Below are 230,686 nucleotides of genomic sequence, written 5' to 3' on the forward strand. Positions count from 1 at the left end.
GTGAGAACAAAAAGGGATTTTTTGTAGAGGCCACTATATCGGATGAGACGCTTAATTATGAACCCATTAGAGAACAGCATCATGAAAAAAATCAAACTGACATGAAAACTATTGACTTTAAGATTGGGACAGTGGATCAAGAGAACTTCCCTTTGAAAAAATGGAGAATGCTTACAAACAAAATCGTTAAAGACTCTAGCATGTTTTCATACGGAGAAAAACAAGGCGATATTAAATTAAGAAAGGTACTAGCAGATTACTTGTTTCAATCAAGAGGGGTTAATACTTCTGCTGAACAGATTATTATTGGCAGTAGCACACAACACTTGTTATTACTTTTGTCGCTGTTGCTAAAGCAAGACTATCATTATCTGGCAGTAGAAGACCCTGGCTATGATGTGGCAAGGGAACTATTTGCTCTTCAGTCATTTATCATTGATCCGATTCCGGTAAAAGAACAAGGCATCCAAGTCGATCGCCTTTTAAAGTCGCCTTCTAGACTTTTATATGTCACTCCTACTCACCACTTTCCATATGGAGTGACTATCCCCGTCAATGAAAGATTAAAGTTAATTCAATGGGCAAAAAGGGTGGAAGGATATATTATTGAGGATGATTACGATAGTGAATTTCGATACATCCATCAACCTGTACCGTCTCTTCAAAGTTTAGATTCTAATGATAGGGTGGTTTATTTAGGAACTTTTTCAAAAGCACTGCTACCTTCTATCCGTGTCAGTTATATGGTTTTACCTAGGAGGCTAGTAAGTGAATATAAAAAGATACTCCCTTTACTTGAGCAAACATCCTCATCTATTCATCAGCGAACACTGGCGACCTTTATGGATGAAGGATATTGGTACTCACACTTAAGGAAGATGAAAGCGTTGTATAAACGTAAAATGAATCTATTGAATAGGGAATTACTAAAACACTTTAAGAATTATGTTGAAATAAAAGGTGGTAGCTCCGGAATTTTCGTTATTATTGAAGTTAAAACAAAAATGAGTGAAAAAATGCTAATTGAAAGGGCATATGAATACGGAATTGCAGTTTATCCTTGCTCGAAATATTTCTCGAAATGTATACCACGATATCCACATATTCAACTTGGATTGGGTAATTTATGTGAAGAAAAGATAATAAAAGGAGTATCTCAACTAGCAAAAATTTGGTTGTAATCTTGATTTTTTCCCTAAAAAAGTTTTTTCGTTTTTCCTATTAGCGGTAGCACCACATCGCTATCAAGCTAAGAAAATACAACTACCCCCAGAACGAGATTTTGTGCTAATTCGTAATAAAAAAGCTCATTTTTTCGTTTTGGGGTGGATTTGTTTTCTTAAGTTGATGGGCATGGGGCGGTACGCCATTATGATGAAGTTGTTCATCCAACTGAACAGTTTGCTCTTTCCCCTGCGCATTGTGTGGGGATTTTTTCATAAAGAAAAGACACTCCAATGAGTGCCTTTTCTTTACTAGTAAGTAAATCAGCAAAAGCAGCTAGCTCCAACTATGATTAATAATATAAAGAGCACAACGACTAAGGCGAATCCACCACCAAAACTACTGCAACTACCTCCAAAGCCCATAACAGTTCCTCCTTTTAGATAAGAGGGGAGAACATTGGGTCATTCTTGTGTTTTAACGGGTTTACATTATTTTATGTTTTATAATGATGAATGAGCAGGTCCTTTAAGAAATAAAGAAAAGACACCATAAGGTGCCTTTCTCCGACTTGAACCACTTTAATTTTAATAATATGTATTGGACTCCCATCCAATTACCATTTTACCATATTTATCTACATTTACTTTTGAGAAATATGATTCAAATCAGTATTTCATTCAAAAAACACTTTTTCGAGTTCTTTTGACTATTCAACTTTTAAATCAATCTCTTTATCCAACATATCACCATTAAATTGTAAAACTAATCCTTTAGCATATTTCGGTACATCGAATACAATTTTTCCTGACGAACTTGAATCTGGATTAAGAGTATCAAATTTAAATGTAGCATTATTCACAGCTTTAAGTGCTAATTGAGCTTCAGTAGAACTGTAATATTCTCTTCCTAGATCATCAATTAATTTAAAGTTTTTGCTATTTAGTGTAATAGGCTCCTTTTGACGATTCATAACGTAGACTTCTAAAGCTTTAAATATGCCCTGTGCTTTTACATCTCCATTACCTATAACATTTAGTGTCGGCTTTTTTTAATTAATGTACAATAATAGTATGAATATTCATTCTATATAAGGTAAGGACAGAATTCTTTTCATATTTATGATGAAATAAAAGTGAAACTATAAATTCTGAAGGGGTGATTGGTATGAAAATTGCAATAATGGCTGATATTCATGGAAATAAAGATGCCTTACAAGCTGTACTAACAGATATTAATAACCGAGGGATTCAATCTATTTATAATTTGGGGGATAGCTTATATGGTCCTTTATTTCCACTGGAAACCTATGATCTTTTAATGAACCAAAATATTCAAAGTATTAAAGGGAATTGCGATCGAATTTTATTAGAGCCTAATACGTCTAATTTAACAGTTCAATATGTACAGAATTTATTAGAGGATGAGCATAAAACGTGGATTTCTAATTTGCCTAATTTCTTACAAACCGATGATTTCTATTTTTGTCATGGAACACCGACAAGTGATGAAATATATTTGTTAGAGGAAATGAACTCTAGTGGATCAGTACTTAAAAAGACAGAAGATATTATGAAATTAGTAAGCGGTATTCCACAAAGGCTTATTTTTTGTGCACATACACATATATCAAGAGTCATTTATCTTCCAAATGATAAAATAATTATTAATCCAGGAAGTGTTGGGCTACCCGCCTATGAAGATGAATTACCAATCTATCATAAAATGGAATCAGGTTCACCATTTGCTAATTATACAATTGTTACAAAACAAGAAAATGATTGGATGATAGAGCAATTACATATTCCTTATAATCAAGATGGAGCAATTAACAAAAGTGAAATAAACGGTCGCTTAGATTGGGCTAGAGCAGTGAAAACAGGAAGAATTTAAAAATAAGAGAACTTTAGCAGAAGATGTGACATGTCGACTTAAAACAAAGTTGTACTGTTTATAAAAAAGTCATGCCATTTTGAAGAAAGTTAAACCGTTTATAAAAAAGATGTACCAAAATTAACTACACTCTGTTATTTCACTAAAGGTGCAGGATAGTTGTGCGAAATGTTTCTAGCTTAAATGGAGAATGGTCACATTACTTTGGTAAAGGCTAGACCGTTTCATCTTGATAAAACGGAAGGATTATATCGAAGAGTCAAATGATAGGATAACGCCTTGAAAGGCTCTCTCTGCGTCGAATAGCACGACATTGAGTAAGAAGTTTCGTGTTATAAGCTCGGCAAATAGGCGTGAGAATTTACCGTAACAGTATCGGCTGACGAAAACCTTACCCGAGGGGGCGGTGTAAATTATGATGCTTGAGTTGAACAAATATGGTGAGAATGCAATGCACCTTACAATAAGAAATGGGGTTTCTGACGAACTTTCGAATGTACGGGTCTAGACCTGCAATACATAGAAATGTGTATCTCACCTTGTGTGAAGTTAGTAGTGGATGAGTAAAACTAGCTAATATGAAAATCTATGATACGTTACAGGCGTATGAAGATTAACAGGCTCACAGGAAGCACCTACGTTTGTTCTATAATAGATATAATTCAACGTTGTAAGCTGATAACGTGGAGGGCTTACTCCCTTTGAATCGTTGAGTTGGAAAGCATTTGTGAGATTAGCGAATGTATAACTTCTCTTTATATCAGTGAAAGTGGTGGCACAGTATCGATGAAATGTCCAATCCACATGAAGGGATAGCCACTAGACTAATGAAGGATTATTTGTTCATGCAAGGCAAATCTTTATCGATTAATAAGGTTTTTGTGAGACTAATAGAGGTTCACCTTTTGCGAAAGGCACCGACTTATTAATACGGAAGAATTGAGGCTCTGAAGATACACAGTATCAGAAGTGTCAATGAGCAAATAAATTTGGATTAGTTGGGGCGCCGTATGTGATGAAAGTTGCACGTACGGTGCTAACGGGGGGAAAGGGAGCGATAACTTCAAACTCTTACCTATTCGTATGAATAAAAAAATAATATTGAAAATTGGTTATAGGGAGGAGAAATATCCGAATGGTTATTTTATGAAATTAGATAGGCAACACAGATACACCTAATTTTTATTAAGCTGCTAATTTAAAATAGAGGTGATTGTCTTGGATATTGATGTAAAAATTGAACAATTATTTTTAATTGAAGAACATCTTAATGAGCTTTCAGAACTTTTAATAAAGGTCGTAGAAGATGGGGCTTCGATTGGATTTTTACCACCAATGGGAAAAGTAGATGCAGAGAAGTACTGGGAAACCGTTCTTAGCCCCGAAGTGATTTTATTTGTTGCTAAATCAAACAATCAAATTGTTGGAAGTGTACAGTTACAATTATCGACGAAGCAGAATGGAAGCCATAGAGCTGAAATCGCAAAATTAATGACACACCCCAATTATCGACGTAATGGTATTGGTCGTTTACTTATGCAAAGGGCTGAAGAAATAGCAAAACAGAAGGATAGGTCATTATTAGTTCTTGATACAAGAGAAGGAGACCCTTCCAATAAACTATATACTTCATTAGGTTATATTCAAGCTGGGCGGATTCCTAACTATGCGAAATCTGAGAATGGTGAATTAGCTGCTACCATCTTCTACTATAAAAATAACAATTAATCTTCTTAAAACAGAGTTCGTTCGTGATCGTCATTTCGCAAGTTTAGAAGAATTGATTTTAGAATTGAACGACTACGTAAACTGGTTTAACAATGTTAGAATCCAGGGCACACTAGGCTATTTGAGCCCTGTTCAGTACAGGCAGGAACACCTTTAAAAAATTGTCTAGTTTCGTGTTGACATACCAACCTAAATTCTGAGAATCCTTGAAAAATAAAGGAGCTTACATATTAGACATATCTAATATGTAAGCTCCTTTGATTTAGAGGTCATCATTCAAAAATGAATCCATTATTTAAAAGAGCCAATTTTGAAGGGAAGCACTGATTGTTTACTTTTTATTCACATGATAGTATAGTTCGAGAAGGTCTTCCACAGGAATGTTATTTATTTTCATACCCGTTATATCACTCTGCTGTATTTCCACGTTCCTAAGGTTACTATTATTTATTTTACTACCTTTAAGGTCACACCTTTCAAATGTGATTGGATTACCTTCATTTCCAAGACTTGTATCAACGAAACGAACCCCATCTAAAGTCACCAAAGCCATTTCACTATTAGAAAAATTTAGATCGGCAAACAATGTATTTCTAAAATTTATATTGTGGAACTTTGAATGACTAAGATTACAATTATTAATGTGGCTGCTCATCAAGTTACTATTGCTAAAAGAACTACCCTCTAAAGTTACTTGATAACACTCCGTTTTAGCCATACTACAGTTTTCATATTGAGTACCTGAAATGTCCTCATTTTCAACTGATTTTTCTATCCCTAATGGGATTTCTATTCTCTTTATATAACAATATTCATCTTCGGTTTTAAAGGTTGCTTGATATCCCATTTTTTCATAAAAGTAGTGATTGTTTAGCTGTCTACTAGATGTTTCAAGATCCCAGGCTCGCACATTCGGAAACTCTTTTTCTATCAAATCTATGACCTTTGAGCCTATGCCTTTACCTTGAGAGTCAGGGTCTACAAAAATACGGTCTATTCTTCCGAAAGATTTACCGGAAATCGTGACAATAATTCCACCCACAATTGTTTTGTTGTATATAACCTTGAAGTAATTTAACTCCTTAATCATATACTTAGTCATTTCAATTGAAGAGTACCCTGGTGGCTGAATATTATAGTCAATTATATTCTCTTGATTTGGAAGCCATTTTTTTGCTTCTTCATCAAAAGTTCTTTTCTTAATTTCTGTTAACTTTTCAGCATCCGTAATAGATGCTTTCTCGATCCTTATCGTTGACATTTAGACGTCCCCTTTAAACTTAGCGTTGGGTACCTTTAACCCTTATATTACCATATCTGAACTGGTTTAATTTTTCAACTGGGCTACTTCAATAGTTTAAGAAGCTATACTAAACTAGCCCCTAAGAGTGAGTTATATATGCTTATAAATATCTGCGTAAGCAGCCTTTAATTGCTTACGTAATTGCTTGTTCCCACCTTCCAACTTCTTGAGACGGCGTTGTAGCTGCATAATAAACGAACTAGACTAAATATGTAAGCTACTGTTTATATTTCTAACATCTATAAAAAGAGAGGATATTCGTCTCTATATTGAACGAACAATCCTCTCTTCATAATACTCTAATTAACGTACAATTTTCCCGAAATGATATAGTGACCCCTGCTAGAAGAATAATGGCTTTTATGTTGATTAATGTTTTCTTCTAAAATTTTAAATTTATTATGTCTATTTTTTTGAAATTACAGTAAACATCCCCGTCATGTTGGGTGAGTAATCTTTAAAATCATATTTTTCATAGAATGATTTTTTACCTTGTGATGCAAACAAACCAATAAACGCTTTATCTGGGGCATTCCGATTTAAGTATTCAACCCAAATATTCATTATTTCCTTTCCAATACCATTCTTTTGATAATCTGGATGAACCACTATATCTTGAATATAGAAATAGATAGCCCCATCGCCAACAATTCTCCCCATACCCACAATTTGATCATTATCATTGACTGTGATGCAGTGAATAGAATTTTGAAGTGATGTTTCCACCACTTCAAAATTCATATAATTAGTCCATCCCACAGAGTCACACAAATATTTGTATTCTTCCAATGTTGGAATGTTATTTTTAATCTCATATTTCTTCAAAATGTATCCTCCAAGACTTCAATTTCACCAAATAAAGTATATTCGACACAGTTTTATCTAATCCTCTTACTTACCAACTTAACCTGCCCCGTTAGGTTTTCCGCTTAACGTTGTAAATCCGCATAAACCTGACGCTACCCCATTCTGTAATTAAGAATTCTAGTTATAACATACACTTAGTGAAATCAGTGTATGTTTTTTGTGTAGTTCAACTATTCAGTTGAAATGTATATGAACTGTATATAATAATTATTAAGTTAAACTGTATAGTTGGACTTAATACTAGGAGGTGAATGAATGAAGCATAGATTACTGCCGTTATCCGAAACGATGCATTATATCTTATTAGCGTTACGAGAGCCGTTACATGGCTATGCAATTATGCAAAAAATAGAACGAATGAGTCAAGGGAATGTAATTTTAGCAGCTGGCACTCTTTATGGTGCAATCGAAAATTTGAGTAAACAAGGTTGGATCGAACCGGTAACAGGTGAAACAGGAAGACGTAAAATATACCAGATTACACATACTGGAGAAGAAATTTTAGGAATCGAAAAAAGAAGGTTGCAACATGTATTATCACTCTATGAAATGAGGTAGTTCGATGAAGAAATTTAAGTTATTTACAAATGTTTTAAACGAACAATTTTGGTTAAACGATATGCTTGCTCAAGGCTATACATGTACCAGTGTCAATCCGTTTGGGGTATATACATTTAAAAAAACAAATATCAAAAAAGTAATGCGCCTTGACTATCAAGATTATATGAGCAAGGAAAAATACGATGAATACGTTGCAATACATGAAGACTTTGGCTGGGAGCATGTTTATGGTAGTCGCTTCGGTAGCATGTACTATTGGCAAAAGGAAGAGGATGGGCGTGATGAAATGTTCTCTGATCAAACGTCTCGAGTCGCTTTTTACAAGCGATTATCGAACTATTCGTTTACGTGTGCGATGATGTCTTTTATGTACACAATTGTGTTATTTAACGGTCCGTCATTTATTCGTTTATTCAATCCTAAAGTGAGCTATTTAACAGAGGGATTATGGGAAAAGGAAGGGACAGCGTTTTGGAGTACTTTTTTATTTGAAACTCCATTTGCTATGCTTCGCTTTTTATCACCTTGGATTTTTATCATTGCATTCCTTTTCTTCTTGTATTCCTATTCACAATATAATAAGAAAAAGAAAGAATTAACTTAAGTTGAAACATATGAATGTTACATAAGGAAGCGTTTATGCAATATCCGGTTTCTGAAATGTTTTTTAACCCAGGCATCACCAAAAGTGTATTGTCCACTTTTAGTGATGCTTTTTCATCTGTACATTTAGAATAAGTTTAAAAACAATGTAACAAAAAAATGAATAAAATTAATATCTAATATATTTTATTTCGACTAGATAAAAAATATTTCATTTTTGTTACAAAAAATATTGATTATATTTAAATATCATAATATAGTTCTGTTTATGGAAATGAAGACTAAAATTATTCATTATTTGGAGGATATGGAAAATGAAGAAAGCTATTTTACCAGTTTTAATGTCTGCAATGCTTGTAGTTCCTGCGGTATCACATGCTGAAAAACAAGATAATGTGAAACAGACCACTGCAAAGGCAGAACAGACAATGCAAAAAAGTGGTTGGGTAAAAGAGGGAGATACATGGTATTTCTATGATCAAAAAGGTATGAAGAAAATAGGTTGGCTACAAGATGGAGGAAAATGGTATTATTTTGATGCAAGCGGAAAAATGCAAACGGGTCCTATTGAAGATGGAAATAATAGATTTTACTTATTAGAAGCAGACGGTGCACTGCATACTAATGAAGGATGGGTTCAATATGAAGGAGGTTGGTATTACGTTCTCCAAGGCGGAAATCTACACACAGGTCATCTTAAATATAATGGTAAGACATATTTTTTAAGTGGATATAGTAATGGGAGAATGCAAACAGGTTGGATAGGAGAATACCGCACTGCTAGCTATTATTTTGAAGATGGATCCATGGCAACTGGGTGGAATTTAATTAAGAATGAGTGGTACTACTTTAATAACGAGGGTATTAGCTATAATGGCTGGTTAAGCTATAACGGAAGCTGGTATTACTTTGTTGCTGGAAAGATGCAAACAGGCTGGGTACAAGATAAAGATAATTGGTACTATCTAAATGAAGATGGCACGATGAAAACTGGCTGGATACAAGATAAAGGGAATTGGTATTACTTAGATGAAGATGGACGGATGTCTTTAAAGTTAAAAACTATTAATGAAAAGACATATTACTTTGGTTATGAAGGGGTTATGTCTACAGGATGGATAAGTTTTGGTAAATCCGATGCTGATGCAGTATGGCGTTATTTCATAGAAGATGGTTCTATGGCTACGGATTGGAGAAAAATTGAAGGTAACTGGTATTACTTTGATAACTATGGATATATGGCTACTGGATGGAAGAATATCAATGGAAAATGGTATCAATTTGCCGATAATGGCGTTATGATATAACAAAAGGCCTTTTAAATTGAATATATGACACCAGATATCTATTTTAAGATATTTCTATAATGAGAAAAGACACCTGAGAGGGTGTCTTTTTAGGTGTTATCCCTTCTTATTAATCTAGAAGGAATAATGTTTTTAACAATAATGGGTAGTAAATCTTCTTAAGTTGATGGATGTGGCGAGACCCCTTTATAAATAAAATTTGGATATAAACGTTGAATTTTAAAATTAACCCCTTTGTTTTATATTTATTTTCCAGAGTGCCCCTCATTCCTTGAATCGTTTCAGTACCCCTTAAAGGCTTGCTTGCAATGCGAATATCTAGGGAAAGAAAAAAATATTAAAAGGGTTCGTTTTTTTGTGTGAGCGCTTACATATTGTGATACTATTAGATTGTGATAATGAATTATAATGATAGTTTATTATTACAATTTAATACAGGAAGTATAGGAGTAATGAAGGATGAAGAACGAAACATTATTACAGCAATACTATCCGTTCGTTACATTTCTATCGAAGGTAATGGGAAGAAATTGTGAAGTCGTATTGCACGATTTATCAAGGCCGGAAAGCTCTGTCATTGCTATTGAGAACGGGCATATAACTGGTCGTAAGATCGGGGACGCACCTACAAACTTAGTGTTAAAGGTACTTCAAGAAAAAACATATTTAACGCGTGATTTTATCGCTAATTACAAAGCAGTAAATAAGGATGGAAAGGTCTTTCGCTCCTCTAGCTTTTTCATTAAGAATGATAAGAAAGAGTTAGTGGGGATTCTATGTGTAAATGCTGATGTGGCGAAAATGTTAAAAACATCTGAGCCAACTATATACCGTTATTTACAGAAGATTAAAGATGAAAACAATTAATTTTTGTGAAAACTTATTCATCATTTCACATGATGGGTGGTTGAAAGATAGGGGGGCAATTTGTGAACAAGAATAGTATATTACGTGTGTTAGAGAAAGAATTAGTCGTTGCTTTAGGGTGTACAGAGCCAGTGTCGATTGCGTTAGCCGCAGCTACTGCAAGAGATTATATGAAGGGCGACATACAGTCAATTGAAGTACTTGCAAGTACAAATGTCATTAAAAATGCAATGGCGGTTGGTATACCAGGAATGAAGGCTACTGGAATTGACTTTGTTGCTGCTTTAGGGGTGTTAGCAGGAGATAGCAAAAAAGATTTAGAAGTGTTAGCCGGAATCTCAGAAGAAGATGAAGAACAAGCAATCTCTTTAGTAGAAGCGGGGAAAGTGTCTGTAGAATTAGCAGATACGTCTAAAAAGCTATACATTGAAGTGAAGTTTACGACAGACGAGGGATATGCAAGGGCTATTATTCAGGATAATCACACATTTATCGCATTAGTAGAAGCGAATGGGGAGCTTGTTTATAAGAATGGATGCGGAAATACACACTTTGCCACTTCTGAAGAAGAACGTGATGAACTAACGATTCCAGAAATATATGAATTTGTTACGACTGTAGATGTAAAGGAATTGGTACTTGTAAAAAAGAGTATTGAACTGAATCGTAATGTGGCATTAGATGGTTTGTCGAATGAATATGGCTTACAAGTTGGAAAAACATTAAAGGCAAATGTATTGAAAGGAATTTTATCAGATGATTTAACAACTCATGCGATGGCATTAGCAGCTGCTGGTTCAGATGCACGTATGGCCGGTTCGACAATGCCAGTAATGGCTAACTCAGGAAGTGGTAATCAAGGGATTGCCGTAACGATGCCTGTGGTAGCCGCAGGTGAGAAATTAAATGCTTCGGAAGAAGAGCTAATTCGTGCTGTTACGTTAAGTCATTTATTAGCGATTTACATTAAAAATCAGTTTGGACGTTTGTCTGCACTTTGTGGTGTAACAGTTGCTGGTGCAAGTGCATCGGCTGCTATTACGTATTTATTAGGTGGAGATATTGAAAAGATAAAGTATGCAATCCAAAATACACTTGGAAATGTGACAGGGATGATTTGTGACGGAGCAAAAGCAGGATGTGCGATGAAGGTAGCAACTTGTTCAAGTGCAGCTGTACAATCTGCACTGCTAGCCTCACAAGGAATGTGTATCTCTGCTACAGATGGATTTATCGAAGCAGATGTTGATAAAACAATTGAGAACTTTTGCCGATTAGGAAATGAAGGTTCATCGAATATGGATAAGATCATGCTAGAGATGATGATTAATAAAAGAAAATAGTAGTGATGTATCACTGTGGATGTTATTAATAATCAGTAGAGTCCATGTACATCCTACTGAATAAACCATAATCATACAGCAAATATTTCATTTGAAATTGTATTATCCGACCAATCCATCGGTGGAGTAGCAGCTGGTATGAGGGGCCACTACGAAAGAATTTTAAATTAATGCAATAAAAACCGTAGAAATTAATCATTTCTACGGTTTTATGTTTATCTACATGTAGCTTTGACATAAAGTTTGAGCAAACAGGATTCCTCTTTAGGGGTCACAATACCATGCCCATCAACTTAAGAATATTCAAGATCCTAAAAAGTAAAAACGTTATTCTTTCTAAGCAAGCTAGATTATTAGACAGGATACCGTTTTTTGTACTTATAGTTATTAAAATCTCTTAAGTTGATAGTGATAAGGTGACCCCTATTATATCTCGCGTATCAAATCGAATACACGTATTGATCTTTCTAAGTTAGAACTTGGACAAGAAGATTTTTATCCAAGTTTCACATATATGGATCGTATTCTATTAGAAGTACTAGATTCACATTCTATTTTATTAGAAGAAAAACAGATCTATTTGCAATTACAAGTTTCTGATACATTGCCTAAGCTCTGGATTATGCCTTGTAAGATAGCACGGGTTATCAGTAATTTGTTACATAATGCAATTCGATATTCTCCAGTGTCTGGAACGATTGAGTTAATTGTAGAGGAAAATAAGTAGAAGCATCACGTTCAATTCATTGTACGTGATGAAGGAGAAGGCATTGCTTATAGTGATCAACTGGGCATATTTGAACGCTTTTTTAGAACAGATTCATCAAGAAGCTCACAATCTGGGGGATCTGGACTTGGATTAGCCATTGCACAATCATTAATTGAAATGCACAAAGGCGAAATTGGTGTACGAGATCGTTCAGGCGCTAAACAGGGGAGTGAATTTTGGTTTACTCTTCCCGTTACATCAGCAAAGAAATAAGATGATTGCAAGACTTTTGTAACATTTATGAAAGCAAATTGAAAGGGATATATAATAAGATGAATAAAGCAAAGTTGATTTTATTTTAACTCAGAAGTAAAAAGTATAAGCAATGTACAGTATAATCTTATGTTTTATAGTTTCATTTACCTCAACAAGTGCAATTAAAACATAGGATTTAAAATTAATTGGCTCAGATGTGCTAGAAAAATAAGCTTGAGCAATCCCTTTCCCCCTTATTTTCGAAATCACTTTGAAAAATGACATGGAATTCATATTCCATGTCATTTTTAGTGTAATGAATAAAATTTTTGTTTTATATATTGTTATGTTATTTTGTTACCTCTTACCTATATAAATCCATTTTCATTTTTTTACATATAAGTTTTTGATATGCAGAAGAAGAGATGACTTGAACTCAAGTTCTTTCTTTGTTTTAACCCTCGCATGTGGCAGAAAAAGCTCTCAAACGCGCTCAGATGTCCTGATCCTCTTAAAAAAAGCGGGGTATTTATGCTGTTCTTCTCCATAAATACTTCTAATTTATTATATTTTCTCCCACTTATTAATGTTTAATATTTCTATTTATTACAGTTTACGTAATGTAACACAACCGTTGAAAGACTTTTGTAACCTTTATGAAAGGGAGATGAAAGATATTTAAAATAAAATGAATTTCCCGGCACCTATTTTAGATAAGTCGGTAATAAAAGGTATAAACAAAGAGTGAAGAACAACGTGATGAATGAAAAGACAAAAAGAAGTTATGATAATTTCTCGGTGCTTATTATTTTACAGTATTGTGTTTAAGAAATCTAAATCTTACTAAGGAAGGAAAACAAAAATGAAAAAAACATTTAAAATAAGTGGATTTGGAAAAAAGTGATTCCTGCCACAGCGGCATTAGGTATTCTTTTTTCTGTAGCTCCTGTTGCAGAGAACCAGGCAAGCGCAAAAATAAGTGCAGGGTTTATAGCTAAAGTGCTGGACGTGACTATTACTTCATTAGGAGCAGCGAAAGATATTTATGAGGCAGTTGGCGAAGAGGTGGGGGGGTGCTGACCTAACTAATTACGCGGGTCCATATGCAGAGAATGTATCTTACAGAGCTCCTAACTTTAAATCGGGGGAATTTAATATTTCTGTGCATCATACGAAAGATGATGGGAATTTTACTAAATCGATTAAAGTTCTCTATCCAAATGGGAAAAGTGAGATTCACAACTTAAGATCGGGGCAGCAACTTCAGATTACAGAAGCAGGCTGCAATCGTATATTACAGCTTAGAAGAAGGGGATTCCTATTCTGGTTGGAAGGAAATTGACGGAAAAAAATACCGCTTTAAAGATGGCATACACTATACTTTAGATGGTCATGAAACCATTGAAGGAAAAAGATATTATTTTAATAATGACGGACAAGCTATGATGACAGGGTTTGAAAAATCAAATGGTAAGATATACCATTGCGATGATAAAGGCGTAAAGCAGACAGGGTGGCAAGAAATAGATGGTAAATGGTATCGCTTCGATGATTCTGGAGCAGCCAAGATAGGATGGTTCAATGGTGATTATGAAACGCATCATGGTCAATATGGATATTTTAGGTATTATGCTAAAGAGGATGGATCAATTCACCAAAATACCACTGTTCAAATAGATGGTAAAACATGGACGTTTGATGACAAGGGACACAGACGTTAATAATACCAAAAAGTTTATTTTTTACTTATGAAAGAAATCTTACAAAACTGTCATCTTTATGTAAGGTTATTAGATAGTACAACTATTATTTCAATGTAATAATAAAGGTATAAGAAATACATACATAGAAAAAATATAATAGGCAGAGGTAATTATAAGATGATTTTAAAACTAGCATTTATACTTTTTGGAGTACTCTTAGTATTATGGGGTATATATAGTACTAAAAAATATGAAACATTTTTAGACAAAATCACTGGAATAGGACAATTTTTAGCCGGAATTGCATGTATAATTATAGGGATTTTAAACTTTATAATTAAATAATTTATAATAGACAAAAAAAGATCCTTAATTAGGATCTTTTTTAATACCATAAATGAAAGTGAACTTTCGAATATTAGTTTACATTTACATATCATTATAAACTCCGTGATATAGTGACCCCACTTAGAAACAAGTGATTTTAACAACGTTAGGAGTGTTTCATGCAGCACAATGTCATTTATGTTGTATCGCAAGAAGAAAAATTACATTAGAAAAGAGCCGGAATTCACCCTGTTAAGAGTAAACCAAATCTTTAATATTTAAAGGACGAAAAAAAGAAACATAGAAGTGAAAAACTTCTGTGTTTCTTTTTGATTCATATATTTATTGGAAAATACTTTGAACTTTCAGGCACAGATACTCCTTCTACCCTATTATAGAAGCTATTTTGAACGTAAGGGATTTGTAAGGAATAGATAAGGAAAAAGAGATTTTCATTGTGTATGATCAAAATATAAAGAAGCATGAAAGGCGGAACAGATATGACTTATATATGAAAAACAAACCAGTTAACAAGAGTGTTTCAAGGAAAAGAAGTAATTTCTGGGGTTAACATACATGTGAAGAAAGAGGGATTTACCGTTTGTTAGGACAGAATAGCGTTTGTAAAAATAATCATTATGAAGATGATTACGAATTCAATGTTGACCTTTTGTCATTGGTGGAGATGATAGCTGTGTGGTTAGTATGAAACAGCAAGCAACCACCTATACAATATGAATAGAGGAGAGGAATGCCTTATGAAAACACGTAGTCAAATTACATGTGCAAGTCTGGCCCTTTTAATAGCTGGAAGTTCCCTGTTATACACAACACCAACCTCAATTGTAAAAGCAGAGTCCACTCAAAATGTATCTAGTTCGTTACAAACAAGCACTCAACGAGATCGTAATTCCGTCAAACAAGCAATGCGGGATACATTGCAACTTGGATTCCCGGGGATACTTGCTAAAACTTCCGAGGGTGGAAAAACGTGGAGTTATGCCGCTGGGATAGCGGATCTGAGAACCAAGAAACCAATGAAAACAGATTTTCGCTTTCGCATTGGCAGCGTGACGAAGACGTTCATTGCAACAGTTCTACTTCAATTAGCTGAAGAGAACCGCTTGAATCTAGACGACTCCATCGAAAAATGGTTGCCTGGTGTCATTCAAGGAAACGGATATGATGGTAACCAGATTACTATCCGGCAGATATTGAATCATACAAGTGGTATCGCTGACTACATAAAGTCAAAAGACTTTGATATTATGGATACAAAAAAAACGTATACGGCTGAAGAATTCGTAAAGATGGGGATTTCTCTTCCCCCAGACTTTGTCCCAGGAAAGGGCTGGTCTTATTCAAACACAGGATACGTATTACTGGGTATCCTTATTGAAAAAGTAACTGGAAACAGCTATGCGGAAGAGGTTGAAAATCGGATTATTGAACCGCTTGAATTGTTGAATACATTCCTACCGGGCAATTCAAGCGTTATTCCAGGCACCAAGCATGCCCGTGGATATTTACAACCAGACGGAGCAAGTGAGCTAAAAGACGTTACTTATTCTAACCCAGGTAGCTCGGATGGAGATATGATTTCTACTGCTGACGACTTAAACAAATTCTTCTCTTACTTACTCCGTGGTAAATTACTGAAGGAACAGCAACTAAAACAAATGCTTACTACAGTTCCTACAGGAAGAGAAGGAATCGATGGATATGGCCTTGGAATCTATGAAATTAAGCTTCCAAACGGTGTCTCGATATGGGGACACACGGGTGGCGTTCCAGGGTTTTCTACTCTTGCTGGAGGTACAATTGGGGGCAAGCATACGTTGGCCGTCAATTTGAACAGCATGGGTAAAGCTAACAGTCCTGACCCTTTTAAAAATATTTTACTTGCTGAATTTAGCGAGTAGGCAAAAAGGAAAAACGGATAAATTTTGTCATAGTTTTTATAGTAAACATATATCTTTCTGGTTCAAAAACCCCCAACTTACTCTAAAAAATGATTTTTGGGTTTTTGGAATTCCAGCGGCAATCCGACGCTATTAAGCTAATAAAACAAAAAGCTCCCTAAAATGAAAAAATACGTCATCCTTTCCTATTGGAGTGCCCCCTGAGAAAGAGACAATAAAAAACACCTCTCTAAATCGTAAGTATCAGTTATGATTTTAATGGAGGTGTTTTTCGTATTATGGATACAATTTCGCTTTAGTTTGATTGGCATGGGGTACCGCCACATCGCTATCAAGCTAACAAAAAGAAATCTTCTTAAAGTGAAAAAAAATACGTGTTCACGAATAATAAAGTTGTTTGAAAAATAATAGAGTCATTTAAAACTGCAACTTCTATATTGAGTGGTGTTGAAGCCATGCATATGATAAAAAAGGGACAGATTGATTTACGGAATCAGTCTATCCAAAATCAAAAAGAGTTCATCCACCAAGTGTTTGGACTTATAGCATAAAATACGATTTCACTAGGAATATACTATTATCCGCGTTCTTCTTCATATATTTGCACCAGAACCCATAATAACGCCTCCATTTCATTCTATTTTTATGATAATTCACTGGTATTTGTTAGCACAAAATCCCCCAATAATCCCAAAAATAAATATTTTTCAAAAAATTTATAAATAAAAAAAACGACAAAAATTTCTAAAAAAGGGCTCTATACTAGGTTTTTTTAAAAATCTTAATATATAAATTATGATAATAAAAATACCCATAATTATTCCTGGTATTGTTTTATCAGGAAAAATTTTACTTAATTTTCTGAATGAATTTTATCCACAAATATAAATTTTTTATTAATCAGAAAATTCTATTTTTATGGTAGTATTGGTGGTGCAGCTCTGTTGCAAATATTTGAATTACACAATTATCTATATAAGGGGGGAATGTGAAATGGAAAAGGAATATATTCATGAAGAAATGTTAGAGCTTGAAGATCTTGAATTAGATGAAGAGGATTTACTAATTCGTGCAGGCAAGACATTAGGTTAAGTTTTAAAATAAGGAGGTTACATATGCAGTTTAACTGTATATGTAACTTTTTTTAAGGTAGGGTATACAGAATGAAAGAAAATAAGATTATTTTATTATATGAAAGATTTATTGAATTAGACTATGAAGAAGAGTTAGATAAAGTACCAAAATTAAAAAACAGAGGGGTACTTTTGAATTTTTGGAAAAAATGGTATGAAATTAGTGAAAAACAATTCGAATTTATAATTTGGAAGTCCATTAATACTGTAGATACTTTAGATGATCTAGTCAAAATAACTGGGACTTTAAGTTTGGCTTTAAGATTATTAAAAGTATTAAAAGAAAGAAATTTAGTTGAAATTATAGAAAATAAAATAAGGTTTTCACAAGAGTTAACAAGTAGTATTTTATATGAACCAACCCCTCTTCGTAATACAGGATATGAGAATAAAATAAACAAAAAAAAATATGCTCAATTTAAAGCTACTTGGGATAGTTCGTTGAGGAGAGCTGAAATAATAAATCAAGAGTTATCGTCTAATAAAAATATCTTTTTTTGTGGAGATGATGATTATACAAGTTTAGCCCTTAAACAATATAAAAACAGAGAAATAGATGTAGGAGATATTGACGAAGAAATGATTGAATATTTGAAACATACAAACAATGATATTGGGTTTTATAATTTTGATGTTAGAAATGAAGTTATGGAAGATTTAAGGAATAAGTATGATGCAATACATTGTGACCCTATAGATGATGGTAGAGGGTTAGATTTGTGGTTAAATAGAGCTAATGAATTATTAAAAGGTCAAAAGGGTGATTTAATTTTTTTAAATATAAGTGTTAAAAGATTAGGTAATAGGGTGGTTTATTTGCAGAATTTCTTGACATCTTTAGGTTTTTATTTAAAAGAAATTATTCACGATTTAAGTTCTTATAAAGTGGCTGAAGAGCCTTACATTGATGAAGAATTAATAAAAAAGGACTTAGATAGCATTGGTTTTTCTAAAGGTACATATCATAATTTGTATATTCAAACAGACATGTTAGTTTTTGTACGATTAATAGATAAACCAACCCTCTTTCCGCAAGAATATTATGAGATTAGAAGAAAAATATAAAATAACTGCGAGGTAAAATAATGTATGTTTTAGGAGTCAATGGGTGGGACTTTGATATTCATGATGCAAGTGCGTGTTTATTTTATAATGGTAAATTAATAGCTGCAGCTGAAGAAGAAAGATTTATTCGTCAAAAAAAGGCATTAGATAAAATTCCATATAATTCAATAGCTTATTGTTTAAAGGAAGCTGAAATTACTCCAAATGAAGTAGATCATATTGTTATGGGTTGGGATGTAGAGCAATTATATTTTGAGAAGTATTCAAAGAAGCTTAACAAAGAAGATTGTCTTGAAAAGGTTTTTCCGAAGGGAATTTTTAAGAGAGATAAAGATCCCCAAATTCATATGTGTTCTCATCATTTGGCACATGCTTCTGGTGCGTTTTTTAGTTCGGGATTCAATGAAGCTACCCTAATAGTTATTGATGGGAGTGGAGAAGAAGAGTCAATAACGATAGCAAAAGGAAAAGGTAATAAAATAGAAGTACTAGAAAAATACCCGCTGGAACATTCTTTAGGTATTTTTTATGAAGCATTAACTGTATTTTCAGGTTTAGGGAGGCATAATGAAGGGAAGTTAATGGGCCTATCTTCATATGGGGAAGAAATATTTGAATTTCCTGATATACTGGAAAACCCTTTGAAACCAAATAAAAATACAGTTAGTATGAATGGTAAATATTTTTTGGTATTAAAAGATTGGATAAAAGTTATTAATAGTATAACAAAGATTGCTCCTAATTATATTAAGTATGAATATAATCCAATAGATTCAATATTATTAATGGATTCATCGGTAATGGGATATAAAAATATTGCAGCCTCAGGTCAGGCAGCCTTGGAAAGAGCAATTGTTAAGCTTGTAAAAAAAGCTATTAATCTAACTGGAATAGATAATTTGTGTCTTTCGGGAGGAGTAGCATTAAATTGTATAGCGAATAGAATGATAGCTGATTTACCAGAAGTGGATAGTTTGTACATTCAACCAGGTGCTTCAGATAGTGGGGTAAGTATTGGAGCAGCTTCATGGTTTCTTGCCGAAAATGGTATAACGCCTAAGTTCACTGAAGATCATGTATATTCTGGTCCGGAATTTCCTGATTCTAGTATCTTAAATATATTAAAAAAATATAATCTATCATATATAGAATTAGGCTCTAACAAATATGATAAATGCTCCGAGTTATTAATTCAAAATAAGGTAATAGGAAGATTTTATGGAAAGATGGAATTCGGCCCTAGAGCTTTAGGAAATAGAAGCATAATAGCTAGCCCTCAGAGGAGGGATATGTTAAATAAAGTAAATACTATTAAGAAAAGAGAGCAATGGAGACCATTGGCTCCTAGCATCATAGATGAAAACGCTTCTGTAGTATTAGAAGAAAAAATAAATAACCCTTATATGCTGTTAAATTCTACTGTTAAAAAAGAGGTACATCATTTAGTTCCAGCAATTGTTCATGTTGATGGATCAACAAGGGCTCAAGTAGTTACGAGGGATATGAATTCTGATTATTATGAAACAATCCGCAACTTTTACCAGAAAACAGGAATTCCTGCAGTTATGAATACATCGTTTAATGTAGGAAAAGAACCAATTATTTGTAACCCAAGTGATGCTATTAGGTCATTTTATGGATCAGAGGTGGATGCCCTTTTATTAGGTTCATTTTTGATTATTAAATAAAGGAGGAGAGATTTTGAGAAATAGAAATTATTCTAATCTAAAAGATGGAATGATAGAGGGTTTGTTACTTAATAAAAAAAGTTATCCTAACTACCCAGAATATATACTATTAGATTTAATAAAAGAGGAAACAATTTTTAAACGAGGAGCTTGCTCAAAGTATATTCAGCATGAAGAGTTCAATACATGGCAGGAATATTTTTGTGGGGATTATTACGAAAAGCCTCAGGGGAAAAGAATTGCTTTTTTACAAGTTTGTACTTGGGCTAAACCATATGACTTTTCATATATTGGTAAAAAAATTAGACAAGTTACAAATAAATACCCTATGGTTCATCCAATTATTCTATCAAATGCGGGAGTTATACCATATGAATACCAAATGAACCCTACTTTTTGTGCATACGATTGGATGGAAGATATTGAGGATCCAGTAATTTACGAAGAATTGATGAAAGAATATAGGGATGTATTAATACAAAGAATTAGGAGATACCTAGAATCAAATTCATACGATGTAGTAGTACAATATGGTGTACCGGTAAAAAAATATTCAATGGCTCCTGCAATTAAAGATATTTGTAAGGAATTAGGAATTACTTTTCTTTTAACCCCAGATATAGAAACATATAGAAATAATAAAGATAAATTAGTCGAGTTAAAGGATTCAGGGGAATTTTATTGTTTAGATGAAGTTCTGAGTAGTATGGATAATTGTTTAAATAAGGTGAGTAGATATGTTGAATCTATCAATTGTAATACCAGCTTATAACGATATTAGATTAGAAAAGTGTTTAAAGAGTATTGATGAAAATGTAGAGGTTGTCGTTGTTTTAAATGGTGCAACCGAAGAAGTAAAAAAAATCGCCTATTCTAGCGATGCAGTAATTGGCGAATTACCTACACCTAATTTAGCAAAAGCATATAATTATGGAATTGAAATTTCTAGTAAAGATAATGTGTTAATTATGGATTCAGATTGTGTTTTTATGCCAGGTACCATCAATAAGTTATATAAATTATTAGATGCAGGATCTTTAGCTAAAGGAAGAGTGATGTTTTCATTTAACAGCAAAATTGGAAAAATCATTGCACGTGCAAGACATATACATACTTGCAAAAAAAATGCATATTCACCTCCATTGGCATTTAATAAAGGAATCTTAGCGAAGGTAAATGGATATTATTTTGATGAGAATTTATCTTGGACAGAGGATTATGATTTTGATATTAGAGTTAAATCTGCAAGTCTTAAGATTTTATATGATGATAATGCAAGAATTATTCATCCAGAGTTAAGCATTAAGCAAGATTTGAAAAGTTCATTTAATTATGGGATAGGTCATGCACGTGGGGTTTTACAACAAAAAAATGGTTATTATGAACCTAAAAATAAATTAAGGTCGATTATTAACTCATATAAGTATATCAAGAAAAAATACGGTTATTTAACTGCTTTCTATCTCATATTTTGGCAGATTGCCTTTTATAGGGGATATGAAAAAGAAATACATTAAGGAGGAAAACAATGCAGCAACAATACGATGAAATTTCCGAATTATACGACATTATCATCCCAGAACCTGATGGTATTTTTGATTTTTACAGTGGTTTGGTAAAACCAAATGATGAAGTTTTAGATTTGGGGTGCGGTACTGGTAGATTATCTTTTATTCTTGCTGAAAAAGGCGCTAATGTAACTAGTGTTGATATATCAGCAGGAATGATTGAAAAAGCTAGTAAGAAGCTAGATGAGATGCCAAATATTAAGGATAAAATAGAATTTAAGGTTTCTTCTGCTACAGATTTTAAGTCTGAAAGAAAATTTGATTTTATATTTATGTCTGGTGGTGTATTTGAATATTTACTTACATCGTCACAACAAAAATTAGCTCTTAGAAATATTAAATTACTATTAAAAGAAGGCGGGATTTTTGTTTTCGATATTATTACACCTCCAACTATTCTTCCTTATTCTAAGAGAGTGAGTGATGGAGGAAATAGTCCTATTAAAGGGGAGAATTTTAAAAATTATAAAGTTAAATCATGGGATGTCGTAAAAGCAGATCATTATAAGCAAATAATTGAAACCACTTGTTATTTTGAGGTTTATGACATAGCAGATAATTTCTTAAGTAAAAAAGAATTTAGATTTCTTGCAAAATATACTTTACCATCCGAAATGCAGTATCTCTTAGAAATAGAAGGATTCAATATAAAAAATTTTTATGGTGATTACAATAAAAATCCTTTTGGGAGGAATAGTGAATTTATGGTGTATGAATGTAGGAAGTAAGGGGAGAATTTTAATGATATACAGTGCGAATAGACGCTCTTAAAAAAGTATATTTTTCTAGTGGAAATAAAATGTATCCAGTTAGTATAGGGACTCCAGAGTAAATAATTTTTAATTAAAATAATAGGTAAATGATTTACCTGTTCAATAAAGGTGATGCTGAATGAAGGATATAGTAAAAAAACATTTAGTTATAGCGCCACACCATGACGATGAAGTCATTGGCTGTGGTGGAACAATTGCTCAAGCTATTAGTAAGGGTGAACATATAAAAGTAATAATAATTACAAAAGGAGATTTATCTGGAGGTGTAGGGGATTTAAATGAAATTGTTTCAAATAGAGAGAACGAGTGTATAAAAGCTTGTAATACATTAGGGATAGAAAAAGAAAATGTCAAATTTTTAAAGAAACCAGACAGATCACTTGTGTATTCTTTAGATTTTGTGGAAGAAATTATTCACGAAATCTCTCTATATAAGCCTAATTTTATTTATTTCCCCCATGATATGGAAAGTGATAGGGATCATCGAATAGTAAATGAAGTTGTATCAGAAGCAATATTCCTGTGTCAATCAGGGTTCTTAAAAGAGGATTGTGCTCCTTATATAAGGATGTGTTTACAGTATGAAGTATGGACTCCCATGAAAAACTATCAGGTTGTAAAAGATATTACCAGGTTTATTGAACTGAAAAAAGCATCAATTAAAAAATACGAATCACAACTTAAAACATTAAATTTGGTTGATGGAGTTTTGGGGTTAAATTCTTATAGAGGTATGCAGGCAGGAGTGCAATTTGCAGAAGTTTTTAGAGTGGTAAGTAAGTAGTAAGAAGGAGAGAGAAGATGGATATCATTGAAATTGAAAATGTATCAAAAACTTTTGAAAGAGTAAAAATTGAAGAAGGATTAATAAACTCTTTCAAGAGTTTATTTAAAAGAGAAAAGGTCAAGGTTACTGCTTTAAGTGATGTGTCATTCAAAATAAAAGAAGGTAAAATAATAGGGCTTATTGGCGCGAATGGTGCTGGTAAGTCTACCTTAATGAAAGCAATGGTTGGGTTAATTAAACCAACTTCCGGGAGAATTTTGGTAAATGGATTTAACCCCCATAATAAGAAGAAAGATTTTTTAAAGTCAATTGGCGTTGTTTTAGGCCAAAAAAATCAGTTATGGTGGGATCTTTCCCCTTACGAAACATTTTTATTACATAAAGAAATATATGAACTGTCTGATACAGAGTTTAGAAAGAATGTAGATGAATTAGCTGAAAATCTTGGGGTATCAGAAATTCTTAAATCGCCAGTAAGGAATCTATCGTTAGGAGAGAGAATGAAATGTGAGTTAATTGCTTCAATCTTACACTCACCTAAGATATTATTTTTAGATGAACCGACTATTGGATTGGATTTTCTTGCTCAAAAGAATATTAGAAATTTTCTCAAGAATTATTGCAAAGAAAGAAATACAACAGTTATAATAACTAGCCATTATTTCCCAGATATATATGAGTTATGTGAAGAATTAATAATATTGAAGAATGGAGAAGTTGTTTTTAATAACAATTTCAAAAAAATAAAAGAAGAAATTAAGAGTTATAAATATATATATCTTAGCTTTGAGAATGAAATAAATTCTCAAGATCTTAAGAAATATGGAGAAGTTAAAGAATCGGATAAATTTAGTGTAACAATAAAAATTCAAGATAAGCTAGTGAACGAGACCATATCTAGCATATTAAAAGAATTCAATGTTATTGACTACAATTTGACTGAAATGTCATCACAAGACCTCATTGAAGATATTTATTCAATGGAATCGACTGGAGTGAAAATAACAGTATGAAGAAGTATTTAAAACCAATGATGCTTTCATTTCAAGCGGTTTTTCAGTATCGCATGAATGTTGTATTATATATGATTTTTGGTTTAATACCGCTTGTGGCTTTAATACTATTGTGGCATTCTCTCTTTGAAACACAAAACAATATTCAAGGCTATACTCTTGAAATGATGATTACTTATGTAATAATTGCTAAGTTAATTGAACTTTTACTAATTCCTGAAATGCACTGGTCGATAAATGAGGAAATACAATCCGGTGAATTATCAAAATATCTTACAAAACCATTTTCATATTTTGGATATTGGTTTAGTCATAATTTAGGTAACAAAATTATTCAGGTACTGATGTCAGTGATACCGATAATACCGATAATATTCCTGAACAGGGATTATTTCCTTTTGCCTACTTTAAAATATACTTTCCTGTTCATTCTTTCAATAGTAGGAGCATTAATACTATATTATATGATTTATTATTTGATATCACTCTTCTCATTTTACTTTGTAGAGATATCATCCTTTTTCTTTACTGTAGATATAGTATTAGAATTATTATCTGGATCGCTTATTCCGCTTGAATTTTTACCAGCCCCGTTAAATACAATAACTCAGTTTTTACCTTTTTCATACTTGATTCACTTTCCGGTAAATGTATATTTAGGAAATTTAAGTGGCACTGAAATTGTAAATGGATTAATTTTACAAGTGATATGGTCTTTAGTTTTCTATGTCCTTATTAGAGTACTTTGGAAGAAGGGGTTAAATAAATATGAATCTGTTGGTGCATAAATATGATTAGATATTTAAAAATGTTAAAAGCAATTCTTAAAATTAATTTAAGTAATATTATGATGTATAGAGTCAACTTTTTTTTAAATATATTAGATAGCGTTGTTTGGTTCATTGTTACATTAATATTTTTTAATAGTATATTTGATAGTTTTGGTAATATTAATGGTTGGAATACAAATGATATTTATTTGCTAATTGGAACAAGTGAGTTGATAAAATCTTTGATGTTTACTCTTTTTATTAATAATCTACCGTATATACCGAGTTTAGTTAACCAAGGAAGTTTAGATCATATATTGTTTAAACCTATCAATAGTCAGTTTCTAGTTTCATTAAGAAAGCTTGATTTAGGGAATTTAGGGAACTGTTTACCAGCCGTACTGTTAATTAGTTATGCATTATTACAAAAGGGAGAGAGTGTTAGTATTGTAAATGGATTTTCTTTCTTGGGTCTATTGTTTTTAGGGATTTTACTCTCGTATTCTCTGTGGTTTATTTTAATGACTTTATCTATATGGTTAACCAAAGTTGAAGGTATGCATGAGTTATTTCTTGGTACTATGACATTACTTAGATACCCATCTTCCTTATATAAAGGAATAAGTCGATTTGTTTTTTTATTTGTTTTTCCTATTGTTATTGTTAGTAATATTCCAACTTATGCTTTAATTGGTCGATTAGAACTAAACGATGTATTCGTGTTAATGGGTTATTCTATTGGATTTTTTATTATTTCAATTTATTTTTGGAAGTTTGCCTTAAGATATTATAACAGTGCAAGTAGTTAAGGGGAGAATAAAATGTACTCTAATGATAAAGCAATAGTTGTTTTTAGTGGTGGGCAAGATAGCACAACATGTTTATTTTGGGCAATGCAACAGTTTGCGGAGGTGGAAGCTGTAACATTTAACTACAATCAACGTCATAAGTTAGAAATTGATTGTGCAGCGGAAATTGCGAACGAGCTTGGCATTAAACATACAGTGCTAGATATGAGCCTACTAAATCAGCTAGCTCCAAATGCGTTAACAAGAACAGATATGGAGATTACACACGAAGAATGTGAATTACCATCGACATTTGTAGATGGGCGAAATTTACTATTCTTATCATTTGCTGCTGTATTAGCAAAACAAGTTGGGGCACACCATATCGTAACAGGTGTATGTGAAACTGATTTTAGTGGTTATCCAGATTGCCGTGATGTATTTGTGAAATCGTTAAACGTTACATTAAATTTATCAATGGATTATCCGTTTGTCATTCATACACCACTTATGTGGATTGATAAAGCAGAGACATGGAAAATAGCAGATGAACTTGGAGCATTCGAGTTTGTTAGAGAAAAAACTTTAACATGTTATAACGGAATCATTGGTAATGGTTGCGGTGAATGTCCAGCGTGCCAACTTCGTAAAGCAGGTTTAGATACGTATCTACAAGAACGCGAAGGAGGGAATGAATAATGGAAAACTTTTTCGGATTTCGCATTGTAGAAAATTTGCAAAAAATGGACAAGGATATTCAGCGTGAGCAATTAAAATACCATAATAAAAGAGTAATGGTCAGCAAGGAATTTACATTTGATGCAGCACACCATTTACACTGTTATGAAGGGAAATGTAAAAATTTACATGGTCATACATACAAAGTTGTATTTGGTATTAGTGGATATGTAAATGACATTGGACTTGCAATTGACTTTGGAGATATAAAAGAAATTTGGAAAAACGAAATAGAGATTTATTTGGATCATCGCTATTTAAATGAAACATTACCAGTGATGAATACGACTGCGGAAAATATGGTCGTCTGGATTTATGAAAAGATGGCGGAAGCATTAACAAAAGGGAATCGAGCAGAAGAATATAAAGGAGCTCGTGTCGAATTCATACGGCTCTTTGAAACACCAACGAGTTATGCAGAAGTAAGACGGGAGTGGATACTCGATGAGTAAGATTCCTGTTTTGGAGATATTTGGTCCAACCATTCAAGGAGAAGGAATGGTTATCGGGCAAAAAACGATGTTCATTCGCACAGCAGGTTGTGATTATAGCTGTTCTTGGTGCGATTCAGCCTTTACATGGGATGGCTCAACAAAAGAACAAATTAGACAAATGGCGCCAGAAGAAATTTGGAATGAACTTGTTGGAATTGGTGGAGAAAATTTTTCTCACGTTACAATTTCAGGTGGGAATCCCGTTTTGCTGAAAAATATTCAGTTTCTTCTTACTGTATTAAAAGAGAATGGAATTCGTACAGCGATTGAGACGCAAGGGAGTAAGTGGCAAGAATGGTTACTTCAAATTGATGAAGTGACCATTTCGCCTAAACCACCAAGTTCGAAGATGAAAACAGATTTTACGATGCTAGATTCTGTTATTCATAAATTAGAAAGAAAAGATTTTAGTTTAAAAGTAGTCGTATTTGAAGATTATGATTTTGAATATGCAGTAAAGGTGCACAAGCGATATCCGCAAGTACCATTTTTCTTACAAGTTGGGAACGATGATACGAAAACGGTGGATGATGCAGCGCTTATTAAAAACTTATTACAGAAATATGAGCGGTTGATTGAAAAAGCTGTACAGTGTAAAGAAATGAATGATGCGAAAGTATTACCTCAACTTCATGCTTTAGTATGGGGAAATAAACGAGGCGTATAAATAAGAGCATTTTATGAATAAATTAATAAGGTGGAAATAATATATGAGCTTAAAAACAATCCAAAGTGTAGAAATAGATACTGACAAAATTGAAGTAGCAGTAAAAATGATTCTTGAAGCAATTGGAGAAGATATTAATAGGGAAGGTATTTTGGAAACCCCAAAGCGAGTAGCAAAAATGTATAAGGAAGTTTTTCAAGGTTTAGGTCAAAACCCTTCTGAACATTTGTTAAAAATATTTAATGAAAATCATGAAGAATTGGTATTAGTTAAAGATATTCCGTTCTATTCTATGTGTGAACATCATTTGGTACCTTTTTTTGGAAGGGCCCACATAGGTTATATTCCTAATAATGGAAAAGTAACTGGGTTAAGCAAATTAGCTAGAGCTTTAGAAACCATATGTAAAAGACCACAGTTGCAGGAAAGAATAACCAATGAATTAGCAAATGTTATTTTTGAAACTTTAGAGCCAAAAGGAGTAATTGTTGTAATTGAAGCTGAGCATATGTGTATGACAATGAGAGGTGTGAAAAAACCTGGTTCAATGACTATAACTTCGTCATATAAAGGAATATTTAAAGATAATAATACACTTCGAAGTGAAACTTTAAATTTGATAGAGGGATAGAATTACATCGTTATTATGCTAAAAAAGAAATTCTCTTGAAATGAAAAAAGACGTTATTCTTTCTTATCTAATTAAAGAGGAATATGATATCAAAGGGTTTTGGTGCAAATATATAACGGAAAATGAAAGGGAGGGTAAATTCCTAACGGAATCATCCTTTATCCAGCTAATCCAAATAATTGATTGATAAAGATATTCTGATTTTGAACAGACTGGTCCCGTAAAATAAGTTTCTGTTTTTTATCATATGTATCGCTTCAATACCAGAAATCGTGGATTTAGCTGTGTAAAAAGATTTAAATCCTAACATAGGTTGAATCATAGGGTTCTTGCTGTAGATCGAAAAGTAATTATGTATATATGGGGTACGGAAACGATTCTGGGGGTTCTGGTGCAAATACTTAGGAAAGATATAAAGAGGCGAAAAGTTTCCTAGTGGAATCTAGTCTTAAGCAGCAATTCCAAATAGTTGATGGATGAACTTCACTTGATTTTGGACAGACTTGTCCAGTAAAACAAGTTGCCCCATAGGTACCATCTTACTGTTTGCAAAATAATATTATGATGATAATGCTTCCACTTGAATAAATTTCGCTTTTCCATACTGATCACGCACCTTTTTAGAGTAATAGTATCAGTATGCCCAAGATTTAGAGATTACTTGCAATTATCTTGAAGTTTTCGCACCAGAACCCAAAATGATTGAAATCACAAAAAATGTTTATTTTAGAGTGCCTTCCTATGCTCATCAAACTAAGTTTATATAAACTTTGACTTCAAATAAAATTTTTAGATTTTTAAAGATCTATTGTAGGTTTTATAAGTTAAAAAACAAAAAGAACTTGTAGGAATCACTACAAGTTCTTTTTAAGGTAAGGTGACAAAAAGGGTAACACAAACTATCTTAACAGGCATATTAGAAAAACATAGGGATGTTTCTTGATAGGTTTATTATATAACAAATATTAACATTTAAAGATTTTAATTTTGAAAATTTTGTGAATTACGAAAACAAAATCGTTTATTACTCTTGTATCAACCAAAAAATCCCATTTGTTTATTTCGTGTAAAACACTTTAAATCAATGTCGATATCATAATAAATTAGTAAAAATATAGATATAGGTAAATAGAGAAGAATGAGGCATTCATTACTTAATGACCTATATTTATATTTGGGATTAATTAACTATAATAAAATGAAACTCATGTTATTATTACATATAATTCATGAACATATTGAGAGTGCTATGATTCTAGCTGTGTATTTTGAGAAGAAGTAAATTTGTATATTTTTCACAAGAAAGCATAAAAAAGACTTAGTCCTTGTGAGGAAAATAAGCCTTTTTACTATTTAGACTCACACAAATGATCTGTGCATCAATTTAGCTTTGATAAACAGATCATTTGTAAGATAATAATTCATTGTAAAGAAGTAAAGATTACATGAATGCTTTTAATAGAGTTGTTACTAACGGAATTACTCCACCTAAAAATGATAAAACTGCAATTGCGATTGCCATAATAATTCCTCCTCTTTAAATTTCTGAATATTAAGAATTATATAAATTCATTATATTACAGATTTAAGAATATGACAATATCTTTTTTTATTCTCTCTAAGATTTCGAAATACACCCATAACAACATTTTTTACGCCACATTTATTCATGACAATTAAGTTCACTTTTTTCGTTTTGGGGTGGATTTGTTTTCTTAAGTTGATGGATGTGGGGTGGTACCCCATATTGAGCAAAGGGAAATTATTGAGCGGAAGTATTTAAAGAGTGAAGTAATGAGCGATAAGGTGATAAAGGCTCAAATGATGTTAGCTAATGATTGGTATTATTATCAGAAAAAGAATGCGGTTATGGCAATTGCGATAGCATTACGGATTATTGAAAAAATGTATCAGTCATTTCAAAAACAAATGATGATATTAAGGTATGTGTCAAAGTTCTATAATGAAAATAAAAATGAAATCGAACGTTCAAGAGAATCTGTATTAAAATTTACAAAAAGAAATGTAGATTAAGTAAACTTACGGGAGTTTATTAGGCTGACAGGATGCGGATGTCATACAGGTTATCAGTAAATAACAATTTTTAATTTTGATGAGTATGTTGGCTTATCAAAAAGTGATAAAATAGTTACCGCAATGGTAAAATTTTATAATGATAAAAAAGAAAGGGGAATCTCTATGAAATTGCTACGTTCATTTCTCATTCTCACTCTTGTTGTATTGTTAAGCGCATGCAATACAGTAACAAAAGTCACAAAGGTTCAAAAAAATGGCGAAACGACTTTAAAAATTGGCTCCCTGCAAGGGTATCACGATGTGCAAACGATTAAAGCTGAAAAAGGAAATGTGGAAATTCCTTATGAGGCAGCCGTTGAAGAAGGTACGATTTTATTGCAAGTCACAAAAGACGATAAGGTCATTTATGAAGAAGAAGTCACTTCTCCAAAAGAAGGTTTGCTTTCTTTTGAAGCGCCAAAATCCGGATCATATGATTTAATTGTACGCGTGAAGGGTGAAGAAGAGAAAGCGAAAGGAATTCAAATACATACGAAGCTATGAAAAAACGGCAAGCGGAGTGTACCCGCTTGCCGTTTCGCTCGTTCCTTAGGATTTCAAAGTCTTCGTCATGCCTCACGTACGATAAAAGGGATAGAAACGCTTCATGCCATATACGTCAAAAAGACGAAGTCTTCAATCAGACTCCGTCTTTTTGACGTATAACGAATTACAGAATTTATTATCGGTTTCATAAAATTTGACCACAATCTTCCCATATCTCTATGTGTAAAAAAACTTTGCAACAGACCCAATAAAATTATCAAACTTTTTTATAAAGAAATGAATCGAGTACATTAAATAAGAGCATGTTTTGATCAATCTTTTTTCAAAACATGCTCTTTAGATTTGTCTTTATATCAAGGTTATTAGTAATAATTTAATCCAACTTTATTTTAAAGCTACAAGTATATCCAAGTTTAAGAGATTTTTTTGCACCAGATTTTTCTTATATTTTTTTAATAATCCTATTAAGTTTTTTGTAAAATTCACCTTTTGTTTTTACATGATTAAACTGATTCGGATTCATATTAGCTTTTTGAGAGAGTGCTACAATCTCTTCTTTTGTAATTGAATCTTTAGTATTTATAGATGCTATATTTGTATATTTTCCATCTTCTGTTTTTGGAATTTCTAAAATTCCTTTATTTACAAGATCCACTACAGCCTTATGCTCTGAAGAATGTGTATCTACACCGGTAATTTTCCAATTATGCATAACTTTTGGCGTGTATACACCATTCTTTACCTCTTTTAAATATGTAATAGCAAGGTTACGAATGGTTCCACCTGTTTCTCCGAATGCATTCTCTTGTTTAGATGACCAAATTTGTTCAAACTTACGTCCCTCTAAAGCTCCCCCTTTTGCCTGAAGAGCCTCCATTCTATATGCATTCATTCCCAGCGTCATAACATCGCTCATTTTGATTGGTTTATTTGTACGAATAGATCGTAAATTTGTAATTCTACTTCCATATGGTTTTGTTAAGTCAATTTCGTATTTTACGCCTCCAAAGAAATCGTTCGTACTGTATTTAGACGCACGGCGGGTTTTATCAAAGCTAACTGTTACATCTCCGGCACGAGATGAGTTAAAATACCCTGCCGCCCATTCCATGTAGTCTTTTAAATCTTTCCCAGTTATCTTATATACTGTAATTTCTCCCAAAGCATATTGGTAATTATATGCAATATCTTTCTTCTTAATAGGACCTACATCCAAACGGGCATAATCGTTATCAATTTGATGGGCTACTACATCTGCTTTGCTGTAATAGAGCATGACTTCATGAAAAAAATCTGATAAAGATGTCTCTTGAATTTGCACACTTGGAATACCCTTTATTTCATTTTCAGGAACAAGACTTCTACCCTTTAATTGAGCGACTACAACATTTGCATCTCCTCTCGCATACTCGTGAAAAGGTGTTAGTGTTGCTTCAAGTGTAGGATCAGATAATACCGTTGTTCCATCAGCATTTTTTACAGGTAAAGCGGTAGCTGTTTTATCTTTTAAAACCAGCCTCCCATCTTGCTTTGTAAAAGTAAGGTCAATACGTGAGATATGCGTTCCATATTTATCTGGTTCTGTAATAATAACACCATTTACAACTTCTTTTTTAACAAGTTTATGCATATGAGCTGCAAAAATAGCGCTTATTTCCGGACAAGCATTCGCAATATCTTGAACCCCAGTACCAGGGATTCCATTCTCATTTTCTAGTCCCATATGCATAAGCCCTACCATTACATCTACTTTACCTTCTAATTCTTTAATTACCTTTTTTGTCTCTTCTACTGGATTTTTCACTACTAAACCAGCCAAATGATCTGTCCCTTTTTCAAAATCACTAATCATTGGTGTATTCATGCCAATAATCCCAACTTTAATTCCACCTTTTTCAACAATCGTATATGCAGGAAGAAAACGCTCTCCATTCTCCTTATAAATATTTCCTGCTAACGTCTTTCCCTTATATTGCTCACTAACTTTTTTCAATGTATCTAATCCAAAGTTGAATTCATGATTTCCAAATGCCCAAGCATCATATCCCATTGCGTTCATCGCTACCATCATTGGAGATTGTGGCTTATCATTGAATAATTCTACTGAGTTTCCTTGAATTGTATCCCCGGCATCTAATAATATGGTATTTGGATTTTCTTGACGTACCTTCTTTATAACCGTATAAAGCTGCGTTAAACTTCCACTCATATTTGCACCATCAAGCGCATAATCCCAAGGCATAAATCTACCATGAATATCTGCAGTACCCAATAATGTAATATTAACATCAGATTCCTCAGCTTTAGAGATAGCTGGTTTGACTGTTACTGCTGTTCCAAGAAGTATAAGAATAACAAAATAACATACATAGTTCTTCCATTTCATTTTTGGCATAATAACAATATTTCTCCCCTTTTTGTATTGTCATAAAGTTGCTTGAACTTTAAAAATGTAACTTATTATTTGGAAAACTTCAACTATAAAAGATAATTTTGGAGGTTCTGGTGCAAAAAAATCTTTTAAACTTGGATATACTGATATTACTACTCTAGAAAAGGTGTGTGATCAGTATGGAAAAGGAAAATTTGTTCAAATGGAAGCATTATCAGCCGGAACTCATCTTATTAACAGTAAGGTGGTACCTACGGTACAATTTGAGCTTTCGTAACCTGGTGGAAATGATGGAGGAAAGAGGCTTATCAATTGCTCACACAACGATTATGCGCTGGGTTCATCAATATGGGCCTCAATTAGAAGAGAAAGTACGATATCACCTTAAATCAATAAATGACTCATGGAGAGTCGATGAAACCTATATTAAAGTAAAAGGACAATGGTGTTATTTATATCGTGCCATTGACAAAGAGGGGCAAACGCTTGATATTCAACTGCGTAAAAAGAGAGAGACACAAGCGGCATATGCTTTTATGAAAAGACTGGTTCGAACTTATGGAGAACCAACGGTTCTGACTACAGATAAGGCTCCTTCTTTAATTTACGCATTTAAAAAATTACAGAGGATAGACTTTTACAAAAATACCTTTCATCAAAATGAACCATTTTGTTTGAATTTTCGGAAAAAATATCGTAAAAATGTTGATGATGTGGTAAGATTATAGATGAAAAAGAGTATGAATTCACGTTGTAGCGTGAATTCATAAGAAAGAAGCCAATTTGTATAGGAATTGGCTTCTTTCTTAAGTTCGAATAAAAACAGAATTGTCTTTAAATCTTTATTAGGGGAAAGTTTTAAAGAAGAATTCAGCTTGGTTATAGTTTTACATAATTGTTAGATAAAGTAAATTGATATTTTTCGAGCTGAATATTCAGAACATTAATTCGAAGTATATCCATCTACAAATAAGTAATTGATGAGTTTTATAAAAGTCAGGAAAGAGAAAACTGATGCGTTGCAATTTCTTTCATTCATCCATTAATGGAATGAATGAAAGAGCCGAGATTATTTACATTGGATAAGACTTCAGACAACATATGGTTACACTCTTCTTGCACACATTCTCTCTTGAACCATTCCGTTGTCTTCCCCTACTATTTTAACTTCAACACTGCGTTAACCGGGTTATGATCACTGTTTTCAAACTTCAAATCATGCCCTTGTACGCTCACAATCTCCACATTTGGAGACACTAAAAATCCATCGATAATCGTAACAAAGTTCTCATCTTCGACATAGCTCTTTACATTATCACGAACTGTCCAAACAGTATCATCAACAGCCCACTGGAATCCACCATCAGTGAAATCTTCTGGCAGCTGTACTAACCACTCTGGCCATTCTTCTTTAAACTTTGGATCTTTTAACTGCACATCAGATAATAGCTGATTCCAGTCTCCGCCAAGCACGAGATAATCGCCATTTTTATAATGCTTATTCATATACTCTTTCAAAAACTCAACTTGTTGCTTTCGAATGTTTCCGCCCTTATCATATGCAGATAAATGAACATTCACCATTCGTAAATATTTCCCGTTATCAACTGGAACCTTCTGCTCAACAATCGCTCGATCTAATTCGAATAATTGACGAAGCCACATTTCTCTTCCAGGAAGCTGATATCTCGTCACTTCTTCTACTTTATATTTTGAGAACGAACCAAGTCCACTGTTCGTATATCCGTGCGGCTTCTTAATTGGCACCGGCACCCACTGCGCATTAAAGTTATAACCAAACGTAGACGCATGATCTTTCAGCCCATCTTGAAACGCCTTATACTGATTCACATCAAATGAACGAAGTGACTTCTCATCCATCTCTTGCACTAAAATAAAATCAGAATCTTCCTTTTGTAAGAAAGACAGCATATTGCTGATATTCTTTTCTGTTTGCTCTTTACTACTAGAGCGCGAACCCGTCCCTCCGTCTAAGAAGAAATCTTGATCCTTATCTAAACCGCCGTAGCCAATATTAAACGTTGTCGCCTTAAACTCTTCCCCAACCTTAAGAATGCGCTCGTTATTATTTGCCACTTTCAACTTCTCAACATCCTTATGCTTCACATCCGTAATTACCACATACGTAATAAACGCCGCGAAAGCACCAAATATTGAGCCTGTACCCCATAATAAACCTTTCAATACCTTCTTCAAGCTCATGACTCCCTTATTCTCTTTATATAGTTTGCATACGTGGTTATTTTAACATGTTCTAGACGTAAACATAAAGTAACTCTAAAATATACAATAAAAGTGGTTCTGTAGCAAAGTTTTCGAAATTCAAGTACACTTTGGAAAAAGATGACGTCACAATAAAAGGCATTGAAACCATTCATGCCCTATACAAACAAAGGCGAACTCTTCAAATAGGCTCCGCCTTTTCGGTGTATAACGAATTACAGGAATTATTAATGGTTGCATAACCATTTAACAATGCAATCCTAGATTCTCTATGTTTTGGATAACTTTGCAACAGAACCAATTACTTTATATTCGCTTAATTCCTGTTGTTTCTTTTTTATAAAAGAAGGAATTTTATCTTTTTTGTCTAATTATATCTAGGTTTGCAAAAAGGGATTCTACAACTTTGGAGGAATTATCATGGTAAAATATATTTCAATTCTTGGTTCAACTGGCTCAATTGGTACGTCTGCATTAGATGTAGTCACTTCACATCCGGAACATTTTAAAATTATTGGTTTAACAGCAAATCACAATATTGACCTTCTTGAAAAATAAATATATACATTTTACCCTCGAATTGTAAGCGTAAGTACAAAAGAATTAGCAGATGCTCTTCGGAAGCGAATTCCTACAGATACAAAAGTCACATATGGAACAGATGGATTAATTGAAGTTGCAACTCACCCTGATTCTACTCTTGAAGCTCATCATAGCATTGCAAAGCCAGATTTGGAAACAGTATTAGACGCCGATCATTGGGCTCGTGAATATGTAAACGAATTATTAATTAGAAAATGAAAAAAGAGCTAGAACAGAACGCGTCTTTTTTAGCTCTCCATTTTACGTGTTCTTTTGTTTTAATACATTTACGTTCACGGAATTGTAAAGAAATGTATCTAAGATATCGCATACAGAAGGATTTATAGTGAGTATTAGTTATGGTCACTGGGAAAGTTCTTTTTAATTAATATAAGCTATATATGGAATACAGAAACCTAAAAAATTGGAGGTAATTATGAAAACTTTCATATATATGGTGAGACACGGAGATTCACCGAAATCTGGAAAAGAAAGAGCGAGAGGATTAACGGAAAAAGGAAAATTAGAAGTTCAACGAATAACAGATGTATTACAAGGTGAGGGAATTGACGTTGTTATCTCAAGTCCATACAATCGTTCAATTCTAACTGTTCAGCAATTAGCGAAGCAAATAGGACAAGAAGTTTTAGTATTTGAAGACTTAAAAGAGAGAATTTTTATTGCTGAAGAGGAACGAATGTCGGATGAAGAATTATTCCCTTTGATAAAAAAGTCATTCTTAGACCCTGACTTTGCTTTAACGGGAGGAGAGTCTAATGCCGACTGTCAGAAACGTGCTATAAAAGTCTTAAAAGAATTATTAAACACCTATCGAGGGCAGAAAGTAGTATTAGGCACTCATGGAGCTGTTATGACTTTGATGATGGGGTATTATGACAGTAAGTATGATTTGAATTTTTTACTACATACATCAAAACCAGATATATACAGAATGGAATTCAATGGACAGGAATTGGTGGAGGTTAAAAGATTATGGGGAATTTCATAGATTGACTATATTCATCCATAGCGTCTCCCAATGACGTGTATTATAAACAATGGGGTTACTGCGGTAACTCTTTTTCTTATGGTACTAACGGGGGATTAAGTTCAACAATCTAAAAAATTCGGTTCCTTAGCGTACAAAATTCACGGTTTGTTCTTGCTATCCCGAGATGAAATGGGAGGGAATAGTTTTTGGGCAGGATACCTTTAAAGTTATTTTTTAAATCAATCCTATTTTTTTTCTTAAGCGGTATTGTTGTTTATTCTATATTTCAGATTATTTTTGTCTGGAGTGTTTCGACAGGATTAGGGAGGGATGATATAGTCGGATTTTCTGATAATAAGTATGTAATTGGTCGTCCACCTGTTAGCTATAACTTATATAAAAAAGATAGTGGGGAAACTATATTAGATAATGTTATTGGTTATAAAAAGGGAAAAACTAAAAGCTATGTTCGGAATGAAATTGAATTTGTAGTGATAAATGAGATAAAGGGTAGCTATGAACTGTATAAAATAGAAAAGGCTTCAGAAAAGGATATAGAACGGCTGAAAGAAATGAAGAAATTAGAATAAAAGAGACTATCTGAAAGGTAAAAATGCATACTTGTTATTGTTAAATCTAAAAAATGGTTTAGACTGATAACTGAGTTTTATTTCATGAAAAGAGTCATTATTAAAATAAAGTATTAGGGGTTCAGTCCCATGCCCATCAACTTAAGAATTCAGAATTACCCCAAAATGAAAAACTGAGCTTTTTTGTTACAGTTTAGTAGAAAATTTCGTTATGGGGGTACTATCAACCTAACAAGACAAAATACCCCCTAAAATGAAAAAGACGTTATTCTTTCTGAGAAATCATGGGAAAGGATAACGTCTTTTTATCAATATGACGGTATCCTATATGAAAATTAGGGTTCTGTTGCAAAGTTTTCTAAACTAAGCTACACTTTCGAAAAAGAAAACGAGGAGAATCACAGATGGGATATTTTAAAGGGAACCAATTCAAGAAGGATCTTATTTTAATAGCTGTTGGCTACTATTGTCGTTTTTCTTTAAGTTATCGCGATGTGTCTGAAATTCTCAAAGAACGTGGTATTTCTATTCATCCAACAACTATCATGCGCTGGGTTCATGAATATGGAAAGCTTATCTATCACATTTGGAAGAAGAAAAACAAAAACATATTGTTATCTTGGCGTTTGGATGAAACCTATGTCAAGGTGAAAGGGAAATGGTGTTATTTATATCGAGCAATTGATAAAAAGGGACAAACACTTGTTATTCAACTTCGTCAAAAACGGGACACACAAGCAGCATATGCTTTTATGAAAAGACTTGTTCGAACTTTTGGAGAACCAACTGTTCTGACGACAGATAAGGCCCCTTCTTTAGCTTTCGCATTCAAAAAATTAAAGGAGATAGGTCTTTACAAAAATACCTTTCATCGTACAATCAAGTATCTCAATAATATCATTGAGCAAGATCACCGACATGTGAAACGTCGATTCTCCCGTTCTTTAGGATTTCAAAGTCTTCAACCAAACTTCGTTTTTTCGACGTATAACGCATTACATGAATTATTAATAGTTTCATAAAACTGGCCCACAATATTCCCCATCTCTTTGTGTCTTCGGAAACTTTGCAACAGAACCCTTTCTCTTCTAATTGAGATCCATATTGATGAACCCAGCGCATAATCGTTGTGTGAGTAATGGATAAACCTCTTTCTTCCATCATTTCCACTAGGTTTCGAAAGCTCAAATTGTACTGTAGATACCACCTTACTGTTAATAAGATGAGTTCAGGCTGATAATGCTTCCATTTGAACAAATTTTCCTTTTCCATACTGGTTACGCACCTTTTCTAGAGTAGTAATATCAGTATGTCCAAGTTTAAGAGGTTTTTTGCACCAGAATCCGAAAAAGTTAAGATATTGACCAATTATAAAGAAAAAGACTCCTCAATTCGGAGCCTTTTTTAGCTGCTATAAAAGTATGGGTATACTATTTGAAAAGTAATAATTTAGGATTCATGCACATATAGGATAATTTTTTTCGAATTTATAGTAGTTCTAAAAATTATATAGCTTTAATGACAAATTGAGATTGAGGTATATATAATAATTGAGCTGTTAAGGAAGTTGTTGTGTTAGCAAAAGGCAATGATTCCTTATAAGGAAATTTATTATACACTATTTCATTAATCTCAAAAGTCTTATACAATTTTTTAAGGATTTTTTGAGAAATTTTATTTGTACAAGCAGCAATAAAATCAAAATCTCTTGTACTTATTTCTTGAATAGCATGTGAAATAAGAGTAGTGACTACCCCACTGCCCATCCAATCTGGATGACAAGCGCCCATATCTAGATAGACTAATCTTTCTTTATCTAAATTTGAAAACTCAATTGATTCCGTTTCTAAAGTATCTAAGAGTAGAAAAATGGGATCCATTTGTGGACACAGTTCACTCGCTTTATCTTTATCTATTAATGGTTGAGTTACTTTTCTTGTTAAAAGAACACCAACAATTTGAAAGTTTTCTATTGCTACAAATGACATAGATTGAGATACAGCTTGTTTTACCATTTCCTCGCACATTTTGTGAAAAGGAGCAAAAGGAATTTGTAAACTGCTTACAAGAGGTTCGTTATTCACAAAAGAATGTGCAATTAAATGTGCTGCATCTTTCACGTGGTGTGTATCTAGTAGCTCTATATTCATATATTTTTCCTCATTTCTTAATATAGATAGTGGTAAATTGAAATTAGATATTGATTAAAAGGGATTGGAAATTTTATTTAATGTAGTTAAGTTTAAATATTAAAGCGCTAACAAATAAGGTTATTAAACATATGAATAAATCTGTTTAGTAGCAATCGATACATGTTTATGAAGAAATGCTACAATCTCATCTAAACATTCAACATTTGTATATGGCGAGATAGAAAAGAATTTTAATGTAGAAATTGGTTTTCTGTCACAACTGTTTATTACATCTACTACACAAGAACGAGTTGTATCGCCAAAGAATATTTGATCACGATTTTTTCCTAGGTAATTAAATAGTTCTATATTTAACCGATTTGTATCCTCAATCTCTTCTTGTGTTGCGAGACCTGTACGCTCCTTTTCCCAATTTACCTGGCCATCTCCATTCATATAGAAACGAAATGTTGTAATTGGTCCATAAGTAAAATCATTTGTTATTGCTACTTGAGGAAGAGCCTTGCGCAATTTCTCCCTAAATAATAGATTTACACGAACATAATTTGCTAATAATTTTTGATATCCTTCAATTCCAAAGGCTAATAAATTTATATACATCGGAATAGAACTACCAGCTCGTGAACATTCTAAGGTATAGCCTGTATGATAACTGCCATATGATCTATTACCAAGATAAGGTGTGTCATTTTGTTCGATGTCCATAAGTTGTAAGTCAGTATGATTTTTCACGATTAAAATACTTGAAGTATAAGGTGTTTGTCCTAATTTATGAAAATCAAAACATACACTATCTGCAAGAGACATATATTGCATTTTCCCTTGAACGAGTTGTAAGGCATCTTTCACATTAGGTTCAAATGAGAGTGGATTTTCTTCAAAGTTATAATTATTAAAGAAACCATAGAATCCGCCCATTGCAGAATCTGCATGAATATAAATAGGTTTTAATTTATATTTTTTCTGTATTGATTCAGCACTATCTTTAATTTTTTCTATATCATCAATTGTAAATGTATCTGTTGACCCCATAGTAGCTAGAATATAAAGGGGGATACCTCCGTTTTCAATAACATTTATCATTTTATCCTCTAAATCTTCTATATCCATAGAATTTGTATAAGGGTCAGTTTTCACTTTAATTAGGTGATTTGTCCCAATGCCAGTTGCTTCAGCTGACTTTAATAAACTATAGTGTGCATTTTCAGAAGCAAAGCAATATACATTTTGTGGAACACCGTGTTCCTTTGCTAATGGAAATTGTTTAGCAATCGCTAAACGTAAGCTTGAAAATACACATCCTTGTCCACCCCATGTTGTATAACCACCGCTATTATGCGGATTATAACCGATCAGTTTTGAAAGCATGGATACAACTTTTACTTCTGCTTCAGCTGCCCCAGGGCCATATACATCCCAAACGCCATTACCATTTAAAAGCGCCATGGTCATTGTACCTAATAGTGATGGAATACTTGGTAGTGGTACAGCGTTAGACAAATAGTATTTATTGGGATAAGGATGACCATTCATAAATTGGTTTAGTTCTTCCATAACCTCAGACATAGCAATTCCAGCCAGTGGTATATGACTTTGGTGAATTAAGTTATTGTAATATCCGTCTGATTTTTCCTCACAGTTACCTAAAGATGCTCGATCTTCATTTTTTAATCGGCTAAGATTTTCAACTATTTTTTGCATAGATTCTAAAAAAAGCTTTTGTTTTTTTTCATTTCCATCAGCGCTCGGAAATAGATTCAAAATATCTTGCATGTGGTCACTTCTCCTTGTGAAAATATGGATTTTTATTTTACCTAGTTAAATATACGAGTGAAATGATTTGTGTTTATCCTTTAGAATGTGTATGAATCAGGAGCTGTTTAGAAAAAAATGTAATTCCATAGAAAATTATATGAATTCTGGAATTTAAAGTAAAGGAAAAATTTTTTGATTAATTTTAAAAAGTAATTGCGATATAATGAAGTTGCTAAAAATTTTTCTGAATTAATTATTTATTCTTCAGTATTACAAACTTTATTAAATTTAAATTGTGCCCTAGCAGATATTCAAATAACGTAATAGATATTTGAATATAATGAAAAACGCCTTATAATGTAGTTTAAGGTTCTGTTGCAAAGTTTCCGAAGACATAAAGAGATGGGGAATATTGTGGGCCAGTTTTATGAAACTATTAATAATGGTTCTGGTACAAAAAGATAATGAAGAGTAAAAAGAATGATTCATTCCTAACGGAATGACTGCTTATGCGGTAAGGCCAAAGAGAATATTAATCAGTTGTATCTGCTTTTGGACAGACTTTTCCCCATGGAAAGTGTGTCCTTTTCTAATATTTATGAATATTTTCAGTGTACACAATGACAGTATTTTTTGCACCAGAACCCCTGAAGGCATACAACTAAGGCAAGTTAGATATCTCAATAATATAGTGGAACAAGATCATCGTTTTATTAAGAAACGTGTTCGTTCTATGTTAGGGTTCAAGTCTTTTGGCGCAGCTACATCCATTCTTGCAGGAGTGAAAGCTATGCATATGATTAAAAAAGAACAGATTGATTTACGGGAGCAGTCTGTCCAAAACCAGAAAGAATTCATCCATCGATTGTTTGGGCTTACAGCATAAAATAGAATTCCGCTAGAAATATATGAGCTATATTATCTTTTATTTTATCTTTGCACCAGAACCAAATTAAATATACGTGTATATTTGGGCCTCTATCTAATTAACATTTCGTTATATTTATATTAATTATTACAAAACAAAAGAACACTCAACATGAGTGTTCTTTTGTTTTGTTCTCGCGTATTGAGATGACTGTTTCAAAATCTCGTTTGGGGACTTGATTTTGACAAATTGTTACTGCACTTATAGGTTAACATTATAAAAATAGATTGTAAATTAAGAATATTCATACGGAATTTTGTTAATGTTCAGTATAGATATTTATCACTATGGCTACAGGAAATATAATTTTGCTATGTTGAAAGTGGTCATCTAACTAAAGGATACGTTCTTGGTACCTGTACTTTGTGCGGGAATCTTTCATAAAGAAAAAACACCTTTACCAGTACATTTCTTCGACTTTATAGTTGCTTTAATATTTATGGGTGTTGCAACAACCGTAAAAGAACAAAAGAACAAAAGAAAATAAGAGTGTTATTCTTTTTTTGTAAGAATCATTAAAATAATGTTTTTTAAGAGATTTAGGAAGAATATCTAGTTTTTGCAAAGGCAGTTATTTGCTAACCGGAGAATGTGAATAAATAGAAAATGGGATTTGTTTATCGAAAAGTATTTTTATTGTTAAACAGGCATGTCAAAGTGCTCAGGAATATATTTCTCAATAATGAAATGAGCTAATCATATGAAATATTAAAAAATATTTGTTTATAATAGACTTTAAATTAAAAGGTCAATCAAATATTAATTTAACTTTGTTAATGAGTTTGAAAGGAGCGAGTATTATGGCGAATGTACTTGTAATAAATTTTCCTGGAGAGGGGCATATCAACCCGACATTAGCAGTTGTAAGTGAATTAGTACACAGAGGAGAAAAAGTTGTTTCGTATTGTATAGAGGACTATAGAAATAAAATTGAAGCAACCGGTGTGGAATTTCGAGCATATGAAAATTTTCTCCCACAAATCAATATTATGAATCGAATTAATGAAGGAAATAGTCCTGTCGAAATGTTGTCCAATATGATTGCAGCTACAGATCGTATTGTAAACCAGATTCTAGAGGAAATAAAGGAAGAACAATATGATTATATTATATATGATAATCATTTCGCAGTAGGTCGCATTATAGCAACTGTTTTACAGTTACCTAAAATTTCTTCTTGTACAACATTTGCTTTTAATAATTACATCACTTTTAATGAAGAATCTGAATCGAGAAAAGTAGATGAAAATTCTCCATTATATCAATCATGTTTATTAGGAATGGAACGATGGGAAGAGAAGTATGGGATTAAGTGTAATAACTTGTATGATATTATGAATCACCCTGGAGATATTACGATAGTATATACATCTAAGGAATATCAACCGTTTTCTCAAGTATTTAATGATTCTTTTAAATTCGTTGGGCCATCAATTGCAGTACGTAAAGAGGTAGGAAGCTTTCCAGTTGACATTTTAAAAAAGAAAGTTATTTTCGTTTCCATGGGGACAGTCTTTAATGAGCAACCGGATTTATATGAGAACTGTTTTGAAGCATTTAGAAATATGAATGCAATGGTCGTGTTAGTGGTCGGGAAAAGGATAAATATAGACCAATTTGAAAATATTCCAGAGAATTTTAAAGTGTTTAATTATGTACCTCAATTAGAAGTATTACAGCATACAGATGTATTTGTTACACATGGTGGTATGAACAGTTCTAGCGAAGCGTTATATTATGGTGTCCCGTTAGTTGTGATTCCAGTTACAGGGGATCAGCCATTAGTCGCGAAACGAGTCACTGAGGTGGGAGCCGGAGTTCAGCTTGATCGCAGAACATTAACTCCTGAAATGCTGCGTGAAGCAGTAGAAAAGGTAATGAATGATAAGGAATTTAAAGAAAATAGTCGTAAGATTGGAGAGTCTTTACGTGAATCTGGTGGCTATAAACAGGCAGTTGAGGAAATTGTAAAGTTCACTTCCAATTGTCGTGTGTAGACAAATAATGTAACAAGAAACTTAAAATGACAACTAGAAATCTACTCTAATAAAAATATATAGAAATGGAGAGATTTTTTATGTCAAAAGCGTTGATTATAAATTTTCCTGCAGAAGGTCATATCAATCCTACAATTGGTCTTGTTAATGAATTAGTGAATAGGGGAGAAGAAGTTATTTATTATTGCGAGGAAGAATATCGCCATAAATTAAAGAATATAGATGTTGAATTTCGAAACTATGGAGATTACTTAAAAGAAATTAATTTAAAAAATAGAATGAAGGACATGTTTCACCCTTTACAAATGATGTATAGATTTTTAAGGGTAACAGAGAATGCCATCCCTTTTCTTTTAGAAGAAATTACTCGTGAAAAGTATGATTATATGATCTATGATCAGCATTTTCTTTTAGGCAGAATTCTTGCTGAAATGTTACCTATGCCTACAATTGCATCCTGTACAACATTTGCTATGAATAAAGAAATGTTGGAGGAAATTCCACTGGGAAACATCGAATCTAATCCTACTTCACCATTGGTTGAGGAATGTCAAATGATTGTAAATAGAATTAGTGATCGTTATGGGGTGAATGTTGATTCATTAGAGCAACTTTTTCATTATGAAAGTGACATGACATTAGTTTTTACTTCTAAATATTTTCAACCTCATGCTCATTGTTTTAATCATACCTTTAAGTTTATAGGACCTTCTATCACTTCACGGCAGGAAATAGTAGAATTTCCTCTTTATAGGTTAGACGGAAAAGAGGTTATTTACATTTCGATGGGAACAGAGTTAAATAAACAGCCGGAATTTTATGAGAAATGTTTGCATGCATTTAAAGAATTTAATGGAATAGTTGTAATTTCTGTAGGTAAGGAAATAGAGATGCGACGTTTTCTTAATATGCCACCCCATTTCATTATTCGTCCTTATGTTCCACAGTTAGAGGTTTTAAAATATACAGATGTCTTTATTACACATGGTGGTATGAATAGTGTAAGCGAAGGATTATATTATGACACGCCTCTTGTTGTTTTACCAATTACAAATGATCAACCTTTTGTAGCAAAAAGAGTCGAGGATTTAAATGCTGGTTTGACTTTGGATTATACAAAAATTACATCTGATTTATTGAAAGAAACGGTAAGGAATGTACTTAATAACAAAACTTATAGGGAAGGAAGCAAAATAATTGGTCAGAGTTTACGTGAAGCAGGTGGATGTAAGAAAGCAGTTGATGCAATATTTCAGTTTAAAAGAGAATTTTTGTCTAGTTCCCGTGATAAATGAATTGACGATAAGTACTTTGAGCTATACTCATTAATAAGAGTTGCGAAAGACATATATCGATATAACTCTTCGGTGAATAAAGATAATTCGTGTTTTTGATGCAAGTCCATAAAAAGCACGTCACTCTTACTCATTAACATAAGAAGATAGTAACGTGCTTTTAACTTTGAATATATTCTAAATACTTAAGGTGATGGATGTGAGGTAGCACATCATGCCTATCAGCCTATCAGAAAAGTTTGCCACATCGCTATCCAGCTAACAAAACAAAATTCCCCTAAAATGAAAAAATACGCTATTCTTTCTGTAGAATCATAGGAAAGGATGGCGTTTTTGTATGTCAATTTCTGTATCAGATGAATTAGGGGTACGGAAACGATTCAGGGAATGAGGTGCCACTCTGGCATTTACTTACAGAACGATTTGAGGAATGCTCTGACATATCTAAATCTTCCCTATTTAAATTTACAAAAGAAGAGTCCATTTTGGATTTTTCTTTTTATATGTTCGTAAAGGTATACCTTTACAGATATATAGAAAACTAAAAAAACCACGTCTATAAATGTTGATTTTTAATTTTACAGACATCTGTTTATTTTATATACCTTTACAGACATTATTGATGTAATTACCAGTGAGGTGTGGCATATGAAACATAAAAAATTTGGATATGTACGAGTTTCAAGTAAAGATCAAAACGAAGAACGACAAATTCAAAATATGAAGGATCTAGGGATAGAAGATCGAGATATTTTTCATTGATAAAGAATCTGGAAAAAATATGGAGCGAGAGAATTAACAAATGCTAAAGCGTCTTGCTCGTACTGGAGATACCATTGTATTTGATTCCTTAACAAGACTTGGGAGAAATATGAATGATACATTAGAAGAATTTAGGTACTATGAAAAACATAGAGTAAATTTACAATTTATAAAGGAACCATATATTAATGTCAATTACACTGGAGAAAGTACAAATGATGTCATTCAGAGTGCGATTCAAAAAGCAACTCTTACAATATTATCAGCCTTTGCAGAAAAAGAGCGCATTGATATTAAACAACGTCAAGCTGAAGGAATTGCTCTTGCCAGAAAACAAGGTAAACGTTTAGGACGTCCGCCTGTCGAAATAACAGAAGAATTCACGGATGCTTACAAGGAATGGGAATCCGGTTCAATTACAGCAGTAGGAGCCATGAAAAAGTATGGCATCAAACGTTCTTCATTTTATAAACTTGCTAAACAATATGAAGAAAAAATAAAATAATAATCTGTCTTATTAACATTATCTTAAAGTTAAAGGTAAAGGACTGGAATAAGAAAATAGATTAATTCATAGGGAAGATGCAATGATGAACCAAAAAAAGTTAGAAATGGCTTTTAAAAGATATAGCAAAAATTTTGTGGATGGAATCAAATTTGAAGATGTTAAAGATAAATATAATGTCAGTAGAAGAAAGATTGAGAAAATCGTTGAGCAAAATGAAACAGAGAAAGATCACATACTATTAATAAATCTAAGCAAAATTTCCTCATATCACTTGTCACTATGGAAAAACGATGTATTGATCAGCGGTGGAAACAATGTAGAAGGATTAAAGAACATGCAGAAAGTCTTATTTTACCAGTGCATGGGACAGGATCTCTATACAATCAGGTATCCTGGGATGATCTTGGAATATTCGTTTAGCGAAGTCGTCCTCACATTAGTTCATTTTGCAATGTATGGATGGGAGAAAGAAGAAAATATATTATATGATTTTATGGCTCATCACTTCGGTGGACATTTAATAAATGCCAATGAAGAGGATAGACATATTTGGTTTTTGCTAGAGCTGTATTTGCAGTATAAAAATAAAACCATCATGGGAACGAATGAAAAATTGCATCTAGCCGCGAAAAATAAGTTTAAGGAAGCTGAACTGCGATGCGACTTAATCCCTGAAGACCTGAACATTTATGATGAACTGCTGGGACGTTGGTCGACTGGTGATTTAGAAGAAATAGAACATCTAATTTCGATAATGTCTCAGTATCATTCTGCATTAGCTTCTGAAATCGGACAGCTAGGTGAATTTGGCGATTTCAGATACGGATTTTATCCTTTTGAAATCTTATTCTTGATCCATGTAAGGAAACAACTAGGGTTGCCAGTACCTACTCAAATCGATAATTTTCTGATGAATACTCCAGAAGCGAAAATGGTATTTGGAGAACGTGAGCCATACCCTGAATGGGACCCCGTGCTTCAGATGATCGATCAATTTTATCGTAAAAACTACCTGGAATATATTCCTAACAAGCATGGAGAATTATTTCAATAAAAGGGAGGAAGCTAATATGCCTGATCAAGGGATAGCGCAGATTATATTTCCTGATAGCAAGGATTTGGAAACGTTTTTGAAGGAACAAGGAAGTTATGACTTACATGAAGACCTATTAAAATATGGATTGACGACGAAACAGTTTTTATACGTTGACTATAAAGGTGAGCAATACCAAGAAATTGTCAATTTTATTCTTGATTACGAATTTGCCCACCAAATTGAATTAGCAACACAAGAAGAACTCGAGAAATTAGAAGCATTTAATTATGAATTTTTACCTGAAAAGATCAAGGAGGCCAACAAAATACTGTCACCAAAGGGGTATGGACTATTTTCATATCCAAATTCGGGCGACTTCTTCGCACTATTCATTGTAAAAATAGAGAATATAACAAAATTGCTGCAAGAAGAAGTGCTGTTCGATGATAGAATCCCTTTTCAAGAAAGGTGTATCAAGTATTATAGATAGACCTAAGATTGTACGTCTTCAGCCTTGACTCCGGTCAAGGTTTCCTTATAGGGGTCATCATACATTGCTATCAAGCTAAAATTTTATAGAGCCCCCAAACCGAAAAAATGGGAGTATCTCCTTTTTAAATATCGGGTTCTGTGTAGTAATGGGACAAGAACGGCAATAAGGTCTAATTATATTCTCAAAAAAGATAGTTTTTAAGAATTGGAAAAAATTTCAGATGTGGCGGGTTACTCCTTGAATCGTTGCCGTACCCCTTCAAGAGCTAATCTTACTGTTTACAATAAATCACATTGACAAATAAGATTATATTAAATATAGTACTATTTGATAATTATTATAATATTTATAGACTTGACCCGTCGGCACGAGGAGGATATATAAAATGCATGCATTCAAACGGAAGTCCATTAAACTTTCCATTTTAGGTATAGTTATTTTTTTAGTATTAGGGGGACTAGGACTTTTCCTCATCAATAAGGGCTTTATATCAATTTTCCAAGATAAGGTTCATAAACAAGCTGATAAAAATCCAATCCATTTTGAAGAGATTGATACGTTTTTATTTACTACACATATACCAGTGGGGCATGAAGCGATTTGGAACCAACTACAACAATATGAAGAGCAAAAAGATTTACGAATCAGTATGGCAAACTTAGTAGATATAAGATCCCAACAAACACGAGAATTAACCACGAAAGTCTACAGTCCCTTCTTTCATGTATCAAATTATTCAGAAAGTAAGGTGCCCATAAAGGTAACATTATATAAAAATCATGAAGTCGGGTATGAAAAGACATTGCAACCAGGTGATATGTTTGAAAGAAACGAACAACTAGGTCGAGGTAAATATAGTCTAAACCTGGAATGTATAGGTCAAGGTTATTGCAAAGCTAAAGGAGCTATAACTACTGGAGATATTAATTGGGATTAGGAAAAGACTAAGGAAGACTTTCTCATTTTGAAAGTCTTCCTTTTTATATGCACAAATAATGTCCGCTAATACTTATTACGTGATTTGGTTCCATTGCTACACAGACCCCACATAAAGATTAATGTAGCGACATATGAGGTTATCGTTGCGAACCAAGTAGTGAAATTAACACCGAGGGAATTCTTGGTGCTAGAGTTATTAGCTCGAAATCAAGGAATGGTACTGAGCGCTGAACAAATTTATGAAAGAGTGTGGAAAGAACAGTCTTTCCAATCTGATAATACTGTGATGGTACATATTCGGAAAATACGTGAAAAGATAGAAGAGAATCCAAGGAAACCTTGTTATATTAAAACAGTTTGGGGAGTAGGTTATAAAATTGAAAAAGATCTTTAAACCATTCTATTATCTTAATAATAAAATAGTAAGCTTAGTAAAAAAATTAGGCAATCATATTCTAGGAAGTATTAGAATACAGCTTATTACAACATTCTTTCTTTGTGCATTACTTGGTTTCTTCGTATCAAGAGCTGTGGCGCCATTCGCTGAAGATATGAATCAAAGGGCTTATGTTGATTATAGTTTTAGTATGTTACAAATTAATCGTCAAGCGAAGGAAACGGCGGAAAAAGCAGTAAGTGAAAATAAGGTAGCATCTTTGCAAGAGATGATTGAGAGTGAAGATAAAAAAGAGCAAAAGGCTTTAAAAGTATTGGTTACGGATGAAACAGGAAAGGTTTTATATAAAACAAAACAGGCGCCGGAAGTAGAAATTAATTTGCATAGTACCATTAGCAATGTGATGCACTTTGCGATGAATCGACCAATTTACAATAAGGATTCAGAAATAATCATGGGATCACGTAAAGAATTCATTACTTTTTATCCAGTTACAATTGAAGGGAAAAACTTGTATATGTTTGTAAGTGGGATTCCAGAAGGAGATATCACATATGAAACAGAAGAGGGAATTCTCCCTTCCTTTATTGGAATTATCGTGTTTATCTTTTCTTTCTTTTATATTACAAAGAGAAAAATGAAGCAAATTGAAGCGATGGCGCAAGGAGTAAATGAGATAGCAAAAGGAAACTTAGCATATCGAATTGAAGAGAAAGGGCAAGATGAGATGGCTTTACTAACAAAAAATATTAATCAAATGGCAGAAGAGATAATGGTGAATATTGAAAAAGAAAGAGAAATTGAAAGACAGAAAAATGAATTGATTACAAATGTCTCGCATGATTTACGAACACCACTTACATTTATTATGGGATATTTACGTTTATTACGCGATGCGAAATATGATAATAGAGAACAATATGATGAGTATATAAAGGTTGCTTTTTCAAAATCGGAACAGCTTAAAAACTTAATAGAAGATTTATTTGAGTACACAAAATTAACAAACCAAAAGGTTGTGTTAGAAAAACAAGAAGTATGCATCAATGAAATGCTCGATCAATTAATTGAAGAATTAGTACCACAAGCAGAGGAACATGGTCTTTCATTTGTGAAGGAATTTCCTGATGAACGCATATATGCTGAACTTGATTCGGAGAAAATCGTGCGTGTGTTTGATAATTTATTAATGAATGCGATTAAATACAGTAAAGATGAAGGAGAAATTAAAATTTCTCTTCAAAGACAGCAAGATAGCATTCAAATTTCTGTGGCAAATCAAAGCGAAGAATTTACAAGACAAGAATTGAAGAATTTATTTGAACGTTTTTATAAAAAGGATCAATCAAGAAGCAGAGTCTCAGAAGGATCTGGACTTGGACTTGCCATTGCAAAAAGTATTGTTGATTTGCAAAGCGGAGACATTCGGGCAGAATATGAAGACGGTATTGTGCGCTTTATTATTTCACTTCCCATTGAGGCAAAAAAGTAATAATATTATATAAATTGTTTCTAGGTGTAATGAAATGATACAAACTGAAAATGTGCCGTGTGTTAACAGGATAAAAAAGAACTCTTGCAAAAGAGTTCTTTTTTATTAGATTGAAAAATTATTGAATGATTAAAGTTTAAAGCTTTTGTTAAGAAAAAGTTAAGAAACCCCCTCAGTATTTATTAAGAAACACTCTCTATACTTAGAAATGTGTTAGAAAGCATATTCATTCTCATTAAAATCCCAAAGAATGAATGAGATGACATCTAATTAAATAGGAAAAGAAAGGCGGAAAAGATAGATGAAAAAAGCATGGATTGCAGTGTCAGGATTAGTTGTTGTAGGAGGTGGATTATTAACTTATATGGGAGGAGAAACAATAGATAGATTTAATCCATTAGTGAAAGAAAAAGATGTGTACGTCCTTACAAAAGGGGAAGCAAAACCTGATGGTAAGAGATATTTTTACATGTTAAACGGAGTTGATGAATCAGGCGATGAAAATACCATTAAAGTAGGGGTTTCTGGTAAGGATGATTATCCAGATTCTTATTTAAAGGTTCATGTAAAAGGAAAGTATGTTTACGAATTTGAGAAAGTGCAGGAAAAAGAAGTTCCTGAGAAAGCAAAAGAAAAACTAAAAAAATAAATAATGAATTTATCGAGTTAAAAACAAAGGTAGGAGAATATTATGAACAACTCAGTTGTAAATGTAAAAAATGTTCAAAAAGTGTACGGTAAAAAAGGTGAAAATCAGTCACACGCTTTAAGAGATGTATCGTTCTCGATTCAAGAGGGAGAATTTGTTGGAATCATGGGACCGTCTGGTTCAGGAAAAACAACATTATTAAATGTAATTTCAACATTAGATGTAGCAACTGGCGGCATTGTTGAAATTGCTGGTATCGATATCACTAAAATGAAGCAAGGAGAGCTTTCAGATTTTCGCTCTCAAAAATTAGGATTTATCTTTCAAGATTTCAATTTATTAGAGAATCTATCTATTTATGAAAATATTGCACTTCCACTTTCACTTCAAGGAGTCCCATCGCGTAAGATTGGTCCAAAAGTAAAGAAAGTAGCCAATATGTTAGGGATTTCGGAAATACTTCAAAAATATCCATCTGAGGTATCTGGTGGACAAAAACAACGTTCCGCGGCAGCACGCGCGCTTGTACATGAACCAGCAATTATTTTAGGGGACGAGCCAACAGGGGCACTGGATTCAAAAAATGCAACAAGCCTTTTAGAAGCAATGAAAAATTTAAATGAAAAACAAGATGTTTCGATTATGATGGTTACTCATGATCCATATAGTGCAAGTTATTGCCAGCGCATTTTGTTCATTCAAGATGGTGAGTTATATAAAGAAATTCATCGTAGTGGTACGCGTGAAGTGTTCTATAAAGAAATTTTAGATGTACTTGCGGATTTAGGTACACAAAAAGGATAAGAAAGGACACCCACCATGATATTTAAACTTTCTATATCAGGACTAAAAAGTAAGCTAAAAGATTATATTGTCTTACTAGTTGGTCTTGTTATGTCAATTTCAATTTTTTACATGTTTCAAACGCTAGCATTAAATAAAGCATTTGTTGAAGCAAATACTACTATTCGGTCAATTGCGCCTGTTTTTCAAACAGGTTCAGCTCTATTAGCAATCATTACATTCTTCTATGTTCTATATGCAAATTCTTTTTTGATGTCTCTTCGCCAAAAAGAATTTGGGATGTATATGATGTTAGGTGCAAAAAAACATAAGGTTACATTACTTATGTTTCTGGAAACGATTATTATTGGGGCAGTATCCTTAGTAATTGGAATTACAGTAGGAATAGGGCTTTCACAAGGGATGGGTAAACTCCTCATGAAGCAACTGGATTTTACTGCGAGTGGTTACCAAGGGTTTTATGTACCATCTATGTTAGTTACTTGTATGTTCTTCTTGGTATTATTTGTGTTATCTGCCATTATGAATAGTGTGAAATTATCACGCATCTCCGTTCTGCAACTTGTACATGCAGATGCTTCAGCAGAACGTACAATGATTAAAGGTAAGTGGACTGGGATTGTTTCATTTTTAGCCATTATTTTATTAGGAATTGGATATGCTTCGATGATTTATATGAATAAGTTAAAAGAACAGGGGCCTATGATTGCGATGCTTACAACTACAGCAGGAACGTATATGTTATTTACTTCTGTCCTTCCGCTTATTATTAAAAAATTAAAGAGTAATAAAAAGCGTAGTGAGAAAGGTCTTAATGCTTTTACATTTGCTCAATTAAACTTTCGTATTAATAGTTTAACAAAGGTACTCGCAACAGTAGCAATGTTAGTAGCACTTGGTGCGGGGGCGATTTCAGGTGGGATGGCTTTTAAAAATAACGTAATTCAATCGACGGATCAACTTGAAATATACGATACAGTCATTCATAATCCAACAGCAGAAGAAAAGAATATTTTAGATGGTATTACATTTAAAGAAAAGAATGAATATCACTATAAAGTAGATGATAAATATGTTTACTACTTGAAAGAAGATCTAGAGAAAAACCGTCCACTTGTGCAAGCTGGAATAGAAAAAAAGGATAGAGGGAAAGTAAAACGAGTTTCTGAAAATCTTCCTGTAGGAGCAATTTCAAAATATGGTGAGGAGAATATGGAGAATACAAATATTATCCCAGAAGAGTGGGATGACGCTTTACGCTCTCTTCAACCAACCTATTTAAATTACATGGAAAAAGTAAAAAAAATAGTAGATCAAAAAATGTACGATGGCATACAAGAAAAAGAAAACATTGTTGTAATTGGAAAAACTGAGGATTTTGTAACATATTTAGATAAATGGAAAAAAATTGACGGGTTGCAGCTAGTTAAATATAAAAATGTCACAGCTGAAGATATCTTCAGTAAATATCAAATATATACTGGGATTTACGCCAGTGCCAGCGGAACAGTATTTATGGGTTTCTTCTTAGGTATTGCTTTCCTTGCGATGATGGCAAGCTGCTTAATGTTTAAGATTCTTTCTGGTGCATCAAAAGATATTGTACGCTATGAAATGCTTCGTAAAATTGGAGTCCGTCATGAATTATTAGCAAAATCCATTTATAAAGAGTTATTTTTAGTGTTTTTATTTCCAGGGATAGTAGGTATAATTCATGTATTATTGGGTATGAAGATTTTTGGTTTCATCTTAATTGACCCATATTTCCGTATTTGGTTACCAATCTTGATTTTCGTAGTTATCTATTCGATCTATTACCTTATTACAGTTCAATTATATAAAGGAATTGTTCTTCCTGAAAAAAAGTAATAAGAATGTGATGTTTTACTGTATATGCTTTATATTTAATTAGGATATCCAATATTTATTAGCATTATAGTTAGCTTTCTTTTAGTTAACAAGGTAGCTAGGTTGGATTTAATCGAATATTTCCTATATGAATAAGAGAGAAAGAGAATATAATTTAAATTTATGTTCTCTTTCTTTATCTAGATACTTATAAAATGAATGATTTTCTCCTTAACGTAGGAAAGTCGGTTTTTTATCTTCCATAAAATGTCTTAGCGTGGGTTTTATGTCATTTGGTTGGCGGGACCCTGAGTAGTTAAATAACTACTTGAATTCCCTCTTGTTATAAATTTGTGAGTGGCTCCAAAAAGAAGGAATCGTTGCCGTATCCCCTATACTGTCAAAACTAACTATTGGGGATACTTTGGTCGTAACTAGAATGGATCGTTTAGGGCGAAATACCATTCAGCTATTACAGTTAGTAGAACAACTTCAGGAAAAGGATGTTCACTTTGTAACAACTCTATAAATATAACTTAATATCATAATTATAATATATAAACTGAAAATACCTATAAAATCCACCTTAAATTAACCTTAAATAATTAGACCTTTTTTATCATTCATGAAAGTAAACTTTTCAATATTAGTTTACTTTCAAACCCCTTAAAATATCGAATTACAATTAAATTCCAGGTAATTGCTGTGAAATTTTTATTTTAGATCCAATAAAGATACTTTGCTAATTGTTTCATAGCAACTACACCTTAAATTTATTTATTCACTTTCTAATTATATCGTGCCTAAATAAGAAAAATTTAGTAATTATAAATCATAAAATTCATATATTTTTTATAGAAAGAATCCTTTAGGGCTTCCAACATGTTACCTCTAATATTTTATAAAAGAGGAATTATTTAACGATTTTCTCTTTAACTTAAAAAGATAAATTAATATAAATAAATAAATGAATAAATAAAAAGGAATTCCAATGAAAATAAAGAATTTATCAGTAATAAAGTTAATAATTGGTTTTTTGAAGGGGTAATTTGTGAAGCTATGGAGGGAAAAAAACTTTTAAAACAGTGGAAAGCAGATTTACAAACTATTAAAGAAGAGAAAAGAAAAAAGAAAAGGAAAAAGAGAAAAAGCACAAATAAGAAGTTTGCCATTCCTAGTAATACCGCTAATTTTATGAATGAGAATCATGTATATTATAAAAGAAACGGTGTTTGGAAACAAAGAGATAAATAGGTATTTAGAATGGGCGCAATAAATTTTGACTAAATATATAGTCAAAATTTATTGCGCCAGCGTTACTTTATGCATTTAAAAAGTTAAAGGAGAAAGGATTTTACAAAAGCACCGTTAATTGTACCGTTAAACATATGAATAATCGTATAGAACAAGACCACCGACATGTGAAACGTCGTTTTGCTAGGTCATCGGGATTTCAAACTCTCCGGCATGCTTCTCGTACAATAAAAGGCATTGAAACCATTCATGCCCTATACAAACAAAGGCGAAGTCTTCAAATAGGCTCCGCCTTTTCGGTGTATAACGAATTACAGGAATTATTAATGGTTGCATAACCATTTAACGATGCAACTCTAGATTCTCTATGTTTTGGGTAACTTTGCAACAGAACCGTGTGCTCACTTTTTTTCTCCTGTTTTAGACAGGAAGAAAACTGTTTTGCCACATCCATGTATTTGCCTCCTCTCTTGTAAATTATGTTGCATAAACAAATGATCACTTCTTATAAATTGTGTTGTATTAGGTGACCCATGTTTAACTTAAAATTTTCATAATAAAAGCAATCATATCGAAAAAATGATAATCCTCCTCTAAAATCAGTAAGAAAACTTTTAAATTACTATTTTACTGTAGAATGGAAATGATACATTAATAATTAAGGTAATACTGTTCACTATTTAATTTTAAACTATATAGAAAGATATTGAGGTGCAATAGATGATACATAATATTCCAGATGTTTATACAAAAAAAATCCTTATAGTAGATGATGAAAAAGAGATTTTAAATTTGTTAGAAACAGTTTTAAAGAAAGAGGGGTTTCAACATATTTATACTTATACAACAGGAGCAGAAGGAATACGCATGTGTAAGCGAGTACAGCCAGATCTTATCATGTTAGATATTATGCTTCCAGATTTAGATGGATATAGTGTTTGTCAGCAAATTCGACAGTTTACATTCGTTCCAATATTTTTCTTATCGGCGAAAAATGAAGATTTAGATAAAATACTTGGATTAAGTATAGGTGGCGATGATTACATTACAAAGCCTTTTAGTCCGAAAGAAGTAGCATATAAGATAAAAGCATTTTTTCGACGCAATCAATATCAAGAAAAGGCTCGGATTATGTATCAGTTTGGAGACATTACGATAGATGAGGCACAAGGAACAGTGTTAAAGGGTGATACATTACTATCTTTAACAGCAAAAGAATTTAATATATTACTATTTTTAATAAAAAACCCAAATCAAATTTTTAGTAAGGCCCGCTTATATGAAGCTGTCTGGGGAGAAACATATCTGGGTAATGACAATATTATGATGGTGCATATGAGACATTTAAGAGAAAAAATAGAGGATAATCCTTCCAACCCTCATTACCTTGTAACAGTAAGGGGACTCGGATATAAACTTAATACAAAAGGTGATGCAAGATGAAGTGGAAGGTCACGAGACTATATATTACCTCATTAATAGGATTAATTATGTTTATCCTAATCGTTCAATTTTTTGCTTTTAGTTATTTAGTATTTACTTATAACCGTGAGGGAATGGACGATCCAGAGGGCTCAGTATTAGCTTTTCAAAAAGAAATCACAGTAGAAAATGGAAGTATTTCTATAACAAATAAAGGGAAAATTTTTTTGCAAGAACATGGAGCATGGTTACAAGTATTAAATCGTAATAGTGATGAAGTATTTCAAATGTATAAGCCTAAAAATACACCAACTCATTATACCCCTAGTGATTTGATTTTACGCTATAAGTACGATATTGGGGGGTATACAACGTTTGTGGGTAAATTAGATAAAAGTACACAAGTAGAAAGTTATATTGTCGCTTTTCCGTCAAACCAAGCATTGCGAAAATCTGTCTATTTGAACTTCAATAATTTATCTAGCTTCTATCCATATGGAATTTTAATGTTAATAGGAGTAACAGTAGTTTGTATTTTATTATTTGCTTACATTGTGGCAAGGTATATGTCAAAACCTGTTGTCACGATAATTGAACATATTAATAAGTTAAAACAAGGACAATATGAACAAGTACCGGAAGAAAAAGGAATATATGCAGAGGTATATATAACTTTGAATCAGTTATCGCATCAACTAAAGGATATTAATCTCCAAAGAAAAAGGCTAGATACGATGCGAGCAGAATGGATTATAAATATCTCTCATGATTTAAAGACACCACTTTCTTCTATTAAAGGTTATAGTGAAATTATAGGGAATCGCAAGTATAAAATCAATATGCAAGAAATGTACCAATATGCAGAAGTCATTCAAAATAAATCAATTTATATTGAAAAATTGATTAATGATTTAAAACTTACATATCAATTGAAGAATGCGTTGTTACCTATCCATAAAAATACAGTAGATATTGTGAATCTCACCCGAGAAACGATTATTGAATTTATGAATATGCCTCATTATGAGAATCGATTAATTGAGTTTGAATGTCTTAAGAAGGAACTAATTATAAAAGCAGATCAGGGATTAATTCAACGTGTGATAGTAAATTTATTGAATAATGCGCTTATTCATACTGATGTTGAAACATTAATACAAGTTCGCATAAAATAAACATCTGGATATACCGTATTTACGATTGAAGACAATGGTGACGGAATAAATAAAAATGATTTACCACACATTTTTGATCGATATTTCCGTGGTACAAATACAGATCCAAAAAGTGGTTCAGGTTTAGGAATGGCGATTGTAAGAGAAATCATCGTGGCTCACGGTGGAGAAATTATAGTTGAAAGCAGCAAAGGAAACGGTACAAAAATTATATTTCAGCTTCCGTTAGAAAATTAAGCTAAACTTAAGGTCAGCTCAATTCAAGATTAAGCAAGAACTTTCATAATAAATGATAGCTTAATCAAGAAAAAGAGGTGCCAATAATGGGAACATATATCGTTGAGACAGAAGATTTGACAAAGACATATGGAGCTGTAAATAGTGTGAGTCAATTACAAATGAAAGTCGGTAAAGGTGAAATCTATGGATTTCTAGGCCCAAATGGGGCTGGGAAAACAACGACAATTAGAATGTTACTGGGATTAATAAAACCGACTACAGGTAATATTAAAGTATTCAATCGAGATTTAAAAACAAATCGAATAGATATTTTAAGAGAGGTTGGCTCTCTTGTTGAATCGCCATCTTATTATGGACATTTAACAGGTCATGAAAACCTAGAAGTAATTCGGCAAATGTTACAAGTACCAAAAAAGAATATTGATGAGGTATTGTGTATCGTTCGATTAGAGAAACAAAAAGATAAACTAGTTAAACAATACTCACTTGGAATGAAGCAACGCCTTGGCATAGCAATGGCACTACTTGGAAATCCAAAATTGTTAATTTTAGATGAACCCACAAACGGATTAGACCCTGCCGGGATTCAAGAAATTCGTGAACTCATCAAACAACTGCCAAAGCAATATGATATGACAGTTGTTATTTCTAGTCATTTGTTAAATGAGATGGATCAAATTGCAACACAAGTGGGCATTATTAATAGTGGACAGCTTATTTTTCAAGATAAAATTGAAGTGTTACGCAAAAAAAGTCAGGCATCAATGAAAATACGCGTAAATGATGTAGTGAAGGCTCATCAAATTTTAGAACAGCATCAAATTCATCTTAGAATTGAAGGTAATTGTCTAGTTACGCATCAACAAGAAGATCACCTTATTTCTCACATAAATCATTTATTAGTACAGCAGAATTTATCAGTGTATCGAATTGAAGAAGAGAAGCATACGTTGGAAGAAATATTTCTAAGCCTAACAGAAAAAGGTGGTGTTTTATAATGATTGCTGCCTTAAGAAGTGAATTATTGAAATTAAAAAGAAAGAAATTATTTTTAGTAGTATTTTTGATACAGTCTTTAGCATTACTTTGGTTATTTGCTATTGTGTCACAAGACAAAAAGGAATTTCTAAATTGGGAGTCGCTTCTTTCAAGAGTAAGTATGATAAATGCATTATTTTTACCTATAATGATTGCGACAATTACATCTCGAATAATTGATTTTGAAAATAAGGGGAACACCTGGAAGCTATTGTGTGCAATTCCCACATCTAGGAAGCTAGTATATATAACCAAAATTATCTTTAGCCTCTTTTTTCTTGTATACGCAGGTGTAATTTCTATTTCTGTAATTATATTAATGGGAAAAATCTTTAATTTTGATGGTGGAATTCCGGTGATATTATTACTGAAATATGGTTGTTTTACCATTATAGGATGTATTCCTATGGTTATTTTGCAACTCTGGATATCTTTGGTAGTGAAAAATCAAGTATTTTCTTTAACGGCAGGTGTAATCGGCTCATTTCTTGGGTATTGCGGGCAGATGTTTCCTTGGAAAACATGGATAATTTGGACATATTCATCTCTGACAAATCCAATTTCTTGGGCTTTTTCCAATGGGAAAATAGTGTATTTCCCAAATGAAGGAGTCATGATGAATCTTTTGTTAAGTTTAGGAGTTAGTTTATTATTTATCGTTCTTAGCACTGTTCATTTTGCGCACAAAGATATTCATTAGGAGGATGCAGATATGTTATTAAGCTCATTTCGATGCGAATTATTAAAATTAAAACGTTCAAAAATATGGATTGTAATGACATTCATTCCGCTTATTTGTATTGCGCTTGGACTCATAAATTTTCAAGTAAACTATGATGTCTTAATGAAAGTCTCAACAAATGAGTGGGAGAAAGCTTGGACACAAGTTGGATTAATTTATGGATTATTTTTATTTCCTGTCGTAGTAAGTATTTATTGTGCATTTGTATGCCGCTTTGAACATAGCGAGGGAAATTGGAAAAAAATCATCTCTTTACCAATTCCGTTTCAATATGTGTACATGGCAAAGTTATTAGTAATCTTTATGTTAACTTTATTGACACAAGTATTTTTTTTAATTGCTTATATTGTAATTGGTAAGCTACTAGGTATTACAAGTCCTATTCCTTGGATTTCATTATTAAATTGGTCATTCAATGGATGGATTGGTACATTTTCAATTGCTGCAGTACAATTATTTCTCTCATCTTCTATAAAAAGTTTTGCTGTTCCAGTTGGAATGAGTTTTGGTTTTACATGTATAGGAATGATATTTCATTACTTAAATATCGGGTATATATGGCCATTTTCGCAACCAGGATTAGCAATGGACCCTATTCATCTAGAAGGCTTGCAGACTTTCTTTCAATTTAGTAGCTTTTATGTGTTAAGTTGCTTATTTGTTATTATATTTACTTTTGTAGGAGTTCAAAGATTTACAATAAAAGATATTATATGATGTTGATTTGAAATAAAGTCGCGATGTTTATAAAAAAGATGCGAAGCTTTACCCTTTTGGATATTTTTATCTAAAGGGGTGTTTTTATGACTAAAAGAAAAAGAACATCTGAATAAAAGGTGGATTAAGGAATTATTGAGTGACATAGAGTTGTTCTGTTAAAGGGCCATTTAATAGAATAACGACTTTTGAGCTAAATTTATTGGTTTGCGAAGTTCGAATATAACTAAATGTAAAAATATGAAAATAAATTCCTTCATCATATTGACAATGGAAACAAATTACAATAAAATTCGATTGATTAATCAATCATTTATTATGAAAGGAGCATCTAAATGGAACCTAGACTTACTAATGATGAAAAAAAGAAAAGAAAAAGATCTACTATCCTAAACGCCGCAATTAAATTATATAGTGAGAATGGTTTTGCAGAGACAAAAGTTGCCGAAATAGCAAAAGAAGCAGGAGTTAGCTTTGGTACTGTATTTACGTATTTTGATTCAAAAGAAGCACTTTATGAATCAGCGATTTTGGAGCCATTGGAGGAAATCAAACCATATTTTATTGAGATAGAAGAACACTTTAAAGGTGAGCCTCTTGAAGTTGTGAAGGAAATGATAGATTGCCATGTACAACTCTTTTCAATGAAAAGTGAATACCTACGTCTAATTCAGCAGGTTCTTGCGAGACCTGATCGATTTCCAAAGCTTTTTAAAGAACTAAACGATTTTGTAAATGTATTTATAGACTGTATTCATCCGGTTATTGAAGCAGGGCAAAGGCTGGGTTACTTTTATGAAGAATCACCTTCATTAGTTGCCGAGTCGTACTTATCCATCTTAAACGGAATGCGTTTAACGTTTATTGATGAATATACAAACTTGATGTGGAAGGATATAACGATACAAGCCCTGAGATTATTTGGACCTATCTCTAATAAATAAGGAGTGATTTATATGAAATTGAGAGATATACATCCCAACATCAAACTTCGCCTGGCTATGCAATTTCTAGGCAGCCTTATTTCCATGGCTGTTATACCTTTTCTGGCAATCTATTTTTCTCAGAAAATTGGAGCTACTGAAACAGGTATTATTCTTATAATAATTGTGATTAGTGGGGTCATTGGAGGTTTTATCGGGGGGCATGTTTCAGACAAAATAGGTCGGAGAAAAATAATGATTTATTCTGAACTTGGTATATTGCTTTCGTATCTGTTTATAGCACTTTGTAATTCCCCTTGGTTTAACCTTCCTTATATTTCCGTAGCATTCTTTATTATCAATATGTTTTGGGGAGGAATGTTTCAGCCAGCAGCACAAGCTATGATCATTGATGTTACTAATTCCGAATCGAGAAAGCTCGTATTTACAATTAGCTACTGGCTGGGGAATTTATCAACTGCTATTGGAGGAATCATTGGAGCATTTCTTTTTAAAAACCACTTGTTTGAGTTATTTATTGGGATTTCACTCATCTCTTTGTTATCTGTATTCATGACTATATTCTTCATCACAGAAACCTATACACCGGAACCTTCATCTACGTCTTCTAATTATAAGAAAAAATTCTCATCAATAGAGATGTTTCAAACCTATTCAAACGTTTTAAAAGATAAGCTGTTTATGTTTTATATTTTCGGAGCGATCTTGATCTTTTCCTTGGAACAGTCTTTAACAAACTATATTGGGATTCGTCTTGAAAAAGATATACCCCATCATTCAGCTTCATTGTTTGGAATAGATTTCATGCTTGATGGCACAAAGATGCTGGGTTTTCTCCGAACGGAGAATACAATTCTTGTAGTTCTCCTATCAAGTGTTGTATTATTCTTATTTAAAAAGTGGAGTGATCGCTGGACTCTAGTTACAGGAATGATGATCTTTTCTATATGCTTTAGTATTTTTGCCTTTACAAATAGCGTGTTGTTTCTTTTTATTGCCATGTTTATTGGAACAATTGGTGAACTGATGTATGTTCCTATTAAACAGGCGATGATAGGGGAACTTGCACCACCTAACGCTCGTAGCACCTATATGGCTTTTAATGGCTTGACTTTCTACGGAGCAATGATTGTATCTTCGTTGTTGATCATCGTTGGAGAGTGGATTCGTCCCATATATATGGGGGGATTGCTTCTTATTCTAGGATTAACTGGTACATTTTTGTACTACATAATAACAAAAACGCTAGACTCTAAAGTTAGTGAAAAAAATGAAAGAAAAGTACCTGTTTCTTATTAAAGGGTTGTTTTTCCACTAATGCATGAAAAGAAACTAACTGGAAAACAATCTTCCGCAATCGGAGCATTTAATGGAGCATGTTTGTTGAACTAACGAAACATCATAAAGAAAATTATGGAATTTACAAAGGCAATAGGTACATAAAAAGAGAACATATTTATTAATGTTATTTAAGTTACTGAAAGGAGAAAATAGAATGAAAGATAAATTATTGAGGGTTGGAACTATTTATATTCCTGTTACCAATGTAGAACTTTCTTCAAAATGGTATGTAAACAAACTAGGTGCAGAGTTAGGCTATAAAGACGAAGACAAGGCTATTCTTAACTTTGCAAACCAAAGTTTTTTCCTGGTTAAATCCCAAGAAAATCAAAGCTTGAATTTTCACGGTTTTTGCGGTGAAGAGCGCTTCTCTTTAACATTTGAAGTTAATGGTTTAAATGCACTTGAATCAATCCATAGTGATTTTATTAAAAAAGAAATAAAAGTTGGAGAGATTGAAAACAGAGGACACACTGGAAAGAATTTTGTTTTTTATGATTTAGATGGTAATAAATTTGATGTTTGGAGTGAATTAAGTTCCATCTTCAGAGAAAAATACCTAATATCGCAATAAGGGATTTTAATTATTCAATAAACAGTAGATTTACAGAATCAGTCTGTCCAAAATCAAAAAGAGTTCATCCACCAAGTGTTTGGACTTATAGCATAAAATACGATCTCGCTAGAAATATATGCGCTATATTCTCTTTTAGTTTATCTTTGCACCAGAACCTTTATATGTACTATAAGGTAATACAGTAAGAAATACATATCAATTTGCTTAGTGATGATGAATAAGGTGTAAATTTGAATACAATATATAGATGAATAATATATAAAGGAGCTCAACTCTCAATGGCAAGAAAATTATTAACACAAAGGTTTCCTCTTTTAATTCCTATTAGAATCAGACAACGTAGGATGTTTAAAAAAATAAGAGACCGTCTTGAAGGTCATAAGTTTTCAAAAACATTTGAGCAAAATCCATTACCTTACAGGATTTATAAACATAAATCTTTGCTTATTAGAAAGTTAGGTGATACGGATATACAGCTGCAGTATAACAAAATCACCAATTTAAAGCTAGCCATCTGCAAAATAAACCAGGTTGTAATTAAACCGGGAGAAACATTTTCATTTTGGCATCTTGTTGGTAATTCCAGTGAAAAGGCTGGATATAGAGAAGGAATTATTCTAATGAATGGCGAAGCGATAAAGGGAATAGGCGGTGGTCTCTGTCAGTTAGGGAATCTTCTTTACTGGATGTTTCTTCATTCAGAGTTGGAAACAGTGGAAAGATATCGTCATAGTTTCGATCCATTCCCTGACTATGGACGTGTGATTCCATTTGGAACAGGCGCCACTTTGATGAATGGTATTATTGATCTCAAATTGAGAAACAATTCAAATATTTCCTATCAAGTCAATCTACATCTTGACGAAGAATACATCTATGGAGAAATTAGGGCATCCCAGTATCCTCCATATAAGTATTCTATCGTTGAAGAAGATCATCGTTTTGCAAAAAAAGTAGATGGCCAAGTATACAGACAAAATAAAGTTTATAAAAAAATAGTTGATCGTGTCACAGGTAACTTAGTTGACAAAGAACTAGTCATGGAAAATGATTGCTTAGTAAAATATGAAGTAGATGATGAGAAAATTGTGGTTTCTTTATAGACAAGGATTTTCACTTATCTAAAGATATTTGAAAAAACTGCGTAGATAATTTTAAAATAAAAAGAAGACTCAACTAGATTGTTTTCTAGTTCGGTCTCCTTTTATGTATAAATTATTTCATTATAAAGGATAAAATCCCAGCAATTATGCATGTAATTCCGCCTAAAAACTGTCCTATTCCAGTGAGTTTGTCTAAAAATGATTTGTATTTTTTCGTACTATATATACCCCATAATACTAAGATTACTCCAAAAAGTATAAACGCTAGTTTTAAAATAATAATCTAGATATAAATATGAATCAGAAGAATGTCACTATTTAAATCAAAAGCAGAAAATATTAAAGAAAAAACAATTGAATATGCGAAAGAAATTGCGATTTGTTTTGCTCAAGATTTTTCTGTATTACCCAAAAAAATTAGAGTTACAGAGGTGTGTCTCATGACTAGTATCGTTAAAATTAGAGCAAGCGTATTTATTCCAATGTCTTGGACTGAACCTAAGAAGGACATTCAAACGGGCAATGTGATCCAATTTGAAGGTGACTCACGTGAATTTACACCTTATGCTGTAAACGCTATGCGTTCCAGAATTGAACAAGAAGTAGTTGTAGATTTTTACAAAAAAGAAATTTTCACATATGGAAATACAGGTATAACCACAGAAAGGGTTACAACTTCAGATGGTTCCGTTAATAAAAGAACAGGAAAAGCTAGTACAGAAAATATTTTGTGCACTGATATTGTATGGAATTCTGATGACGTCAAATTTCAAATGAGTGCGAGTGCTAGCAATCCATTAAATGTATATGCACCTCCCGTTGACTACCTATTAACCGTACAGGTCAAAAAAGATGGCACTGTCCATATTGAAGGTGCACATGATGGATTCCCTTGTTATGAATTTTATAAACAAGTAAATTTTGAGCCGTTTGAAGAAATTCATACACATGATTTCAGAGAAACTGGTGATACAGCTGAAGCGCTAGGTGGAGAAATGGAGTATAGTTTTAAAAAGATATTGTAAAGGCAATATAACGCGGTTTTTAGTGAATATATAACAACGTAGGAGTAAGTAACAGGAGAAACAGAGAATGACAACAGTTTTATTTGTAAAAGCAAACAATCGCCCGGCAAACCAATCAGTTAGTGTAAAATTATACGAGGCTTTTTTAGCGAGCTACAAAGAATCACATCCAAATGATACAGTAGTAGAGCTTGATTTATACAAGGAAGAATTTCCATATGTAGGAGTAGATATGATTAATGGTACATTTAAGGCTAGTAGGGGACTTGATTTAACAACAGAAGAAGCAAAGGCTGTTAAATTAGCAAGTACGTTCTAATTAATATAACATTTGTTACTCTATGTAGCAGTACCAACATTTTTATAGCGGTGGTACTGCTTTTTTAGTCGCTTATCTCGCTACTTTTTTACATTTTATCCATACAGAACTAAAAAATTGAACAAGAAGTAATAAATATAGCTTTGAAAGAAATTTAAATTAAATTTCTTTCAAAGCTATAATGAATCATTTTGTAAGAGCTAAGAAACAGCATCCAACATTAGAAATGTGCTTTTTCGATTAAAGACTTTTGCCTACAAACTGCATTTCCCGCTGCAATTTCATAAACGAACGGTACATCCCAATTCTCCAAGAGACGATCATCGCAAAAGCGAGTAAGAAGAACATGCCGCTTAATTGTCCTAAATCAATTGATTGACTTAAATATGATTTGAAAGCAATACGGACAACAAGTAAACCGACTAAAATAAATATAAATGCTTTAGAAGGTATTAAATAGATGTCTTTTCCACGTATTTCAAATTTTGACGTTTTAATAAGAAAAATAGAGAAAAATAAACCAACGATAACTGCTTCTAGAATTTCTGTTGTTGTTAATCGAAATTCTGGTAAGAAGTACATGGATGCTCCCGTACTCATAAAAATTGGCGGGAGTATAATTTTTTTAAGTGTTATAGGTTTTTTTGCTGATTTTAAGCGAAGAAACATCATTCCAACAGCCATACAAAGAGCAATAATACTTGATAGAACAGCTAAGTTCATGTTTTACCTCCTTTTATCCTTTGTATGATTTTTTTAATAGAATCATAAACCAAACAAGACCGACACCGATGATAGAATGAGACATTCCTGCCATATGACTTAATCCATTAAAATCGGTTCCATTTATTTGAAGAAGTCCACGGGCCGCCATTGAAGCAACTGTTAAAACCAATCCTATATTATAGACGATGAACCACATGTTAAAACTTTTTGCTTCATGGAATGCAAATGATTTTGATAGGGCTAAGGCAATTAAGAAGAATAAAAATCCAAGAACTAACACATGTGTGTGCAACAGGTTCAGTAGAGTAGTACCTTGAATTCCTTGCGCTTTTGCATATTCTCTCGCGAATATACCTGATAATAAACCGATAATTAAATAAGTGAATGCTGCATTATATAACTTTTTCATCATATACCTCCTAAGGTAGTTTTAGCAATGTTGATTTTTGGTAATGAAACTTTATTTAAAAGCTATTTGTCATTCCGTATATAAGTCCAGAAATATATGGAATTAGCCAAATGAACCATACGATAACGCTTAGTGTGTGGAATGTTGTCATCATTTTTGTATCTTTTTTTATTAACACAATTGTTGCCCAAACAGCATGGAATAGCATAAGTAAAATGGCTGATAAGCCTGTTATTCCATGGAAGCTGAACAGGGATCCTGCTTCTGCCATTTTCTCCATTAATGTGGTCCCGATCGTATCACATACGAGTCCAAGCCAGAAAATAATGACATGCCAAAATTTTAATGTCTTTTGAAATTTTTCACTCCATACTCCGATTGTATAAAAAATGAGTGCAGCTGTAATAAATGTAATAGCAGATGCTAACACGTTCATCATTCCTTTCTAACAGTCAGTTGCTTTATATAAAGCATGTTACATGAGAATTATGAATAGAATATGAACGCAATATTACATATGAATTTCGCTGGATTATTATATTTGAATTCAATTATGCTGTAAACAAAAAATTAAAATGTGCTGTTAATTAAAGAAAACTTTCTTATCCCCTAAATAGGGGATAAGAAAGTTTTTTTAGGTCATCGCTATTGTACAGGTGTTCTTATACTTCGTTTTCTCGTAGTAATTTTCCATCGCGAAGTATTAAAATTCGATCACATACATCAAGCATTTTTTCATCGTGTGTAATCATAATTGCTGCTTTTTTATTTTTCTTAACTTCATGTTTCATTCGTTCAACTACTTCTCTAGCACGTTTTGAGTCAAGACTAGCAGTAGGTTCATCAGCTAAAATTAAGTCTGGATTATTCATAAATGCACGAGCAATGGCTACACGTTGTTTTTCACCACCTGAAAGTTGATTTGGATAATGATTCATTCGATGTGATAATCCAAAAGTTTTCAGTAATTGTTCTGCAAGTTTACCAGCTTCTTTTTTATCTTCTCCCTTTAACTTAGCGATATATAAGAGTTGTTCTTTCACTGTTAAGAAAGGTACGAGGTTTGCAAATTGAAATATAAATCCGATTTTTCTTAAACGAATATCGGTCATCTCTTTTTCTGATAAGCTTGTTATATTTTGACCAGAAATATAAATATTTCCTTTAGAAGGGGATAAAAGTGCACCTGCGATGGAAAGCAATGTACTTTTCCCAGAACCAGACGGACCAACAATGCCTATAAATTCGCCTTCTTTTATATCTAACGTAATTGGGTGCAAAGCTGTTACTTCTGTATCTCCTTCTCCATATACTTTACTTACTTGATCCAACTTTAATAATGACGATGGGGTATCCCATTTTAATTCTGTTACCATTACATGCCACCTCCGATTGCTTCTAATGCATCTACTTTTAATACTTGATATAGAGAAATTAGTGTACCGAATATACTAATTAAGATAAAGATACCTGCATATTGCAAGATTGTTGTTGTTGTTAATAAGAACGGCATACTAGCTGGTAAAACAGCCTGTACTGCAAAGATTAAGCCAATGCCGATTATAAGAGCAACACCAGATAAGAATATAGACTGTACAACTAAACTATTTGCTAAATATGAGTTTTTTGTTCCGATTGCTTTTAATACACCTAATTGATGTGTTTTTTGTAATGTAATGACATAGAAGAAAACGCCAATTAATAATGCTGAAATTACAAGTAAAAACGCAATAATCATCGTTAATGTTCCTTGTTCTTCTTTATAACCTGGAATACTTTGCAGTACTTCTTTTTTATCAACAACTGTTGCATTATCGATTTTTTTATCAGTATTTAGGGCGATTACACTGTAATCTTTTTGATGTGGCAGTGCAATGCTGTCCCATACATTTTCATTCATATGAACAACAGGTGCATGACTAAACATTTGATTTTGTGTAAATCCGACAACTTTGAAAACCTTTTGAGAAACAGGATCTACTAGTTCATCTCCAAGCTTTATCCCTTTTTCCTTGATGGATTCATCAGCAATGATTTCATTGTTTTCTAAAGTACCGTTTTTTCCTTCAATAACTTTTGGGGCAATGAATGAATCTTGTTTACTTGAAAAAATAGCAACATCAACTTTATTTGAACTGCCTTCTTTTTCAAATGTTGCGACCTTAATATGCATTGGAACCGCATCTTTTGCATCAACCTGTGCCAATACTTTATCTACATCCTCTTTCTTAATTTGGGAGCGTAATAATTTACCCTCTGCATCATTTGATAATATAAACTTGTCTGCTTTCATTTCGATAATAGAAGAGGCATTAGCATGAGATAAACCATTTGCTAGACCTGATATAATAAGTACAAGAAATGATAATAACATCATGATTGTGCCGATTAATCCGTACCGTAATTTCGATTGTTTTAATTCTTTAAGTGCTAAAAACATTAGGTTCATTCCTCCTTGTTTCATTCTATGTTCTTATCATAAAGAGGAAATATGAACGGAATATGAACAAAAGGTTACAAAAGACGGGGATACAGTTTATATATAAATATGTTACAGAAAAAGAAGATAACTCCCTATTTTATAAAGGAAGTTATCTTCTTTTTGATCGCTGTATATTAATAAAAATTTTGTTTTTTGTTCAAAGTAGGTATTTTTTCAGTAGGCTTAGTGAATGCAGGTTATTTTTTATTTTGCATATGAATAGTCCCTTCTTGTTGTTTCGGAAGGTAAATAGAAAAAATCGTTCCTTTTCCAAGTTCACTATCCACTGTTATTGCTCCGCTATGAAGGTCAATGATTTTTTTTACAATAGAAAGACCTAATCCACTTCCATTTACATTTCTGTTTCGGGCAGTATCGACTTTATGAAATCGATCAAATATTTTTTTTATTTCATTTTCAGGTATACCAATACCCATATCAGTAATCGAAATGCGCCATTCTGTTTCCAGCTCTTCTGCTTCAAATGCAATCGTTCCGCCGCTTTCTGTAAATTTGATACTATTGGTAAATAAATTCATCCATACTTGATGGAGCAAGTTTTCGTCTCCGTAAATTTGCATGTTGGGAACATCCATTTCAACTGCAAGTTCTTTCGTTCTCCATTCCCATTCAAGCATAAAAATAGTATCTTTTATTTGATTCCCAAGATCAAAAGATTGCTTACGTAAAGTAAGATCTTCTTTATCAAGTGATGCAAGTATTAATAATTGTTTGCATAAACTGGACATGCGTCGACTTTCTGATTCGATGATTTCTAGGTAATGTGTCTGCTCAGATTTCGTTAAATCATTAGTTTGTAATGTTTTTGAAAATCCTTGAATAGATGATAATGGTGACTGAAATTCATGTGAAACATTCGAAACAAATTCTTGTCGCATCTGCTCTGAATTTCGTAATCTTTTGGCCATTTTACGAAAGCTAGTTGCAAGCGTTCCAATCTCATCTCGGCGATTTTCTGGTAGTACTAAATCATAGTTGCCACATGCAACCTCTTTTGTCGCATGTGTAAATCTTTGAATAGGACGAACGACAAAGCGGGTAGCTATCGCGATACAAATTAGACTGATTATGATAATTAATCCTAATAAAACAGCATAGAAAATACGTAATTCTCCAAATTGCTGTTGAATATCCGGACGAATAAATAGCGCATAACCCTTACCATTGTTTTCGATAGGGATCCCAATACTATTCAAAAGTGTATTATCAAAAAAGCCAGTAGCAAATAAACGATTAGGATACGTTGCAATTCCATTGTATATATTTCCTTTTAATACATGTTCAATTGTCTCTTTACTAATATTCATTTTCTTGAAATTATCATCGTACTGCTTGCCTTGTTTTTTATCGTCTACTACGTAAATTTCAAAGCCAAGGTTAGAAATAGACTGTAAATAACCATCTTTATTTTGTTCTGTATTTTTCTCATATAAATATTTTACTTCTTGTGCATATTTTAAAATTTTCTCGCTGTTATATGGTTTTAAATAAACATGATAATATACATTTGTAAGTAAAAATGCCAATATACTACTAACCAGCATAATAAAAACTGATATGATAACAAATCTAGCATATAATGAGCGCATATTTTTTCACCTCTAATTTATCGTTCTATTTTTTGAAAGTAAGACCTCCCGTATCAAGATTTTGAGAAAACACAGAAGATAGGAGGGAGTTGACTGCTGGCATGTGCCTGAGCAGTAGGGCGGAAAGAAAAACTTCCACTGATGGAAGTTTCACTTTATATAAAATGATGATCACAAATGATGTGAGAAATTGGAAAATCCAACGAAGTGAAAAATGTAATAAGCATAAGTGTTCCTTCTTTCACTTTTATAGAATAAGAGATGTTTATGAACAGAAGATGAACATGTTATTACAATTTCTAAGAAAATGAAAAGTGTGCTGTCAATAAAACTGACAGCACACTTCTCGTTTCATTAAAACGATGAACCATTACAAGATAAATATGATTTTTTATATAAAAATACAATTGATTTGTATGAAAAAGTGGAATGATTAGTGAAAAAGGATGCACAAATATATTATTCGTTTTATGAAATAACTCGCCAAAAAAGTAAAAAAAGTGTGCAACTAATTCAAAGAACCCTGTTCTTATGTGATTTGTCAGTAGCGGGCTTTTTTCTTTTTTGACAGGGGAGTTTTATGTCAAATAAAATATACATTACTACATTGTTTATGTATATTTTATTTGACAGTATTAATAAAGAATAGTTGCCTATTCATAAGATACAACATTGGCACAATTTTTGCTTATATTACATTAAAGGAAGGGGGAAGTAAATTCAAGCAATAAGTATGATGTATCATTAGTAGTAAAAAAGTGACTTAGCATTATATCACTAAATTTACTAGTATTAATAGGGAGCTGTTTAATAAAGACAGATTGAACAATTCATTTTTAAAAAGTCTGAATTTTCTATCTATTAAAAAGGGGGCAACAGCATGGTGAAATACTCGAAATTTTATAAATTGATGCTGGGCGTTGGACTTGTTACTGTATCATGTAATGGATTGCAAGTTCAAGCAGAGACAAAAGAAAAATATACGAAGAATACATTACAAATGGAGCCGATAGGGTCAAGGCAATCTCCTGATGAGTTGGCACACTCTTCGAACATACAAGAAAGTACTTCATTTACAAAACGGTTAAAGTTAGCAGACCTATCGCAGCGTCCACCAATGCCAAAAGAGAATACTAAACAGCTAGTTGAAGAAAGAAAATATTCGATGGCTGAATTGAATCAATTAAGCAACAAACAATTAGCCGATCTTCTTGTGACAATTAAATGGAATCAAATTCCGGAATTATTTCAGTTTAATAATGATAGTTTGAAATTCTATCAAGATGATAGCCGTATGCAAGCACTCATTGATAAACTAGCAGAACAAGGTCAAACGTATACGAAAGATGATTCAAAAGGAGTTGAGACATTAGTAGAAGTTATACGCTCGGGTTTTTATTTAGGCTTTTATCATCAAGAATTAAGTAAACTAAGTGAGCGTAGCTATCATGACAAATGTTTACCAGCGTTAAAAACAATTGCGAAGAACCCGAATTTTAAACTTGGTACATCAGAACAAAATAAAGTAATTTCGTCGTATGGAATGTTAATTGGAGGCGCGTCGGCTGATGTTGAAATAATTCAATATGCTGCTGGAATTCTTAAACAATATAATGATAATCTTTCTACGTTTATTGAAGATCGGACAAAAGGTGATGCTATATATAACTTGATGAAAGAAATTGATTATGATGTTCAGTCGTATATGTATACTACGGACAAAGAACCAAAAGATACGATGTGGTATAAGAACATCGATAGCTTTATTAATGAAGTAAGTCGTTTTGCACTAATTGGTACGGTAACGGATAAAAATGGATGGTTAATTAATAATGGCATTTACTATGCTAGCCGATTTGGCAAGTTTCATAGTACACCAACAAAAGGACAGCAAGTTGTTACAGAAGCGATGCGTATTTATCCATATTTAGGACAGCAATATTTTGTTGCGGCAGAACAAATCACTACAAATTATGGCGGAGTAGATGCAAACGGAAAGACAATAAATTTGGATAAAATTAGAGAAGATGGCAAGCAAAAATATTTGCCGAAAACGTATACATTTGATGACGGGGCAATTGTCTTTAAAGCGGGAGATAAGGTTACTGAAGAGAAAATTAAACGTTTGTATTGGGCAGCAAAAGAAGTGAAAGCACAATTTTATCGTACAGTTGGTAGTGATAAGCCACTTGAAAGTGGACATGCTGATGATGTGTTAACAATGGTGATTTACAATAGTCCGGATGAATATCAATTTAATCGTCAATTGTACGGCTATGAAACAAATAATGGTGGAATTTACATTGAAGGAATCGGAACTTTCTTTACATATGAACGTACACCGCAGCAGAGTATTTATAGTTTAGAAGAATTGTTCCGTCATGAATTTACACACTATTTGCAAGGAAGATATGAAGTGCCTGGGTTATGGGGACAAGGAGAACTATATCAAAATGAACGCTTGACTTGGTTTGAAGAAGGAAATGCGGAATTCTTTGCAGGTTCAACTCGAGTAGATAGTGTTGTACCGCGAAAAAGTATAATTGGTGGATTATCCAATGATCCAGCTAAGCGATACACAGCTGAGCAAACATTAAATGCAAAATATGGAGCGTGGGATTTTTATAACTATTCGTTTGCATTGCAATCTTATATGTATAATAACCGTCCTGATATGTTCGATAAAGTACATGATTTAATTCGTGCAAATGATGTCCCAGGTTACGATGCGTATCGCTCTGCATTAAGTAAAGACAATAAATTAAATGAAGATTACCAATCTTATATGCAAATGCTTATTAATAATCGTGATAAGTATACAATTCCGCAAGTATCAGATGATTATTTAGCAGGGCATAAACTGAAAGCGCTTTCGGAAGTTGCGGCGGATATCACAAATGAAGCAAAGTTAAAAAATGTGAAGGTAACAAAGAATAAATCACAATTCTTTAATACATTTACACTACAAGGAACATATACAGGAAGTACGTCAAAAGGAGAAAATGAAGACTGGAAAGCGATGAATCAAGCAACGAATGAGATGCTTAAACATCTTTCGCAAAAAGAGTGGAGCGGATATAAAACATTAACTGCTTATTTCGTAAATTACCGTGTCAATGCAGCTGGGCAATTTGAATATGATATTGTGTTTAACGGAGTGAACACTGAGGAGGATACTAGTGTAGAAAAAGAACCAAATAATTCATTCGATACAGCTAACCCTCTATCTCTGAACACGTTATTACGAGGTAGCCTAAATAATCAAGATCAAATTGATCGCTTTGTAATTGATATAAGGGAAGCGAAGGATTTACAGATTACCGTTACGAATGAGCAAAATCTTGGATTGAATTGGGTATTATATCACGAGTCAGATTTGAATAACTATGTTACTTATGCAACAAAGTACGAAGGAAATAAATTGCTGGGAAGCTATTATGCGAATCCGGGGAAATATTATTTAAGTGTATATAAATATGGCAGTGGAACAGGGAATTATACAATAGAAGTAAAATAATAGAAAGTGGCTGTTTCGAAAGCCTCTTGTTAATTATATAACCACCTGCTGCTAATTTTTTCATAACACAGTACTTGGAAATGATATGTTATTAGCCTTTTGTGGATTTAAAATAAAGTCATGATCTTTAAAACAAAGTCGCGACGTTTGTAAGGAAGTCACACTGTTTTGAAAAAAGTTAAACTGTTTATAAAAAAAATGAAATTCCTTATCTTAAGAAGGGATTTCGTTTTTTTTATTATACTAACGGGACCAACTGTTACTTACTAATTTAGACATTAAATATCTATTTCACAAGTAAAGCTCCGAGGCCACCTTCAATGATTCAATCGTTACCATCCTTTCAGCCTTGGGGAGCTCTCTGATACACTCCTAACCATCTACTCTCCTCTTCATCGCAAATAAAATCATGGCAAATTACAGTTGTTTAAGTTATTATAACGGATTATAAAAAAATACATGCTATTTTGTCAATACATTTTTAATCACGCTATTTACGGACAGTAAGACTCACTTCTTACGACAAAGAAGTTAAATTAGGAATCAACTGCTCGTAAAAGCCTGATTCATGAGGGAGAAAACTCTCAACGATTAAAGTTTCACTCTATTATGTTTTCCTTGTAACTCTACGATTAAAAGGCGAAACACTTTTTTATAAGGTTTCATTTCATGCTGATTATGCTACAAGATAGAAATTAGAGTTCGCTATTTACTCTTAAGCTCGATTATGGGTAACTACTCACCTAGATTTGCTACGATGATGAAGTGTTTTTATAATAATCGGGTAATGGTGTTTATTTCTAATCTAGTTATTATTTTCTAATTAATTTATATATAATAATTTTCTGAAAAAAATAATTGTATTTTTCAGACAGATAAATTATTATAAAATAAGTAATTTTGTAATTTTATGACGAAGGGAAGATAGGGTTAATTTTCTGACTATTGCGAATGGTTAATAGGAAATGGAAAATGATTTTAGGGCAGCTTTTAAAAGAGAGAAAAAAGTGACGCTTGCTTCATCATTTTGATACCTAATAGAAATTGTAGTATAGTGTTCAGCTTGGGATTTAATAGCGCAAGAGGGGGAAATAAAGTGGAAAACAAAGAACTAAAGAGGGGTTTAGAAGCGCGTCATATTCAAATGATTGCTTTAGGCGGTACAATTGGTGTTGGTTTATTTATGGGTTCAGCAAGTACGATTAAATGGACAGGTCCGTCGGTAATGCTTGCTTATGCAATCGCAGGAATTTTTATATTTTTCATTATGCGTGCGATGGGAGAAATGTTGTATGTAGAGCCAGGTACAGGTTCATTTGCGACATTTGGCCATAAGTATATACACCCATTAGCAGGGTATATGACGGCATGGAGTAACTGGTTCCAGTGGGTGATTGTTGGAATGTCAGAAATTATAGCGGTTGGGGCATACATGCAGTACTGGTTCCCGGATCTGCCTGCTTGGGTGCCAGGTATCATCACAATGGTGATTCTTGGTGCGGCGAATTTAATTTCTGTTAAATCATTTGGTGAATTTGAATTTTGGTTTGCGATGATTAAAATCGTTACCATTGTGTTAATGATTATTGCGGGGGTTGGACTTATTTTCTTCGGATTTGGTAACGGAGGGAATGCAATCGGTTTATCTAATCTTTGGGAAAATGGCGGCTTCTTTACAGGTGGCTGGTCAGGGTTCTTCTTTGCTCTATCACTAGTTGTTGGGGCTTATCAAGGTGTCGAATTAATTGGGATTACAGCTGGCGAAGCAAAAGATCCGAGAAAAACGTTAACTAAAGCGATTCAAAGTACGATTTGGCGTATTTTAATTTTCTATATTGGGGCAATTTTTGTTATTGTAACTGTTTACCCTTGGGATCAACTAAGCTCAATTGGTAGCCCGTTTGTGGCAACTTTTGCGAAAGTTGGGATTACAGCAGCTGCTGGGCTGATTAACTTTGTCGTAATCACAGCTGCAATGTCTGGCTGTAACAGTGGTATTTACAGTGCAGGACGTATGCTTTATACACTAGGAATGAATGGACAAGCACCAAAATACTTTGCAAAAGTCTCCCGTAATGGTGTGCCTTTATTTGGTACGATTGGCGTGTTAATTGGCTTAGCGATTGGCGTTATTTTAAGTTATATTGCACCAAAAAACTTATTCGTGTATGTATACAGTGCAAGTGTACTTCCTGGTATGATTCCGTGGTTTGTCATTCTGATTAGTCAAATCCGATTCAGAAAAGCAAAAGGAGCTGAAATGGACAATCATCCGTTCAAAATGCCATTTGCGCCTGTTACAAACTATGTAACGATTGCCTTTTTAATCATGGTGCTAATCGGTATGTGGTTCAACGAAGACACACGAATCTCACTTATTGTAGGAGTTATTTTCCTGGCTATCGTTGTCATTAGCTTTTATGCTTTTGGAATAGGTAAGCGTGTTCCAGTAGAGGTTCAAACAGAAAATGAAGTGGCTAACCGATAATTTACTTTGTTTGGTTAACGTTTTTCTAATTGGACAATAATACGAAGAATTTTTGATGAGGTATCAAGACAACCGAATGTTTCATAGTGCTAATAAAAAGCAAACAACCGATGAGAAAGACTCAGTAGGTTGTTTGCTTTTTTTGTATTGTTCTTTTTATTTTTTTAGTGGTAGCAATAACTTAGAAACACTATTTTTCACTCGTAAAGTGGATGAGTAAAAAGTTGTGAAAGTGGATGGTCCTTTTGAAATAAATATCCCTTATTATAAAAGAGAAGGGTAGTATGCTTTAAGTATCTTGATTATGCTCTCATCCAAAAAGTATAAAGTTTTTAAGTCGAACGATTAGATTTTCTGTTCAAATAGACTGGTTTTAGAGAGGAGAAAGCCAATGAAATTTGCAATTTCATTAGTTATTATTATTGTAATTGTATCACTTTTGGGAACGATGTTAGTTGCAAGAAACATGGAGGAAAATTACGGTCAGTCTACGAAGCAGAATGTGACGAACTTGTCTGTTATTTATATCGTCCTTTTATTAAGTCTTCTTATAGGAGTTACGTGGTATGCGGTTGCTGTCTTGTAGTCTTTGTACTTTAGATAAGTAGGTGGCCTAAATGAAATGGAATGTTTATTTTTTAACACTATTCTTTTTTATAAGGATATAGAGACATCACCTTTTAATGTAAAGAAGCTCCATTCCTCAAATATGTGAATGTACAATAGGAGTGGGAATTCAATTCGTATATCTATTTAGTTACTACTATTCACATTGTAGAATGAGTGAATATCTTCATAGTTGGGAATGAATAGGGCAAACTATGCTAAATTCAAACAGCGAAATACTTAGTATATAACAAACAGAGATTAACACCTTAATTTTATTTTAATCAATAAAAAGTCTGCTGATAAGAGGGAGGGAATTAGATGGAATGGAGACCCAATCGTGCAGATAAAACGTCAGTCTACAAACAAATTGCTGACTATATAGAACAGGGGATTTCTTCAGGAGAATTTTCTTCAGATAGTATGTTACCTTCGGAACGTACTTTAGCAAAAGAGTTGCAAGTGAACCGCAGTACGGTAGTAGCGGCATATGAGGAACTGAAATCACTTGGGGTAGTAGAGAGAATAAAAGGAAGTGGAACGCGTGTAAACACAGATATATGGGGGATATCGCGTAAACGTACGCCAAATTGGGGGAGATATGTAGAAGATGGTTCATTCCTCCCGAATCTACCGCTAGTTCAACAAATTCGAACAGAAACTCAGAAGGATGATTTGATTAATTTAGCAAGTGGTGAGTTGTCACGGGATTTGTTTCCTGCTGACCAGTTTCGCAGGATTCTCTCAGAACAAATATTTATGGAGAATCTAGGATATGATCATCCACAAGGAAATGAAAAGTTAAGGGAAACGATTTCTTCACATGTAGATAAATATAAAAATATCGATGTTGATCCACGCTCTATTTTAATTACATCAGGGGCGCAGCAGGCACTTAATCTTATTGTGCAGTGCTTGCTTAAGCCAGGAGATGCCATTGCTATTGAGAATCCATCGTATTGTTTTTCGCTTCCGATGTTTAAATCTGCCGGGTTAAAAATATACCATTTACCTGTGGATCAACATGGCATGAATCCGGATGATTTGATAGATTTACACAGAAAGCACCGAATTCGCATGGTATTTCTAAATCCGGATTATCAAAATCCAACCGGAACGGTCCTTTCATTGTCTCGTCGCAAAAAGATTTTGGGATTGTCATCTGAATTTGGTATACCAATTGTGGAAGATGATCCTTATAGCTTAACTTCTTTCAATGGAGAAGTAAATCCAACCTTAAAGTCTATGGATACGAATGGAAATGTTCTATATATTAGTTCATTATCGAAAATCGTAGCATCTGGATTGCGAATTGGGTGGGTGATTGGTCCACCTCAGGTCATTGAGCGTTTAGCAGATGCAAAGCAGCAAGTAGATTTTGGACATAGTGTCTTTCCTCAATGGATAGCGAATCAATTCTTAGAATCAGAAAATTTTCATGCGCATATTTCTATGCTTCGTAAACAACTGAAACAGAGAAAGGATCAATTAATCACAAGTCTTGGGGAACTTTTAGGGAATCAGGTTGAGTTTCATGTTCCAGAAGGCGGTATCCATTTGTGGTGTCAAGTGCAGGGTTCAATTGATGAATATCATTTATTAGGAAGAGCGATACAAAATGGTGTAGCTTTTGTTCCAGGGAGTGTATTAGGTTCGAAAAAAGAATATGTACGTTTTACTTTTGGAAGAGCGAACACAGATCTTATTCATGTAGGGATTAAAAGATTTGTAGAGACTCTAAATAGTATTCGACGATAATAGGAATCATGTAATAATAAGAATTTAGAATGTAGTGGAGATGATAAAATATGACGACCTGGTTTATAGTTATGTTAGTTCTTTTCGGTGGTCTTAAAATAGTAGTGTCCAGTCTTCCAACCTCTGTTGTGGAGTCTTTTGTCAGTAGATTTGAATTGCATCCACAACTTAATGGTGAGGCTGTTACTGTAACAATTGATGGAAACCGATTAGCAGATGAAGATAAACTTCAAATTATTGATTACTTTAACGAAGCAATATTTTTAGAGAAATATTATTTTCCACCAGAGGGCAGTGAGACTCCATTGATCATTGATACGAAGAGAGGAAAAAACGATGTTAGGTTTTGGGTTTATAGTTACAACGATCATGTTGATGTAGTCAAGCAGTACAAGAGGAAAGTAGTCGCGTATAGTCTGCGTTCCAAAAGCCTTCAAAACCATTCTATGTTAGTAATGGGAGAGGTAGTTTAACAGATTTTTAAAGGGACGGTCTAAAACCCATTACAAAGACAAATCATAGAGAGAAGGAGCAATTGGAATGAGTTGCTCCTTTTTGGAATGCAACAATATTTAGTATAACGAAATTATTCGTATCTTAAACCATTAGAAATACGTTCAATAGATTCCCAATCTTTTACGATAATTTGTTTGTTTTCTTTGCGAATGACATTCGTTATACTTAATTTTTCGATAATGCGATTTAGATGTCGAGTTGTAGTACCGATAAGTGAAGCGATCTCGTGATGATCTGTTGTACGGATTTCTCTCCCGAATAGTTTAGAGGTATTTCGTATTGTGCATAAGTAACTTGCAAATCGTGTTTCCACTGAAGCTAACAAATTAATACGTGAGGCAGTCGTACATGTTTGTAGTTTGTAAGTCACATGGTGTAAAAGTTCTTGTGAAAAAGCAATGTCATGTAAAAGTACATTATTAACATAGTGTTTATTGATAAAAATAAAATCGGTTTTTTCTTCAGCGCTTACATGCGATTGTATATTTACATTTTGAATGAGTTCAATATCACCCATAATGGAAACGGCAGAACAAAATCGAAGTAATAATGCTTTTCCTGTAATTACACTCGTCGTAATTTTTGTACGTCCAGATATTTGAATGTATAGACCGTCAATAGCTTCTCCTTCGTGTAACACAATCTCTTTTACATCATATCGTCGAATTTGAAATGGGTGATGAAGATGTGTAAAAAGTTTCTGTATATGTTCATTTGCTAAGTAAGTTGATAGTAGCAAGTCGTCTTCAATTTTTTTCATGATTTTCCTCCTTTTTCGGACATCTGTCCTGTTCATTATAAAAGAAATTTTTTACATTAAAAAGAAAGGAGTGATGTATATGAAATTTATTTTTGATATTGATGGTACAATTTGTTTTAAAGGAAATCCATTAACGGAAGGTATAATTCAAGCATTAGATACTTGTCATGCTAGAGGACATGAAATCATATTTGCATCTGCTAGACCAATAAGAGATTTATTACCTGTAATACCAAGGCATATGCATCACTATTCAATGATTGGTGGAAATGGGGCATTTGTTGTAAAAGAAGGAAAAGTCATTGAGGTTACACCATTTGATAAATCAACAATGAAGTCTATTCGTTCATTAATAGAGGAGCATCACCTTGCTTATTTGATCGATAGTCAATGGGATTATGCTTATACTGGAAGTGAAAATCATCCAATTTATCGCAACATAGATCCTGATAAATTAGCTACTAATGTATCGATTGATTGCATCGATGAAATGGTGAAAGTTGTGTTGTTCCCTGATGGGAATGAAGAAAAATTAGTGGAAGTGTTAAATGAACTACCTGTGCAAATGTATGCACATCATCAAGAGGACATAATTGATATAAGTCCATTAGGGATTGATAAATGGAAAGGATTACAAAAGTTAGGAGTAGAAGAAGGATCATTCATCGCTTTCGGTAACGACGCAAATGATGTACCAATGTTTTTGCATGCGAAAGAGGGAGTTTGTATTGGTGATCATAAAATGTTGCGCTCCGTTGCATCTATGAGCCTACAGAGTAATGAGCAATGTATTATAGAAAAAATTATTAAGTTATCAGACATAGAATCTAGGAATATATGGGACTTAATGAGAAACCTTTAAAGCAAATTAGAAGTTGGTTTCTAATTTGCTTTTTCTTTATATAGTAACTTTGTTTTTATTAATCTACAACTACTACTTAGTATTGTAGCCACCGATAAATCTTCCACATAAAAAACATGAAAATCATATATCCAAAGAAAGAATAATAATGATGCCAGTTTTCATTGTGAGTAAACAATCCTAAGCTTTCAGCAAATTGTTCGGATATACTTGCACAAATGCCGATTAGCATAATAAATAGAATTCTTGAGAATGTAGATAAAGCTTTGGCAATATGTAAAAAGAAAGCAGTAAAGGTTGGCAATATAAATAATGTAAAAGCGATATTGACCGAAAACATATTTGGAAATGGTCTGACTGGAAAGGCATACATTTGTTTACTAACAAATAGATAGTCTAAATATGTTCCAATGAAACAGGAGAAAATGATGGCGACTATAAATGCTAGGTGATTACTCTTCTGTTTCTTCTTCTCTGAGAAGGATATTTTTTTTCGTAAGAATTGCAAGTTCAATTTTTTCCATCGTTTTACAATAGTCATCCTCAATCTTCCCATTTGTATTTTCTCCTTTATCAATGAAATAGTCTACGATACGCCAGTCTTCAAACCAGTCTCCTTTTTCTGCCTCTTCATGTTTCAAATCTTTCCATGCGTATATTAATTGAGGGCTGTATAAACGATTTGCATCTTTTCTGAGGTGACATTTTTTTATTCTACGTTTATAAAATTCACGAGAAAATGACTCATTTACATCAGAAAACAAATGAGGCCAGTAGTCTTTCCGTGAAGCAGTATGCGAATGATCGTGAGCCCAATTTATTACTTTGGATAACGTATGTTCGTTGCGAAACAATAAAGAGTATAATCGTTTGCCTAGTAGAATTCGTTCATGTAAGGAGGTAAAGTGTTTCATTGTATCACCAAATAACAATGTTTTTTGTTTGGTCTCATCTTCATAGTATGGAAAAAGGATATGATTAAAACGGAAGAAGTCAAAGAGTTTAAATCCAATACTATTTAGTACGGTCTTTTTAAAGTGATCATTTTGAATGACTCTTTTTTCTAAATAGCTTTGTTCATTAATAATCGTTGCTATAGCTAATGTATAGTGATTGCCCGTTTTCCAAAAATGGTTCCACATCGTTTCCATAAACGTTGAGACATTGAGATGGGGTAGGAGGTAAAAGAGAGTTTTAGATCTTTTAAGGCTTTGTTCATATAGTAAAAATTGTGGATACACATCTTGGAAGATTAACCAGTTTCCCCGTTCTAAAAAAGAGTAGTAGGTAAGTTGGTCTTTTTCTGATAACAATCTTGTATATAAATCCCCTTTTAAATCTGTCATATTCCAACCGCCATTACGTGATACCATATGTCCAAGTAGAGCCCAGTGTATTTCAGGATGCTGAAGGTAAAACTGATAATAAGCACGTGTTCTCGTCACGTTATTTTTGTTCAGTTGTTTTGTTTGTTCTGTAATGTTATAAATAAGCATTTTCTCTTCTATTGTTAATGCAGCCTTTTTAAAGGAAGCGGTACTACTTTTGCTTTTTTTCTTTAGTTCATTTTTTACATCTAAAAGAGAAAGCGGGATCGCTTTGGAAGACCCGTTCCATTTTCTTTTTCGATTGTTTTCATACATTTTATTTCCTCCTGTTAACATGAATTTCAACAAATAGTTTAATAGAACGGTTACCATCATTTTATTACACATATTCTGAATAAATGTGGACTGTTTTTGGGGGACATAAACAGTGTAATATTTTTTACTATAAGCACGATAAGTCTTTTGTACTATTTCATCTTCATACGAATGAGGGATTCAATAAACGTGGAACTCGATTATATTAACAGATAGGAGCATAAAAAATATAAGGAGAGAAAAGCATGAAGAATTGGGTTCAAATTAGAATTGCACGCCCGACAGCTAAATTTGAAGAAGTTATCGCATTTTATGAAGAAGGATTATGCTTAAAACGGATAGGGGAGTTTCATAATCATGAAGGTTATGATGGAGTTATGTTTGGATTACCTGATGTAGAATATCATTTAGAGTTTACAAGGCATATCAACGTCAGTCCATGTCCAGCTCCAACAAAAGATAACTTACTGGTGTTTTATATGACTCATAAAGCTGAGATTGAAAAAGTAACTAACAGGTTACATGCGATGGGTTATGATGAAGTTGAACCAGAAAATCCATACTGGAAAGAAAAAGGTATTACAATAGAAGATCCTGACGGGTGGAGAATTGTACTCATGCATATAGAGAAATAAAAGTAGTATATTTATAAAAAAGAGGTCGTTTGTTCTAGTTTCCCGTTAAAAATTTAAATATAAAAAGAGTCTATTTTGATGATACTGTCTTCAAAATAGACTCTTATATTTTTGTTAAGTTTTATATATTTATAAATTCGCACTAATGTGGTCTTTCTTTTTCCTCTCTAAAGTATTTAAAAACATTTGAAATGCTTTAAATGATTGCTGGAATATTGGACTTTGGATAAAAGTGTATAAGAATGTTACGATGAAAACGGGACCTCCTAGAATGTATCCAATTACAAGCACAATACTCTCCACAATGATTCTAGCACGACTTACAGATAATCCAGTTTTATCCGAAATGGCAAGCATAAATCCATCCCGCGGTCCTGCACCAATTCCGGCGGCGACATACATGCCACCTCCAATGCCTGTAATTATGATTCCAGCAAGTAAAATAAGAAGATTTATCCATAAATACTGAGTAGCATGAGGAAGGATATTCAATCTCAAGAAAAAATCCATAATAGGACCGATTAGCAGTGCATTTAAGAATGTCCCTACGTTTATGTATTTTGGATCTACTACTAAAGAAACCAGAACGAGAAATAAACCGCATATAACACTCCATGTGCCGATTGTCCATCCGAATCGCTGAAAGAGTGCCATATTCAGAACTTCCCATGGATGCAGACCAAGGAATTTAACTTTTACCGCAATGGCGTTTCCGAGTCCAAAGAAAGTTAACCCTAAGAAAAAAAGAAAATACCGAAAGAGTGTGAGTCCCATCTTTAATCCCCCTAATATTATATATAATTACGTATATTACATGTGGAAATTTAATTATACAAATATTTCTTCTTTTTAATGAAAATGAATAATTTTAGTTTTTATGTGTGTGTAGTAATCAAAAGGTGAAACTACTTTTAATATAGGGGTTGTTATCAGTGAACAGACGAGTACTATTGATAATATACTTATTTCAAGCTATTTGTTAGTTTGTATATTATGTAAATATCATTCATTAGTAAAATGAATATTTTTGATTTTATAAATAGGGATAATGTATTGGTTTGTACTTACAGTAAAAAAATCTATATAAGATCTGTTACTATTTTAAGAGGAAAGTATATATTTTTATATCTTCAAACAAGGGAGAACATACGCTTTTTAATGGGGGCGAAATACTAAAAGTAATGAAAAAACGACATGGTTACAGTCAAAAACTTTAAAAAATTTCACCATGAGGATTATAATAAAGAGAGGTTCATGAAAAAGGAGTGAAATAATTTGAAACAAGAGCTTATAGAAAGATTTACAAGATATGTGAAGGTAGATACACAATCGAATGAAGAAAGTCATACAGTACCATCAACACCGGGGCAAATTGAGTTTGGAAAATTACTAGTTGAAGAATTAAAGAAAATTGGTTTGACAGAAGTAACGATGGATGAAAATGGATATGTCATGGCAACGCTTCCTGCCAATACGGAAAAGGATGTTCCTGTAATTGGTTTTTTAGCTCATTTAGATACAGCAACTGATTTTACAGGAAAGAATGTGAAACCGCAAATTCATGAGGATTTTGATGGGAAGGCAATTACATTAAATCAGGAATTGAATGTTGTTTTAACACCAGAGCAGTTTCCAGAACTGCCATCATATAAAGGGCATACCCTGATTACGACGGATGGAACAACACTTCTTGGTGCAGATGATAAAGCAGGCCTTACAGAAATTATGACGGCTATGAATTATTTATTACATAACCCACAAATTAAACATGGAAAGATTAGAGTGGCATTTACGCCTGATGAAGAAATCGGTCGGGGACCATCTCACTTTGATGTGAAAGCTTTTGGAGCATCTTTTGCTTATACAATGGACGGAGGTCCGCTTGGAGGATTGGAGTATGAGAGCTTCAATGCTGCAAGTGCAAAACTTACTTTTAAAGGAAATAATACGCATCCTGGAACAGCAAAAAATAAAATGCTAAATGCAAGTAAGTTAGCGATGGAGTTTCATGCGAAGTTACCAGTAGAAGAGGCACCTGAATATACAGAGGGGTATGAAGGTTTCTATCATCTTATTTCTATAAATGGTGATGTTGAGAAAAATAAAGTTCATTACATTATTCGAGATTTTGATCGTGATAACTTCGAGACTCGTAAAAATGCAATCACGAATATTACGAAACAGATGAAAGAAAAATATGGTGAAGAAAATATCATTCTTGAGATGAATGATCAGTATTACAATATGCTTGAGAAAATTGAACCGGTCAGGGAAATTGTTGATATTGCGTATGAAGCGATGAAAACTCTAGATATTGAACCAAATATTCAACCAATCCGCGGGGGGACCGATGGCTCTCAATTATCATATATGGGCTTGCCGACGCCAAACATTTTTACTGGTGGGGAAAACTATCACGGTAAATTTGAATACGTTTCTGTAGATAATATGGAAAAAGCTGTTCAGGTTATTATAGAAATAGCACGATTATTTGAAGAGCAGGCATAAAAAAATCCAGGTAGTGAAAAAAGACTATCTGAATTTCTTTTTAATTGCTCAATGATATACTTACTTGTAATTGCATTTGGCATTCTCACGTTAGTAGATATCAGTAGGGAATATAATTCCTGGTTTCACTTTATAATATGAACAATAGATAGGTTTTATTTATTGAAATGAACCTATCTATTGTTGTGCTGAAGAATTTAATACAGAACTCGCCATAAATAAAAGGTCGCATAGGATTCCCAATTCTTCCATGCTGAAGCATACTCTCTTATTTCTTTTTTTGTTGGTTTATGATCTGATCCTGTTAAAAGTTTGATCACATTATGTAGGCCAACATCATCAATTGGAAAAGCGGAAGGGAATCTTAGACAACGCATTAAAATATAATTTGCTGTCCATGGTCCAATACCACGTATGTCGGTTAATGTTTTCTCAGCATCTTTTAGGTTGCTTTTTATGAACGATTCTTTACTTAAGTTGCCTTGTGTAATGAGTTTTGCGACACCAATAAGATATTCACATTTCCTCGTAGTCATTTTTAATTCTGTTAGATCTTTTACTGTTAGATTTGCGATGACCTCTGGTGATGGGAATATCCAATATTTCTGTCCATTCCATTCGATATGTTCGCCGAAGGATTCAACAAATCGTCTTTTTAACGTATATGCAAATGTGAGATTAATTTGTTGACCAAGAATACCCCAACATAGTGCCTCAAATAAATCAGGGATTCCCATATTACGGAGTCCGTAATATTCGTTGATTGGTGTAGACAGAAGTACATCGTCTTTTGCTAAATCGTAAAATGGAGTTAGATCCGTATCTAAATCAAACCATTCTCTTACATATCTCGCTACTGTAGCGCGAACCCATTTCTCAGGTGGCGTCTCACCACCTAAAAAGCGAACATGGATGTTCCCCTCATCATTTACACTTGTCTCGATTAATGGGTTTTCTCCCTCAATCGGAATGACTCTATAAATTTTATTATTTTCAATGTGAAACATACATTCATTTTTGGAACGTGAAAGATAGTGTGAATTTTGTTTAAAGCTAAATTCTTTCGGAACAATTAATGTTATGCTGTCATTTTCATCTTTCCACGCTGTATATGGAAGCTCAGGACAACAATTTTTACAAGGCTGATAACCAGTTTGTTCCGCTTCTTTTCTAGATTTAAATTTTCGATTGTTTCTTGGAGACTGTTTTTGTTCGCACCAAGGGAAGCAGTAGTTTTTCGTTGTTTTGTTACCTATAAAATAAGGAGCATCCCATTCAAGAGGAATTGTAACATTCTTCATTTTCAACCACCTACAGTAATATTTTTTCTAATGTTAACAATTCTTTTTTCATTGCTAAACCACCTCTAAAACCAGATAATTTCCCATTCTTCCCAATCACACGATGGCAAGGGATTGTAATTAATAGAGGATTGGCTCCAATCGCGGTACCAACAGCACGTGCTGATTTTGGTTTTTGAATAAGCTGTGCAATATCTGAGTAGGAATAGGTTTTTCCATAAGGAATTTCACGTAATGTATTCCAAACAGTTAATTGGAAAGGCGTTCCGTGAACGTCAATAGGACATGTAAATACTTCACGTTGTTTTTTTAGATACTCTACTAGTTCTTGAACATACGGTTCTAGCTTTAAGGGTTCTTGAACGAAAGTATGTTTCGGAAAACGTTTTTTCGTCCAAGTGGCTAATTCTTCAAAAGCTTGATGTTGAGATCCTACAAAGCATAATCCTGTTGATGTTGCGGCAATATACATATGCCAATTTTCATGAACAAATAGCGTCCAATATATAATTTGGTTTGTTTTAGCTTCCATGTTATTATACCTCGTTTATAGGATTCATTTTTCGATATTCAGTAGGGGTATATCCCGTTTTCTTTTTAAATAATGTTGCAAAATGTGCAGTGTTGGGTATACCCACAGTAAAACCAATTTCCATAATTGTTAGATTTGTATCCGCAAGATAGTGCATAGCTTTAGCAACCCTTATTTGTTGTATATATTCTAGTGGAGTGATACCTTTCATTCGCTTAAAAGTACGCTGTAAATGATAAGGACTGCCATGACACATATCTGCAAGTATTTCGAGAGTTAATGCTTCACGATAATGTTTATTGATATACGCTGTAATTTGTGTTACCCAGTCTTCATCAGGTAACTTGATTCCATTTGGCTTACAACGTTTACACGGACGAAACCTTTCGGATAATGCTTGTTTTGCATTGAGGAAAATTCGCACATTATTTTTGTTTGGTGTTCTAGATTTACATGATGGTCGGCAAAAAATACCAGTTGTCTTTACAGCGTAAAAAAATTTGTCATCATAAGAAGAATCGTTGTGTATAATGGCTTGCCAATGTTCATCCGTCAAATTATTTACACTTGTTTCTAATTGTAATTTCTCATTTTGCATATGGATCACCTCCGAAATTAGTATACCCTGAACGAAGTACACATGTACGCATTTACGAATGTAAGAGCAAGATTACAAAGGTGAAAAAATGATAGTCTCTTTATTTTGTGTTAGCATGTAAGCAGAAAATAAAAATATGAGGCGAGTATTAATGCTATGACATCAAGAGGGGGAACAAAAAGTGAAATTTATTTCGTGGAATGTAAATGGTTTACGAGCAGTTATTGCAAAAGGTGGTTTTATAGAATACTTAGAGGAAGCGGATGCGAAAATCAATCGTGAAGTAATGGGGTCAGATCATTGTCCTGTTGAATTACATATGGAATTTTAGAAAAAATAAAAAAGCAGTATCTATCTTGGATGAAGGATAGATACTGTTTTTTTATTTGTTTTGTTAAAATTTTTCAAATCATTCTTGAAATAATTCATTTATAACTATATACTTAATAACGATAATCATTATCAATAGATAGGAAAAAGATAATTTATTATTAGGGGAAGTGAAATAAATGAGTTTTAATTTTAAATAGATGTATTGTAAGGGGATACATGGAAAGAGTATTTCACTAAAATACTATATTTAAAGATTGCAAATTTGGAGAGGAGTATTTATAGACATGAATAAGAAATTATTTACACTAGGAATGGTCACAGTATTAAGCGTAGGTCTTGCAGCATGTAACAGTGCAGATAAAAGTTCAGGAGAACAAAAACAAGAATCAAAAGCAACTGAAACGAAAAAAGATGAGAAACGAAAGATTACATATCTAGGAAAAGAATATACAGTACCCGCGAAAGTAACGAACATTGTAACTGCTAGTTTAGAATCAATGGAGGATGCGGCGGTACTTGGTATTAAACCAGTAGGAGCAATTACTATAGGTGGAAAATTACCAGCGAACGTTGCGAAAGATTTAGAAGGTGCAAAATCTATCGGAGAGAAAATGCAACCGAATTTTGAAACATTACTTCAATTAAAACCAGATGTCATTACATCTAGTACGAAATTCCCACCAGAGGCCAGTGAAAAGTTTACGAAGGTAGCTCCAACGTTCCCAATATCACATGTTTCAACAGATTGGGAAGATAATTTAAAGCTGATGGGAGAACTTTCTGGTAAAAAAGATAAAGCAGAAAAAATTATTAAAGATTATAAAGCTGATGCTGCAAAAGCAAAAGAAAAGATTGGAGATAAGTTAAAAGATAAAAAGGTGCTTGTAATAAGACTAAGAGCGAATAACTTATACCTTTATCCAGAAGGAGTATACTTCAATCCTGTAATTTATAAAGATTTAGGATTAACTGTTCCAGAACAAATTAAAGCTGTAAAAGCACAAGAAAAAATTTCTTTAGAAAAACTGGCTGAAGTCAATCCAGATTATGTATTCTTGCAATATGAGGCAAGCGAAAATGATAAACCAAAAGTGTTAGAAGAATTAGAAAGTAATCCAATTTGGCAAAGTATGAATGCCGTAAAAGATAAAAAAGTATTTGTAAATACTGTTGATCCAATCGCGCAAGGTGGTACTGCTTGGAGTAAAACAGCATTTTTAAAAGAAGTAGTGAAAAATTTATCTAAATAAGTAAGGTGCGTTGAATGATATGCGGAAAATAAATGCAGTACCAATGATAATTTTATGCTTAGCGCCCATATTTATTTTATTTACAGTTATGCTATCTATTTTATATGGGGCAAAAAATATCGATTTTGAAACAGCTTGGAATGCACTGTTTCATTTTGATTCAGGAAATGTAAATCATAATATTATTATTACTTCTCGTTTACCAAGGGTAGTTGCAGCTCTTTTAGTTGGAGCTTTTCTAGCCATATCAGGAGCACTTATGCAGGGGATGACAAGAAACTATCTTGCATCCCCTTCTATTATGGGTGTGACGGATGGCTCAGCTTTTGTGATTACGATGTGTATGGTATTTCTTCCAGGAATGTCTTCAGTAAATATGATTTTATGTTCTATGCTTGGCTCGGCATTAGGGGCAGGAATTGTTTTTGGTTTTGGTTCACTGCTTCGGAATGGATTATCACCAGTTCGAGTGGCGATTATAGGAACTGTTATAGGGACGTTTTTAAGTAGTATTTCTGCAGCTATTGCTTCCTATTTTCAAGTTTCGCAAAATATTAGTTTTTGGTATAACATAAGATTAGATCAAGTGGATTCGAATGTACTTAAGTTAACAATTCCTTTCGGTATAGTTGGCATTATTTTATCCCTTCTAATTTCAAAATCTATTACGATTCTTTCGTTAGGAGAAGAGGTTTCTATTAATTTAGGACAGCGTACAAAGCTTGTAAAAGCTACTGCAATTCTATCCGTTGTGTTTTTAACAGGTACTGCGGTTGCTTTAGTCGGGAAAATTGGTTTTGTAGGACTCATTATTCCTCATATTACTCGCTTTTTAATCGGGGTAGATTATAAATGGATTGTACCTTGTGCCGGTGTAATTGGTGGTATTTTTCTAGCTTTATGTGATGTGTTAAGTAGATTTGTAAATTATCCATTTGAAACGCCAATAGGGGTCGTTACCTCGTTAATTGGAATTCCTTTCTTCCTTTATTTAATTAGAACAAGAGGAGGGGAGAAGCATGCTTAGAGATGCACTGTCGCGTTATGTAATGACAATGAGTATTATCATACTTTTAATTTTGAGTGCAATTTATATTAGTTTAACGAATGGTACGTTTGATATTACGATTACAGATGTATTTCGAACGCTATTTCGAATTGATCCTGTACCTGAACATGATTTAGTTATATTTGATTTCAGGCTTCCGAGAATCGTAATCGCAGGATTAGTAGGATTAGGTCTTGGGATTGCAGGTGCTGTTATTCAAGGGGTTACAAGAAATGGTTTAGCTGATCCTGGCATTTTAGGGATTAATGCGGGAGCGGGTACTGCAATTGTGATCTTTATGTTTTTCTTCCAAGGACAAATGAAAAGCACAGATTGGATTTCTATTATGATGATGCCGTTGTTTGGTCTAGTGGGCGGGCTAGGTGCTGCTATATTAATTTATATGTTTTCTTGGCGAAATGGAAAATTAGATTCACAGCGTCTTTTGTTAACGGGGATTGCGATAGGTTCAGGCTTCGGAGCATTTTCTATGTATTTATCATTGAAGATGAAAGCAACTGACTTTGAAATGGCAGCTGTGTGGGTTTCGGGAAGTATATATAATGCAAACTGGAAGTATATTATTGCTATGTTGCCATGGCTCATTATCTTAATTCCAATTATCAAAAGAAAAGCGTATTTACTTGACTTATTTCAATTGGAAGAGACGAGTATAACAAGTTTAGGAGTTTCAGTAGAAAGAGAAAAGTCGATTTTATTATTAAGTAGTATTGGGTTAGTGAGTGCATGTGTTTCTATTTCAGGGAGCATCGGATTTATTGGTCTAATGGCACCACATATTGCGAAACGTCTGGTCGGCATTCATCATAATCATGTAATTCCTGTATGCGGTGCAATTGGAATGTTACTCGTGATTGCTTCGGACTTTATTGCAAAAACTGTTTTTGTACCAGCTGAATTACCAGTTGGGATTGTAATTTCGATTGTTGGTGTACCATATTTCCTATATTTGTTATACAAAGCAAAGGCGTAAGAGGAGTGATAGAAAGTGAAGGTTCTAAGCGCTGAGAATTTAGAAACGAGTTATGAAAAATTTACGGTGTTTCGTGATTTAAATGTAGAAATACAAGAAGGAAAAGTAACGACAATTATTGGACCAAATGGATGCGGGAAATCTACATTGTTAAAAACAATGGGCCGAATTTTAAAACAAAAAAGTGGTAAGGTATATTTACAAGGACAAGATTTACATACAATTCCTACAAAACAAATTGCGAAGCAGCTAGCATTACTTCCGCAAAACCCAATTGCTCCGGGAGAGCTTAAGGTAGAAGAATTGATTTCTTATGGACGCTATCCACATCGAAACAATGTAAATAAATTATCATCTAAAGATAAAGAAATTATTGAATGGGCGATGGATATTACAAAAACGACTGCTTTTCGCAAACGCCAAATTGCAAATTTATCCGGTGGACAAAGACAAAAAGTATGGTTAGCGATGGCATTAGCACAAGAAACGGAAGTTCTATTATTAGATGAACCGACTACATATCTTGATATGTCTCATCAATTAGAAGTATTGCAAATTGTTGAACGATTAAATAGGGAGCATAATTGTACGGTAGTTATGGTACTGCATGATATTAATCATGCAGCAAGATTTTCTGATGAAATTATTGCAATGAAGGAGGGGCAAATTGTTACAATAGGAAACCCAATAGAAATTATTACGAATGAAGTGCTGAAAAATGTATTTCATATTGATGCACGCGTCATGATAGACCCGTATAATGGGGCTCCTGTATGTTTCGGTTATGATAGTGTGTTCCAAGAAGAAAATACTGAAATATATGTAACTAGCTAAAATGATAAAAGGAGGGGAGAATTACATGAATACTAGTATTGAAAAAACGGATGTTACTATTTCGAATATAGAGCAATGGAAGATGTATTCGAGACTAGGGAATCGTGAGTATCAAATTTATATTTCGAAGCCAAAGCAACCTGCTCCAGACTCTGGATATCCCGTGATTTATGTATTAGATGGAAATGCATTTTTTCAAACGTTTCAAGAAGCTATGAACATTCAATCGGTAAGAGTAGAAAAAACAGGGGTTGCGCCATCAATTATTGTTGGTGTTGGTTATCCAATCGAAGGAGTTTTTGCGGCTTCTGAAAGGTGCTACGATTTTACCCCTTCTTCGCCTTCGGTGGATGCACCGCCGAAACCTGATGGGAAACCATGGCCTAAGTCAGGAGGAGCAAGTGAGTTTTTAGCATTTATTCAAGATGAATTGAAGCTGCAAATTGAAAAGAATTTTGAGATTGATAAAGAAAAACAAACAATATTTGGACATTCGCTTGGTGGATTATTCGCTTTACATGTATTGTTTACAAATACAAACGCCTTTCAAAATTATTTCATCAGTAGCCCATCGATTTGGTGGAATAATAAGTCTGTTCTTGAAAAGGAAGCAACGTTTATAAATGAACTGAGTAGAGCGAGTTCTGAAGTCGGAGTCTTTCTGACAGTGGGAGCATTAGAAAGAGATCATATGGTTCAAGATGCAAATGCATTATCTGAGCGTTTAATGAACTTGCAACATAATAAGTTTCGATTTGCATTTTATGAAGCTGAGGGAGAGAATCATGCATCAGTAGTGCCAACTGTTTTAAGTAAGGCACTGCGCTTTGTAAGCAATTTATTCTAATCGTTGTTTTTTTAGTAGAAGTGAATTTGTGTGGGAATTGCTTTCGTAGTTGAGTTTTGTCCTATAAGTAACGAATAAATAGAGGATATAGGTTGTTATTTGATTCTTATATAGGGTATCACCATATGTAAGTTTAATGCTATAATTGGTATACTCATGGGGGCATTGTTCCCTATGGATGGGGATAAACTTTAAGAAGGTGATAAAATGGATTATAATGAAAAAACAGAGGTTACTACCCATAGATCGGATAAAGAAAAAGAACAAATCATGAATAGGTTAAAGAGAATTGAAGGGCAAGTACGTGGTATCCAGAATATGATTGAAAATGATCGCTATTGTGTTGATATTTTAGTGCAGATTTCAGCTATTAATGCTGCAATGAAGAAGGTTGGTATGGGGATACTTAAAAATCATACAAATCATTGTGTTTCTAATGCTATTAAAGATGGTAATGGAGACGAAGCAATTGGAGAATTAATGAAAGTGTTTGAACGATTCTCAAAAGCGTGATAGAACAAGCTAGTATTGGATCTAGCTTGTTTTTTATTTTTTCATGGAAAAGTTTTTTATCTGTGTTGATACTTTTATGCACAGTGTTATTTCTAAATTTAATTTTAGTAAATGTACCTGGAAATGTTGTTTATCCATGGGTAGTTCCAATGTTATTTAGCTCACATGAAGGGGTAGGAAGGGCTTTTATTAATTATCCAATTAGGATTATAAGTTTGACGAGTCTTTTTATGATGGAGTTAATTTCATTAATTAGAGAGCATAAACGAAGAATATAACATTTTAAACATAAAAAATAGCCTTCTCATAAGCGAGAAGGCTATTTTTTATTATTTTACTGCTTCTTTTAGTTCTTTACCAGCTTTAAATGCAGGTACTTTTGAAGCTGCGATTTGCATTTCTTCACCTGTTTGTGGGTTACGGCCTGTACGAGCAGCTCTTTCACGAACTTCAAATGTACCGAATCCGATAAGTTGTACTTTTTCACCAGCTGCTAAAGTATTTGTGATTGATTCTACTACAGATTGTACAACTACAGTAGCTTCTTTTTGAGAAATTTCAGCTGTTTGTGCTACATTTTTAATTAATTCTGTTTTATTCATATCTTCACCTCATATGTAAATAATGCTATTTAAGTTGTTATTATAACGTATAAAAGAGAAGAGAACAAGTGTACTATAGGTTTTCTCTTAAATTCTTTTTGTTAAGCAGTTATAGATTCTTTCTTTAATTCCGTTGTTTTGCTATTAGACTGCTCTCGTTTGTTATAAGCCAAGAAGTAAGGGAGCGCTACAAATAGCATACCGCCGACTAAGTTTCCAAAGAAGACAACAATGAAATTTGGTAAGTATTCCATCCAAGTTAGATGCCCTGCAAAGATGGCGGCTGGAATAACAAACATATTGGCAACAACGTGTTGAAAGCCAATTGCAACAAAGGTCATAACTGGGAACCAAATGCCAATTACTTTTCCAGTGAATTCTTTGCTACCCATACTGAGCCAAACTGCTAAGCAAACAAGCCAGTTACATCCAATAGCAGAGACAAATGCTTGTATGGGTGTGTCATGTAGTTTTGCTTGAGCGATAGATACAGTTTTGGCTAAAAATTGCCCTTCTGTTAATCCGACGATGTGGCCGAAAAAATAGGCCACAAATACAGCGCCAATAAAATTGCTAATCGTAACAATTGTTAAGTTCTTTAATACTTTAAAGAAAGAGATTTTTTTTGAAAACCAAGCGATTGGTACGGTCATCATATTACCGGTCACTAGTTCGCCACCGGCAAGAATAACTAGAATTAAGCCAATAGGGAAAACAGCAGCTCCTAGAAAACTAGTAAAGGATCCCCAAGATTTTGGCATTGTTCCAATGACGTGAATATCGAGTAAATAACCTAGTGCTATGAAAGCCCCGCCAAAAAAACCTAAAATTAACATAGGTAGTAGCGGCAAAAGTGCCTTTTTTTGACCTGAACTTGCGGCCAATTCAGTAATTTCTTGTGGTGCATAGACAGACATGAATAACCCCTCCATATTTTGATAAATGACTCTATTTCCATTAATGAGTTTTTCTGCCTTATTAATGGTTAAATTGATAAATTCGGGGGAACGAGTAAGGTCCCTCGATTAAGCGTTTTCTTTTCTCAGAACATGAAGATGAGATTTTTTCAGAATGAAAACAAAAAACACCAAAAATGCTACTCATCTTGGTAATTAAAAGTAAAAATTACTTAAAGTTGTTCTGTAGAATTTTTCATCAACAATGAAATATGAATAAAAAGTATATACATTGCATATCATGTTGACAAAATTATGTTACATAATTTGAATAATTTTGTCAATTCGTGGTAAAAGCAGGAGGATAGAAGTTAGGATATTCTATGAAAAATGATAGACATATAGTTTTAACGTTTCAATTCATCAGTTAGGAAGTGATTGATGATGAATAAACCGTGGATCGCTAATAAACCGATCGGTAATAAACCAATAGATAAAATTTTTTCTAAGCATAAAATAAGCACTGAGCTGAAGATGGAAAAAAATGCCTCCTCATGGATTGGAATAGAAGAAAATTCATTTTCAGAGAGTGGAGAGGAAAAAAATGCCTCCTCATGGATTGGAATAGAAGAAAATTCATTTTCAGAGAGTGGAGTAGAAAAAAATGCCTCCTCATGGATTGGAATAGAAGAAAATTCATTTTCAGAGAGTGGAGAGGAAAAAAATGCCTCCTCATGGATTGGAATAGAAGAAAATTCATTTTCAGAGAGTGGAGAGGAAAAAAATGCCTCCTCATGGATTGGAATAGAAGAAGATCCATTTTCAGAGAGTGAAGTGGAAAAAAATGCCTCCTCATGGATTGGAATAGAAGAAAATTCATTTTCAGAGAGTGGAGAGGAAAAAAATGCCTCCTCATGGATTGGAATAGAAGAAAATTCATTTTCAGAGAGTGGAGTAGAAAAAAATGCCTCCTCATGGATTGGAATAGAAGAAGATCCATTTTCAGAGAGTGGAGAGGAAAAAAATGCCTCCCCATGGATTGGAATAGAAGAAAATTCATTTTCAGAGAGTGGAGTGGAAAAAAATGCCTCCTCATGGATTGGAATAGAAGAAGATCCATTTTCAGAGAGTGAAGTGGAAGAAAGTTCACCGACAACATCAATTGTAAAAATCCCGGTTGTATTAGCAGAGAGAACAATTCAAGTTGTTGTAGAAGCAAATATTTCATTGGATCCTTTGGCAATCGAAATTAAACGTGTGTTGAAAAATGTATTTTTAACACACTGTAAGTTAGTTCCTGTAGCGTTTACGTCGGTACCAGGTACCAATTATCGCCGAGTCACAAGAGCAAAATTATTTGTAGAGGGCTATATTCGAAATAACATTGAATATGTTGCCGATCAGTATAATGGATTATTGTATAGTCGGATTGTTAATATCTCGTTTTCTAGATTCCTAGATTTGACAGCAGGTGATTTTATAACACAGCCTTTATTGGTAGCTTTTTTAGATACTACATCCCACTTGATTAATCCTAAGGGTGTCTATTTACCCCGGTTAGATACAAATTCTTTTGGAAATTTAGTTTTTTACAATAAACAACCGTATTGTGAATTAGTCAGAGCTAATTTTTATGAGTTTGATTTTTCACCATGTTTAACAAACTTGAACAAGTCATGTAGCGAACTTCGTAAAACAATCGTACTAGATCTTACTTTGAACATCTTACAAGTACAGCAAGTACAAGTTTAAAAAATAGACAGACATCGTCTTTTTTTATAATAAAAGTTGATGTCTTTTTTTTTATTATAAAACATATATAATGTTGAAACGATTATGTGTTTAAAAAATAAATAAGTCTTTCAATTCATCAGTTAGGAAGTGATTGACGATGAATAAGCCATGGATTAGTAATAAAATGATAGATAAAATTTTTTCTGAGCATAAAATAATCTCGGAGCTGGAAGTGGAAGAAAGTTCACCTTCAGAGATCGGGATGGAAGAAAATCTATTTACAGAGAGTGAAGTGGAAGAAAGTTCACCTTCAGAGATCGGGATGGAAGAAAATCTATTTACAGAGAGTGAAGTGGAAGAAAGTTCACCTTCAGAGATCGAGATGGAAGAAAATCTATTTACAGAGATTGGGATGGAAGAAAGTTCACCTCCTGAATTAAAAGAAGGAAGATTGGCAGGTCTCATGACAATTAAAATACCATTTCATACCATATCCGAAGTGGCTGATTTTTTAATCTCGCCTATTGTGAGTAGTACGAATGAAGAAGTATTTGCATTTCAAAACGAAGAGAATGAAATATTTCGTGAGTTAGATACAAAGTTGTTAGCTACGGTACATCATTATAACGAACAGCCATATTGTCGTTTAATTTCTTCAAAGCTTTTTGAAAAGAGGATTTTTCTAGAATTTTCGAGTGAGAATTATATAAAACATAGTGGGGAAAATCAGTTAGAGCAATCTTTATGGGTTCCTATACACAATTTGAATTTAAAACAGAGAAACGAAAAAAAAAGGAGTAACTATGTAACGACGAAACTGCCAGTTGAAATAGGGAAGTATAAAACGGAAATTAGTTTAGAAGAAAGAGTGATGTTTCAAGAAGAAGTAGAAATTAAAGAAGTTTTACAAGAAATTGTTTTGACAGATAGTAAATTTTTTCCTCAAAAAGTTCTAAAATCAAAAGAGAATTCAGTAACAATTGAAAAAGGAAAGTTGTTGGTAGAAGGCTATGTTGTACAGCGAATTGAATATACAATGGGGTGTTCTAATGAGCAAAGTGATGGATTAGTTAGGTATCAGTTACTGCAAAAAATAGTGCTTGAGTTAATCGTTCAAATATTACAAGAGCAAGAAGTGCAAGTGGAAATTATGTAATCACTATTGCCACAGTGTATATAAAACATTTTTCTTGACTTTTTATATGCGGACGAGGAAAATGGTAAAAAAGGAAGGAGGGGTGATAATGGAAGAGTACGTATTGGATCTTTATAATGTATTGTATACAACAGATTGGCAAGATATTGTTTCATTTCTTGGAATTTTATTTTGTTTAAAAATTGTTATTGTGTACATGGAAGAGCAAGGTATGTTCTATTCCTTCTCATCTCCGTCCGATTTAGAGCGGGAACCGTTGCTCAACTATGCCAATATAAAACAGACGGAACTTCCTTTTATCACATTCTTTATGATTCGGTTTATAACAGCCATTGTGAAGAAAAAAGAAGCCGAAGAAGGAGATTGCTATCCGATTTGTAATACAGCGTATTGTTTATAAGCTAAATACAAGGAGGAGAATAATATGTGGTTTCGATTTCTTATGATTGGTTTCTTTTCATTAACAGCAATTTCTTTAATGGGATATCAAGTATCAGAGATTTTTCAAGCATATAGTGACATGTTTTTTAATAAAAACTAAACGAATTGCTATTTCAATAATAAAGCGATAAGATCCTTCTTAAGAAGTATGATTAAGAAGGATTTTTTCTTTGTTTGATTTCAGTGTGTCAAAGTATTGTCACATTTGCACTATGAATAATATGTTAAAATAGTGTGGTTAACTATACATATGTAAAAGAGGAAGAGGGAGTGAACAATTTGATAGATCAATCAACAAATCAGAAAAGCTATGCTCCTATTGTGATAACGCTTTCTGTAGTTGTCAATGCGATTATTTTATTTTTGTTTTTTGGACCTGTTGGCTACAAAGGAGAGGTACATTTTGATGTAACAATCTTGCCGATGTTAAATGCAATTTTTAATAGCTTTACATTTGTATTTTTATTGGCAGCATTGTTTTCTATTATTAAAAAGAATGTAAAGATGCACCGAGGTTTTATTCTTGCGGCATTTACAACAACATTGCTATTTTGTGTTTCATATTTATCGTATCATTATTTAGCACCAGCAACGCATTTTGGTGGGCAAGGTATTATTAAATATGTGTACTTCTTTATTTTAATTACGCATATTTTCCTTGCGGCAATTATTGTACCGCTTGCATTATTCTCGCTTGTATATGGTTTTACAAACCAATTGACTCGTCATCGTAAGATTGTACGTTGGACGATGCCAATTTGGTTATACGTAAGTCTTTCTGGTGTTATTGTTTACTTAATGATTTCACCGTATTATCAATAAAAAATCTCAGCCTTTGGGCTGGGATTTTTTTATTCCGCTATTCATAGGTAGTAATATCCCACAACTCAAGATTTAAAGAGAGGTGAAGAAGATAGGGTGAGGGAAAATCTGATTGGTGAGAGCTAACTTTCACTGATGGAAGATTCACTTTATGAAGCAAATATTTTTGTGAAATGAACAAAATATGTTATACAAAAGTATAGTAACTTTTATATTGGAAGGATGGGTAGGAAATTATGCAAAATTTTATATTTCGTAATCCGACAAAGCTTATTTTTGGGCAAGGGCAATTAGAACAATTAAAAACAGAGATTCCTCAGTATGGTAAAAAGGTTCTTCTCGTATATGGCGGGGGGAGTATTAAACGAAATGGCGTATATGATAATGTAATCTCTATATTAAACGAAATTGATGCAGAAATTTTTGAATTAACAGGCGTTGAACCGAACCCACGTTTATCTACTGTAAATAAAGGAATTCAAATCTGTAAAGAAAATGATATTGAATTTATTTTAGCTGTCGGTGGTGGAAGTGTCATCGATTGTACGAAAGCAATTGCTGCAGGTAGTAAATATGATGGTGATGTATGGGACATTGTGACAAAGAAAGCATTTGCAAATGAAGCTTTACCATTTGGTACAGTACTAACTCTTGCGGCGACAGGTTCTGAGATGAACGCAGGGTCTGTTATTACAAATTGGGAAACGAATGAAAAGTATGGGTGGGGTAGTCCTGTTACGTTCCCACAGTTTTCTATTTTAGATCCAGCCCATACAGCTTCTGTACCAAGAAATCAAACTATTTATGGTATGGTTGATATTATGTCCCATGTATTAGAACAATACTTTCATCAAGGTTCAAATACAGAATTACAAGACCGCTATTGTGAATCTATTTTAAAAACAGTCATTGAAACAGCCCCGAAACTTTTAAATGGTTTAGAGAACTATGAGCATCGAGAAACAATTTTATATTGTGGAACGATGGCGCTAAATGGCATTTTAGCAATGGGTGTCCGCGGTGATTGGGCAACGCATAATATTGAGCATGCCGTTTCAGCTGTGTATGATATTCCACATGGCGGTGGTTTAGCGATTTTATTCCCAAATTGGATGAAGCATGTTTTAGATGAAAATGTAGATCGGTTTAAACAATTTGCGGTGCGTGTGTTTCATATAGAGACGGAAGGGAAAACGGATAAGGAAATTGCGATGGAAGGTATCGAAGCGTTGCGAAGCTTCTGGATATCTATTGAAGCACCATCTCGTTTAGCTGACTATGAAATTGGAGAAGAGAAAATTGATGTAATGGCTGAAAAAGCGATGGTTGATGGTGAATTTGGTCATTTTAAAAAATTAAATAAAAAAGATGTAGTAGAGATTTATAGAGCTTCATTATAAAGGATAAAGATAATTCAAAGAACCTTCTTGATACGTATCAAGAAGGTTCTTTGAATGTTATTGAACGGTTTAGTGGTTTTATTTGAATGAATTTGAATGTTTTTGATTGATTTTTGAATCCGATTTCATTATACTGTAATCAAAGAAGAGGTGAGTGATATGTTAACTCCTGAACGTCATCAGCTAATTTTACAGCTTGTGAAAGAGAAAAAAGTAGTGAAATTACAACAGTTGGTGGAAGAAACAAAAAGTTCAGAATCAACAATCCGTCGTGATTTAGCGCAATTAGAGAAAGGGCGTTTATTAAAAAGAGTCCATGGCGGGGCTGCTGTATTAACTGGAAAAGGTGAAGAGCCTACGATGGTTGAAAAATCAGCCAAAAACATTCAAGTGAAAAAACAAATCGCTAAGCATGCTGCGTCTTTTGTAGCAAAAGGTGATTGTATTTATTTAGATGCGGGAAGTACAACGTTTGAAATGATTCCGTATTTAATAGAGAAAGAAGTTACAGTTGTAACAAATGGACTTATGCATATTGAAGCGCTAGTTGAAAATAATATTCGTGCTTACTTGCTTGGTGGGATGATGAAGAGTCGAACAAAGGCTTTAATTGGTGCGATGGCACAGGAAAGTATGCAGCAGTATCGATTTGATAAGTGTTTCCTAGGGGCGAATGGTGTACATGAACAGCTTGGATATACAACACCTGATCCTGAAGAAGCATTGCTGAAAAAAAGGGCGTTAACATTAGCGAATGAAGGCTATTTTTTAATAGATGAAAGTAAATTTGCCGAAGTTGCATTTGCGAAAATTGCAAGTATTGAAGAAGCGACAATTATTACAAATGCATTAGAAGGAGAGCAAGAAGAATATAAACGAAAAACAAATGTAATTGAGGTTGATAAACGATGATTTATACAGTTACTTTAAATCCATCGATTGATTATGTTGTTCAAGCAGAGTATTTCACACTGGGAACTGTCAATCGAGCGGAAAAAGATATGAAATTTCCTGGTGGGAAAGGGATTAATGTATCCCGTGTGCTTCATCGGATGGGAATAGATAATACAGCGCTCGGTTTTATAGGTGGATTCACAGGTCAATTTATTGAAGATGTTTTGAAAAGTGAAGGTGTTAGGACGAATTTTGTTCATGTAGATGGAGATTCGCGTATTAATGTGAAAATAAAGGGACAGGAAGAAACAGAACTGAACGGGCAAGGGCCTGTTATTACGGATGAGCAGCTCGGGCAGTTGATGAACAAAATTGAAAATATGCAGGCTGGTGATTATCTTGTATTAGCTGGTAGTATTCCAGCATCGATTCCAAAAACATTTTATGAAACGATTGCTGCTTTTGGAGCAGAACGTCACATTAACGTCATTGTTGATGCGAGCGGAAGTGCGCTTCAGTATGTGACTCAAAATAAGCCATTTTTAATCAAGCCGAATCATTATGAGCTTGGAGAATTATTTGGAGAAAAGCTTTCAACAGTAGAAGAAATTATTCCATATGGAAAAAAGTTAATTGAACAAGGTGTACAGAATGTAATTGTTTCTATGGCAGGAGATGGAGCTTTATTATTTACAAGTGAAGGAATATATGAGGCAACCGTACCAAAAGGAACAGTTATCAATTCTGTCGGAGCGGGAGACTCTCTTGTTGCAGGTTTTGTGGGGATATATGAAAAAACGAAAGATATTGAAGAAGCAATTCGTTATGGTGTAGCAACAGGAAGTGCAACAGCTTTTTCAGCTGATTTATGTACGAAAGATAAAGTAGAGGAATTATTATCGCAAGTAATGATTACAAAGCGATAGGGGGAACAGAAGATGAAAATTACAGAACTTTTAAAAAGGGATACCGTTATCATGGATTTGACAGCTTCAGCAAAAGAAGCTGTCATCGATGAATTAGTAGAGAAACTAGAAAAGGCAGGAAGATTGAATAGCCAAGAGGAATTTAAAGAGGCTATTTTACAGCGTGAAATGCAGAGTACAACTGGAATTGGTGAAGGGATTGCTATTCCACATGCCAAAACAAAAGCGGTCAAACAACCAGCTATTTGCTTTGGACGAAGTGTAAGCGGTGTCAATTATGAGTCGCTTGATGGACAACCAGCTCATTTATTCTTTATGATTGCGGCTAGTGAAGGAGCAAACAATACACATTTAGAAACACTATCTCGTCTATCTACGTTATTAATGGATGAAGGGTTTCGCAAACAACTGTTAGAAGCAAAAAGTGAAGAGGAGCTTCTTCATTTGTTCGATGAAAAAGAAAATGAACAAGAAGATGAGCAAAGTGAAGTAACAAAACCGGAGGGAAATGAACCATATGTGTTAGCGGTAACAGCTTGTCCGACTGGTATCGCTCACACATATATGGCTGCGGACAGTCTAAAGGCAAAGGCAGCAGAATTAGGAATTGCGATTAAGGTCGAAACAAATGGTTCTACTGGTGTGAAAAATGGATTAACGAAAGAGGATATTGAGCGTGCAACAGCTATTATCGTTGCGGCGGATAAACAAGTAGAAATGAATCGCTTCGCTGGAAAGCATGTTATTCAAGTACCAGTTGCAGATGGTATTCGGAAATCAGACCAGCTAATTAATCGAGCTGTGAATCAAGAAGCCCCGATTTTTAAAGGAATAAAAGAAAATAGAAAAGTAGAGGAGCCAGAGAAGGAAAAAGGATTTGGTATATATAAGCATTTAATGAATGGTGTTAGTAATATGTTACCTTTCGTTGTTGGTGGAGGTATTTTAATTGCACTAGCCTTTTTCTTTGGTGGTATCGATACGAAAGGGCCGATTGCAGAAACATTAATGTCAATTGGTGGTAAAGGGGCATTCCAATTCCTTGTTCCGATATTAGCTGGATTTATTGCGAGTTCTATTGCGGATCGCCCAGGGTTTATGCCTGGTATTGTCGGTGGATTTTTAGCAGCGCAAGCAAATGCAGGATTTTTAGGTGGATTAATTGCTGGTTTCTTAGCTGGATATATTGTACTTGGTTTAAAGAAAGTATTAGCAGGTTTACCAGCACAATTAGAAGGAATTAAACCTGTTTTATTATATCCGGTACTTGGTTTGTTACTTACAGGGGTATTAATGTTGAAAGTTGTAAATCCTCCTGTTGTTGCTTTAAATGAGGCGTTAACGAGTTGGTTAAATGGTTTAGGTGGTGCGAATGCTATATTATTAGGACTTATTTTAGGTGGAATGATGGCTATTGATATGGGCGGTCCTATTAATAAAGCGGCATTTACATTTGGGATTGCTGCAATTGAGGCTGGAAACTTTGGTGTGCATTCAGCTGTTATGGCTGGTGGAATGGTACCTCCGCTTGCGGTTGCACTTGCAACTACACTTTTTAAAGCGAAATTTACAGAAGCAGAACGTAAATCGGGTTTTACAAACTATATTATGGGGGCATCATTTATTACAGAAGGGGCAATACCATTTGCGGCTGCTGATCCAATCCGTGTAATTGTCAGTTGTGTTGTGGGCTCAAGTCTTGCTGGTGCATTATCGATGTTATTTGGAATTACATTGCCAGCGCCACACGGTGGAATATTTGTTATATTATTAGTGAATAAACCAGTTCTATATATTCTTTCTATATTAATAGGTTCTATTGTATCTGCCCTTATGTTAGGGATATGGAAAAAGAAAATTTCATAAAAAGTTCAAAAGGACAGCGGCCATATTAGGTAGCTGTCCTTTTCGGATTATAGTGTACGTTATATATATGAATGTCAAAATGTATATGATTTATGACATAAAAAGACATAGCGCAACCAAGAATTGTAATGTTTCGGTGTTTTTTTGTAACAAGATGGTAATACTATTACTTTTATTGCAAAAAAAACATATGAGTTTGAAAGAAAAAAATGATTAAAACTCTTAAAAATACGTATAGAACACTATTTTCTTTTATTCTACTTTATATTACAAAGCATTAATGGTTGATTACGAATCGTTTGTAATTGTGTGATATCCTAAATCTCCTGAAAAACTGTTGCTATAATGAGGACACGAAAACAAAGCGAATGGAGGCTATTCATGAAAAAATTAATTGGTATAGCAGCAGCAGCGGTTTTTGGTCTTGGGATTTTCACTACTTCTGCAAAAGCAGAAACTGTTGTAACAACAGAGGTATTAAATGTACGCGAGAACCCAACTACTGAATCACAAGTTGTAGGTAAAGTATTAAATGGTCATAAATTAGATGTTACAAATACAGAAAACGGATGGTCACAAATCAAATTAAATGGTAAAGACGCATTCGTAAGCACAGAATTCACAAAAAGCATCTACTACGTAACAGCAAACGTATTAAACGTACGTGCTGAAGCGAACACAAACTCAGAAATTCTTGGTACGCTTAAGAAAGACGATATGATCGAAACAACGAACCAAGTACAAAATGGATGGTTACAATTCGAATATAACGGGAAAACGGCTTACGTTCATGTTCCTTTCTTAACAGGTACAGCACCTGTTATTGAAAAACAAGAAACGACTGCTCCTGCTCAAGCTGCAGCACCTGCTAAAGCAGAGGCAAAAGCACCAGCAGCACAAGAAAAACCAGCAGCACAAGAAAAGCCAGCTGCTAAACCTGCTGTCAAAGCAGCAGAAACAAACACTCCTTCTGGTGGTCGTGAACTAACAGTTGAAGCTACAGCATATACAGCTCATCCGAGTGAAAATGGCGGCACATATGGTGGTCGTGTATTAACTGCAATGGGTCATGACCTAACAGCGAATCCAAACATGAAAATGATTGCTGTTGACCCGAAAGTGATTCCACTTGGATCAAAAGTATGGGTAGAAGGTTACGGAGAAGCAATTGCTGGTGACACTGGCGGTGCAATTAAAGGTAACCGTATCGATGTTCTAGTTGGCTCAGATAGCGCTGCTAACAAATGGGGACGTAAATCTGTTAAAGTGAAAATTTTAAAATAATGCTATTGTTGTTAAAAAAATAAATCCAGCACTTAAATATCGAGTGCTGGTCTTTCAGGCTGTTGGGAATTTCCTAACAGCCCTTTTTGTGAGTTTAAAATGGATATACAGTGCGGCCTGTGATGATTTTATATGCACTGCAAAATTGGGTTTGTGCATATTGTTTAGTCGGTTCGTCTAAAGTTTGATTGTCCAATAATGTATGAAAGGAACGTAGTAAGCAGCTTAAAGCGAAATATAATTCTTCTTGTGAGCAGTTCTTTTCTTTTAAGGATGTTTCTAAAATGAGTTCTTCCGTTAATGTTGAAAAATTAAGCGTAGCTTGTCCGATTTTCATTATATCCTCTCCGATCCTATTTTTTATCATGTATATGTACCATTGGACAAACTATGTCAAATTTATCTCGCCATTTAGGGAGTAAGGTCCTCATCTCAAGATTTAGAGGGAGGCGAGAAACTTTATAAAAGCCTGTTTGGTTAGGGGGATAATCGGTGAGGGAAGAAGGTGATCTTACTTGGTTAAAGGTTCACTGTATCATTCTTATTTTTTGAATTTCATTTACAGTATTGAAAGAACTTGCATTATGACTATTAAAATTGGTAAGATTGGATATAATGATCAGATGGATAAGATTACATAAAGAGAGTTGAAGTATATGGGAGAACTGCAACGTGAAAAAGTTGCTGTCATCATCGGACCGACTGCGGTGGGAAAGACAAAATTAAGCATTGATCTCGCAAAAGCGTTAAATGGTGAAATCATTAGCGGGGACTCAATGCAAATTTATCGTACGATGGATATCGGGACAGCTAAGGCAACAATGGAAGAAATGGAAGGAATTCCGCATTACATGATCGATATTAAAAATCCAGAAGATTCATTTTCTGTAGCGGAATTTCAAGAGCTTGTTCGAGGTTATATTCGAGAAATTACAGAACGTGGGAAACTACCGATTATTGTTGGTGGTACAGGCCTTTATATACAATCAGTTTTATATGACTATCAGTTTACAGATGAAGCTGGAGACCCTGTATATCGAGAGGAACTAGAAAAACTAGCGACAGAACATGGTGTAGAATATGTACATGAAAAGCTGCGAGAGGTAGATCCAGAAAGTGCAAGTCGCATTCATATGAATAATGTAAGGCGTGTCATTCGTGCTTTGGAAATTTTTCATACAACGGGGCAGAAGATGAGTGATCAACTTGAAAAGCAAGAAAATGAGTTGTTATATGATGTTTCGCTAATCGGCTTGACTATGGATCGCGGAATGTTATATGATCGCATCAACTTGCGTGTTGATCTTATGGTCAAACAAGGATTGCTGCAAGAAGTGAAGGATTTATACGAAAATGGAGTCAGGGACTGTCAATCTATTCAAGCGATTGGTTACAAAGAATTATATAATTATTTTGAAGGGCATGTTTCGCTAGAAGAAGCGATAATGCAATTAAAAACAAATTCGCGTCGCTATGCAAAGCGTCAACTAACATGGTTCCGTAATAAGATGGATGTTACATGGTTTGATGTGACCGATGGTGAAAAAACAGCAGAAATTTTGCGGTACATAGAAGGAAAGCTACAATTAAAGTCGAATAATAAGTAAGTAGAGAAAAAGAGGAGGATTCGACATGAAGCAATCAATCAATATTCAAGATCAGTTTTTAAATCAACTCCGTAAAGAAAATACGTTTGTGACGCTGTACTTATTAAATGGTTTCCAGCTTCGTGGATTAATTAAAGGTTTTGATAACTTTACAGTTTTATTGGAAACAGAAGGTAAGCAACAGCTTATTTATAAACATGCTATTTCTACATTTGTTCCACAAAAAAACGTTTCAATTGAATTAGAGTAGTAAAGAATTGTACATAGCAAAAAAGAGCGAGTGATTCGCTCTTTTTTTATTTATATATTTTAGAGATTCTTTAATGAATGCGGAAAATAGAGAGTCTAACAGTGGTATCACCTGTCTCGGGAATAGTGATTGTATTAGTGGTAGATTGAATAGTAATCGTAGTTCTGGATTTTAAAGTTTCAATTGTTGAAAATGTAATTGAACTTCCAATTGTGTTTGCTGAAAAGTTATCTGAAGGTATGTTGCCATTAATGGAAATTCCAAAGCCGAAGGGAGCTGACCCCGAAAATATTGTTGAAGCTGAAAAGTCAATGACATATACACCATCTTCAAGGATTGTGATTGTATCTGTTGCATCGAAATGTATGTTATTTATGTTTGAGATAAGATTGAACTGGATGTTTTGATTAGGTTTTATAGTTTGTGGAAGTGTATTTTTAAGTACGGCTGTAGTTACTGGAAAACTAAACCCTTGAGGTCCTCGTTCCCCTTGAATACCTTGTTCTCCCTGAGGTCCTCGCTCCCCTTGAATACCTTGTTCTCCCTGAGGTCCTCGCTCCCCTTGAATACCTTGTTCGCCCTGAGGCCCTTGCTCGCCCTGAAGCCCTTGTTCGCCCTGAGGCCCTTGCTCGCCTTGAATACCTTGCTCGCCCTGAAGCCCTTGCTCGCCCTGAGGCCCTTGTTCGCCCTGAGGCCCTTGCTCGCCTTGAATACCTTGTTCGCCCTGAGGCCCTTGCTCGCCTTGAATACCTTGCTCGCCCTGAGGCCCTTGCTCGCCTTGAATACCTTGCTCGCCCTGAGGCCCTTGCTCGCCTTGAATACCTTGCTCGCCCTGAGGCCCTTGCTCGCCTTGAATACCTTGCTCGCCCTGAGGCCCTTGCTCGCCTTGAAGCCCTTGTTCGCCCTGAGGCCCTTGCTCGCCTTGAATACCTTGTTCGCCCTGAGGTCCCTGTTCGCCCTGAGGTCCTTGCTCGCCTTGAGGTCCTTGTTCGCCTTGAAGCCCTTGCTCGCCTTGAGGTCCTTGTTCGCCTTGAGGTCCTTGTTCGCCTTGAGGTCCCTGTTCGCCCTGAAGCCCTTGCTCGCCTTGAGGTCCTTGTTCGCCTTGAGGTCCCTGTTCGCCTTGAGGTCCTTGTTCGCCTTGAGGTCCCTGTTCGCCTTGAGGTCCCTGTTCGCCTTGAGGTCCTTGTTCGCCTTGAGGTCCTTGTTCGCCTTGAGGCCCTTGCTCGCCTTGAAGCCCTTGCTCGCCTTGAGGTCCTTGTTCGCCGTGAAGTCCTTGTTCGCCCTGAGGCCCTTGTTCGCCCTGAGGCCCTTGTTCGCCCTGAGGTCCTGGTTCGCCCTGAGGTCCCTGTTCGCCCTGAGGTCCTGGTTCGCCTTGAGGTCCTTGTTCGCCCTGAGGCCCTTGTTCGCCCTGAGGCCCTTGTTCGCCCTGAGGCCCTTGTTCGCCCTGAGGCCCTTGTTCGCCCTGAGGCCCTTGCTCGCCTTGAATACCTTGTTCGCCCTGAGGTCCCTGTTCGCCCTGAGGTCCTTGCTCGCCTTGAGGTCCTTGTTCGCCGTGAAGTCCTGGTTCGCCTTGAGGTCCTGGTTCGCCCTGAGGTCCTTGTTCGCCCTGAGGTCCTGGTTCGCCCTGAGGTCCTGGTTCGCCGTGAAGTCCTTGTTCGCCCTGAGGTCCTGGTTCGCCCTGAGGTCCTTGTTCGCCTTGAGGCCCTTGCTCGCCTTGAGGCCCTTGCTCGCCTTGAATACCTTGTTCGCCGTGAAGTCCTTGCTCGCCTTGAGGTCCTGGTTCGCCTTGAGGTCCTGGTTCGCCTTGAGGTCCTGGTTCGCCCTGAGGTCCCTGTTCGCCCTGAGGTCCCTGTTCGCCCTGAAACCCTTGTTCACCTTGAGATCCTTGTTCGCCTTGAGGTCCAGTCATTTCAATTGACGCAATTTGTAGTAAAGTAATTTGTAAATTTTCTATTTGCATGATGATTTTTTGGAACACAAGATGATTGATTCTAAATAATTTAGTGATATACAGTGAAAAGTTGAGTAGGTTTTGTAATTCAATATATGTTGCATTTGCTACAAAAGGTTGATTATCCAAAATAGTAATTAAATTTTCGACAATTGCAATGCCAGCTTCTCGCTGTGTAAGCGTTAAGTTTAAACGTTCCAGGAACCCCTTTATTATTTCTAATAAGGTTATAAGTTCTTTTGTGTTAGATTCTGTTGGATTGGAAAATACAGCTGGAATAATATTAGTTAGGTCACTTAAAGTATCGGAAAAAAGATTCGCGTATAATTTAGGAATAGGGGTATAATGGACTGTCGGAATACGATGAGGTTGTGTTGGAAAATACGGTTTTGAAATCTTTTTTTGGTTATCATTAAAATAAGACATTAAAATGCTCCTTTCTAATTGAGATGGTGAAAAACCTATCATAGTAGATGCAAGTTAAAGATAAAAAGGAATAGGGAAACGGGCAGTTTATGTGAAAAATAGTAAAAACGCCCATTTATAAGGCGTTTTCTTTTTGTTTTGCATATTGATAATACCTTTTTAATGAAATTTTTGATTTGAAACCAACGCGTTTCATGATTTCTTGCTCTGGGATGTGCTGTTTAATTAACCGTAAAATAAATGTATTTCGAAAGTGTTGGCCGGAAATGCCTTTCCGTAAATTTGCCCGTGCCACCTCAAGACGAATCATTTTTTGGACGGCTATTTCTGTTAGTGCTTTTGGAGCATCATTTTCGTACACCCACCGATATGTGTTACGGTTGAAATCAAATGCCACAAATAGCGGGTCATCACTATGGTATTTGGGACGAACTGGTTCAGGGATTTTTTTGTAATAGTTATATAGTTGTTGTTTGTCGTCGTGAGTTAAATCAATGGTTCTTTCAACACCTGCTACTGCTGGAATGGAAATTGTATTCGTTTCAAAATGAACGTGATGCATATTTAATGATACAAGTTCTTGTAGGGATAAGCCGTAGTCAATGAGTAAATTTACAATAGAAATATTACGATCCATTAGTAATGGACGGACAGGGCGTTGTTTCTCTGATAATCCTTCTAATGAAGTCAGAGTATGTTTTAAGCGTTTTTCGTCCTCTTTTGAAATGAAATCTTCATCACGTAACGCGCGATTAGGTTGGATGACGAGTTTCATGTCCTTTAATGGGTTTGGGAGGTTTAAAAACTGATATAGTCTATTTAAGACAATAAAAACACGGTGCATTGTTTTTTCAGAGTAATGCCGTTTCTTTTTTAAGTCGGAAAAATAATCTTCATAGTCTTTTGTACAAAGTGTAGCCCATATATTACTAGAGGAAAGTTTTTTATTTCTTTCTAACCAATGCCCAAAATCTTCAATATCATAGACGTAACGTTTAATGGTTGAAGGTTTTCTTCCTTTATTTAATAAAAAGGAAGAAAAAGCTTGTACCGTATCATGAATTTCCTTTGTTTCCATATTCCCACCACCCTGTTTTTTTCTTATATTATAACAAATTTTTCTGAAAACAGTTATTTGTATGGGAAGTGGAAAAATTAATGATATTTTTTGGTGAGTCGATAAAAAGAGGTGATTGTATGGAACAATCGATGCGAAAGAAAAATAATAATCAAATTAATATTGTGTTAAATCACCGAAAAAAAATTTCAGTACCTGCTCCAGAAAAGAAATCGGTAATTTCAAGTGAAACGTCTACGAAGCATGAGATGCTGCAGCGGATTGAGGAAGAAATGGGTAAACTTGTTGGAATGGAAGATATAAAAAAAATCATAAAAGAAATTTATGCATGGATTTATGTAAATAAGAAAAGGCAAGAAATTGGCTTAAAGTCAGAAAAGCAAGTGCTTCATATGTTATTTAAAGGAAATCCAGGAACGGGGAAAACAACTGTCGCAAGAATGATTGGGAAATTATTATTTGAGATGAACATTTTATCAAAAGGGCATTTAGTCGAAGCGGAACGCGCGGATCTTGTGGGAGAATATATTGGGCATACAGCACAAAAAACAAGAGATTTAATTAAAAAAGCCATGGGTGGAATATTGTTCATTGATGAAGCGTATTCGCTAGCGCGTGGTGGAGAGAAAGATTTTGGAAAAGAAGCGATTGATACGCTTGTCAAACATATGGAAGATAAGCAACATGGATTTGTTTTGATTTTAGCGGGATATTCAAGAGAGATGAATCATTTCCTTTCTTTAAATCCAGGTTTGCAATCGCGTTTTCCATTTATTATTGAGTTTGCGGATTATACAGTGAATCAGTTGCTTGAAATTGGAAAGAGAATGTATGATGAACGAGAATATCAATTATCAAAAGAGGCGGAATGGAAATTCCGTGATCATTTACATGCGGTGAAATATTCATCACAAATTACATCATTTAGTAATGGACGCTATGTCCGGAATATTGTTGAGAAATCCATTCGTACACAGGCAATGCGCTTATTGCAAGAGGATGCATACGATAAGTATGATTTAATTGGGATATCAAGTAGTGATTTAACGCTTGAAGAAGAGACGCACAGTTCATAAACTGTGCGTTTACTTTATTATGGAAGAGAAACGTAATGCATCGTATTCTATTTTGTATTTTTTGTTTTTGCTCGTTGTTCTAATTTGCTTTTTGGACTTGTATCAGCTACATCTGATGCAAGTCCTTGTGGATTAACGCTACTACTTTGTCCGCGATTGCGGTTGTTGTTTCCTTTTGCCATTCTTTATCACCTCTATTCTTCTTTAGCTTTTTGTTGATATGCCCTATGATATCGCTCCATCTTTTTGCTTTTTTCATGGGCGGATTTTGGGTCGAAGCTAATTTGGTTAACTGAGCTTTTTTGAGCGCCTTTGTTTACGTGGTTTGTCATTATGTTCACCTCGCTTTAAAGTTTAGTATGGACACTCTGAACAGAAAAAAACGTTGGAAAAGAAAAACCTCTTTACGTCATGTAAAGAGGTGAATTTACTATTTATGCAAGGAACGCTCTTTATTCTCTAAGCGTCTGTGCGGTAAATGCCATTTGTAATGAATGGAAATCATGCGGAAGCAAACAATAAAAATAAATAAGGTGTATAGAGCCCAGTCACTGACAATAATCTTGGCACCAATTAAAAATCCTGCTAAAATCGTCCAAAATGCATATACTTCTGCGCGAAGGACGAGAGGTTTGCGGCGTGCTAATAAATCACGAATGATACCACCGCCAATCCCTGTTAAAACAGCTGCAACAATTGTAGCGCTAATAGGTAAGTTGAGCTTTTGTGCATAAAGTGCTCCTTGTACAGCGAATGCTGATAAGCCGATAGCATCTGTGATGTTCTCCCATCTTTTCCAATGTTTAATTAATTTATTTGGAAATAGAAAGATAATCGTCATTGATAAAAGTGCAATTTGAAATAACATGTCTTGTTGCCAAAAAGCGCCGATTGGATAGCCGATTAATAAATTACGAAGGGCACCTCCTCCAAAGGCAGTTGCCATCCCTAAAATATATACCCCGAAAATATCGTAATCTTCTTCCATTGCGACAATAGCTCCGCTGAGTGCGAAGGCAATTGTACCGATGATGCTAAAAATCTCCCATGCCATGAATTTTCTCCCTCGCTAACTAGATGAAATGTGCTTCCTCTGCTATTATATTAGAAGGTTTAATTTTCGAAAAGGGTGAGTGAACATATTTGATGGAAGAAAAAGAAAAAGTCATATTAGTTGGCTGTCAATTGCCACAAGATGATGATGAACGGTTTATGCATTCCATGAAAGAACTCGCATCGCTAGCGAAGACGGCACGTGCAGAAGTTTTGGTATCTACAACGCAAAAACGTCCGAAATTTCACCCTGCTACTTACATAGGTAAGGGGAAATTAGAAGAACTTGCAGCGCTGACGGAAGAATTAGAACCAGCTGTTATTATATTTAATAATGAATTAACACCGAGCCAAATTCGCAATTTATCAGCTATGTTAGATGCGAGAGTAATCGATCGAACGCAACTAATATTGGATATTTTTGCTCAGCGTGCGAAATCAAGAGAAGGTAAGCTTCAAGTGGAATTAGCTCAGCTACAATACACGATGCCACGTCTTATGGGGCAAGGGCTAGCGCTATCACGTCTTGGAGGCGGGATTGGTACGAGAGGTCCTGGTGAAACGAAGCTAGAAACAGATCGTCGTCACATTCGCTCTCGTATTGATGAGATTAAGAAGCAGTTAGCGATTGTTGTGGAGCACCGGAAAAGATATCGTGAGCGCCGAAAGGATAATCAAGTATTTCAAGTTTCGTTAATTGGGTATACAAATGCTGGGAAATCGACGTTATTTAACAGATTAACAGAAGCAGATACATTTGAAGAAAATTTGCTGTTTGCGACGTTAGATCCAACAACAAGAAAAATGCAATTGCCGTGTGGATATACGGTGCTATTAACTGATACGGTGGGGTTTATTCAAGATTTACCAACATCATTGGTTGCTGCGTTTCGCTCTACACTGGAAGAAGCGAGGGAAGCGGATGTGATTTTACATGTCGTTGATTCTGCAGATCCAAATTATGTAGGTCATGAACAGACGGTGAAAAAATTACTACAAGACCTTGAAATTGACCACATTCCGATTATTACGGTTTACAATAAGAAGGATAGATTACATCAAAATTTTATTCCGTTTCCAAAAAATGATTTTCTTATGACAAGTGCTTTTGAAGAAACGGATCTATTAAGCTTGAAAGAATCGGTAGAAACGAAGATGATGGAAGAGATGGAATCGTATAAGGTCATGATTCCTCCGAGTGAAGGTAGATTATTAACGCTTTTAAAAACAGAAACGGTATTAACTGGGATGGAATTTAAAGAAGATGGATTCTTGTATGAGTGTACAGGTTATATATTTGCTCATTCACCGCTGAATGGACAGTTAAAGAGATTTTTAGTGGAAAAAGGAGAAGAGAATAAAAATGTTTGATCGTTTGAAAAATGGAGAAAGAATTGCTCCTATTGTAAAAGAAGTAGAAGAACAAATTACCGGTGTACATAAACGTATTGATACAATAATTGAAAGTAATCAATTTCGTGTATTAGAAAGTTTTCGTAAACATAAAATTAGTGATTCACACTTTATTCCAACAACAGGTTATGGCTATGATGACATCGGTCGTGACACATTAGAAAAGGTGTATGCTGATGTATTTGGAGCAGAAGCAGGGCTTGTTCGTCCGCAAATTATTTCAGGTACACATGCGATTTCAACAGCTTTATTTGGTATTTTGCGCCCTGGTGACGAATTATTATATATAACAGGGAAGCCATATGACACATTAGAAGAGATTGTTGGTGTGCGCGGGAAAGGTGTTGGTTCTTTTAAAGAATATAACATTGGTTATAATGCTGTACCGTTAACGGCGGAAGGACGCGTTGACTTTAAAGCTGTAGAAGCAGCTATTCAGGAAAATACGAAAATGATTGGTATTCAGCGTTCAAAAGGGTATGCGACTCGTCCGTCATTTACAATTGCAGAAATTAAAGAGATGATTTCTTTTGTAAAAGAGATTAAATCAGATGTTGTTGTATTTGTAGATAACTGCTACGGAGAATTTGTTGAAGAGTTAGAACCGTGCCATGTCGGGGCAGATTTAATGGCAGGGTCTCTAATTAAAAACCCGGGTGGTGGAATTGTAAAAACAGGTGGCTACATTGTTGGGAAAGAACAATATGTAGAAGCTTGTGCATATCGTTTAACATCTCCAGGTATTGGAGCAGAAGCAGGGGCATCTTTATATAGCTTACAAGAAATGTATCAAGGTTTCTTCTTAGCTCCTCATGTTGCTGGTCAAGCGTTAAAAGGGGCGGTCTTTACAGCTGCATTTTTAGAAAAGTTAGGAATGAATACATCACCAACTTGGAATGCTGCAAGAACAGATTTAATTCAGTCTGTTCAATTTGATGACAAAGAGCGTATGATTGCATTTTGCCAAGCAATTCAATACGCATCTCCAATTAATTCTCACTTTACACCGTATCCAAGCTATATGCCAGGTTATGAAGATGATGTCATTATGGCTGCAGGTACGTTTATTCAAGGTGCAAGTATTGAGCTATCAGCAGATGGTCCAATTCGTCCTCCGTATGTTGCCTATGTGCAAGGTGGATTAACTTATTCTCACGTGAAGATTGCGATTTGTTCTGCGATCGATGCGTTAATTGAAAAAAATCTATTAACAATTTCGTAAGGGAAAGCTGTCGATTTCGGCAGCTTTTTTGTATAGAAGAAGGTATTTATGCCATTTTAAAAAAGAATGAAAAAATTTATAAAAAAACCATGTTAGAAAAGCTAACATCTGTTGACATCAAACATAACATGATATAAAATGAGAAACAGTTAAGGCGAAGGAGGAACTGAAACAATGAAAGAAGATAGACGTTCTGCCCCGCTGTTTCCTATTGGTATTGTAATGGATTTAACACAATTATCTGCTCGTCAAATTCGCTACTATGAAGAGCACAATTTAATTTTCCCAACCCGTACAAAGGGAAATCGTAGATTGTTTTCATTTAATGATGTAGATAAGTTGTTAGAAATTAAAGATTTGTTAGATCAAGGCTTAAATATGGCTGGTATTAAACAAGTGTTACAAATGAAAGAAAATCAAACAGAAGCAGTGAAAGTAAAAGAAGAAACGAAAGAAATTTCAAAATCCGAGCTTCGTAAAATTCTTCGAGATGAATTGCAACATACAGGTAGATTCAATCGAACTTCATTACGGCAAGGTGATATTTCAAGGTTTTTTCACTAAAGATTACTGATTCTGAAGGTGTTTAGAGGGACTAAGGAGGAATATATAATGGCAAAGTACACAAAAGAAGATATTTTTCGTTTAGCGAAAGAAGAGAATGTAAAATATATCCGTCTACAATTTACGGATCTTTTAGGGATTATTAAAAACGTAGAGATTCCAGTTAGTCAGTTAACGAAAGCTCTAGATAACAAAATGATGTTTGATGGATCTTCAATTGAAGGATTTGTTCGTATTGAAGAGTCTGACATGTACTTATATCCAGACTTAGATACTTGGGTAGTATTCCCTTGGACTGCTGAAAAAGGTAAAGTAGCTCGTTTAATCTGCGATATCTACAATGCTGATGGCACTCCATTTGAAGGTGACCCACGTAACAATTTAAAACGTATGTTAAAAGAAATGGAAGCACTAGGATTTACAGAATTCAACCTTGGACCGGAACCGGAGTTCTTCTTATTCAAAGTTGATGAAAAAGGAAATCCAACATTAGAACTAAACGATAACGGTGGATACTTCGACCTTGCGCCGATGGATCTAGGGGAAAACTGTCGTCGTGATATCGTTCTTGAACTTGAAGAAATGGGTTTTGAAATTGAAGCATCTCACCATGAAGTTGCACCAGGACAGCACGAAATTGATTTTAAATATGCGAATGCACTTCGTTCATGTGATGACATTCAAACATTCAAACTTGTTGTAAAAACAATCGCTCGTAAACACGGTTTACACGCAACATTTATGCCGAAACCATTATTCGGAGTGAACGGTTCTGGTATGCACTGTAACTTATCTCTATTCAAAAATGGAGAAAACGTATTCTACGATCAAAATGGTGAATTACAATTAAGTGATGATGCGCGTCACTTTATCGCAGGTATTTTAAAACATGCCCCGGCATTTACAGCGGTAGCTAACCCAACTGTAAACTCTTACAAACGTTTAGTACCTGGATATGAAGCGCCTTGTTACGTAGCATGGTCTGCACAAAACCGTAGTCCATTAGTGCGTATTCCAGCATCTCGCGGTATCAGTACACGTGTAGAAGTACGTAGTGTTGACCCAGCTGCAAACCCATATTTAGTAATGGCAACATTATTAGCAGCAGGTCTTGACGGAATTAAAAATAAATTAACTCCGCCAGCTGCAGTGGATCGTAACATCTATGTAATGACTAAAGAAGAACGTGAAGAAGCAGGTATCGTTGACTTACCAGCAACATTAGCACAAGCGTTAGTTACACTACAATCTAACGAAATTGTATGTGGTGCATTAGGTGAACATTTACTTGAGCACTTCATCGAAGCGAAAGAAATTGAGTGGGATATGTTCCGCACGCAAGTTCACCAATGGGAACGCGATCAATATATGTCTCTTTACTAAGAGGCTTAAACCCTTGACACATAACGTGTTGAGGGTTTTTCTTTGTAAAGGGGCAGGTGCAAGTTACTCTGTTATTCGTCAGTTAAATAAACCAGAATCATACCGAGTGTGGGGAGAAAAAGATGGTTGGTTAAATCTTGGAGGAAATCAGTGGGTATATAACAATCCTTCTTACATCAAGTTTGAGAAGAAAGAGCCAGTTAATCCAATTGTAGGAAAACGCGTTGTATCCAAAGTAAATGACCTACGTTTCTATAATTCTCCATCTTGGCATGATAAAGACGTGGCTGGTACTTTAGATGCAGGACTAGGGTTTACAATCGATGAAAAAGTAAATGTCAATGGATCACCACAATACAAAGTACACAATTCGAAAGGGAATACGTACTACATTACAGCTAGTGATGCATACGTAAACGTACGTTAACATAAAAGAAACCGGCTCTTAATTGAGTCGGCTTTTTTACTATGTATTAAACTTTAGCATTCATAAATAACTCTTTTAATTCTTCTGTAGATAATTTGCTTTCTAACGCTTTACTTAAGTCAAGTATAGAAGTTTAATAATCTACTACTACTTTTAAACTATCAGTCTTCTTTTCTTCTACATTGTCTTTACTGCAACCTACCCCTAAAGCTAGAGTAATTGGTAATGCAACTGCTAATATTTTACGTTTCATTGACATAGTCCCCCTTGTTACTACTTTATGTTTTTCATCTTTTTATCTGCTTCTAATAGTAAATCAGATGCTTTCGTAAACGAGTCTGCACCTTGCTGTACGACACCCTTATCTTTCATGATTAAGCCGTTTTTCGTTGAACTTATTCCACCTTTTAACTCATACATAGCGTCTTTTACCGTATTTTGTACGTCGTTATACTTCTTACCTGGGTCTAACTCAATTACTTTATCAGTTATTTCCAACAAAGCCTTAGACTTCTCTCTATACTCTTCTTCTTTTTCTTTTATTGATTTATCACTAGTTATGACTTCTTTTAATACTAGTGACTCTTTAGTTATATCTTTCATTAAAGAGTTTAATTTTGACTTGTACTCTTTTTCTGCTTTACTATTTGATACTTCTTGATTATCAGTCTCCGCTACTTCTAGACTGTCAGTTTTACTTTCAGAAGCGTCTTTTGAACAACCTACCCCTGCTACTAACATAATTGGTAATGCTACTGCTAATAGTTTACGTTTCATTGTTATATACCCCTTTGTTTGGTTTCTTATTATTCGTTTTACGATTTTGTTAAGCTTAAAATAACTCCAAGTGACTCCATAAGACCGTCACTACCTTCATCAATCAGTTCACCTGACTTATTAATCTTTGTTTCATCTAATGTTGTAAACCCCTCTACCATTATGTCTAGACCTTTATCAAAAGTATATAGAGATTGAGATAACTCTGATTGCAAGTTATCGTACTCTACTGGTGGTTTAATTTCTCTTAATTTCTTGTTTGCTGACTTCATTTCACTTACTACTTGCTTTAATTCATCGTGTGTGTTAAGGAATGTAGGGTCTTTCTTTTCTAACTCACTGAATTTATTTTGTGCTTGTACCCAAACCATAGATATGTTTTGTACTTTTAAAACGTAATCTGTTTTACTCGTTAGTCTACCTTCTTCGTCTGTCTCAAATACCCTTTCGCTTACTGCAATGTTGTTAGACTTCTTTTTCTTATTCGTGTATCTCTTTATTATCCATGTTAGTAGAAGAATAGGTACTGCTATGGACATTACTCTAGCCACTACCGATGTTTCCCCAGTTCCTAAACTAGCTATTGCCCCTGCAAGAGCGAAAAAGAGAGCAGGAACTATGATTACGAACACTAGTATTTTTCGTCCCATATGTAAAACTCCTTTGTTTGAATACTGTTATTGACTATTACCTACGTTTTACTTGACGCATCACGCTACCATCGTCTCCTACCATCTTGTATCCCGTATCAGTAAAGTTCTCCATTTTATAGGTCATAGATTGTTTCATTTCACCAGGTTCAGCCTTTTTGCCGTCTTTTACATATTCGTCTATTGTCAATGTCATTTCTCTCGTGTCTCCATTGTAAGACCATTTTCCATCCATATGTGAGTTCTCATAAGGTGTGTTGTCTACATCATCAAATATAGTGTATGTACCATCTTGACGGAACTCTGTTCCTTTAGTGAATTTATCACCAACATAACTACCCCATTCACCTACTATTTCTTTACCGTCTTTTGATAAAGGGATAGCGTCAGGTCTTTTGGTATGTTCTACAGCTTCCTCAATTGGTTTCATACCTTTTTCTAAGTAGTCATTACCTTTGTACATTAAGTCTTTTAATTGCTCTGTCTTATTCTTTGTTACAGAACCACTTTTTGCTAGACTTAATTGTGTGTCAATCGCTTCTTTATAACAGTCTATTGCTTTTAAAACAGATTTGTGTTGTTCTTCAAACTCTTTTGGTGGGTCTATCTTGTAAAACTTAACATATATTTCTTGTAACTCATCTGCACTTTTTAAGATTTTCTTGTTTTGCTCTTTTACATCCTTGTCTTTTCCTTTTGATACTTCAGTTAGTTCTTCCATCTTCAACTTTAACTCATAATGTAAGTTTGACATACGAGAAGGGTATGCTTCGTTCGATAACTTTTCCTTGTCTTCTTCTTTTACTTCTATCTTTGCTACCTTTGTGTCTGCTTTCTTCTCTATATTGTCTGTTCCGCAACCCCCTAGTAACATGATTGGAAGTGCTAAACTTACTAGTTTCTTTGCTTTCATTATGTATCCTCCTTTTAGAAAGTATTGTAATTAATTAACATATTGTACCATAGCATAAATTATATAAATAAGATATAAAGATTTTCCATCCTTAAGAGAAATTTTGAGTGTTTTAACAATATGAAAAAATGTATTACGGTTGTAGAGAATCCCTCTCTGCATGTTTTTCTTCCAAATTTACCCTTATTCGCCCCCGAACATTTAGTGTTTGGGGGCTTTTTTTATGCTCCCATAAACTCACTATCAAAGTAGAACTTATCCATTAAGTTATTTACAATACCGTTGAAGTAAGCGAATTTACCCTTATTCATTGTTGCTCCGGATTTAATTTTCATAACAAACTCTTTAATAGCTTTTAAGCCTATAGTAAGCTCCTGGTCTTTAGTAAATGCTTTATCACCTGTAGAGAAGTTAGTAGTTTTATTACACTGTCTTACGACCTTCCACAGTTCTTGAATTGTTTTAGATTCAGAATAGAAAGAGCTAACTAGAGAAATAAAACGTTCTGGTACCCAATGGGCAACAAAATCAGCTTCTTTAATTTTTTCTTCAGGTGTAGTGATATTTTCATTACTATTACGTTTGTTTTTATCTTTTATATTTTGTTTTAAGGAAACAGGGGTTGTTTTAATGGTAGGACACTTTGTAGGACTTTTTACCACTACCTTGTCGGACACTTCTTCCACAATTGGTTGAATGATAATAGCATTAGAAGTTTGAAGCATATCTTTTTTACGCTTCATAGAAACTTGCTTAATCATCTCTAAATCCACAAGTTTCTTCATTAAACGTTGTACAGTTTTATATGAAACTTCCATTTTTTCAGCGATTCTATTTTTACATAGGAAACTAACGCCTACATATTTGCAGCTGTGGCGTTTTAAAATTTCAAGTAATGTAATTAGTTTAGATTGTACGTCAGTACGCTTAATAGACATATGGATATTGTCACGGTATGTACGTACAGTTTTATTTAGTTCTTCCACATCTGTGAATGATGATAAGTTGTGGAAGGATACTTCATTTGCGATAACATCGATACGTTTCTTCATTATATAGGCCCCTTTGTATAAACAAAAAAGCAACAGAATGCCGTGTGTAAGCAAACTGTTGCTAAGGAGCTCTTACGTACTGTAGAATAGTTCGTAAGAGTACAGCAAGTGTTTGCCTAGTGTGATTAGGCGGACGGTATATAGAGTGTTGGTAGCACTTTATATACACGCTGTGCTCTTTTGTTTTTTTGATTAATAGGTGCCCACAAAAGTACCCACAAAATGCCCACGAAATAATGAAACAATATTATTTGTTTTGAGTTTCAAATTTTAAAGATTCCCTATAAATTTAGGTTTCGTGATTATTTTGATTTGTTATTAGGGTGTGAAGCTTGATCCGCACGCAAGTTCACCAATGGGAACGCGATCAATATATGTCTCTTTACTAAGAGGCTTAAACCCTTGACACATAACGTGTTGAGGGTTTTTCTTCGTAAAGGGGCAGGTGCAAGTTACTCTGTTATTCGTCAGTTAAATAAACCAGAATCATACCGAGTGTGGGGAGAAAAAGATGGTTGGTTAAATCTTGGAGGAAATCAATGGGTATATAACAATCCTTCTTACATCAAGTTTGAGAAGAAAGAGCCAGTTAATCCGATTGCAGGAAAGCGTATTGTGTCCAAAGTGGACAAACTACGTTTCTATGACTCTCCATCTTGGCAGGATAAAGACGTTGCTGGTACCTTAGATGCAGGACTAGGGTTTAAAATCGATGAAAAAGTAACTGTCAATGGATCATCACAATACAAAGTACACAATTCGAAAGGCAACACGTTCTACATCACCGCAAGCAATTCCTATGTTAACGTACGCTAACGCAAAAGAAACCGGCTCTGTAATCAGAGTCGGTTTTATTTATTCCTTTCGTGTTAAATAGGGTCAGTAGGAAAAACCACACCGATAAATCCAGGATTTCTAACTTGAGCTCCGATGAATGCCAATCCACCAAACTCACCTACATTTGCCACAACTCGATAACGAACAGGGTCTGTTGGGAGTACTGGATCACTTGGGGAATCTACCCATGTAAACGTAGAGTTAAAGGTATAAAGCGAATTTGGCTCGGAAAGATCACCTACATAGTTTCCAGATACAATCGTATCTGTCAGCAGCACATCATTACGGAATAGCTGATACGTAATGGCATCTATATTTTAAAAAAGATCAACTACTTCTGTCTCAACAAAAACTTCTGTACTGATTGTTGAGTCTAACTGAACTCTTGCTGTTCCTCCTGCTACTGCTTGGGCAGGAACTAAGAACTCCATAATCGGGATATTAAGTGTGTTTTCCGGAAGGGGAATAGGAGGTGGATTTGGTGACAAAGGAGTAAAAAATAAGCGTGGAATTGCAGCTGGCGCTGAACCCGGGAAAGGAGCGGAAATCGAACTAGGAACAGGACAAGGAATTGCAGCAGAGTTACAGTTTTTTCCGTTATTTAGGCTCAAGAATAATCACAATCCTTTACTTATAAATTATATTTAATACAGTAGATGCGAAATGATTTCGTTTTTCTTATATGTTTACCTAGCTAGGCTCTAGCTATAGGGGGAATTCTCCAAAGAAGTTGCCGGTACTTTAGAGTCAGGACTAGGATGTACTATTATTAATAAAGTAACAGCAAACGGATCCGCACAATATAAAGTGAAAAATAGTAGAGGTAATGTGTACTACATTACAGCAAGTCCTTATTATGTAAAAATTAAATAATAAGCATAAAAAGTGCCGGCTCTTAATTGAGTCGTTTTTTTTAGTTTTACCTCCCTAGGAAAATATTTTCTGATAATTATTTTTCAATTAATTTAAACAGGGAGTTTATATATAATGTGTAGAACTATGTTAATATTTTAGGAAAATAGGGGGGGCTTGTTATGAGTGCACATATAGTAACTAAAGAGCAAATCAAACACTTATTAGATACTTGGTATCAATCAATGTTGAAGCAACAAGTGGAGAAAGCAAGGCAACTAAAAGAAGAAATTGACAATAATATTAATCATGTAGAATTGGATGAAGATGTATTACTGTATTTTGCCTTATTAAATTTCAGATATAATGTGCTGACTGACTGGATTTCGATTAAAGAAGATAGCTTTAATAATGTGGAATCTTTTGAAATTCCTAACAAAGGATACTTGGCATATTATTATCACTTTTTCAAAGCCATTTATCTTATGTTTGTTACAAAATATAAAGAAGCAAAAGAACAATTTGAGACAGCTGAAAATCTTTTGAAATATGTTCCAAATAAGTTGGAACAGGCGGAATTTTATTATCGATTAGGCTATTTTTATAATCAGTCTTATCAACATATGTCAGCGATTGATTGCATAAAAAAAGCAAAAGAAGAATTCATAAAGCAACCAGATTGCGAGATTAATGTTGCTTTATGTGAAAATATGTTTGGATTATGTTGTATCGATTTAAGACAATTTGAATTAGCTGAAGAAACATTTAATGCTGCACTAGATGTATTTCAAAAAGCTAATCATAAAAAATATGTGTTGATGGTTCGAAATAACTTAGGATTACTGTATGCAAATCAAAATTTATCAGAATTAGCAATTCGTCATTTATCAGAAGTTACAAATCACTCTCAAAATCATTTTCGTGCAATTTATTTGGAATCGGATGAAAATTTGAAAATAGGTGAATATGAAAAAGCTGAAGGATTAATAGAAAAAGGATTGTACATCTGTGATCAACTGGAAAATCAGGAGTATCAACATCGTTTCATGATTTTAAAAGCAATGAATACAAATACAGCTGCATTGGAAAAGGCTGTTTTTGCAGGAATTTCGTATTTCGAAAAAGAAGAATTATTTGATTGCATTGAAGAATATACAGATCGTTTAGCTGATAAATTTTATAATGACAACAACTATGAAAAAGCAGTCGAGTATTATCGTATGGGTAAAGAAGCCCGAAAAAAACAAATGGAAAAAGGAGCATTAAGATGATAAAAAAAATCCTCTTAACAACAATAGGTTGTGCATTTGCGGTATCTATAACAACTGGATTTTCGACATTAAACAAAGGAGATGGAGGAGCACCTGTAAGGCCAGATTTAGCGTTAAATAAAGTTGATACGATATCTGATAATAAGGGGGATGGTGGCGGAGCTCCTGCAAGACCTGACTATGTTAATATTGGTGACGGTGGTGGTTCGCCTTCTAATGCGCATGGAAACGGTGGAGGCATTGTAGCAAAAGAAATTTAAGTGAATTTGCAGTAAAAGAAGAACATTTACCCTCACTAAAAGATGTTCTTCTTCTTTTTTTACTTCAAATCAGATATCTTTCTAACTTGTTTTTCCTTCGCTTTAAAATCCTTCTTGTATTGCTTAAATTCTTGTTTATCAACATAAAATTTTTCACCAGTAGCTATATTTTTTACTAAGCATGTTTTAGCGAAAAATTCCTTTGTGAAATAATAAATCAATAATGCTACTAAAGAAAAAGTGAAAGTAGGAATGAATAAAATAACTGCAATAACTGCCAACCATGTATCTAAAGTTGTGTTAGCTCTTTTTAGAACTAATCTTTCTCCAGCTGCAGCTTCTGCTTGTTCCAATTGTTGCATACGTTGCAACGATCCGACTGTATCATAACTAATGAAATAACCCCCTTTTTACATAATATTTACTTCTGTCTTTCTGCTTCTATTTTGTTACCTTTACTATCTACCATTCTTAAAGAACCTGCTCTGAAAAACTCAACAGTATAATCTACTACCGCATTCATTTGTCTAGCATCTATCTTCTTACCGTCTTTAACAAATTCAGTAGGAATCATAGTTACTTGCTTCTTGTCTGCATTATATAACCACGTACCTGTCATATGGTTGTCTTCATAAGAAGACTTACCAGTATCATCATAAGCCGTGAATGAATTATCTTCTCTAAAGTCTAAACCTTTATGAAACTCAGAACCTTTGTAACTACCCCACGAACCAAATAATTCTTTACCGTCTGCGGATATTTGCACATTGTCATCATCGGATTTAGAAGTTGAAGGAGTATCAGTTTTTGCTCCTGTATCGAAACCAAGAGCGTTTGCTTGTTTTACTGTAGCGTCTTCAATTGGTTGGAAACCAGTTTTCCAATAACCATTACCTTCTTTTATTAAGTCCATTGACTTTTGAGACTTGTTTCTGTCTTCATCTGTAACTTTTCCTTTGCCTTTTATAATTTCAACTTGTAATGCATAGGCTTTACTATAACAATCTAACGCTTTTAAGACTTCCTTATGAGAGTCCTTAAACCCTTTAGGTGGTTCTATCTTATCGAATTTAGAAATAATCTTTTGTAACTCAGTCTCTTCTTTTACTATCTCTTTTACTAAATCCTTTTCGTCCTTCGTTTTATCCATTGCTATCTCAGTTATAGTAGAGATTTTATTCATTAACTCAGAAGATAAACTCGTCATACGAACTGGATACTGCTCTTTTGATAACTTATCCTTAGTTTCTGACTTAGACTCTATTTTTTCTTTTGGCTTTGCGTCTGTTTTATCGGTACCACAACCTGCCAATAACATAATAGGTATCGCTAAAGTTACTAGTTTCTTTGCTTTCATATTTCTATTACCCCTTATTAGTTGAATGATTGTATGTATAATTACAAGTTACTCTATTACTTTGTATGTTCTTCCATTTTCTTATCAAGTGCTTTGGCGTAGGCATCTTTGGTTTCCTGATTTAACTTATAAATTGCTTCTCTCCACTGTTCTCCATCTACACCTGACATATGTGGAGAACTTTTTAATACAGCTTCTTGAATCTTCAGTCCATCGTCTTTATCAGCGTCTTTTATTAACTTTGTTCCTTTTCTTGCATCTGTTATCCCTTCTTGTACGAGTTTATGAATGTCTTTGTATTTATCAGGTACTATTATGTTCTCCATACGGTCTAAGGCTTCATCCATATTGTTTGCTGTTTTAAATACATCTTTATATTTCTTATTATCTTTTGAAGCTTCTCCTAGTTTTAACAATATTTTATCCTTCTTGAATTGAAACTCTACCAGTTGCTCACAAATATAATACGGATACTGTTTTTCAGATATTACTGTTTTCGACATTGCTTTACTAGTTTCCTCAGTCTTAGGGATAGAATCTTTATCTCCTACCCCACAACCTACTAATAATAGAACAGGTATTGCTAATGATACGAGTTTCGTTGCTTTCATTATGTATACTCCTTCTTAACAGTGTTGTAATTGACTAACATATGGAACTGTAACATAAAATAAATAAATAAATCTAAGTTCATTTTTTTGTCCTTAAAGGAAATTTTAGGAATTTTAATAATATGATAACATGTATTACGGTTGTAGGGAATCCTCCCTCTGCATGCTTTTCTTCCCAATTTACCCTTATTCGACCTCTAACGTTTAGCGATTGGGAGCTTTTTTATACTCCCATAAACTCTTTATAGAAGTAGAACTTGTCCATTAAGTTATTTACAATCCCATTGAAATAAGCAAATTTACCATACTTCATTTTTATTCCAGACTTCACTTTCATAACAAACTCTTTAATAGCTTTTAAGCCAATAGTAAGCTCCTGGTCTTTAGTAAATGCTTTATCACCTGTTGTGTAATTAACAACTCTATTACACTGTCTTACAACCTTCCACAGTTCTTGAATTGTTTTTGATTCAGAATAAAAAGAGCTAGTTAAAGAAACGAAACGTTCTGGAACCCAGTGAGCAACAAAGCAGCTTGTTTAATATTCTCTTCAGTAGTATTACTATTCTCATTACTATTACGTTTGTTTATATCTTTTATATTTTGTTTTAAGGAAACAGGGGGTGTTTTAATGGTAGGACACTTTGTAGGACTTTTAGTAGGTTCCTTGTCGGACACTTCTTCCACAATAGGTCGAATTACTATAGCATTAGCAGTTTGCATCATATCAGAATTACTTTTCATAGATACCTGGCGGATCATGCCGAGGTCCACAAGTTTCTTCATTAATATTTGTCTCCTTTGTGGAAACAAAAAAGCAACATAATGCCAAATTTAAGCAAACTTTTGCTAGGTGTTTTTTACCCACAATTCGCCCACATATCTTTCTTGTCATATCAAAGTTTATCCGTAATAAGAAAATAGAGAAGAAAAGCCCGCAAAAGCAGGCTGTGTTTTGTCGGCCGCTTAATGACCATATTTATTTCAAAAGCAAACGAATATTATCGAAAGTCAATATACAAACAATTGTCGTTAAACATTGGTACTACGACATTTATGCATAGCTTAATAGATACAAATATTTATTGATTTTTGTTCCGCACGCAAGTTCACCAATGGGAACGCGATAAATATATGTCTCTTTATTAATATTTTAAAAATAAAACGCAATAAACATTAATGTGACGCGGTTTCTGAGTAATCAGGAACCGCGCTTTTGTGTGTCTGTAAATGTATTGAGAATATTGATTATTTTTACTAAGAACTGAAATTCTTGATACTACTGATATCAAGGATTTCAAAGTTGAATTAAATTTGAAGTAGGAATCTAATTATTCGTAAGGACTATCTAAAACACATGATCATGAGACTACTATGATTACAAATCTGATAAATTAATAAAAGGTTTTGTTCTAATTATAGAAATCGCCTTACTCAATCAAATGAACGTATCAAATTCATTCGACTTGGGTGGAGAGGATGCTTTTTTCATGAGTTTTTCCCATAATTGTATGAACCTTCTCCATTCCGATGTAGCAGGATGGTTTTGATAAATAACATTTTCATAACTAAGAGTGAGTTTTTGCATATCAGTCGAATTGTAAAGGTTATCTACATGGATTGCATATTCTCTCAATGTTTGGCTTTCGTTGCGTGAGATGCCGGTTCTTTCCAGTTGTTTTAAAAGTGCATCATAAGCTTTTGCATAAACATCATCTCCTTTTCGGTATTTATAGGAGAGAATGATAAAAAATGCGAACCACTTTATTCTAGTAGTAAAGAGGGCATAGCCAGTTATGCTAATTGATATGATACAAAGGAACAAGTATCCCCATGAAAATCCTTTTTTGGAATCCATAATCTTTCCGTTAGAGAGGACTTCGGTATCTTCTATTAAATTTTTTTGTTTTGTTTCTGCATTTCGCTGTGGAGTTTGTTCGTTGCTAGGTATCGTAGTTTCGCTATTTGGTGAAGTGGCAGTTGGAGCAGAAGCGTCATGTGTAAAGTTATATGGATTGCTGAAACCCTTTGTTGGTTCGAACGGGACCCATCCGTATCCTGGAAAATATACTTCAACCCAAGAGTGTGCATTGTTATTATCGATTGTGTAAATGTTCTCATAATCTGAATTCGTTACTTTGTTTTCAAGAGTGCCCCCGGTATAGCCCTTTACCCAGCGTGCCGGAATCCCAATAGAGCGAAGTAAAACAATCATAGACGTGGAAAAATTATTGCAGTATCCACTTTTTGTATCAAATATAAATTGATCTGCATAATCTTGATCCTTTCCAGGAACCTTAACATGTTCTGTTTCATATACAAAAGAATTATTTGCGAAGTAGCTTTCAACAGCTAATACTTGATCGTATCGATTGTTTTTATCTTTTGTAAGATTTATCGCTAAGTCTTTTACCCTCTTTGGTAATGAGTCCGGTAATTGAGTATATTTTTCTATGAAATAAGAGCTTGCCTCTAGACCCTCAGCCGCTTTTACAGCTTTTAAGTTTTCGATAGAAAAATGAGGAGTCTTATAAGTCACCTTATATTTATTTAAGGTAGTAGAAGAGCCTTCTTTCATCATATCGATTTTTTCCGAAAAGGGATCTGCACGGAATGATACATCTGAAGCAGCTTCAACCGATACTAATCCCGCGGGATAAATAAGGTGAGGTGAGTCTTTTTGCATGGTGATAATTGCTTCGGCAGTTTCCGTTTTTGTATTTTGTTCATACCAACTCAATACGTTGTTTTTATTCTTAAAAGAAATTTTTTTCGGGTTATCAGAAATTTCCCAACCCTTTCCGGTATAAAAGTCTTTTGTTTCAACTCTCCAATATTGACTATTTTGCATTTGCGCTGTGAAAACAACTGTGTCGTCCCATTTAAAAGGACCGCCTAATTGAGAGTCATCCATACCGTAACCGACTTTGTTGATTGTTGTCTCTTTATTTGCTGAAGGTGTATCGAATCTGAAGAAAGTATCAATATTGGATAATTGAGGACCGGGTTTGGGAGCGAAATATCCAATAGTTATCGTAAATATAATAGATACCGCAATTGGGATGAGCAATTGCGGTGTGGATTTGGTATGCTTTTGTAAGTTCTCGAACGTTTTTATACGTTCAATCTGGAGAAGGCTGAGCATGAAAAGACCCGTTATAATTGTACGAATAATCGCCTTGTTCATGTCATATAAGCCGAATATATCAAAAATTGTAATATAAATAACGGTTAACGTAAGAAATAAGAGTCCGCGTTTTTGGTGAATCAGCCAATAAAGGGTGAGGAAGCACGAAAACCAAAGAACTAAAAAAAATAAAAAGGTCTGAAAAGATTTGGAAAGATCCCACCAATTTGCTTGAAAGAGAAGGCGGATATTGTGAAAAAAATCAGATAAGAATTCTACCAACCAAGCAGGATGAATAAAAGGTCCCTTATAATCTACCGAATGAATCATAAATAAGATGACTACAATCTTTATCGAAATTTGGAATCGCGTTTGAAAAAAAGAGAGAATGAAGCAAATTCCTATAAATCCTGTAAAGAGGTTCAATCTCACCATGTCTGTAATTTCTATAAGTGGTCGCAACCATTCTAATAAAATGAGAAAACCAAATAAATGCATTAGGAAACTACTGATATCCCATTTATTATTTGAAGGTAATATGGTCATTTGTTCACCTCAAAAAATACATTTGTATAATGATTCTCATAAACTGCTTTCACGAATACTTTTTGTTTTCTTAGCGTTTCGAGTAGGCTTAGTTCCAATTTTGAGAATTGATGTACTTTTTCCTTGACGACAAATATCATTAGCTTACTGCTTTTCAGTGATATACTGTCAGCAACTTTTTGAATATCGGGAGAAAGATTACTTGTTACAAGTATGAATGTTACTGGTTGATAGATTTTCTTTAACTCTATTTCTACAGTTTGAGAGAGCGGAAACATATTGTCTGCTTGTACTTTTGCTAAATGGTGAAAAATTTGTTGTAATTGTGTCTCACCATGACGTAAAGGAAGAACGGTTTGTTCTTTTCCGGCGGATATAAATGATGCTTGTGAATCTTGTTTTAGGATAGACCTCACGAGAGAAGCTGTAAACGTAACAACCAATTCGAACAGGGGAGAGGGGGTTCTGTCCATGAAAATCACGGCATCATGACTTCGTTGTTGTTCAAACTCTTTCGTCATAATCTTGTTTTTTCGAGCAGTTGCCTTCCAATCGATCCATGAAAAACGGTCACCAGGTTTATAGTCTCTGACACCAGATGAGACTGTTGCATCTCTTGCTACATTCACATTTGATGAGAGTGTTCCTTGTTCGAAATCGTTTTCTAATTGTCTATAAGTTATGTCTACATAGTGGGGATAAACTAAAAATCTATTGGGAACTGAAAAGATTGTCTCTTTTTCGATAATCCCGAATACATCACCAGTTTTTACACGCACACTCGAAAAGGTGTGTTCTCCTCTTGGGATTGCGTCGATTACATATTGATATGAAATGTTTCGCTTGAATCCTGGAAATAATAACACTTTTGCATTTTTTGATTGTTTGCGAGTTTTGAACTCCATGGGTAGCACTTCTTCTACAATTAAATAAAGCAAGGGGAAGGGGATTTTTCGTTTTATTGTAATAGTGCATAAGAACTGCTGTCCTGCTGTAAACTCCTTTTGATTTGTTATGCGTTTCACCTCGGCGTTCCACAAGGCACAAAAGGGTAACAATAATGAGTAAAGACCGAAAGGACTAAAGGTGTAAAATAGAAACCAGCTTACAAATTCTCCTTGTAACATGGTGTATACAAATGTTAAAGCGATGAATAAAGCAAGCAACGATAGCTTCCCGGCGTGACGACCATTTCGTAGTAGCTGTTTCATTAGGAGTTTTTCGCCTTTTGAGCCGGTACTGGAGTCCGGGCGATAATTTTTATGATAACGCTTTCTGGTGTTATCCCTTCAAATTTCGTCTCTATTTTTAAAATGAGTCTATGAGCTAAAACATATGGAGCTAAACATTTAACATCATCTGGAATGACAAAATCCCTGCCATTTATGAGCGCATAAGCTTGTGCAGCTTTCATCAAAGCAATGGAGCCACGGGGGCTAGCCCCTAGCTGTACGGAATTATAAGATCGGGTTTGATTAACGATTTTTACGATGTAGTGTTTGATGGCCTTGTCTGTATATATTGCCCGTACGTTTTGTTGTAAGTGTAGTAATTCTTCTATTGTAATAACGGCTTGTAAATGAGAGATAGGCTTTGTTTTTTCTGTCCGATTTAAAATTTCAAATTCTTCTTCCGGTGTGGGATAGCCCATTTTTAGCTTTAGTAAGAAACGGTCGAGCTGAGCCTCTGGTAAAGGATACGTTCCTTCATACTCAATTGGATTTTGTGTAGCTATTACAAAAAATGGCTTTGGTAAAGGTCTTGTTATACCATCTACTGTTAAATTGCCTTCCTCCATACTTTCAAGCAAGGCTGACTGCGTTTTTGGTGATGTACGGTTAATTTCATCAGCTAGCACGATATTTCCCATAATAGGTCCTGCCATAAATTCAAATTGATATTCTTTCGGATTATAAATAGAAACACCTGTTACATCTGATGGCAGTAAATCAGGAGTAAATTGAATCCGTTTGAAATTTGCATCGATGGATTTTGCAAGGGCTTGTACCATCATTGTTTTCCCGACACCTGGTACATCTTCTAATAGTACATGGCCTTCGGTTAAGAGAGCCGCTAAGGTAAGAATGATTTCCTTTCGCTTTCCGACAATCACTTTTTCAATGTTATTGATTATCTTTTCTACAATTGGGTGCAAAGAATCGAGTTGCGTCATCGTACTCCTCCCAATTTCATTTTTTATAGTTGATTCAATTTATTGTGAAAATTATGTTTCGTGTAAAATAAAATTTGCTTTTAGATTTTTGTTGCAAGAAAAAACCAATCTACGGGGAAATTGAAGGGAATTTGCTTGAAATGGTTGGTATTGTTGAGGAAATTACCCCTTTTTGTCACTTTATATAATTTCTATGTCATTTAAGGAAATCCTACTCTACGTTTTTAAATTATTTTGTTTTGACTCTAGTCTTATGTGCATGAAATTTGTTTCCAGTGTAAAAATATTTCACTAGAAACATAGATTAACAATATTCTAGTAACTATGGGATTTAACAACTAATTGACAAGTTCAATAAAATTACACTTATCTCAACGTATTATTCAGAAGTATTTTAGATTTTGAGGTTGAATATTTCATTTGTAAAATAGGGACAAGCAATTGTATGAGCTGTCCCTAACAAACATCACTCTGAGTAGTGTTTGGATTAAAAATTATTGTTTGTTTAATGTTCTATTAAGTTGGATAAAGGAATTTCCTGCTCATTTTGAGGCTCATTAAGGGGGTAAATTCTAGCTGTTTCATTATTTTTATCTACATTTTGAATATAAATCGGAACTCCATTATAGGTTACATTAGCCATAACCGGTGAAGATGCAATCTCTTGTGCTCGTTGTTTGTTCATGATAATGACCTCCTTTTGACTTATAACAGTAATAATATTTACTTTAAACTACTTAATTATTCTTAATACTCAATAGTACGCAAATAGGTATTAATTCTGATTTTAAGCATATAAGTTTATAAAGTTTATCTTGATGGACAAGGAGTGAGCTTTTTTTGGCTACCGATAATGATAGGTTATGTTAATTTCCACATGTATACGAGATTTATCATTATTTATGTTGTGATGAATAGAAAAAATAATCTTATTTTTATAGTCATAATGAACTTTTATTGATGGTATTTTTATCTATATTTATTCATAAGAATAGAACTAGCGTAGTATTTACTGGGGGGGATTGAGAATGAATAGGGATGAAACCTCATTACATCCTGATACGGGTGTTACGTCTGTAATGTTTGTTGAACGATCATTAAATGAAATCCGTTTTTGGTCTAGAATCATGAAAGAGCATTCTCTATTTCTTCGATTGGGGTTTAGATGTGAGGATACTCAATTAATCCAAGAGGCTAATCAATTTTACCGATTGTTTGAACACATCGAACAAATTGCATATTCTTATACAAATCAAACAGATCCTGAGCAAATAAAGAGATTTAATTCAGAAGTACAACAAGCTGCAACTAATATTTTTGGATTTAAACGAAAAATTCTAGGATTAATTCTCACATGTAAATTGCCAGGACAAAATAATTTTCCACTGTTAGTTGACCATACAAGTAGGGAAGCTGATTATTTTAGAAAACGCTTAATTGAATTAAATGAAGGTAGATTGGATGCTCTTCCTGATGCTATTATTAAAGAAAATGTTTTCTTTTTAAGGATTATGGCAGACCATGCTAAATTTATTGGTCATCTTCTTGATCCATCGGAAAGAAAGCTTGTAGATATAGCCCGGAATTTTAGCAATGATTTTGATGAATTGATGTATCAAGCAATTGACTTAGAATCTATGAAACCACAATCTCAAACAGTTCCTCTTTTAGATCAATTTTTGGATCAAAATCGTGTGTCAGTCACATCTCTTCGGGATTTTAAGAAAACGGCACGTGATTTAATTGAGCAATGTAAAATAAAGAGTATCATTCATCCACTATTAGCAGACCATGTTTTCCGTGAAGCTGATAGATTTCTTGAAATAATTGATATGTTTGATGCTCATCTTACAAGCGTTAAATCACAATCTAGATAGTAGGATGTGGGTAAAAACACCATTTTTTCCATGAGTTAAGAAGCTAACAATAAATTGTTAGCTTCTTTTTCTTGTGATTTATCTTCTTGATAATTAAGAATTAGGAAGGTGAATTATATAGTTAATGAATGAGGGCTTAATACAAATTAGTGGAGTTTAATTATCAAAACTAAAAGGGACTCGTAGGTAAGAGTCCCTTTTAGTTTTATATTGCTAGATTTGAAATGTATCAAGTATATTATCTTTCCCTTCTTTATTGATTCCGATATGTTTAAGTGTGATTTATGGTGTACTATGATTGAGTATTCCTTGCAACTGACCTCTTTATTTACAGTATTTTGAATATATACTTTTGTTATGTATTTTGGGATATCGGGGGGGGCGGCATAAAGTTAATGTTTAAGGGGAAATGAATGTAAACTGATGATAAAAAGTTTACATTCAAATCACCGAAAAAGAGTCCTATTAATTTAGGACTCTTTTTCGGTTTGATGTAATTCTGAATTCTTAAGTTGATGGGCGTGGGGCGCTAGGGGGGATTTAATGAATAATGGACAACAACAATCTATTCCTGGTCACTTTGTCATGGATACACAGCGGGCTATGCTGCTTCCACCGGAATTGAAAGCTACGCCTTCTGAATCATTAACTGAACAATTATTTATTGAACGCTCTTTAACTGAAAATCGATTTTGGTTACGGATTATGAAGGAATATGCACTTTTTCTTGGTGAAGGATTTAATCGGAAAGCTAAATAAAGATAGTGAAAATGCCACAGTTGAATTGAGAAATTTCAAAAAGGCGGGATTGGAACTTATTCAAACATGCCAAATTCGAAATGTAATTAATCCATTACTAGCTGATCATGTTACAAGAGAAGCTGAGCATTTTTTATTTATGATTCATGTGTTGGAAGAAAGGTTGAAACAAAAACAAATGCAGCAATCGATGGAATGAGTGCTTTGTTATCGTGATGGATACATACTAGAGTGTTCATTTGTTAAAAAAATCCATTTGATGGTTCGCTTTTTTATCATGCAACAACTCAGGTCATTTTCATCATGAAAAGGTCGGTAATTCTTGTACTAAGGAATTATCGGCCTTTTCTACTCTTACATTACAAACCATGTATGAGAAATATTATTTTTTCTTTCTATATGGGAATTATAGATAAAAAAGGATGGTGAAAATATGACAATTGATCGAATTTGTACAATTGGACCGGCGAGTAATAATAAGGATACTTTGTCGCAGTTAATAAGAAATGGTATGAATATTATCCGCCTTAATTTATCGCATGGTTCCCATGGAAGCCATAAGGAAATAATTCAATTGGTAAAATCTTTAGATGATTCCATCAAAATTTTAGGGGATTTACAAGGACCCAAGATAAGATTGGGAGTTATTGAAGAAAATGGAGTTACTCTTCAAGCAGGAGATACTTTTACTTTATACATTCATTCTATTTCTGGAAACAAAGAAGAAGCAAGTGTTGATTATCCAGGGATTATTAATGACGTGAAAGTTGGAAATAGAATTCTTATTAATGATGGACAAGTTGAGTTAACGGTTGAAAAGATAAGCGAGGATAAAATAGAAACAAAAGTAAAGGTAGGTGGCGATATAGCTTCTCATAAGGGGGTGAATTTACCAGGTACAATCGTTAGCTTACCAGCTATTACAGAGAAGGATAAAAAAGATATTCAGTTTCTTTTAAGTGAGAATGTTGACTTTATTGCATGCTCATTTGTTAGAAAACCTTCTCATATACAGGAAATCCGGAACTTTATCCGCCTAAAAAATGAAACTTCACCAAATCTAATTGCTAAGGTGGAAACGATGGAGGCCATCGAGAATTTTCAGGAGATATGTAAAGAAGTGGAGGGTATTATGATTGCCAGGGGCGATTTAGGCGTAGAATTACCGTACCAATTTATTCCGCTTTTACAAAAAATGATGATTCATGAGTGTAATCGCACAAATACGTATGTGATTACGGCAACGCAAATGCTTCAATCCATGGTGGATTATTCTATTCCTACAAGAGCTGAGGTGACTGATGTATTTCAAGCTGTATTGGATGGAACGAATGCTGTTATGCTTTCTGCTGAAAGTGCATCAGGTGATCATCCGATTGAAAGTATTAAAACATTGCGTCTAGTTTCTGAGTTTGCTGAGCGTGTAAAAAAAGATGCCCCCTTTGTTATGAAAGATGTGCTGGAATTATTACATAAATCCATTTAGTGTATAGAATTGTATGATATTATTTATCACGATTTCTCCATGTTTAGGTAAGGGGAATCGTGATTCTTTAATTTGTTTGGTATAAAGAAAAGAGAGGTGGAAAACGGTATTTTATTAAATAGACAACAAACGGTACCTTGCAATAAACAATAGTTGATGGTATATTATGGATAACGTAAGTACCTTGCATTGAGTGGTACTGATTGGAAAGGAGGATTATCTTTGAACGTCCAGTTTAAAAAAGGTGTGCTAGAACTTTGTGTACTGGCACTTGTCAAACGAAAAGATTGCTACGGTTATGAGCTCGTTCAGCAAATCTCCAATAAATTTTTAATATCGGAAGGGTCTGTATATCCGTTATTACGTCGATTAACAAAAGAGGGCTATTTTCAAACATATTTAAAAGAATCAACAGAAGGGCCACCGCGTAAATATTATCAATTAACAAATCAAGGTGAAGAACAACTCCATTTACTTGTAACGGATTGGCGTGACTTTGCTAGAGGGGTACAAGAAATTATTGAAGAGGTGTAATGAGATGAACAAAGAACAGTTTCTTCGAGATCTATCAGGACATCTTAGAAAGTTATCAGAAGAAGAAAGACAGGATATTTTATACGATTATGAGGAGCATTTTCAGTTTGGATTAGAGGAAGGGAAGACAGAGGTAGAAATTATAAAAGGACTCGGTTCGCCAAAAGCAATTGCGAAAGAGATGTTAGCGTTATATCGTTTTGATGAGATGAAAAAGGATCCATCTGCTTCAAATATAACAAGAGCTGTAATGGCGGCAATTGGTCTTAGTTTATTAAATTTTATTCTTGTATTAGGTCCTTTAGTCGCAATTATAAGTTTTATATTTGCACTTTGGGTTGGTGGAGTTGCTAGCGTTGTGGCACCACTATTTGTAGTAATTAAAATCCTAACTGGTACTTTTTTGTGGCTTGAGGTATTCGTTTCTATTACGTTTGTTGGTGTTGGATTATTGTTATGTATAGGTGCTTACTACTGTACAAAATGGTTTAAAAAATTTTGTGTGCGCTATGTCAATTGGAATCTCAAAATGATTAGAGGGGAATAGCTGAGATGAAAAAGATAGTATTAATAGCTGTCGCTTGTATCATTATTGGTGTTATTGGTATATCGCAAACATATTCAAAAACAGTAGATGCGGCGGAAAAGGGAGAAACTGAAAGAGTTATAAAAAATGAAGTAATTAAAAATCTAGAAATTGATTTGGATGCTGAGGATGTTACAGTTCAAAAAGGGAATGATTCTTCTTTTTATATAAAACAATCAGGAAATACTACGAAGCAAAAAATAAGTATTGATGAAAAAGGAGATATATTAAAAGTTCAAGGTAAGATAAAAAAAGGAATTTCATTAGATTTTTCATTTTTATCATTTGGGTTTAAATCGTCGGGGGTAACAATTGTTGTTCCAGAACGTGCTTATCAAGACATAAAAGTAAGTTCTTCTGCTGGTGAGATAACAGTAAATGATGTGAAGAGTGAACGCATAGAAGCTGCAACGCTTGGTGGAGATGTAGAAATAGAGCGGGTGACAGCGAAGAAAGTAGAAGGATCTTCAAAAGCGGGCGGAATTAAAATGAAAAAAGTAAGTGGAAAAGTTGTTGCGAAAACAACAAGTGGAGATGTGGACGTTATTGATCATGACTCTAAATATGATGTGGAAGCAAGCTCGACTGCAGGAGATGTTGATATTCGTCTACTTGAAAAGCCTCAAGATGCGACTGTAAGTGGGAAAACATTTGCTGGTGAAGTTAAGGTTTTCAAGGAGGAAGAAAGAAATGTAGTAGTAGGGAATGGGAGCGTAAAAATTAGCGGACAAACATCTGCAGGAGACGTGACAATTGAAGCGAATTAAAAAATAGACCAGTTTAACTGGTCTATTTTTTAATGTAAATCGCGATATACCCCGATTACTTTTCCAATAACAGAGACTTTATCTAAAATGATTGGCTCTAAAGAAGAGTTTTCGGGTTGTAAGCGGAAATGATCTTTTTCTTTGTAAAAACGTTTTACAGTTGCTTCATTATCTTCTGTTAAAGCAACAACGATTTCTCCATTGTATGCAGAATGTTGTTGGCGAACAACAACTAAGTCTCCATCCAGAATACCAGCTTCGATCATACTATCTCCAGAGATTCGTAGCATAAACACCTGGTCTGCTCCAGCAACAACGCTTGCAGGAAGTGGGAAGTGTTCTTCTACACTTTCAACTGCTGTAATTGGTAAACCAGCTGTAACTTTTCCGACAATTGGGACTTGAACAACTGATTGTGTGTCTGTTTCGATTCTTACTTCTCCTAAAATTTCAATAGCTCTTGGTTTTGTTGGATCACGTCGAATATAACCTTTTTCTTCTAGACGTGATAAATGTCCGTGCACCGTAGAACTAGAAGCAAGGCCAACCGCTTGACCGATTTCGCGTACGGAAGGTGGATAACCTTTTTCTTGTACTTTTAGTTTAATGAAGTCGAGAATGTCTTGCTGGCGTTTTGTTAACTTTTCCATGTTTTTTTACACCTCGTTTTCTTTCAATTTTCTTACTTATAAGTATAACATGCAAAAAAACATTCTACAAACATAAGTTCGAACAAAAGGACGATTTGTGATACACTAAAGGAAAAATTGAAATGAGGAAGAAGGTTTTAAAATGAATGCAATCATTTATGCCCGTGTAAGCACAACGAAAGAAGCGCAGGAAACTTCATTATCACGCCAAAAAGATGAATTATTGCATTTAGCTGAGCGGTATCAAATGAATGTTATAAAGGTGATTGAGGAGAAGGCAAGCGGCTATACGATTGAACGAGACGGTATATTAGAAGTGTTAGATATGATTCGAGATGAACAGGTCGATGTGCTTCTCATTCAAGATGAAACGCGGCTTGGAAGAGGGAATGCAAAAATTGCTTTAATGCACTGTTTACATAAAGAAGGAATAAAAGTATATACACATACGCATAATGGTGAATTACAGCTTTCTGATTCGGATTCTATGGTACTAGATATTATTGGTATAGTTGAAGAGTATCAGAGAAAGATTCATAATTTGAAGATTAAACGTGGAATGCAGAGAGCGGTAGAAAGAGGGTTTCGTCCAGAAAAAAACTTAAAAAACCGACATTTAAGCACAGGACGTGAAAAGAAAGAAGTGCCGATTGAAGAAATTGTACGTCTGCGTCGCAATGAATTAACATTTGAGGAAATTGCAGCAACGCTTCGAGGTTTTGGACACGATGTATCTAAAGCAACAGTACATCGCAGATACGTGGAATACACGAAGCAATTGCTTGATAAACAAGACTAACTATTGTATGATAATAATCAGTTTTAAGTAGAAAGGGGATTCGAGATGCTAAGTCACGAACTCATTGAACGCATTAACTTCTTAGCGAAAAAAGCGAAAGCTGAAGGATTAACTGAAGAAGAACAACGTGAGCGCCAATCGCTCCGTGAACAATATTTAAAAGGATTTCGTCAAAATATGTTAAACGAATTAAAAGGCATTAAAGTCGTTAACGAAGAAGGTAAAGATATTACACCGACGAAATTAAAAGCATTGAAAAAACAAGATAATACAAAGTTAAATTAAGAGGTGGGCGCAGCCCATCTTTTTTGATTTTAATAGAATGGTTTATTTGGTAACTTTCCAATTACGATTGGTAGTCGCTTCAATTGTCCCCCGCTCTAATATGTAATTTGCGATAAGTTCAGACATATCAATTGGTATGTCTTTTATGATGGGTTTATTTTGGTACATAAAATAATTTCCGCCACCACTTGCACGATAATTATTCATAACTACGTCATATTCTTGATCAAAGTGAATGGGAGATCCGTCATATTGTAAGGAAACTATTCGTTCACCAACTGGTTTTGAAATGTTTAATATGTATGAAACTCCTTCCCACATATCGTAATTGTAATGCTGTGGTTTTGGCGTATTGTAAGCGGGGTTTACAATAATATCTTCTTCGTTATTTAATGTGAAATATTCAGCGGATAATTCAAGAGCATCTTTAATATCTTTTCCTGTAATACGTATGACCTTTAATGTGTTTGGATAAATATAATTTGATACAATATCTCTCATTGTAATTTGATTTGGAAAGCCAGAAGATTCATTATGAAATAGGCTTGTACAAGAAATATGGACTCCAGCTACCTCCATTTGTACTTTGTTTATAAATTCAATAAAAGGATTGTCTTGTAAACGTGTTTGCATCGCAGTGTGAATTTGCATGTCACCGATAATGGTGCCGATTGGTTGATCTAGCCATTGTTGCGTTTGATTTTCGTAGTCAGATACAAGTGAAAGTGCTTTTTCGTCTGTTTGAACGTCTTTGACAGATAACAGTTCCGATTGACACTTTTTAATTATCCTTCGATCTTTATTTTGTTCTAACTCTACTCGAACTTTTCCTAATGAATGGCCATTAGATCCGAGTTGTACAACGGTTACACCATTTACTTTCGTATTTGCAATAGAGCGATGTTGGTGACCTGTTAGTAATATATCAATACCATCTATTTCTTGGCACATCGCATATCCTTGATTCTCACCGGTTGAAATTTCTGTTGGTTCTCCAGATTGTAAATCCCTTTCAAAGCCACCATGATATGCTACGACTAATAAGTCAGGCTGCTCTTGGTTATGAATGAGAGAAACCCATTTTTTGGTTGTTTCTAGTGCATCTTCAAATAGTAAATCTTTAATATGAGGTGGCTGCTCCCAATTTGGGATGTAATGTGTTGTAACTCCCAAGATAGCGACTTTTATATTAGGATGTATGTGTTTAATAATATAGGGTGTCCCAAAGTAAGGATCTTTTGTATGTTTATTTAAAATATTTGCAGATAGATAAGGCATATTCGCGTTTAATATAGCTTTGTTTAATACATCCATTCCATAGTTGAATTCGTGATTTCCGATAACGGCCGCATCATATCCAATGTAATTCGCGATAAGTGACATTGGGTTCTTTTTATGCTGTATATATTTAGCGTAGTAATAGGTGAATGGAGTTCCTTGTATAAAATCGCCGTTATCGATCACAATTACATGTTCATGTTGGTTACGCTCTTGGGTGATACGTGTTGCAAGTTTGGCTAATCCTATTTCTGCTGGCTCGTTATTTCGATAATGAATTGGATAAATCGTACCGTGTATATCGCTTGTTAGTAGAATGTTTATATGAACGATGTTGTTCTTATTCAAGCTTATCAACCTTCTTTTTTTGTTATCTTATGATAAATCATAACAAATAATCTAGGTTTATTTTTTGTCAAATGTTTAGAAAATATAAAAATATATAATGAAGAAAATGAAAATGTTTTTGGAGTATCGTATGATGACAGGAGAAGGAGGAGAATACTATGGCTTTGCAACATGAATTTGTATTTGTTTCAAATGAAAAAGGAGAGCTAAGTTCTGAAGATTTTTCTTGGCATGACAGGGAGTTTTTTTATAAAGATGGAACGGTTGTTGAAGAATGCGTGATATTCAGTGATGAAATTGTTTTGTATGTGTCAGATTTTTTACAGTGGATTCCAACATATAATCCTTTTAAGAAAGAGAAAGGGTTTGGTATCCATTATTATGGTATTACAAAAATCGAGAAAGAGGGAGCAGAAATAGCGATCAACCTATTTCGCTCATTAGTCAATCTCTTTTCATTGGGACCTGAAAAAATAGAACTCACAGGCTCATTTCAATGGACGGTAGAGTGTGATACGGATGGAGAGTATGAACACCTTAGTTTTAATCGAGATATTCTTTGTACAGAGTTAGAGTCTTTAATTAGACTACTCTATAAAGTGGAAGCGGGAGAAGGACACCTTTTGCATTTTGGGATTTAATTTTTTATCGAGCGTAGTGCTCAAACATAACAAATGTTAATTTTTTCTAAATAAAGCTGAAATAAAAGAAATAGCAATTGCTATGAATAAAGAAATACTGGCGATAAGTAACAAGAGGATTGCAATGAGACTATATAAATAACCTAATCCTTCACTAGTTATCATTATACCTCGATCAAAATATAGTATGCTGAACGTGCCAATGGAGAGAATAAGCATGACAACACCTGGGAGGTATTTATAAGGTGACTTTAATTTTACTGAAAGGTAAATAGAACTAATTGTAATAAGGGAAAAAACAATTAAAAAGGTGTAGGAAACCACTTGTTCACTCATCATTTCTCCTCCCGCAGTTTTTATTTGATATATACGACGAAAATTAATATATATTCATTTCTATTATATATGTTGTGAATAAATGGTAAATAGAGGAGTGGAGAATATTTGCTAAAGATTTTTATGAGCCACGTATGAAAATACAGATAATTCCCTTTATTATCAATAAATGAATAATGAAAAAGTATAGCAGATTGAAACCCTATACATTGTGAAATTTAGTATGTTTTTTGAACAAATTCGAAAAAACATCAACATATTTGTCGATACATGTTGTATAATCTTGCGTGGGAAGCTATCATATAAATGTGTAAAACGTTTACTAATATAAGCGAAGGGAAGAATAGCATGTCACATTCAATCGAACAACTTTCTATCAACACGATTCGCACATTATCCATTGATGCGATTGAAAAAGCAAACTCTGGTCACCCAGGAATGCCAATGGGTGCAGCACCAATGGCTTATACATTATGGACGCAATTTATGAAACATAATCCAAATAACCCAACGTGGTTTAACCGCGATCGTTTCGTATTATCTGCAGGCCATGGTTCAATGTTATTATACAGCCTACTTCATCTATCTGGTTACGACGTAACAATGGATGATTTAAAGAATTTCCGTCAATGGGGAAGCAAAACTCCAGGACATCCTGAGTATGGTCACACAGCAGGCGTAGATGCAACAACTGGTCCGCTTGGACAAGGTATTTCGACAGCTGTTGGTATGGCAATGGCTGAGAGACATTTAGCAGCGAAGTATAACCGTGATGCATACAATGTAGTTGACCATTATACATACGCAATTTGCGGTGATGGCGATTTAATGGAAGGCGTTTCTGCTGAAGCATCTTCATTAGCTGCTCACTTAGGATTAGGTCGACTTGTTGTATTATACGATTCTAATGATATTTCATTAGATGGTGATTTAAATCGTTCATTCTCTGAAAGTGTAGAAGATCGTTATAAAGCATATGGTTGGCAAGTAATCCGTGTTGAGGATGGAAACGATGTTGCAGCAATTGCGAAAGCAATTGAGGAAGCGAAAGCTGACGAAAAACGCCCAACGCTAATCGAAGTAAGAACAACAATCGGTTTCGGTTCTCCAAACAAATCAGGAAAATCAGCTTCACACGGTTCTCCACTAGGTGTAGACGAAACAAAATTAACAAAAGAAGCGTATGCTTGGACAGCTGAACAAGACTTCCATGTATCAGAAGAAGTATATGATAACTTCCGTAAAACGGTACAAGATGTTGGCGAAACAGCTCAAGCTGAGTGGAACACAATGCTTGGTGAATACGCACAAACATATCCAGAATTAGCAAATGAATTACAAACAGCGATGAAGGGTCTTCTTCCAGAAGGTTGGGATCAAAACTTACCAACTTATGAATTAGGATCAAAAACAGCAACTCGTTCTTCTTCAGGTACTGTAATTAACGCGATTGCAGAAGCGGTACCATCATTCTTTGGTGGATCTGCAGACCTTGCTGGTTCTAACAAAACATACATGAATAACGAAAAAGACTTTACAAGAGCTGACTACAGCGGTAAAAATATTTGGTACGGTGTACGTGAGTTCGCGATGGGTGCAGCAATGAACGGTATCGCACTTCATGGCGGCTTAAAAACTTACGGTGGTACGTTCTTCGTATTCTCTGATTACTTACGTCCAGCAATCCGTCTTGCAGCATTAATGCAATTGCCTGTAACATATGTGTTTACACATGACAGTATCGCTGTTGGTGAAGATGGTCCAACACATGAACCGGTCGAGCAGTTAGCGGCGCTTCGTGCAATGCCAAATGTATCTGTTATTCGTCCTGCTGACGGTAACGAGTCTGTTGCAGCTTGGAAGTTAGCTTTAGGGTCTACAAACACACCAACTGCATTAATTTTAACTCGTCAAGATCTTCCAACATTAGAAGGTGCAAAAGACGATATCTATGAAAAAGTTGCAAAAGGAGCGTATGTAATTTCTGCAAGCAAGAAAGAAATTGCTGATGTAATCTTACTTGCAACTGGTTCTGAAGTAAGCTTAGCGATTGAAGCGCAAAAAGCATTAGCAGAAGATGGTGTTGATGCAGCTGTTGTCAGCATGCCATCTATGGATCGCTTTGAAGCGCAATCTGCTGAATATAAAGAATCTGTATTACCAAAAGCAGTAACAAAACGTTTCGCAATTGAAATGGGTGCGACTTTCGGATGGCACCGTTACGTTGGTCTTGAAGGAGATGTACTAGGTATCGATACATTCGGTGCTTCTGCTCCTGGTGAAAAGATCATGGAAGAGTATGGATTCACTGTAGAAAATGTTGTTCGTAAAGTAAAAGAAATGCTTTAATGGTTTGTGAAAAATCTCTCCGGCATGGAGAGATTTTTCTATGTAAATGAGTTTATTCGACAGAAAAAGTTTTTTCTTTCTCCGTAGTCAGACAATCATTGCATATTTTCTTCTATATAATGAAGAGAAAAGGTTGTCCAGAGCGGGAGGGAAAGTATGAAAACGTATGAATTGTATTTAATTCAAGAAGATGTTGCGAAGGCATACTTTGGTCGGGAGTATTTGTTTTTCGATTTATTTGCTCGATTTTCAGAATCTGATTCCCTTTCGGAAAAGAAAGTGTTATATAAGCAGATGATGTATATTACGACACCATTACAAGTAATGAGAATTCACCATAAATTAGAACAGGTTTTACGTAGTTTTGGGAAGTATAATAGAACACATCATACGCACATGCTTTATACTGGGGCAGAATACGGCGAAATAACGGTGAAATCACAATATATTCAAATGAGTACATCCGGAAATGTGTCGATGGAAACGACTTTCTTTGAGGTTCTCAGGAAATGCGAATTGACATTTTTAGCAATGGATTATGAAAATAAAAAGTATGGTTGGTTAAATCCTCTGAAACAAGCACGAACATATGTGTAAAAAATGTCGAATACAATCTTGTCTTATTGAAAAGGTTTTAGTACACTGTAAGGTAGACAACATGAAGGAGGAAAATATATGTCAATTTGGGTAGTTGTTCTAGTGGGCGTATTAGCACTAGTAGCAGGCGTGGCGTTAGGATTTTTCATCGCCCGCAAATATATGATGAATTACTTACAAAAAAATCCACCAATCAATGAACAAATGTTAAAAATGATGATGATGCAAATGGGACAAAAACCATCCCAAAAGAAAATCAATCAAATGATGAGCGCAATGAACAAACAACAAATGAAATAAGCGCTAAAGGGGGCACTCGATAAGAGTGTCCTTTTCTTTTGGAAAACTTTAGTGTTTAAAACTTTTAAAAATTCTGTATTTTTGATAAACTGAAAACATCGCTCATTTCAAGGGAGGGGGATATAATGAAGGTATTTTTTAATTTAGCGTGGTTTTTTAAACAAGAAAAACGGGCGTACATAACGGGAATTATTTTGTTATTTGGTGTAGCACTTCTTGAGCTTGTTGCACCAAAAGTAATTGGAGTTGTTGTAGACCAAATTAATAACCAAACGCTAACATCTGAAAAGTTGTTACAATGGGTTGTTCTTTTAGTAGTTGTCGGGATTACAATGTATATATTACGTTACATATGGCGTATTATGATTTTTGGGTCTTCTTTAAAGCTCGCGCGCCAATTACGAAAGAAATTATATGAACATTTTACAAACATGAGTCCATCTTTTTATCAATCACATCGTACAGGGGACTTAATGGCCCATGCAACGAATGATATTCAAGCAATCCAACAGACAGCTGGAGCGGGCGTTTTGACGCTTGTTGATTCGTTAGCCGTAGGTGGATGCGTGCTAGTGGCTATGGGGTTTACGATTAGTTGGAAGTTAACATTGTTAAGTTTAATCCCAATGCCGATTGTAGCGATTTCAACTAATTATTATGGTACTTTATTACACAGACGTTTTCATAAAGCACAGCAAGCGTTTTCTGAGATCAATGATAAAGTACAAGAAAGTATGAGTGGAATGAAGGTGATTCGCTCAATTGGTCAAGAAAAGGAAGATTTGCAAGCATTCCGAAAAAAGTCAGAAGATGTTGTGCATAAAAATATGTTAGTTGCGCGTATCGATTCATTATTTGATCCAACAATTTCTCTTATTGTCGGTTTTTCATTCTTAATCGCTGTGTGCTATGGATCACTATTAGTTGTTCGCGGAGAACTGACAGTTGGTGAGTTAATTACATTTACAACATATTTAGGGACGCTTGTTTGGCCGATGCTCGCATTTGGTTGGCTGTTTAATATTATGGAACGTGGTCGTGCTTCATATGACCGTGTGGAAAAAATATTATCTCAAACTTCAGATGTTGTGAACAAAGATGGAGCGGTACATAAAGAGGCAAGCGGTGATATAACGTTTGCAATTGATACATTTTCCTATAAGAAAAATGAAACTCTCCATTTAGAAGATATTCATTTCACACTGAAAAAGGGTGAAACATTAGGTATTGTTGGCCGCACTGGTGCAGGGAAAACGACATTGTTAAAATGTTTAATCAGGGAATATGATCATTTTAATGGATCGCTGCAAGTTGGTGGGAAAGATATTCGTGATATGACGCTGCATGGCGTTCGATCTGCTATTTCGTATGTTCCTCAAGACCATTTCCTATTTTCAGCAAGTATAGGGGAAAATATTGCATTTGGAAAGGCTGATGCTACATATAAAGAAATTGCATGTGCTGCTGATATTGCTTGTATTCATGATGATATTGTTCAATTTCCAGAAGGATACGATACGGTAGTAGGGGAACGAGGAGTGTCTTTATCAGGTGGGCAAAAACAAAGGATTTCTATTGCACGTGCTTTACTAACGAATGCTGAAATTTTAATTTTAGATGATTGTTTATCAGCAGTTGATGCAAAGACAGAAGAAACAATTTTAACAGCGCTGAAACGAGAAAGAGAGCAAAAAACAACGATTATTACAGCACATCGGTTAAGTGCCATTCAACATGCAAATCTTATTCTTGTTGTTGATGAAGGAAAAATTGTAGAGCGTGGTACACATGAACAACTAATGAGGCAAGAAGGTTGGTATAAAGAGATGTATGAAAGCCAGCAGTTAGAAGCGTTAGTTGAGAAGGGAGGCATATAATGGCTGAGAAAAAAAGAAGCGATTTATGGCGATTACTTTCTTATATGAAACCATATAAAGGCTTATTGTCACTAGCATTTCTATTTCTAGTTGGTGCAACTGTTACAGAAATGATGGGTCCGTTTTTAATTAAACAGTTTCTTGATGAACATTTAGTTCCCCGTAACTTTGAACAATCAGCACTTGTAACCTTATTTGTTGTATATATGATTGCTCATTTATTAAAGGTTTTATTTACGTATTTAAATTTATTATATTTCCAAAATATAGCTTTCAAAATTGTGCAAGATATGCGAGTGGAAGTGTATGAACATGTACAACGGTTGTCATTAAGCTTTTTTGACCGTACACCAATTGGTACTCTCGTATCTCGTATAACAAATGATACAGAAGCAATTAAAGATTTCTATGTGAGTGTGTTATCAACATTTGTAAAAAATGTAGTGTTTTTAATTGGAATTTTAGTGGCTATGTTTTTACTTAATGTGAAACTTACATTGTTTTCTCTTTTATTAATACCAATTATGTTGACGATTATGACCATGTATCGAAGGAAAAGCTCTGTTTTTTATTTAGAACTTCGCAATCAATTAAGTATTTTAAATGCAAGGCTTAATGAATCGATTCAAGGGATGAACATTGTGCAAGTGTTTCGTCAAGAAAAACGGATGCGAAAAGAATTTGAAGAAGTGAATAATAAGCATTACAGTGCTGGGCGCCGTACGTTAAAATTAGATGCATTGTTTTTACGACCGGCAACAGATCTTGTTCATATTGTGGCGATTGCATTGGTGCTCGCATTATTTGGAATTGACGCTTTGAATAGTCCAGTTGAAGTTGGGGTATTATATGCTTTTGTTAACTATATTCATCGTTTTTTCCAACCTGTAAATGAAATGATGATGAAATTATCTTTCTTCCAACAAGCACTTGTTTCTTCATCACGTGTTTTTCATTTGATGGATGAAAAAGATTTAGCGCCTGTTCAACAAGGGAATGGAGAGCCGAAAGTACATGAAGGAGAAATTGAATTTAAAGATGTTACATTTTCATACGACGGAAAACGTGATGTTTTAAAAAATGTATCTTTTCATGTAAAACCTGGGCAAACAGTTGCTTTTGTTGGGCATACCGGAAGTGGGAAAAGTACAATTATGAACTTGTTGATGCGGTTTTATGATATTAAAGCGGGTCATATTTTAATAGACGGTGTAAACTTAGAAAAGTTTGAAGAGAAGGAAATTCGAAAGAGAATTGGGCTCGTATTGCAAGATGCCTTCTTGTTTGCCGGAAATGTGAAACAAAACATTCGCATGTATAATGAAAGTATTACGGATGAAGAAATAAAAGAAGCAGCACGTTTTGTTCAAGCAAATACGTTTATTGAAAAGTTACCAGAACAGTATGATACAGAAGTAGTAGAAAGGGGAGCGGCATTCTCAAGTGGACAAAGGCAACTCATCGCGTTTGCTAGAACGATTGCGACAAATCCGAAAGTATTGGTATTAGATGAAGCAACGGCCAATATTGATACAGAAACGGAAGAGGCCATTCAAACAGCGTTGCAGCGTATGCGAAAAGGTAGAACAACAATTGCGATTGCACATCGCTTATCTACTATTCAAGATTCTGACCAAATCTTTGTTATGCATGATGGAGAAATTATAGAAAGAGGAACACATCAAGAGTTACTGAGTAAGCAAGGGTTATATTACAATATGTATTTACTTCAGAATAAAGGAAGCCTTCAGAAAGCCTTGTAGTATTAAGGTTTTGAAGGCCTCTTTTTTATTCTTTTAAAAATGATCACATTGCTGTAATTTCTGTTACGCCTCACATACTGAATTCGTAATGATATTCTGTTCTTTCAATACATACACCAACTTCTAAATCATCTCCAACTAATATAAAATCTTCATCATACAAATTATAACTTCTTTTTCTAGTGGGTTTTCTTAACTCAGTATTATTACCGATAAAATCTGTAAGTTTGTTGTTGAGAAACATTTGTACTATTGATGAATGAAAGGAATTAAGGAGCGTAGGAAGAATATCGTTTATAAAGAATAAGACGATGCTGTCAAATTATCATACTTATTAATGGAATAAATATGAATCTTAGAAACTTTAGAAGAAAATGAGATTTGGAAATAATAGCAGTTATTGTATTGCAACAGCATAGCAATCTATAAACTCTGCGTCATCTTTCTAAAAAAGGAGGGAGTATTATGCAAGCGTTGTTTAAAAGATGTATGGTGTTGATTGCTGCATTCATTTTACTGGTTACTTCTGTTGGTGGTATTGCAACTGCTGAGACCAATGCTACGCCAATTTATAGGGAGATGCTTCCACCGAAAGAAACATTCAATCCAGGAGATTGGTTTTTAGGTGAGAAGCCTTTAAATTATGATGAAAATAGGCCACCTATTGTTTTTGTGCAAGGGAGAAATGGAAGTGCGGATAGTTGGTATGGAAAAACAGTTTATCACGATGCAAACGATATGTATGATTATGCTTATCGTGCAGGATATCAAACTGTGTTTGTTCAACTATATGATGCAGCTGGGAAGGGATCTGCAAGTCAGTGGGATAATGGCAAATTGTTGGCTGCAAAGCTAGAAGAGATTTATAATCATTTTGGTAAAAAAGTGAATATTGTGGCTCATAGTAAAGGTGGAATTGACACTCAAGCAGCACTCATTCAATATGGTGCGAATCGTTTTGTAGGAAAAGTCATTACACTGGCTTCGCCGCATTATGGATCAAATTTAGCAGACTTATCGTATAGTTGGTGGGCTGGTTGGCTGGCTTCATTACTCGGACAAAGAGACGATGGCACTTATTCTTTACAAACAGGTGAAATGGCACAATTTCGTTCTGTAATAGATAACAATCCAAATGTTAAATTAAATCGTTACTATACAGTTGCAGGTACAAGTTGGGGACCGGCTTTCTCTGCTCTATCTTTAGGTGGGCTATACCTTTCCGCGTATGGCTCCAATGATGGATTAGTGAATGAATGGAGTGCAAAATTACCTTATGGAACACACTTATTTACCGATTCTAGATTTGATCATGATGATATACGAAAAGGTTCGGCGGTGTTTTCTCGAATTGAACCGTATTTACGTACTTCTACCGCCACGTTCGTTCCTTATACTTCAAATAATAATGCTAGAGAACTTGTTAATGATTTAAATACTACTTCTAATCAAACCGTTTTAGGTGGAGAACTAATACAGAATAAATGGATTGATCAAACGTTTGCTGTAGATACAAAAACAGAGGGCGTTGTCTCGGTGTTAACAGCATCTTCAGAAGTGAAAATACAACTTATTTCTCCGTCGGGAAAAGTATATACAAACGAAGATAGTAAGGTCACGATAGGAGATGAAACTTCCTACTTTAAGGGTGCGTCTATTCGGACATTTAAAATAAATCGAATGGAAATAGGGGAATGGCATGTTAAACTAATGACAGCACATGCAAAAGATGCTTATATGATTGTTAGTGATTATAAACAAAAAGCACCGTTTACTTTGAAAATGCCAGGGAAAATCAAAGCTGATAAAGTTGAATTTCAATTGAAACAATCTACTAAAGAACTAGGAAAACAAGAGGATCTTTCTTTCACTGTCCGAGTTGTTGATCGAGAAGGGAATTTAGTATCGCAATCGAATCAGTTGCAAAGGTTAGATGAGGCTGCATTCACAGGCCTTTTGAATCATATTAAAAAGTCAGATGTATATAATGTGACGATTGATATTAAAGGTATTAACTCAGAAGGTAAAGCTTATACTCGTACGATTGTACGTTCGGTGTATATTGAAAAATAAAAAGTATGGAGGTATTACAGTTTAAAGCTTATTTTATGATTCAATTATTGAGTATATTCTTTTCAAAAAGATATAGGAATATGGAAAGAAAATGGATTATAGTAAATAATCAGGTCTAAATGTAGTAAGGCAAAGAATTATAAATTAAAATATATATTTACTTCAAAATATAAGAGGTCTTCAGGAAAAACTGCGAGAACAAGGTTTTCCTGAAGGCTTTTTTATACTATCATATCTGATTATCGATATTTTTACTCTACTTTTAAAAATTCAATATGTATTCTATCAACTTCAATTTCAACATATTTGTTAAACCATTTGCTATATTCCGAGAGATACCCATCGCTATCTGTGAAAAGTATATCCAAATTTTACAGAGAGTTATTTTAATACGTAGTATAATAGAATAAAATTGATTTTAAAAGTTTAGGTAATATTTTACTAAGCCATAAAGGAGAAAAAAGATGGAATATGTACTTATATGTGTAATTTTAGCTTTATTAGCTGGAGTATTTGTATTGTTTTATAAGAATAAACAGTTAGAATCAGAAAACCAACAAGTGGAATTTGAAAAGACAAAGTCAATAGAAAACTATCAGAGTGAGATGGCTGCAGCTGTAGCGGATTATGAAGAAAAGCAGGAGACATTAAAAAACATAGAGCGTAAAAAGTACAATAATTTAAAAGAGAGTGCAGCTAGAGAAGTAGAAAACATGAGAGTGATGAAGAATCAATTAGCGATGCAGCATAGTAAAGAGCGTAGTGAAATGCAACAGAAACACAGTAATGAGATACATATGTTACAAGATCTAATTACAGAATTAAGAGCGTATTCTAGAAATGGTGAAGAAATGAATACGCATGAAATATTACATTATATGAAACGGGGATTTGTTCAGGAAGGAATCATAACTGAAGACGAACTACATATTATTCCAAATATATTTCTTCCCAAAGTACATAGTAGAAGAGGAAATAAAATGGGGAATACTCGAGTTGATCATATATTGTTATCGACAACCGGAATATATGTAATTGAGACAACAGAATGGCAAGGAAGAATGATACACGGATTGACGAAAGAAAATGCAGGGGTATATTCATTTATGATTGATGAGATTGGTAAGTATCAAAATGAATATGAGAAGGAAGAGACATTTGTTTTTATGAAAAAGGGAGATTCAATGACTCTAATGGTAGAAAACGTAGGAAACCCCGTTTATAAAGCAAAACATCTTTCAACAATTGTATATGATTACTTGAAAGAGGTTCATTCGCAAGCTCTAAAAGAAGAAGTTAAGCCCACTGTATATTTCGGCAATGAGACAAATGGAAGTGGAAATGAAATGATCGATCTTTCCAATGAAGTACTTCCGAGGTTGAAGGATAGAGAGCAACTTGTTACGTATTTTAGAAAGGAAAGATTGGAAGGGAAAGTACTATATACAGTGCAAGAATTACAAGGGATAAAAGAAATGATTGAATGTATGGGAGAAGTGAAGTTGTAAAAAATCTGATGTGATAAAGGTGATTTTTCATTGGGAGCGTATAGAGATTTTTTATTACGGGCAACATTGTATGTTTATGTTTTTTTATATTTGTTTATATGTATCGCTTTCATATTCATCATTGGCATGACTCATTCGTCTTATAATACTGTGAGTATTTTAGTGGTATCAATTCCGTTTATTCTTTTACTGGCTCTTCAGTGGATCGTTTTTCATTTTTCTGGTGGTAATAATAAGGGCATATTTAAAAGTATTACAATTGTGGGAGCGGTATTATTCAGTATTTGTATCGTACAACTAGGTGTAAATGAGTATAATTCAAAGTTTCAAACAGATAGATGGCTAAAAGATGAACGGAAACGAGTATATATGATAGATGATCTTCTAACGAAACATAAACTAGTGGGAAAACCTAAGAAAGAGATTGTACAATTGTTAGGAAAACCAACTGAGACAAGGCGTTTTGAGGAAATGAATCAAACTGATGAAAGCATCCGTACAGGATGCTTTTTTATTTTTTTTCAATATGCTACAAAAAGGAATCGTATATTCTTTATGGAATAAGGAATGAAAATGGCAGGGGGAGTGTATATATGGATGCATTGGAACAATTTCATAATCTTACATGCCAGATTCATGACAAGATATTACTGATATAAGGTAACAAGAATGAAAAGGAGGTAAGACGGTGAAAAAAATACCAACTGAAGCCTTGAGTAAGGAATTGATGGAAAGAGAAGGGGTTATATCTATTACAGTTAAAGAATTTGAAAAAATTGAAGTCGCTGGAGTGGTAGTATCTGGGCCAGCAGTCATTTTAATTAATCAAGATTAACAGAGTACATATAATGAATATAGAAAAATAGTGAAAAGCATCCTATGTGGATGCTTTTTTATTTGCTAAAAAAGAAATATATAAGATAATAGAGCCATTGGAGGGGAAAGAAAGTGGCTATTATTATTACAATGTTTCTAATGGGGATTTTATTAGGGTTTGTTGGAGCAGGTGGAGCTGGGTTTATTATTGCAGTGCTCACTCTCGTATTTCATGTGCCAATTCACATAGCGCTCGCGACATCATTAACAGCAATGGCATTTACAACACTTTCTGGAGTGATAAGTCATTATCGAGAAAGAAATGTTGTCATGAAAATTGGCTGTGTTGTAGGAGGATTTGGTGCGCTTGGATCATATGTTGGATCTAAAATTGGTGCTGGGATTCCTGCACAGCTCCTTCATTGGTTTACGGCTGGTATGTTATTTTTATCAGCGATATGCATGTTAGTTCGTTTGTTTTTTGTGCAAAATCAAAAAGAGTTGTCTGCTAGTTTATCAGATCAGTTATCTCCATATGTATTAGGAAAAGGAGCTATGTTAGGAATTGCAACTGGGATATTAGCAGGAGCATTTGGAATTGGTTCAGCACCTTTCATTCAACTAGGATTAATGGTATTACTAGGCTTATCAATTCATCAGTCAGTAGGGACTACAATGCTTGTTATTTTACCAATTGCAATTGGTGGAGGAGTTGGATATACTTCAGCAGGATATTTAGATTACATGTTATTAGTACAAGTTTTAATGGGAACAATGCTCGGGGCATATATAGGCGCGAAGTTTACAAATTATGCACCTCGTATTATTTTGAGGTTTTCGATGATCATGACACCTGTTTTAGCTGGATGTATGTTATTAATGGAATAAGAAATAAAGTACTGGGGGGAAGAGGTGTGTCTGCTCATTTTCATAAATTGTTATGTGTAGGTTTTTGGATTGCATTACTTATATCAGGAATATATCCAAAGGATTCTTTTACATGGGTTTTAGAGGTCGCACCTGCAGCTATTTTAGTACTCATTTTAATGATTACATATCGACGTTTTCGATTTACAACGTTCACATACGTATGGATTTGGATTCATATGTTGATATTGCTCATTGGAGGCCATTATACATATGCAGAAGTACCATTATTCAATTGGCTACGCGATGCTTATGATTTAGAAAGAAATTACTATGATCGTGTTGGGCATTTTATGCAAGGCTTTGTTCCAGCATTATTAACACGGGAAGTACTTATAAAGGTAGTTGAGATTCAAAAAAAAGGATGGCTAGAACTACTTGTAATATCAGTTTGTTTAGCATTTAGTGCATTATATGAGTTGTTAGAGTTTGCAGTTGCAAAATTAACGGGGACAGGAGTAGAAGCATTCCTTGGAACACAAGGAGATGTTTGGGACACACAGTGGGATATGACACTTGCATTAATTGGGGCGATGTTGGCAATGCTATTATTTCGTAATGTTAAAAATATAAAATGATGGATTAATATGTTTTACGTATGAATTATGTAAGTAATTCATATTTCCCATATAAAAGGATTTACTATAATATAATGAGTGTAGCGTCCGAGTATTCGACGCATTACTAGTATTATATCCCTATCCCTTTTCTAAAAATGCGAACAAGTTTTGCCCTATTCTATTCAATGTTTGATTGTATAGAAATATATTGTTCGATGCCCATTATGGAGCGTACATAATGGGGAAATCCCGATCCTTAAAGAGGATGCCCCTAATCTTCATGTGAAAATATGATCGGATGAAGAAAGCTGACCAATGTATGGTCAGCTTTCTTTTTTGTGTAAAAATAATTCTTCTGTAATTTCGGTTTGTAATAGCAGTGTTTTTCCAAAGCGGCGTTTGCATTCATCTCTTACTTTTTGAATGGCAAGTGTATGAGAAGTGGCAGACACGGTGACAGTTGCTTGCCGAGATTTTCGGTTTTCTTCACAAAAAACACACTCCACAACATATTTAGAAATCATACTCTCATCCTTCCGCTTGAATTTCTAGGAATAAGTTGTCTTTGAAGTTGATATAACCTTTCGTTACAAATTCAGCATTTTCCTCTATTTTCAAGGAGAAGAACAGGGTAAGAAAGAATATTAGGTATGGGAGAAGAGACACATGAAAAGATGGATTGGAACAGCAGCTATATGTGTGAATGAAAAAAATGAAATTTTGATGGTATTACAGGGTAAGAAAGAGGAACCGAAAAGGTGGTCAGTACCAAGTGGTGGACAAGAAGAAGGAGAAACATTAGAAGAGTGTTGTATCCGAGAAGTTGTTGTTTTTATTTTTAGAAAATTCGATAATTAAATTGATTTCAGTTTGAATTTTTGTTAAATTGATAGTTAATTAAGGCTACTAACATATTACAAGTAAAGTTGAGGCGAGTTATGGTACAATCCATTGATCGAGCAATAAGTATTATTAAGTTATTGAATTCTATAAATGACAAAGAATATTGGGCTATTTCTGATATAGCTGATAGAACACATCTCCCAGTTAGTACAGTACATAGGTTACTTAACTCTCTAATGGAGCATGGATTAGTTACGCAAGTTTCAGAAACAAAACAGTATACAACTGGACCAATGTGGATGGAAATAGGGTTACGTCAATTAGAGAAGGTAGACTACAGATCTGTTGCAAGAGAAGTGATGAAGCGTTTGGCCTTTGAAGTTGAAGAAAGTGTTTACTTGAACATTCCAAATGGAACACATTCTATTATTATTGAAAGAATGGATAGCCCTTTAAAAATTCGAGTTATCGATAACTTAGGGGAACAGATTCCTCTTTCGATTGGCGCCGCAAATAAAACGATGCTTGCCAATATGAAAACAAATGAAATGGAATACATTGTAGAACAGTTACTTTCTTCTTTACCAGAACAAAAGCAAATGCTTTTTGATCAACTCGCAATGATAAGAAATGAAGGATATGCTGTGAGTTATGGTGAGAAAACAGAAGGAACAGCTTCAGTAGCTGCATCTATTATAGGATTTAATCATAAAGTAGTAGGAGCACTAAGTATTGGATTAATTAATCATCGTATTAACGATGATCGACTATCTTTTCTTATTAGTAAGGTCAAACAAGCGGCTAATGAAATATCAATAAAAATCGGCAGAACATCGGAATAATAATTTTGATAGTCTGTCGTCATTTTTTGATTCATATAGTGGAAATGAATTTCATTATGTGGAAAAATAGGGGGATTTATATGTCAAAATGGCAATCAAAAGAACAATTGGTTCAATTATTAAGCGATCTTGTTGAAATTCCTAGTATTACTGGCTCGGAAGCTGAGATTATATTGCCAGATTTTGTTGTTGGCCAACTAACGGATCTAGATTATTTCAAACAAAATTCCAATCATGTGCAAAAAAATCCGACGGGGGATGGACGATATTTTGTTACTGCTCTAGTAAAGAAAAATAATAATACAAAAAATACAGTAATTCTTGTTAGTCACTTTGATGTTGTAGATGTGCAAGATTATGGGGGGTGGAAAGCGGATGCATTTAGCCCTAAAAAATTAACATCTATGTTTTATTCTCATAAAGATGAGCTACCGAATCATGTACGTGAAGATATAGAAAAAGGGGATTGGCTATTTGGTAGAGGAACAATGGATATGAAATGTGGTCTAGCTTTGCAAATCGCAATGGTTGAGCAAGCTTGTGAAGGGAAGTTTGACGGAAATGTCCTTTTATTAGCTGTTCCAGATGAAGAAGTGAACTCTGTAGGAATGAGAGCTGCTGTTCCAAGATTATTAGATTTAGCAAAAGAACATAACCTAGAATATAAAACGGTTTTAAATTCAGAGCCTATGTTTACGCGTCATCCTGGTGATCAAAATAAGTATATTTACACGGGTTCTATTGGTAAGGTGTTACCTGGTTTCTTTTGTTATGGAAAGGAAACACATGTAGGCGAACCTTTTGCGGGATTAAATGCTAATTATATGGCTTCATTATTAACAGCTGAATTAGAATTGAATACGGAACTTTGTGATATTGTAGAAGGCGAAGCGAGCCCTCCACCAACTAATTTGTTTCAAAGAGACTTAAAGGAGGATTATTCTGTACAAATTCCTCATCGTGCAGTCACATTGTTTAATTTATTTTTACTAGAAAAAACGATGACAGATGTAATTTCGTTGTTACATCAAAAAGTAACGAAAGTAGCAGAAAAAATCGAAGACTCGTATGAGAAGCGAGCATATCGTTTTTCTAAGTATAATCCGTTCATACCGCCTAATCTTAAAGTAAATGTATTAACGTATGAAGAGCTTATCGCTTATGCAATTGAACAACATGGGCAAGAAAAAATAGCTGATATTCAATCTACTGTTATAAAAAATAGAGAAGATAAAGATGATCGTGCGGTAACAATTGATTTAGTTGATAAATTAGCTATTTTATGTAAAGAAAAGGCACCAATGATTGTGCTTTTCTTTGCCCCACCGTACTATCCAGCTGTGAGTTCACGTCACAATCCTTTAATTAAAGAAGTAGTTAGGGAAATGGAAAGATATGCTCACTACAATCATGGAATTACATTTAAAAATCAAAATTATTTTGGAGGAATTTCAGATTTAAGCTATGTAGGCTTACAGTATCCAGTTGATTCAATGAGCTCACTTGTAGAAAATATGCCATTATGGGATAAAGGCTATTCAATTCCGCTCCAGGAGTTAGAAGAGTTTGATGTTCCAGTATTAAATATGGGACCAGTAGGAAAAGATGCACATCAATGGACAGAACGTCTGGACATAAATTACGCATTTGAAACGCTATTAGATATGTTGCCTATATGTATTGAAAAATTACTTGTTTCAAATAAAATTACACAGTCATAGTTATGTTTGTGTAGGAGAGAAGGGAATTAAGAAAAGGATAGAAATTGTAGCGTTATACTACAGTTCCTATTCTTTTTCTTGTAATGATTTATTTTTATTCAAAGCCCGATTGATCGGGATAAATAAAATAAGAGTATAGTGTTGTTTAATGTAACCAGGATAAGAAAAGTGGTACAATGACTAAACTTGCGCCAGCTGTTAGAAGCATGGATAAACTTGCAATTGTACCTTCCACTGGTCCGATTTCGAATGCTTTTGAAGTACCGGTACCGTTTGCACTAGTACCTAGCATAATACCTTTCGCGATGGCGGTTTTAATACGGCATATGCGAATAAGAGAAGGGCCTAAGAGTGCTCCAGTTAGTGCTGTAAGTACAACGAATACGGCTGTTAATTGTGACATACCGCCAATCATTTCTGAGATTGCCATGGCAATTGGTGTTGTGACAATGTGCGGTGCTAAGCTATGTTCTAGTGATGAATCAATGTGAAAAGCATCTGCTAGAAGAGCTGAAGTAATAACAGATAATAATGAACCGACAATAACGTTAATTAAAATTGCACTCGCATGTTTTTTTAATAAATCAAAGTATTTATAGATGGGCCATGCAAAAGCTACGGTTGCTGGTTTTAATAGTTCAGTTAACCAATGGCCACCAGAATCGTATGTTTCATAAGATGTATCTAGTCCAAGTAATAACACGATTAAAACAATTGGACAAACGAGAAGCGGTGAAAGTATACTCCAATTCCAGCGTTGATATAGTTTCTTAGAAATCCAATATGTTAATAGTGTTAATAGTAAACAAAAAAAGCCGATCATTGTGCTGATCCTTTCCGCTTTAATAGCAGTTCTGTTAAGATTCCAGTGACGAGTGTTACACAAAGGGTACTAATCATGATAATCAAAATGAGATCGATACCATATTGTGATAATGTATCTTTGTAGCGGATAACAGCGACGGCAGAAGGAATAAAAAATAAAATAAGTTCTTTTAATAAAAAATCCGCTCCGTCTTGAATCCACTCTTTTTTCACCAAGTTAAATTTTAATGACATTAATAATAAAAAAATTCCGATAATACTTCCTGGAATTAGGAGGTGTGCCTGCTTTGTGATCCATTCACCTGTCCAAGCGAAACAAAATAATAGTAAGATTTGTCCGCTTAATTTCCACCATTTCATACAGTAACACCGCTTTCGATTTTTTTCATAAAAATTGTAAAAAGAATTAACAATTTCTACTATACGTCCTTTCAAAATATTTGTCTAATATATAAATTATATGTTATTAATTTATTATACATATTAATCGAAAAGGGGATCTCAAATGGAATTACGGCATTTGCAATATTTTGTTGTTGTAGCAGAAGAGCTACATTTTGGACGAGCAGCTGCTCGCTTACAAATGACACAGCCACCGCTAAGTCAACAAATTCAGCAATTAGAGAAAGAGATGGGAGTTACATTATTTTCAAGAACGAAGCGGAAAGTTGAGATGACAGAAGCAGGAGAGATGTTTTTAAAAGAAGTGAAAAAAGCATTTGATCAAATTGAGAAGGCAGTAGAAGTCGCGCAAAGTGCACAAAGGGGAGAAGTTGGATCACTTTCAATTGGATTTGTAGGGGCAGCGATATATGATATTTTACCGTCTATTGTTAGGGAGTATCGAAAGAAGTTTCCAAGAGTATCTGTTGCACTGCATGAATTATCGACACCGGATCAAGTTCATGCGCTCCATGATAATCGTATTGATGTTGGATTTTTACGTCCACCAATTAATACACAATTACTAGAATTAGAACCAATTCAAAAGCTTTCGTGTACACTATGTTTACCAAAAGCGCATCCATTAGCAGAGAAAGAAGAAATTCATATTGAAGATTTGCAAGATGAACCATTTGTATTTATAACAAGACCCGTTTGGCCTGCGTTATACGATACAATTTTATCGTTATGCAGGAATGCTGGATTTAGTCCACACATTGTGCAAGAGGCAACAGAGTATCAAACCGTTATGGGGCTTGTAGCTGCAGGAATTGGTATAACCGTTATTCCGGTATCGGCAAATAAGTTATATAAAACAGAAGTGGTGTACAAGGCAATATTTGATTCTAAATTTGTAGCTGAAATGTCAGTAGCATATCGGAAAACAAATAGTAATCCTGAGCTGTTAGAGTTTTTAAAAATTGCGAGAGAAAAAAAACGAATTGAAGTTGAAAATGATAAGTAAGGTGACAGAAATGTGATAAAAGAGGAGATGCTATTGTGATGCATCTCCTCTTTTTATTTCAATAATGAATAAGTAGACATGTTCATTTTCTTGAATTAATCGTTGGCGTGAGCTTTCATCTTCTATAGAGAGTGAAGATATATGATTTTTATTTGTTTTTATCCAAGCAGCAAGAACTGTTCTTTTATTATATTCTATTTTTTTAGAGCTGCTAATTTCTTCAAATGCAGACCCATTAATATTAGGTAAGCTATTTTCAGAAACAGTCATTGAACTATCGTCAATACCCATGAACCATTGCCAAGTCTCGTTGTTCGTATGTTGAAACATTTGTTGACCAACGGCTAATCTTATTTTTTTGTCTTTAAAGTCGGAAGAAGAAAACCCACCCATATCTTTTACCTTTTCTCCATTCTGGTAATATTCAATATTTGTAAATATTTCAGCTTGTTTATGAGGAATGGTAACTTCATAAAAAGAGACATGTCCTTGTTGTAAGGGTAATAATTGCAAAAGCGCAGTTTCTTTTTCTGATAAATTATATGGTTTTACAGTTGTGTACGAGTTTATATTTTGTTGGACGCCGCAACTACTAAGAGAAGTACTCAATAAAATGATGCTGAGAAGTAGTGTTTTTTTCATTTAATCCCCCAATATTAATATATTAGATTTTTATGGGAATTCTTCTATTTCAATGTAACCTTAGACATAAAGTCATTTTTCTGCGACTTAAGACCTAGTAGAGACTCCGATTGTAGTTCGATGTTAAAAAAGTCATATTTTTATACACTAGTAGTATGGAATACTGGACGTTAAGAAGTAAGGTAGGGGAATCAATTATGTCTTTATTTCGGTTAGCAAAGAAAAATATACAAAACTATGCTGCCCAACGATTAAAGCAATTTATATGGATTGCAATGAGTACAATGCTATATTTTTTCATTATATCTATCCGATCTAATGAAGCGGTAATAGAAAAAATACAGCATATACCGTTTTTGTTAGCTACACTATATTATGGGGAAGTACTGTTGTTTTTTGTATGCACTGCTGTTGCATACAAAATGACAAAAAGATTTTTAAAAAATAGGAAACAAGAATTACTGTTGTATGAAACTGCCGGTATGAAAAAAAGAAAAATATTTTGTTTGTTATGTCAGGAGCAGTTTTTGATTTACGGTGGAGCGATTCTTTTTGGTTTTATTCATGGGATGCTGTTTTTGAAATTATTTACAGTGATTTTTATAAAGTTAATAGGAGTTCATGGAATAAATAGCGCACCGATTACGTTATACGCAGTATCAGTAACGACAGTGTTGATCGTTATAATCATCTTATTATCAATATGGCAATGTTATAAATTTATTCAAGAATTTAAATATGAACAATTAAATAAAGTCGAGGAAAAGGCATGAGGCATCATGTCTTTTTGTTCGTTTTACAGCAGAAAATAATCATGATACAGTGTAAAGAACTGAAAAAAGTGTTAGAGAGAAAGGTTGTATAAAATGGTAAATAAACAATCTATAGTGAGAGTAGAACAACTAACAAAGCGAATCGGCTCAAAGACATTAGTAGAAAATATAAGTTTTGAAGTAAAGAAAGGCGAAGTTGTTGGTTTATTAGGGCCAAACGGTGCCGGGAAAACAACATTAATGCGAATGATGGTTGGTATGATTCGCATGACGGAAGGTGAAGTCTGGATAGATGGTCAATCTGTAAAACAGCAATTTGAAAGTACAGCTGCAAAAATTGGTGCTGTAATCGAAAATCCAGAATTCTATCCTTTTTTAAGTGGTTATGAAAATTTGACATATTTTGGGCGTATGAATAGTAACGTTACAGAAGACCGTATTGATGAAGTTGTCCAATTACTAGGTATGGGACAGGTTATTGACCGAAAAGTAAAAGCATATTCACTTGGTATGAGGCAACGCTTAGGAATTGCACAAGCACTTATACATAACCCGGATGTACTTATTTTAGATGAACCAACAAATGGGTTAGATCCAAATGGTATCCATGAGATGCGTATGTATATAAAGAAAATTGCACATGAACAAGGAAAGGCCGTTCTTGTATCGAGTCATTTATTATCTGAAGTTGAATTAATGTGTGATCGCGTCATTATCATTCAACATGGAGAATATGTAACGACGCAAAGTATTCAACGAGATGGAAGTTTGGAAATGGAGACGATTCATATACGTGTTGATGATGTGAAGCGGGCAGCGGATCTTTTAACGTATGATGCTGTAATTCAAGATAATGAATTGATTCTTACTGTGGAAAATGAAGAAATTCCAAATGTGATTCGTACATTAACAGAAAAAAGTATTCGTATTTATCGTGTTTATGAAGAAAGAAAAACATTAGAAGAGAAGTTTTTAGAATTAACAGGAGGCAAGGATATTGTTTAATTTAGTTTATAACGAACTGTATAAAATCTTTAAGCGAAAGCGAACAATGATACCGTTTGTTGTTATTGCAATTTTAGTTATTGGTTTAGGATGGGTTTCTGTTAAATACTTTCCGTCTTTATCAGGAGATTGGAAAACAGAGTATACGGAGCGAACGGCAGAAATTGAAAAAAAACTTGGGAGTACAAAACAGGATATTATCAATCAAAAATCAGGAGATGAGCTTGTTAAAGAGTATCAGCTTAAAATGAAGCACTTAGATACGAATACACCACCTGCAGATGCTTCACCTCTAACTTTTATGAGAGATACCGGATTAATTGTTTTTCCGATTTTATTACCATTTATTCTTGTATATGCTAGTACAATTTTTGCAAATGAGTACAACTGGGGAACTTATAAATTCTTAATGATTCGCCCGGCGAATCGATTTAAAATTTTAACAGCGAAATATGTTGCGATTGTTATTTTTTCTGGATTACTATTTATATTTAATATGCTTTTCTCACTGTTATGTGGGTTTGTTATTTATAAGTTTCAACAGCCAGCATGGACGGAATTTATTGTACAAAATGGTAGTATTATTGAGCGGAATATCTTTGGTGATGTGAGCCAGTATTATCTATTAGAATGGCTACCAACTCTTGTGTATGCAGCACTTGCTTTTATGATTTCTGTTCTAACAAGATCAAGTGGGGGTGCAATAGGTATTTCTTTATTTGTGGCATTATCTGGTGGAATCATTTTAATGCCAGCATCTAGATATGAATGGATGAAATTTTTATTACCGGCAAATACAGATTTATATGGAATATTACAACATGGAAGCTTAGTTTCAGGGATAACATTCCCATTTGCCTCTTGTATTCTGATGATTTATTTACTTGTTTTCCTAGGTATTTCCTATACTGTATTTTCAAAGCGCGATTTAACATAATAATAGATGGAAAAACCGTTAAGAAGAATGATCTTAACGGCTTTTTTATCGTAATTTGTTAATAGCTTCTTGAGCTAATAAAGCAAAATATTGTGCGCTTATAGGTAATGCTCCTTCATCTAATGTAAAAGCAGGGTGATGCCATTCTTGTGTCCCAGCTGTTCCCATAAAGACGAATGAACCAGGTATGTTTTGTTGATAAAATGAAAAATCTTCTCCTGCCATAGAAGGTTTTGGTGAAATAATTTGGAGGCCCATTACTTGAGCAATATGGGTAGATAATTCTGTAAGTTTTATATCGTTATGAACGGCAGGAGGACCTGGATACCAATGCAATTTCGTTTCAACACCTAGTGCATCAGAAACCCCTTTAATAATACGTTCCATCAGTTCTGGTATTCTTTGGCGTGTTTCAGGTTGGAATGTACGAACGGTTCCTTCTAAAGTTGCTTTTTCAGGGATAACGTTCCATGTATTTCCTGAATGAATGTTTGTTACACTCACGACAGCGTTATGAAAAGAGCTTACATTTCGGCTTACAATTGTTTGTAGTGCCATAACAATTTGAGAAGAGGCAACAATTGGATCAACACCAGCATCAGGTACAGCTGCATGTGTTCCAACTCCTTGTATTTCAATCTCAAAACGATCAACGCCGGCCATAAGTGGTCCATCTTTTATACCAATTGTACCAACTGGTAAATCGGGCTTATTGTGCATACCAAAAATGGCTTGTACGTTTTCTAAATGACCAGCTTCTATTACTTTGCATGCTCCGTCTCCGCTTTCTTCAGCAGCTTGGAATATGAATCTAACAGTTCCGTTAAGTGAAGATTCATTTTCTTTTAATAAGTAGGCAGCGCCGAGAATAGATGCTGTGTGAAAATCATGTCCACATGCATGCATTTTACCAGGATTTTTAGAAGCATAAGATAAATTAGTTTCTTCATGTATAGGAAGAGCATCAATATCAGCACGGAGCACAATAATTGGTCCATTCTTATCACCGGAAACTTCTGCGATTACGCCAGTTTTTAAATTAGAACTAATAATTGTGATGTTAGCTTCGTTTAACCAGTTCTGTATCGCTTTTGTTGTTTCTGTTTCTTCATAAGATAGTTCTGGATATTGATGTAAATGACGGCGGATGGAGATTAGCTTCTCTGTTAATTGATTTGTGATGGGTTTCATCTATTTTGCCTTCTTTCTCAGGATAAACTTCAATTTATATTTTAAGTATATTAAAATAAAAAATCCATTCATTAGTAATTATATAGGAGTTTAGTGTTTTTAATGAATCTGTAAGAGAAAAATATCCCTTAAATTAATTTTGAAATTTTTCACATGTTATTATTTACAAGGAATTCATAAATACAAGATATACTAAAAAAGAGGTTTCTCAAATGAGAAGCCTCTTTTCGCTTATGCAGCAACTTTCTTATGTGTATGATGTTTTCGATATCGTCCGCGCATTGCATATGCAATTTGTGGAATTGCAATACCAACCAAGATAAGTGATACACCAAGCCATTGAGAAGAGAGTACCGCTTCTTTTAAAACGAATACAGACATAATTGTTGTAACAGGTAATTCGGCTGCACCAAGAATAGTGGCTAGGCCGGAACCGATTTTTGGAATTCCGATTGTAAAGGCGATTGATGGAATAACAATACTGAATGTTCCTAATCCTAAACCGTATTTCCAAAGTCCTTGTGAAATAGCCCCATTAAAAATAAATGTTGGTGGGAATACTACCATTACTAAAGTTAAAGCGCCAGCCATTAAGAGGACGCCTCTTGGTAATGAGGGCACTTCGACAGCGACCTTACCACTTACAAAAATGTAGGTTGCAAATGTAACAGCAGATAGTAAACCTAATATGATTCCAGTTGTATCGAAGTCACCTGCTGATTTTTCTAATAATCCGCTCGATAAGAATGTACCCGCAAGTAAAAAGAGAACAGAAATGACTTTTTCTCTTGACGGTAATGTTTTTGTTGCTACAGCTTCAATGATAATGCCAACCCAAACGAATTGGAATAATAGTATAATGGCAATAGATGCCGGTACAGTTTTCAGTGAAGCATAATAAAAGATACCGGTAAAACTAGCTGATGTTCCAGCGACAAATAAAATAAGCATTTGTTTAAGTGGAACGCGGTGTCTAGAAAAAAGAAGAGTAATTCCAAGTAAAATAAACCAACCGAACAAATATTGACTACCAATTACTTCTCCAAGTGAAAAACCTTCTGCGTATGCAAGTTTAACAAAGATAGCTAAAATTCCATAGCTACATGCTCCTAATAAAACTAAAAGAGAATAACGAAGCATGAAAATTCCTCCCATCCTATATATTAAGTTGTTCCAAAACGGACATATATAACTAGATGGAAGTATACAAAATTAAAAATGAAGGGTCAAATGAAAGAAAAGTGTGACATTTTATAGCGTAATAATAAAAGTATGATATTTATGCATAATCTTGAAATTTATAATTATAGAAGTATTGTAAGATAGGGAACGAGTTGTATAAAGTTATCATTTGAAAAAAAATATTTTTCACAGGAAATACCTAGCGTATAGGGGGAAAGCATACAAATGATTTGTTGTTTAGAAAAAGCTTTGATATGTTAATGAATGACAGAATATATTTATAATAGAAGGAAAATGAAACCGCTTCAGAAAGAATATATAAATCTATTTTGATTTTTCGACATATAAGCCATGGTTATGGATAACAAAAGGTGACTGCTACTTGTTTTCTCTTTTTGTTTTCACTTGGCATGGGGCAGGAAAAGGATCTGACCGCTTCTATGCATGGCGGGATGCTCTCTCCCACCTAAAAAGAAGGATTTTATTTCGGTTTTTTAATTTGTATTTATATAGCAGTGTGCAGCTATTTTTTCTTATTAAAATGTTGTAAATAGTGAATTCATGAATTGTACATAGTATTTTCTTTCATTTTTGCTACAATATTGTAGAAGAGAGGAGTGAAACGATGCAAGATATTAATATTTTTTTAGCGTTTGGTGCGGGATTCTTATCATTTATTTCCCCTTGTTGCTTACCGCTTTATCCAGCATTTTTATCTTACATAACGGGAATGTCAGTTTCTGAATTAAAAGAAGAAAATGCGATGCTTCGTAAAAGAAGTATGATACATACGGCGTTTTTCTTACTTGGATTTTCAATTGTCTTTATCGCAATTGGTTTTGGTACGAGTTTTATCGGATCATTTTTCCAAGATTATAAAGATTTAATCAGACAGTTAGGGGCACTATTCATCATTGTATTTGGACTTGTAATTGTGGGGGTATTTAAACCGAAGTTTTTAATGCAAGATCGAAAATTTACATTTAAAAGTCGTCCTAGTGGTTATATTGGATCTATTTTAATTGGCTTGGCATTTGCTGCTGGCTGGACACCTTGTACAGGACCCATTTTAGTAGCTGTAATTGGACTGGCTACTACGAATCCAGAATCAGCAATGCTATATATGATTGCTTACATACTTGGGTTTGCAATACCATTTTTTATACTTTCATTTTTTATTACGAAAATGTCTTGGATTAAACGACATAGTGGAACGTTTGTGAAAGTAGGCGGATATATCATGATTGTTATGGGTATATTCTTATACTTTAATTGGATGACAAAAATTATAGCGTATTTCTCAAGTTTATTTGGTGGTTTCACCGGTTTTTAGTATTATCCTGTGAAAATGTTGGAAATACTAACAGAAAAGCATATAATGAAACTAGATTTTCATATTGCCACAAAAAAGGATGAGAAAGTATGAACATAGTTCTTTTGTCGAGTATTGTTGCCGTTTGTATGGCTGTTGGTGCGATGTTCATTCGTTTAAAAGCAGCGAAGAAACCTGCAACATTGAAAAAAATCATTCTCCCACCATTTTTTATGAGTACGGGAGCATTGATGTACATTTTTCCGGAATTTCGCCTAACGCCAGCAGAAATGTTAGAAGCAATCGGTGTAGGTTTGTTTTTCTCAATTTTTCTTATTAAAACATCTAAATTTGAAGTGCGTGGACAAGAAATTTATTTAAAACGCTCCAAAGCTTTCGTATTTATTTTAATTGGTTTGCTCGTGGTACGTATTGTCTTTAAAACATATTTAAGTCAATCGCTTGATTTAGGGCAACTAAGTGGTATGTTCTTCTTACTTGCTTTTGCAATGATTGTATCTTGGAGAATCGCAATGTATCGCTCATTCACGAAATTGCAAAAGGAAATGGAAAAAGAAGATGGATTTTATAATGAGAAAGATATGAAATTAACGTAAAAAACCTCAAGATTCCTTGAGGTTTTTTATTATGTTAACCGAGAAGTTCCCCTCCTCTAAGCGAAGTGAAGGTAGGGGGAGGTCAATTAGCCAGCAGTGATTGATAACGGGAATAGTCAATTTGCTTTTCTTGTAATTTTTTAATTAAAAACTTATGATCTCGTTTTGGAGTTGCTACAATATATCCTTTAATAATTAAATCTTCAGTTATTTTTGTGGCTTTTTCTTTTAACGCTAGCTCTCCGATTTTACCAGCAATTTTAGATCTTGCGACATCGCGGAAAAGTTCAGGGACCGGACTTACAAGTTCTTCTAATAATTGTTTTTGCTCATCATCCCATAAATGCCGTGTGTGATCGATATAGTGTTGTTCCCAATCTAAAATAGACATGCCGTCTTCTTTCGGTAGGCGTTTTAAGAATTTTCGGAACATGAAATATCCACCAATAGACATAAGGCCTAGTAAAATAACAGTCCAAGTAACAATAAACCAACTAAACCATCCTTCGAGCAAGTGTATCCCCCCTTTGCGATAGCAGTTTTCCTTTACTAGTATTATAATCGGTGAAATTGATAGAAAGCAAGAACGCTTGGCCATTTTGACCAAGCGTTCTGAATTAAACGAAGTATAGTTGTTCAACACGTAATAGGCCATTATCATCTTCTAAATATTCAATAATAAGTGTGCCGACTTTACGATCTTTATCTTCAGTTGTGAAAATAGAGTAAGAAGTAAAACGTTTTGTTGATAGGCCGCTAATATGTGTAGGAAGAGAAATGTAGTCGTTATCGCGGAAAAACTCCATGAGTTCAACATCTTCAAATTGTTTTCGATCTACTGCTTGATTTGTATAGCGACGTTGTAGTTGTTTTAAAGATTCGTTCCAAGAAATTACTTTTGTATCGTATACCATTTGTTCTATCTCCTTACTATATGTAATTATTCAGAACGTATGTTCCAATCTAGTATACCCTGTTTCTAATAAAAGGGAAAGCAAAAAATAATGTAAGCTTGGATTTCCAAGCTTACATAAAAGGCGTCCATAATCATCTCTGTTTTTTATTATAAGCTAGATAGAAATAGGAAACAAGGTAGGGAGTATTTTGTTGATAGTTTATAAAATTCCGTTTATTGTAAAAAAGAGGTTTATTTTAGTGGGAAAGGGTAAAAGAAATGACGTATATAATTTCACTTCAAGGACCAATGGCAAGCGGAAAAACAACGTTAGCAAGAAGATTAAAAAAGCATGGATTCCCAATATTGTATGAAAACCCTTATGGAATTGTAGAAAAAAGAAAAAATTTAAATTTGGATATTTACACAAAAGAGGGATTTATTACAAATCAAAGGATGTTTATTGAAGCAAAAATAAAAGAAATTCAGAATGCGCGAGGGCGTATTGTGATATTTGATCGTGGTTCAGAAGATATTGAATTTTATACAATATATTTTCCGAAATTGATAGGGATGGATTGGGATATCGAAAACGAACTAAAAGATGAATTGTATAAATTAAGAAGATGCCGTTCAGATGCGATTTTTTATTTGGATGTTTCTAAAAAGATATTGCAAGAGAGAAAGAAGAATGATAATACGAGAAGACGCAGTACGTTTGAAAAACAGCTAGAATTAGTAGAAATAGAAAAACAATGGTATAAACAATTTCCGGTTACATATGTGAATACTGATGAAGTGACAGTAGAGGCAACAGAGGTATATTTCATGAAATGGGTGAAGGAGAAAAGCATATGAAGAAATTGCTCTTAAACAAGGGCTTTAATATAGAGTGAAAGGTCATATTAATTCAACGCTTCTAATGGTATTCTAGTAAATTCATGTGAGGAGATGGAGGCCATTATGATACTAAAAAAGTCAATCTCCTATTGGAGATTGACTTTAAAGCTTTTCTTCAAGAAAAGCACCTGTTTAGCTTAATAACTAAGACTTTATTGCATCTATAATTAACGATGGAAAAACAAGTTTATCCCCTTGATTTCGTGGATCATATTTTTTTGAACGAAAAATAACCCCATCGGCTCCATCCCACTCATTGTAATGAAAATTCCCCTCTTCATCACAATATTCAAGTAATTTCACTTCGAATCCAACAGTTTCAAACATTTTCCTTAAAGTTTCATAATTATGAACTATTTTATGACTAGCTGCGGGATGGTCTTTAGGTCCAGGTCCCCCAACTTGTACACCCTCTTGGTATTCTTCATCTGGGAAAAATGCATCAGGAACGGCGCATCGAATATAACCACCATGCTTTAAAAATTCATAACATACTTTCGCCGCTTCTATGCCTTCTTCATATGATAAATGTTCCCATACATGCTCCGCTAAAATTACCGCTAAAGAATTAGGATCAAACCTTTTTATCCAATCTTCCCTTTTTAATAAATTCAATTCTTCCTCATTCGTATGTAACCAGCCAGGATTATTATTATATTCCCCTGCACCAATTACCAGCTTAATTTTCTTTTGTTTTATAGCCAACAGTTTCACCTCTTGTATTTTTGTCTATTGTTATATTTATAATATGTAATTTTCTTCTTAGGGTATCGCCATATCAACATCAACCTAAGATAAATTTGAAGAATTTGTTATAAAGTAGATTCAAACTTATTTTGTACACCGATAAATAGCAAGTGTTTTTGGATCACGCCATACTCCACCATGAAGAGATAATTCATTTTCTATTTCAATGGTCAGCCATTCTTTCATTTCTGAATGAAGATGAATGTCATCAGGTATGTTTAAAGATGGAAACATACTAGAGATATAGTTAACGATAGGTGTAGCGTGATGAAATAGAAGTGCATTATGAATAACTGTTTCCTCCACAGTTTGAAAAACAGATTGTAATAATTGTTTTCCGTTTTCTAAACAAAATGGAGAAGCTGATGGTGAATTTTCGGGTAAATCGAATGCGACTAACATTTTGTTACAAATCTCATCCATACGGGGTAATGAGATTTTGGAATTTGTCGTGGCTAGGAACCTGCCTTCAGGAAAAATTACTTTATGGAATCTTTGAATTGTTTTTTCAACATCCGTCATGTGATACAGCATATGTCTTGCGATGATCCAATCATAAGAATCAGCTGGGAAAGGAAGTTTGGTAGCGTCTCCAAGTTTCCATTCAATATTTACATGTTGCTGTGCTGCATTCATAGCAGCTTCTCGCAGCATAGCTGTAGATTGATCCAGACCAGTGAGATGTCCCATATGACCGTTTTTTTGTAGCAGTGCAAGGAATTTCCCGTTAGCGCATCCAACCTCTAATATCTTTTCTGTTCCTTGTAATTGTAAATGCTCAATTACAACTGCATCTAAGTCTACTCGTTTTTCTTCATATTTTTTATGGGTATCAATCCGTGTTTGAAGATGATTACTTACAGCGTATTGTCTTTTTACGTCATTCATTTTTTCTGATTCCACCTTTATGCAAAATTGCTGAATAGCATGTGTTAAAACATCTGTTTTATTTAGGCCTTCATAATGAAGTGTTGCTTCAAATCTTTCTAGTAATCTTTCGTCAATTCGAAAGTGAATATCTTTTCTCTTAACCAATTTTTGGTCCCCCTTACAGCTGTTAGTGAGACTATAGCACGCTTTAGAATTTTCTGTAAATAAAGTGTGTACACAATGGTAACAGAGTATTGAAAAAAATCATTCAAATAATCGTTTAAACTATTGACGATTAAACCGTTTTCATATATTCTTAAATTAAGTAATATTCAAACAATTCACAAGAAATGAGAGAGTCACATGCTTCTTCAAGGAACACATCGAATTGGTCGTATGGCCATGTTGTTGGCGCTTGCGGACGAGAATGAAAGCCCTGTATTATCCATTCCAAAAGGTTGGAAATATTGTACTGGGAAAGTTGGTTCTATGAATTCGCAAAAGGTTGTCGCAGCAATGGAAACAGCGGCTAAAAGCAACCAAGTTATTGAAACAGACGTTTACAGAGAAACGCATGCACTTTATCATGCAATCATGGAAGCTTTGTACGGAGTGACGAGAGGTCAAATTCAGTTAGCAGACGTTCTTCGTACGGTAGGTCTTCGGTTTGCAATTGTGCGCGGTACACCATACGACGGGAAAAAAGAAGGCGAATGGCTTGCTGTTGCACTTTATGGAACGATAGGTGCGCCTGTAAAAGGATCTGAGCATGAGGCGATTGGTTTAGGAATTAATCACATATGATTTGCCCATAGTCTATTAGTTAGAAGGGGGCCTTGCTTTTTGGGACAGAAGTCTGTCTTAAAAAGGTAAGGTCCCCTTTTGCTCTTTTAAGGAGGAAAAAGGATGATTACGTTAACAGGACATTCATTGACAGTAGAAGAAATGAAACGTTTGTTGTTTGAAGGGGAAGGGGTAACAGCTTGCTCAAACAGCATGAAAAAAGTGGCTGAGTGCCGTGAAGTTGTAGAAAAAATCGTAGAGGATGGAAAAGTTGTTTACGGTATTACAACTGGGTTTGGAAAGTTTAGTGATGTACTCATTCAGAAAGATGATGTAAAGGCACTTCAACATAACTTAATTCAATCACATGCATGCGGAATTGGCGATCCATTCCCTGAAGAAGTATCGCGAGGAATGTTGATTTTACGCGCTAATACGATGTTAAAAGGTGTATCTGGTGTTCGTCCACTTGTTGTAAATAGGCTGTTAGAGTTTGTAAATCGTAAAATTCATCCAGTTGTCCCGCAGCAAGGTTCATTAGGCGCGAGCGGTGATTTAGCTCCATTATCCCATCTTGCTCTTGTTCTATTGGGAGAAGGTGAAGTGTTCTATAAGGGGAAACGCGTTCATGCGATGGTAGCTCTGACAGAAGAAGGACTAGAGCCAATCGAATTAGAAGCGAAAGAAGGGCTTGCGTTAATCAATGGTACGCAAGCGATGACAGCGCAAGGAATCCTTTCTTATATCGAAGCTGAAGCGATTGCTTATCAATCAGAATTAATTGCTTCAATGACAATTGAAGGATTGCGCGGCATTATCGATGCATTTGATGAAAATGTGCATAAAGCACGTGGCTATAAAGAACAAGTGGAAGTTGCAAAGCGTATTCGCGATGTACTTCAAGATAGTAAACTTGTAACAAAGCAAGGGGAGCTTCGTGTACAAGATGCATACTCACTTCGCTGTATCCCGCAGGTACATGGTGCTTCTTGGCAAGTTTTAAATTATGTTAAAGAAAAATTAGAAATTGAAATGAACGCAGCAACAGATAATCCACTTATTTTTGATGGAGGAGAAAAAGTAATTTCTGGTGGGAACTTCCACGGACAACCAATTGCGTTTGCAATGGACTTTTTGAAGGTCGGGATGGCAGAACTTGCGAATATTTCTGAACGCCGTATTGAACGTCTTGTGAACCCGCAGTTAAATGATTTACCACCATTTTTAAGCCCGGAGCCAGGACTCCAGTCTGGTGCAATGATTATGCAATATGCGGCAGCTTCACTTGTTTCAGAAAATAAAACGCTAGCTCATCCAGCAAGTGTTGATTCGATTCCATCATCAGCTAACCAAGAAGATCATGTGAGTATGGGAACAATTGCTTCACGTCATGCACATCAAATCATTCAAAATGTAAGACGCGTTCTTGCAATTGAAATGATTTGTGCAATGCAAGCGGCGGAATATCGTGGTATTGAAGAGATGAGTACAGTAACGAAAGCGTTTTATCACCAAGGACGTCAGCAAGTACCGTCAATTACAAATGACCGTATTTTCTCAACAGATATTGAAAATATTGCACATTGGTTAAAAACAAGTCGCTTTACATTAGAACGATTGGATGCAAATGCAACACTATAAAAAGGGAAAAGGGAGAGATTAAAATGGAAAACGTAAAACAAACAATTCGCGCGCCAAGAGGAACAGAATTACAAACTAAGGGCTGGATTCAAGAAGCAGCCCTCCGTATGTTAATGAATAATTTAGATCCTGAAGTAGCTGAAAAGCCAGAAGAATTAGTTGTATATGGCGGCATTGGTCGTGCAGCTCGTAACTGGGATAGCTATCATGCAATTGTTGATTCGTTAAAAACATTAGAGAGTGATGAAACATTACTTGTTCAATCTGGTAAACCAGTTGCAATTTTTAAATCACATGAAGATGCACCACGCGTTCTTCTAGCAAATTCAAACTTAGTACCAAAGTGGGCAAATTGGGATCACTTCCGTGAACTTGAGAAAAAGGGTCTTATGATGTATGGACAAATGACAGCTGGTAGCTGGATTTATATTGGCACACAAGGAATTTTACAAGGAACATATGAAACGTTTGGAGAGGCAGCACGCCAACATTTTGGTGGCTCATTAAAAGGTACATTAACACTTACAGCTGGTTTAGGTGGTATGGGTGGTGCACAACCTCTTGCTGTTACGATGAACGGTGGGGTAGTCATTGCTATTGATGTAGATAAGCGCAGCATCGATCGCCGTATTGAAAAAAGGTATTGTGATATGTACACAGAATCTTTAGAAGAGGCACTAGCTGTTGCGAAAGAATATAAAGAGAAGAAAGAACCAATTTCAATTGGACTATTAGGAAATGCCGCAGAAATTTTACCAGAGCTTGTGAAACGTGATATTACACCAGACTTAGTGACAGATCAAACGTCTGCACATGATCCATTAAATGGTTATGTTCCAGTAAGCTATTCATTAGATGAAGCGGCAAAACTTCGTGAAGAAGATCCAGAACGCTACGTACAATTATCAAAAGAAAGCATGAAAAAACATGTAGAAGCAATGCTTGCAATGCAACAAAAAGGTGCAATTACATTTGATTATGGTAATAACATTCGCCAAGTTGCTTTTGATGAAGGGTTAAAAAATGCATTTGATTTCCCAGGATTCGTTCCAGCATTTATTCGTCCATTATTCTGTGAAGGAAAAGGACCATTCCGCTGGGTAGCACTTTCTGGTGATCCAGAAGATATTTATAAAACAGATGAAGTAATTTTACGTGAATTTGCTGATAATGAGCATTTATGTAACTGGATTCGTATGGCACGTCAGCAAGTTGAGTTCCAAGGTCTTCCATCACGTATTTGTTGGCTTGGTTACGGAGAGCGTGCAAAATTCGGGCGTATTATCAATGAAATGGTTGCAAACGGTGAATTATCAGCACCAATCGTTATCGGTCGTGATCATTTAGATTGTGGATCTGTAGCTTCACCGAACCGTGAAACAGAAGCAATGAAAGATGGCAGTGATGCAGTAGCGGATTGGCCAATTTTAAATGCATTAATCAATAGTGTTAATGGTGCAAGCTGGGTATCTGTTCACCACGGTGGTGGCGTTGGTATGGGGTATTCACTTCACGCTGGAATGGTTATTGTTGCAGACGGAACAGAAGCAGCGGGAAAACGCATTGAACGCGTATTAACTTCTGATCCTGGAATGGGAGTTGTTCGCCACGTTGACGCAGGGTATGACTTAGCTGTTGAAACAGCAAAAGAAAAAGACGTTAACATTCCAATGATGAAATAAGGAGGAAGAAACATGCTGGACATTTTACTAACGAATATCGGTCAATTGCTAACAATGGATCAAGAAGATGGCTTGTTAAGACAGGAAGCGATGAACACGCTTCCTGTTATCGAAAATGGTGCAGTGGGTATTGAAAATGGTATTGTTACTTTCATTGGCACAGCGGAAGAAGCAAAAGGGTTGCAAGCAAAAGAAACCATCGATTGCGAAGGGAAAATGGTTTCTCCAGGGCTTGTTGATCCGCATACGCACCTTGTATTTGGTGGATCTCGTGAAAATGAAATTGCTCTTAAATTACAGGGAGTGCCGTATTTAGAAATTTTAGAGCAAGGCGGCGGTATTCTGTCAACTGTGAATGCAACAAAACAAGCGTCGAAAGAAGAGCTCGTACAAAAGGCGAAGTTTCATTTAGATCGCATGTTGTCATTTGGTGTTACGACAGTGGAAGCAAAGAGTGGCTATGGATTGGACGATGAAACAGAGTGGAAACAATTAGAAGCGACGGCACAATTGCAAAAAGAGCATCCAATTGATTTAGTTTCAACATTCTTAGGAGCACATGCAGTTCCAAAAGAGTATAAAGGAAAATCAAAAGAGTTTTTACAATGGATGTTAGAGTTATTACCAGAGATGAAAGAAAAACAATTAGCTGAGTTTGTTGATATTTTCTGTGAAACAGGGGTATTCTCTGTAGAAGAATCGAAAGACTTTTTATTAAAAGCAAAAGAACTTGGATTTGATGTGAAGATTCATGCAGATGAAATTGATCCACTTGGCGGTGCAGAAGCTGCCGCAGAAATTGGTGCGGCATCAGCGGACCATTTAGTTGGAGCATCAGATAAAGGGATTGAAATGCTAGCGAATTCCAATACAGTTGCAACGTTACTCCCAGGAACGACTTTCTACTTAAATAAAGAAAGCTTTGCACGTGGGCGTAAAATGATTGATGAAGGTGTAGCGGTTGCGTTAGCGACAGATTTTAATCCAGGTAGTTGCCCAACTGAAAATATTCAACTTATTATGAGCATTGCGATGTTGAAATTGAAAATGACACCAGAAGAAGTCTGGAATGCTGTAACAGTTAACTCAGCGTATGCGATCAATCGCGGCGATGTTGCTGGGAAAATTCGTGTTGGACGTAAGGCTGACCTAGTTTTATGGGATGCATATAATTATGCGTATGTACCATATCATTATGGTGTGAGTCATGTAAATACAGTATGGAAGAATGGTAATCTTGCATATACAAGAGGTGACAAAACGTGGAGCAAGGCCACTATTTAAAGAAAAATGCAAAGTTTATTGATCGTGAAGTAACGAAATGGAGTGATATGATTAAAGGCTGGGAAGAGGGAGAAGAAATCTTTGGTGCAGCATTAATTGGCGCACCGCTTTCTAAGCCGTCTATTAGTCATTCTGGTGCATGTTTTGCGCCGAAAACCATTCGCGCAATGCTAGATGCATATAGCACATATGCGATTACAGAAGAGCATGATATGAAAGAAAGTGTCTTGTATGATTGTGGTGATATTACCATGCATGTTACAGACATAAAAGAAAGTCATGCTCGTATTGCTAAAACGCTCGGCAGTTTGACGAAATTGAATCCACAAATGGTACCAATTATTCTTGGAGGAGATCATTCCATTAGTTTTCCTAGTATAAGTGGTTTTGCAAGTAGTAAAGGGAAAGTTGGCATTATTCAATTCGATGCACATCATGATTTGCGTAATTTAGAAGACGGAGGACCGTCTAATGGAACACCATTTCGTAGCTTACTAGAGAATGATGTGATTATAGGAAAACAGCTTGTTCAAATTGGTATTCGTAATTTTTCCAATGCTCGTACGTATCATGAGTATGCAAAAGAACATGGTGTCACAGTATATACAATGAAACATGTTCGCGAGGTAGCGATTAAAGATATCATTACAGAAAGCATTGAGAGTTTACGTAGACAAGGAGTTACAGCTATTTATGTTTCTGTCGATATGGACGTATTAGATCAAGCATTTGCCCCAGGTTGTCCAGCAATTGGCCCAGGTGGTATGGATAGTACGACTTTACTCGATGCGATTACGACACTTGGTCAAGAACCACTTGTTCAGGGTATGGACATTGTAGAAATTGACCCAACACTTGATTTTAGGGATATGACGAGTCGTGTAGCTGCACAAGTTATTATGAGTTTCCTATTAGCAAGGGAAGCGGTTAGTAAGCAGGTTAGTATATAGGAAAAAAAGTCTTTCCTAATCTGTAATAGTAAAGATAAGTGATAGCATATGAAGGTTTTTAAAGCTAATATCTTGTCTATCCTGTTGCACATTATATTGAAAATGGTACATCACTCTTATATGTAGTGGTGTACTTTTTGTTTTATAAGATTTCTAAATGACCTCATTTCCTATAATAGTAACACAAACTAGTTAAGTATTTATAAGAACTCTTGCAAGGATGGGAATAAAAGTATGTCAAAAAATAGAAGTACCACACAAGAAAAGATACAAGAGTAAACTGGTTTTGTATAAGGAAAAACGAATCTACGTTTTAACCGAGATTTCAGAATGCAAGTAGACAAAGAACAATGATCACCATATACATCCCCTGATTAATATAATGCATTATTTAGGTGGTGAATTAGAGTTTTGAACCCGAAATGCATAGAGGTTTCTGATAAAGGAATTGTAGAATAAAAAGGATAGTGTTTTTCGCAAATTGAACTTTGTTTTGCTAGTAATGGGAAGTTGTTTTTATTGAATTATTATTATTATTTCTCAATCTTATTTTTCAAGAGGAAATAAGTTGACGCGAAAAATAATTTTGTGATATTATAAAAATTTTGCTAAAAAAATAAATGTATGTTAAGCTTGAGAAGGTTACCATATATGGAGGTGGATTATTTGTTTCAAATTGGCGATAACATTGTTTATCCAATGCAAGGAGCAGGTATAATTAAAGCCATAGAAGAAAAGGAAATCTCAGGAGAAAAACAACAGTATTATGTCATAAAAATGTCGGCCAGTAATATGGAAGTAATGATTCCTACGGGAAAAATATTGAGTTCAAATATACGACCAGTTACGGATATAACGGCATTAACACGCATCATAGATATTTTTCAGCATGGAGAATCAGATAGATTACTTACGTGGAAACAAAGGTATAAAGTGAACACAGATAAAATAAAAACGGGTAAAATACAAGAAGGTGCTGAAGTTGTACGTGATTTAATGCGTATGCAGAAAGAAAAAGCACTTAATGCAAGCGAAAAGAAAATGTTAGATAACGCACATGAATTTTTGATTAGTGAACTGGGATTGATTAAAGGTATCACAGAAAATCAAATGAAAAGCTTTTGTTAAGGTTCATTATAGATAATGTATTACATCCCAAAAAAAGATTTTGAATTTTTTGGGAATATAATTATAAAGAATCAATCATTTCAAAGACATTCAACTCTTTCAAACCACTTTTAGAGCATTAACCTCTTTTGTTATTTCTACAATCTAATCCATTTTTATTTTTTAATTTCTTTTACGAATGTTCGAAATTTTATTAAATGACTCGATAAAATAGTTACTTGATTTTTGTAATCCTGATTCACACTGGCACGGACAAGGAGCCGTAAGGATGAAAGAGAGGTAGGGCTTTCATTGTTTTAGGTATATATAAGTTATTATTTCTAGAAGAATAATTAATCAATCTCACTTCTATCGTTAAGAATTTTTCACATCTGAGGAGATAGTAATTATTTATCTTCTTTGCGTAAAAAAGATAAATAAATTGCTAGCGTCATATGGTCAACTATAAAAATGGTTTCCTAATTAGGAAACCATTTTTAATTTTATCTACATAACAATAATCAATTGAGAAGTAAAAAAGGAGTACAGCTATGGAGAAATGGGTATTATCGATGTTTAATATACGGATATTCTACAATAAGGGCGTGTAAATTGACGTTGTTATATAGGAGGAATTATGATGCGTGTATAGTTAGTTTTTTAATGATTTATTGAAATAATATTGAATTAAGGGGGAAACAGGATGGCAAGTTCAAATAGTAAAGCAGCAAGTATATATGAAGGCACGAATATAAACAATTGGGGATCTTTTCAAAATATTGAAGAGACAAAGCTGTTTGATCCAATTCAAATGGGTGCTTGGTCTCTTCGGAATCGCGTGGCAATGGCACCGATGACGCGTTGTTTTGCTAATGATGAAACAGGAGTAGTTGGAGCTGACGTAGTCCAGTATTACCGTAAACGTGCGGCAGATGGTGTTGGTCTAATTATTACGGAAGGAATTATAATTAGCCCAAGAGCGAAGGGGAATCCAGGTGTCCCAGGTATTTATACCGGGGAGCAAATTGATTCTTGGAAGTTAGTAACAGATGCAGTACATAAAGAAGGTGGAACAATTATTGCGCAAATATGGCATGTAGGACGTATGAGCCATCATGAACTAACAGGTGGATTCTTACCACAAGCACCTTCTGCGATTGCTGCTCAAGGAAATGTCCCACGTTTTCGGAAGCCTTTTGATAAGCCAGAAGCGATGACGATAGAAGAAATTCAAGAGACTATCGAACAGTATGCGCAAGCTGCTAGGAATGCGATAGAAGCAGGCTTCGATGGGGTAGAAATTCATGGGGCACATGGGTATTTAATTGATCAATTCGCTTATGAAATTGCGAATCATCGAAAGGATCAATATGGCGGAGACTTAGAACAAAGGTTAACGTTTATGAAAGAAGTATTACAAGCTGTTATAAGCGCAGTTGGTGCAGATAAAACACTTATTCGTTTTTCTGCATTTAAAGGTGATAATCCAAGCTATATGTGGGAAGATCCTGAAGAGGCAATTCAAACTTTCGTAGAGATGTTCCATGAAGTAGGACTAACGATGATCCACCCTTCCACAATGAATTATATGCAAGTTATAGCTGACGGAAAAAACTTACATCAATTAGTTCGTAAATATTGGAATGGTATAATTGTAGGAGTGGGGAATTTAAATCCAAAAGAGGCAGAAGAAGCACTACAAGAAGGAACAATTGATGTAGCAGCATTTGGTAGACCATTGATTTCTAATCCGGATTTTGTTCATCGTGTTAAACGCGGGGAAAGTTTAGAGGAATACGATGCAAAACAGCATCTTGCTACATTGATATGAATAATAATAAAAGAAGAGCACATAAGGTGTTCTTCTTTTATTATGTAAGCAAAAAATATAAGAGAATGGCATGATAGGGGGGAAGCGAAAATGAATGAAACGCTACTCGTTATTATTAGTATATTATTATTGTTAATCTTGCTGTTCATTATCTTTTTTATGGCTACATTTTTTATTAAGAAACGAACACATCATTCTATATTGAAACTCCATCCGTATCTAGGAAGGATGCGTTTTTTACTGGAGAAGATAGGGCCTGAATTTCGGCAATATTGGTTTGATAATGATACAGATGGAAAACCTTTTTCACGTTATGATTTTCAAAGTGTAATGTTTTTAGCAAAATATCGATCTGAAGTTCTAGGTTTTGGCTCGAAACGGGATTTTGATGCATCTGGATATTATATTGCAAACACTCTATTTCCAGTTCTTACAGAAGAACTCAATGTGGACCTTTCTGAAGAGCGTGCTGCAAAAAAATATGTAATTCATAAAGAAGGTGTGTTTTCTAGAAAAGAAAAATTAACTGCAGATGAAACAAATCTTTGGCTATATGAAGAAGATGATGCAATTGTAGTTGGAGAGAATCGTAAGTTTCCATGGAAAATATATGGAATGTTTGGGGCATCTGCTACTTCTTATGGTGCAATTGGTGAAAATTATATTTTATCTACAGGATATGGATCAAAAATGGCAGGGGGGTCATGGATTAATACAGGTGAGGGTGGTGTAATTCCAGAGCATATACAAACAGGTGCAAATATTATTGCTCAAATCGGTCCAGGTTTATTTGGATACCGTGATGAAGAGGGGAATTTTTCAATGGATGAGTTCGTAGTTAAAGCTAAAGAGCCGAATATTAAAGCATTCGAACTGAAATTTGGGCAAGGTGCAAAAATACGCGGTGGACATTTAGAGGGACAAAAAGTGAATCGGAAAATAGCTGCTGTTCGAAAAGTAAAAGAAGGGGAAACGATAAATTCGCCAAATCGTTTTGCGTTTTTACATTATGCTAAAGACGCCTTACGTTTTATTCATGATTTGCAAGAAAAAGGTGATAAACCAGTTGGAATGAAAATAGTTATCGGGCAACAAAAACCGCTAGAAGAGTTATTACAAACGATGAAGGAATTAAATATTTATCCAGATTTTATTACAATTGATGGCTCGGAAGGAGGTTCTGGTGCCACTTATAAATCGATGGCAGATAGTATGGGGATACCACTTATACCAGCACTCATTACGTTTGTTGATACAGCCTGTCGTTTTAATGTTCGAGATAAGTTGAAAGTTTTTGCATCGGGAAAATTAGTAACACCCGATAAAGTAGCAATAGCCTTAGCAATTGGTGCCGATGCAGTAAATTCTGCGCGCGGATTTATGATGGCAAGTGGATGTATTATGGCACTTCAGTGTCATTCCGGACAATGTCCTTCGGGGGTTGCGACAACGAATCCACATTATCAAAAGGCATTAGACCACAATGAAAAAAAGTGGCGCGTGATGAATTATATTGTGAGCATGAGATATAGTTTGTTTGCGTTATCAGCAGCGGCAGGGGTGAAAAGTCCACGGCATTTAACAAGGGATCACATTGTATTTAAAGATGAAACAGGTAGAGTTATTCCGTTATCGAAATTATTTCCAGTAGTAGGTGAAAAGTGAGAGAAATAGCGCGAAACATTAGATCGTTGGTGTTGTGGCAGTTATTGCTTGGGTATAAATTCCAAGTCTAAAAGAAATGATGTATGAAATGGTACCAGGATTTTCGTCAAGTTTACTAGCTATGATAATAGTCAGCTTGCTAACAAATGAATTTGAAAAAGTTGTACATCACGAATTTGATGAGATGTAAACAATACTGGAGCAAGCGACAGAATAAAATATTAGTAAATTACTATAAAAAGAGTAAATAGAAAGATCTATTTACTCTTTTTCCATTTCGTTATTATTTGGTAGCGGTGAGATGGGTAATCGAATATCTACAGTTGTTCCTTTATTTAACTCACTTGAGATTTGAAGTTTACCGTAATGTTCTTCGATTATTTTGTAGCACATCATTAAGCCTAATCCAGTTCCTTTTTCTTTCAAACTATAAAAAGGTTCTCCTAAACGAGAAATACGATCTTCTGGAATGCCACACCCCTCATCTATAATACGGATTAAAATGAAATTCTCATCTACTTGCTTTGTTTGGATGAAAATATTTCCTCCGCGAGGCATGGCTTCAATCGCATTTTTAAGTACATTAATAAAGACTTGCTTTAGTTGATTACCATCACATTGAATTTCTGGCATAGTCGAAAGATGATCCATAATAATATGTGTACTATGCATGATGGCGGTAGGTAAAATAAAGGTTACTACTTCTTCAATTAATGATTGGATTTGGTGAGAATGAATAGATAACACTTGTGGCTTAGACATTGCCATAAATTGACTTGTAATGGATTCCATTTGTGAAATTTCGCTTAGCATAACATCTATATACCATTTGTTTTGTTCGCTAATATCGGGTTGCAATAATGTTAAGAATCCCTTTAAGGCCGTTAACGGGTTGCGGATTTCATGAGCGATTCCTGCTGTTAGTTGTCCGACTACTGCTAATTTTTCAGATTTTCGTAGTAATTTTTCTGTTTTCTTTAATTCAGTAACATCCCTGCCCATAACAATAAGGCCTTTTCGTGAGCCATCAGGATGGAAGAGTGGAACTTTTGAAAGATCCAAGATAAGGTTGGACGTACTTTTATGAATAATAAATTCTTCGCCATGAATAATTTTTTTTTGTTGCCATGCGAGTTCATCAATTTGTTCACAATGTAAAAATGCTTCGCGGTACGCTTCATTATATTGAACGAGTTCACTATCTTTTTTTCCGTGATAAGGAACATCATGAAAATCAAAGCAAGAAAGTGCGTAATCATTTGCTTCAAGCCAGCGCCCTTCATGATCTTTAAAGATGACAAAGGCAGGCATTGAGTCCATCAATGTGCGCAATCGTTTTTCGCTCTCTTTTAACATTTTTTCGATTCTTTCAGATTTCTCGAGTGGCTTCATAATTGCATATACACCTGAGAGATGCTTTTGAATAAAAATAGGGACTAATTTTGTAACTACATCTATTTGATATCCATCTTTATGGTGGATAGAAAGTATGTATTCCTCTTGATTATCAGCTGTAGTATTTTTTATAAATTGCAGTACTTGATCAGAAATATGTGCTTCTATAATAGAAGTAATTGTTTTTCTTTCTAATTCCTCTGAAGTATATCCCAATATTTTTTCCGCAGAGGGATTAATATGTAATATGATTCCTTGTAAGTTCAATGAAATAATACCATCAGGATTATGTTCAAAAAGAGATGCGTACATTTCTGTTAAAGTACAATTTTGAATATGATTTCGCAAACGGCGGGGTATAGCCGAATGACGATTTTTTTGAATAGATGAGAACTTTTTCCGACTCATAATTTTTCCTCCGTGCACTAGCATCTAAAACAGATTCAATACCTATTATAAATATAATATATGAAAAACATTATATATTTCTATAAAAAACAAATTTACAGAATAATGTGCATTTTAATTCTTTTCGATTAAGTTGTTATTAAAACACCTTCTTCATTATAGAACAAATGATATGCCTGTGGCTGTTAAGTAAATCTTATGGAGTTTTATAAAGTTTATATAAGTTATTTTTAAAGCAGTATACTATAAAATGAAAATATAAAGGAGGAGAGAGATATGGCAGGTTATATTCAAGGGATTGACCATGTACAAGTAGCAGCACCTGTAGGGTGTGAAGAAGAGGCAAGAGACTTTTATGGATATAAAATAGGTTTAGAAGAAATTCCGAAACCAGAAGAATTAAGAAAACGTGGCGGTTGTTGGTTTCGTTGTGGAAATCAAGAAATTCATATAGGAGTTGAACAAACTTTTTCTCCGGCTAAAAAAGCGCATCCAGCTTTTTATGTTCAGGGGATCGATGAATTTAAGGGAAAACTAATCGGGCAAGGGATTCAAGTCATAGATGATTATGCTCGTCCAGATATAATTAGATTTTATGTTTCAGATCCATTTGGGAATAGACTAGAATTTATGGAGAATAAATAAAAAACTAGGTGGAACTTCACCTAGTTTTTTAACCTCTCCTAAATAACCCTAATACTTCAACAGTCTCCGTAATATTAACGAATGCTTGTGGATCAATTTCAGAAATGGCTAGTTTCATATCAGCAAGCTCTTCACGTGAAACAACAGTCATAAGTACACGTTTTTTCTCACTTGAATACGCACCTTCACCATCAAGAAGTGTAATTCCTCGCACAACAGTTGAAAGGAGTTTCTTTTTCATTTCTTCAGCTTGATTTGTTACAATCATAAGTGTAACTTTACGATGTTTCGTATGAATAGCATCAATTACTTTACCTGTTACATAGATTGAAAGTAAACTCGTTAATGCTACATCCCAATCAAAGAAAAATCCAGCAATGACAACAACGACTGTATTTAAAATAATGAGGAGTCCACCAAGTTTAATATCTTTTTTGCGAGATAGTAGCATACCGATAATATCAAATCCACCTGTGGAACCATGACAATTAAAGACAAGGCCAATTCCTGCCCCTGCAATTACGCCGCCAAATATGGAAGAAAGAAGGGGATCTTTTGCGACGATTTGTACTGGAATCCAGTATAATGCTGCAGATAATACTACAACAGAGACAACTGTATTAAAAATTACTTTTTTTCCAAGACCTATGTACCCTAAAATAAGAATAGGTAAGTTTAATGCAAAGTTAATAATTCCTGTGTTTACAGGGGTTACAATTCCTAAGATAATAGCAATTCCACCAATTCCACTACTCAAAATCTTGTGGGGGATAAGGAAAAGATTAAAGGCAACTGCAATAATGATAGAACCAATGATAACTCCAAGAAATCTGACCATCTTTTTCCCGTCCTTCACTAAAAAATCATATTATTTCAAGATTATATATGAAATTGAAAGTATTAGGGGAAAACAGTTTATTTCGGGAAGTTAGACTGATTCGAAAAATCAAATTATTTTTACATATTTCATTAAAGGGGTGTAAAAATATGAAAATTCAAATGTATCAACAGAAAAGTCCTTTGAAGCAGGAGTGTGAGGATTCGTTTTTTTGTAATGAAGGATTGAAAATCTATGGTGTATGCGATGGTGCAACGCCACTTGTCCCGTTTCAAGATGAAGAGGGGCATAATGGAGCATATCTAGCTTCAAACGTGTTTGCAAGTCATTTTACATCGCTAAAAGAAGTGACAAGTTTGCAAAAAGCAATTGCAAGCGCAAACGAAGTGTTACAAGAAAAAATGATAGATTATGAGATTGATATAACAAAGAAAGATCATGTATGGTGTACATGTATTGCTGTAGTTCGTATAAAGGATAGAAGCATTCAATATGCTCAACTTGGTGACTGTATGATTGTTGTTACATTGCGTGATGAAACCATAAAGGTGTTAACAAAAGATACAGTGAAAGGAATTAGTGCACGAGCGAAAAGAAAGCGTGAAGAAGATAGGAAAAAGGGACTTCTTGTACCGGAAGAATATATATTTAATGACATTAGGCAGCAACTAAAATATAATCGTTATCTTGCCAATATGCCAAATGGGTATTCAGTAGCAAATGGGATGTCGGAAGCAATTACTTGGATCCAACAAGGAGAATTTCCACTTTCTGAAATGAAAGGAATATTTATTTGTTCGGATGGATTATTTCACCCAGACTGGTCACTTGAGCAAACAGTACAATATGTAAGCATGCATGGTATAAAAGAATATGTTTCTATAATAGAAGAATTAGAAGAACAAAAACGGATTCGACCAGATGATAAAACGATAATCATGATTGAGTTGTAAAGGAGGATCCTGAATGGAATTTAAGCAAGCAAAACTGACGTTTCAAGATGAATTGCAGCCTTTACAAAACGTAACAAAACTCATCATTCATCACACTGCTGAAGATGGATGGGATGTGTATAAAACACATGAATTCCATCAAAAGGTACGAGGATGGAGTGGCATCGGATATAATTATTTTATTGAAGAAGATGGGACGGTGTTTGAAGGTAGAGGATTATACATTGGAGCCCATGCAAAAGGATATAATAGCAAAACGATAGGGATTTGTATGACAGGTAATTTTGATAAATATGATCCGACTTTAGCGCAAATCGATTCTTTACATTCACTATGTAAGTGGTTTATGAAGAAGTTTTCTATATGTGAAGAACATATACTTGGTCATCGGGAATTAGAAGGTGTCACAAAAACTTGCCCAGGAACACGTTTTTCTATGGTAGAGTTAAGGAAAACATTATCTCAAATATAGAGGAGAAGAGGATTCATGATGAATGTAAAAATACCAAATGAAAAGAAAGATGAGCTTGTAGAACAAATTCAGAGGTTTTTTGAAGAGGAAGACTTAGATACAATCGGACGTTTTCAAGCAGAGCGTTTAATAGAAGAAATGATAAAATTACTTGGACCATATGCATATAACCAAGCGATTGGAGATGCGAGAAAGTTAATTACAGATAAGTTGTCGAACATAGAAGAGGATTTATACGTGCTAGAAAAACAGGATGGTAAATAAAACGGGCCTTAAATAGGCTCGTTTTATTTATGTTCATGTACTTTCTCTGTTACATTACCCACAGTATGCTTCACGGTGCCTTTTATCTTATCCCATTTACCTGTAGCTTGTAATTCCTTATTGTCAGTTACTTTCCCAACAACTTCTTTTACTTCACCTTTTACTGTATTAAAGGAAGGCCCGGAAATAATTTTTGATGAAAATGCAGTCGCATTTTCAAATTGCTTGATATCTACTTGCATTGGATTTTTTTCCATTGTTTGCAAAGCTAATAATCTAGCGGATAACATGTTGATTTCTGCTTGTTCGATTACTTTTGCTGAATGAAGTGTAATAGTAGAGTTCAATATTTTACCTCCAAAAAATAATGTAATATGTATTTACAATGTATGAATACGACCCTAAGGTTATTTTTCCTTTTAAAATTTAGGAGAAGTAGGATTTTTTATGGAAGGAAATTGGAAGATTGCTGTCGAAGGGAGTAGAAACAGAACGAAGGTGGTGCTCTCATGCGAAAGAAAGAGATACATACATGCTCTTATTGTGGCTCTAGCAATATTGGGGAAGGTGAGTTTGTTGGATATGCGCAAATAAGAAAAAAAGAAACGATGTTTACGTCTTCTCCAGTAGATGCTTATATTTGTACGGATTGTGGAAGTATACTTTTGTTGAAAGTGCGAAATTATCAAAAGTTCAAGCAGAAACCAATATAAATAGAAGAAAAGCATTCATATCCAATGCCTTATACAAATCGATTAATATTATGTCTGATACATATACGAGATATTCTTGATATATTCGAATATAATTCAAAAAAATAATTAAAAATGATGTATTTGTAAAAAGAACATGTCGTGATATGAAGAGGTATGCGATTTTGTGTGATACATATGTTCAAAAAGACAGAGAGTGGTTTATAAAGGAGTCACTCTCTGTTTTCTATGAGAGGTGTGTGCTAGAAGAAATATTTCTTCGGAAATAATTCTGAAAATACAGAAAAATAAAACTTATAAGTGCGAAAGTTTGGTATAATGTCTAAAAATGAAAACGCTTTAATAGGAGGTTGGGAGAAATATGATGATGAATGTACCATTAACAATTAGTTCAATGATAGAAAGGGCAGAAAAGTTGTTTCCAAAAAAAGAAATTGTTTCGCGTACACATGATACTATAACAACTTTAACATACAAGCAATTAGGAGAAAGAACAAGGAGACTCTCTAGTGCGTTACAGAAATTAGGGATAAAAGAGGGAGAACGAGTTGGGACTTTAGCGTGGAATCATCATCGTCATGTGGAAGCGTATTTTGCTATTCCGAGTATTGGATCTGTCTTGCACACTATTAATATTCGTTTATCTGCACAGCATATTTCCTATATTATTGGACATGCGGAAGATCGCATTTTACTCGTTGATGAAGATCTCGTACCCCTCGTTGAAAAAATTCAAAGTAAATTATTGACTGTACAAGCATACATCATTATGACCGACAAAAAAGAACTTCCAGAAACTTCACTAGAGCCGGTCTATCACTACGAACAGCTTCTTACAGAAGGGGATCCTGATTTCCAATTCTTAAAAGATATTGATGAAAACACACCGGCAGGTATGTGTTATACGTCAGCGACAACAGGTAACCCAAAAGGTGTTGTATATACACATCGTAGTACGGTACTTCATTGTATGACTCTAGGATTAGCAGATACAGCTGCATTATCTGAAAGTGATGCAGCAATGGCAATTGTTCCAATGTTTCATGTGAATGCTTGGGGATTACCTTTTGCAGCAACGTGGTTTGGATCAAAACAAGTTTTACCTGGTCCGATGTTTACACCGAAAATATTACTTGAAATGATCCAGGATGAAAAAGTGACGTTGGCTGCTGGTGTACCAACGATTTGGCTTGGTGTTTTACAAGAATTAGAAAATAATAACTATGATTTATCAAGTATGAAGCGGATTTTATGTGGGGGTGCTGCTGCACCTAAAAGTGTGATAGCTGCATTCGAACAAAAACATAGTGTTCCTTTTGTGCATGCATACGGTATGACGGAAACAAGTCCACTTGTGACACTTGCACGGTTAAAAAGCTATGAAACAGATTTATCCTATGAAGAGCAACTGGAAATTCGATCAAAGCAAGGATATCTTGTACCAGGCGTTGAAATGAAAGTAGTGGGAGTAAATGGGGAAGTGAAATGGGACGGAGCTGAAATGGGAGAATTATGTTTACGAGCACCATGGATAGCTGCAAGTTACTATAATGACGAACGCACTATAGAAGGTTTCCGTGATGGTTGGTTATATACAGGGGATGTTATTACAGTTGATGAGGAGGGCTGCGTTAAAATTGTTGATCGCGCAAAAGATGTTATTAAAAGTGGGGGTGAGTGGATTTCATCTGTAGATTTAGAAAATGCTTTAATGGCACATGAGGCTGTATTTGAAGCTGCAGTTGTCGCAGTACCTCATCCTCAGTGGCAGGAGAGACCTGTTGCATGTGTTGTGCAAAAACAAAATAGTTCTGTAACGAAAGAAGAATTATATGAATTTTTACGACCGCAGTTTGCGAAGTGGTGGTTGCCGGATGATATCGTTTTTATGGAGGAGATCCCTAAAACATCAGTTGGTAAATTTTTGAAACAAGAGTTACGAAAAGAATTAGAGCATTTGCATAAAGATATCGAAAAGTAATTAAGAAAAGGCTCATAAACCTGGGAACAAACCAATTCTTCGGTTTGTTCATAGTGCTGTTATTGGTGTAAATCAGCATTTACCAGGGGGTGGACCTATATTTGCTGTGCAAAAGTTATTGCAAGATCAGAACTTATCAATAGACGATGTTGATTATATTGAAATGAATGAGGCCTTGCTGCCAGGATCGTGGCCTGTGCGCAAGAATTACAAATTTCCTATGAAAAGTTAAATGTAAACGGTGGAGTAATTGCACTCGGTCATCCTTACGGTGCATCAGGAGCTATGCTTGTGACTCGTTTATTCCATTAGTATGTTTCTTGTTAAAGGCGGACGCATAGAAATCGCTTCTTTCTTCCATAATTTTCTTTAATTATAAAACGTACGTTCCTTTTGTGGAAGGGGTTTAGCTAATAATCTAGAATTATATAGCTTGGAAGTCATATGTATAGAATGAAAAGAGGAGACTATATGAATCATTTATTACAAGTTCGAGTAACTGGAATTTTGATTGAGAAAGAAAACCTTTTAATTGTAAAACAAAAAGTTTCTGATCGAAATTGGTCTTTACCAGGCGGAAGAGTAGAGGGTGGAGAAATGTTAGAAGAAGCTATGATTCGAGAAATGAGAGAAGAGACGGGATTGGAAACTAGAATTAAGAAATTACTATATATTTGTGATAAACCGGATGTTACGCCATCACTAGTACATATTACGTTTTTACTTGAAAGGGTGTCGGGAGAAATAAAGCTACCGTCTAATGAATTCGATCATAATCCAATCCATGATGTGAAGATGGTACCACTAACAGAATTACGAAATTATCATTTTTCTGAGGCATTTATTGAACTTATTGAAAAAGGATTTCCTAATGCAGGAACTTATCAAGGATTGAAACAAAATATTGGCTTGTAAGTAGATAAAAATCTAAAGGATAGCATCAGGCTATCCTTTAGATTGTACTTTAAAATGTTTCTTGTGATAAATGAATAAGATGAGCTAGAAATTCTTCACCTGTAATAATTGCTTTTCCTCCGCCGCGAGCGCTTTTTTGATTACCGCCTCCTTTTCCTTCAATAGTAGGAAGAGCATTTTTCAAAATTGTATTCATGTTTGCTGTTACCGCTTTCCCGCATGCAAGAACGCATTGTAATTTTTCTTCATTTTCGGTAACTAGGTATGTAATAGAGTTTTCATTTTGTTCGGTAATGATAGCTGATAATTTCGTGATTTCCTGCATGGAACGATGTGTAAAGACTTTAGAAATGAGTGTTCCAGCATGTATGTCTATGGATTGTTGCAACAATTTATTTGCTTCTACGAAAAGTAGTTTTTCGTTCATAGTTTGTAGTGCTTTTTCGTTTTCTTCTTGAGAAGTAAGAAGCTGGGTTACTTTATTTGGAATATCATTTTCACTACTATTTAACTGTTTGGAAACGTCTTTAATAATTTGTTGATGACGCTTCATTAACTTGAGTACACGCCATCCTGCAACCAATGTTAAACGGATACCACCTTTATTCCGCTCCCACCCTATTATATGAATTGGCCCCACTTCACCTGTATATTTTGGATGTGTGCCACCACAACCGTTGTAATCGTAGTTTTCAATGATTACAACGCGAATATTTTCTGTAATTGTTGGTTCTTTTCGGAGAGGTAACTGTTTTGCTTCCTCTAAGTTCATCCATTTAATATGGATAGGATGATTTTCAAAGACAATCTGATTTGCAATTTGGAGTGCGCTAGTAGCTGTTTCTATCGAAAGTTCAGGTGTATCTAAATCAATTGTTATCGTTTCTTTTCCAAGATGAAAACCAATTGTGGGAATGTCAAAATGATCCCAAAATGCAGCGGATAGAATATGCTGAGCTGTATGTTGTTGCATATGATCAAAACGACGCTGCCAATTAATTTTACCCGTTACCTCTTTTGTATGTAATTCACTTGATATAAAATGACGGATTTCGCCCTCAACTTCCTCAACATTGACGACGGAAGCTTCATTTAATGTTCCTGTATCATGTGGTTGCCCACCGCCAGTTGGGTAAAATGCTGTTTCTGTCAAAGTAACATATAATTTTTCTTCGCTATCATAGGCCTGTTTAATAATTTGTGCTGTAAATGTTTGCTGATAGGCATCGATGTAATATAATTTTTGGTTCACTTTCGTACTCCTTTCTATCTCACTAGTTTCATTGTAAAACAATCTAAATAAGTTTCCTAATATTTCAGAAGAAAAAATCTCTTTTTTAGAATTTTCTTGCTATAATAAGAAAAAGGGAATATACGGGGGTGGATGAAATGCTGTATGAAAATGGCGTAGACAAATTGATTCGTCTCAATACAAATATTTCTGAACTATATCGAGAATTACATGGAATGACTCGGACTTTAATGGAGTGTAATCGAGAAAGTATAATATTCGATCGGTTATATGTGAAAGAGTTATTATGGAAAAAAGAAGATGTGTCCGCTATGTATGATCAGCTTCTCGTTCAGCTTTGTATCAATGAATGCTTTGATTTAAAAAGTGTCATCACTGGTGAATACAAATATACGTATGAGGAAGTGGAAAATGCGGTTCTTGAATTTAATGAAAAGTATGATGTGAACATCCTAATCAAGGACGTTTGCAAAGAGTTACAGTTTACATATGGTATTGACATGGAATTATCTAGGATAGCCAAGGTGTAATCATATTTACTATAAAAACAGGGAGAAGAAAGCTGTTAGTTTGCTTTCTTTTTCTATGCATATGCATGAAATAGGGTTAGAAGCTTAATTTTACCCCGCATTAACGGACAGTAATCCTCCCTATCTCAAGGTTCAGAGAGAAGAAAGGAAGATAGGTAGGGGATAACTGCTCGTAAAAGCTCGAGTGGTGAAGGCTTTCCATCAGTGGGAGATGAAGAAAACCCACACTGATGGAAGTTTCACTTTATATAAAATAAAGAAAAAACAGGGTAGGAAAAATTAGTAACAAACTTTTTCTACTCTGTTTTTATATAACGTTTTAATTAAAAAAAAGAACTTTTTTCTCATGTTCATTTGCAACTTCAGTTTTTGAAATGTGTATGGCAAGAAAGCCATTTTCTAAACAGGCTAGCATTTTTTTATAGATGATGTTAGCAGGTAAAGAAATTGTTCGTTGCAAGGACGAGTTCTTATGAAATATATGAATTGCTAGGCCTGTCTCCATCTTGTTTATAAGTACATCTTGTTCTGACACATTAAGGATATCAGTTTCTAAAATATACTCTTGCTCCGTTTCACAAAGATCAATGTGAATGTGATTAGGGAAACTGAAGTTGTCGTATGAATCAGAGCAAAACTGATCCATCCATTCTTCAAAACCATCAACATGAAAAAGACAGTTTTTCTTTTTCTTGCCCATGTAAGACACCCTCCGTAAAGTCTCAATTCATATTATAATATGCATTAAGAAATTAGAGGTGAAAAACAAACTAGAAAATATGTTGAGTGGTTTGTTGTAAATAGCTTAAGTGAGAAGGACAATACATGTGCATTGTCCTTCTTTTACATATCGTGATGCGTGTGATTTTTTTGTCTTGAATGATTTCGGTTTTTTACTTTATGTGACCCACTTAGCGGCTCAGGTTGCCCAGAAGGCTGTCCTTTTTTTGTGTTTTGACGAATAGACTTGCTATTGTTTTTTTCCATGTTGTGTTGCACCTCCTTCTTGTATTTAGAATGAGAGAACTTTGTAAATTTATACGAGAATGTTTTTATGAAAAAAGGTAAAGCTAAGTGAGACTAACTATAACAGAAAGGGGAAAGCGTATGCCGTATCATAAAGATAAACAGCAAGCTTTTCAAGCCGCACAACAAGGAGTCGTACAAGCGGAAAATTTATACAAAAATATTGTGAAAAATGACCCGAATTATGGTCAGGATTTAAAGCATTTACGCCAAGAAGTTCAAGAGGCATATGAACAAATTCAAAATGCATTGGAAGTAGCATCTGAAACACAACGTCCACAACTTGAGCAGTATGAAAGTAATTTGCAAAACATTATACGAGATGTGGATCTGCTAGGCGATTGAACAGGTTGTATGAGTTCAACAACCTGTTCAAGTTTGGAGTCAATATGTTGAAAAGAAAAATTTCTGTAATAATCATTTGTTTGGTTTGTGTTGTACATATATTTCAAGTGGACAAAGTAGAAGCGAAAATGCTGATGAGAAAAGAATTAGAGCCTACGGGTTATGTAACGTGGGAGGTACCAAATAACGAGAAGATAATTGCAATTACATTTGATGATGGTCCGGATCCTACGTATACTCCGCAGGTGTTAAAGCTATTACACCAATATAAAGCTGAGGCAACTTTTTTTATGATTGGTTTTCGGATTCAGCGGAATCCGTATTTAGTTAAGCAGGTGCTAAAGGAAGGACATGAGATTGGAAATCATACGATGAATCATTTATATGCTAGAAGTGCATCTGATGAAAGATTAAAAGATGATATTTTAGCGGGGAAAAAGTATTTACAAAAGTGGGTAAAGGAGCCGCTACTTTTCCGTCCACCAGGTGGATATATTAACTACGCAGTTTTTACGACGGCAAAAGAAGCGGGTTATCAAACCGTTTTATGGTCTTGGCATCAAGATCCAAAAGATTGGGCAAATCCAGGAACTGAGTCCATTGTGAATCATGTTGTGAAAAATGCGAAGAGTGGAGATATAGTGTTATTACATGATGGTGGAAGTGATCGGAGTCAAACTGTAGCTGCATTAGAGAAAATTCTGCCGGCCCTTCAAAAAGAAGGGTATCGATTTGTAAAAGTTTCGGAATTGTTACGTTATAAACATTAAATAAAAATCCCAAAAGGAGTACCTTTTGGGATTTTTCATTACTGATTCTTCTTACGTTTTTTATTATTTTGACGCTGAGCTGGTGTTAGTGGTTCGTTTGCAAACTCCTCATTATAACCAGTTCCTTGTCCTTGTGCTGATGCAGCATTCATTCCTGGAATTACATGATTTGCTTTACGTTTACCCATTTAGTTTCACCCCTATAATGTTTTCTTTATAAACAAATAATGATACATGTATGAACGTAAAGTAATACTCAAAGAGAAAGCTTTACTTTATGGTAATAGTATTCATAAGGAGAGCGAAGACTATTCAAAATTCCAGAGATAAAGAAAACTTATGATAAACTATAAGTTTCTTATTATTTACTTATTTAGAAAGTTGTAATAAGATATTATCGTAAGGTATTGAAAAATTTGTCTACATTTTATATTCAGACAACTCAGTCACGTTTAACAGGGGGGAAACATAATGGTCAAACATAATCCATTTCAATCTCGTGAAACATTTGAAGTAGATGGAAAAACGTATCATTATTATCAATTGAAAGCGCTTGAAAATGCAGGGGTTGGCAACGTATCACAATTACCATATTCAATTAAAGTTTTGCTTGAATCTGTACTTCGTCAAGTTGATGGACGTGTCATTACAGAAGAGCATGTTACAAATTTAGCGAAGTGGGGAACGAAAGATGTTCAAGATATCGATGTTCCATTTAAACCATCTCGCGTAATTTTACAAGACTTCACAGGTGTTCCAGCTGTCGTTGATTTGGCTTCACTTCGAAAAGCAATGGCGGACATGGGTGGAGATCCTGATAAAATTAATCCGGAAATTACTGTAGATCTTGTAATCGATCACTCTGTACAGGTTGATAGAGCGGGTACAGCAGACGCGCTTGAATTCAACATGGACTTAGAGTTTAAACGTAATGAAGAACGTTATAAATTTTTAAGCTGGGCACAAAAATCGTTTGATAACTATCGTGCAGTGCCACCAGCAACAGGTATTGTACACCAAGTAAACCTTGAGTATTTAGCACCAGTTGTTCATGCGGTGAAAAATGCTGAAGGTGAATTAGTTGCATACCCAGATTCATTAGTGGGAACAGACTCTCATACTACAATGATTAATGGTATCGGTGTCCTTGGATGGGGCGTTGGTGGTATTGAGGCAGAAGCAGGGATGCTTGGACAACCTTCATACTTCCCAGTACCAGAAGTAATCGGTGTTAAATTAACTGGTACACTTCCAAGTGGTACAACAGCAACAGACGTTGCGTTAAAAGTAACACAAGTGTTACGTCAGAAAGGTGTAGTTGGTAAATTTGTTGAGTTCTTCGGTAGCGGACTACAAAGCATGCCTTTAGCTGACCGTGCAACAATTTCAAACATGGCACCAGAATACGGTGCAACTTGTGGATTCTTCCCAATTGATGAAATTTCATTAGATTACTTACGTTTAACAGGAAGAGACGAAGAACAAATTCGCATTGTTGAAGAATACTGTAAAGCAAACGGTTTATTCTATACAGCAGACAGTAAAGATCCAATTTATACAGATCTTGTTGAGATTGATTTAAATACAATTGAATCTAACCTTTCAGGACCAAAACGTCCACAAGATTTAATCCCTCTTTCAAACATGAAAGATGAGTTCCATAAAGCGGTTGTGGCACCAGTTGGAACGCAAGGACTTGGGTTCAATGAACAAGAATTTGATAAAGAAGTGAAAGTTGCATTAAAAGATCAAGAAGTAACGATGAAAACAGGTGCAATTGCAATCGCTGCGATTACAAGCTGTACAAATACATCTAATCCATATGTATTAATTGGTGCAGGCTTAGTTGCGAAAAAAGCAATTGAAAAAGGACTTAAAGTACCTGGTTATGTAAAAACATCATTAGCACCAGGATCTAAAGTAGTAACGGAATACTTAGATAAATCAGGCCTAACAACTTATTTAGATCAATTAGGATTCCAAACAGTTGGTTACGGATGTACAACTTGTATCGGTAACTCTGGCCCATTAGAACTAGAATTAGAAGAAGCAATTGCGGCAAATGACCTATTAGTAACATCTGTTTTATCTGGTAACCGTAACTTTGAAGGTCGTATTCATCCGCTTGTAAAAGCGAACTACTTAGCATCACCACCACTTGTTGTGGCGTATGCACTTGCTGGTACAGTGGATATCGACTTGAAAAATGATGCAATCGGTAAAGATGCAAACGGTAACCCGATTTACTTTAACGACATTTGGCCATCAGCTAAAGAAATTGAAGAAGTGGTTCAAAGCGTCGTAACGTCTGAATTGTTCAAAAAAGAATATGCACAAGTATTTAACAGCAATGAACGCTGGAATGAAATTCAAACTTCAAATGAAGCGTTATATACTTGGGATAATGACTCAACATACATTCAAAATCCACCGTTCTTTGAAGGATTATCAAAAGAACCAGGTGAAGTAGAAACACTTTCAGGTTTACGCGTAGTTGGTAAATTTGGTGACTCTGTAACAACAGACCATATTTCACCAGCAGGTTCAATTGGTAAACATACACCAGCAGGCCGCTATTTATTAGAAAATGGTGTACAGCCAGTTGACTTTAACTCTTATGGTTCTCGCCGTGGTAATCATGAAGTTATGATGCGTGGTACATTCGCAAATATCCGTATCAAAAACCAAATCGCACCAGGAACAGAAGGTGGATATACAACTTACTGGCCAACTGGTGAAGTAACATCTATCTATGATGCTGCGATGAAATATAAAGAAGACGGCACTGGACTTCTTGTAGTTGCTGGTAAAGATTACGGTATGGGAAGTTCTCGTGACTGGGCTGCGAAAGGTACAAACCTTTTAGGTATTAAAGCAGTAATCGCAGAAAGCTTCGAGCGTATTCACCGCAGTAACCTTGTATTAATGGGCGTATTACCATTACAATTTAAAGAAGGCGAAAGTACTGAAACATTAGGTCTTGTTGGTAACGAATCATTTGAAATTCAAATTGATAAAACAGTTAAACCACGCGATCTTGTAAAAGTAGTTGCAATTGACCCAGAAGGAAACGAAAAACAATTTGAAGTAGTAGCACGTTTCGATAGTGAAGTAGAAATTGACTACTACCGTCACGGTGGTATCTTACAAATGGTGCTTCGTGAAAAAATTGAAGAGTCTAAGGTGTCAAACTAATTAAGTGTAGTAATAGAGAAAAGTAAATATTTTCAATCGAAATGAGGAAGCTGATTGTGGTTAGCTTCCTCATTTTATGTGCAAGGAAAGTGGTGAAACTATATGGTTTCATCTCTTTCCTTATTCTGCTTTATTAAGTTGATACTCATATGTAGACGAATTTTCCGTATTAAATTCTTTTACCAATGTAATCTTATTTGTATCTGGGTTATACTTGAAAATTTTAATAGTGTGCCGATCACCGCTGTCAGGGTTACTCTCTTGTAAAGCAAATGTATTTTCTGCAATTTGAGTCATATTACTAGTTTGATCATTTTGTACACTTATTGGAGTAGTATCATGGTTTGTAGAAACTTCAATGACGCTTTCTTTGTTAAAAAATATAAGGACTAGAATTAAGATTACAAGACAAATACGCATATAGCGTAGTTCTTTACTAATTGGGTGTTCTCCCATAGGGTTCATCCTTTCAATAATTACTACGAACTAGAGGTTGTTGTAATAGAGTAAAAGCTAATAATGTCAAACGTAGTGAATAAAATAAACGATATCAAAGCTGTATAAAGTGAAACTTTAATCAGTGGAGGCTTTCTTCATCCCCCACTGATTATTAGTTGAACGAATCGGGCTTTTACTGTCCTAAAATAGCGGGATAAAAGCATATGCGGCCAGTTTTTCTTCTTTCAGGATCGTTACTAAATAAGGAGATAACCCATGCGATAATATTAATAGGATAGAATATGAAACTAAAAATATAGAGAATGGCTTTTTAAATGAGTGCATAAGAATCCTTTTTTTAAAAGGAAGGTATTTGCACAAAACAGTACAAGCATCTTCCTTATTGTCACCTCATATGTTTATATTTTTGCGTAAACGTATTTGATGAGAGAGCTTAGTTACAACTAGCCCTGTCATATAAAGAAAAGTTAGAATGAGAACTGTACTAATGATAGGAGACTTTTGAAATGCGTATAACAACCTATCAATATAATAAATTTGATTTACATCTGTAATTGATTTTGGTGAAAAGACTAAATATTTCTCCCAATTCTTTTCCACAGCAATTATCGCACCTGTAGAATGTGTGACAAGTAATGTGTAAATAAAAATAGGAAGAACAATCATGAGTTGTAAACCGATTAATCCTGTTTTATGTTTTCTCCAGTATAACCAGCGAGTTATCATAATTCCTATTAAATAGACAATTGATAATACAAAAATTGTAGTAAAAACTGGATTATACTTAAAGGCATACAACAGTTTGTCAATTTCATAAATTTGATTGGAGTCTTCTGCTGTTTGGGGAGTGAAGACGATATGTTGTTTCCAGTCCTCTGAAATACTTAAGTAGCTAGCAGTCCAGCTTGTAATAAACAATGAGAAAAATAAGATGGGGAGAATGATAACATATTGTAACCAATGCAAAACGGTTTTATTCATAAATAATGACATCCTTTCCAAATTATAACTATTATAATTATATGATAAAATGAAACGGTTTTCATTGTTATTAAGAATATTCTATTTATTTATCAGGAGAATATTTCCAAGGTTGTCTGTATAAGCTAAAATAAAGTATAAATACTATTGTTATTTTTAAGTGATATATAAAATGAGATAAGCGATAAGGATGATGTATATGTGGCGAAAGCTTACCATTGTTGTAGTGTTGCTTTGTTTAGCGAGCTATGCAGTTTATGAACAGCTCGGAAAGAATGAGAAACAAGTAAGGGAAGAACCAGTGAAAAGCGAAGCGGCGATGAAAGAAATCATTGCAAAAAATGGGATTGAGGTAGGCAAGATTGCACCGGATTTTGAGTTATCAAAATTAGATGGCACAAAAGTAAAATTATCGGATTTTAAGGGGAAGAAAGTTATTTTAAATTTCTGGGCAACGTGGTGTGGACCTTGTCAGCAAGAAATGCCGGATATGGAAGCTTTCTATAAGAAGAATAAAGATGATGTAGAAATCCTTGCTGTAAATTATACGGTTTCTGAACGTGCTAACGGAGAAGAAAAAGTGAAAAAGTTTGCAGAAGAGAAGGGATTGACATTCCCTATTTTGCTTGATAAAGATATAAATGTTACAACAATGTATAAAGTAATTACCATTCCAACTTCTTATTTTGTGGATACAAAAGGTGTGATTCAAGATAAATTTATCGGACCGATGACACAAAAAGAAATGGAGAAGAGAATTGCGAAAATAAAATAATGAAAGAGGACAGAATTGGCTATTTGTCATTTCTGTCTTTTCTTTTTCATTAAGCAGCTTGTTCGTGATATGATGAAAGAAATTTCATCGAAAATAATGATTGGGGAGCGTATATTGTGGGGAATTTACCATTGACAGGAGACTATGTTGTTATTGATTTTGAAACGACAGGATTTAATCCTTATAATGATCGAATAATTCAAGTGGCAGCGGTTCGGTATCGTAATCATGAGCTGGCAGATCAATTTGTTTCTTTTGTAAATCCAGAGCGATTTATTCCTAATCGAATTACGAGTTTAACAGGGATTACAAATTATCGCGTTTCGGATGCTCCAACGATTCAGGAAGTTTTGCCGTTATTTTTAGCGTTTTTAGGAGAAGATACCATTGTTGCTCATAATGCTTCGTTTGATATGCGTTTTTTAAAGAGTAATGCAAAAATGCTTAGATTGCCAGAACCTAAAAATATAGTAATTGATACCGTCTTTTTAGCGAAAAGATATATGAAGCATGCCCGGAACCATAAGTTAGAAACTTTAAAAAGAATGCTCGGAATTCGTTTAAGTTCTCATAATGCACTTGACGACTGTATCACATGTGCAGCTGTGTATCAAAAATGTGCTGCTATTCAAGAAGAAGGACAAAAGAAAACAAAAAAAGAAACGGTTGAAGAAGACGAAGTGTACACACTAATAAAAGAAATGCTTGTAAAGCATAATCGCGATATAGAATGGATTCGCAATGTGAGTGTTGGAAGTTATCTAGATATAAAGGCTTTTTATCCGATTATAAGGGTGAAGGTAAAAGGGCGAAAAAAATATGTTTTAACTGAAAAGACAGAACAAGAAATATTAGGGATATATCCTGCTTTAAAATGTGAGCCGGCTTTAAAAAGTGAAATAGGGACAACTAGAATTATGATTGAAAGCATAGAGGACTTTACAAAATTAGAAAATTATATTTTAGAGAGTTATGATGCAGTCATGCAAGCGCTGAATGAGTACAAAGAAATGAAAGATAATGCGGATGAAGAAATTAAAAAGTATTTAAGTATAACGAAATGATAAAGTGAAACTTTAATCAGTGGGGGAATTCTTCATCTCCTACTTAAGTTGTTTCATTTTACTGAATTTTGAGAGGATATTACTTGTTTGTGAATAGCAGGATAAAATGCTTGGAAATCCATTAGTTGTTTAAGAACAGCTAATGGACTTTTTTGTTAACAAAAGACTTTTCTGTGACAAAACATAAAATTTTCTTACAAATCTGATTAAAGAGTTTTTCATTTGCTCATACTAACTATAGTAAGAAAGAGAAGGAGAAAGGATGAGCAGCATGAGAAGAAATCGTCGAAGAACGTTTGAAGAACTTGTGAAGGAAAATAAGCGGCAACTACTAAACGATCGTGATGCAATTGAACGGATTGAGGAACGAATCGAGAAGCGTTATGAAATGCAATTTTTTAAGCAGGCTGAATAATTCTTATCACTAGTATGATACTAGTGATAAGGAGGCGATAAGAATGGGAAATCCAAAGAAGAATTCCAAAGATTTTACACCAGATCATATTGGAACACAGTCGAAAAAAGCCGGTGGAAACAAAGGGAAGCAAATGCAAGACCAAACAGGGAAACAACCGATTGTTGATAACGGTTAAAAAAAGGAGAATGTTTTCATTCTCCTTTTTTTATGTGCATACATAATCTAATTCGTTTTTGGAAAACTAACATGGTATGTATATTTCAACTAGGAGGGAAATCGTATGACAGAGCAATATAAAGCGAATCCAGATGATAGAAGTGATAATGTAGAAAAACTACAAGAAATGGTACAAAATACGATTGATAACTTTAATGAGGCAAAAGAAACTGCAGAGGTTTCGAATGAAAAAGATCGCGCTGCAATTGAAGCGAAAAATCAACGCCGTTTAGAAAGTATTGATTCATTGAAAAGTGAAATAAAAGATGAATCTGAATATGATGCGTAAAAAAGGCTGACAGTTGTCAGCCTTTTTTTGTAATCGAGAAATTTTCCACAAGTAAACGCCAATTTTGCGGGAAAGGAAGCCCGATTTTCCAATAGCTAATCCCGCGAATGCCTTGTTCTTTTACTAAATTAAACTTACTCTGAACAGACCTGGCATCTTCAAACCATACTTCATGCTGTACACCATTTTCATCAAAGTAATTAAAGTGTGGTGCTTGTGCTGTAAAATCATAACGAATTGGAACATTATATTTACGAGCAAGTGCAACGGCTGCGACAGAGCTAATTGCTTTTGCTGGTGGATTTCCTTCTTTAAAGGGAAGCTTCCAGTCGAATCCATATAAATTTTGTCCCATCATAATTTTTCGCGGGGGCATTTGAGATTTTGCATATTGGATTACCTGCTTTACAGGGCCAATAGGAGAAACTGCCATGGGTGGTCCACCTTGCCATCCCCAGTCATATGTCATAATCACGACAAAATCAACAATTTCCCCCTGGGCTTTGTAATCGTGTGCTTCGAAAAATTTTCCTTTTTGCTTCGAACTTGTTTTTGGAACAAGTGTTGTGCTTAACGTATATCCTTCAGGTAGTCGTGTTTTTACATTTCGTAAAAATCGGTTATATGCTTCGCGATCTTCGGGTGCAACATTTTCAAAGTCAAAATGAATATCACGCATATTATATTTTTTAGCTGTTTGGAGGATATTTGTAATGAATTTATTTTGAATAGTAGCGTTTCTTAGAAGAACAGAGGCTAATTCAGCGCTAAAATTTCCATTTTCAATATTTGTAATAACGAGCATTGGGATTGTTTGACCCTGCACTGCAATTTGAGCAATTCTTGCGGTTTCAGTCGGCTCTTTTAACGTTCCATCACGCAATGCTTCAAAGCTAAAGTAAGCTAAATATGTGAGATAAGGATTGATGGCCCGCGTAGCATTCACTAAACTTTCTTTAATTGGAATGGTAGAAGGTTGTAAGTAGGCAATAGATTCTATCGTTCGTTTAGAGCCCTTTGGTACATATAGTTGTTGACCAACATGAAGAATGGATTTTAATGATAGATTGTTAACTTTTGCTAAGCTAGCAAGAGGAACGTTATATGTTTGAGAAATTCGATAAAGACTGTCTCCGGGTTGTACATAATAATTATTACCTCTCGTATTTACAATCAGTGCCTGACCGACAACAAGTGTCTCAGCTGGATTAAGTCCGTTGTCTTTTACAATTTCTTCGGGCGTAGTGCCATATTTTGACGCTAAGCTATATACGCTATCACCACTACGAACGGTTACAATTTGAATCATATATTCGCTCCTTTCAGTTAAAAAGATCCACCGTTTCTATTTTATTTTTGATTTCACTGTATTATGATTAAATGTATGTGAGGAAACAGAAGTGAGAAGGAGATAAAGATATGTTTGTAGCAGAACACGAAATTGAGATCCGCTATGCGGAAACAGATCAAATGGGCGTTGTTTACCATTCAAATTATTTAGTATGGCTTGAATTAGGGCGTACAAAATTGATACAAGAATTAGGATTTTCATATATTGAAATGGAGAAAGAAGGGGTTATTTCTCCCGTATTAGATTTGCAAATTTCATATCGGAAAGCAATGCGTTATGGAGAGAAAGCAATTGTGAAAACATGGATTGATTCAGTTAGTCCCCTTCGCGTTATATATGGATATGAAATTTATAACGGTGATGGAGATCTTTGTATTACAGCTACAACAACAAATATTTGTGCGAAAAAAGAAGGTTTTCGTCCTGTGTCCTTTAAGAAACTATATCCAGAGTGGTATGCGAAATATGAGGAAATTAAGAAAAAATAAAAAAGCGTGGCAAAAGCCACGCTTTTTTATTTTTCGTAATTAAATTGAGGGAAGTCATCACTGTCGTTAAAGGTAACGGATAAGTCATGTCCATCAAAGAACCATTCATCATCACCTTCAACGAAGAAAGTAATGCCGTCTTCTTGAATTTGAACAGCAGGATGTGCAGGATCGTCTTTACGGATTCCTAAAGAAAGTCCTTTTTGAACAGTACTGCAACCGCCATATTGTACGAAAAAGCGAAGTGTATCGCCAGATTGTAAGTTTAATTCATCTTTATACCAATTTACTGCTTCTTTTGTTACGGAAAGATTCATGTATAGTTCCTCCAAGTTATGTTGCCTTTTCTTTAGTATAAAAAATAACGCAAAAAGACGCTATTAATATGCTTCGCGTTTTCTTTTTGCGTTATGTGGGTCACAACCTTACTTTTGTTTCTTTGTCAAATTTGCTTTTGGTTCAGTTTTATTTATAATTCGTCCAATATTTGCACGGTGTCTATAAATAACCATACCAGCTAATAAACACATCGCAACAATGAAGATTTTATCCCCGTCAATAATTGATGCAATAACAGCTACGATAGCTGTTACCATAGAAGAAAGCGATACGTATCTCGTTGTAAATAGAAGGGTGAAAAAGATAACAGCTAATATTGCAAAAATAACTGGCGCATAGCATAAGAGTACTCCAGCAGAAGTTGCAACTGCTTTTCCGCCGCGGAATTTTGCAAAGATTGGGTATACATGTCCAAGAACTGCAGCTAATCCAAACCAAAGGGGATGGATATCTAAGGCGAAAATTAACGGCAGAGCTGTCGCTAACGTTCCCTTTAAAATGTCAGCAATTGTAACGATAAAACCTGCTTTTTTCCCTAGCGTCCGAAATGTATTCGTTCCTCCTAAATTACCGCTACCATGCTCGCGAATGTCGATTCCATAACCAATTTTTCCAACAACAAGTGCAAATGGAATCGAGCCAAGTAAATAGGCAACGATAAATAAAAGATATGTAATAAGCATAAGTTCAGTCTCCTTTATTCAAATGTGTTGATAAAGGGTAAAAAGAGTTTTTCCCATATATTGTACCATACATTTGTAAAGAGCACATTTCTTTTTTGTAAATGAAAAATTCAAAGTTTCTTAAAAAAACTTTCACAAGAATGTTACATTTCTCACAGATCTACTATAACTATATGTTGTATCATTTTGTTAGTGAATTAACAAGATGTTGTTGGAGGTTTGGGAAATGATGAAACAAAGTGCATGTGGAGAAGAGTTAATGAAGATTTTTGAAACAATTGTCCACGGGAATGAGCAAGATTTAATGCAAGAAAATGCAAATGTTGATGGGCGGTCTCCTATGGGGATGATGGGAACATTTGCATCTGAGAGTGCAAAATATTATGCAATGGAACACTTACTTTCTGAACAAGTAAAAAAAGCAATAGATCAAAATATATTATACCCACATGATTTAGATTTTTATGCGACAGGTACAACAACATGTTCGCAGATTCCTTTAGCGCAAATGCTTGAAAAAGGATTTCATACCGGGCATGGGCATATGAGGCAACCACAAGATATTAAAAGTGCATTGGCACTTTCTTCGATTATTTTCCAAGCGAATCAAAACATGCAGCACGGTGGTCAATCAGCTGCGTTATTTGACATTGATTTAGCACCGTATGTGAGAAAAACATTCGAGAAAAATAAGAAAAGATTAGAAACGTATCCGTTAACAAAAGAGCAAGTAGAAGAGTTTGCGTGGAAAGAAACAGAGAATGATACGTATCAAGCTTGTGAAGCTTTTATTCATAATTCCAATAGTATGCATAGCAGAGGTGGTGGGCAAGTTCCGTTTATTTCTATTAACTACGGAACGGACACGTCGAAAGAAGGAAGATTGTTAATTAGACAATTATTACGGGCGACGCAAGCTGGATTAGGAAAAGGTGAAACACCCATTTTCCCTATTCAAATCTTTAAAGTAAAAAAAGGTGTGAATTTTGAAGAAAGTGATCCGAACTATGATTTATTTGAATTGGCGTTAGAGACGACAGCAGAACGATTATTCCCGAACTTTTCATTTTTAGATGCGCCATTTAATGCAGTTCATTATGATGGTCGCCCAGAAAGCGAAGTATGTTATATGGGCTGTCGTACGCGTGTTATGTCTAATATTCATGGGGAAGAGACCGCGATTGGAAGAGGGAATTTATCGTTTACTTCTATTAACTTAGTAAAATTAGCATTGATTAGCGGTTCAAAAGAAGCATTTTTTGAAGCTTTAAATTATTATATAGATCTTGGTATTCGTCAACTATTAGAAAGATTTGCTTACCAATGTAAGAAAAAGGCAAGAGATTTTCACTTTTTATATTCGCAAGGAGTATGGCGGGGCGGAGAAAAACTGCATCCTGAAGATTCTGTTGCTGAGATTTTAAAACAAGGAACATTAAGTATTGGTTTTATTGGCCTTGCAGAATGTTTAGTTGTTTTAACAGGAAAACATCATGGAGAAGATAAAGAATCATGGAATCTTGGATGTGAGATTGTTACCTTTATGAGACAGAAAATGGATGCAGCAACGGAAGAACATCAATTGAATTTCTCTTTAATTGCAACGCCTGCAGAGGGACTATCAGGTAAGTTTGTTAAAAAAGATCGAGAAGAATTTGGAATGATTAGCGGTGTAACAAATCATAATTATTATACAAATTCATTTCATATTCCGGTGTATTATAACATCCAAGCGATAGATAAAATACGTTTAGAAGGGCCATTTCATACGCTTTGTAATGGCGGACATATAACGTATATTGAATTAGATGGAGCGGCGGTTCATAACCAAAAAGCATTAAAACAAATTGTGCAGGCAATGGCAGAGTATGGAGTCGGATATGGCTCCATTAATCACCCTGTGGATCGTTGTAAATGCTGTGGCTATCATGGTGTCATCAAAAATGAATGTCCAAGTTGTGGAAACGAGGATGAGAATGATATCGAAAGAATTCGCCGTATAACAGGATATCTTGTAGGTGATATGTCTAAATGGAATAGTGCAAAGCGCAGTGAAGAAGCGGATCGGGTGAAACATAAATGAGAGTAATGAATATTATTCATGATAGTGTAGTAGATGGTGACGGATTGCGGACAGTCGTGTTTTTTGCGGGCTGTCCGCATCGTTGTTTAGGATGTCATAATCCTAAGTCATGGAATATTTGTAATGGAACTGAAATGACCGTAGAAGAAATTGTGAAAGAGATTGCCAAAAACCCGCTTACTGATGTAACATTTTCAGGTGGAGATCCATTTTTTCAAGCTGCTGAAGTGAAGAAGGTAGCAAATGCGGTGAAGGCTTTGAAAAAAAACTTATGGATTTACACAGGTTATACATTAGAAGAGATACAGAGTTCTCAAAATAATGATATGATAGAGTTGTTACACTATGGGGATGTTCTGGTCGATGGAAGGTTTGAACTTCAAAAAAGAGACTTGACACTTCCGTTTCGCGGAAGCTCCAATCAACGTATTATTCGATTGAAAGAGTAAAAAGGCGGGATAGGTCAGATGAACAAAACAGTATTACTTGTTGAAGACGAAAGAAGGCTACGCGAAATTGTTAGTGATTATTTTCGCAATGAAGGTTTTGAAGTGATAGAAGCTGAAGATGGAAAACAAGCGTTAGAATTATTTGCTGAACATACAATTGATTTAATTATGTTAGATATCATGTTGCCAGAGATAGATGGTTGGTCTGTTTGTCGTCGTATTAGAAAAGAGTCAGCGGTACCAATTATTATGCTTACAGCTCGTTCTGACGAAGATGATACATTGTTAGGTTTTGAACTTGGGGCTGATGAATATGTAACAAAGCCTTTTAGTCCTAAAGTACTAGTAGCTAGGGCGAAAACTTTATTAAAGCGTGCTGATGGGGCAGTAGGCGTTGCAGAAGAGAATGCACTTTCTATGGCTGGAATCGATGTGAATCGTCTTTCGCGTACGGTATCGGTAAACGGAGAAGAAATTATATTAACGCATAAAGAATTTGAACTTCTTGTTTATTTAATGGAGAATAAAGGAATCGTATTATCACGCCAGCATTTATTAGATCAACTTTGGGGATATGATTATTATGGTGATGATCGTACTGTAGATACACATATAAAAAAATTGCGAAATAAGTTAGGGGATAAAGCAAAACATATCGGAACTGTTATTCGAGTTGGATATAAGTTTGAGGAATAGTTTTTAAATACTATGTAATAGAAAAAACGATAGAAAAGCTTTCTTTTTGGTTGGAAGAGAGAATCCGCCCATGGATAGAAGCGGTCAGTACCTTTTTTTGCCCCATGCCGAGTGAAAACAGAGGGAGAAAACGAGTGGAGATCTCTTTTTGTTTTCGTAGCAGCAACTTATAGGTTGAAAATATAGTACATTTACACTCTCTTTTGTAGATGAAAATGTACAAATTACAGATTTTTTGTCTACAATAATGAATAAAAGTATTTTTTTAATTGGATTTCACGATGAGTTCACAAGAAGGACACAAAATGTGACTATACTGAAAATACGAATTCAGCAGAGAGGGGATATCAATTATGGGATATTATGACGGACCAAATATGAATGAAGAGCATAGTGAAACGAGAGAAGTAAAAAAATCAGGTAGTAAAAAAGGTTACTTTTTTACAGGTTTAGTTGGAGCAGTTATCGGAGCTGTTTCCATTAGTTTTGCAGCACCGTATATGCCATGGACAAATGGGAATGGGACGGCGTTAACTTCTAATTCAAAAGTAGAGGGAACTGTGGTTCCTGTTGCAAATAAAGTAAAGGGTGAAACAGATTTACCTGGTATGATTGAAGGGGCGAAAGAAGTAGTTGTAGGTGTTATCAATATGCAACAGAACATAGATCCATTTGCAATGGAGCAAGCAGGGCAGGAACAAACAGCTGGAACAGGATCTGGTGTAATTTATAAAAAAGCTGGGAATAAAGCTCTCATTGTAACAAATAATCACGTAGTAGACGGAGCAAACAAACTGGCAGTGAAACTAAGTAATGGTAAAACAGTAGATGCAAAATTAGTTGGGAAAGATCCATGGTTAGATTTAGCTGTTGTAGAGATTGATGGATCTAATATTAATAAAGTAGCCACACTTGGTGATTCCAGTAAAATTCGCGCTGGTGAATCGGCTATTGCAATTGGGAATCCATTAGGTTTTGATGGTAGTGTAACAGAAGGGATTATTAGTAGTAAAGAACGCGAAATTCCAGTGGATATTAATGGTGACAAACAGCCGGATTGGCAAGCACAAGTGATTCAAACAGATGCAGCAATTAACCCAGGGAACAGTGGTGGCGCATTATTCAATCAAAATGGTCAAGTCATCGGCATTAACTCTAGTAAGATTGCACAGCAAGAAGTAGAGGGTATTGGCTTTGCTATCCCAATTAATGTGGCAAAACCAGTCATTGAATCTCTTGAAAAAGATGGAACAGTAAAACGTCCAGCGATGGGAGTAGGAGTTGCATCTCTTGAGGATTACCCACCGTATGCATTAGGACAATTAAAATTACCAAAAGATGTTACAAAGGGTGTTCTCTTAAGCAAAATTTATCCCGTCTCACCAGCTGAAAAAGCAGGACTTCAGCAGTATGACGTTGTTGTAGCATTAGATGGCCAAACAGTAGAAAACTCACTTCAATTCCGTAAATATTTATATGAAAAGAAAAAAGTTGGCGATAAAATTGAAGTAACATTCTATCGAAATGGTGAAAAAATGACGAAAACAGCTACTTTAGCAGATAACTCTTCTGCTAAGAATTAATAAAGAAAGTCTCTTTCGTATTGAAAGAGACTTTCTTTATCGGCTATACTAAAAGAATAGGAGGGATTTAATATGACAATTGAAAACCCAACTCGTACGGAAATTGGTGAAGTATTGAAAAATAGCAAAACAATTGCGGTTGTTGGATTATCTAACAAACCAGAACGCACGTCCTATATGGTTTCAAAAGCAATGCAGGATGCAGGGTATCGTATTATCCCAGTAAACCCAGTCGTAGATGAGGTACTGGGAGAAAAAGCTGTTCCGTCATTAAAAGACATTAAGGAGCATGTCGATATCGTAAATGTATTCCGTCGTTCTGAATTTTTAATGGACGTCGCAAAGGAATTTGTGGAGATTGATGCGGATGTTTTTTGGGCACAATTAGGAGTACAAGATGAAGATACATATAAATTTTTAAAGGAAAAGGGATATACTGTTATTATGGATCGTTGTATAAAAGTAGAACATGCAATGACGAGGTAGTATAGACATTGTAAACGAAAGATCGATTCAGCTCGGGGGAATACTTGAAGACTGGGTAGATGAACGAGGTGTTCATCATGAGATTTTTTAAAGGCTGTTTTTGGGGATTGCTACTTGTTATCCCATTTTGGATAATTGTCATTTGGTTAATTGCCAAATGGTGGAGTGTGTAATTGGAATACATATCCATTTTTTGTTGACAAACGATTATTTTTCTGAAATAGTAGCCTAGAGGAATCCTTGTGAAAAAACAAGGATTTTTCTATTGAAAATAGTATATAAAAGACATAACATAACTTGCCAAAAGGATGGTTAAGGCGTTATTCTATAATAGAAACGTATGTTCTGATTTGATTAGGAAAGGGGCAAGGAGTTTGGCAAAGCATCAGTTTCAATATAATGAAGATGCCATTCAAGTGCTTGAAGGTCTTGAAGCCGTTCGAAAACGCCCGGGTATGTATATCGGGAGCACGGACAGCCGTGGATTGCATCATTTAGTATACGAAATAGTAGATAACTCAGTTGATGAAGCATTAGCGGGGTTTGGCGACGAAATTTCTGTCGTAATACATAAGAATAATAGTATTAGTGTTATTGATAAAGGGCGCGGAATGCCTACGGGAATGCATAAACTTGGAAAACCTACACCTGAAGTGATTTTAACTGTACTTCATGCAGGGGGGAAGTTTGGACAAGGAGGTTATAAAACGAGTGGCGGTTTACACGGTGTTGGTGCATCTGTTGTAAATGCATTATCAGAATGGCTCGTTGTAACCATTAAACGCGATGGGTATATATATGAACAACGTTTTGAAAATGGTGGTGTTCCTGCAACGACACTAGAGAAAATTGGAAAAACAAAACAATCTGGAACAACGATGCATTTTAAACCAGATCCATCAATTTTCAGTACAACAAATTATAATTATGAAACGTTATGTGAGAGATTACGTGAATCTGCATTTCTGTTAAAAGGTATGAAAATCACTATAAGAGATGAACGAAATGATTTAGAAGATGTTTTTCATTATGAAACAGGAATTGAAGCATTTGTTTCTTACTTAAACGAAGAAAAGGACTCTATACATCCAGTTGTTTACTTCACTGGTGAACAAAATGGGATTGAAGCAGAACTTGCATTTCAATTTAACGATGGCTATTCAGAAAATATTCTTTCATTCGTAAACAATGTACGTACGAAAGATGGGGGGACACATGAGGCAGGATTTAAAACAGCGATGACACGTGTCTTTAATGAATATGCTCGTAAAGTCTCTTTGCTAAAAGAAAAAGATAAAAACCTAGAAGGTACAGATATTCGCGAAGGGTTAGCGGCGATTGTTTCTGTACGTGTACCGGAGGATTTATTGCAATTTGAAGGTCAAACAAAAGGTAAGCTTGGTACAAGTGAAGGACGTTCATCTGTCGATGCAATTGTTTCGGAACATTTAGCATACTTTTTAGAAGAAAATCCAGATGTAGCAACACTTCTTGTGAGAAAAGCAATTAAAGCAGCACAAGCCCGTGAAGCAGCGCGTAAGGCTAGAGAAGAAGCTCGTACTGGTAAGAAGAAAAAACGTTCAGAAGGAACGTTGAGCGGGAAGTTAACACCTGCGCAATCACGTAATCCACAGAAGAACGAACTATATTTAGTAGAGGGTGACTCTGCTGGTGGCTCTGCAAAGCAAGGGCGTGATCGCCGTTTCCAAGCTGTCTTGCCACTGCGAGGTAAAGTCATTAACACGGAAAAAGCAAAGCTTGCTGATATTTTCAAAAATGAAGAAATCAATACAATTATTTATGCAATTGGTGGCGGCGTTGGAAATGAATTTACTGTCGAAGATATCAACTATGATAAAGTCGTAATTATGACCGATGCTGATACGGATGGCGCACATATTCAAGTGTTACTACTTACGTTTTTCTACCGTTATATGAAGCCGTTAATTGAAGCTGGTAAAGTATTTATTGCTCTTCCACCTTTATATAAAGTAAGTAAAGGAAAAGGGAAAAGCGAAGTCATTGAATATGCATGGTCAGATGAAGAATTAGATGGCGTAACGAAAAAGGTCGGTAAAGGATATATGTTGCAGCGCTATAAAGGTCTTGGCGAAATGAACGCGGATCAATTATGGGAAACAACAATGAATCCAGAAACGCGTACGCTAATTCGAGTAAAAATTGACGATGCAGCAAGAGCAGAACGCCGCGTGACGACATTGATGGGTGATAAAGTAGAACCACGTCGGAAATGGATTGAGCGTAATGTACAGTTTGGTATGCAAGAAGAAGGTAATATTTTAGAGAATGAAATGATTATGGAGACGGAGGTGGAATAACATGCAGGCAGAGAAGTTTCATGACCTCCCGCTTGAAGACGTGTTAGGTGACCGCTTTGCACGTTATAGTAAATATATTATTCAAGATCGCGCGCTACCAGATGCTCGTGATGGTTTAAAGCCAGTGCAACGTCGGATTTTATATTCAATGTATGTAGAAGGAAACGTACATGATAAACCATTTCGTAAATCAGCTAAAACAGTTGGTAATGTTATTGGTAACTATCATCCACACGGTGATTCTTCTGTATATGAAGCGATGGTACGTTTAAGCCAAGATTGGAAAGTACGTAACGTATTAGTTGAAATGCACGGAAATAATGGTAGTGTCGACGGTGATCCAGCGGCAGCAATGCGTTATACAGAAGCTCGTTTATCGCCAATTGCATCTGAGTTACTCCGTGATATTGATAAAGAGACAGTAGAATTTGTATCAAACTTTGACGATACAAGTGAAGAACCTGTTGTATTACCAGCAATGTTCCCGAATTTATTGGTAAACGGTTCAACAGGGATTTCAGCTGGATATGCAACAGAAATTCCACCGCATCACCTTGGAGAAGTAATTGATGCAACAATGATGCGTATCGATAAGCCAAATAGTTCCGTAGATGATTTATTAACAGTTATAAAAGGACCTGATTTCCCAACAGGTGGCATTATTCAAGGGCTTGATGGAATTAAAAAAGCATATGAAACAGGAAAAGGGAAAATCATCATTCGTGGAAAAGCGGAAGTTGAAACGATTCGCGGTGGCAAACAGCAAATTGTCATTACAGAAATTCCATACGAAGTCAATAAAGCAAACCTTGTAAAGAAAATGGATGAACTACGTCTAGATAAAAAGCTAGATGGAATTGCGGAAGTACGTGATGAGACAGATCGTACAGGTCTTCGTATTGTTGTGGAACTAAAAAAAGAAGCAAACGCAGAAGGTATTTTAAATTACTTATATAAAAATACTGATTTACAAGTTCCATATAACTTCAATATGGTGGCTATAAATAATCGTCGTCCAACATTAATGACGTTACCCAAGATTTTAGATGCGTACATTGGGCATCAAAAAGAAGTTGTTACACGTCGTTCGGAATATGAGTTGCGAAAAGCTGAAAATCGTCAACATATTGTGGCAGGTTTAATGAAAGCATTATCGATTTTAGATGAGGTAATTGAAACAATTCGAGCATCTAAAGATAAGCGTAATGCAAAAGATAATTTAAGTGCAAAATTTGGATTCACAGAAGCGCAGGCAGAAGCAATTGTATCCTTGCAACTGTATCGTTTAACAAATACAGATATTACAGCACTAGAAAAAGAAGCGGAAGAACTAGAGAAGAAAATTACAGAATTACAAGCGATTTTACAAAGTGAGAAAAAGCTCCTTCAGGTCATTAAAGCAGATCTAAAGAGAGTAAAGAAAACGTATAGCGATAATCGCCGTGCTGTTATTGAAGAGGAAATTGAAGAAATTAAAATTGATGTGGAAGTTATGATTCCACAGGAGGATGTCATCGTTACTGTAACGAAAGAAGGTTATGTGAAGCGAACTGGTTGGCGCTCACATAATGCATCGAACGGGAAAGACTTCGGTATGAAAGAGGGCGACATCTTACTCGAGCGTTTCGATACAAATACAACAGAAATAGTTCTCTTATTTACGAATAAAGGAAATTATATTTATCTTCCAGTATACGAAATGCCGGACATTCGTTGGAAAGATTTAGGTCAGCATGTGGCAAATATCGTTTCACTTGATAGGGACGAGACATTAATTTGGGCAACCGTTGTACCGAATTTCGAGGAAGAAAAGCGATTTATTGTGTTTGTTACACGAAATGGTATGATTAAGAAAACGGAATTAAATCAGTATAAAGTTCAGCGCTATTCAAGAGCGTTTGTAGCCGTAAACTTGAAAAAAGATGATGAAGTTGTCGATATCTTCGCAACAGATGGAACAAGTGATATTGTTCTTGCAACACATGGTGCATATGCACTTATTTTTAATGAAGAAGAAGTAAGCCCAGTTGGTGTAAGAGCAGCTGGGGTAAAAGGGATTAATTTAAAAGAAGATGATTATGTTGCTTCTGGTAGAGCGTTAAATAGTGAAAAAGATCAATTGATTCTCGTAACGCAGCGCGGTGCAGTTAAGCGATTAAAAGCTTCCGAAATTGAGAAATCAACAAGGGCGAAGCGAGGCCTTGTTATCTTCAAAGAGTTAAAACGTAATCCGTACCGTATTGTCGGTATTGAAATTGTTCGTGATGATGAACTTGTTTATATGAAAACAGAAAAACAGATTGTAGAAGAAATAGATCCAAAAGCATTTCGTAATAAAGACCGGTATAGTAACGGTAGTTTAGTACTAGATGTTACTGATACGGGTGAAGTGGTTGAGACGTGGACGAAGAAACGGATATAGTGAATAAACGATAGTAAGTATTTCAATTAAATATACTTATCTTATTAGTGAAACCCATGTTCTATATAGAACATGGGTTTCTTGGAGTAGTAGGGCTTTAAATTCACCACTATTCTAATTTTTTTAGTTTTTTCATGAAAGTAAATCAAAAAGAATTAGGATGAAAAATAAGGGGGATTATGTATTGATAGAAACGGGGAACAGTACGTCATCATCATATTAAGACGATAAGAAACTCTCGAAAATATATTGTTTCAAGTTATAATCCTTTGTTAAAATCTTATACTGTTGCGAGGCACAAAAAAGCACTATTCTTTCTGTGGAAATATACAGTGGTCTGACCCCATTTGGTGAGACAAAGAAAAAACACCTAGACAACATGTTTCCTATAAGCTATAGGTGACATGTTATCTAATTTTCTCTGAATCCGTTCATTATTATAGTAGTGGATGTATTCATCCACAGTTTGTATTATACTAGCATTATTCGATTGTTTTATATTTTGCGCATAGAATCCTTCGGATTTCAAGTGAGAATGAAAGGATTCTATGAGGGCATTATCATGGCAGTTTCCTGTACGAGACATGCTTGTGATAATGCCTTTTTCTTTGGCATATGTTTGAAATTGTTTTGATGTATACACTTTTCCTTGATCCGAATGTAAAATCGTATCAATCACATTTCGCTTTCTTAAAGCTTCTTTTAGAGTATCTAATACAAGAGAAACATCCTGTGTCTCACCTATTTTATAACTTATAATTTCATTGTTAAACCCATCTATAATAGATGAAAAATAAAGAGTCTTATTGCCGAACATCAAATACGTGATATCCGTGAACCATTTTTCATTAGGCTTGGTAGCTTTAAATCTTCGTTGTATTCTATTTTTAGCTACCACTGGTTCATGACCGAGTACAAATGTCTTTTTCTTTTTTCTAACCCGAGATAATACGTTGTATTTTCTCATGATACGTAATACTTTTTTATGATTGATTACGATGTTAAATTGATTACGTAGACAAGCTGTAACCCGACGATATCCATACCGATATTTATGATGTTGACATATTTCTATTACGGTTTTTTCTTCATGATTAGTTACTGTTTTCTCCTGCTTTTTCCAACGATAATAAGTAGCACGTGAAATATCAAATATGGAACACAGTTCTGCAATTGTAAAAATTGATTGCCATTCCTTTATCATTTTCATTATTTCTTCTTTTCCTCCCACCTCCTTAAAATTTCTTGGCACTTTTCCAGCAATATAATCTTTGCCTTTAAATAACGTATTTCTAATTCTTTTTGTTCAAGTTCTGTTAACTTTTTTAAGCCTTTTCCATGTACAGATTGTCTTCCAATAGATTGTTCAAACCGATAGGTTTCGCCTTCACGATACCATTTCATCCAAGTTTTAATTTGAGCCACATGTTTAATTCCTAAGGCATCCATAATTTCTTTATTTTTGAATCCTTGGTGTTTCATTTCAACTACTTTCCACTTTATTTCGGCGGGATAATGCGTCTTTTTCCCCATACGAAAAACACCTCCATTAAAATCATAACTGATACTTACGATTTAGAGAGGTGTTTTTTATCGTCTCATTCTCAGGGTTCACTCCATACAGAAAGAATAGTGCTTTTTTATATTATTTTTAAAATCCCTGTTGCACGCAATAAATATCTTTAATTTTAGCTATAATCTCATCAACAGCGTATAAAATTTCTTCTTCACTTAAATATGGACTAATGGATATACGAATAGAACTATTGGCTTCTTCTTTGGATAATCCAATCTCTTGTAATACATATGACGGTTCTAAACTGTTTGAATTACAAGCAGATCCTGAAGAAATAGAAACAGTTCTCATACCTGCTATAAGTGTTTCTGAACTAATATTTGGGATCATTATATTTATGATATGAGGTATGCTATTTTCCATACATACATTTATGCGAGAAAGGGGTATTTCTTGTTGAATTTGATTTATAACAATTGTTCTTAATTTCAGTGCTTTTTCATAATTCTCTTTTAGTTCTAATATAGCTATATCACTAGCTACGCCCATGCCAGCTATTAGTGAAGTGGGTAATGTTCCACTCCGTAAATATGTTTGTTCACCACCAAACAATAAAGGACGAAAATATTCCTGTTTGTGCTGGTTTACATATAAAATGCCTATACCTTTTGGTCCGTAAATTTTATGTCCAGATAAAGATAAAGCATCTATGTCCAATTTTTTCACATCTATTGGTATTTTTCCAAAAGCTTGAACAGCATCTACATGTATCAATGTTTTATATTTTCTGCATAAAGCAGAAATCTCATTGATTGGTTGAATTGTTCCCACCTCAGAATTAACATATGCAAAACTAACAACTCTTGTATCATCATCTAATAAGCGACTCAATGAATCTAAGCAAATGGTTCCATCACGTTTAATGTCCACATATTTTACGATAATACCTCTTCTTTGTAACTCTTTTCCAACCTCTAAAATCGATTTATGGTCTATAGGTGAGAGAATTACATTTACGGGTTCTTTTTCATGATAATCAATTGCTCCTAACAACGCCAAGTTGTTACTTTCTGTTGCACCCGAAGTAAATATTATTTCTTCTTTATGAGCACCAATAGAAATTGCAATCTTACTTTTCGCTTGATACACCGCATACTGTGCTTTTTTTCCCATCACATGCTGAGATGAAGGGTTTGCAAATTCTGTTTTCATGTACTTTTCTACAACTTCAATCACTTTATTATGACATGGAGTAGTAGCAGCATAATCTAAGTACACCTGTCTCATAAGCATTGCCCTCCTTTATCACGAAGAAAACACAGAGAAATTAACGGTTTTTTCATAGATGTCTTCTTTTGACATTTCGCCACTTCCACCAGGATCCGCAACAATCACTTTCATCCCTGTTAAATTATATAGATTAAGAGCGATTTCAATACCTGTACGTACAGGTTGGTAACACTCTCCAGGTGCGAATAATAACAATGCTCTATAACCTGCCTTATGTACCTCAGCTATCATTTCTGTAATTTCTCCTGCACATCCAGTTACACCACAACTAATTAATGTTTTATAATTTCCATCCTCATCTACAAATGATACTTCGGATTGATTTTCTCGATCGTTTAACATTCTCTTTTCTAATTTTCCTTCTTTTACTAGCTTACTAGCGCTTTTTTGAAATCTATATTTAAGCCAAGTTTCAGGGAAAAAAATCGGATTTTTTCGGTTAGACAAGATACTCTGCTGATTAAAGTATTTACTCTTTTCTAAACTTGTAACGTAAGCTTCTGGAATTTCTGTATATCTCTCATAAAACTCTTTGCGAAGATCACTAACACTTGCATTTGTAGATGGAACGTATTGCCAATCATTAATTAACAATAGGTATTTAATGTCTTTAAATTGTTCATAAAATTGCTCGCCTAATTGAATTCCGATATTCCAAGTGTATAAAGGGAATATACCTACCCTACGTGAAATCCTCTCTTTCATCACATCTGTTTTCTGTTCTTCGATAATTCCAGGAGTTAAGCTATTTGTTTCTTCATTAAAAAAGAGCATAAAATGCCCTGACATAATTACTAATTCTTCTTGAGTAGTATTTTTTAATTCTTCACTGATTAACTTGATCATTTCTTCTTCTGATGCAACTAATTGATGAATTCCTTTCTTTTTTACATTCATTGAATTCGACATAAGTTACCTCCTTAAAATGTATGGAGGCAGTGCTTGGATTTGAACCAAGGAATTAGGTTTTGCAGACCTATGCCTTACCACTTGGCTACACTGCCATCATATAAAGTTTAGATACTAATTTGAAACTTGTTTATCATGTTGTTCATAGTATCATCCTTAAAAAATAACCGTCAATAATATTCTGAATATAATTATTTTTCTCAACATCAAAATGAATCCCAAGAAAATTTATTGAAAATATAAGCATTCAAATAAAATAAAGAGATATACAAGATATTTTAAAATAATAGTGTTTTTGAAGGATAAGAAACATAGCCATAAAAAACTTTTTTTTAGTCTATGGTTGATTATTCGGTATAAATTTCTCAAAAGATAATCAATTTTTTATTTTGCAAATATAAGATGCTACATGCTATTGTTAGTTATGATTTTTAGAAATTCTTATTTTCTAAAAGAGCTGATTCATTATAAACGAGTTTTCGGCCAAAGGGTAATTAACCATGAAATCATCATACATACAAGATCTTTCAACTCATAAAGGTTTAAGAGCTTATGCTATGTAACCAGTTGAATATCAAAATAATAACAAGCAACATGCTAAATAAAGCTATTAATACTAACAATTTAGTGAGAAAGGAATCCAATATGTCCAAACAAACAATTGCTTATATTCAAATGTCATTTGCAATGGTTGCAATTGGAAGCTTCGTTATTGTTAATAAGTACATTATTAAAGAACTTCCTATATTTATTGCTTCTGAGCTTAGATTACTGATTGCTTGCTTAATATTACTTCCTTTATTTTTATATAAAGGTGAAAAAATGCCTAAACTAGTAAAAAAGGATTACATCATATTTTTTCTTCAAAGTTTTATAGGGGTGTTTTTATTTAGTGTTTGCACATTATATGGTTTAAGACAAACAACAGCTTTAGATAGCGGCATTATTATGAGTTGTACGCCTGCAATAATGGCTTTAATCTCTTATTATTTTCTAAAAGAAAGATTAGGAATGAATAAAATAGGAGGGATTCTTTTAACTATTTTAGGTACATTGTCTATCAATGTTTTTGGTCAGGTATTAAATTTTAATGTAGGCTCGCACTCATTAATAGGAAATATGTTAATCTTCTGTGCTGTTATTGGAGAAGCGATTTTCTTTTCCTTTGGAAAATTAATTTCTACCCCTTTAAGACCTTTAACGATGACAACAATTATGAGTTTGACAGGTGCGGTATTATTTTTGCCTTCTGCAATATATCAATCTTTACATTTTAACTTTTTAACTGTATCTCCATTGGCGTGGCTACTCGTATTATATACAGGAGTTGTAATTACTGTATTAGCTGTTCTATTAATGAATCAAGGGTTAGAAGTGGTATCAGCGGGGACAGCGGCAGTATTTACTGCTTTAATGCCTATAAGCACAGTAATTTTATCAGCCTTTATATTACATGAACCTCTCTTCTGGTATCATATTTTTGGAATGACATTGGTTATTTTGGGTATTTTTGTTATTACTAACTCTTCGAGTGAAAGTAAAGAAATGTTTGAAAGAAGCAGGCAAGAAAATATGTAACAATAAATTTTCTCAATATAAGATTGCATATATTGTTGATTTCAATATTCAAAAAAACACATTGTTAATTTACAATAATTTAAGAACTATAGAACAGTAATAAATGTGTTAACTATATTCTGTAATAAAGGAGTCCATAAATGAAAAAAGTATATCCCTTTTTAATGACTGTATCTGTATGTATATTTATATCTGCTTGTTCCAATCAAACAAATTCTGAAAAAGAGGTAGAATCTGATAATAAAAAAGCTCCAATAGCTGAAACTAATGTAAAAGCTAAGCCTTATACAGAACCATTAACACAAGTAGGACAAAAAGCAAAGCATCCACTTGGAACAGTGATTCTAAAGCAATTAAGTGAGCCTAATACAATGATAGAAGCAGGGCCTCTTCATATTCAAGTAGAAAGAATTAAGGTAATTCAGAGTACAGAAGTAAGTGAAATTGGGAAATACAACTTAAAAGAACGAGGACTAGGTACAGAGCAAATGAATGCAATACAATTTACAACCACTTTAGAAAATACTTCAGATCAAGTACTTGATTTGGAACAAGGGCCTTTTAAAACACTTGTTTTAAGTAATGGTGAACAAGTAGATGTATATAAAATGAATGCGGATCCAAAAAGTCGAAGCTTAAATGCGAAGGAAAAAATGAAGTTTACACTTATCTGTTTCTTATCTCAAGCTCCAAATGATGTTAAATTCGTAAAAGTAATTACTGATGCGGTACGAGATCAGCAAACAAAAAATGAAGTGAGCACAGTAACTACTACTGAGATTACTATGTAAAAAAGAAAACAGCCTGATGAGGCTGTTTTCTTGTGTTTTCCAATTAAAAAGCGCAGTATCCAACAACTGGTTTAGAAGAACCAGTTTTAATGAAATAGTCAGGAGCAAAGCCTTGATCTAACTCACCACCATAGCCATTATCATCTACAAAATCCCAAACATTACTTCCCATATAAGATTCGCCATTCACATAGCAAAATAACCAAAGTTGAGTGCCATCTGGAATGTTTGATTCGGTCCGTGTGCCATTTATTGTTGGAGTTGTGCGAAGATCTAGCCCAGAACCTGTTTTTTGTACCGGATAAAAAGCAGCTTCCGTTACCGATTGACTTGCAAATAAAACCGAACCTGCTACCGCTACTGAAGCAATTGATAATGCAACTTTTTTAAACATACGTGTTACCTCCTAATAAATTATATTTTATTGCAGATGGGGAATCCCCCTCATACCTATCAAATAAAAATCATCCTTTATTTAAGATTGGTAAGCATGAGGGAGAGCCCCTTTACTCCCCTATAAATTAATAGAATGTATGGTTAAAAATAAAAAATAAAGCTAATGTTTGTTTCTTTATCAATACTCTAGTTATGAGTTTGAAAAAATAGCGTTTTTGGTAAAATAAAAACTCTTATTTGTTGTTTTTAAACCATGTTTGAAACGTTTGTAAAGACTGTTCGCCTAATATACGATTCATTTCCTTTCCATCTTTGTAAGAAATAATTGTAGGTGTTCCTTTTATTTGAAACATATCCCAACCTTGTTTATATTCTTCTAGATTCAAAACTTGCATATCAATATTCATATTTTTTGTCATAGGAACTACAATTGGTGAAATCCTTTGGCAATGCGGACAGGTTGTTTTGTAGAAATAAACTATTTTTGTTTTGTGATTTGATAGATCTTGTTGCAATTGTTCAGGGGTAATTTGATTTTTATAATAATTTACCTCCTCAGTACTTATGGTTTTTTCACTTTTTGTTCCTTTATTGGTTAGAACAAAAATAAGTGTAAATATTGATAAAATAGTAATAATGAAAAAAAGCATTTTTTTCATATACTGTTTCTCTCCTTGCTTATTTTCATAAGAATAAAGCCACAAATAATAATAAGAAGAAAGGCTAATAGAGCGAGAAATGGGATTGTAATAAATCCGAACCAATCTAAATAATCCCCTGTGCAAGGTATTCTCCCACATGATGTTCCGTTTTCAGATAAAAATGGGATTTTTTGAAGGGAATAGTGATAGGCAGCTATACATGCGCCAATGATAGCGAGAATCAAACTATAAATCCCAATTCTATAATCTTTTCGTATAATAGCTGTTCCTAGTAAAAGAACTAGTGGATACATGAGAATACGTTGATACCAGCATAATGTACAGGGCTCATATTTCATTATTTCAGACAGATATAAACTCCCGAGGGTTGCAATAAAGGAAACCGACCAGCTACTAAACAATATGTATTCTAGTTTTTTTTCTGTATTGTTCATGACTTCACCCTTCCTTTTTTAAAGATGGAAATAATGAAATAAATCCTCCAAGAAAATAGAAGATAAAAAATAAATTTTAAAAATAGTTAGCTCAAGAGTTATTATAAATTATGTTTTTGTTTTGTATATTGAGAAAATTTTGATTTTATAAAATCTTATAGAAGAATAAAGTAAATAAGGTGAGAAGAATTGAAAGTAGGCATATGCTTTTTGGGGAATGCCTATGCCTATCAAGCAAATGTTTTATAGTACTCTCAAAACGAAAATTTCTTCTCTACAGTCATTTATAAGAATTCAGTTTGCCTTGTTATTTAAGTAACGGCTAATAATCAGTGGGGTATGAAGAAATCCCCACTGATTAAAGCTTTACTTTATTTTTACCGATCTAAGAATGAGCAAATGGTTATGTAAATAAAATAAAACTTGATATAATAACTATGAAATCGTTCTCAAATATGGAGGGAATATATGAAAAAAATAGGAGTAGGGATTGTAGGATTTGGATTTTCAAGTACAACATTTCACATCCCTTTATTACAAACGATTGATGAATATGATATTCGCGCTATTGTATCTTCGAAAGAAGAAGTAGTAAAGCAGGCATTACCAACTGTGCAAGTTGTTAACACAATTGAAGAATTGGTAGAACGAGAAGATATTGATCTTGTTGTTATTACGTCACCAAATACAACGCATTTTCCATTTGTAAAAGAAGCTATTGTACATGGAAAACATGTCGTTGTAGAAAAGCCATTTGTTGTTTCAGTTGAAGAGGGTGAAGAACTTATTAGATTGGCGAAAGAGCATAATGTCTTTGTTAGTGTTTATCATAATCGCCGCTTTGATAATGATTTTTTAACAATAAAGAAATTAATTGAGGAAAAACAAATTGGAAATGTGTATACATATGAAGCGCATTTTGATCGCTTCCGTCCTCATGTACGTGAGCGCTGGCGTGAAAAGAACTTACCAGGATCGGGGATTTTATACGATCTAGGATCGCATTTAATTGACCAGGCATTACATTTATTCGGAAAACCAGATGCTGTTAGTGCGGATATAGTAAAGCAACGACCTGGGGCAGAAACGGATGATTATTTCCATATTGTACTTTACTATGGAATCAAGCGTGTCATTTTACATAGTAGTAGTTATGTGAAACATGCAGGCCCTCATTTTAGTGTTCATGGGGATAAAGGCTCAATTGTTAAATATGGTATGGATTCACAAGAAGACCAATTAAAAGCTGGTATGAAGCCAGGTGATATAGGATATGGAGAAGATAGTGAAAGTAATTTTGCTGTTTTAGAAACAGAAGAAGAAGTGAAGCATATTCCAACAGAAGTGGGATGCTATGAAATGTATTATAAAGGAATTCGAGATAGTATAGTAAATGGTATGCAACCTCCTGTAACAGCTGAAGAGGGTTTACAGGTGATTCAACTTATTCAATTGGCAATTGAAAGTAGTGAAACAGGTAGAGTTATCTCACTATAAGTTAAAAAGACACGATTTCGTGTCTTTTTTTATGGGTTTTAGGATTGGAATATATGTTTTTGTTGTGGGATATAATTTTTCTCTTCGAATGAAATATAAACAATTCAAATTATTAATCTAATTTTCCCGAGTGACATTTTCAGGGTTGGAAAGCCCATAAAAAAACATCGTAATGATATCTTTTATATGTTTTTCACGATCGTCCTCCAAGAGTTGTACACCGTAATCTTCGCCGAACTTACTGAACATTTGAATGTATAGTAATATCATTTCTTTTGAAAGATTGGGATTAATTTCATTTTTACGTTGTGCATTTTCTAATATCTCTAAAAACCAAGGCAGGACTGTTTCATTTTGGTAACGATATATAAATTCGCGAAGCTCTGGATCTTTTTGGATTACTTGCAACAGCATATCAGGGTGAAATAAACTACCACTCTCCATTTTACGTCGCATCATCTTATGAAACATCTCTTGAAATGTCATATTTTCAGCTGCTATCTCTTGATAGAATTGAAACTCAGTCGTCGCAAATTCGTGAATAAGCTCCCGGAAAAGCGCATCTTTACTACCAAAATGATTATAAATGGTAACTTGAGATACTTTTGCTTTTTTTGCGATGTCCTCTATTTTTACTTCATTAAATCCACGCTCTGAAAATAATGATAACGCAGCGTCTTTAATGGCGCGTTTTTTCTTTTCTTTTACTTTTTCAAAACCGTTCAATACAATCACCTCATTTAAAATATACAAGAAAATAGAGATGAAAACAATATTTTTGAAATATGAACATAAAAATATTTCAAAAAGTTGTTGCCAATTTAAATAGAGAGGAGTACAATAATTTTGAAATATAAAACACGAAATATTTCAAAAAATGAGGTGGAATAATGATTTCAGTCCAAAATGTCACAAAAAAATTTTCAAATGGAAAAGGATTATTTGATATTACTTTTCAAGTAAAAGAAGGTGAAGTTTTCGGTTACCTAGGGCCAAATGGTGCAGGGAAATCAACAACGATTCGTAATTTAATGGGATTTATAAAGCCAACTGCTGGTCATGCAGAAATTTTCGGTCTAGACTGCTGGAACGAAGCTGCAAAAATTCAAAGGGAAGTTGGTTATTTACCAGGGGAAATTTCCTTTATAGAAGGAATGAATGGATTAGAATTTTTAAAACTTATGCAAGGTATGCGCGGATTGAAAGATGTAAAGAGACGTGATGAGCTTATTGAAAGATTACAATTTGATGTGAAAACACCAATTCGGAAAATGTCTAAAGGGATGAAACAAAAAGTAGGAATTGTAGCTGCATTTATGCATGATCCAGAAGTGTTAATTTTGGATGAACCAACGTCAGGATTAGATCCACTCATGCAGCAAACTTTTATTGATTTAATACTAGAGGAAAAACAAAAAGGAAAGACAATCCTTATGTCATCCCATATTTTCACAGAAATTGAGCGGACATGTGACCGGGTAGCTATTATTAAGGATGGTCGCCTTGTAACGGTGGAAAATATTCATGATTTACAAGGCATGAGAAGACAGGTAATGGATGTAACGGTTTCATCTCAAGTGGAAATGCGTTCTTTACAAAAGGAAAATTTACACTTTGAAGCGGTGAAGGGGAATACAGCGTCCATTATTGTACAGGGGAATTATCAGGAAGTATTACAAACGCTTGCTAGGTATAATGTGAAAGCACTTCAAACGAGGGCGATGGATTTAGAACATTTATTTATGCATTATTATGATGCGAAGGAGGGTGTGAAACATGAATAAACAGCTGTTTTTAGCTAGCTTTAAAGAAAATCAAAAAAGCATATGGAGTTATTCAATTGGTGCGGCTCTTTATTTGTGGTTATTAATTTGGATATTTCCATCGCTCGTATCTGCGAAAGGATTAAATGAAATGATAGATGCTATGCCAGATAGTGTGAAAAAGATTGTTGGCATGGAAAATTCGATTCAAAATGTAAGTGATTTTTTAGCAGGTGAATACTATGGCATGTTGTTTCTAATTATATTGACAATTTTTAGTGTAACGGTTGCTACACATGTAATGGCTTGTTATGTAGATAAAGGGGCGATGGCTTATTTGTTGGCAACACCGGTATCTAGAGTGAAAATTGCAATAACACAAGGGGTAGTTCTTATTCTAGGATTGCTGATTATTATACTTGCGACGTATGGAGCTGGTGTATTAGGAGCAGAGTGGCTCTTGAAAGATAACAATTTAAATCAAGAAGTATTCTTCAAAATGAATTTAGTTGGGGGGCTGTTGTTTTTCGTAGTCAGTGCCTATTCATTTTTATTCTCTTGTATATGTAACGATGAAAGAAAAGCTCTTAGTCTTTCTGCCAGTGTTACAATTTTGTTTTATTTACTAGATATGGTAGGGAAATTAAGTGATAAGCTAGAATGGATGAGAAATATATCATTATTTACGTTGTTCCGTCCAAAAGAAATTGTGGCAGGGACATATAACATATGGCCGGTAAGTATGGGATTAATTTTTGGTGCGATTTGTATCTTTGTAGTAGCGATTGTATTGTTCAAAAAGAGAGATTTACCGCTATAGATAAATAGAGTTGAAAAGATAGTTAGTTCCTTTATAAACTAACTATCTTTTTTTATTTCTGGAAAATTATAAAAAAAGTGAACCTTTTTCCCCACTAAACCATCTAATAAGTGTAAAGTTTTATTGGAAGATATAAAGTGAAACTTTAATTAGTAGGGGATTTCTTCATCCCCAATTGATTATTAGCCCGCCCCACCTAACTTCTTTGCTTTCGCTGGATTTTGAGGTGGTGGGTCTTACTGCCCCGCAAATAGCGGGATAAAACGGGAGGATAGACAGTGAAAGTAATACCTGTATATAAAATAATGGTAAAAGAAGAGGGTAATGTTTCTTTAGCTAAAAACGGTGATCATGAAGCATTTGTCTCTTTAATACATACACATAAAGTTCAGCTCTATCGTATAGCCAAAGCAATGCTATATGATGAGAATGACGTAGAAGATGCGATACAAACAACAATTCTAAAGGCTTATGAAAATATAAAAAAGCTTAAAAATGAAGAGTTTTTCCAAACATGGTGCATTCGAATCCTGATGAATCAGTGTAATGAAATGATACGATCACGAAAAAAGGTAATTGCGATAGAAGGAAATAATGATTATATGATAGCATTTGATTCTTATGAAGATATAGATCTTCATAATGCAATTCAGTCTTTAAATGAAGAATTAAAAGCTGTAACAGTACTCTACTATTATGAAGATATGAATCAAGAAAATATTGCGGCATTATTAGAAATACCAAAAGGAACTGTTAAATCAAGGTTGTC

At 34.5% G+C, this 230,686-nt stretch carries 222 protein-coding genes, 1 tRNA gene and 32 pseudogenes (2 of these 255 cut by a window edge); 168 read left to right on the forward strand and 87 right to left on the reverse strand.

Annotation, left to right across the window (positions count from 1 at the left end; all coding sequences use genetic code 11):
- On the forward strand, nucleotides 1-1,181 hold the 3' portion of the coding sequence (gene pdxR / locus MHH71_RS25000) for a MocR-like pyridoxine biosynthesis transcription factor PdxR (RefSeq protein ID WP_029427436.1). Its footprint begins 211 nt before the window's first position; the window shows 1,181 of its 1,392 coding nt (coding positions 212-1,392); its start codon lies off the left edge, out of view; the stop codon is at nucleotides 1,179-1,181.
- 106 nt (nucleotides 1,182-1,287) lie between these two features.
- On the opposite strand, the gene MHH71_RS25005 is transcribed toward pdxR (MHH71_RS25000), so the two are convergent.
- From MHH71_RS25005 to MHH71_RS25015, 3 genes are all read right to left on the reverse strand, one after another.
- Entirely contained in the window at nucleotides 1,288-1,440 is a 153-nt protein-coding gene (locus MHH71_RS25005) for a hypothetical protein (RefSeq protein ID WP_167535681.1), read from the reverse strand.
- Between the two features lie 47 nt (nucleotides 1,441-1,487).
- Complete coding sequence (locus MHH71_RS25010; protein ID WP_018764670.1) at nucleotides 1,488-1,589, reverse strand: YjcZ family sporulation protein; 102 nt, start codon at nucleotides 1,587-1,589, stop codon at nucleotides 1,488-1,490.
- A gap of 284 nt (nucleotides 1,590-1,873) precedes the next feature.
- A complete protein-coding gene (locus tag MHH71_RS25015; protein ID WP_078211768.1) occupies nucleotides 1,874-2,194 on the reverse strand; it encodes a DUF4352 domain-containing protein in 321 nt (106 codons plus the stop codon).
- A gap of 137 nt (nucleotides 2,195-2,331) precedes the next feature.
- On the opposite strand from MHH71_RS25015, the gene MHH71_RS25020 reads away from it, so the two are divergent.
- From MHH71_RS25020 to MHH71_RS25030, 3 genes are all read left to right on the forward strand, one after another.
- A complete protein-coding gene (locus tag MHH71_RS25020; RefSeq protein WP_033799054.1) occupies nucleotides 2,332-3,057 on the forward strand; it encodes a metallophosphoesterase family protein in 726 nt (241 codons plus the stop codon).
- Nucleotides 3,058-4,275: 1,218 nt separating this feature from the next.
- A complete protein-coding gene (locus tag MHH71_RS25025) occupies nucleotides 4,276-4,785 on the forward strand; it encodes a GNAT family N-acetyltransferase (protein ID WP_006095682.1) in 510 nt (169 codons plus the stop codon).
- Entirely contained in the window at nucleotides 4,781-4,942 is a 162-nt protein-coding gene (locus MHH71_RS25030; protein ID WP_371391662.1) for an IS3 family transposase, read from the forward strand. Before MHH71_RS25025 ends, MHH71_RS25030 begins: the two co-directional genes overlap by 5 nt.
- A 174-nt stretch (nucleotides 4,943-5,116) precedes the next feature.
- Here MHH71_RS25030 and MHH71_RS25035 read toward each other — a convergent pair whose 3' ends face one another.
- Both MHH71_RS25035 and MHH71_RS25040 read right to left on the reverse strand, forming a co-directional pair.
- Nucleotides 5,117-6,046, reverse strand: a complete 930-nt coding sequence (locus MHH71_RS25035) for a GNAT family N-acetyltransferase (protein ID WP_006095683.1) — start codon at nucleotides 6,044-6,046, stop codon at nucleotides 5,117-5,119.
- Nucleotides 6,047-6,493: 447 nt separating this feature from the next.
- The gene (locus tag MHH71_RS25040; RefSeq protein ID WP_006095684.1) at nucleotides 6,494-6,913 is read right to left on the reverse strand and encodes a GNAT family N-acetyltransferase; all 420 of its coding nucleotides are present in this window, start codon (nucleotides 6,911-6,913) and stop codon (nucleotides 6,494-6,496) included.
- Nucleotides 6,914-7,210: 297 nt separating this feature from the next.
- On the opposite strand from MHH71_RS25040, the gene MHH71_RS25045 reads away from it, so the two are divergent.
- From MHH71_RS25045 to folE, 24 genes and pseudogenes are all read left to right on the forward strand, one after another.
- Entirely contained in the window at nucleotides 7,211-7,513 is a 303-nt protein-coding gene (locus tag MHH71_RS25045) for a PadR family transcriptional regulator (protein WP_018782267.1), read from the forward strand.
- Between the two features lie 4 nt (nucleotides 7,514-7,517).
- Entirely contained in the window at nucleotides 7,518-8,120 is a 603-nt protein-coding gene (locus MHH71_RS25050) for a DUF2812 domain-containing protein (protein WP_006095685.1), read from the forward strand.
- 313 nt (nucleotides 8,121-8,433) lie between these two features.
- Entirely contained in the window at nucleotides 8,434-9,426 is a 993-nt protein-coding gene (locus MHH71_RS25055) for a glucan-binding protein (RefSeq protein WP_006095686.1), read from the forward strand.
- Between the two features lie 459 nt (nucleotides 9,427-9,885).
- Nucleotides 9,886-10,293, forward strand: a complete 408-nt coding sequence (locus MHH71_RS25060; RefSeq protein WP_006095687.1) for a PAS domain-containing protein — start codon at nucleotides 9,886-9,888, stop codon at nucleotides 10,291-10,293.
- A gap of 62 nt (nucleotides 10,294-10,355) precedes the next feature.
- Complete coding sequence (locus tag MHH71_RS25065) at nucleotides 10,356-11,636, forward strand: L-cysteine desulfidase family protein (RefSeq protein WP_018764660.1); 1,281 nt, start codon at nucleotides 10,356-10,358, stop codon at nucleotides 11,634-11,636.
- A gap of 448 nt (nucleotides 11,637-12,084) precedes the next feature.
- A pseudogene (locus MHH71_RS25070) lies at nucleotides 12,085-12,618 on the forward strand (sensor histidine kinase); the annotation flags it as partial.
- A gap of 844 nt (nucleotides 12,619-13,462) precedes the next feature.
- A pseudogene (locus MHH71_RS30675) lies at nucleotides 13,463-13,882 on the forward strand (cell wall-binding protein); the annotation flags it as partial.
- A gap of 1 nt (nucleotide 13,883) precedes the next feature.
- Nucleotides 13,884-14,321: pseudogene (locus MHH71_RS30680) on the forward strand (cell wall-binding protein); the annotation flags it as partial.
- 845 nt (nucleotides 14,322-15,166) lie between these two features.
- A pseudogene (locus MHH71_RS30685) lies at nucleotides 15,167-15,286 on the forward strand (ABC transporter ATP-binding protein); the annotation flags it as partial.
- A gap of 102 nt (nucleotides 15,287-15,388) precedes the next feature.
- Nucleotides 15,389-16,552: a serine hydrolase domain-containing protein gene (locus MHH71_RS25085; protein WP_078211763.1), complete on the forward strand. Its 1,164-nt coding sequence runs from the start codon at nucleotides 15,389-15,391 to the stop codon at nucleotides 16,550-16,552.
- Nucleotides 16,553-16,962: 410 nt separating this feature from the next.
- Nucleotides 16,963-17,103 (forward strand): annotated as a pseudogene (locus MHH71_RS25090) (IS6 family transposase); the annotation flags it as partial.
- A gap of 612 nt (nucleotides 17,104-17,715) precedes the next feature.
- Entirely contained in the window at nucleotides 17,716-18,750 is a 1,035-nt protein-coding gene (locus MHH71_RS25095; protein ID WP_006097700.1) for a bis-aminopropyl spermidine synthase family protein, read from the forward strand.
- A 20-nt stretch (nucleotides 18,751-18,770) separates the two neighbouring features.
- Nucleotides 18,771-20,438 carry a carbamoyltransferase family protein gene (locus MHH71_RS25100; protein ID WP_006097701.1) on the forward strand — a complete coding sequence of 556 codons (1,668 nt, stop codon included), beginning with the start codon at nucleotides 18,771-18,773 and terminating at the stop codon, nucleotides 20,436-20,438.
- A gap of 13 nt (nucleotides 20,439-20,451) precedes the next feature.
- Nucleotides 20,452-21,210, forward strand: a complete 759-nt coding sequence (locus tag MHH71_RS25105) for a DUF5591 domain-containing protein (RefSeq protein WP_033799585.1) — start codon at nucleotides 20,452-20,454, stop codon at nucleotides 21,208-21,210.
- The gene (locus MHH71_RS25110) at nucleotides 21,176-21,955 is read left to right on the forward strand and encodes a glycosyltransferase family 2 protein (RefSeq protein WP_033796905.1); all 780 of its coding nucleotides are present in this window, start codon (nucleotides 21,176-21,178) and stop codon (nucleotides 21,953-21,955) included. Before MHH71_RS25105 ends, MHH71_RS25110 begins: the two co-directional genes overlap by 35 nt.
- Before the next feature lie 11 nt (nucleotides 21,956-21,966).
- Nucleotides 21,967-22,734: a class I SAM-dependent methyltransferase gene (locus MHH71_RS25115; protein ID WP_006097704.1), complete on the forward strand. Its 768-nt coding sequence runs from the start codon at nucleotides 21,967-21,969 to the stop codon at nucleotides 22,732-22,734.
- 163 nt (nucleotides 22,735-22,897) lie between these two features.
- Entirely contained in the window at nucleotides 22,898-23,563 is a 666-nt protein-coding gene (locus tag MHH71_RS25120) for a PIG-L deacetylase family protein (protein WP_003203739.1), read from the forward strand.
- Between the two features lie 17 nt (nucleotides 23,564-23,580).
- Complete coding sequence (locus MHH71_RS25125; RefSeq protein ID WP_006097705.1) at nucleotides 23,581-24,579, forward strand: ABC transporter ATP-binding protein; 999 nt, start codon at nucleotides 23,581-23,583, stop codon at nucleotides 24,577-24,579.
- Nucleotides 24,576-25,367 carry an ABC transporter permease gene (locus MHH71_RS25130; RefSeq protein ID WP_018782253.1) on the forward strand — a complete coding sequence of 264 codons (792 nt, stop codon included), beginning with the start codon at nucleotides 24,576-24,578 and terminating at the stop codon, nucleotides 25,365-25,367. The genes MHH71_RS25125 and MHH71_RS25130 overlap by 4 nt, the downstream gene beginning before the upstream one ends.
- A gap of 2 nt (nucleotides 25,368-25,369) precedes the next feature.
- Nucleotides 25,370-26,158, forward strand: coding sequence for an ABC transporter permease (locus MHH71_RS25135; RefSeq protein ID WP_006097707.1), 789 nt, complete (start codon nucleotides 25,370-25,372; stop codon nucleotides 26,156-26,158).
- A gap of 12 nt (nucleotides 26,159-26,170) precedes the next feature.
- Nucleotides 26,171-26,836, forward strand: coding sequence for a 7-cyano-7-deazaguanine synthase QueC (gene queC / locus MHH71_RS25140; protein WP_006097708.1), 666 nt, complete (start codon nucleotides 26,171-26,173; stop codon nucleotides 26,834-26,836).
- Nucleotides 26,836-27,327: a 6-carboxytetrahydropterin synthase QueD gene (gene queD, locus MHH71_RS25145; RefSeq protein ID WP_006097709.1), complete on the forward strand. Its 492-nt coding sequence runs from the start codon at nucleotides 26,836-26,838 to the stop codon at nucleotides 27,325-27,327. The genes queC and queD overlap by 1 nt, the downstream gene beginning before the upstream one ends.
- Entirely contained in the window at nucleotides 27,320-28,036 is a 717-nt protein-coding gene (queE, locus tag MHH71_RS25150) for a 7-carboxy-7-deazaguanine synthase QueE (protein ID WP_018767833.1), read from the forward strand. Before queD ends, queE begins: the two co-directional genes overlap by 8 nt.
- A 43-nt stretch (nucleotides 28,037-28,079) precedes the next feature.
- Nucleotides 28,080-28,667: a GTP cyclohydrolase I FolE gene (gene folE / locus MHH71_RS25155; protein WP_006097712.1), complete on the forward strand. Its 588-nt coding sequence runs from the start codon at nucleotides 28,080-28,082 to the stop codon at nucleotides 28,665-28,667.
- A gap of 158 nt (nucleotides 28,668-28,825) precedes the next feature.
- Here the strand turns inward: folE and MHH71_RS25160 are convergent.
- From MHH71_RS25160 to MHH71_RS25165, 3 pseudogenes are all read right to left on the reverse strand, one after another.
- Nucleotides 28,826-28,986 (reverse strand): annotated as a pseudogene (locus tag MHH71_RS25160) (IS6 family transposase); the annotation flags it as partial.
- Nucleotides 28,987-29,115: 129 nt separating this feature from the next.
- Nucleotides 29,116-29,205 (reverse strand): annotated as a pseudogene (locus MHH71_RS30690) (IS6 family transposase); the annotation flags it as partial.
- Nucleotides 29,178-29,279: pseudogene (locus tag MHH71_RS25165) on the reverse strand (IS6 family transposase); the annotation flags it as partial. The pseudogenes MHH71_RS30690 and MHH71_RS25165, both read right to left, overlap by 28 nt.
- Nucleotides 29,280-30,461: 1,182 nt before the next feature.
- Between MHH71_RS25165 and MHH71_RS25170 the strand changes: the two are divergent.
- The 3 genes and pseudogenes from MHH71_RS25170 to MHH71_RS25180 form a co-directional block, all read left to right on the forward strand.
- Complete coding sequence (locus tag MHH71_RS25170) at nucleotides 30,462-30,701, forward strand: hypothetical protein (protein WP_231398863.1); 240 nt, start codon at nucleotides 30,462-30,464, stop codon at nucleotides 30,699-30,701.
- A gap of 165 nt (nucleotides 30,702-30,866) precedes the next feature.
- The gene (locus MHH71_RS25175; RefSeq protein WP_033799586.1) at nucleotides 30,867-31,247 is read left to right on the forward strand and encodes a BA_1872 family lipoprotein; all 381 of its coding nucleotides are present in this window, start codon (nucleotides 30,867-30,869) and stop codon (nucleotides 31,245-31,247) included.
- 30 nt (nucleotides 31,248-31,277) lie between these two features.
- Nucleotides 31,278-31,440, forward strand: a pseudogene (locus tag MHH71_RS25180) (IS6 family transposase); the annotation flags it as partial.
- Between the two features lie 252 nt (nucleotides 31,441-31,692).
- Here MHH71_RS25180 and MHH71_RS25185 read toward each other — a convergent pair.
- The gene (locus MHH71_RS25185; RefSeq protein ID WP_006097715.1) at nucleotides 31,693-33,645 is read right to left on the reverse strand and encodes a bifunctional metallophosphatase/5'-nucleotidase; all 1,953 of its coding nucleotides are present in this window, start codon (nucleotides 33,643-33,645) and stop codon (nucleotides 31,693-31,695) included.
- A 176-nt stretch (nucleotides 33,646-33,821) separates the two neighbouring features.
- Here MHH71_RS25185 and MHH71_RS25190 point away from each other — a divergent pair.
- Nucleotides 33,822-34,271, forward strand: a pseudogene (locus tag MHH71_RS25190) (IS6 family transposase); the annotation flags it as partial.
- Nucleotides 34,272-34,800: 529 nt separating this feature from the next.
- Here MHH71_RS25190 and MHH71_RS25195 read toward each other — a convergent pair.
- Nucleotides 34,801-35,859 (reverse strand): endonuclease/exonuclease/phosphatase family protein, encoded by a 1,059-nt coding sequence (locus MHH71_RS25195; RefSeq protein WP_078211810.1) that lies wholly within the window; start codon nucleotides 35,857-35,859, stop codon nucleotides 34,801-34,803.
- Nucleotides 35,860-36,014: 155 nt separating this feature from the next.
- Between MHH71_RS25195 and MHH71_RS25200 the strand changes: the two are divergent.
- The 5 genes and pseudogenes from MHH71_RS25200 to MHH71_RS25220 form a co-directional block, all read left to right on the forward strand.
- A pseudogene (locus tag MHH71_RS25200) lies at nucleotides 36,015-36,128 on the forward strand (IS6 family transposase); the annotation flags it as partial.
- A 178-nt stretch (nucleotides 36,129-36,306) separates the two neighbouring features.
- Nucleotides 36,307-36,588: pseudogene (locus tag MHH71_RS25205) on the forward strand (1-deoxy-D-xylulose-5-phosphate reductoisomerase); the annotation flags it as partial.
- Between the two features lie 316 nt (nucleotides 36,589-36,904).
- Nucleotides 36,905-37,477: a histidine phosphatase family protein gene (locus MHH71_RS25210; protein ID WP_340725520.1), complete on the forward strand. Its 573-nt coding sequence runs from the start codon at nucleotides 36,905-36,907 to the stop codon at nucleotides 37,475-37,477.
- Nucleotides 37,478-37,665: 188 nt separating this feature from the next.
- The gene (locus MHH71_RS25215; protein ID WP_006097720.1) at nucleotides 37,666-38,049 is read left to right on the forward strand and encodes a hypothetical protein; all 384 of its coding nucleotides are present in this window, start codon (nucleotides 37,666-37,668) and stop codon (nucleotides 38,047-38,049) included.
- Nucleotides 38,050-38,453: 404 nt separating this feature from the next.
- On the forward strand, nucleotides 38,454-39,071 hold the full coding sequence (locus MHH71_RS25220; RefSeq protein WP_006097721.1) for an IS6 family transposase: 618 nt from the start codon (nucleotides 38,454-38,456) through the stop codon (nucleotides 39,069-39,071).
- Between the two features lie 58 nt (nucleotides 39,072-39,129).
- Here the strand turns inward: MHH71_RS25220 and MHH71_RS25225 are convergent.
- The 4 genes and pseudogenes from MHH71_RS25225 to MHH71_RS30695 form a co-directional block, all read right to left on the reverse strand.
- Nucleotides 39,130-39,321, reverse strand: a pseudogene (locus MHH71_RS25225) (IS6 family transposase); the annotation flags it as partial.
- Between the two features lie 233 nt (nucleotides 39,322-39,554).
- Nucleotides 39,555-40,199 carry a hypothetical protein gene (locus tag MHH71_RS25230; RefSeq protein WP_003204295.1) on the reverse strand — a complete coding sequence of 215 codons (645 nt, stop codon included), beginning with the start codon at nucleotides 40,197-40,199 and terminating at the stop codon, nucleotides 39,555-39,557.
- A gap of 123 nt (nucleotides 40,200-40,322) precedes the next feature.
- A complete protein-coding gene (locus MHH71_RS25235; protein ID WP_006097621.1) occupies nucleotides 40,323-41,975 on the reverse strand; it encodes a pyridoxal phosphate-dependent decarboxylase family protein in 1,653 nt (550 codons plus the stop codon).
- A gap of 489 nt (nucleotides 41,976-42,464) precedes the next feature.
- A pseudogene (locus MHH71_RS30695) lies at nucleotides 42,465-42,548 on the reverse strand (IS6 family transposase); the annotation flags it as partial.
- Between the two features lie 55 nt (nucleotides 42,549-42,603).
- On the opposite strand from MHH71_RS30695, the pseudogene MHH71_RS25240 reads away from it, so the two are divergent.
- The 15 genes and pseudogenes from MHH71_RS25240 to MHH71_RS25310 all read left to right on the forward strand — a co-directional run.
- A pseudogene (locus tag MHH71_RS25240) lies at nucleotides 42,604-42,843 on the forward strand (DDE-type integrase/transposase/recombinase); the annotation flags it as partial.
- 842 nt (nucleotides 42,844-43,685) lie between these two features.
- Entirely contained in the window at nucleotides 43,686-44,882 is a 1,197-nt protein-coding gene (locus MHH71_RS25245) for a macrolide family glycosyltransferase (RefSeq protein ID WP_033799547.1), read from the forward strand.
- Between the two features lie 80 nt (nucleotides 44,883-44,962).
- Nucleotides 44,963-46,177 (forward strand): macrolide family glycosyltransferase, encoded by a 1,215-nt coding sequence (locus MHH71_RS25250; RefSeq protein ID WP_033799546.1) that lies wholly within the window; start codon nucleotides 44,963-44,965, stop codon nucleotides 46,175-46,177.
- A 648-nt stretch (nucleotides 46,178-46,825) separates the two neighbouring features.
- A pseudogene (locus MHH71_RS25255) lies at nucleotides 46,826-47,444 on the forward strand (recombinase family protein).
- An 82-nt stretch (nucleotides 47,445-47,526) separates the two neighbouring features.
- Complete coding sequence (locus MHH71_RS25260; RefSeq protein ID WP_078211813.1) at nucleotides 47,527-48,501, forward strand: hypothetical protein; 975 nt, start codon at nucleotides 47,527-47,529, stop codon at nucleotides 48,499-48,501.
- 16 nt (nucleotides 48,502-48,517) lie between these two features.
- Nucleotides 48,518-48,973 (forward strand): DUF6630 family protein, encoded by a 456-nt coding sequence (locus MHH71_RS25265; RefSeq protein ID WP_078211815.1) that lies wholly within the window; start codon nucleotides 48,518-48,520, stop codon nucleotides 48,971-48,973.
- 388 nt (nucleotides 48,974-49,361) lie between these two features.
- The gene (locus MHH71_RS25270; RefSeq protein WP_006097332.1) at nucleotides 49,362-49,913 is read left to right on the forward strand and encodes a hypothetical protein; all 552 of its coding nucleotides are present in this window, start codon (nucleotides 49,362-49,364) and stop codon (nucleotides 49,911-49,913) included.
- Between the two features lie 111 nt (nucleotides 49,914-50,024).
- Nucleotides 50,025-50,309 (forward strand): annotated as a pseudogene (locus MHH71_RS25275) (winged helix-turn-helix domain-containing protein); the annotation flags it as partial.
- Nucleotides 50,293-51,804: a sensor histidine kinase gene (locus tag MHH71_RS25280; RefSeq protein WP_033799447.1), complete on the forward strand. Its 1,512-nt coding sequence runs from the start codon at nucleotides 50,293-50,295 to the stop codon at nucleotides 51,802-51,804. The pseudogene MHH71_RS25275 and the gene MHH71_RS25280, both read left to right, overlap by 17 nt.
- 301 nt (nucleotides 51,805-52,105) lie before the next feature.
- Nucleotides 52,106-52,453: a YxeA family protein gene (locus tag MHH71_RS25285; RefSeq protein ID WP_006097329.1), complete on the forward strand. Its 348-nt coding sequence runs from the start codon at nucleotides 52,106-52,108 to the stop codon at nucleotides 52,451-52,453.
- 42 nt (nucleotides 52,454-52,495) lie between these two features.
- Nucleotides 52,496-53,257 carry an ABC transporter ATP-binding protein gene (locus tag MHH71_RS25290; protein ID WP_006097328.1) on the forward strand — a complete coding sequence of 254 codons (762 nt, stop codon included), beginning with the start codon at nucleotides 52,496-52,498 and terminating at the stop codon, nucleotides 53,255-53,257.
- 15 nt (nucleotides 53,258-53,272) lie between these two features.
- Nucleotides 53,273-55,126 (forward strand): FtsX-like permease family protein, encoded by a 1,854-nt coding sequence (locus MHH71_RS25295; RefSeq protein ID WP_006097327.1) that lies wholly within the window; start codon nucleotides 53,273-53,275, stop codon nucleotides 55,124-55,126.
- A 373-nt stretch (nucleotides 55,127-55,499) separates the two neighbouring features.
- Nucleotides 55,500-55,619: pseudogene (locus MHH71_RS25300) on the forward strand (recombinase family protein); the annotation flags it as partial.
- Nucleotides 55,620-56,164: 545 nt separating this feature from the next.
- Entirely contained in the window at nucleotides 56,165-56,359 is a 195-nt protein-coding gene (locus MHH71_RS25305; RefSeq protein ID WP_003199325.1) for a hypothetical protein, read from the forward strand.
- Nucleotides 56,360-56,412: 53 nt separating this feature from the next.
- A pseudogene (locus tag MHH71_RS25310) lies at nucleotides 56,413-56,697 on the forward strand (DDE-type integrase/transposase/recombinase); the annotation flags it as partial.
- Here MHH71_RS25310 and MHH71_RS25315 read toward each other — a convergent pair.
- Nucleotides 56,637-56,813 (reverse strand): hypothetical protein, encoded by a 177-nt coding sequence (locus MHH71_RS25315; protein WP_157753643.1) that lies wholly within the window; start codon nucleotides 56,811-56,813, stop codon nucleotides 56,637-56,639. The pseudogene MHH71_RS25310 and the gene MHH71_RS25315 sit on opposite strands and share 61 nt — an antisense overlap.
- Nucleotides 56,814-57,079: 266 nt before the next feature.
- Here MHH71_RS25315 and MHH71_RS25320 point away from each other — a divergent pair, with 266 nt between their 5' ends.
- The 11 genes and pseudogenes from MHH71_RS25320 to MHH71_RS25370 all read left to right on the forward strand — a co-directional run.
- Nucleotides 57,080-57,802, forward strand: coding sequence for a response regulator transcription factor (locus tag MHH71_RS25320; protein WP_006097326.1), 723 nt, complete (start codon nucleotides 57,080-57,082; stop codon nucleotides 57,800-57,802).
- Nucleotides 57,799-59,193 (forward strand): annotated as a pseudogene (locus MHH71_RS25325) (sensor histidine kinase). The gene MHH71_RS25320 and the pseudogene MHH71_RS25325 overlap by 4 nt, the downstream one beginning before the upstream one ends.
- Nucleotides 59,194-59,279: 86 nt before the next feature.
- A complete protein-coding gene (locus MHH71_RS25330) occupies nucleotides 59,280-60,194 on the forward strand; it encodes an ABC transporter ATP-binding protein (RefSeq protein WP_006097324.1) in 915 nt (304 codons plus the stop codon).
- Nucleotides 60,194-60,934: an ABC transporter permease gene (locus MHH71_RS25335; RefSeq protein ID WP_003199332.1), complete on the forward strand. Its 741-nt coding sequence runs from the start codon at nucleotides 60,194-60,196 to the stop codon at nucleotides 60,932-60,934. The genes MHH71_RS25330 and MHH71_RS25335 overlap by 1 nt, the downstream gene beginning before the upstream one ends.
- Before the next feature lie 12 nt (nucleotides 60,935-60,946).
- Nucleotides 60,947-61,693 carry an ABC transporter permease gene (locus MHH71_RS25340; protein ID WP_006097323.1) on the forward strand — a complete coding sequence of 249 codons (747 nt, stop codon included), beginning with the start codon at nucleotides 60,947-60,949 and terminating at the stop codon, nucleotides 61,691-61,693.
- A gap of 335 nt (nucleotides 61,694-62,028) precedes the next feature.
- Nucleotides 62,029-62,637, forward strand: coding sequence for a TetR/AcrR family transcriptional regulator (locus tag MHH71_RS25345; protein WP_003199336.1), 609 nt, complete (start codon nucleotides 62,029-62,031; stop codon nucleotides 62,635-62,637).
- Nucleotides 62,638-62,649: 12 nt separating this feature from the next.
- Complete coding sequence (locus MHH71_RS25350; protein ID WP_006097322.1) at nucleotides 62,650-63,936, forward strand: MFS transporter; 1,287 nt, start codon at nucleotides 62,650-62,652, stop codon at nucleotides 63,934-63,936.
- 196 nt (nucleotides 63,937-64,132) lie between these two features.
- Nucleotides 64,133-64,552, forward strand: a complete 420-nt coding sequence (locus MHH71_RS25355; protein WP_033799446.1) for a VOC family protein — start codon at nucleotides 64,133-64,135, stop codon at nucleotides 64,550-64,552.
- A 281-nt stretch (nucleotides 64,553-64,833) separates the two neighbouring features.
- The gene (locus tag MHH71_RS25360) at nucleotides 64,834-65,658 is read left to right on the forward strand and encodes a VanW family protein (protein ID WP_018782230.1); all 825 of its coding nucleotides are present in this window, start codon (nucleotides 64,834-64,836) and stop codon (nucleotides 65,656-65,658) included.
- A gap of 440 nt (nucleotides 65,659-66,098) precedes the next feature.
- The gene (locus MHH71_RS25365) at nucleotides 66,099-66,683 is read left to right on the forward strand and encodes a DUF3238 domain-containing protein (protein WP_033799794.1); all 585 of its coding nucleotides are present in this window, start codon (nucleotides 66,099-66,101) and stop codon (nucleotides 66,681-66,683) included.
- Between the two features lie 67 nt (nucleotides 66,684-66,750).
- Nucleotides 66,751-66,999: pseudogene (locus MHH71_RS25370) on the forward strand (NAD(P)H-dependent oxidoreductase); the annotation flags it as partial.
- A gap of 243 nt (nucleotides 67,000-67,242) precedes the next feature.
- Here the strand turns inward: MHH71_RS25370 and MHH71_RS25375 are convergent.
- From MHH71_RS25375 to MHH71_RS25400, 6 genes are all read right to left on the reverse strand, one after another.
- Nucleotides 67,243-67,725 (reverse strand): CcdC family protein, encoded by a 483-nt coding sequence (locus MHH71_RS25375; RefSeq protein WP_003199351.1) that lies wholly within the window; start codon nucleotides 67,723-67,725, stop codon nucleotides 67,243-67,245.
- A gap of 13 nt (nucleotides 67,726-67,738) precedes the next feature.
- A complete protein-coding gene (locus MHH71_RS25380; protein ID WP_018782225.1) occupies nucleotides 67,739-68,137 on the reverse strand; it encodes a DUF2871 domain-containing protein in 399 nt (132 codons plus the stop codon).
- Between the two features lie 55 nt (nucleotides 68,138-68,192).
- Nucleotides 68,193-68,567 carry an HsmA family protein gene (locus tag MHH71_RS25385; RefSeq protein ID WP_018782224.1) on the reverse strand — a complete coding sequence of 125 codons (375 nt, stop codon included), beginning with the start codon at nucleotides 68,565-68,567 and terminating at the stop codon, nucleotides 68,193-68,195.
- Between the two features lie 232 nt (nucleotides 68,568-68,799).
- On the reverse strand, nucleotides 68,800-69,513 hold the full coding sequence (locus MHH71_RS25390; protein WP_003199354.1) for an ABC transporter ATP-binding protein: 714 nt from the start codon (nucleotides 69,511-69,513) through the stop codon (nucleotides 68,800-68,802).
- Complete coding sequence (locus MHH71_RS25395; RefSeq protein WP_018765199.1) at nucleotides 69,513-70,577, reverse strand: ABC transporter permease; 1,065 nt, start codon at nucleotides 70,575-70,577, stop codon at nucleotides 69,513-69,515. Before MHH71_RS25395 ends, MHH71_RS25390 begins: the two co-directional genes overlap by 1 nt.
- A gap of 239 nt (nucleotides 70,578-70,816) precedes the next feature.
- Nucleotides 70,817-72,229, reverse strand: coding sequence for a sensor histidine kinase (locus tag MHH71_RS25400; RefSeq protein ID WP_033799445.1), 1,413 nt, complete (start codon nucleotides 72,227-72,229; stop codon nucleotides 70,817-70,819).
- An 880-nt stretch (nucleotides 72,230-73,109) separates the two neighbouring features.
- Between MHH71_RS25400 and MHH71_RS25405 the strand changes: the two genes are divergently transcribed.
- The 5 genes from MHH71_RS25405 to MHH71_RS25425 all read left to right on the forward strand — a co-directional run bounded on the left by MHH71_RS25405 (nucleotide 73,110) and on the right by MHH71_RS25425 (nucleotide 81,071).
- A complete protein-coding gene (locus tag MHH71_RS25405; protein ID WP_006097314.1) occupies nucleotides 73,110-75,746 on the forward strand; it encodes a collagenase ColA in 2,637 nt (878 codons plus the stop codon).
- 1,096 nt (nucleotides 75,747-76,842) lie between these two features.
- Nucleotides 76,843-78,234: an amino acid permease gene (locus MHH71_RS25410; RefSeq protein WP_018782218.1), complete on the forward strand. Its 1,392-nt coding sequence runs from the start codon at nucleotides 76,843-76,845 to the stop codon at nucleotides 78,232-78,234.
- Nucleotides 78,235-78,625: 391 nt separating this feature from the next.
- Nucleotides 78,626-78,820 (forward strand): hypothetical protein, encoded by a 195-nt coding sequence (locus MHH71_RS25415; protein ID WP_006097313.1) that lies wholly within the window; start codon nucleotides 78,626-78,628, stop codon nucleotides 78,818-78,820.
- A gap of 341 nt (nucleotides 78,821-79,161) precedes the next feature.
- Nucleotides 79,162-80,598 (forward strand): MocR-like pyridoxine biosynthesis transcription factor PdxR, encoded by a 1,437-nt coding sequence (gene pdxR / locus MHH71_RS25420; protein WP_006097312.1) that lies wholly within the window; start codon nucleotides 79,162-79,164, stop codon nucleotides 80,596-80,598.
- 50 nt (nucleotides 80,599-80,648) lie between these two features.
- Entirely contained in the window at nucleotides 80,649-81,071 is a 423-nt protein-coding gene (locus MHH71_RS25425; RefSeq protein WP_018765206.1) for a YfmQ family protein, read from the forward strand.
- Between the two features lie 113 nt (nucleotides 81,072-81,184).
- On the opposite strand, the gene MHH71_RS25430 is transcribed toward MHH71_RS25425, so the two are convergent.
- On the reverse strand, nucleotides 81,185-81,874 hold the full coding sequence (locus MHH71_RS25430; protein WP_018765207.1) for a Crp/Fnr family transcriptional regulator: 690 nt from the start codon (nucleotides 81,872-81,874) through the stop codon (nucleotides 81,185-81,187).
- Between the two features lie 73 nt (nucleotides 81,875-81,947).
- Here MHH71_RS25430 and MHH71_RS25435 point away from each other — a divergent pair, with 73 nt between their 5' ends.
- Complete coding sequence (locus tag MHH71_RS25435; protein ID WP_003199369.1) at nucleotides 81,948-82,736, forward strand: HAD-IIB family hydrolase; 789 nt, start codon at nucleotides 81,948-81,950, stop codon at nucleotides 82,734-82,736.
- A gap of 76 nt (nucleotides 82,737-82,812) precedes the next feature.
- Here MHH71_RS25435 and MHH71_RS25440 read toward each other — a convergent pair whose 3' ends face one another.
- A complete protein-coding gene (locus tag MHH71_RS25440; protein ID WP_224796269.1) occupies nucleotides 82,813-83,277 on the reverse strand; it encodes a CBO0543 family protein in 465 nt (154 codons plus the stop codon).
- Complete coding sequence (locus MHH71_RS25445; protein ID WP_170957105.1) at nucleotides 83,189-84,400, reverse strand: DUF2515 domain-containing protein; 1,212 nt, start codon at nucleotides 84,398-84,400, stop codon at nucleotides 83,189-83,191. The genes MHH71_RS25440 and MHH71_RS25445 overlap by 89 nt, the downstream gene beginning before the upstream one ends.
- A 224-nt stretch (nucleotides 84,401-84,624) precedes the next feature.
- On the opposite strand from MHH71_RS25445, the gene MHH71_RS25450 reads away from it, so the two are divergent.
- Nucleotides 84,625-85,014, forward strand: coding sequence for a VOC family protein (locus MHH71_RS25450; RefSeq protein ID WP_006097311.1), 390 nt, complete (start codon nucleotides 84,625-84,627; stop codon nucleotides 85,012-85,014).
- A 129-nt stretch (nucleotides 85,015-85,143) separates the two neighbouring features.
- Here MHH71_RS25450 and MHH71_RS25455 read toward each other — a convergent pair whose 3' ends face one another.
- Complete coding sequence (locus MHH71_RS25455) at nucleotides 85,144-85,788, reverse strand: YczE/YyaS/YitT family protein (protein ID WP_003199374.1); 645 nt, start codon at nucleotides 85,786-85,788, stop codon at nucleotides 85,144-85,146.
- A gap of 501 nt (nucleotides 85,789-86,289) precedes the next feature.
- Between MHH71_RS25455 and pepT the strand changes: the two genes are divergently transcribed.
- Complete coding sequence (pepT, locus tag MHH71_RS25460) at nucleotides 86,290-87,522, forward strand: peptidase T (protein ID WP_006097310.1); 1,233 nt, start codon at nucleotides 86,290-86,292, stop codon at nucleotides 87,520-87,522.
- 197 nt (nucleotides 87,523-87,719) lie between these two features.
- On the opposite strand, the gene MHH71_RS25465 is transcribed toward pepT, so the two are convergent.
- Genes MHH71_RS25465 through MHH71_RS25475 form a run of 3 tightly spaced genes read right to left on the reverse strand, consistent with a single transcriptional unit; the run spans nucleotide 87,720 to nucleotide 89,953 of the window.
- Entirely contained in the window at nucleotides 87,720-88,823 is a 1,104-nt protein-coding gene (locus tag MHH71_RS25465; protein ID WP_006097309.1) for a DNA-3-methyladenine glycosylase 2, read from the reverse strand.
- Nucleotides 88,824-88,833: 10 nt separating this feature from the next.
- Nucleotides 88,834-89,355: a methylated-DNA--[protein]-cysteine S-methyltransferase gene (locus tag MHH71_RS25470; RefSeq protein ID WP_006097308.1), complete on the reverse strand. Its 522-nt coding sequence runs from the start codon at nucleotides 89,353-89,355 to the stop codon at nucleotides 88,834-88,836.
- 4 nt (nucleotides 89,356-89,359) lie between these two features.
- Entirely contained in the window at nucleotides 89,360-89,953 is a 594-nt protein-coding gene (locus MHH71_RS25475; RefSeq protein WP_018782211.1) for a bifunctional transcriptional activator/DNA repair enzyme AdaA, read from the reverse strand.
- A gap of 181 nt (nucleotides 89,954-90,134) precedes the next feature.
- Between MHH71_RS25475 and MHH71_RS25480 the strand changes: the two are divergent.
- The 7 genes and pseudogenes from MHH71_RS25480 to MHH71_RS25510 all read left to right on the forward strand — a co-directional run.
- Nucleotides 90,135-90,227: pseudogene (locus tag MHH71_RS25480) on the forward strand (exonuclease III); the annotation flags it as partial.
- A 343-nt stretch (nucleotides 90,228-90,570) separates the two neighbouring features.
- Nucleotides 90,571-91,536 carry an iron-hydroxamate ABC transporter substrate-binding protein gene (locus MHH71_RS25485; RefSeq protein WP_006097305.1) on the forward strand — a complete coding sequence of 322 codons (966 nt, stop codon included), beginning with the start codon at nucleotides 90,571-90,573 and terminating at the stop codon, nucleotides 91,534-91,536.
- Between the two features lie 19 nt (nucleotides 91,537-91,555).
- Nucleotides 91,556-92,563: a FecCD family ABC transporter permease gene (locus MHH71_RS25490; protein ID WP_078212042.1), complete on the forward strand. Its 1,008-nt coding sequence runs from the start codon at nucleotides 91,556-91,558 to the stop codon at nucleotides 92,561-92,563.
- A 22-nt stretch (nucleotides 92,564-92,585) separates the two neighbouring features.
- Nucleotides 92,586-93,578: a FecCD family ABC transporter permease gene (locus tag MHH71_RS25495; protein WP_006097303.1), complete on the forward strand. Its 993-nt coding sequence runs from the start codon at nucleotides 92,586-92,588 to the stop codon at nucleotides 93,576-93,578.
- A gap of 15 nt (nucleotides 93,579-93,593) precedes the next feature.
- Nucleotides 93,594-94,412, forward strand: a complete 819-nt coding sequence (locus MHH71_RS25500) for an ABC transporter ATP-binding protein (RefSeq protein WP_003199311.1) — start codon at nucleotides 93,594-93,596, stop codon at nucleotides 94,410-94,412.
- 25 nt (nucleotides 94,413-94,437) lie between these two features.
- Entirely contained in the window at nucleotides 94,438-95,259 is an 822-nt protein-coding gene (locus MHH71_RS25505; RefSeq protein ID WP_018765219.1) for an alpha/beta hydrolase, read from the forward strand.
- Nucleotides 95,260-95,466: 207 nt separating this feature from the next.
- Nucleotides 95,467-95,772 (forward strand): metal-sensing transcriptional repressor, encoded by a 306-nt coding sequence (locus tag MHH71_RS25510; protein ID WP_006097301.1) that lies wholly within the window; start codon nucleotides 95,467-95,469, stop codon nucleotides 95,770-95,772.
- A gap of 329 nt (nucleotides 95,773-96,101) precedes the next feature.
- Here MHH71_RS25510 and MHH71_RS25515 read toward each other — a convergent pair whose 3' ends face one another.
- Both MHH71_RS25515 and MHH71_RS25520 read right to left on the reverse strand, forming a co-directional pair.
- Nucleotides 96,102-96,374 carry an HU family DNA-binding protein gene (locus MHH71_RS25515; RefSeq protein WP_003199316.1) on the reverse strand — a complete coding sequence of 91 codons (273 nt, stop codon included), beginning with the start codon at nucleotides 96,372-96,374 and terminating at the stop codon, nucleotides 96,102-96,104.
- Between the two features lie 101 nt (nucleotides 96,375-96,475).
- Nucleotides 96,476-97,291 (reverse strand): formate/nitrite transporter family protein, encoded by an 816-nt coding sequence (locus tag MHH71_RS25520; RefSeq protein WP_018765220.1) that lies wholly within the window; start codon nucleotides 97,289-97,291, stop codon nucleotides 96,476-96,478.
- Between the two features lie 1,053 nt (nucleotides 97,292-98,344).
- Here MHH71_RS25520 and MHH71_RS25525 point away from each other — a divergent pair.
- From MHH71_RS25525 to MHH71_RS25565, 9 genes are all read left to right on the forward strand, one after another.
- Nucleotides 98,345-99,022 carry a CsxC family protein gene (locus tag MHH71_RS25525; RefSeq protein WP_026008521.1) on the forward strand — a complete coding sequence of 226 codons (678 nt, stop codon included), beginning with the start codon at nucleotides 98,345-98,347 and terminating at the stop codon, nucleotides 99,020-99,022.
- 139 nt (nucleotides 99,023-99,161) lie between these two features.
- Entirely contained in the window at nucleotides 99,162-100,160 is a 999-nt protein-coding gene (locus tag MHH71_RS25530; RefSeq protein WP_078212041.1) for a BC_2427 family protein, read from the forward strand.
- Between the two features lie 88 nt (nucleotides 100,161-100,248).
- Complete coding sequence (locus MHH71_RS25535) at nucleotides 100,249-100,560, forward strand: hypothetical protein (RefSeq protein WP_033799051.1); 312 nt, start codon at nucleotides 100,249-100,251, stop codon at nucleotides 100,558-100,560.
- Between the two features lie 320 nt (nucleotides 100,561-100,880).
- Nucleotides 100,881-101,423: a DUF420 domain-containing protein gene (locus MHH71_RS25540; RefSeq protein ID WP_026008522.1), complete on the forward strand. Its 543-nt coding sequence runs from the start codon at nucleotides 100,881-100,883 to the stop codon at nucleotides 101,421-101,423.
- A 236-nt stretch (nucleotides 101,424-101,659) separates the two neighbouring features.
- Nucleotides 101,660-102,823 carry an iron-containing alcohol dehydrogenase gene (locus MHH71_RS25545; protein WP_006095661.1) on the forward strand — a complete coding sequence of 388 codons (1,164 nt, stop codon included), beginning with the start codon at nucleotides 101,660-101,662 and terminating at the stop codon, nucleotides 102,821-102,823.
- A 159-nt stretch (nucleotides 102,824-102,982) separates the two neighbouring features.
- Complete coding sequence (locus tag MHH71_RS25550; RefSeq protein ID WP_006095662.1) at nucleotides 102,983-103,735, forward strand: DeoR/GlpR family DNA-binding transcription regulator; 753 nt, start codon at nucleotides 102,983-102,985, stop codon at nucleotides 103,733-103,735.
- Nucleotides 103,732-104,643, forward strand: a complete 912-nt coding sequence (gene pfkB, locus MHH71_RS25555) for a 1-phosphofructokinase (RefSeq protein ID WP_018783594.1) — start codon at nucleotides 103,732-103,734, stop codon at nucleotides 104,641-104,643. Before MHH71_RS25550 ends, pfkB begins: the two co-directional genes overlap by 4 nt.
- Before the next feature lie 12 nt (nucleotides 104,644-104,655).
- Nucleotides 104,656-106,509, forward strand: coding sequence for a PTS fructose transporter subunit IIABC (locus MHH71_RS25560; protein WP_003208055.1), 1,854 nt, complete (start codon nucleotides 104,656-104,658; stop codon nucleotides 106,507-106,509).
- Between the two features lie 381 nt (nucleotides 106,510-106,890).
- Nucleotides 106,891-107,793 carry a cell wall-binding protein EntA gene (locus MHH71_RS25565; protein ID WP_078212039.1) on the forward strand — a complete coding sequence of 301 codons (903 nt, stop codon included), beginning with the start codon at nucleotides 106,891-106,893 and terminating at the stop codon, nucleotides 107,791-107,793.
- A 94-nt stretch (nucleotides 107,794-107,887) separates the two neighbouring features.
- On the opposite strand, the gene MHH71_RS25570 is transcribed toward MHH71_RS25565, so the two are convergent.
- Entirely contained in the window at nucleotides 107,888-108,124 is a 237-nt protein-coding gene (locus MHH71_RS25570; RefSeq protein ID WP_026008523.1) for a hypothetical protein, read from the reverse strand.
- A 325-nt stretch (nucleotides 108,125-108,449) separates the two neighbouring features.
- Between MHH71_RS25570 and miaA the strand changes: the two genes are divergently transcribed.
- Nucleotides 108,450-109,400 (forward strand): tRNA (adenosine(37)-N6)-dimethylallyltransferase MiaA, encoded by a 951-nt coding sequence (miaA, locus tag MHH71_RS25575; RefSeq protein WP_006095657.1) that lies wholly within the window; start codon nucleotides 108,450-108,452, stop codon nucleotides 109,398-109,400.
- A gap of 25 nt (nucleotides 109,401-109,425) precedes the next feature.
- Complete coding sequence (gene hfq / locus MHH71_RS25580) at nucleotides 109,426-109,650, forward strand: RNA chaperone Hfq (protein WP_000813896.1); 225 nt, start codon at nucleotides 109,426-109,428, stop codon at nucleotides 109,648-109,650.
- A 70-nt stretch (nucleotides 109,651-109,720) separates the two neighbouring features.
- On the opposite strand, the gene MHH71_RS30700 is transcribed toward hfq, so the two are convergent.
- From MHH71_RS30700 to MHH71_RS25600, 4 genes and pseudogenes are all read right to left on the reverse strand, one after another.
- A complete protein-coding gene (locus MHH71_RS30700; RefSeq protein ID WP_412676846.1) occupies nucleotides 109,721-110,218 on the reverse strand; it encodes a Gly-Xaa-Xaa repeat protein in 498 nt (165 codons plus the stop codon).
- Nucleotides 110,104-111,525: a hypothetical protein gene (locus MHH71_RS25590; protein ID WP_340725563.1), complete on the reverse strand. Its 1,422-nt coding sequence runs from the start codon at nucleotides 111,523-111,525 to the stop codon at nucleotides 110,104-110,106. The genes MHH71_RS30700 and MHH71_RS25590 overlap by 115 nt, the downstream gene beginning before the upstream one ends.
- Before the next feature lie 61 nt (nucleotides 111,526-111,586).
- Nucleotides 111,587-112,069: pseudogene (locus MHH71_RS25595) on the reverse strand (collagen-like repeat preface domain-containing protein); the annotation flags it as partial.
- Nucleotides 112,070-112,142: 73 nt separating this feature from the next.
- Nucleotides 112,143-113,105 carry a tyrosine-type recombinase/integrase gene (locus MHH71_RS25600; protein ID WP_006095584.1) on the reverse strand — a complete coding sequence of 321 codons (963 nt, stop codon included), beginning with the start codon at nucleotides 113,103-113,105 and terminating at the stop codon, nucleotides 112,143-112,145.
- A 119-nt stretch (nucleotides 113,106-113,224) separates the two neighbouring features.
- Here MHH71_RS25600 and spoVK point away from each other — a divergent pair, with 119 nt between their 5' ends.
- Nucleotides 113,225-114,181 carry a stage V sporulation protein K gene (gene spoVK / locus MHH71_RS25605; RefSeq protein WP_018765230.1) on the forward strand — a complete coding sequence of 319 codons (957 nt, stop codon included), beginning with the start codon at nucleotides 113,225-113,227 and terminating at the stop codon, nucleotides 114,179-114,181.
- A gap of 47 nt (nucleotides 114,182-114,228) precedes the next feature.
- On the opposite strand, the gene MHH71_RS25610 is transcribed toward spoVK, so the two are convergent.
- A complete protein-coding gene (locus tag MHH71_RS25610; protein ID WP_001051869.1) occupies nucleotides 114,229-114,363 on the reverse strand; it encodes a hypothetical protein in 135 nt (44 codons plus the stop codon).
- Between the two features lie 248 nt (nucleotides 114,364-114,611).
- Nucleotides 114,612-115,235: a trimeric intracellular cation channel family protein gene (locus tag MHH71_RS25615; protein ID WP_003203441.1), complete on the reverse strand. Its 624-nt coding sequence runs from the start codon at nucleotides 115,233-115,235 to the stop codon at nucleotides 114,612-114,614.
- Nucleotides 115,236-115,327: 92 nt separating this feature from the next.
- Here MHH71_RS25615 and hflX point away from each other — a divergent pair, with 92 nt between their 5' ends.
- From hflX to MHH71_RS25640, 5 genes and pseudogenes are all read left to right on the forward strand, one after another.
- Nucleotides 115,328-116,605 carry a GTPase HflX gene (gene hflX / locus MHH71_RS25620; RefSeq protein ID WP_006095585.1) on the forward strand — a complete coding sequence of 426 codons (1,278 nt, stop codon included), beginning with the start codon at nucleotides 115,328-115,330 and terminating at the stop codon, nucleotides 116,603-116,605.
- Entirely contained in the window at nucleotides 116,598-117,869 is a 1,272-nt protein-coding gene (locus tag MHH71_RS25625) for a methionine gamma-lyase family protein (RefSeq protein WP_033796336.1), read from the forward strand. The genes hflX and MHH71_RS25625 overlap by 8 nt, the downstream gene beginning before the upstream one ends.
- Nucleotides 117,870-118,043: 174 nt before the next feature.
- Nucleotides 118,044-118,433: a transcriptional repressor GlnR gene (gene glnR / locus MHH71_RS25630; protein ID WP_002014475.1), complete on the forward strand. Its 390-nt coding sequence runs from the start codon at nucleotides 118,044-118,046 to the stop codon at nucleotides 118,431-118,433.
- 48 nt (nucleotides 118,434-118,481) lie between these two features.
- Nucleotides 118,482-119,816: a type I glutamate--ammonia ligase gene (glnA, locus tag MHH71_RS25635; protein ID WP_003203448.1), complete on the forward strand. Its 1,335-nt coding sequence runs from the start codon at nucleotides 118,482-118,484 to the stop codon at nucleotides 119,814-119,816.
- Nucleotides 119,817-119,850: 34 nt separating this feature from the next.
- Nucleotides 119,851-120,243 (forward strand): annotated as a pseudogene (locus MHH71_RS25640) (N-acetylmuramoyl-L-alanine amidase); the annotation flags it as partial.
- Nucleotides 120,244-120,376: 133 nt separating this feature from the next.
- Here MHH71_RS25640 and MHH71_RS25645 read toward each other — a convergent pair.
- The 5 genes from MHH71_RS25645 to MHH71_RS25665 all read right to left on the reverse strand — a co-directional run bounded on the left by MHH71_RS25645 (nucleotide 120,377) and on the right by MHH71_RS25665 (nucleotide 123,635).
- Nucleotides 120,377-120,502: a hypothetical protein gene (locus tag MHH71_RS25645; protein WP_255261246.1), complete on the reverse strand. Its 126-nt coding sequence runs from the start codon at nucleotides 120,500-120,502 to the stop codon at nucleotides 120,377-120,379.
- Between the two features lie 14 nt (nucleotides 120,503-120,516).
- Nucleotides 120,517-121,020 carry a DUF7018 domain-containing (lipo)protein gene (locus MHH71_RS25650; protein WP_003205215.1) on the reverse strand — a complete coding sequence of 168 codons (504 nt, stop codon included), beginning with the start codon at nucleotides 121,018-121,020 and terminating at the stop codon, nucleotides 120,517-120,519.
- Between the two features lie 38 nt (nucleotides 121,021-121,058).
- Entirely contained in the window at nucleotides 121,059-121,670 is a 612-nt protein-coding gene (locus MHH71_RS25655) for a DUF7018 domain-containing (lipo)protein (protein WP_033799034.1), read from the reverse strand.
- Between the two features lie 37 nt (nucleotides 121,671-121,707).
- Nucleotides 121,708-122,583 (reverse strand): DUF7018 domain-containing (lipo)protein, encoded by an 876-nt coding sequence (locus tag MHH71_RS25660; RefSeq protein WP_003205210.1) that lies wholly within the window; start codon nucleotides 122,581-122,583, stop codon nucleotides 121,708-121,710.
- A gap of 221 nt (nucleotides 122,584-122,804) precedes the next feature.
- The gene (locus tag MHH71_RS25665; RefSeq protein WP_003205208.1) at nucleotides 122,805-123,635 is read right to left on the reverse strand and encodes a hypothetical protein; all 831 of its coding nucleotides are present in this window, start codon (nucleotides 123,633-123,635) and stop codon (nucleotides 122,805-122,807) included.
- Between the two features lie 423 nt (nucleotides 123,636-124,058).
- Between MHH71_RS25665 and MHH71_RS25670 the strand changes: the two are divergent.
- Nucleotides 124,059-124,451, forward strand: a pseudogene (locus MHH71_RS25670) (N-acetylmuramoyl-L-alanine amidase); the annotation flags it as partial.
- Between the two features lie 53 nt (nucleotides 124,452-124,504).
- Here MHH71_RS25670 and MHH71_RS25675 read toward each other — a convergent pair.
- Entirely contained in the window at nucleotides 124,505-124,750 is a 246-nt protein-coding gene (locus MHH71_RS25675) for a hypothetical protein (RefSeq protein WP_006095589.1), read from the reverse strand.
- A 39-nt stretch (nucleotides 124,751-124,789) separates the two neighbouring features.
- Nucleotides 124,790-125,083, reverse strand: a complete 294-nt coding sequence (locus MHH71_RS25680) for a hypothetical protein (RefSeq protein ID WP_155895706.1) — start codon at nucleotides 125,081-125,083, stop codon at nucleotides 124,790-124,792.
- A gap of 423 nt (nucleotides 125,084-125,506) precedes the next feature.
- Between MHH71_RS25680 and MHH71_RS25690 the strand changes: the two genes are divergently transcribed.
- Both MHH71_RS25690 and MHH71_RS25695 read left to right on the forward strand, forming a co-directional pair.
- Nucleotides 125,507-126,595, forward strand: coding sequence for a response regulator aspartate phosphatase (locus MHH71_RS25690; RefSeq protein ID WP_003199272.1), 1,089 nt, complete (start codon nucleotides 125,507-125,509; stop codon nucleotides 126,593-126,595).
- Nucleotides 126,595-126,855 (forward strand): hypothetical protein, encoded by a 261-nt coding sequence (locus MHH71_RS25695; protein ID WP_033799691.1) that lies wholly within the window; start codon nucleotides 126,595-126,597, stop codon nucleotides 126,853-126,855. Before MHH71_RS25690 ends, MHH71_RS25695 begins: the two co-directional genes overlap by 1 nt.
- 59 nt (nucleotides 126,856-126,914) lie before the next feature.
- On the opposite strand, the gene MHH71_RS25700 is transcribed toward MHH71_RS25695, so the two are convergent.
- The 8 genes and pseudogenes from MHH71_RS25700 to MHH71_RS25735 all read right to left on the reverse strand — a co-directional run bounded on the left by MHH71_RS25700 (nucleotide 126,915) and on the right by MHH71_RS25735 (nucleotide 135,354).
- On the reverse strand, nucleotides 126,915-127,217 hold the full coding sequence (locus tag MHH71_RS25700; RefSeq protein WP_003199269.1) for a hypothetical protein: 303 nt from the start codon (nucleotides 127,215-127,217) through the stop codon (nucleotides 126,915-126,917).
- A 59-nt stretch (nucleotides 127,218-127,276) separates the two neighbouring features.
- On the reverse strand, nucleotides 127,277-128,212 hold the full coding sequence (locus MHH71_RS25705) for a DUF7018 domain-containing (lipo)protein (protein ID WP_006095590.1): 936 nt from the start codon (nucleotides 128,210-128,212) through the stop codon (nucleotides 127,277-127,279).
- Nucleotides 128,213-128,268: 56 nt separating this feature from the next.
- Complete coding sequence (locus MHH71_RS25710; RefSeq protein ID WP_003199265.1) at nucleotides 128,269-128,823, reverse strand: hypothetical protein; 555 nt, start codon at nucleotides 128,821-128,823, stop codon at nucleotides 128,269-128,271.
- Nucleotides 128,824-129,046: 223 nt separating this feature from the next.
- Nucleotides 129,047-129,618 (reverse strand): annotated as a pseudogene (locus MHH71_RS25715) (helix-turn-helix domain-containing protein); the annotation flags it as partial.
- 643 nt (nucleotides 129,619-130,261) lie between these two features.
- Nucleotides 130,262-132,496 (reverse strand): DUF4129 domain-containing transglutaminase family protein, encoded by a 2,235-nt coding sequence (locus MHH71_RS25720; protein ID WP_033799035.1) that lies wholly within the window; start codon nucleotides 132,494-132,496, stop codon nucleotides 130,262-130,264.
- Nucleotides 132,493-133,707, reverse strand: a complete 1,215-nt coding sequence (locus tag MHH71_RS25725) for a DUF58 domain-containing protein (RefSeq protein WP_006095593.1) — start codon at nucleotides 133,705-133,707, stop codon at nucleotides 132,493-132,495. Before MHH71_RS25725 ends, MHH71_RS25720 begins: the two co-directional genes overlap by 4 nt.
- On the reverse strand, nucleotides 133,707-134,669 hold the full coding sequence (locus MHH71_RS25730) for an AAA family ATPase (protein WP_003199256.1): 963 nt from the start codon (nucleotides 134,667-134,669) through the stop codon (nucleotides 133,707-133,709). The genes MHH71_RS25725 and MHH71_RS25730 overlap by 1 nt, the downstream gene beginning before the upstream one ends.
- A 505-nt stretch (nucleotides 134,670-135,174) precedes the next feature.
- Nucleotides 135,175-135,354: a small acid-soluble spore protein H gene (locus tag MHH71_RS25735; protein WP_006095595.1), complete on the reverse strand. Its 180-nt coding sequence runs from the start codon at nucleotides 135,352-135,354 to the stop codon at nucleotides 135,175-135,177.
- A 343-nt stretch (nucleotides 135,355-135,697) separates the two neighbouring features.
- On the opposite strand from MHH71_RS25735, the gene MHH71_RS25740 reads away from it, so the two are divergent.
- A complete protein-coding gene (locus MHH71_RS25740) occupies nucleotides 135,698-136,546 on the forward strand; it encodes a DUF2935 domain-containing protein (protein ID WP_003199253.1) in 849 nt (282 codons plus the stop codon).
- A 213-nt stretch (nucleotides 136,547-136,759) separates the two neighbouring features.
- Here MHH71_RS25740 and MHH71_RS25745 read toward each other — a convergent pair.
- Nucleotides 136,760-136,861: pseudogene (locus MHH71_RS25745) on the reverse strand (tyrosine-type recombinase/integrase); the annotation flags it as partial.
- A gap of 228 nt (nucleotides 136,862-137,089) precedes the next feature.
- On the opposite strand from MHH71_RS25745, the pseudogene MHH71_RS25750 reads away from it, so the two are divergent.
- The 5 genes and pseudogenes from MHH71_RS25750 (at nucleotide 137,090) to MHH71_RS25770 (ending at nucleotide 140,678) form a co-directional block, all read left to right on the forward strand.
- Nucleotides 137,090-137,504 (forward strand): annotated as a pseudogene (locus MHH71_RS25750) (DUF2935 domain-containing protein).
- Between the two features lie 234 nt (nucleotides 137,505-137,738).
- The gene (locus MHH71_RS25755; protein ID WP_006095597.1) at nucleotides 137,739-138,791 is read left to right on the forward strand and encodes a pyruvate kinase; all 1,053 of its coding nucleotides are present in this window, start codon (nucleotides 137,739-137,741) and stop codon (nucleotides 138,789-138,791) included.
- A gap of 222 nt (nucleotides 138,792-139,013) precedes the next feature.
- Entirely contained in the window at nucleotides 139,014-139,325 is a 312-nt protein-coding gene (locus MHH71_RS25760; RefSeq protein ID WP_003199239.1) for a PadR family transcriptional regulator, read from the forward strand.
- 4 nt (nucleotides 139,326-139,329) lie between these two features.
- Nucleotides 139,330-139,872: a DUF1700 domain-containing protein gene (locus MHH71_RS25765; protein ID WP_003208004.1), complete on the forward strand. Its 543-nt coding sequence runs from the start codon at nucleotides 139,330-139,332 to the stop codon at nucleotides 139,870-139,872.
- Nucleotides 139,873-139,877: 5 nt separating this feature from the next.
- The gene (locus tag MHH71_RS25770; protein WP_006095599.1) at nucleotides 139,878-140,678 is read left to right on the forward strand and encodes a DUF4097 family beta strand repeat-containing protein; all 801 of its coding nucleotides are present in this window, start codon (nucleotides 139,878-139,880) and stop codon (nucleotides 140,676-140,678) included.
- A 29-nt stretch (nucleotides 140,679-140,707) separates the two neighbouring features.
- Here MHH71_RS25770 and lexA read toward each other — a convergent pair whose 3' ends face one another.
- The gene (lexA, locus tag MHH71_RS25775; protein ID WP_003199232.1) at nucleotides 140,708-141,328 is read right to left on the reverse strand and encodes a transcriptional repressor LexA; all 621 of its coding nucleotides are present in this window, start codon (nucleotides 141,326-141,328) and stop codon (nucleotides 140,708-140,710) included.
- A 142-nt stretch (nucleotides 141,329-141,470) separates the two neighbouring features.
- On the opposite strand from lexA, the gene MHH71_RS25780 reads away from it, so the two are divergent.
- The gene (locus MHH71_RS25780; protein WP_003199230.1) at nucleotides 141,471-142,127 is read left to right on the forward strand and encodes a YneB family resolvase-like protein; all 657 of its coding nucleotides are present in this window, start codon (nucleotides 141,471-141,473) and stop codon (nucleotides 142,125-142,127) included.
- A 45-nt stretch (nucleotides 142,128-142,172) separates the two neighbouring features.
- Nucleotides 142,173-142,412, forward strand: coding sequence for a DUF896 domain-containing protein (locus MHH71_RS25785; RefSeq protein ID WP_003199228.1), 240 nt, complete (start codon nucleotides 142,173-142,175; stop codon nucleotides 142,410-142,412).
- A 42-nt stretch (nucleotides 142,413-142,454) separates the two neighbouring features.
- On the opposite strand, the gene MHH71_RS25790 is transcribed toward MHH71_RS25785, so the two are convergent.
- Entirely contained in the window at nucleotides 142,455-144,038 is a 1,584-nt protein-coding gene (locus MHH71_RS25790; RefSeq protein ID WP_006095600.1) for a bifunctional metallophosphatase/5'-nucleotidase, read from the reverse strand.
- Between the two features lie 158 nt (nucleotides 144,039-144,196).
- Between MHH71_RS25790 and MHH71_RS25795 the strand changes: the two genes are divergently transcribed.
- Nucleotides 144,197-144,679, forward strand: coding sequence for a hypothetical protein (locus tag MHH71_RS25795; protein WP_006095601.1), 483 nt, complete (start codon nucleotides 144,197-144,199; stop codon nucleotides 144,677-144,679).
- Nucleotides 144,680-144,715: 36 nt separating this feature from the next.
- Here the strand turns inward: MHH71_RS25795 and MHH71_RS25800 are convergent, their stop codons facing one another.
- On the reverse strand, nucleotides 144,716-145,015 hold the full coding sequence (locus tag MHH71_RS25800; protein WP_018781452.1) for a hypothetical protein: 300 nt from the start codon (nucleotides 145,013-145,015) through the stop codon (nucleotides 144,716-144,718).
- Between the two features lie 348 nt (nucleotides 145,016-145,363).
- On the opposite strand from MHH71_RS25800, the gene tkt reads away from it, so the two are divergent.
- The 5 genes from tkt (at nucleotide 145,364) to MHH71_RS25825 (ending at nucleotide 151,901) form a co-directional block, all read left to right on the forward strand.
- Nucleotides 145,364-147,364, forward strand: coding sequence for a transketolase (gene tkt / locus MHH71_RS25805; protein ID WP_078211735.1), 2,001 nt, complete (start codon nucleotides 145,364-145,366; stop codon nucleotides 147,362-147,364).
- Nucleotides 147,365-147,520: 156 nt separating this feature from the next.
- A complete protein-coding gene (gene sirA / locus MHH71_RS25810) occupies nucleotides 147,521-147,961 on the forward strand; it encodes a sporulation inhibitor of replication protein SirA (RefSeq protein WP_003199216.1) in 441 nt (146 codons plus the stop codon).
- Nucleotides 147,962-148,039: 78 nt separating this feature from the next.
- The gene (locus tag MHH71_RS25815; protein WP_003199214.1) at nucleotides 148,040-148,261 is read left to right on the forward strand and encodes a YneF family protein; all 222 of its coding nucleotides are present in this window, start codon (nucleotides 148,040-148,042) and stop codon (nucleotides 148,259-148,261) included.
- 125 nt (nucleotides 148,262-148,386) lie between these two features.
- Nucleotides 148,387-150,138: an ABC transporter transmembrane domain-containing protein gene (locus tag MHH71_RS25820; RefSeq protein WP_003207989.1), complete on the forward strand. Its 1,752-nt coding sequence runs from the start codon at nucleotides 148,387-148,389 to the stop codon at nucleotides 150,136-150,138.
- The gene (locus MHH71_RS25825; protein WP_006095603.1) at nucleotides 150,138-151,901 is read left to right on the forward strand and encodes an ABC transporter ATP-binding protein; all 1,764 of its coding nucleotides are present in this window, start codon (nucleotides 150,138-150,140) and stop codon (nucleotides 151,899-151,901) included. Before MHH71_RS25820 ends, MHH71_RS25825 begins: the two co-directional genes overlap by 1 nt.
- Before the next feature lie 70 nt (nucleotides 151,902-151,971).
- On the opposite strand, the pseudogene MHH71_RS30705 reads toward MHH71_RS25825, so the two are convergent.
- Nucleotides 151,972-152,052: pseudogene (locus tag MHH71_RS30705) on the reverse strand (YxiF family protein); the annotation flags it as partial.
- 314 nt (nucleotides 152,053-152,366) lie between these two features.
- Here MHH71_RS30705 and MHH71_RS25830 point away from each other — a divergent pair.
- The 6 genes from MHH71_RS25830 to MHH71_RS25855 all read left to right on the forward strand — a co-directional run bounded on the left by MHH71_RS25830 (nucleotide 152,367) and on the right by MHH71_RS25855 (nucleotide 157,803).
- Nucleotides 152,367-153,974 (forward strand): esterase/lipase family protein, encoded by a 1,608-nt coding sequence (locus tag MHH71_RS25830; RefSeq protein WP_033799037.1) that lies wholly within the window; start codon nucleotides 152,367-152,369, stop codon nucleotides 153,972-153,974.
- 464 nt (nucleotides 153,975-154,438) lie between these two features.
- Entirely contained in the window at nucleotides 154,439-155,482 is a 1,044-nt protein-coding gene (locus MHH71_RS25835; protein WP_003199202.1) for a nuclease-related domain-containing protein, read from the forward strand.
- Between the two features lie 30 nt (nucleotides 155,483-155,512).
- Nucleotides 155,513-156,046 (forward strand): hypothetical protein, encoded by a 534-nt coding sequence (locus MHH71_RS25840; RefSeq protein WP_018781458.1) that lies wholly within the window; start codon nucleotides 155,513-155,515, stop codon nucleotides 156,044-156,046.
- Nucleotides 156,047-156,170: 124 nt separating this feature from the next.
- Nucleotides 156,171-156,317, forward strand: coding sequence for a BC1881 family protein (locus MHH71_RS25845; protein WP_003199195.1), 147 nt, complete (start codon nucleotides 156,171-156,173; stop codon nucleotides 156,315-156,317).
- Between the two features lie 113 nt (nucleotides 156,318-156,430).
- Nucleotides 156,431-157,186 (forward strand): sulfite exporter TauE/SafE family protein, encoded by a 756-nt coding sequence (locus tag MHH71_RS25850; RefSeq protein WP_006095608.1) that lies wholly within the window; start codon nucleotides 156,431-156,433, stop codon nucleotides 157,184-157,186.
- A 26-nt stretch (nucleotides 157,187-157,212) separates the two neighbouring features.
- Nucleotides 157,213-157,803, forward strand: coding sequence for a DUF2238 domain-containing protein (locus tag MHH71_RS25855; RefSeq protein WP_006095609.1), 591 nt, complete (start codon nucleotides 157,213-157,215; stop codon nucleotides 157,801-157,803).
- A 305-nt stretch (nucleotides 157,804-158,108) separates the two neighbouring features.
- On the opposite strand, the gene MHH71_RS25860 is transcribed toward MHH71_RS25855, so the two are convergent.
- Nucleotides 158,109-158,309, reverse strand: coding sequence for a DUF3903 domain-containing protein (locus tag MHH71_RS25860; RefSeq protein ID WP_016115767.1), 201 nt, complete (start codon nucleotides 158,307-158,309; stop codon nucleotides 158,109-158,111).
- 142 nt (nucleotides 158,310-158,451) lie between these two features.
- Here MHH71_RS25860 and MHH71_RS25865 point away from each other — a divergent pair.
- The 3 genes and pseudogenes from MHH71_RS25865 to MHH71_RS25875 form a co-directional block, all read left to right on the forward strand.
- Nucleotides 158,452-158,610, forward strand: a pseudogene (locus MHH71_RS25865) (NUDIX hydrolase); the annotation flags it as partial.
- Nucleotides 158,611-158,723: 113 nt separating this feature from the next.
- Nucleotides 158,724-159,470, forward strand: a complete 747-nt coding sequence (locus MHH71_RS25870; RefSeq protein WP_018765299.1) for an IclR family transcriptional regulator — start codon at nucleotides 158,724-158,726, stop codon at nucleotides 159,468-159,470.
- 80 nt (nucleotides 159,471-159,550) lie between these two features.
- Entirely contained in the window at nucleotides 159,551-161,191 is a 1,641-nt protein-coding gene (locus tag MHH71_RS25875; RefSeq protein ID WP_033799038.1) for a M20/M25/M40 family metallo-hydrolase, read from the forward strand.
- Nucleotides 161,192-161,336: 145 nt separating this feature from the next.
- On the opposite strand, the gene MHH71_RS25880 is transcribed toward MHH71_RS25875, so the two are convergent.
- Both MHH71_RS25880 and MHH71_RS25885 read right to left on the reverse strand, forming a co-directional pair.
- Nucleotides 161,337-162,014, reverse strand: coding sequence for an LrgB family protein (locus tag MHH71_RS25880; protein WP_033796326.1), 678 nt, complete (start codon nucleotides 162,012-162,014; stop codon nucleotides 161,337-161,339).
- Nucleotides 162,011-162,376, reverse strand: a complete 366-nt coding sequence (locus tag MHH71_RS25885) for a CidA/LrgA family holin-like protein (protein ID WP_006095612.1) — start codon at nucleotides 162,374-162,376, stop codon at nucleotides 162,011-162,013. The genes MHH71_RS25880 and MHH71_RS25885 overlap by 4 nt, the downstream gene beginning before the upstream one ends.
- A 145-nt stretch (nucleotides 162,377-162,521) precedes the next feature.
- Between MHH71_RS25885 and alsR the strand changes: the two genes are divergently transcribed.
- Entirely contained in the window at nucleotides 162,522-163,424 is a 903-nt protein-coding gene (gene alsR / locus MHH71_RS25890; RefSeq protein WP_006095613.1) for an acetoin biosynthesis transcriptional regulator AlsR, read from the forward strand.
- A gap of 30 nt (nucleotides 163,425-163,454) precedes the next feature.
- Here alsR and MHH71_RS25895 read toward each other — a convergent pair whose 3' ends face one another.
- Nucleotides 163,455-164,066, reverse strand: coding sequence for a hypothetical protein (locus tag MHH71_RS25895; protein ID WP_006095614.1), 612 nt, complete (start codon nucleotides 164,064-164,066; stop codon nucleotides 163,455-163,457).
- A 197-nt stretch (nucleotides 164,067-164,263) separates the two neighbouring features.
- Here MHH71_RS25895 and MHH71_RS25900 point away from each other — a divergent pair, with 197 nt between their 5' ends.
- The 3 genes from MHH71_RS25900 to MHH71_RS25910 all read left to right on the forward strand — a co-directional run bounded on the left by MHH71_RS25900 (nucleotide 164,264) and on the right by MHH71_RS25910 (nucleotide 166,781).
- A complete protein-coding gene (locus MHH71_RS25900; RefSeq protein WP_033799039.1) occupies nucleotides 164,264-164,839 on the forward strand; it encodes an FtsX-like permease family protein in 576 nt (191 codons plus the stop codon).
- A 93-nt stretch (nucleotides 164,840-164,932) separates the two neighbouring features.
- Complete coding sequence (locus MHH71_RS25905) at nucleotides 164,933-165,844, forward strand: ABC transporter ATP-binding protein (protein WP_003199178.1); 912 nt, start codon at nucleotides 164,933-164,935, stop codon at nucleotides 165,842-165,844.
- Nucleotides 165,837-166,781: an ABC transporter permease gene (locus MHH71_RS25910; RefSeq protein WP_033799040.1), complete on the forward strand. Its 945-nt coding sequence runs from the start codon at nucleotides 165,837-165,839 to the stop codon at nucleotides 166,779-166,781. Before MHH71_RS25905 ends, MHH71_RS25910 begins: the two co-directional genes overlap by 8 nt.
- A 45-nt stretch (nucleotides 166,782-166,826) precedes the next feature.
- Here MHH71_RS25910 and MHH71_RS25915 read toward each other — a convergent pair whose 3' ends face one another.
- Together MHH71_RS25915 and MHH71_RS25920 are read right to left on the reverse strand one after the other, a co-directional pair.
- Entirely contained in the window at nucleotides 166,827-167,972 is a 1,146-nt protein-coding gene (locus MHH71_RS25915; protein WP_006095617.1) for a M20 peptidase aminoacylase family protein, read from the reverse strand.
- 231 nt (nucleotides 167,973-168,203) lie between these two features.
- Entirely contained in the window at nucleotides 168,204-169,112 is a 909-nt protein-coding gene (locus tag MHH71_RS25920) for an EamA family transporter (RefSeq protein WP_018765307.1), read from the reverse strand.
- A 667-nt stretch (nucleotides 169,113-169,779) separates the two neighbouring features.
- On the opposite strand from MHH71_RS25920, the gene MHH71_RS25925 reads away from it, so the two are divergent.
- Both MHH71_RS25925 and MHH71_RS25930 read left to right on the forward strand, forming a co-directional pair.
- Complete coding sequence (locus MHH71_RS25925; protein ID WP_003199170.1) at nucleotides 169,780-170,487, forward strand: cytochrome c biogenesis CcdA family protein; 708 nt, start codon at nucleotides 169,780-169,782, stop codon at nucleotides 170,485-170,487.
- Between the two features lie 89 nt (nucleotides 170,488-170,576).
- Nucleotides 170,577-171,083: a CcdC family protein gene (locus tag MHH71_RS25930; RefSeq protein WP_018765308.1), complete on the forward strand. Its 507-nt coding sequence runs from the start codon at nucleotides 170,577-170,579 to the stop codon at nucleotides 171,081-171,083.
- A gap of 82 nt (nucleotides 171,084-171,165) precedes the next feature.
- Here MHH71_RS25930 and MHH71_RS25935 read toward each other — a convergent pair whose 3' ends face one another.
- Nucleotides 171,166-171,597 carry a DUF2621 domain-containing protein gene (locus MHH71_RS25935; protein WP_006095618.1) on the reverse strand — a complete coding sequence of 144 codons (432 nt, stop codon included), beginning with the start codon at nucleotides 171,595-171,597 and terminating at the stop codon, nucleotides 171,166-171,168.
- A 103-nt stretch (nucleotides 171,598-171,700) separates the two neighbouring features.
- Entirely contained in the window at nucleotides 171,701-171,997 is a 297-nt protein-coding gene (locus MHH71_RS25940; protein WP_006095619.1) for a hypothetical protein, read from the reverse strand.
- 260 nt (nucleotides 171,998-172,257) lie between these two features.
- Here MHH71_RS25940 and MHH71_RS25945 point away from each other — a divergent pair, with 260 nt between their 5' ends.
- Nucleotides 172,258-172,836 carry an AAA family ATPase gene (locus MHH71_RS25945; protein WP_033799041.1) on the forward strand — a complete coding sequence of 193 codons (579 nt, stop codon included), beginning with the start codon at nucleotides 172,258-172,260 and terminating at the stop codon, nucleotides 172,834-172,836.
- A gap of 186 nt (nucleotides 172,837-173,022) precedes the next feature.
- On the opposite strand, the gene MHH71_RS25950 is transcribed toward MHH71_RS25945, so the two are convergent.
- Both MHH71_RS25950 and MHH71_RS25955 read right to left on the reverse strand, forming a co-directional pair.
- Nucleotides 173,023-173,583 carry a class I SAM-dependent methyltransferase gene (locus MHH71_RS25950; protein ID WP_003207975.1) on the reverse strand — a complete coding sequence of 187 codons (561 nt, stop codon included), beginning with the start codon at nucleotides 173,581-173,583 and terminating at the stop codon, nucleotides 173,023-173,025.
- Between the two features lie 126 nt (nucleotides 173,584-173,709).
- Nucleotides 173,710-174,660 (reverse strand): class I SAM-dependent methyltransferase, encoded by a 951-nt coding sequence (locus tag MHH71_RS25955; protein WP_006095621.1) that lies wholly within the window; start codon nucleotides 174,658-174,660, stop codon nucleotides 173,710-173,712.
- Nucleotides 174,661-174,858: 198 nt separating this feature from the next.
- Here MHH71_RS25955 and hutP point away from each other — a divergent pair, with 198 nt between their 5' ends.
- The 9 genes and pseudogenes from hutP to MHH71_RS26000 form a co-directional block, all read left to right on the forward strand.
- A complete protein-coding gene (hutP, locus tag MHH71_RS25960) occupies nucleotides 174,859-175,299 on the forward strand; it encodes a hut operon transcriptional regulator HutP (RefSeq protein WP_003199156.1) in 441 nt (146 codons plus the stop codon).
- Nucleotides 175,300-175,401: 102 nt separating this feature from the next.
- Complete coding sequence (gene hutH, locus MHH71_RS25965; RefSeq protein WP_006095622.1) at nucleotides 175,402-176,919, forward strand: histidine ammonia-lyase; 1,518 nt, start codon at nucleotides 175,402-175,404, stop codon at nucleotides 176,917-176,919.
- Nucleotides 176,920-176,942: 23 nt separating this feature from the next.
- Nucleotides 176,943-178,601: a urocanate hydratase gene (gene hutU, locus MHH71_RS25970; protein ID WP_006095623.1), complete on the forward strand. Its 1,659-nt coding sequence runs from the start codon at nucleotides 176,943-176,945 to the stop codon at nucleotides 178,599-178,601.
- A gap of 12 nt (nucleotides 178,602-178,613) precedes the next feature.
- The gene (hutI, locus tag MHH71_RS25975; protein ID WP_006095624.1) at nucleotides 178,614-179,885 is read left to right on the forward strand and encodes an imidazolonepropionase; all 1,272 of its coding nucleotides are present in this window, start codon (nucleotides 178,614-178,616) and stop codon (nucleotides 179,883-179,885) included.
- On the forward strand, nucleotides 179,864-180,835 hold the full coding sequence (gene hutG, locus MHH71_RS25980; protein WP_033799042.1) for a formimidoylglutamase: 972 nt from the start codon (nucleotides 179,864-179,866) through the stop codon (nucleotides 180,833-180,835). The genes hutI and hutG overlap by 22 nt, the downstream gene beginning before the upstream one ends.
- Nucleotides 180,836-181,501: 666 nt before the next feature.
- On the forward strand, nucleotides 181,502-181,963 hold the full coding sequence (locus tag MHH71_RS25985; RefSeq protein ID WP_170959242.1) for a CarD family transcriptional regulator: 462 nt from the start codon (nucleotides 181,502-181,504) through the stop codon (nucleotides 181,961-181,963).
- Between the two features lie 682 nt (nucleotides 181,964-182,645).
- Nucleotides 182,646-183,773, forward strand: coding sequence for an alkene reductase (locus tag MHH71_RS25990; protein ID WP_006095627.1), 1,128 nt, complete (start codon nucleotides 182,646-182,648; stop codon nucleotides 183,771-183,773).
- 90 nt (nucleotides 183,774-183,863) lie between these two features.
- On the forward strand, nucleotides 183,864-185,438 hold the full coding sequence (locus MHH71_RS25995) for an FMN-binding glutamate synthase family protein (protein WP_006095628.1): 1,575 nt from the start codon (nucleotides 183,864-183,866) through the stop codon (nucleotides 185,436-185,438).
- 22 nt (nucleotides 185,439-185,460) lie between these two features.
- A pseudogene (locus tag MHH71_RS26000) lies at nucleotides 185,461-185,628 on the forward strand (sodium:proline symporter); the annotation flags it as partial.
- A gap of 71 nt (nucleotides 185,629-185,699) precedes the next feature.
- On the opposite strand, the gene MHH71_RS26005 reads toward MHH71_RS26000, so the two are convergent.
- The gene (locus tag MHH71_RS26005; RefSeq protein WP_018781475.1) at nucleotides 185,700-187,241 is read right to left on the reverse strand and encodes a BA3702 family sensor histidine kinase; all 1,542 of its coding nucleotides are present in this window, start codon (nucleotides 187,239-187,241) and stop codon (nucleotides 185,700-185,702) included.
- Nucleotides 187,242-187,517: 276 nt separating this feature from the next.
- On the opposite strand from MHH71_RS26005, the gene MHH71_RS26010 reads away from it, so the two are divergent.
- Entirely contained in the window at nucleotides 187,518-187,886 is a 369-nt protein-coding gene (locus MHH71_RS26010; protein WP_006095630.1) for a VOC family protein, read from the forward strand.
- Nucleotides 187,887-187,914: 28 nt separating this feature from the next.
- Here MHH71_RS26010 and MHH71_RS26015 read toward each other — a convergent pair whose 3' ends face one another.
- Nucleotides 187,915-188,724 (reverse strand): YitT family protein, encoded by an 810-nt coding sequence (locus MHH71_RS26015; protein ID WP_018781476.1) that lies wholly within the window; start codon nucleotides 188,722-188,724, stop codon nucleotides 187,915-187,917.
- A 149-nt stretch (nucleotides 188,725-188,873) separates the two neighbouring features.
- Between MHH71_RS26015 and MHH71_RS26020 the strand changes: the two genes are divergently transcribed.
- From MHH71_RS26020 to MHH71_RS26030, 3 genes are read left to right on the forward strand one after another with little or no spacing between them, the layout of a single operon-like run.
- On the forward strand, nucleotides 188,874-189,677 hold the full coding sequence (locus MHH71_RS26020; protein ID WP_018781477.1) for a protein phosphatase 2C domain-containing protein: 804 nt from the start codon (nucleotides 188,874-188,876) through the stop codon (nucleotides 189,675-189,677).
- Between the two features lie 13 nt (nucleotides 189,678-189,690).
- Nucleotides 189,691-190,149, forward strand: a complete 459-nt coding sequence (locus MHH71_RS26025; protein WP_006095633.1) for a peptidoglycan recognition protein family protein — start codon at nucleotides 189,691-189,693, stop codon at nucleotides 190,147-190,149.
- A 15-nt stretch (nucleotides 190,150-190,164) separates the two neighbouring features.
- The gene (locus MHH71_RS26030; RefSeq protein WP_006095634.1) at nucleotides 190,165-190,413 is read left to right on the forward strand and encodes a DUF2164 domain-containing protein; all 249 of its coding nucleotides are present in this window, start codon (nucleotides 190,165-190,167) and stop codon (nucleotides 190,411-190,413) included.
- Between the two features lie 23 nt (nucleotides 190,414-190,436).
- Here the strand turns inward: MHH71_RS26030 and MHH71_RS26035 are convergent, their stop codons facing one another.
- Nucleotides 190,437-190,604: a CsbD family protein gene (locus tag MHH71_RS26035; RefSeq protein ID WP_029427144.1), complete on the reverse strand. Its 168-nt coding sequence runs from the start codon at nucleotides 190,602-190,604 to the stop codon at nucleotides 190,437-190,439.
- Between the two features lie 318 nt (nucleotides 190,605-190,922).
- Here MHH71_RS26035 and MHH71_RS26040 point away from each other — a divergent pair, with 318 nt between their 5' ends.
- The 4 genes and pseudogenes from MHH71_RS26040 (at nucleotide 190,923) to MHH71_RS26055 (ending at nucleotide 194,022) form a co-directional block, all read left to right on the forward strand.
- Nucleotides 190,923-191,126: a hypothetical protein gene (locus MHH71_RS26040; RefSeq protein WP_003199126.1), complete on the forward strand. Its 204-nt coding sequence runs from the start codon at nucleotides 190,923-190,925 to the stop codon at nucleotides 191,124-191,126.
- Between the two features lie 361 nt (nucleotides 191,127-191,487).
- Nucleotides 191,488-193,107 carry a long-chain fatty acid--CoA ligase gene (locus MHH71_RS26045; protein ID WP_006095636.1) on the forward strand — a complete coding sequence of 540 codons (1,620 nt, stop codon included), beginning with the start codon at nucleotides 191,488-191,490 and terminating at the stop codon, nucleotides 193,105-193,107.
- A gap of 7 nt (nucleotides 193,108-193,114) precedes the next feature.
- Nucleotides 193,115-193,416 (forward strand): annotated as a pseudogene (locus MHH71_RS26050) (acetyl-CoA C-acyltransferase); the annotation flags it as partial.
- Nucleotides 193,417-193,578: 162 nt separating this feature from the next.
- On the forward strand, nucleotides 193,579-194,022 hold the full coding sequence (locus MHH71_RS26055; protein ID WP_050774414.1) for an NUDIX hydrolase: 444 nt from the start codon (nucleotides 193,579-193,581) through the stop codon (nucleotides 194,020-194,022).
- Between the two features lie 49 nt (nucleotides 194,023-194,071).
- Here the strand turns inward: MHH71_RS26055 and MHH71_RS26060 are convergent, their stop codons facing one another.
- Complete coding sequence (locus MHH71_RS26060; protein WP_078211738.1) at nucleotides 194,072-195,292, reverse strand: alanyl-tRNA editing protein; 1,221 nt, start codon at nucleotides 195,290-195,292, stop codon at nucleotides 194,072-194,074.
- A 119-nt stretch (nucleotides 195,293-195,411) separates the two neighbouring features.
- Between MHH71_RS26060 and MHH71_RS26065 the strand changes: the two genes are divergently transcribed.
- Nucleotides 195,412-195,804 (forward strand): hypothetical protein, encoded by a 393-nt coding sequence (locus MHH71_RS26065; RefSeq protein ID WP_018765327.1) that lies wholly within the window; start codon nucleotides 195,412-195,414, stop codon nucleotides 195,802-195,804.
- Nucleotides 195,805-196,123: 319 nt separating this feature from the next.
- Here the strand turns inward: MHH71_RS26065 and MHH71_RS26070 are convergent, their stop codons facing one another.
- Together MHH71_RS26070 and MHH71_RS26075 are read right to left on the reverse strand one after the other, a co-directional pair.
- A complete protein-coding gene (locus MHH71_RS26070) occupies nucleotides 196,124-196,504 on the reverse strand; it encodes an Hsp20 family protein (protein WP_006095640.1) in 381 nt (126 codons plus the stop codon).
- A 143-nt stretch (nucleotides 196,505-196,647) separates the two neighbouring features.
- Nucleotides 196,648-196,791 carry a small acid-soluble spore protein P gene (locus MHH71_RS26075; RefSeq protein ID WP_033799044.1) on the reverse strand — a complete coding sequence of 48 codons (144 nt, stop codon included), beginning with the start codon at nucleotides 196,789-196,791 and terminating at the stop codon, nucleotides 196,648-196,650.
- A gap of 120 nt (nucleotides 196,792-196,911) precedes the next feature.
- Between MHH71_RS26075 and MHH71_RS26080 the strand changes: the two genes are divergently transcribed.
- Complete coding sequence (locus MHH71_RS26080; protein WP_006095641.1) at nucleotides 196,912-197,175, forward strand: hypothetical protein; 264 nt, start codon at nucleotides 196,912-196,914, stop codon at nucleotides 197,173-197,175.
- Nucleotides 197,176-197,219: 44 nt separating this feature from the next.
- The gene (locus tag MHH71_RS26085) at nucleotides 197,220-197,945 is read left to right on the forward strand and encodes a polysaccharide deacetylase family protein (RefSeq protein ID WP_033799045.1); all 726 of its coding nucleotides are present in this window, start codon (nucleotides 197,220-197,222) and stop codon (nucleotides 197,943-197,945) included.
- Nucleotides 197,946-197,983: 38 nt separating this feature from the next.
- Here MHH71_RS26085 and sspO read toward each other — a convergent pair whose 3' ends face one another.
- Nucleotides 197,984-198,133: a small acid-soluble spore protein O gene (gene sspO / locus MHH71_RS26090; RefSeq protein WP_006095643.1), complete on the reverse strand. Its 150-nt coding sequence runs from the start codon at nucleotides 198,131-198,133 to the stop codon at nucleotides 197,984-197,986.
- 283 nt (nucleotides 198,134-198,416) lie between these two features.
- Between sspO and acnA the strand changes: the two genes are divergently transcribed.
- Nucleotides 198,417-201,140: an aconitate hydratase AcnA gene (gene acnA, locus MHH71_RS26095; RefSeq protein WP_006095644.1), complete on the forward strand. Its 2,724-nt coding sequence runs from the start codon at nucleotides 198,417-198,419 to the stop codon at nucleotides 201,138-201,140.
- A 120-nt stretch (nucleotides 201,141-201,260) separates the two neighbouring features.
- Here the strand turns inward: acnA and MHH71_RS26100 are convergent, their stop codons facing one another.
- Entirely contained in the window at nucleotides 201,261-201,596 is a 336-nt protein-coding gene (locus MHH71_RS26100) for a YmzC family protein (RefSeq protein WP_006095645.1), read from the reverse strand.
- 393 nt (nucleotides 201,597-201,989) lie between these two features.
- The gene (locus MHH71_RS26105) at nucleotides 201,990-202,580 is read right to left on the reverse strand and encodes a YjdJ family protein (protein WP_033799046.1); all 591 of its coding nucleotides are present in this window, start codon (nucleotides 202,578-202,580) and stop codon (nucleotides 201,990-201,992) included.
- Between the two features lie 199 nt (nucleotides 202,581-202,779).
- Between MHH71_RS26105 and MHH71_RS26110 the strand changes: the two genes are divergently transcribed.
- The 5 genes from MHH71_RS26110 (at nucleotide 202,780) to tlp (ending at nucleotide 205,342) form a co-directional block, all read left to right on the forward strand.
- Nucleotides 202,780-203,355: a peroxiredoxin family protein gene (locus MHH71_RS26110; RefSeq protein ID WP_033799047.1), complete on the forward strand. Its 576-nt coding sequence runs from the start codon at nucleotides 202,780-202,782 to the stop codon at nucleotides 203,353-203,355.
- Nucleotides 203,356-203,471: 116 nt separating this feature from the next.
- On the forward strand, nucleotides 203,472-204,419 hold the full coding sequence (locus MHH71_RS26115) for a 3'-5' exonuclease (RefSeq protein WP_006095648.1): 948 nt from the start codon (nucleotides 203,472-203,474) through the stop codon (nucleotides 204,417-204,419).
- Between the two features lie 271 nt (nucleotides 204,420-204,690).
- Entirely contained in the window at nucleotides 204,691-204,834 is a 144-nt protein-coding gene (locus MHH71_RS26120) for an FbpB family small basic protein (RefSeq protein ID WP_003199083.1), read from the forward strand.
- 43 nt (nucleotides 204,835-204,877) lie between these two features.
- Complete coding sequence (sspN, locus tag MHH71_RS26125) at nucleotides 204,878-205,012, forward strand: acid-soluble spore protein SspN (protein ID WP_003199081.1); 135 nt, start codon at nucleotides 204,878-204,880, stop codon at nucleotides 205,010-205,012.
- A gap of 105 nt (nucleotides 205,013-205,117) precedes the next feature.
- On the forward strand, nucleotides 205,118-205,342 hold the full coding sequence (tlp, locus tag MHH71_RS26130; protein ID WP_003199079.1) for a small acid-soluble spore protein Tlp: 225 nt from the start codon (nucleotides 205,118-205,120) through the stop codon (nucleotides 205,340-205,342).
- Between the two features lie 16 nt (nucleotides 205,343-205,358).
- Here the strand turns inward: tlp and MHH71_RS26135 are convergent, their stop codons facing one another.
- Nucleotides 205,359-206,651, reverse strand: coding sequence for a glycosyl hydrolase family 18 protein (locus MHH71_RS26135; protein ID WP_006095650.1), 1,293 nt, complete (start codon nucleotides 206,649-206,651; stop codon nucleotides 205,359-205,361).
- A gap of 110 nt (nucleotides 206,652-206,761) precedes the next feature.
- Between MHH71_RS26135 and MHH71_RS26140 the strand changes: the two genes are divergently transcribed.
- Complete coding sequence (locus MHH71_RS26140; protein WP_003199074.1) at nucleotides 206,762-207,181, forward strand: acyl-CoA thioesterase; 420 nt, start codon at nucleotides 206,762-206,764, stop codon at nucleotides 207,179-207,181.
- A gap of 26 nt (nucleotides 207,182-207,207) precedes the next feature.
- On the opposite strand, the gene MHH71_RS26145 is transcribed toward MHH71_RS26140, so the two are convergent.
- Together MHH71_RS26145 and plsY are read right to left on the reverse strand one after the other, a co-directional pair.
- Nucleotides 207,208-207,498, reverse strand: coding sequence for a HesB/YadR/YfhF family protein (locus MHH71_RS26145; RefSeq protein WP_006095651.1), 291 nt, complete (start codon nucleotides 207,496-207,498; stop codon nucleotides 207,208-207,210).
- A gap of 108 nt (nucleotides 207,499-207,606) precedes the next feature.
- Nucleotides 207,607-208,203 carry a glycerol-3-phosphate 1-O-acyltransferase PlsY gene (gene plsY / locus MHH71_RS26150; RefSeq protein ID WP_003199069.1) on the reverse strand — a complete coding sequence of 199 codons (597 nt, stop codon included), beginning with the start codon at nucleotides 208,201-208,203 and terminating at the stop codon, nucleotides 207,607-207,609.
- A 226-nt stretch (nucleotides 208,204-208,429) separates the two neighbouring features.
- On the opposite strand from plsY, the gene MHH71_RS26155 reads away from it, so the two are divergent.
- From MHH71_RS26155 to parC, 7 genes are all read left to right on the forward strand, one after another.
- Nucleotides 208,430-210,286: an anaerobic ribonucleoside triphosphate reductase gene (locus MHH71_RS26155; protein ID WP_033799048.1), complete on the forward strand. Its 1,857-nt coding sequence runs from the start codon at nucleotides 208,430-208,432 to the stop codon at nucleotides 210,284-210,286.
- Nucleotides 210,283-210,735: an anaerobic ribonucleoside-triphosphate reductase activating protein gene (gene nrdG, locus MHH71_RS26160; protein ID WP_018765335.1), complete on the forward strand. Its 453-nt coding sequence runs from the start codon at nucleotides 210,283-210,285 to the stop codon at nucleotides 210,733-210,735. The genes MHH71_RS26155 and nrdG overlap by 4 nt, the downstream gene beginning before the upstream one ends.
- Before the next feature lie 18 nt (nucleotides 210,736-210,753).
- Nucleotides 210,754-211,431, forward strand: a complete 678-nt coding sequence (locus MHH71_RS26165; RefSeq protein WP_003199064.1) for a response regulator transcription factor — start codon at nucleotides 210,754-210,756, stop codon at nucleotides 211,429-211,431.
- 353 nt (nucleotides 211,432-211,784) lie between these two features.
- Nucleotides 211,785-213,014 carry a S1C family serine protease gene (locus tag MHH71_RS26170; RefSeq protein WP_006095653.1) on the forward strand — a complete coding sequence of 410 codons (1,230 nt, stop codon included), beginning with the start codon at nucleotides 211,785-211,787 and terminating at the stop codon, nucleotides 213,012-213,014.
- A 72-nt stretch (nucleotides 213,015-213,086) separates the two neighbouring features.
- Nucleotides 213,087-213,500, forward strand: a complete 414-nt coding sequence (locus MHH71_RS26175) for a CoA-binding protein (RefSeq protein ID WP_003207948.1) — start codon at nucleotides 213,087-213,089, stop codon at nucleotides 213,498-213,500.
- A 374-nt stretch (nucleotides 213,501-213,874) separates the two neighbouring features.
- Nucleotides 213,875-215,839, forward strand: a complete 1,965-nt coding sequence (gene parE, locus MHH71_RS26180; RefSeq protein ID WP_006095654.1) for a DNA topoisomerase IV subunit B — start codon at nucleotides 213,875-213,877, stop codon at nucleotides 215,837-215,839.
- Nucleotide 215,840: 1 nt separating this feature from the next.
- Complete coding sequence (gene parC / locus MHH71_RS26185) at nucleotides 215,841-218,261, forward strand: DNA topoisomerase IV subunit A (protein WP_006095655.1); 2,421 nt, start codon at nucleotides 215,841-215,843, stop codon at nucleotides 218,259-218,261.
- Between the two features lie 370 nt (nucleotides 218,262-218,631).
- Here the strand turns inward: parC and MHH71_RS26190 are convergent.
- The 4 genes from MHH71_RS26190 to MHH71_RS26205 all read right to left on the reverse strand — a co-directional run bounded on the left by MHH71_RS26190 (nucleotide 218,632) and on the right by MHH71_RS26205 (nucleotide 222,071).
- Nucleotides 218,632-219,794, reverse strand: a protein-coding gene (locus MHH71_RS26190) for an IS3 family transposase (RefSeq protein WP_098125495.1) whose coding sequence is annotated in 2 segments (ribosomal slippage) — nucleotides 218,632-219,527 and nucleotides 219,527-219,794 — 1,164 coding nt in all. Because the reading frame shifts where the segments join, the coding sequence is not laid out codon by codon here.
- Between the two features lie 118 nt (nucleotides 219,795-219,912).
- The gene (locus tag MHH71_RS26195) at nucleotides 219,913-221,064 is read right to left on the reverse strand and encodes a cysteine desulfurase family protein (protein WP_018781489.1); all 1,152 of its coding nucleotides are present in this window, start codon (nucleotides 221,062-221,064) and stop codon (nucleotides 219,913-219,915) included.
- A gap of 18 nt (nucleotides 221,065-221,082) precedes the next feature.
- On the reverse strand, nucleotides 221,083-221,976 hold the full coding sequence (locus tag MHH71_RS26200; protein WP_018781490.1) for an LPD16 domain-containing protein: 894 nt from the start codon (nucleotides 221,974-221,976) through the stop codon (nucleotides 221,083-221,085).
- A 21-nt stretch (nucleotides 221,977-221,997) separates the two neighbouring features.
- Nucleotides 221,998-222,071, reverse strand: a tRNA-Cys gene (locus tag MHH71_RS26205).
- 550 nt (nucleotides 222,072-222,621) lie between these two features.
- On the opposite strand from MHH71_RS26205, the gene MHH71_RS26210 reads away from it, so the two are divergent.
- Both MHH71_RS26210 and MHH71_RS26215 read left to right on the forward strand, forming a co-directional pair.
- The gene (locus MHH71_RS26210; RefSeq protein ID WP_006095570.1) at nucleotides 222,622-223,554 is read left to right on the forward strand and encodes a DMT family transporter; all 933 of its coding nucleotides are present in this window, start codon (nucleotides 222,622-222,624) and stop codon (nucleotides 223,552-223,554) included.
- Between the two features lie 140 nt (nucleotides 223,555-223,694).
- A complete protein-coding gene (locus MHH71_RS26215; protein WP_003199047.1) occupies nucleotides 223,695-224,345 on the forward strand; it encodes a hypothetical protein in 651 nt (216 codons plus the stop codon).
- 43 nt (nucleotides 224,346-224,388) lie between these two features.
- On the opposite strand, the gene MHH71_RS26220 is transcribed toward MHH71_RS26215, so the two are convergent.
- The 3 genes from MHH71_RS26220 to MHH71_RS26230 all read right to left on the reverse strand — a co-directional run bounded on the left by MHH71_RS26220 (nucleotide 224,389) and on the right by MHH71_RS26230 (nucleotide 225,837).
- Nucleotides 224,389-224,739, reverse strand: a complete 351-nt coding sequence (locus MHH71_RS26220) for a hypothetical protein (protein WP_006095571.1) — start codon at nucleotides 224,737-224,739, stop codon at nucleotides 224,389-224,391.
- A 235-nt stretch (nucleotides 224,740-224,974) separates the two neighbouring features.
- Nucleotides 224,975-225,400, reverse strand: coding sequence for a thioredoxin family protein (locus MHH71_RS26225; protein WP_033799029.1), 426 nt, complete (start codon nucleotides 225,398-225,400; stop codon nucleotides 224,975-224,977).
- Nucleotides 225,397-225,837: a disulfide oxidoreductase gene (locus MHH71_RS26230; protein ID WP_033799030.1), complete on the reverse strand. Its 441-nt coding sequence runs from the start codon at nucleotides 225,835-225,837 to the stop codon at nucleotides 225,397-225,399. Before MHH71_RS26230 ends, MHH71_RS26225 begins: the two co-directional genes overlap by 4 nt.
- A gap of 468 nt (nucleotides 225,838-226,305) precedes the next feature.
- Between MHH71_RS26230 and MHH71_RS26235 the strand changes: the two genes are divergently transcribed.
- On the forward strand, nucleotides 226,306-227,334 hold the full coding sequence (locus MHH71_RS26235; RefSeq protein ID WP_006095574.1) for an oxidoreductase: 1,029 nt from the start codon (nucleotides 226,306-226,308) through the stop codon (nucleotides 227,332-227,334).
- A gap of 117 nt (nucleotides 227,335-227,451) precedes the next feature.
- Here MHH71_RS26235 and MHH71_RS26240 read toward each other — a convergent pair whose 3' ends face one another.
- Nucleotides 227,452-228,087 carry a TetR/AcrR family transcriptional regulator gene (locus tag MHH71_RS26240; RefSeq protein ID WP_006095575.1) on the reverse strand — a complete coding sequence of 212 codons (636 nt, stop codon included), beginning with the start codon at nucleotides 228,085-228,087 and terminating at the stop codon, nucleotides 227,452-227,454.
- Nucleotides 228,088-228,224: 137 nt separating this feature from the next.
- On the opposite strand from MHH71_RS26240, the gene MHH71_RS26245 reads away from it, so the two are divergent.
- The 3 genes from MHH71_RS26245 to MHH71_RS26255 form a co-directional block, all read left to right on the forward strand.
- Complete coding sequence (locus MHH71_RS26245) at nucleotides 228,225-229,118, forward strand: ABC transporter ATP-binding protein (protein WP_003207942.1); 894 nt, start codon at nucleotides 228,225-228,227, stop codon at nucleotides 229,116-229,118.
- Complete coding sequence (locus tag MHH71_RS26250) at nucleotides 229,111-229,917, forward strand: ABC transporter permease subunit (RefSeq protein WP_033799032.1); 807 nt, start codon at nucleotides 229,111-229,113, stop codon at nucleotides 229,915-229,917. Before MHH71_RS26245 ends, MHH71_RS26250 begins: the two co-directional genes overlap by 8 nt.
- A gap of 278 nt (nucleotides 229,918-230,195) precedes the next feature.
- Nucleotides 230,196-230,686 carry the 5' portion of an RNA polymerase sigma factor gene (locus MHH71_RS26255; RefSeq protein WP_033799033.1) on the forward strand. 43 nt of this gene lie beyond the right edge of the window, so the window shows 491 of its 534 coding nt (coding positions 1-491); its start codon is at nucleotides 230,196-230,198; the stop codon falls past the right edge of the window.

This window comes from Bacillus sp. FSL H8-0534 (assembly GCF_038005885.1).
Taxonomy (GTDB): domain Bacteria; phylum Bacillota; class Bacilli; order Bacillales; family Bacillaceae_G; genus Bacillus_A; species Bacillus_A pseudomycoides.

Excerpts from the sequence above, each read along its gene's own strand:
- MHH71_RS25005 (WP_167535681.1), bottom strand. The coding sequence starts at position 1,440 with ATGAAAAAATCCCCACACAATGCGCAGGGGAAAGAGCAAACTGTTCAG.
- MHH71_RS25010 (WP_018764670.1), bottom strand. The coding sequence starts at position 1,589 with ATGGGCTTTGGAGGTAGTTGCAGTAGTTTTGGTGGTGGATTCGCCTTA.
- MHH71_RS25020 (WP_033799054.1), top strand. The coding sequence starts at position 2,332 with ATGAAAATTGCAATAATGGCTGATATTCATGGAAATAAAGATGCCTTA.
- MHH71_RS25035 (WP_006095683.1), bottom strand. The coding sequence starts at position 6,046 with ATGTCAACGATAAGGATCGAGAAAGCATCTATTACGGATGCTGAAAAG.
- MHH71_RS25045 (WP_018782267.1), top strand. The coding sequence starts at position 7,211 with ATGAAGCATAGATTACTGCCGTTATCCGAAACGATGCATTATATCTTA.
- MHH71_RS25050 (WP_006095685.1), top strand. The coding sequence starts at position 7,518 with ATGAAGAAATTTAAGTTATTTACAAATGTTTTAAACGAACAATTTTGG.
- MHH71_RS25055 (WP_006095686.1), top strand. The coding sequence starts at position 8,434 with ATGAAGAAAGCTATTTTACCAGTTTTAATGTCTGCAATGCTTGTAGTT.
- MHH71_RS25060 (WP_006095687.1), top strand. The coding sequence starts at position 9,886 with ATGAAGAACGAAACATTATTACAGCAATACTATCCGTTCGTTACATTT.
- MHH71_RS25085 (WP_078211763.1), top strand. The coding sequence starts at position 15,389 with ATGAAAACACGTAGTCAAATTACATGTGCAAGTCTGGCCCTTTTAATA.
- MHH71_RS25095 (WP_006097700.1), top strand. The coding sequence starts at position 17,716 with ATGAAAGAAAATAAGATTATTTTATTATATGAAAGATTTATTGAATTA.
- MHH71_RS25100 (WP_006097701.1), top strand. The coding sequence starts at position 18,771 with ATGTATGTTTTAGGAGTCAATGGGTGGGACTTTGATATTCATGATGCA.
- MHH71_RS25110 (WP_033796905.1), top strand. The coding sequence starts at position 21,176 with ATGTTGAATCTATCAATTGTAATACCAGCTTATAACGATATTAGATTA.
- MHH71_RS25115 (WP_006097704.1), top strand. The coding sequence starts at position 21,967 with ATGCAGCAACAATACGATGAAATTTCCGAATTATACGACATTATCATC.
- MHH71_RS25120 (WP_003203739.1), top strand. The coding sequence starts at position 22,898 with ATGAAGGATATAGTAAAAAAACATTTAGTTATAGCGCCACACCATGAC.
- MHH71_RS25125 (WP_006097705.1), top strand. The coding sequence starts at position 23,581 with ATGGATATCATTGAAATTGAAAATGTATCAAAAACTTTTGAAAGAGTA.
- MHH71_RS25130 (WP_018782253.1), top strand. The coding sequence starts at position 24,576 with ATGAAGAAGTATTTAAAACCAATGATGCTTTCATTTCAAGCGGTTTTT.
- MHH71_RS25135 (WP_006097707.1), top strand. The coding sequence starts at position 25,370 with ATGATTAGATATTTAAAAATGTTAAAAGCAATTCTTAAAATTAATTTA.
- queC (WP_006097708.1), top strand. The coding sequence starts at position 26,171 with ATGTACTCTAATGATAAAGCAATAGTTGTTTTTAGTGGTGGGCAAGAT.
- queD (WP_006097709.1), top strand. The coding sequence starts at position 26,836 with ATGGAAAACTTTTTCGGATTTCGCATTGTAGAAAATTTGCAAAAAATG.
- queE (WP_018767833.1), top strand. The coding sequence starts at position 27,320 with ATGAGTAAGATTCCTGTTTTGGAGATATTTGGTCCAACCATTCAAGGA.
- folE (WP_006097712.1), top strand. The coding sequence starts at position 28,080 with ATGAGCTTAAAAACAATCCAAAGTGTAGAAATAGATACTGACAAAATT.
- MHH71_RS25170 (WP_231398863.1), top strand. The coding sequence starts at position 30,462 with ATGAGCGATAAGGTGATAAAGGCTCAAATGATGTTAGCTAATGATTGG.
- MHH71_RS25175 (WP_033799586.1), top strand. The coding sequence starts at position 30,867 with ATGAAATTGCTACGTTCATTTCTCATTCTCACTCTTGTTGTATTGTTA.
- MHH71_RS25185 (WP_006097715.1), bottom strand. The coding sequence starts at position 33,645 with ATGCCAAAAATGAAATGGAAGAACTATGTATGTTATTTTGTTATTCTT.
- MHH71_RS25210 (WP_340725520.1), top strand. The coding sequence starts at position 36,905 with ATGAAAACTTTCATATATATGGTGAGACACGGAGATTCACCGAAATCT.
- MHH71_RS25220 (WP_006097721.1), top strand. The coding sequence starts at position 38,454 with ATGGGATATTTTAAAGGGAACCAATTCAAGAAGGATCTTATTTTAATA.
- MHH71_RS25230 (WP_003204295.1), bottom strand. The coding sequence starts at position 40,199 with ATGAATATAGAGCTACTAGATACACACCACGTGAAAGATGCAGCACAT.
- MHH71_RS25235 (WP_006097621.1), bottom strand. The coding sequence starts at position 41,975 with ATGCAAGATATTTTGAATCTATTTCCGAGCGCTGATGGAAATGAAAAA.
- MHH71_RS25245 (WP_033799547.1), top strand. The coding sequence starts at position 43,686 with ATGGCGAATGTACTTGTAATAAATTTTCCTGGAGAGGGGCATATCAAC.
- MHH71_RS25250 (WP_033799546.1), top strand. The coding sequence starts at position 44,963 with ATGTCAAAAGCGTTGATTATAAATTTTCCTGCAGAAGGTCATATCAAT.
- MHH71_RS25260 (WP_078211813.1), top strand. The coding sequence starts at position 47,527 with ATGATGAACCAAAAAAAGTTAGAAATGGCTTTTAAAAGATATAGCAAA.
- MHH71_RS25265 (WP_078211815.1), top strand. The coding sequence starts at position 48,518 with ATGCCTGATCAAGGGATAGCGCAGATTATATTTCCTGATAGCAAGGAT.
- MHH71_RS25270 (WP_006097332.1), top strand. The coding sequence starts at position 49,362 with ATGCATGCATTCAAACGGAAGTCCATTAAACTTTCCATTTTAGGTATA.
- MHH71_RS25285 (WP_006097329.1), top strand. The coding sequence starts at position 52,106 with ATGAAAAAAGCATGGATTGCAGTGTCAGGATTAGTTGTTGTAGGAGGT.
- MHH71_RS25290 (WP_006097328.1), top strand. The coding sequence starts at position 52,496 with ATGAACAACTCAGTTGTAAATGTAAAAAATGTTCAAAAAGTGTACGGT.
- MHH71_RS25295 (WP_006097327.1), top strand. The coding sequence starts at position 53,273 with ATGATATTTAAACTTTCTATATCAGGACTAAAAAGTAAGCTAAAAGAT.
- MHH71_RS25305 (WP_003199325.1), top strand. The coding sequence starts at position 56,165 with ATGGAGGGAAAAAAACTTTTAAAACAGTGGAAAGCAGATTTACAAACT.
- MHH71_RS25315 (WP_157753643.1), bottom strand. The coding sequence starts at position 56,813 with ATGGATGTGGCAAAACAGTTTTCTTCCTGTCTAAAACAGGAGAAAAAA.
- MHH71_RS25320 (WP_006097326.1), top strand. The coding sequence starts at position 57,080 with ATGATACATAATATTCCAGATGTTTATACAAAAAAAATCCTTATAGTA.
- MHH71_RS25330 (WP_006097324.1), top strand. The coding sequence starts at position 59,280 with ATGGGAACATATATCGTTGAGACAGAAGATTTGACAAAGACATATGGA.
- MHH71_RS25335 (WP_003199332.1), top strand. The coding sequence starts at position 60,194 with ATGATTGCTGCCTTAAGAAGTGAATTATTGAAATTAAAAAGAAAGAAA.
- MHH71_RS25340 (WP_006097323.1), top strand. The coding sequence starts at position 60,947 with ATGTTATTAAGCTCATTTCGATGCGAATTATTAAAATTAAAACGTTCA.
- MHH71_RS25345 (WP_003199336.1), top strand. The coding sequence starts at position 62,029 with ATGGAACCTAGACTTACTAATGATGAAAAAAAGAAAAGAAAAAGATCT.
- MHH71_RS25350 (WP_006097322.1), top strand. The coding sequence starts at position 62,650 with ATGAAATTGAGAGATATACATCCCAACATCAAACTTCGCCTGGCTATG.
- MHH71_RS25355 (WP_033799446.1), top strand. The coding sequence starts at position 64,133 with ATGAAAGATAAATTATTGAGGGTTGGAACTATTTATATTCCTGTTACC.
- MHH71_RS25360 (WP_018782230.1), top strand. The coding sequence starts at position 64,834 with ATGGCAAGAAAATTATTAACACAAAGGTTTCCTCTTTTAATTCCTATT.
- MHH71_RS25365 (WP_033799794.1), top strand. The coding sequence starts at position 66,099 with ATGACTAGTATCGTTAAAATTAGAGCAAGCGTATTTATTCCAATGTCT.
- MHH71_RS25375 (WP_003199351.1), bottom strand. The coding sequence starts at position 67,725 with ATGAACTTAGCTGTTCTATCAAGTATTATTGCTCTTTGTATGGCTGTT.
- MHH71_RS25380 (WP_018782225.1), bottom strand. The coding sequence starts at position 68,137 with ATGAAAAAGTTATATAATGCAGCATTCACTTATTTAATTATCGGTTTA.
- MHH71_RS25390 (WP_003199354.1), bottom strand. The coding sequence starts at position 69,513 with ATGGTAACAGAATTAAAATGGGATACCCCATCGTCATTATTAAAGTTG.
- MHH71_RS25395 (WP_018765199.1), bottom strand. The coding sequence starts at position 70,577 with ATGTTTTTAGCACTTAAAGAATTAAAACAATCGAAATTACGGTACGGA.
- MHH71_RS25400 (WP_033799445.1), bottom strand. The coding sequence starts at position 72,229 with ATGCGCTCATTATATGCTAGATTTGTTATCATATCAGTTTTTATTATG.
- MHH71_RS25405 (WP_006097314.1), top strand. The coding sequence starts at position 73,110 with ATGGTGAAATACTCGAAATTTTATAAATTGATGCTGGGCGTTGGACTT.
- MHH71_RS25415 (WP_006097313.1), top strand. The coding sequence starts at position 78,626 with ATGAAATTTGCAATTTCATTAGTTATTATTATTGTAATTGTATCACTT.
- pdxR (WP_006097312.1), top strand. The coding sequence starts at position 79,162 with ATGGAATGGAGACCCAATCGTGCAGATAAAACGTCAGTCTACAAACAA.
- MHH71_RS25425 (WP_018765206.1), top strand. The coding sequence starts at position 80,649 with ATGACGACCTGGTTTATAGTTATGTTAGTTCTTTTCGGTGGTCTTAAA.
- MHH71_RS25430 (WP_018765207.1), bottom strand. The coding sequence starts at position 81,874 with ATGAAAAAAATTGAAGACGACTTGCTACTATCAACTTACTTAGCAAAT.
- MHH71_RS25435 (WP_003199369.1), top strand. The coding sequence starts at position 81,948 with ATGTATATGAAATTTATTTTTGATATTGATGGTACAATTTGTTTTAAA.
- MHH71_RS25440 (WP_224796269.1), bottom strand. The coding sequence starts at position 83,277 with ATGACTATTGTAAAACGATGGAAAAAATTGAACTTGCAATTCTTACGA.
- MHH71_RS25445 (WP_170957105.1), bottom strand. The coding sequence starts at position 84,400 with ATGTTAACAGGAGGAAATAAAATGTATGAAAACAATCGAAAAAGAAAA.
- MHH71_RS25450 (WP_006097311.1), top strand. The coding sequence starts at position 84,625 with ATGAAGAATTGGGTTCAAATTAGAATTGCACGCCCGACAGCTAAATTT.
- MHH71_RS25455 (WP_003199374.1), bottom strand. The coding sequence starts at position 85,788 with ATGGGACTCACACTCTTTCGGTATTTTCTTTTTTTCTTAGGGTTAACT.
- MHH71_RS25465 (WP_006097309.1), bottom strand. The coding sequence starts at position 88,823 with ATGAAGAATGTTACAATTCCTCTTGAATGGGATGCTCCTTATTTTATA.
- MHH71_RS25470 (WP_006097308.1), bottom strand. The coding sequence starts at position 89,355 with ATGGAAGCTAAAACAAACCAAATTATATATTGGACGCTATTTGTTCAT.
- MHH71_RS25475 (WP_018782211.1), bottom strand. The coding sequence starts at position 89,953 with ATGCAAAATGAGAAATTACAATTAGAAACAAGTGTAAATAATTTGACG.
- MHH71_RS25485 (WP_006097305.1), top strand. The coding sequence starts at position 90,571 with ATGAATAAGAAATTATTTACACTAGGAATGGTCACAGTATTAAGCGTA.
- MHH71_RS25490 (WP_078212042.1), top strand. The coding sequence starts at position 91,556 with ATGCGGAAAATAAATGCAGTACCAATGATAATTTTATGCTTAGCGCCC.
- MHH71_RS25495 (WP_006097303.1), top strand. The coding sequence starts at position 92,586 with ATGACAATGAGTATTATCATACTTTTAATTTTGAGTGCAATTTATATT.
- MHH71_RS25505 (WP_018765219.1), top strand. The coding sequence starts at position 94,438 with ATGAATACTAGTATTGAAAAAACGGATGTTACTATTTCGAATATAGAG.
- MHH71_RS25510 (WP_006097301.1), top strand. The coding sequence starts at position 95,467 with ATGGATTATAATGAAAAAACAGAGGTTACTACCCATAGATCGGATAAA.
- MHH71_RS25515 (WP_003199316.1), bottom strand. The coding sequence starts at position 96,374 with ATGAATAAAACAGAATTAATTAAAAATGTAGCACAAACAGCTGAAATT.
- MHH71_RS25520 (WP_018765220.1), bottom strand. The coding sequence starts at position 97,291 with ATGTCTGTCTATGCACCACAAGAAATTACTGAATTGGCCGCAAGTTCA.
- MHH71_RS25530 (WP_078212041.1), top strand. The coding sequence starts at position 99,162 with ATGAATAAGCCATGGATTAGTAATAAAATGATAGATAAAATTTTTTCT.
- MHH71_RS25535 (WP_033799051.1), top strand. The coding sequence starts at position 100,249 with ATGGAAGAGTACGTATTGGATCTTTATAATGTATTGTATACAACAGAT.
- MHH71_RS25545 (WP_006095661.1), top strand. The coding sequence starts at position 101,660 with ATGCAAAATTTTATATTTCGTAATCCGACAAAGCTTATTTTTGGGCAA.
- MHH71_RS25550 (WP_006095662.1), top strand. The coding sequence starts at position 102,983 with ATGTTAACTCCTGAACGTCATCAGCTAATTTTACAGCTTGTGAAAGAG.
- pfkB (WP_018783594.1), top strand. The coding sequence starts at position 103,732 with ATGATTTATACAGTTACTTTAAATCCATCGATTGATTATGTTGTTCAA.
- MHH71_RS25560 (WP_003208055.1), top strand. The coding sequence starts at position 104,656 with ATGAAAATTACAGAACTTTTAAAAAGGGATACCGTTATCATGGATTTG.
- MHH71_RS25565 (WP_078212039.1), top strand. The coding sequence starts at position 106,891 with ATGAAAAAATTAATTGGTATAGCAGCAGCAGCGGTTTTTGGTCTTGGG.
- miaA (WP_006095657.1), top strand. The coding sequence starts at position 108,450 with ATGGGAGAACTGCAACGTGAAAAAGTTGCTGTCATCATCGGACCGACT.
- hfq (WP_000813896.1), top strand. The coding sequence starts at position 109,426 with ATGAAGCAATCAATCAATATTCAAGATCAGTTTTTAAATCAACTCCGT.
- MHH71_RS25600 (WP_006095584.1), bottom strand. The coding sequence starts at position 113,105 with ATGGAAACAAAGGAAATTCATGATACGGTACAAGCTTTTTCTTCCTTT.
- spoVK (WP_018765230.1), top strand. The coding sequence starts at position 113,225 with ATGGAACAATCGATGCGAAAGAAAAATAATAATCAAATTAATATTGTG.
- MHH71_RS25610 (WP_001051869.1), bottom strand. The coding sequence starts at position 114,363 with ATGGCAAAAGGAAACAACAACCGCAATCGCGGACAAAGTAGTAGCGTT.
- MHH71_RS25615 (WP_003203441.1), bottom strand. The coding sequence starts at position 115,235 with ATGGCATGGGAGATTTTTAGCATCATCGGTACAATTGCCTTCGCACTC.
- hflX (WP_006095585.1), top strand. The coding sequence starts at position 115,328 with ATGGAAGAAAAAGAAAAAGTCATATTAGTTGGCTGTCAATTGCCACAA.
- MHH71_RS25625 (WP_033796336.1), top strand. The coding sequence starts at position 116,598 with ATGTTTGATCGTTTGAAAAATGGAGAAAGAATTGCTCCTATTGTAAAA.
- glnR (WP_002014475.1), top strand. The coding sequence starts at position 118,044 with ATGAAAGAAGATAGACGTTCTGCCCCGCTGTTTCCTATTGGTATTGTA.
- glnA (WP_003203448.1), top strand. The coding sequence starts at position 118,482 with ATGGCAAAGTACACAAAAGAAGATATTTTTCGTTTAGCGAAAGAAGAG.
- MHH71_RS25645 (WP_255261246.1), bottom strand. The coding sequence starts at position 120,502 with ATGTCAATGAAACGTAAAATATTAGCAGTTGCATTACCAATTACTCTA.
- MHH71_RS25650 (WP_003205215.1), bottom strand. The coding sequence starts at position 121,020 with ATGAAACGTAAACTATTAGCAGTAGCATTACCAATTATGTTAGTAGCA.
- MHH71_RS25655 (WP_033799034.1), bottom strand. The coding sequence starts at position 121,670 with ATGGGACGAAAAATACTAGTGTTCGTAATCATAGTTCCTGCTCTCTTT.
- MHH71_RS25660 (WP_003205210.1), bottom strand. The coding sequence starts at position 122,583 with ATGAAAGCAAAGAAACTAGTAAGTTTAGCACTTCCAATCATGTTACTA.
- MHH71_RS25665 (WP_003205208.1), bottom strand. The coding sequence starts at position 123,635 with ATGAAGAAACGTATCGATGTTATCGCAAATGAAGTATCCTTCCACAAC.
- MHH71_RS25690 (WP_003199272.1), top strand. The coding sequence starts at position 125,507 with ATGAGTGCACATATAGTAACTAAAGAGCAAATCAAACACTTATTAGAT.
- MHH71_RS25700 (WP_003199269.1), bottom strand. The coding sequence starts at position 127,217 with ATGCAACAATTGGAACAAGCAGAAGCTGCAGCTGGAGAAAGATTAGTT.
- MHH71_RS25705 (WP_006095590.1), bottom strand. The coding sequence starts at position 128,212 with ATGAAAGCAAAGAAACTAGTAACTTTAGCGATACCTATTATGTTATTG.
- MHH71_RS25710 (WP_003199265.1), bottom strand. The coding sequence starts at position 128,823 with ATGAAAGCAACGAAACTCGTATCATTAGCAATACCTGTTCTATTATTA.
- MHH71_RS25720 (WP_033799035.1), bottom strand. The coding sequence starts at position 132,496 with ATGACCATATTACCTTCAAATAATAAATGGGATATCAGTAGTTTCCTA.
- MHH71_RS25725 (WP_006095593.1), bottom strand. The coding sequence starts at position 133,707 with ATGAAACAGCTACTACGAAATGGTCGTCACGCCGGGAAGCTATCGTTG.
- MHH71_RS25730 (WP_003199256.1), bottom strand. The coding sequence starts at position 134,669 with ATGACGCAACTCGATTCTTTGCACCCAATTGTAGAAAAGATAATCAAT.
- MHH71_RS25735 (WP_006095595.1), bottom strand. The coding sequence starts at position 135,354 with ATGAACAAACAACGAGCACAAGAGATTGCATCTTCACCGGTTATGGCT.
- MHH71_RS25740 (WP_003199253.1), top strand. The coding sequence starts at position 135,698 with ATGAATAGGGATGAAACCTCATTACATCCTGATACGGGTGTTACGTCT.
- MHH71_RS25755 (WP_006095597.1), top strand. The coding sequence starts at position 137,739 with ATGACAATTGATCGAATTTGTACAATTGGACCGGCGAGTAATAATAAG.
- MHH71_RS25765 (WP_003208004.1), top strand. The coding sequence starts at position 139,330 with ATGAACAAAGAACAGTTTCTTCGAGATCTATCAGGACATCTTAGAAAG.
- MHH71_RS25770 (WP_006095599.1), top strand. The coding sequence starts at position 139,878 with ATGAAAAAGATAGTATTAATAGCTGTCGCTTGTATCATTATTGGTGTT.
- lexA (WP_003199232.1), bottom strand. The coding sequence starts at position 141,328 with ATGGAAAAGTTAACAAAACGCCAGCAAGACATTCTCGACTTCATTAAA.
- MHH71_RS25780 (WP_003199230.1), top strand. The coding sequence starts at position 141,471 with ATGAATGCAATCATTTATGCCCGTGTAAGCACAACGAAAGAAGCGCAG.
- MHH71_RS25785 (WP_003199228.1), top strand. The coding sequence starts at position 142,173 with ATGCTAAGTCACGAACTCATTGAACGCATTAACTTCTTAGCGAAAAAA.
- MHH71_RS25795 (WP_006095601.1), top strand. The coding sequence starts at position 144,197 with ATGGCTTTGCAACATGAATTTGTATTTGTTTCAAATGAAAAAGGAGAG.
- MHH71_RS25800 (WP_018781452.1), bottom strand. The coding sequence starts at position 145,015 with ATGAGTGAACAAGTGGTTTCCTACACCTTTTTAATTGTTTTTTCCCTT.
- tkt (WP_078211735.1), top strand. The coding sequence starts at position 145,364 with ATGTCACATTCAATCGAACAACTTTCTATCAACACGATTCGCACATTA.
- sirA (WP_003199216.1), top strand. The coding sequence starts at position 147,521 with ATGAAAACGTATGAATTGTATTTAATTCAAGAAGATGTTGCGAAGGCA.
- MHH71_RS25815 (WP_003199214.1), top strand. The coding sequence starts at position 148,040 with ATGTCAATTTGGGTAGTTGTTCTAGTGGGCGTATTAGCACTAGTAGCA.
- MHH71_RS25820 (WP_003207989.1), top strand. The coding sequence starts at position 148,387 with ATGAAGGTATTTTTTAATTTAGCGTGGTTTTTTAAACAAGAAAAACGG.
- MHH71_RS25825 (WP_006095603.1), top strand. The coding sequence starts at position 150,138 with ATGGCTGAGAAAAAAAGAAGCGATTTATGGCGATTACTTTCTTATATG.
- MHH71_RS25830 (WP_033799037.1), top strand. The coding sequence starts at position 152,367 with ATGCAAGCGTTGTTTAAAAGATGTATGGTGTTGATTGCTGCATTCATT.
- MHH71_RS25835 (WP_003199202.1), top strand. The coding sequence starts at position 154,439 with ATGGAATATGTACTTATATGTGTAATTTTAGCTTTATTAGCTGGAGTA.
- MHH71_RS25860 (WP_016115767.1), bottom strand. The coding sequence starts at position 158,309 with ATGATTTCTAAATATGTTGTGGAGTGTGTTTTTTGTGAAGAAAACCGA.
- MHH71_RS25870 (WP_018765299.1), top strand. The coding sequence starts at position 158,724 with ATGGTACAATCCATTGATCGAGCAATAAGTATTATTAAGTTATTGAAT.
- MHH71_RS25875 (WP_033799038.1), top strand. The coding sequence starts at position 159,551 with ATGTCAAAATGGCAATCAAAAGAACAATTGGTTCAATTATTAAGCGAT.
- MHH71_RS25880 (WP_033796326.1), bottom strand. The coding sequence starts at position 162,014 with ATGATCGGCTTTTTTTGTTTACTATTAACACTATTAACATATTGGATT.
- MHH71_RS25885 (WP_006095612.1), bottom strand. The coding sequence starts at position 162,376 with ATGAAATGGTGGAAATTAAGCGGACAAATCTTACTATTATTTTGTTTC.
- alsR (WP_006095613.1), top strand. The coding sequence starts at position 162,522 with ATGGAATTACGGCATTTGCAATATTTTGTTGTTGTAGCAGAAGAGCTA.
- MHH71_RS25895 (WP_006095614.1), bottom strand. The coding sequence starts at position 164,066 with ATGAAAAAAACACTACTTCTCAGCATCATTTTATTGAGTACTTCTCTT.
- MHH71_RS25900 (WP_033799039.1), top strand. The coding sequence starts at position 164,264 with ATGTCTTTATTTCGGTTAGCAAAGAAAAATATACAAAACTATGCTGCC.
- MHH71_RS25905 (WP_003199178.1), top strand. The coding sequence starts at position 164,933 with ATGGTAAATAAACAATCTATAGTGAGAGTAGAACAACTAACAAAGCGA.
- MHH71_RS25915 (WP_006095617.1), bottom strand. The coding sequence starts at position 167,972 with ATGAAACCCATCACAAATCAATTAACAGAGAAGCTAATCTCCATCCGC.
- MHH71_RS25920 (WP_018765307.1), bottom strand. The coding sequence starts at position 169,112 with ATGCTTCGTTATTCTCTTTTAGTTTTATTAGGAGCATGTAGCTATGGA.
- MHH71_RS25925 (WP_003199170.1), top strand. The coding sequence starts at position 169,780 with ATGCAAGATATTAATATTTTTTTAGCGTTTGGTGCGGGATTCTTATCA.
- MHH71_RS25930 (WP_018765308.1), top strand. The coding sequence starts at position 170,577 with ATGAACATAGTTCTTTTGTCGAGTATTGTTGCCGTTTGTATGGCTGTT.
- MHH71_RS25940 (WP_006095619.1), bottom strand. The coding sequence starts at position 171,997 with ATGGTATACGATACAAAAGTAATTTCTTGGAACGAATCTTTAAAACAA.
- MHH71_RS25945 (WP_033799041.1), top strand. The coding sequence starts at position 172,258 with ATGACGTATATAATTTCACTTCAAGGACCAATGGCAAGCGGAAAAACA.
- hutP (WP_003199156.1), top strand. The coding sequence starts at position 174,859 with ATGCTTCTTCAAGGAACACATCGAATTGGTCGTATGGCCATGTTGTTG.
- hutH (WP_006095622.1), top strand. The coding sequence starts at position 175,402 with ATGATTACGTTAACAGGACATTCATTGACAGTAGAAGAAATGAAACGT.
- hutU (WP_006095623.1), top strand. The coding sequence starts at position 176,943 with ATGGAAAACGTAAAACAAACAATTCGCGCGCCAAGAGGAACAGAATTA.
- hutI (WP_006095624.1), top strand. The coding sequence starts at position 178,614 with ATGCTGGACATTTTACTAACGAATATCGGTCAATTGCTAACAATGGAT.
- MHH71_RS25990 (WP_006095627.1), top strand. The coding sequence starts at position 182,646 with ATGGCAAGTTCAAATAGTAAAGCAGCAAGTATATATGAAGGCACGAAT.
- MHH71_RS25995 (WP_006095628.1), top strand. The coding sequence starts at position 183,864 with ATGAATGAAACGCTACTCGTTATTATTAGTATATTATTATTGTTAATC.
- MHH71_RS26005 (WP_018781475.1), bottom strand. The coding sequence starts at position 187,241 with ATGAGTCGGAAAAAGTTCTCATCTATTCAAAAAAATCGTCATTCGGCT.
- MHH71_RS26010 (WP_006095630.1), top strand. The coding sequence starts at position 187,518 with ATGGCAGGTTATATTCAAGGGATTGACCATGTACAAGTAGCAGCACCT.
- MHH71_RS26015 (WP_018781476.1), bottom strand. The coding sequence starts at position 188,724 with ATGGTCAGATTTCTTGGAGTTATCATTGGTTCTATCATTATTGCAGTT.
- MHH71_RS26020 (WP_018781477.1), top strand. The coding sequence starts at position 188,874 with ATGAAAATTCAAATGTATCAACAGAAAAGTCCTTTGAAGCAGGAGTGT.
- MHH71_RS26025 (WP_006095633.1), top strand. The coding sequence starts at position 189,691 with ATGGAATTTAAGCAAGCAAAACTGACGTTTCAAGATGAATTGCAGCCT.
- MHH71_RS26030 (WP_006095634.1), top strand. The coding sequence starts at position 190,165 with ATGATGAATGTAAAAATACCAAATGAAAAGAAAGATGAGCTTGTAGAA.
- MHH71_RS26040 (WP_003199126.1), top strand. The coding sequence starts at position 190,923 with ATGCGAAAGAAAGAGATACATACATGCTCTTATTGTGGCTCTAGCAAT.
- MHH71_RS26045 (WP_006095636.1), top strand. The coding sequence starts at position 191,488 with ATGATGATGAATGTACCATTAACAATTAGTTCAATGATAGAAAGGGCA.
- MHH71_RS26055 (WP_050774414.1), top strand. The coding sequence starts at position 193,579 with ATGAATCATTTATTACAAGTTCGAGTAACTGGAATTTTGATTGAGAAA.
- MHH71_RS26065 (WP_018765327.1), top strand. The coding sequence starts at position 195,412 with ATGCTGTATGAAAATGGCGTAGACAAATTGATTCGTCTCAATACAAAT.
- MHH71_RS26070 (WP_006095640.1), bottom strand. The coding sequence starts at position 196,504 with ATGGGCAAGAAAAAGAAAAACTGTCTTTTTCATGTTGATGGTTTTGAA.
- MHH71_RS26075 (WP_033799044.1), bottom strand. The coding sequence starts at position 196,791 with ATGGAAAAAAACAATAGCAAGTCTATTCGTCAAAACACAAAAAAAGGA.
- MHH71_RS26080 (WP_006095641.1), top strand. The coding sequence starts at position 196,912 with ATGCCGTATCATAAAGATAAACAGCAAGCTTTTCAAGCCGCACAACAA.
- MHH71_RS26085 (WP_033799045.1), top strand. The coding sequence starts at position 197,220 with ATGTTGAAAAGAAAAATTTCTGTAATAATCATTTGTTTGGTTTGTGTT.
- sspO (WP_006095643.1), bottom strand. The coding sequence starts at position 198,133 with ATGGGTAAACGTAAAGCAAATCATGTAATTCCAGGAATGAATGCTGCA.
- acnA (WP_006095644.1), top strand. The coding sequence starts at position 198,417 with ATGGTCAAACATAATCCATTTCAATCTCGTGAAACATTTGAAGTAGAT.
- MHH71_RS26100 (WP_006095645.1), bottom strand. The coding sequence starts at position 201,596 with ATGGGAGAACACCCAATTAGTAAAGAACTACGCTATATGCGTATTTGT.
- MHH71_RS26105 (WP_033799046.1), bottom strand. The coding sequence starts at position 202,580 with ATGAATAAAACCGTTTTGCATTGGTTACAATATGTTATCATTCTCCCC.
- MHH71_RS26110 (WP_033799047.1), top strand. The coding sequence starts at position 202,780 with ATGTGGCGAAAGCTTACCATTGTTGTAGTGTTGCTTTGTTTAGCGAGC.
- MHH71_RS26120 (WP_003199083.1), top strand. The coding sequence starts at position 204,691 with ATGAGAAGAAATCGTCGAAGAACGTTTGAAGAACTTGTGAAGGAAAAT.
- sspN (WP_003199081.1), top strand. The coding sequence starts at position 204,878 with ATGGGAAATCCAAAGAAGAATTCCAAAGATTTTACACCAGATCATATT.
- tlp (WP_003199079.1), top strand. The coding sequence starts at position 205,118 with ATGACAGAGCAATATAAAGCGAATCCAGATGATAGAAGTGATAATGTA.
- MHH71_RS26135 (WP_006095650.1), bottom strand. The coding sequence starts at position 206,651 with ATGATTCAAATTGTAACCGTTCGTAGTGGTGATAGCGTATATAGCTTA.
- MHH71_RS26140 (WP_003199074.1), top strand. The coding sequence starts at position 206,762 with ATGTTTGTAGCAGAACACGAAATTGAGATCCGCTATGCGGAAACAGAT.
- MHH71_RS26145 (WP_006095651.1), bottom strand. The coding sequence starts at position 207,498 with ATGAATCTTTCCGTAACAAAAGAAGCAGTAAATTGGTATAAAGATGAA.
- plsY (WP_003199069.1), bottom strand. The coding sequence starts at position 208,203 with ATGCTTATTACATATCTTTTATTTATCGTTGCCTATTTACTTGGCTCG.
- MHH71_RS26155 (WP_033799048.1), top strand. The coding sequence starts at position 208,430 with ATGATGAAACAAAGTGCATGTGGAGAAGAGTTAATGAAGATTTTTGAA.
- nrdG (WP_018765335.1), top strand. The coding sequence starts at position 210,283 with ATGAGAGTAATGAATATTATTCATGATAGTGTAGTAGATGGTGACGGA.
- MHH71_RS26165 (WP_003199064.1), top strand. The coding sequence starts at position 210,754 with ATGAACAAAACAGTATTACTTGTTGAAGACGAAAGAAGGCTACGCGAA.
- MHH71_RS26170 (WP_006095653.1), top strand. The coding sequence starts at position 211,785 with ATGGGATATTATGACGGACCAAATATGAATGAAGAGCATAGTGAAACG.
- MHH71_RS26175 (WP_003207948.1), top strand. The coding sequence starts at position 213,087 with ATGACAATTGAAAACCCAACTCGTACGGAAATTGGTGAAGTATTGAAA.
- parC (WP_006095655.1), top strand. The coding sequence starts at position 215,841 with ATGCAGGCAGAGAAGTTTCATGACCTCCCGCTTGAAGACGTGTTAGGT.
- MHH71_RS26195 (WP_018781489.1), bottom strand. The coding sequence starts at position 221,064 with ATGAGACAGGTGTACTTAGATTATGCTGCTACTACTCCATGTCATAAT.
- MHH71_RS26200 (WP_018781490.1), bottom strand. The coding sequence starts at position 221,976 with ATGTCGAATTCAATGAATGTAAAAAAGAAAGGAATTCATCAATTAGTT.
- MHH71_RS26210 (WP_006095570.1), top strand. The coding sequence starts at position 222,622 with ATGTCCAAACAAACAATTGCTTATATTCAAATGTCATTTGCAATGGTT.
- MHH71_RS26215 (WP_003199047.1), top strand. The coding sequence starts at position 223,695 with ATGAAAAAAGTATATCCCTTTTTAATGACTGTATCTGTATGTATATTT.
- MHH71_RS26220 (WP_006095571.1), bottom strand. The coding sequence starts at position 224,739 with ATGTTTAAAAAAGTTGCATTATCAATTGCTTCAGTAGCGGTAGCAGGT.
- MHH71_RS26225 (WP_033799029.1), bottom strand. The coding sequence starts at position 225,400 with ATGAAAAAAATGCTTTTTTTCATTATTACTATTTTATCAATATTTACA.
- MHH71_RS26230 (WP_033799030.1), bottom strand. The coding sequence starts at position 225,837 with ATGAACAATACAGAAAAAAAACTAGAATACATATTGTTTAGTAGCTGG.
- MHH71_RS26235 (WP_006095574.1), top strand. The coding sequence starts at position 226,306 with ATGAAAAAAATAGGAGTAGGGATTGTAGGATTTGGATTTTCAAGTACA.
- MHH71_RS26245 (WP_003207942.1), top strand. The coding sequence starts at position 228,225 with ATGATTTCAGTCCAAAATGTCACAAAAAAATTTTCAAATGGAAAAGGA.
- MHH71_RS26250 (WP_033799032.1), top strand. The coding sequence starts at position 229,111 with ATGAATAAACAGCTGTTTTTAGCTAGCTTTAAAGAAAATCAAAAAAGC.